Genomic DNA, 226,293 nt, shown 5'->3' on the forward strand with positions numbered 1-226,293 from the left:
CGCCCTCCTCGGTGTGGAAGAGCGCGATGGGGGGCCGTGTCTCGATCCGCATGGCGTCGCCCCTCGCGAGCTCCGACAGGGGGCAGATGTGCTTCATGCTCTCGCTCATGGGACTCTCCTCCTCACTCCTGGTTCGTCGCAATGACGTCGCCGACCTTGGACGTCACCCAGTCGTGGAACTCGCCGATGTGGTGCTCGCTCGGCACGAGCACTCCGCCGTGGGCGTAGATCCTGGAGGCCATCGCGGGCTGGCACCGCTCGCACGCATCGAAGTCCTGCTCGTTGACCCGGTGGAACAGCTCCACCGATGCGTCGAGGTCCTTGCCGCTCTCCACCACGTGGGGGAGGTAGAGCCAGTCGCACTCGACGATCGTGCGGTCCGCGGCCATCGGGAACATGCGGTGGATGATGACGTGGTCCGGGACGAGGTTGACGAAGACCGTCGGCTTGATGGTGATCGCGTAGTAGCGGCGGTCCTGGTCCTCGCCGACGCCGGGGATGACGTCGAGGCCCTCCGAGCCGTCCACGGTGAAGCCCTTGATGTCGGCGCCGAACTCGGCCCCGTGGCCCACGAAGTACTGGGCCGCGAGGCCGTCCGCGAACTCGGGAAGCACCTCCGTCAGCTCCGGGTGGATGGTCGCGCAGTGGTAGCACTCCATGAAGTTCTCGATGATGAGCTTCCAGTTGGCCTTCACGTCATAGGTGATCCTGCGGCCCAGGGCCAGGTTCGCCACGTCGTAGCCGTCGATCTTGTGCACGTCGCCGAGCCGGGTCTCGATCGCGCCCATCACATCGTCCTCGAACGAGGGCGGCTCCTCGGCCAGGCACAGCCACACGTAGCCGAGGTACTCGCGGATGTGGACCTTGACGAGGCCGTACTCCTGGCGGTCGATGTCCGGCATCTTGGTGAGGTTCGGCGCAGCGATGAGCTTGCCGTCGAGGTCGTAGGTCCAGGCGTGGTACGGGCACTGGAAGGAGCGCTCGGCCTTGCCGGAATCCTCCATGCAGAGCTTGACGCCGCGGTGCCGGCAGATGTTGAAGAACGCCCGGATCTCACCCTTGCGGTTGCGGGAGACGATGACGCTCTCGCGCCCGATCTGGACGGTCTTGAAGGTCCCGGGACCATCGAGGTCTGCCGAGCGAACGGCGCAGAACCACATCTGCTCGAAGATGCGCTCCTGCTCGGCCCGGAAGACGGCTTCGTCGACGTACGTCGAGCCGGGGAGGGTCGCGATGAGGCTCTCGGAGATCCTCACTCCGCCCTTGGCTGCCTCGGTCTTCTCAGGTGCAGTGGTCATGTCTTCTCCTCGTCGGATGGTGGATGAAGGGGAAAGGTCTTCTTCGACGGCGCGTGGGCCGCCTAGTTCAGGAGTGCGCCGAGTGTCTCGGCGATGCGGGCGCGCTGGGAGCGTTCGACGTCCCGCCGCCGCTTCGCGAAGAGCTTGGCCTGCGCGCAGCTGAGCAGCGCAACCGGGTCGTCTCCGCGGTAGTAGGCGGCCAGGAAGCTGTGTGCTTCGGCGTCGCCCGCCTCGATCTCGATCCGGTCGGCGAGCTCTGCGTGGCCGCTGAACTGGATGCGGATTCCGTACTGGTCGGACCAGAAGTACGGGAGCGTGGACTGCGGCTCGGGATCGGGCGATCCCAGGAGGGCACGGACGGCCCGGGCCGGCTGGGTGAGGGCGGCATTCCAGTGGCCGAGCCGATGCGGGCGGCCGAGGTGGTGGTCTCGCCATGCTGCGCAGTCGCCGACAGCGACGACGCCGGGCAGCCGAGTGCGGCCGTGCTCGTCGCAGACCACGCCGTCCGCGACCTCGAGCCCGGACCCGGAGAGCCAGCCGGTGGCCGCCTCTCCGCCGACGGCGACCAGCACCGCGTCGACCTCGATGACCCGTCCGCTGCTGAGCTCAACGGAACGGACGCGCGCTCCCGCGGCCCGCACTGCCTCGATGGCAGCGCCGTGGATCAGCTCGACGTCGTGCGCGGCGTGGAGCCCGGCGATCACCGCTCCCATCCGCGGGCCGACACACCGGTCGAGCGGCACGCCCCTGCCTGCGAGGATGACGACCTCAGCGCCCGCGGCACGCGCGGTCGAGGCCACTTCCGCCCCGATGAGGCCTGCCCCGACAACCAGCAGCCGCACCCCCGGAGCGAGGGCATCCCCGAGTCGCTGTGCGTCGTCGAGCGAGCGCAGGGTGTGCACATTCTCGAATCCGTCGAGGGCCGGGAGCACGCGGGCGGTGGAGCCGGTGGCCAGGACGACGCCGTCCGCCTCGACCCTCGTCCCGTCCTCGAGCACCACGGCCCGCTCCCTCGGGTCGAGGGAGGCCGCCCGCTGCCCGAGGACCCACTCGGCGGCGAGGTCCTCGTCATCGCTCTCGAGCCGCAGCGCCTCCGGTCCGACCTTCCCGCTGAGGAAGTCCTTGCTCAGCGGCGGGCGGTCATAGGGACGGTGCGGCTCCTCGCCGATCAGGACGAGCCGACCGTCGAATCCCTCGGCTCGGGCCGCGCGGGCGGCGGACAGGCCGGCGAGGGATGATCCAACGATGGCGAGAGTCTTCATCATGCTCCTGAGATGTGCTGGCCGCGTGGAAATCAATTGCGTTTGGTGCAACTGGTTTCGACATACACAACAGTGAGCGACGCCACAGATCGACGTCAAGGGTTTTTTAAAACACCAGAAAGATGTCACCGGGGTGAAACATCTTCTCCCCCGAAGGAGCGGTTGACCCGTGAGCGACAAGCCCTTACCGTGTTGATATATCAGATGCATATGACAGACCTGAGGGGTGGTGGACCTGCAATGAAGCGGACCAGTGCACTCAAGACCAACAGCGGGCGGGGCCAGCGCGAAGACTGGTCCCGCCTCATCGGGCGCACCGTGGAGGTCTGGCTCGAGGGCCAGCTGGTGGCCACGGGAGAGGTCGAGCAGGCCACGGCGGACGACTCAGTCCTCTGGCTCGCGCCGTGGGGAGTCCAGCGCCGCAAGCTCTACGACAAGTGGGGCGGGTATTCGGTCTGGGCCTGACCGCTCCGGCCGCGGGCAGGACCCGCCCCCACCTTTTGCGTCATGGCCGCCCGGCAGTAGGGTCACCGTTCATGGGGCAGACGTCGCCCGGGTACCGCCGCACTCCGACGCCGGGCCCGCGGCCGGGATTCAGCGGCAGCGGCTTCGGTGCGGGAATCGTCGCGGGCGCCGCCGTCCTCTACATTGTCTACGGAGCGATCCTGGCCGCCGTCGGCCCGCAGGGCGGCATCGGCACCCTCGCCTTCCTCCCGGGGTTCCTCTACCTGGCCGGGGCGCTCGTGCTCGCCATCCGCAAGGGCCCGTACCGCAACCTCGGCGCCGGCCTGCTCGTCGGCCTGGGCGTATGGCTCTTCCTCGGCGGCGAGATCTGGCTCTCCATGCTCGCCCAGACCGGGGGAATCGCCTGAAATCCGCGCCGCCGCGGGGGTTCCCCAAAAGCTACTCGTTGGTAACCTAGGTCACATGTACCGAGGAACCCGCCTTCGTGGCGCACGCATCCTGATCACTGGAGGAGCCTCCGGAATCGGCCGGCTCATGGCCCTCGAGGCGGCCCGGCGGGGCGCCGAGGTGGTGGTCTGGGACCTTTCGGACGACGGCGGCACGGCGGTCGCCGCGGAGATCGTCGCCGCCGGGGGCCTTGCCAGCTCGTACGCCGTGGACGTCACGGACCCGGCCCGCGTCGCGGCAGCGGCCCGCGAGACGGGAGACGTGGACGTGCTCGTGAACAACGCCGGCGTCGTGGCCGGCAAGCCCCTGCTCGAGGCGACCGAGGAGTCCATCCGTCGCACCTTCGAGGTCAACGCCCTCGCGCTCTACTGGGTCACGCGCGCGTTCCTGCCCGGCATGATCGCCCGCCGGCGCGGCACCGTGGCCACCATCGCGAGCGCAGCCGGGCTGATCGGCGTCGCACGCCAGACGGACTACTCGGCCTCCAAATTCGCCGCGCTGGGCTTCACCGAGTCGCTGCGCGCCGAGCTCCGCGCCGACGGGCACGGAATCGGGACGCTCGCGGTCTGCCCGTACTACATCAACACCGGCATGTTCGCCGGGGTCTCGACCCGATTCCCCCTGCTGCTGCCGATCCTCGAGGAGCAGGAGGTGGCGCTGAAGGTCATCGACGGCATCGAGTCCGGCCGCGAGCAGATCGTCCTGCCGCCGTTCGCCCGCCTCGTGCCGCTCATGCGGGCGCTCCCCACGCGGGCGTTCGACCGGCTCGCCGACTTCTTCGGGATCAACCGGGGCATGGACCGCTTCGTGGGACGGGCGGCGCAGAAGGCGCGCTGAGCGCCAAGGCACGCTGAACCCGCGGAGGCAGTTGTCCACAGAGGCGCTTGGGCTCTACTCCGGCGGGTATCCCCGGCCCTACTGTAGGGCCCATGACGTGGGGGCTGCCGTACGCGGGGAACGGTGTGGTCCACGGCGTGCTCATGGGCCTGGGCATCGCCGCGGCGCTGGTGTTCTATGCCGTGGAGAAGCGCCGCCGGGGGCTCGACGACCCGCGGCTGTGGGCTTTGGCGGGGTTCGCGGTGGCCTTCGGTGCGATCGGCTCGCGCATCACGTGGGACCCGACCAGGTCAGTCTCCCCCGTCGACTGGTGGGTGGAGGGCGACCGGAGCATCCTGGCAGGCCTCGTCGGGGCCTGGCTCGGCGTGCACCTCGGCAAGCGGCTCCTCGGGTACCGGCCCTCCACCGGGGACCTGTTCGCCCCGGCCGTGGCGCTCGCCATGTCCATCGGCCGGATCGGCTGCCTGCTCACCGAGCTTCCCGGCACGCCCACGGGCGGCGCCTGGGGCATCGCGCTCACTCCCCAGCAGGCGGCGATGTTCGGCGCGCCGGCAGGTGTGGGGCTGCACCCTTCGTTCGTGTACGAGATCGTGTTCCACGCGGTGGCGTTCGCCCTCATGGTCCGCTACCGCGAGCGCGTGCGGCGCTCGGGAGACCTCTTCGTCCTGTACGTGGCCGCCTACGCCCTCTTCCGTTTCGCCGTCGAGTTCGTCCGCGGCAACGAGGACCTCTGGCTCGGTATGAGCCGGCCCCAGTGGTTCCTCCTCGCGATGCTACCCCTGCTCGCCTGGCGCGTGTGGAAGGTCTTCGCGGGCCCCCACACCGCTGAGACCGCCGCTGCAGCCGGGGCCACGGGAGAGACCGCGTGAACGGGGACCGTCCGGAGCAGGGCGACCCCTCGCCGGAGCCTCCACCCCCGCCGTCCGGCGAGGAGCCGAAGCCCGCACGCGGCGGCTTCCTCCCGCTGTCCCTCGGCCTCGGCCTGCTGTACCTCTACGTGGTGGGGCTTTCGATGCTCCCGGCCATCGGGCCACGGGGCCCGTACGGCGCCCCGCTCGGGCTCGCCATCACCTTCTGGGGCCTGTTCGCCGGCTACCTGGCGCTCGCCGTCGCGCTCGCCATCTGGCGGAAGACCTCGCTGACGGGGGCCGGAATGCTCATCGCCTTCGGCATCTGGCTCCTCCTCGGGGGCGAGCTCTGCGTCGGCGTCCTCGTCCAGATGAGGCAGGCGTGAGGGGAAGGAGGCCGCGCCGGCAACGCTGGCGCGGTTCGGCCTGGAGCGACAGCGCGTTCGGGCTCCTCGCCACGATCATGCTGATCGCCTTGGGGCTGGGTCTGATCATCGCGGCCGGCATCTGCGTGGCCGGCACGGTGAGATAGGGAGCACGTGAGATGAGAAAAGGCCCCCCGCTCCGCGATGACCTTCCCCCGGAACCGAGCCGGTGGTCGCAGGTGCCGCTGGCGACCGGTCTCGGGTGGGTGGGCCTCTTCGTGGTCTACCTCGTGATGTACCTCAGCTCCGGCGGCTACCCGAACGCGCGCGCCGGCGTCGGTGCAGTCGTCCCCGCGGCCATCTACCTCGTCGGTGCCATCGGCCTGACGGTCTGGCGCCCGTCCCGGGCCCTCGGCTCCGGCCTGCTGCTAGGCCTCGGCGTCTGGCTCCTGATCGGCGGCGGGCCCTGCATTGCAGATCTCGCCAGAACGCCTGGCGCCGCGTGACCTTCCATCCTCGTCGAACAGGAGCAAGAGCATGAGACCTTCGCCCGCCCCCCGCCGGGCTCCACTGGGACCCGGCCAGCCACTCCGCGGCGACCGGATCCACCGGTACGTCACTGCCTTCTGCCCCGAGTGCCATGCGGAGAATCCGCCGCTCGCGCAGGTCCGGCGGCTCGCCGGGGCGCTCATGGTGCGCGACGGGCGCGTGTGGCTCGAGCGCGGCTGCCCGGACCACGGGCTCGTGCGCACCCTCTACGACGAGTCACCGGAGATCCTGGCCTATCTGGACAAGTGGCAGGCGCCGACCAAGCAGCACGTCCCGGACGACGCCGGGAACTTCAGGGCTGTGCCGGAGGCCTACGCCTTCGGGCTGCCGGCCATGCAGACGCAGCACACGTGCATCCTGCTCCAGGACGTGATCGAGCACTGCAACCTGCGCTGCCCGACGTGCTTCACCGCGTCCGGCCCCCAGCTGCAGGGGGTCGCCCCGCTGGACGAGGTCCTCGCGAACGTGGACACACGTCTGGCCAGGGAGAACGGGCGGCTCGATGTGCTCATGCTCTCCGGCGGCGAGCCCACCCTGTACCCCTATCTCGCGGAGCTGCTCGAGGAGCTCGTGGGCCGCCCGATCGTGCGGATCATGGTCAACAGCAACGGGGTGCTCATCGCCCAGGACGACGGCCTGCTCTCGCTGCTGGAGCGCCACCGCGAGCGGGTAGAGGTCTACCTGCAGTACGACGGCCGGTCCAGGGAGGCCTCGGTCCACCACCGGGGCGGCGACCTCACCCGCATCAAGGACGCCGCAATCGCGCGCCTCTCGGCGGCCGGGGTCTTCACCACCCTCACCATGACCGCGGCGCTCGGCGTCAACGACGGCGAGATCGGCGATGTGGTGATGCGCGCCCTCGAGACGCCGTTCATGGGCGGCGTGGCGCTGCAGCCGGTGTTCGGCTCGGGCCGCGGCCACGGGATCGACCCGTCGGACCGCCTCACGCACGGCGGAGTCCTGGCCAGGCTCGAGGAGCAGACCGGCGGGGTGGTCTCGTGGCACGACCTCACCGCGCTGCCGTGCTCGCACCCGCACTGCGCCTCGGTGGGCTACATGCTCAAGGACGACTCCGGAGTCTGGCGGTCGCTGACGGCCCTGATCGGCCACGACAGGCTGCTGGAGTGGCTCGAGCTCAGCCCCGACGCCATCGCCAACCGCATCGCCGACAGCGCGCTCCCCCTCGGCCTGCGCTCCATTATGAAGTCCTCGCTGCTGGACCTGCTCAGCGAGCAGTCCTCCCTCTCGCATCCGAGCACGGCCGAGCTGTGGAAGAACATCTGCACCCAGTGCGACCTCGGCATCGGCACCCTCACGACCCTCGCGGCCGGCTCGCTGCCCGGGCAGCACCAGCGCCTGCGGAAGCTCCTGGCGGAGCGGGTCACCCGCATCACGGTCAAGCCGTTCATGGACATCTCGACCATGATCGAGGAGCGGCTCATGCAGTGCTGCGTCCACGTCGGGACCAAGGGCGACGACGGCGCGCACCAGTGCGCCCCGTTCTGTGCCGTGCAGGCGTGGCCCCGGCTCGCGCGGCAGCGGATGAGCAGCGCCACGGGGGTGCCGCTGCCGCGGGCGCTCCCCCGCGAGCCGCTGCCGCTGGAGGTGCTGTGAGCGCCGAGGAGGACGCCCGGCGCATCGCCTCCGGGCCGCTCCCCTCCGAGCTGGTGGGCGGCGCGGCCGGTGCGGCGGCGCACGACGGCGCGCGGCCGGCGTCGTCCGCCGCCCCGCCTGAGGAAGGCGGCACCGCAGGCGAGGACCAGGCCCCGTTCGACCCGCTGCGGCTGTGCGTCTTCGCGACGATCGCCCTGCTCGGCTGGCTCGCCGGACCCGTGGCGCTCGTGGTCTTCGCCGCCGTGGGATTCGCCGGCTACTGGAGGGCGCGGCGGGCCGGGCTCACCCGGTCGAAGTGCTACCTGCGCGACACCCGGCTCGTCCTCGCCTACCTTGCGGCACTCACCGCCGCGGGGCTCTGGGGAATCTGCTCGCTGCTGGTCCAAGGGGGAATCCTATGAGCAACCGACCGCCCGGCTGGGGGCCGCCCCAGCCGCCAGGCTGGCCGCCTCAGCCGCCCCAGCAGCCCGGCTGGCCGCCCGAGCCCCCGCTCTACCCGCCGCCACGGCGCGGAGGGGGGTCGCTCGTGGGCGGCCTCTTCGCGGGGATCGGCGCCCTCGCGCTCCTCTTCGGCCTCTCCGTGGCCCTCGCGAGCATCCGCTGGGTACCGGGCTTCATCGGCGTCCTGCTGTTCCTCGGCTACGTGGCCGGGGCGATCGTCCTCACGGTCCGGCCGGCGACGATGCGCTTCGGGGCCGGCCTGCTGATAGCCATCGGGGCCTGGATCCTCATCGGCGCGGGCCTGTGCGTGGCCGCCCTGTTCGTCATGCCTGCCCTCATCGGCTAGCGGGCTTCAGAAGCCGCTGCCTGACGCGGTCGCTGGATCGGATGGCAGCCCCACCGACGCGGTGTCGGTCGCTGGGCCTGGCTGGTAGGTCGCGGTGCCTGCCGTCACCGACTTCGCGGCGGTCCCGGTGGAGAGATCCCCGAGGGTGATGGTGAGGACCGTTCCGTCGGCGCTCAGGCTTGCCCTCGAGGCGGCGGTGGACTTGCTGCCGTTGGCGCTGGTGGTCTGCTTGAACACGAGGGTCTGGGAGTTGTTGCTGTAGTTGGCGCCGAGAGAGACCGTCCCGAAGCCCCCGCTCGGGCAGGCGGTCGTCGGCGAGGCCACGGTGAGAGCGCCGGCCGAGGTGATCTGGACGGTGAAGTCGCTGGTGGTGCCCGACGTCGCCCAGGGGCCTGCCGTCGCTGTCCAGGCGCTGCAGATCGAGCTCGGCTTCATCGCCTCGCTGAACGTGATGACGATGTTGTCCCCCGCATCCGCCGTCCCGGCGGTGGCCCCGTTGTTGACCGCGACTGACTTGACCTTGGGACCGATGCGGCTTCCCACGCTGGCGGAGGCGGTGTTGCCGTACGCGTCCGTGGCCTTGGCTGTGAAGGTGATCGGTCCGGAGTTCAGCAGGCTCAGATCGAGAGTGGCCGACCAGGTGGCGGAACCTGAGGCGGTCGCGGAGGCGCTCTGCCCGGCATCGTCGCGGGCAGTCACCGCAACCGATGCGCCCGCTTCGGCAGTACCGGCAAGGGGCACAGAGGAGACCTTGTTTCCCATGATCGTCGCGGGCGGGTTGGTGAAGGTCGGCGTCGCCGTCGAGGTCTTCTTCGTTCCGGTCTGGGTGACGGCCTGCCCCGCGTTCCCCGCCGCATCGGTCGCGTAGGCCGCATAGGTGAGCTGGCCGTCGGCGAAGGAGGTCAGATTGAGGCCCACAACGGACCAGGCGCCTGAGGAGTCGGCCTTCGCGTTTCCGCTGACGGGAGAGCCGCCCGCACCCGAGATGCTGAGCGACACGGTCGCGCCGGCCTCGGCCGCCCCGCTGACGGTCGCGGAGGCCGCAGGGGTGGAGGACGCCGTCGCCGCCGAGGAGACGACCAGCGGTGCGATCGTGGTTCCAGCTGGGGCCACCGTGTCCTTGATGGCTGTGGCCGAGGCCGCGGGGCCCACGTTGCCCGCGGCGTCCTGGGCCGCTGCACTGAACGTCACCGTTCCATCGGTGAAGCCCGAGAGGTCGAGGTTGCCGATGGTCCACGACCCGTTCGACTGGGCAGGTGCCGTCTGGCGCGCGCTGTGCCCCGCGCCGTCGGACGCCGTGACCGTCACGGTGCTGGCGGGCTCGGCGGTGCCCGACACGGTCACCTTGCTGGCGTTGGCGACGTTGACGTACGAGGGGACCACGAGGCTCGGGGTGCCCGGCGCCTGAGTATCGATCTTCACGGTGAGGGACTGGCTCGGCGCCAGGTTGCCCGAGGCGTCGGTCGCGGAGTAAGCGAGCTGGTGCGTTCCGTCACCGGCCACCGAGACCGCGGCATTCGCGCCGGGCGCCGTCACCTGCTGGGCGCCGTCGAGAGAGTAGGAGACGGAGGCGACGCCGCTGCCACCGGGGTTGTCCTGCGCCGTGAGGGTGACGGCGACAGGGCTGATGCTGTTGTAGCCTGCGGCATTCGGAGTGGGTGAGACTGCGGCAGAGACGGTCGGTGCGGTGGCATCGGCGAGGGCAGCGGCGCTCCTGGAGCTCTCCGGACCGGACCAGTTGCCGAGCACCGGAGTGACGGTGTAGTACCAGGTGCCGTCGGGGACGCTGCCCTCCGTGCACGAAGCGGCAACCAGGGTGCCTGCGCAGCCGCCCGTGGCAGCGACGGGCGTCCCACCGGTGGCGGCGCTGTAGCGCCGCACGCTGTAGCCGGACGCGGCGCGGCCGCCCGCCGTCGTGCTCGAGGTCCAGGCGACCGTGACGTTCGCCTGGGCGGCCTGGGCTGAAGGGGTGCTGCCCTGCAGGAGTGTGTCTGCGACGGCAAGCCCGTCCGGGGCCGTCGAGGTGGCCTGCCAGTACGCGAAGGCGGTGGCGCCGCCCGTGGCCGCGAGCAGGAGGGCTGCCAGAGCGGCCCAGCCGCGGCGGAGGACGTGCCGGAGCCGCGCAGTCGGGGTCAGGACGGACCGGCGGGCGGGCCGGGTCTGGATGGCAGTCACTTGCGCACCTCGAGAGTGAGTGGGATCCGGAACGAGGCGCCCTGGCACCCCGGGTCTGAGGTGAGGTCCATCGCGACGGCGCCCGGAAGGACCACCGTCAGGCTCCCGCTGGCGGGGACCGTGACGGTCGGGGCCAGCGGCACCGCAGGGTTCTGGAACGTGATGCCCGTGGTGACGCACTGCGCGTGCGCGGCGTCTGCCGTGGCGGGGCCCGCAGAGGCCACGCTGTAGAGCTCCACAGGGTAGGAGTTCGGGTTGGTGACGCGCACGGCGGCGTCCGCCGCTCCTCCGGGGGTGATCGGCTGCTGGCCGCCGGCTGGCTGGGCAAGGGCCTCGGTGGTGAGGACCTGGAGCTGGCCGGCGGTCTGCGACCCAGATCCGCTTCCGGTCGTTCCCCAGTAGGCGGAGGCGGCGGCACCTCCCCCGAGGACGAGTGCTGCCGCGGTGGCGGCCGCGGAGACGCCCCTGCCGCCCCTGAGCTGCATGAGCTTGTTCATCTCAGTTCCCCCCGGATCCGGAGTACGCCAGCTGGAGGGTCGCACCTTTGCACCCGTCCTGGTTGGCGGCGGTATCGAGCATCTTGATCTGCGGCCACTGGCTGCTCGGCACCCCGAGCGAAGCGAGCGAGGCTGTGCCCCCTGCGGGGATCGTCTGCGGGTAGGGGCCGGTGTACTGGGTGACGGCGAAGTCCGCCACGCTGCAGGGCAGGCCCTTGGCCACGGCGTCCGAGGTCTGGGTCACCCCGGTCAGGGTCACGGAGAGGTTGGTCACCGAGAGCGGTTGGTTGTTCGGGTTGGTGATGCTCAGGCCTACCGGGACGGTGACCCCGGGTGCGATGCCGCCCGGAATGGTCCCCGCGATGCCGAAGGCCTTGGGGCTGCTGACGACGGCGAGTTGCACGCTCGCGGACGCGGACCTCGTGGCTCCGGTCGCGTCCAGGCCCGAGGCGCCGATGGTGAGCGTCGCCGTGGTCGCCTTCGCGGCGGCGTCCACGGTGAGCTGGAGAGCCGACGTCGAGCCCGTGGTGCTGGCCGGCGCGAAGGATGCCGCGACGCCCGAGGGCAGCCCGGAGAGGGTGAAGGCGACCGGCCCGGTGAGGTTGGTCCGTGTGAGGCTGAGGTCGAAGACGCCGCTCGAGCCCGCGGCCAGCGAGAGCGACGCTGGCGTGCTGGAGAGCGAAACGGCTCCCGACTGCGGGGTGTTGACCGTCAGGCCCGCCGTGGCGGACGCCGTGGTCTTCCCCGAGGTGCCCACGACCTGGAGGGAGGCAGCCCCAGCGGGAGTGGACGAGGTCGTCGTCACGGTGAAGGTCGACGTCGTCGTCGAACCAGAGGTGAGCGAGACGTTCGACGGTGCGAACCCGGCGGTCGCCGCGGCCGGGAGTGAGCCTGCGGTCAGCGCCACGGAGCCCTCGAAGCCGTTCTGCGACGAGACCGTGACCGTGAAAGATGCCGCGGTCCCGCGGACCACCGACTGGCTGGCCGGCGAGACCTGGATGGTGAACGCCGACTTGGCTGTCTGCCCTGCCGCGGCGAGCAGCGCGCCCGCCGGCAGGGCCACGCCGAGCAGGCTGATGACCACGATGCCGATTGCTCTCCTGATGCCCCGCGGCCCACCCGCCACGAGCTTCCCCAGACCCCGCACGCTCTGCCCCCTCTGGCCGGCGCTGCCGGCATTCCGTTCACGGCTGACGCAGCGCCAGGCGGGCGGGGCCCAGACCCGTCCCGCCAAGCGCTGGAACTGCTAATTGCTGGTGACGTTGACCGTGATTGTTGCGGTCTTGCAGGCATCCTGGTTGACGTCCGGATCAAGGAACGTGAGCGTGCCACTGCCGACTTGGGTGCCAGTCGACTTGCCGGCAACGGTCGTGTTGGAGGTGTTCGCCGTGACCGTGAACCACGAAGGCGAACACTGCGGGTCACTCGTAGCGACGGTGGCGGCGAGCGCGCCGACCTTGGTGCTTGAGTCGTTCGCGTTGTCGGCGGTGTAGGCCACCGCCGTCGACTGGCCCGGCGCAAGACCAGCCGCGAACGAAGAGTGGAGTGTCACGGTGCCGCCGCCGGCCGAGGCGTTGGCGCTCCCAGTGCCCGTGCCGGTGGTGGTCCAGTACGCGATGGCTGCAGTGCCGCCGATGCCTACCAACCCGGCGGTGGCGACGGCGATGGCGGCCTTGCGCTTGAGGGACAGTTTGCTCATGGGAATGCTCCTTTGTGACGAGGGAAACAGCGCGATACGTGCGGCGAATGCCGAAGACCCCCACTGTTCAGACACTTCGCGGACCCGGATCGGATGATTCCTAGGAGCCCGATGAGAGGACTTTTTCAGCCCGTCAGGGTGCGTGAAAACACGTAGTTGTACCTGTTCTTCGGACAGGTACAACGTGCGCCCTACTTGTTTCCTACGCACCGGTAGGGTGCGCGGAACGCCGGGCCTCGGCCGTCCCACGCCAGCGCCCAGCAGCGGCGGGCACGACGGGTCACGTAGGTGGCCAGCCCGGCGAACCGCCAGCTATCCGAGGGAGGACTTGTCCACATAGGGCGGTCTGCAGGTCCACAGCCATGCGGCAATGGTCGAGGATGGGGGGCACTCGCCTCCGTCCGAAAAGGGAGATCGTGTGCGCACCCGAGACGTCCCAGGGGGGATGCCCCAGTATCCGCGACCGGCCACGCTGCAGGATCTTTCCGCCAGCCGTCCACCGCGGGGACGGGGCTCGGTGATGGGCGGACTGGTCGCAGGGTCTGCTGCCATCCCAATGCTCCTAGGACTGGGGATCATGATGTCGCAGGTCCACCCCGCAGCCGTCAGCTATGTGTCACCAGCGCTCTACTACGCGTACCTCGCGATCGCGATTGTCCTGACTGTGCGAGCGCCAACCCGACGCTTCGGCGTGGGCCTGCTGCTGGCACTGGGCCTGCTGACGCTCGTCATCGGGGGCTTCCTTCTTGTTGCGCTGTTCAGTCTGACGAGCTGAGTCCCAACGCTCCGGACGTCGAGGGTCAGCGGGCCGGGGCCACCGCGTCCTCGCTGACGAGGTTGTCCGAGGCGGAGTCCATGTGGGCGAGGATCGTCTCCCGCGCCGTCGCGGCGTCCCCGGACTCGACCGCGTCCACGATGGCCCGGTGCCGGTCCACGCTCATGTTGCTCGTGGCCCGCTCGAGCCCGGCGAACATGATGGACATGCGAATGGACCCCTCGAGCGACTGCCACTGGTGCAGCAGGGTCTCGTTCCCGGAGAGCCGGCAGAGGAGGCGGTGGAAGTCCAGGTCGGCCTCGATCCTGTCCTCGAGCGAGCGGCCCGCGGCCTCGTCCATGCGCTCGAGCGCATCCCGGAGCTCGCCCACGGCCTTGGCGCGCCGCGGCTGCTCGATGAGGGTGCGCGCGGCGAGGGACTCGAGCGCACCGCGCACCGCGAAGATGTCCCGGATCTCCTTCGCGTCGAGGTGGCGGACGCTGAGGCGGCCGCGGGGGCCGGCGGAGGCCAGGCCTTCCTGCTCGAGCTGCCTCAGGGCCTCGCGGAGGGTTCCCCGGCTGATGCCGAGCATCTCGGACAGCTCGGTCTCCACGAGGTGCTGGCCCTGCGCAAGCTCGCCGGAGGTGATGGCGCCGCGGAGCGCTGCGAGCGCCTGCTCGCGCAGGCTCCGCTTCTCGAGTCCCAGCAGGGACGCTGCAACAGCCATGGGTTCCTCCCCGATGTCGACTGTCACCTGACAGCCGTTGACACTCATGATAGGGCGGGCGGGGCCCGAAGGCCCGCGCCCGCCCGTGACTCCGGCGTCCGGCTCAGCCGAGCTCGGACAGGACCTTCGCGACGATCCGGTCCACGCTCAGCCCGTACTTGGTGTGCAGCGTGGGCAGCGCGCCGGCGTCGAGGAACTCGTCCGGGAGCCCGACCGGGACCACACGCCGGGCCCGGCCGGCGCGGACCAGGGCCGAGGCGACGGTCTCGAACAGGCCGCCCACCACGGTGTGGTTCTCGAGCGTGACCGCGAGCCGGTCCCCGCGAGCTCGGCGAGGACGGTGGCCTCGTCGAAGGGCTTGATCGTCGGGGTGTGCACCACGGCGACGTCCACGTGGTGCTTCTCGAGCTCGGCGGCCGCCTGGAGCGCCCGCATGGTCATGAGCCCCGAGGAGACGAACACGACGTCGTTCCCGCCGCGCAGCACCTTGGCCTTGCCGAGCTCGAACTCGTAGTCGTACTCGTCGAGGACGGTGGGCACCTTGCCCCGTAGGAGGCGCAGGTAGGTCGGTCCGTCCGAGGCCGCGAGCTGCGGGACCGCCTGGGCGATGTCGATCGAGTCGCAGGGGTCCACGATCGTCAGGTTGGGCATGCCCCGGAAGATCGCCACGTCCTCGGTGGCCTGGTGCGAGGGCCCGTACCCGGTGGTGAGGCCCGGCAGGCCGCCGACGATGTTGACGTTCAGGTTCGGCTCGGCGATGTCGAGGCAGATGAAGTCGTACGCGCGCCGGGCCGCGAAGACCGAGTAGGTCGAGGCGAACGGCACGAGGCCTGCCTCCGCCATGCCGGCGGCCGCGCCGAAGAGCAGCTGCTCGGCCATGCCCATCTGGAAGAACCGGTCCGGGTGGGCCTCGGCGAAGATGTGCATGTCCGTGTACTTGCCCAGGTCCGCCGTGAGGCCCACGATCCGCGGGTCCGCCTCGGCGGCCGCTGCGAGGGCGTGCCCGAACGGTGCCGGGGCCGTCTTCTGCCCCGGGTCGGCGAACGAGGCGATCATGGCCGAGGTCTTCAGCTTCGGGGCCGTGCCCATGGCCACTCCTGCGGTGCTCATGCCTTCTCCTCCTGGCCCTTCGCCTGGCTGGCCTCCTGGCGGGCGGCCCAGCCGGCCTCGAGCTGCTCGTTGCAGATCGCCCACTCGTGCTCCTCGATGCGCATGAAGTGCGCCTTCTCCCGCTGCTCGAGCAGCGGCACGCCGCGACCCACCTTGGTGTCGCAGAGTACGACGGCGGGTGCCCCCTCGCCGTCGTCCGTCACCGCGGAACCCGACCCGGCGGCGTCGAACGCCTCCAGGAGGGCGCCGACGTCATTGCCGTCCACGCGGAACACGCGCCAGCCGCACGCAGCCCACTTGTCGGTGACCGGCTCGGTGCGCAGCACGCCGGCGGTCGCGCCGTCGGCCTGGAGGGCGTTGATGTCCACGACGGCGGTCAGCCGGCCCAGGCGGTGGTGCGCGGCACCCATCGCGGCCTCCCAGGTGGAGCCCTCGTCGAGCTCGCCGTCGGAGAGGAAGTTGACCACGCGGGCGGCGTTGCCGCGGTAGCGCAGCCCGAGGGCCAGGCCCACGGCGACCGTGAGCCCGTGCCCGAGCGAGCCGCCGGAGATCTCCATGCCCGGGGTGTAGGTGGACATGCCGGACATCGGCAGGCGGGAGCCGTCCGAGCCGTAGGTCTCGAGCTCCTCGACCGGGATGATCCCGGCCTCGGCGAGCGCCGCGTAGAGCCCGATCGCGTAGTGCCCGGTGGAGAGGAGGAACCGGTCGCGGTCCTCCCACTCCGGGTCCTCCGGGCGGAAGCGGAGCTGGTCCGTGTACACGGTGGCCAGGATGTCCGCGGCTCCGAGGGCCTGGCCCACGTAGCCCTGGCCCTGGACCTCGCCCATGAAGAGGGCGTGGCGGCGGATCCTGTGCGCAGCGGCCTCCACGGCGGCGCGGCGCTCGGCCATGCCGGTGGCGGTGCGGGGTTCGAGTGTCGATGAGGTCATCGGTTGCGTCTTCCTCGGTTCCTTCAGTGGGTGTGCGCCGGAGCGGGGGTCTCGGCCGAGATCCGCTCGGCGGCCTCGCGCTCGCGGCGGCCCCAGGTCTCGCGGGTCACGAGGGCGGCCCAGAGGCCGATCGCGCCGTAGGCGCTGAAGAGCAGGGCGGGGCCGACCCAGCCGAAGCTCACGAACAGCAGGGTGGTGATGAACGGGGTGAAGCCGGAGACCATGGCCGAGATCTGGTAGGCGAGCGAGGCGCCGGAGGAGCGGGTCTTGGCCTGGAAGAGCTCCGGGAACCAGGCGCCCTGGGCGCCGGCAAGGGAGTTCTGGCACACGGCGTAGGCGATCACGATCGTGGCGACGATGAACAGGAACATGCCGGTGTTGACCAGGAGGAACATGGGCACGCCGAACAGCACGGCGAACGCGCAGGAGGCGATGTACACCGGCCGGCGGCCCACCTTGTCGGTCAGGGCGCCCCACTTCCAGGTGGCGATGATGCCGATGGCGGAGGCGATGCACAGGGCGATCAGCGTCTGGTTCTTGTCCGCGAGCTTGGACGAGTTGATGTAGGAGATCATGTACGTGATCGACACGGCGTAGCCGGCGGTCTCCGCGATGCGCAGGCCGATGCCCCGCACGATGTTGCGCCAGTCCTCGCGGATCACCTGGGTGACGGGGGACTTCGCGAGCTCACCGTGGTCCCTGACGTCCTCGAAGACGGGCGACTCGGGGACCTTGGAGCGGATGATGAGGCCCACGATCACGAGCGCGAGGCTCGCGAGGAACGGGATGCGCCAGGCCCACTCGTCGCCGAGGTGGACGCTGAAGAGGAACACGAGGTTGGCCAGCAGCAGGCCCACGGGGAAGCCGGCCTGCACGATCCCGGTCACGGCGCCCTTGCGCCGCCAGGGGGCGTGCTCGTAGCTCATGAGGATCGCGCCGCCCCACTCGGCACCGAACGCGAGGCCCTGGATGATGCGGACCGCCACGAGCAGCACGGGCGCGAGGATGCCCACCGCCGCGTAGGTGGGCAGCAGGCCGATCGCGAACGTCGCGAGGCCCATGATGATCAGGGAGGTGACGAGGACCGGCTTGCGGCCGAGTCGGTCGCCGAGGTGGCCGCCGACGATGCCCCCGAGCGGGCGGGCAGCGAAGCCGACGCCGAGCGTGGCGAAGGAGGCCAGCGTGCCCGTGACCGGGTCGGCGCCGGGGAAGAAGGCGTGGTTGAAGTAGAGGGCCGCTGCGGTGCCGAAGCCGATGAAGTCGTACGTCTCGATGACGGCCCCGACGGCAGAGCCGACGGCGACGCGCTTGGCGTCCTTCGTGCCGTGGACCGGGCCGCGCATGGCCAGAGCCTCGTTGCTCATTGCGTTCCTTCCGAAAGAGGGTTCTCTCTCTGCCGCCGTCTCTGTTGACAGTCGACATGATATGCCAGTGTGCTGCGCGTCACCCATTACTGTCAACAGTCGGCACTAGAGGTTGACTGTTGACAATGCTTCCCTCTACCGTGGTTGACGTCACACCAGCTCCTTTCCCACGGAGGGACACCGATGTTCCACGACCGACTCGGCTGCTCGTCGATCAGCTTCCGGCACCTGCCGCTCACCGAGGCCCTCGCGACCATGGCCGGCCTCGGCTTCGAGGAGATCGACCTCGGCGCCCTCCCCGGAGTGTGCGACCACGTGCCCTTCGAGCTCACGGACGCGGACATCGCGGACGTGGCCGCCCGGGTGGCCGATTCTGGGCTGCGCGTGCGCTCCGTCAACGGGGACATCGGCGACCTCAACGCCACGCCCGACGGCGCGGGGCTGGCCTCGCGGGCGGCGCACCTCGACCGCCTGCTCGCCCTGACCTGCACCGTCGGGGCGAAGGCGCTCGTGCTCCCCTGCGGCGCCCTCAGCCCCGAGCCGGTCACGGGCCTCGACGAGGACCTCGACCGCGTGGCCCAGCAGCTCGCGGCGGCGGCCGAGCGCGCGGCCGCGGTCGGCGTGGGGCTCTGGACCGAGTCGCTGCACTACTACCGCCTGTGCGGGACCCTCGACCGCGCCCTCGCCCTCGCCGACCGGCTCGAGGGCACTCGGGTGCGGCACGTCGTCGACCTCTCCCACGTCGTCGCCTCGGGGAGCCGGCCGGAGGACGCGATTGCCGCCCTCGCCGGCCGGATCGCCCACGTCCACCTCCGCGACGCCATGCCGGGGAACATCAACCTCAGCATCGGCAACGGCTCCGTGGACTTCGCCGGGGCCCTGGCCGCCCTCCGCGAGGCCCGCTTCGACGGGCACTTCTCGCTCGAGCTCGAGGCGCACGACCTCACCCACGGGGAGCGCCCCGCGGCCGCCGCCAAGGCCGCGAGCTTCATCACCGACCTCATCTGAACCCCACCCAGACCTCACTGAGACGAACAGAAGGAACCACCATGAGCAGCATCCAGCGCACCGCCGTCCTCACCGGCGCCACCTCCGAGAAGGGCATCGGCGTGGCCACCGCCCGCCGCTACGCCCGCGAGGGATGGGGTGTGGTCATCCTGGACCTCGACGGCGAGAAGTCCGCCAAGACCGCCCAGGACATCGCCAACGAGTTCAACGTCCCCGCCTTCGGGCACGAGGTCGACGTCGCCGACGAGGCCTCGGTCGCCGCCGCGGCGGCCGCCGTGGGCGCCGAGGTCGCTGCTGGGCGCCTGCCCGTGGTCGGGGCGCTCGCGAACATCGCAGGCATCACCTCGCCCGTGCCGTTCCTCGAGACGGACCTCGCCCTGTGGAACAAGGTCATGGCGGTCAACGCCACCGGCACCTACCTCGTCACCAAGGCGTTCCTTCCGGCCATGATCGAGGCCGGCTGGGGCCGGGTCGTGAACATGTCCTCGGTCTCCGCCCAGCGTGGCGGCGGCGTGTTCGGCCGCGTGCCCTACTCGGCAGCCAAGGCCGCCATCCTCGGCTTCACCAAGGCCCTCGCCCGCGAGATCGCCCCGACCGGCATCACGGTCAACGCCATCACCCCGGGCGCCGTGGACACCAACATCCGCGTGGGCAGCACCGACGAGCAGGAGGCCGCGATCGCCCGCGACATCCCCCTCGGCCGCACCGCCACGACCGAGGAGATCGCCTCGGTGATCACCTGGCTCTCCTCCGACGGCGCCTCCTACCTCACCGGCACCACGGTGGACATCAACGGCGGCAGCCACATCCACTGACCGGGGCCCCGGCTCCGCCGCCCCAGGAGGCTCACCATGACGCGCATCGCCAACGATCCCGCGGACTTCGCCGACGAGGCCCTCGCCGGCTTCTGCGACGTCCACGCCGACCTCGTCCGCCAAGTGCCCGGCGGTGCCGTGCGCCGGCGCCGCCCCGCCCGGCCCAAGGTCGCCGTCCTCGTGGGCGGCGGCTCGGGCCACTACCCCGCGTTCGCCGGCCTCATCGGCGCGGGCTTCGCCGACGGCGCCGTGGTGGGCAATATCTTCACCTCGCCCTCCACCCAGCAGGCCTGCACGGTGGCGCGGGCCGCCGAGACCGGCGCCGGGGTCGTGTTCACCTACGGCAACTACGCCGGGGACGTCATGAACTTCGGCCTCGCCTCCGAGCGGCTCGCCGCCGAGGGCATCCGGGCCGAGAATGTCCTCGTGACGGACGACGTCGCCTCCGCACCGGCCGCCGAGGCCGATCGCCGCCGCGGGATCGCGGGCGACTTCGTGGTCTTCAAGGCCATGGGCGCGGCCGCGGAGGCCGGGCTCAGCCTCGACGAGGTGGTGCGGATCGGGCGCAAGGCCAACAGCCGCACCCGCACGCTCGGCACCGCGTTCTCCGGCTGCACCTTCCCGGGCGCGGACGCTCCCCTGTTCACCCTCCCGGAGGGGCACATGGGCCTCGGGCTCGGGATCCACGGCGAGCCCGGCCTGCGGGATGTCCCCCTGCCCTCCGCCGCGGAGCTCGGGCGGCCCCTCGTCGAGGGCGTCCTCGCCGAGGCTCCGGCCGGCGAGGGGCACCAGGGGCGCATCGCCGTCATCCTCAACGGGCTCGGCTCCACCAAGCACGAGGAGCTGTTCGTGCTCTGGGGCACCGTGGCGCCGCTCCTGCGCGAGGCCGGGTACGAGATCGTGGCGCCGGAGGTCGGCGAGCTCGTCACGAGTCTGGACATGGCCGGCGTCTCGCTCACCGTGACCTGGCTCGACGAAGAGCTCGAGGAGCTCTGGCTGGCCCCCGCGGAGACGCCCGCCTTCCGCCGCGGCGCCGTCGCCGCCGCCTCCGCCGTGGAGTCCGCGGACGACGACGGCGGGCCGGCCACCGCCGTCGAGGCGCCGCCGTCGTCCGAGGCCTCGCGCGGGTACGCCGCCGCGTGCGTCGCGGCGCTCGAGGCCGCCTCGGGCCGGCTCGCGGAGCTCGAGGCCGAGCTGGGCGCCATGGACGCGGTCGCCGGCGACGGCGACCACGGCCGCGGCATGGTCCGCGGCGCCGGCGCTGCCGTGGCCGCGGCGCGCGAGGCGCTCGGGGCCGGCCGGGGGGCGGGGTCCGTCCTCGCCGCGGGCGGGGACGCGTGGGCGGACCGGGCAGGCGGGACCTCCGGGGTCCTGTGGGGCGCCGGGCTCCGCGCGTGGGGCGAGGCCCTCGGGGACCTCGAGGTGCCGGACGGGGCGCAGGTCGCCGCCGGGATCTCGGCCTTTGCCGCGCGCATCGCGGCCCTCGGCGGCGCGCAGCCGGGCGACAAGACGCTCGTGGACGCCCTGGTGCCATTCGAGGAGGAGCTGCGCCGCGCCGTCGTGCGCGGGGAGGGCCTCGCCGAGGCGTGGGGCGGCGCGTGCCGGGCCGCGGAGTCCGCCGCCGCGGCGACCGCCGGCCTGACGCCGCGCAAGGGCCGGGCCCGCCCGCTCGCCGAGAAGAGCGTGGGCACGCCGGATCCCGGCGCCACCTCGCTCGCCGCGGTGTTCGCCGCACTCGGCCCCGCCATCGTTGCAGCAACCCAGGAGGAGGTGTCCGCATGAGCGGGCAGAACACGGCGGCCGCCACGGACGGCCTGCGGATCGTCATCGGCTCGGACGAGGCCGGGGTGGACTACAAGGACGCCCTGCTCAAGGACCTCGAGGCGGACGGTCGGGTGGCCGAGGTGATCGACATCGGCGTGCACCGCGAGGCCGAGGACTTCGCCCGCCCCTACCCCTACGTGGGGCTCGCTGCGGGGCAGCTGATCAGCGAGGGCAGGGCTGACCGGGCGCTCCTGTTCTGCGGGACAGGCCTCGGCGTGGCGATCGCCGCGAACAAGGTCCCCGGGATCCGGGCCGCGACGGCGCACGACCCGTTCTCCGTGGAGCGCTCGATCCTGTCCAACAACTGCCAGGTCCTCACCATGGGCCAGCGTGTGGTGGGGCTCGAGCTCGCGCGGCGCCTCGCGAAGGAGTGGATCGGGTACACGTTCGACCCGGGCTCCGCCTCCGCCGCGAAGGTGCAGGTGCTCAGCGACTACGAGGGCTGCTGAGCACCCGAGGCGAGTGGCGCCGTCGTCCGCCACTCTCTCCCCTCCCCTCCGCCCCCCGCGTCTGAAGGTCATGTTCTGGGGGTCACCTCATGTGACTCCCAGAACATGACCTTCAGAAGGTGACTTACAGAAGGTGACCTTCAGAAGGTCGGAGCACCGGTGCGGCGCGCCGGGCGTGAGGGCTCGGCGGCCCTACTGCTCCTGGCCGTGGAAGGGCGGGTCGTCGCTCGCGTCGCTGTTGAGGTCGGCGTCGGGGACGTCGAAGCCGGCCATCGCCTTGTCGACGTCCGAGTTGTCGCGCGGCACGGTGTCCTTCTGGGCGCGGATCCCCTGGGCCTGCTCGCGGATGAGCTGCTCCTCCTCGCTGAAGCGGATGTCGTTCGCCTGGTCGCCCGAGTCGCGGGGCTCGAGGTCCGGGTTGCCGGTCTTGTAGTCGTTCTCGTTGAGATTCGCCGTCTGGCCGATGTCTGGGTTCTCAGTCATGCCGCACCTGTACCCCGCGGCGGAAGGCATCAATCGGGCCTGCGTCAGCCGCGCGGGCGCGGGTAGGACTGCCTTGTCCCCTGCCCCGCCGCCAAGGAGAACACGATGAACCTGTTGGACGACGCCGTCAGCCGGCTCGAGCGCTGGGAGTTCCTCGACCGAGTGGCCGAGCCGGTCCGCAAGGCGGCCCACGCCCTCGTCGGCCCGCGCGCGGTCCGCAACGCGCTCAGCGGCATCCCCACCGGCCACCCGCTGCACGCCGTCCTGACCGATGTGCCGATCGGGGCCTGGAGCATGGCGGCCCTGCTCGATGTGAAGGGCCTGCTCGACGCGGAGAATGGCCGCGGTTCCGAGGCCGCCGCCGACCTGCTCGTCGCGGCCGGCCTGGTCGCCGCCGTGCCGACCGCCGCCGCCGGCCTCAACGACTGGTCGGACACCTACGGGCCCACCGAGCGGGTGGGGCTGGTCCACGCCGCGGCGAACACCGTGGCGCTCGGGCTATACGCCGCCTCCCTTGCCGCCCGCCGCGCGGGACGCCGCCCCGCGGGCCGCGCCCTGGGCCTGGCCGGACTCGGCGTCCTAGCCGTGGGCGGCTACCTCGGCGGCCATCTCACCTACTCGAAGGGCGTCAAGGTCAGCCACACGGCCTACCACGAGGGCCCGCTCGACTGGGAGGACCTCCTCGCCGAGGACGAGCTCGCGGACGGGGCCCCGAAGGTGGTCCAGCTCGGCGAGATCCCGCTGCTCGTGACGCGCGACGCCGGGCGGATCGTCGCGCTCGACAACGTCTGCACGCACGCGGGCGGCCCCCTGAACGAGGGGACCATCGAGAACGGCTGCGTCACCTGCCCCTGGCACGGCAGCCAGTTCCGCCTCGCCGACGGTGCCCCGGTGCTGGGCCCCGCGAGCGCGCCGCAGCCGAGCTACGAGACCCGCGTCCGGGACGGCCGCGTCCAGGTCCGGGCCAAGAAGTAGCGCCGGCTCCGCCCGGGCCCCCGGGCGGAGCCGCCCCCCCCCGGCGACCGGGGCTCAGCCGGTCTTGCGGGTGCGCCGTTTGGGCGGCGCCTTCTGCTCCTGAGGCGAGTCCTCGGCGTCGTCCGCCTCCGCCTTCTTCGCGCGGCTGCGGCCGCCTGCGGATGCCTTCGGAGCTTTGGCGCCGGAGGACTCCTTCGCGCCGCCCGCGGCCTTGCGCCGGTTCTCGACGCTGCGGCGCAGGGCCTCCATGAGGTCCAGGACCTCGGCGCCCTCGCCCTCCTCGGCCGGGGCGCCGAACGTCTCCTCGGTGTCCACGGCATCGCCCTTGGCGAGCTTGGCCTCGACCAGCTGCGTCAGCTGGGCCTGGTACTCGTCGGTGAACTGCCCCGGCTCGAAGTCGGAGGAGAGGCTCTCGACGAGGGAGGAGGACATCTTCAGCTCCTTGTCCGAGATCTTCACCTCGGTGTCCTCGAGCACGGGGAACGCCGCCTCCCGCACCTCGTCGGGCCACAGCAGCGCCTGGAGCACCATGACGTCCCCGCGCACGCGCAGCGCCCCCAGGCGGGACTTCTGCCGCAGCGCGAACTTCACCACGGCGGTCAGCTCGGTCTGCTCGAGGGTGCGCCGCAGGAGCTGGTACGGCTTCACCCCGACCTTCTCGGGCTCGAGGTAGTAGCTCTTCTCGAAGTACATGGGGTCGATCTGCGTATCCGGGACGAACTCGACCACCTCGATCTCCCGGCTGCGCTCCACCGGCAGGGACTTGAGGTCCTCGTCCGTGAGGACGACCGTGCGGCCGCCCTCCTCGTACGCCTTGTCGATGTCCGCGTACTCGACGACCTCCCCGCAGACCTCGCAGCGGCGCTGGTAGCGGATGCGCCCCCGGTCCTTGTCATGGACCTGGTGCAGCTTGAGGTCATGGTCCTCGGTGGCGCTGTACACCTTCACGGGCACGCTGACCAGGCCGAAGCTGATGGCGCCCTTCCAGATTGACCGCATGAGCCCAGTGAACCGCACATTCCACACGATGGATAGGCCATCGGCCCGGGCGCGGCGGGCAGGACGGGCCCTTCTCCCCTTGGCTCCGGGACCGCTGCGCCGCACCGTGGGAGGAGCTTCAGACCTGCCGCCACCGCCCACCGAAGGAGCAGCCGTGAACGTCCTCATCGCCTACGCGAGCAAGCACGGGGCCACCCAGGGGATCGCCGAGCGGATCGGCTCGACGCTGACCGCCGAGGGGTTTCCCGTCACCGTCAGACCGGTCGAGGAGGTCGACGACGTGACGCACTACGACGCCGTCGTCCTCGGCAGCGCGGCCTACGCCCTCCACTGGATGCATGCGGCGACCGCCTTCGCCAAGCGGCACCACCGGGACCTGGCCGAGCGGCCGGTCTGGCTCTTCGCGAGCGGACCCCTCGGCGAGGACACGGTGGACAAGGAGGGCCGCGACGTCCGTGAGAGCAGCGAGCCGCGCGAGTTCGACAAGTTCGCCGATGAGCTCAACGTGAGGGGCGACCACGTGTTCTTCGGCAAGTGGGACCCGGAATCCGAGCCCGTGGGGCTCATGGAGAAGATCATGGAGCACCTGCCGGGGAACCCCCGGGGCTCCCTGCCCGCCGGCGACTTCCGCGACTGGGACGAGGTCGAGGCCTGGGCGCACGGCATCGCCGAGGAGCTGCGGGCCGGGTAGGTCTGGGCCGGCGCCGGGGCCAGGGGGCCGGCGCCGCTCCGGGACCGCGGCGCCGCTTCTCGGTTCCGCGGGTCTTGCCCCCTGTTCCGGACGCTGCCCCCCGCTCCGGCAGGGGGCAGCGTCCGGAACCGGGGGCCTCGTCCGCGCTGCTCGGACACCACGCCCCGGTTCGACCGGCGCCCCGACGGGTAGACCCAAGGGGACATCTTCCCCTTGACCGGGGCGCATGGGAGGTTAGCCGCATGGCAGCGCAGCGCGAGACCGTCGAGATCGAGGGCCGCAGGATCAGCCTGTCCAACCTGGACAAGATCATGTACCCCGAGTCCGGGACCACCAAGGGCGATGTCATCGAGTACTACAGGATGGTCGGCCCCGTCATGATCCCGGCCATCCGGGACAGGCCCGCGACCCGGAAGCGGTGGGTGCACGGCGTGGGCACCGCGGACGATCCGGGGGAGCTGTTCTTCCAGAAGAACCTCGACGAGCGATCCACTCCCGAGTGGGTCCAGCGGGTCACGCTCCACCACCGCCGCTCGACCAACACCTATCCCCTGGTCAACGACCTGCCCACCCTCGTCTGGCTCGCCCAGATCGCCGCCCTCGAGATCCACGTGCCGCAGTGGCGCGCGGTCGAGGAGGACACCATGATCAACCCGGACCGGCTCGTGATCGACCTCGATCCGGGCCCGGGCGCGGGGCTGCCCGAGTGCGTCGAGGTCGCGCACCTGGTCAAGCCGATCTTCGACGACATGGGCCTGCTGTCCGTCCCGGTCACGAGCGGGTCCAAGGGCATCCACCTCTACGCGAAGCTCGACGGCAGCCAGGAGTGGGAGGCCGTCTCCGCCGTGGCCCGCGAGCTCGCGAAGTCCCTCGAGGCGGACCACCCGGACCTCGTGGTCGCCGACCAGAAGAAGACGCTCCGGCACGGCCGCGTGCTCGTGGACTGGAGCCAGAACAGCGGGCAGAAGACCACGATCGCCCCGTACTCGCTGCGCGGCCGCGTCCAGCCGATGGTCGCCGCCCCGCGGACCTGGGAGGAGATCGGCTCCCCCGGCCTGGCGCACGTGCGCTACACCGAGATGGCGGAGCGCCTCGAGACGTTCGGGGACCTGTTCGCGCCGCTGCACCCGCCCGCGCTGGCCGGGACGCACGATTCCAGCCGCTCGTCCCGCCCGCGGGCCCGCGCCGCCGCCGGTGCCCGCTCGGGTTCCTCCAGCGGTTCCCGCTCCTCCGGCGAGGACGACGACGGCGGCGCCCGCGCGCCGTCGTCCGCCGCATCCGCCGGGGGCACCGCCGCGGCCGGAGCCGACCCGCTCACGGTGTACCGGGCCAAGCGGGACGCCGCCAAGACTCCGGAACCGGTCCCAGCCGAGGCGCCCACGCCCGGCGCCGGCGACGCCTTCGTGATCCACGAGCACCACGCGCGCCGGCTGCACTGGGACCTGCGGCTCGAGCACGAGGGGGTGCTGGCCTCGTTCGCCATCCCCAAGGGCATTCCGACCAGCACCGGGAAGAACCACCTCGCCGTGCACACCGAGGACCATCCGCTCGAGTACCTCACCTTCTCCGGCAGCATCCCGCAGGGCGAGTACGGGGCCGGCGACATGTCCGTCTGGGACACCGGCACCTATGAGGCCGAGAAGTGGCGCGAGGACGAGATCATCGTGATCCTGCACGGACGCGAGGGCGGCGGGCTCGAGTCCGTTGCCGAGGGGCTGGCCGGCGGCGGGAATCCGCCGGGCGGGGGCGTCCGGCTCGCGCTCATCCGCACGGAGAAGGGGTCCGCCGGGAAGGAGAACTGGCTCGCGCACCTCATGAAGGACCAGGCCAAGGGGCACTGGCGGCGCGGCCCCCACGCCGGGGCCGGGGCGCCCGACGCCGAGGTCGGGGCGCCCGCGACGTCTGGGCCACCCGCGACGTCCGGGCCACCCGCGACGTCCGGGGCGCCCGCCTCCCCGATGCTCGCCCAGTCCGGCACGGCGGGCCTGGTGCGGCACGGCGACTGGATGTTCGAGATGAAGTGGGACGGCATCCGCGCGATCGTGGACACCCGGGCCGGCTCGGCCCGGCTGATCAGCCGCAACGGGATCGACCAGACCCTCACCTATCCCGAGCTCGCCGACCTCGCCGAGCTCGGGGCCGCCGTGCTCGACGGCGAGATCATCGCCCAGAGCCCGACCGGCCGCCCCGACTTCGGGCTCCTGCAGCAGCGCATGAACCTCAGCCGGCCGACCGACGTCGAGAGGGCCCGGCGGGCGGTGCCCGTGCAGATCGTGCTGTTCGACCTGCTCGAGTACGAGGGGCGCGACCTCACCGGGCTGCCGTTCCGCGAGCGCCGGGCGGCCCTCGAGCTCCTCGCCGAGGGCGGCCTGCCCGCGAGCGCGCAGCTCTCCCCCGTCTTCGACGGCAGCATCGACGACGTCCTGGAGGCCTCCGCCGAGCACGGCCTCGAGGGCGTCATCGCCAAGCGTCCCTCAGCCCGCTACGAGGCCGGCCGCCGCTCGGGCGCGTGGGTGAAGATCAAGCACGAGAAGACCCAGGAGGTCGTGGTGGCCGGCTGGCGCGAGGGGAAGGGCGGCCGGGCGGGGACGGTCGGCTCCCTCCTGCTCGGCATCCCGGACGACGACGGCGTGCTGCGGTACGCGGGCCGGGTCGGCTCGGGCTTCACGGACCGCATGCTCGCCGAGGTCTCGTCCCGGCTGCGCCCCCTCGAGCGCAAGACCCCGCCCCTCGACGGCGTGCCCCGGGAGGACACGCGGGACGCCCACTGGGTCACGCCGAAGCTCGTCGCGGAGGTCCGGTACGGGGAGCTCACGAGCGGCGGACGACTCCGTCACCCCGTCTGGCGGGGCTGGCGGCCGGACAAGGCCGCGGCGGACGTGGTGCTGGAGGGCTGAACGCCGGACCATTCGCTGAGGCGCGGCGCGGCCAAAGGATCACTGGATCAGGTATTCCGAGTCGGGCACATCACTGATGAACATGTATCCGGGGGCGTGGGTGATCGCGAAGGGCGGCCTCGAGGCAAGCAGCGCGGCCTGCGGGGTCACGCCACATGCCCAGAACACCGGAACGTCGCCGGGCGCGGGCGCGACCGCGTCGCCGTAGTCGGGGGCTGCCAGATCGGCGATGCCGAGGGCCGCCGGATCGCCCACGTGGACCGGGGCTCCGTGGACGGCGGGCATCCGGGCGCTGAGCCGGACTGCAGTGTCGACGAGGTCCTCCGGGACATACCGCATTGAAACGACCATCGGCCCATGCATCCGGCCCGCAGGGCGGCACTCGATGTCCGTGCGGTACATGGAGACGTTCCTGCCCTGATCAACATGCCGGAGCGGAATGCCGGCCTCGACCAGCGGCGACTCGAACGTGAAGCTGCAGCCGATCAGGAACGTCACGAGGTCGTCGCGCCACACCTCGACGACCTCGGCCGGCTCCCCGTCGAGGTGGCCGTCGCGCCACACACGGTAGCGCGGAATGTCGGTACGCAGGTCAGCCTCGGAGGCCAGCGCCGTCGTCGTCGATCCCGGGTCTGTCACGTCCAGCACGGGACAGGGCTTCGGGTTCCGCTGACAGAACAGCAGCACGTCGTAGGCCCAGTCGGCGGGGACTGAGATCATGTTCAGCTGGGTGTAGCCGGCGGACCAGCCCGAGGTGGGCACCGCCAGGCCGCCGCGGAATACCGTCCGGGCCTGGCGCGGATGCGCGGACTGGGGGGCTAGGTTCATGGTCGTCAAGGGTGGTCTCCTCGTCGGGCGATTCTTCGGGCGGTCAGGCGAGTTCGCGGTTCTTGGTCTCCGGCAGGCCCAGCAGTGCCAGCACGGCGATGCCATACCCCGCCGCGCCGAAGATCATGGCCCCTCCCACGCCCAGCGTCGTGGCGAGGAATCCCACGAGCGTGGGGAAGAACGCCCCGACGGCCCGGCCGAAGTTGTACGTGAACCCCTGGCCGGTGCCACGGAGGTGAGCCGGGTAGAGCTCCGAGAGGAACGAGCCGAACCCGCTGAAGATTGCTGAAGTGAAGAAGCCCAGCGGGAAGCCCAGGACGAGCACCAGCATGCTGGCGCCGGCGGGGATGTTGACGTAGGCGAAGATGATCAGGGCCGACAGGACCGAGAAGAGCAGGAACGTCTTCTTCCGTCCAAGACGGTCGGTGAGATACCCGCCGGAGACGTACCCGATGAAGGCCCCGGAGATGAGGAACGTCAGGTAGCCGCCCGTTCCCACCACGCTGAGGCCCCGATCCACCTTCAGATAGGTCGGGATCCACGAGGCCAGGGTGTAGTAGCCGCCCTGGACCCCGGTCGCCAGGAGCGAGGCGAAGAGCGTGGTGCGGCCCAAGGGGCCGGTGAAGATGTCCCGGAAGCTGCCCCGCTTCTCGCTCGAGAGCCTCCGCTCCGTCGCCGCGTCAGCGTCTGTGACGTTGCGACGGAGGAACAGGAGCAGCACGGCCGGGAGCGCGCCGGTCCAGAAGAGCACGCGCCAGGCCGTGGCCGCGGGAACAAAGCTGAAGACCAGGGTGTAGACGAGGACCGAGAGCGCCCAACCAACCGCCCACGAGCTCTGGATGAACGCCACCGCACGCCCGCGGTACTTCGGCTTCGCGTACTCGGCCACGAGGATCGCCCCCGTGGCCCACTCGCCGCCGAAGCCGAGCCCCTGGAGCGTGCGGAAGGCCAGCAGCTGCTCGAAGCTGCCGGCAAAGCCGCACAGGACCGTGAACAGTGCGAAGGTCCCCACCGTGATCATGAGCGTCTTGGTGCGCCCGATGCGGTCGACAAGCACCCCGGCCAGCGCGCCGCCGATGGCCGACACGACCAGTGTGACGGTCGTCAGGAGGCCAGCCTGGCCGGTCGAGAGGTGGAAGTAGGCGCCGATCGCGACGAGCGAGAGGGGCAGTACCTGGAAATCGTAGGAGTCGAGGGCGTATCCGCCGAAGGCGCCGATCCAGGCCCTCCGTCCGCGCTCCCCGAGGGTGCGGTACCAGGCGAAGCGCCCAGTGTCCTCGCTGACCTGGTTTTCGACATCAGACATGGCAACCTCACGATTCTTGGGGGCGGACGCCCGGAGACTGTGCCGGGCGGCGCCACTGCGTCATCGCCCGAGGTACCCACCACCCTAGAACTTTGTTCAACAATCTGTCCAGAGGTTTTCGTGACCCAGCTCACGCGGGTCCCCGGAGCAACTCAGCAAAGATTGTTGAACAATCCGGCCGATTGATGCATGCTTGGATCACCACCTCGTGAGACGGAGATCACCATGGCAAGCATTGACCTCAACAGCGACGTCGGCGAGTCCTACGGCAACTGGACCTTCGGCGACGACGCCGCGATCTTCGAGAGCGTCTCGAGCGCCAACGTCGCCTGCGGCTTCCACGCCGGCGACCCGAGCGGCATCCGGGCCACGTGCGAGGCGGCGGCCGCGGCCGGCGTCGTGATCGGCGCGCACCCCGCGTACCGCGACCTCGCGGGATTCGGCCGGCGCTTCATGGACGTGGCGCCGAAGGAGCTCATCGACGACGTCATCTACCAGATCGGCGCCCTCGAGGCCCTGGCCCGCTCGGCCGGCACCGAGGTGCGCTACGTCAAGCCGCACGGAGCGCTCTACAACACGATCGTGCATCACGAGACCCAGGCGAAGGCGGTCGCCAAGGCCGTGGCCGAGGTGGCCCCCGGCCTGCCGCTGCTCGTCCTGCCGAACTCCGAGATCCAGCGCGCGGCCGAGGCCGCGGGCCTGCGCACCGTCACCGAGGCGTTCGCCGACCGCGCCTACACCCCGGAGGGCACCCTCGTCTCCCGGCGCGAGCCGGGCTCCGTGCTGCACGACCTCGACGGGATCGTGGAGCACGTGCTGCGCATCCTCGATGGCAAGGTCCAGGCCATCGACGGCTCGATCGTCCGCATCGCGGCGGACAGCATCTGCGTCCACGGGGACACCCCGGGCGCCGTCGCCATGGCCGCCCGCGTCCGGGCAGCGGTGGCCGAGGCCGGCGTCGGGATCGCGAGCTTCGCATGACCGCCCACGCGGCCGCGGTCCAGAACCCCGTCCTCGGCCTCCGGCCCGCCGGCGACCGCGCCGTCCTCGTCGAGCTGCGCACCCTCGGCGCCGTCCTGGCGCTGACCTCCAAGCTCGCCGCAGCGCAGCACGCCGGGGACCTCGAGGTCGTCGACGTGGTGGCCGCCGCGACCACGGTGCTCATCGTCGCCGCCTCCCCCGACGCCGTGGCCCGCGCGGCCGCGTACGTGCGGGCCCTCCACCTCGAGGACGCCGAGCGCGCGCCCGGCCGGCTCGTGCACATCGAGACCGTGTACGACGGCGCCGACCTCGAGGAGGCTGCCCGCCTCACCGGGCTCTCGCCGGAGGCGCTCGTCGCCGCGCACAGCGGGGCCGTGTGGGACGCGGCGTTCGGCGGTTTCGCGCCCGGGTTCGCCTACCTGACGCACGACGCCGCCCCGTCCGTCCCGCGGCGCACCTCACCGCGCACCGTGGTCCCGGCGGGATCGGTGGCCCTCGCGGGCGCCTACTCGGCCGTGTACCCCGGGGAATCCCCGGGCGGGTGGCAGCTGATCGGGCACACGGACGCCGTGATGTGGGACCTCTCCCGCGAGGACCCCGCGCTCGTGGCGCCCGGCGACCGCGTGCAGTTCCTGCCGGTCCGGGCGTCCGCGTCCCTTGCGGCTCCCGCGCCCGGAGCGGCCCCCGTCAAATGTGGAGTTGAGCACGGTGCGCGCGCCCCGCACCGTGCTCAAGCCACCATTTCCGCCGGTGGCGAGGCGACGGCGCGCGCGGAGGCGGGGCTCGTCGTCGTGCGCCCGGGCCTGCAGACCACGGTGCAGGATGCGGGGCGGCCCGGCCGCGCGGCCCTCGGGGTGAGCCCCGCCGGGGCGCTGGACCGCGGCGCGCTGCGCCGGGCCAACCGCATGGCCGGCAACGCCCCGGATGCCGCCGGACTCGAGGTGCTCCTCGGCGGCCTCGAGCTGCGCGCCGAACGGGACCAGGTGCTCGCCGTGACCGGCGCACGCGTCCCGCTGCGCATCACCGGGCCCGGCACCGCGCAGGGACATGACCCCTCACAGGGGAGGGATGCGCCGCTGGACGCCCCGTTCGCCCTCCTGGCCGGCGAGACCCTCACCGTCGGTCCCCCGGCCCGCGGGCTGCGCACGTACCTCGCGGTCCGCGGCGGCCTCGAGGCGGATCGTGTCCTCGGCAGCGCCTCGACGGACACCCTCTCCGGGATCGGCCCCGCACCGCTCGCGGCTGGGGACGCCCTCGCCGTGGCCTCGACCCGCGGCGCCCATGTGGTCGGGCTGCCGGAGGTGCCCCCGCCGCTCCCGGATCCCGCCGCTCCCGCCGAGCTGCGCGTGCTGACAGGGCCCCGGCAGGACTGGTTCACCGATGCGTCCGTGCGGGCCTTCTTCGGGCAGGAGTGGACCGTCACGTCGCAGTCCAACCGGGTGGGCGTCCGGCTCGACGGGGCCCCGCTCGAACGCGCCCGCAGCGGCGAGCTCACGAGCGAGGGCACCGCGCGCGGCGCCGTCCAGGTCCCCGCGAGCGGCCTGCCCGTCCTGTTCCTGGCCGACGCCCCGGTGACCGGCGGATACCCGGTGATCGGCGTCGTCGTCAGCGCCGACCTCGACCTCGCGGCCCAGCTTCCCCCGGGCGCCAGGGTGCGCTTCGTCCCCGTGCCCGGCGCCGCCCCCACGACCCCAGAAGGAAATGCCCATGCGTAAGGTCCTCATCGCCAACCGCGGCGAGATCGCCGTCCGGATCGCCCGCGCGTGCGACGACGCCGGGCTGGCCAGCGTCGCCGTCTACGCTGACCAGGACGCGGCCGCCCTCCACGTCGAGGCGTGCACCGAGGCCTACGCGCTCGGCGGCACCGCACCCGCCGAGACGTACCTTGACGTGGAGAAGCTCCTCGCCGTCGCGGAGCGCTCCGGTGCCGACGCCGTGCACCCCGGCTACGGCTTCCTCTCCGAAAACGCGGGCTTCGCCCAGGCCGTCCTCGACGCCGGCCTGACCTGGATCGGCCCCTCCCCGGCGACCATCCGGCTCCTCGGGGACAAGGTCAGCGCCCGCGAGGTGGCCGTCCGCGCCGGCGCGCCGCTGGCCCCGGGCAGCGACGGGCCGGTCGCGAGCGCCGAGGAGGTGCGCGCCTTCGCCGCCGAGCACGGACTGCCGGTGGCGATCAAGGCCGCGTTCGGCGGCGGCGGCCGCGGTCTCAAGGTGGCGCGCGCCATGGAGGAGATCGAGGAGGCGTTCGACTCGGCGGTGCGCGAGTCCCGAGCGGCGTTCGGGCGCGAGGAGTGCTTCGTGGAGAAGTTCCTCGACCGGCCCCGGCACGTCGAGGCACAGGTCCTCGCGGACATGCACGGGAACGTGATCGTGGTCGGCACCCGCGACTGCTCCCTGCAGCGCCGCCACCAGAAGCTCGTCGAGGAGGCGCCCGCCCCCTTCCTGACCCCCGAGCAGCGCGAGCGCATCCACACCTCCGCGAAGGCGATCTGCCGCGAGGCCGGCTACGTCGGCGCGGGCACGGTCGAGTACCTCCTCGACAGCCAGGGCACCATCAGCTTCCTCGAGGTCAACACGCGCCTGCAGGTCGAGCACCCCATCACCGAGGAGACCTCCGGAATCGACCTCGTCGCGGCGCAGCTCGCGGTCGCCGACGGGCACGTGCTGCCCGCGCTCGAGGACCCCGAGCCGCGCGGCCACTCGATCGAGTTCCGCATCAATGCCGAGGACCCGGGCCGGGGCTTCCTGCCCGCGCCCGGGACCATCGAGCGGTTCGCCCCGCCCACGGGCCCCGGCATCCGCGTGGACGCTGGAGTCCGCGACGGCTTCACCGTCCCCGGCCAGTTCGACTCCCTCCTGGCCAAGCTCGTGGTCACCGGCGCGGACCGGCAGCAGGCGCTGCGCCGGGCCCGTCGCGCCCTGCGCGAGTTCGAGATCCGCGGCCTGCCCACCGTCCTGCCCTTCGACCGGGCGGTCGTGGACTCCCCCGCGTTCGCCGCCGAGGACGGCGCGTTCGGCGTCTACACGACGTGGATCGAGGCCGAGTTCGCCGAGGAGCTCGCGGCGAGCCCCGACTTCACCGCCCCGGCCGCGCACGACGCCGGCCGCCGCACCTTCGCGATCGACCTCGACGGCCGCCGCATGACCCTCGGCCTGCCCGAGTCCCTGCTGGCCGGGCTCGCGGCCGGGACCGGCGCCGCCGCATCGGCTGGCTCCGGGTCCTCGGGGTCGGCGAGCGCCGCGCACGACGGCGGAGCTCCCTCCGCGGCGGACCTCACCGCCGCGATGGGCGGCACCGTGGTCAAGTGGCTCGTCGAGCCCGGCACCGAGGTCGCTGCCGGGGACGGCGTGGTGGTGCTCGAGGCCATGAAGATGGAGACCACGGTCCAGGCCCACCGGGCCGGGACGGTCGGCGAGCGGGCCGCGGCGGCGGGCGACGCCGTCGTGCCCGGAACGGTCCTGACCACGATCGGGAGCTGACCTCCGGGGGCTGGGCGCGCGGATAGGCTGGCGTCATGACAACTGAGGCGGTCCTGACGAGCCTGCGCCGCGCCGCCGGGAACACGAGACACGCCGAGACGAGCTCGTGGGTGGCCGCGCAGCTGCGACAGGCGATCGCCGACGGCCGCCTCGCACCCGGCGCCAAGCTCGCCGAGGAGGAGCTGCGGGAGGCACTGGGCGTCTCCCGCAACACGCTGCGCGAGGCGTTCGCGACCCTGACCACCGAGCGGGTCGTGACGCGCATCCCCAACCGGGGCGTCTTCGTCTCGCACCCGACCGCGGAGGACATCCGGGAGATCTACCGGGTGCGGCGGCTCGTCGAGCCGGGGGCGCTGCTGTGGTCTCCGGCGCAGCCCACCCAGGCGCTGGCCGGCGTCGTCCGGACCGCCCGGGCTGCGGCGGCGGCCGGCGACGTGCCCGCGATGGCGGACGCGAACCAGGAGTTCCACCGCGGGATCGTGGCCCGGGCCGGGAGCGAGCGGCTGAGCGCGCTCATGGAGCAGGTCCTGGCCGAGATGCGCCTCGTGTTCGCCACGATGGGCGCCGACCCGCGCTTCCACGAGCCCTACGTCGAGGAGAACGCGAAGATCCTTGGCCTCCTCGAAGCGGGCCGGAACGCCCAGGCGGCCGAGGCCATGGCCCAGTACCTCAACCGCGCCGAGCACCAGCTCCTCGAGGCGATCGGCGGCTGACCCCCCCCTCCCCCTCCCCCTCCCCCTCCGTCTGGGAGTCACCTCCTGAGTGCCACCTCCTGCGGGTGCGTCCCGCCTGGGAGTCACCTTCCGCGGGTGCGTCTCCGTCTGAGGGTCATCTCCTGTGGGCTGCCGACAGGAGGTGCCCTCAGGAGCTGACCTTCAGAAGGTGACCTTCAGAAGGTGACTTTCAGGAGGTGACTTTCAGAGGGATTGTTCAACAACCCCCTTGCTTGATTGTTGAACAACCCGATATGCTCTAGCTCACAGCGCCGCGGCGCGCCGTCACCCACCGGGGCCTTGACGCAGGGCTCGTGCACTCCCACCGGAACGGACCATCATGCTTGTACTCATCGGGGTACTCCTGGTCATCGTTGGCTTTGCCATCCGACTGAACCCCCTCGTCGTCGTCACCGTGTCGGGCATCGTCACGGCACTCCTCGGCGGACTCAACCCCCTCCAGATCCTCGAGGCGTTCGGCTCCGGCTTCGCCAGCAGCCGCTCGGTGACGATCTTCGCGGCAGTGCTGCCCGTGATCGGCATCATCGAGTACTCCGGCCTCCAGGAGCAGGCCAAGAACCTCATCGCCAAGCTCGCCAAGCTCACCGCCGGCCGCGTGCTCCTCGCCTACCTCGCCATCCGCCAGCTCACCGCCGCCGTGGGGCTGACCACCGTGGGCGGCCACGCGCAGACCGTGCGACCCCTCGTGTTCCCCATGGCCGAGGGCGCGGCGATGCGCCGCTACGGCCACGTGCCGGAGAAGGTCAAGGAGAAGATCAAGGGCCACTCGGCGGCCGCGGACAACGTGGGCGTCTTCTTCGGCGAGGACGTCTTCGTGGCGGTCGGCTCGATCCTGCTCATCACCACCTTCGTGGACACCACCTACCACCTGCACCTCGAGCCGCTCCAGCTCGCCCTCTGGGCCATCCCGACGGCGATCGCGGCCTTCCTCATCCACGGCTTCCGGCTGCTGCGCCTCGACCGGGCGCTCGACCGCGAGTACGCAGGCACCACCCGCGACGACGCGGACAGCACCGCCGCCGTCGACGCCACCACCGAGCTGGGAGACGCCAAGTGATCAACGTCGAAGCCGTCTACTGGCTCATCGGGGCCCTCTTCATCGCCTGGGCATCGCTGATCGCCCGCGACGAGAACCACCCGCACCGCGTGGGCGCCTCATCCTTCTGGGGCCTGCTCGGCCTGTGCTTCTTCTACGGCACGTGGGTCACCGCCGGAACTGCCCCGGCGTGGATCCTCGGCGTCGCGGTCCTGGTCCTCGTGGCCCTCGCCGCCACCGGCCGCCTCAAGCACGGCCGGGCCAAAACCTCCACCCCGGCCGAGCGGGTGCAGTACGCCGCGAAGTTCGGCAACCGGCTCTTCGTCCCGGCCCTCGCCATCCCCGTCGTGACGGTGGTCCTCGTGCTTGCGGCGCCCGCCCTGACCATCGGCAAAACCCCGATCCTCGACCCCAAGAACACGACCCTGGTGGCCCTGGCCATCGGCGCGATCGTGGCGGCCGTCCTCGCCGTCGTGCTTCTGAAGCCGAAGAACAAGCTGAACCCGATCATCGAGAGCCGCCGCATCCTCGAGTCGATCGGCTGGGCCGCGCTGCTGCCGCAGATGCTCTCCACCCTCGGCATCCTCTTCACGAAGGCCGGAGTCGGCACCGCCGTCGGCACCCTCGCGACCGCCGTGATGCCCAAGGGCTCGCTCATCGCCGGCGTGATCGTCTACTGCCTGGGCATGTTCATCTTCACGATCCTCATGGGCAACGGCTTCGCGGCGTTCCCGATCATGACCGCAGCGATCGGCTGGCCGGTCCTCGTCCAGCAGTTCCACGGCAACCCGGCGATCGTGTTCGCGATCGGCATGCTGGCCGGCTTCTGCGGGACCCTGTGCACCCCGATGGCCGCGAACTTCAACCTCGTCCCGTCCGCGCTCCTCGAGATGAAGAACAAGTACGGCGTGATCACCGCGCAGGTCGGGACCGCGATCCCGCTGCTCGTGGTCAACACCGCCCTCATGTACTTCCTCGCGTTCTAGGCGCATGGACCCACCACGAAAGGACCCCATGGACCACGAACTCTTCCCCGCGGCGCCCTTCCCCGCGGCGGCGCAGCGGTGCGCCGAGGTCGTCCTGGACAATCTGGGCCGCCAGTACCCGTATGCGGCGCACCACGTGCGGCGCTCGGCCGAGGACACGTCCATGCCGCACGAGCTGCACCCCGCGTTCGGCACGTCCTTCGACTGGCACTCGTGCGTGCACATGCACTGGCTGGGCGTGAGCGTGCTGGACTCCGGCGCGCTGCCGGAGGAGACCGCCGCGGAGCTCCGGGCGGCCCTCGGCGCGAACCTCACGGCGGACAGGCTCGCGGTCGAGGCCGCCTACCTGGCCCCCAACCCCTCGTGGGAGCGGCCGTACGGGTGGGCGTGGCTCGTGCGCCTCGCCGCGGCCTGCTCCGGCTCGGACGACGCCGGCCTGCGCGCCTGGGGCGAGAACCTCGCCGGCTGCGTCGACACGGTCGCGGGCCTGGCCACCGCGTGGCTCGGCACGGCGGAGTTCCCCGTCCGGCACGGCCTCCACACCAATTCCGCGTTCGGGCTCGCGTGGATGCTGGACGCGTTCCGGGCGCTCGGCCGCACCGACGCGGCCCAGGCCTGCGAAGCGGCCGCCCGCCGCTGGTTCGGCGACGACGCCGGCTGGGCCACCGAGTGGGAGCTGTCCGGCCAGGACTTCCTCTCCGCGGGGCTGTCCGAGGCGGACCTCATGGCCCGCGTCCTGGCCCCGGGCGAGTTCGCCGCGTGGCTGGGCTGGTTCCTCCCGGACCTCGGCGCCGGCTCGCGCATGCTCGCGCCCGTCGGCGTGGCGGACGAGACCGACGGCTACATGGTGCACCTGCACGGCCTGAACCTGAGCCGCGCGGGGCAGCTGGCCCGCATCGTCGCCGTCCTCCGGGACGCGCACGACGCCGGCGGGCCGCCCGCCGCGGCGGCCTCACCGGAGCCGGTGCTCGCCGCCGCGGTGCAGCCCCTGTTCGCCGCGGGGCTCAAGGGCCTGGACAGCGGCGACTTCATGTCGACCCACTGGCTCGCGAGCTTCGCGTGGGACGCGGCCGAGTCGATCGAGGCCCTCGGGGAGCACGAGCCGGCCTGACCGGGCCTTCGCCCCTGGCGCCTGGGACCTTGTGCCCGGCGCCGGGTCAGGCCGCGAGGGGCCGCCCGGCGCGCCGCGCATGGGCGTGGTCGAGGGCAGGTTCGGCGACGGCGAGCGCGAGGACCAGCAGGCCCGCGAGCGCCACCAGGCCGGCCACGAACGGCGCGGCCACGAGCCCTCCCAGATGCTCGAAGACGTCCCACACCATCATGGCGCCGAAGAACGCGCCGCCCACCGCGTTGACCCACCGCCCCACACGGTCCGAGAGCACGAACGTCAGGACCGCGAGGGCCAGCGGGACGAGCACGAAGCCGGACATCATGACGGTCAGGAAGCCGTCCACCGGCATGCCCTCGACCCGTCCGGCCCTGAGCTCGTCGATGAAGCCCGGTTCCATGAGGGACAGGATGAACAGCAGGACCATGCCCACCGCGTAGAAGACCCACAGCGTGGCAATCCTGAACTTCCACATCAGCGACTGCATCGTCGCCACCTCCTTGCGACGGAGGGCCGCCGGCCGGGCGGCCTCCATGTTCAGGATGGCCCGCGGGGTTCCGTCGCCGCAGTGCCGAACGTCCCCTCCCGGCGCCCCGCCGTAGGATGCGAGCGTGAGCGGGCCCGAGACGAACGGCTGGCAGGCCCCGCCCCCGGGGCACCGGCGGCCGAGGGAGATGGTGCGCGTGCTGGGCGTGCCGAACTTCGCCCTGTTCTGGACCGGGCAGCTCGTCTCGGGGACCGGGACGTGGATGCAGACCGTGGCCATGGCCTGGCTCGTGCTCCAGATCAGCCACTCCCCCGGCGTGCTCGGCACCGTGACGATGCTGCAGTTCCTGCCGATGATGCTGTTCACGCTGCCGGCCGGGGTACTGGCCGACCGGGTGGCGAAGCGCCGCCTGCTGCTGGCCACGCAGACCCTCGCGGCCGTCCAGGCGGTGGTCCTCGGCATCCTCACGCTCGTGGGGACGCCGCAGATCTGGGTCCTGGCGGCGCTGGCGTTCGTCCTCGGGCTCTCCAACGCCTTCAACAACCCGACGCAGCAGGCGTTCCTGCCCGAGCTCGTGGGACGGGACCTGCTGCCCGACGCGGTCACGATGAACAGCATCCAGTTCAACGGGACCCGCATGGTCGGCTCCGCCCTGGGCGGCCTCGTGCTCGCGCAGTCCTCCGCCGCGGCCGTGTTCCTCCTCAACGCGGCGAGCTTCCTGGCCGCCCTCGCCGCCCTGCTGCTCCTGAGCGGCGCCGACCTGCACCAGCCGTCCGGCGAGCGGCCCGGGCGCCGGGCGCTGCGGGAGGGCCTCGCCTACACGTTCCACACCCCGGCGGTCCTCTTCGTCCTCACCTCCCTGGCCGTGGTGGGCACCTTCGGATTCAACTGGCCCGTGGCGGGGCCGCTCATCGCCCAGGACCTCCTCCGCGTGGGGGCGGACGGCTTCGGCGCGCTCATGGGGGCGTTCGGGGCCGGCTCGCTCGTGGCCGGAGCCGGGCTCATCGTCCTGGGGGCGGGCGGCCGACGCCGGCTGGTCGCCGCGGCGGCCGTCCTCGCCGTCGTGCTCGTGGCCCTCGGCGTCTCCCGCTCCTACCCGGTGAGCCTGGCGCTCATGGTCGTCGCCGGGACCAGCGGCACGGTGTACACGACCACCGCGAACAGCATGCTGCAGCGCGCGGTGCCGGACCGGCTGCGCGGGCGCGTCATGAGCCTGTTCGTGCTCCTCATCGCCGGCAGCACCCCGATCGGCGCCACGCTGCTGGGCTGGGGCGCGGACGCGTTCGGCATCGCGGCGACGATCATCGGCTTCGGCGCCGTCACCGCAGCCGGGCTCCTCGCCCTCGTCGGCCGGGGCCGGTCCGCGTGAACCGCGGGGCGCCGATGTTCGTTGTCCCCCGTGGGAGAGAGGGAGGACGAGGATGGAACTCGACGCCATCGAGGTCGCCCTGCTGGACGGGCGCACCACGACGTTCGGCGAGTGGGCGGGCAAGGTCCGGCTCGTAGTCAACGTGGCGAGCCGCTGCGGGCTCGCCCCGCAGTACGAGCAGCTCGAGGAGCTCCAGCGGCGGTACGGCGCACGCGGCTTCACGGTGCTCGGCGTACCCAGCAACCAGTTCCTCCAGGAGTACCGGAACGAGGGGCGCATCGCGGAGTACTGCTCCGCCACGTGGGGCGTGACGTTTCCCCTGCTGGCCAAGGCCTGGGTGAACGGCCGCGGGCAGCACCCGCTCTACCGCGAGCTGACCAAGGCCCCGGACGCCGCGGGCCGGGCCGGGCGCGTGCAGTGGAACTTCGAGAAGTTCCTCGTGCTGCCCGACGGCGCGGTGCACCGCTTCCGCCCCCAGACCCGGCCCGACGATCCGGCGATCGTGGCCCTCATCGAGGGCGCGCTCCCCGAGGCCGCAGGCTGACCGGCACCGTCACTTCTGCTGGCGCGGCTGCCCCAGCTTGGGCCGGCGGGGCGGGGTGGGCTGCGACGGCCACCTCCGGGGGCCGGTCCACAGGGCCGGCGGAGCGTCGAGCTCGCGGCACAGCGCGAGCGCCGTGCGGTCGTAGTTCTGGCGCCATCCCACGAAGTGGGGCCACGCGTCCTCATCGGTCTCGGTCACGGGATACCCGACCGAACGGAGGGATTCCGCGGCACGCGCGAAGTCCTCGAACGTGATCGAGATCGGCATGGGGTCGACCGAGATCTCGGCGAGGTCGGGAACCGGCAGCTTCATGGCCCTCGCCATGTCGGCGAGGGTCTCGAAGCCCATGCGGAGCATGAGCCGTGCGGTGATCTTCGGGTCTGCGCCGGGGGCGAGCGCGAGGTGGAGGGCGGCGGCATCCATCACGGCGATCAGGGACGTGAGCCAGTGGGAGTCGGTCCTCGGCGACCGCAGGCGGAGCAGCCCCGTGTACGTGGTGTGCGATTCGGCGACCTCGGCGGTCCACCGCTCCCACCGCACGAAGAGGTCGCCCAGGACGGGGCCGGAGTCGCCGCCGCCCGTGCCCCAGTGGGTGCGCACGAGGATCTCCGGACCCCAGGCTGGGGTCCCTGCCCGGGCGACGAGGAGGGTGACCTCGGTCTCGCGCCGGTTGAAGGCGGCGTACACGGTCGGCAGGTATCCGACTTGGAGGCCGATGACCGCGATGCCTGCGAAGCCGGCGAGGTAGGCGGCGAACTGGCCGCCGCCGCCGTGCGGGACAGCGAAGCCCAGCGTGAAGAGGGACGACCCGGCGTCTTCGAGGGCCGCGGCGAGGTCGTCCGTGTCCGGCAGCATGACGAGCGCGAAGCCGAGCACGAGCATCGCCATCCAGACGGTCAGGCGCGCCACGAGGGTCAGCGGCGACTGCCAGCCGAGGATCCGGTCGCGCCGCCGGTAGGACCGGACGCCGCGGAGCGCCAGCAGGAAGGCCCGGTCGAACAGGGCGTCGAGGGCGCGGGTGACCCACGAGTCGACGCGCCGCGGAACCACGAGTGCCCCGACGATGCTCATCGAGGTCCCGGCAATCAGGCAGACGCCCGCCACGAACCCTGCCCAGATCAGCGCGTCACGCACGGGTGCTCCTAGCCGATGTCGAGGAGGACCTTGCCCACCGTGCCGGCCTCCACAGCGTCGTGGGCCGCCGCGGTCTCGGCGAGCCGGAAGCGGGTCAGCGGCAGCCCGTGCTCCTCCCCCACCCGCAGCGCGCCGTCGGCGAGGGCCGCGCCGACGGCGGCGACGGCGTCGTGCTTCTGCTCGTCGGAGACGGTGTAGGTGAGGATGAACTGCAGGCGGGCGTTCTTGCCCATCGCACCGCGGACGGGGACCGCGACGGACTCGTTCCCGGTCCCGGCGTAGATCGCCACGGTGCCGCCGAGGGCGAGCGCGTCGAGGTCAGCGGCGATGTTCGCGGCAGCGTTGACGTCCACGATCACGTCCGCGCCGTCCGGGGCCACGCGCCGCACCTCGGCGGCGACGTCCTGCTCGCGGTAGTTGAGGACGACGCCGGCCCCCGCCGCCCGGGCGAGCGCCGCCTTCTCCTCGCTGCTCACGGTGGCCACGACCTGGGCCCCGGCCCAGCGCGCGAGCTGGATGGCGGCGTGGCCCACGGCGCCGGCGCCGCCGGTGACGAGGACCGTCTTCCCGGCGAGGGCGCCGGGAGCAAGCCGGGACGGGCCCTGCTCGCTCGCCGTGAGGGCGCGGTGGGCGGTGAGCGCCGGGATGCCGAGGGACGCGCCGGTGTCGAAGGACTCCGCCTCGGGCAGCGGCTGCGCCTGGGCGGCGGGGAGGTTGACGTACTCCTGGGCGGTGCCCTCGGCGCCGCCGTAGGCAACGTCCCAGAGCCAGACCCGCTGCCCAGCTTCGAGGCCCGCGACACCCGGCCCGACGGCGTCGACCGTCCCCGCTGCGTCCTGGCCGGGCACATGCCAGCCGTCGAGGGCGCCGGGGTACGTGCCGCCGGCGCGGGCCTTCCAGTCCGTGGGGTTCACGCCCGCGACCGCGATGCGGACGCGCACCTGGCCGGCTGCGGGCTCCGTGAGGTCGCGCTCGCGCACGGTCAGGACGGACGAGGGGCCGGTCGCGTTGTACTGGACCGCGGTGTAGGTCTTGCTGTCGTTCTCAGCCATGGGGCCATCCTGCCCCATGCGCCCGCAGCGCCCCACCGTCTGGGAGTCACCTCCTGAAGGTCACCTCCTGAAGGTCACCTCCTGAAGGTCACCTCCTGAGAGTCACGTCCTGCGGGTCGGAACCCACAGGACGTGACTCCCAGGAGGTGCCTCCCAGGAGCTGACTCCCAGACGGGGCCGGGGTCAGTCCTGGAAGTACTCGATCTTGGCGCCGATCGAGTTGAGCCGCTCGGCGAGGTCCTGGTAGCCGCGCTCGATCACGTAGATGTTGCGCAGCTCGCTCGTGCCGCGCGCAGCGAGCATGGCCAGGAGGATGCAGGCCGCGGGACGCAGCGCCGGCGGGCAGCCCACCTCGGCGGCGCGCCACTTGGTGGGGCCGTTGACGTAGATGCGGTGCGGGTCGAGGAGCTGGACGTGGGCGCCGAGCCGGTTGAGCTCGGTCAGGTAGATGGCCCGGTTCTCGTAGACCCAGTCGTGGATCATCGTCTGCCCGGTCGCGTTCGCGGCGATGACCGCGAAGAACGGCAGGTTGTCGATGTTCAGGCCCGGGAAGGGCATGGGGTGGATCTTGTCCGTCGGGGCGTGCAGCTCGGAGGGCAGGGTGGTCACGTCGACAAGGCGGGTGTGGCCGTTGCGCGCCATGTACTCGCCGGAGATCGCGAGCTTCTGGCCCATCGTGGCGAGGGTCGCGAGCTCGATCTCCATGAACTCGATCGGCACGCGGCGCACGGTGACCTCGGAGTTGGTCACGATCGCGGCGGTGATGAGGCTCATCGCCTCGATCGGGTCCTCGCTGGGCCAGTAGTCGATGTCCGCGTCGATGCGCGCCTTGCCGCGGATCCGCAGCGTGGTGGTGCCGACGCCGTCGATCGTGACGCCGAGCGCCTCGAGGTAGAAGCACAGGTCCTGGACCATGTAGTTCGGGCTCGCGTTGCGGATCACAGTCACGCCCTCGCGGTGCGCGGCCGCCATGATCGCGTTCTCGGTGACGGTGTCGCCGCGCTCGGTGAGCACGAACGTGCGGTCGGCGCGGTCCGCCTCGGGGGCGCGGACGGTGTAGAAGCCGGCGGTGGCCTCGACGGCGAGCCCGAACTCGCGCAGGGCCTGCATGTGGGGCTCGACGGTGCGGGTGCCGAGGTCGCAGCCGCCCGCGTACGGCAGTCGGTACTCGCTGCGCTCGTCGAGGAGGGGGCCGAGGAGCATGATGACGCTGCGGGTGCGCCGGGCGGCCTCCACGTCCATGCCGTCCAGGTTGAGGGTGGCGGGGCGGCGGATGAGCAGGTCACGGGCCTGCTCGCCGTCCTCGCTGGGGAGCCAGGTGCACTCGACGCCGATCGAGGTCAGGACCTCCACGATCCGGTTGACCTCCTCGATCCGGGCGAGGTTGCGCAGGGTGGTGGTGCCGCGGTTGATCAGGGAGGCGCACAGCAGGGCCACGCCCGCGTTCTTGGACGTGTTGACGTCCACGGCGCCGGAGAGCCGGTGGCCGCCCTCGACCCGCAGGTGGGTCATCTTGGGGGCGCCGATGTTGACGATCCGCTGGCCGAGGATGTCCTCGATCCGCTGGATCATCTTCAGGCTGAGGTTCTGCTTGCCCTGTTCCATGCGCGCCACGGCGCTCTGGCTGGTTCCCAGTTCCGAGGCGAGCTGTCCCTGGGTCCAGCCCCGGTGGGAGCGGACGTCGCGCAGGAGGACGCCGACGGTTTCAGCAGTCTGTTGTGCCATGGACTCGAAAATATCACAGCTGCTATACGCAGGGGCAAATCGACGCTCAAAACCGAGATTTCAAAGGTCTAGACCGGCGGCAGACATCATTCGGTGATATACCGGCGTGTCGCACGTTCAGGGGCGCCCGGCTCCCGCGCCCGCTCGCGCGAGGACCGAGAGCACGTTACCCGCCGGATCGGTGAACCAAGCAATTCCCATGCCGCTTCCCGGATCGCGCAGCACGCCGCGCTCGTCCACGGGCATGTCGGGGCTGCTCGGGTACTGCTCGAGGTGGACCCCGAGCCGCTCGATCTCGGCGATCGCGGCGTCCAGGTCGGCGACTTCGAAGTTCAGCACGGTGAATGTCGCGGGGACGTGGTCCGGCTTGGGGTAGGCGAACACGCTCTGGCCTCCGGGGACGGTGATGAGGAGGCCGTCCATCTGGTCGGCCACGTCGAAGCCGAGCGTGTCGCGGTAGAAGGCGCGGGCCTTCTCGACGTCGTCGACGCTGAAGCTCGAGAACGAGGCGGTGGGCTGGAACATCGTGGGCTCCTAGGGTGCTGCCGGCTCCTCCCCCCGCCACCATCGCACGCCCGTCCGGCGACGCGCCAGAGCGCACGACGGCGCCTCCCGCACGAGGTGCCCCGGGCCGCCCGAGGTGAGGGCCGCCGTCGTGCGCCCGGGCGCTAGCCCCAGACCACGTTCCAGGTGCCCAGGGCCACCGCGGCCGCCACGGCGAGCGCCGCGATGCCCACGCCGGCGGCCAGCACCCAGACGTCCAGGCGGGAGAAGCTGGACTCGCGGGCCCACGTGCGCGGGGCGGGGCGGCCGTCCACGGTGCCGCCGAAGCCGCGGGCCTCCATGGCGACCGCGAGCCGGGTGGCCCGTCGGATCGCCTGCACGAGGAGGGCGAAGGCCTGGCCGAGGAACGCCCGGGCCCGGGCCACGGGGCTGTGCCCGCTGCCGACCCCGCGGGCGCGCCGCGCGAGGCCGAGGGTGCGCCACTCGTCCACCAGGAGCCCCACGAGCCGCATGCCCGCGAGCGCCCCGAGGACGAACCGGCTCGGCAGGTGCAGCTTCTGCGCCAGGCCGTCGGCAAGGTCGGTGGGGTCGGTGGAGAAGAGGAGGAACACCCCCGGCAGGGCGATCGCGAGGCCGCGCAGCCCGATGGCCACCCCTGCGAGGACCGAGTGCTCGGTCATCACCACGGGCCCGAGCCGGACCCAGACCGGTCCGGTCTTGGCGCCGAGGAGCGCCGTCGAGTACGCCGCGAGGGCCGCCGCGGCGGCCAGCGGCCACGTGCGCTTCGCGAGGGTCCCCGGGCGCACGCCGAGCAGGGGCACGAGGGCGAGCTCGCACGCGAGCGCCACGGACGCGGAGACCGGGTCCACGCTGAACAGCAGCGCCACCGTGATGCACAGCCCGGCGGCGAGCTTCGCTACCGGGTTGGCACGGGCGAGCACGGAGTTGGCGACCTCCGGGGTGAGGATGTCCGCGCTCATGCCGCCGCCCCCACGGGTGCCGCGCGGCCGCCGTCCACCCGGTACACGGAGTCGGAGAGGGCCGTGGTGAAGTCCTCGTCATGCGTGACGGCGAGCAGCGAGGTGCCCTGGCCGAGGAGCTCGGCGAGCAGGCGCACGAGCTCGGCCCAGGTGAGGGCGTCCTGGCCGAAGGTGGGCTCGTCGAGCATGAGGATGCGCGGTGAGGTGGCGAGCATGGTCGCGACCGAGAGGCGCCGCTTCTCCCCGCCGGAGAGCGTGAAGGGGTTGGCGCCCGCGAGCCTGCCGAGGCGGAGCCGTTCGAGGAGGGGGTCGACGGCGGCGCGCACCTCGGCCTCGCTGCGCCGGGCCACGCGGCGGGGCCCGAACTCGAGCTCGTCGATCACCCGCGGGGTGAGGAACTGGTGCTCGGGCTCCTGGAAGACGCTGCCGATCCGGGTGACGAGCTCGCTCGAGCGCCACCGGTGGGGGCTCGGGCCCGCCGTGCCCGCGAGCGCCGGGAGCGCCTCGAGCCGGCCGCCCGCGGCGGGGAGCAGGCCGGCGAGGGTCAGCGCGAGCGTGGACTTCCCGGCGCCGTTGGGCCCGGTCACGCTCACCGACTCGCCCGCGCGCAGGGCCAGGTCGATGCCGGTCACCACGGGCGGGGCCTTCCGCACGCGGCCGACGGCGAGGCCCTCCCCCGCGAGCAGCGGCTCGCCGTGCGCGCCGCCCGGCTCGGGCCGGGCCCGCAGCGGCCGCGCGGGCTCGTCCCCGGTGAGCGGGTGCCAGCCGGGGACCCACACGCCCGAGGCGGCCAGCCGGCGTCGTGCGTCGGCGTCGGCGAGCACGGCGTCCGGCGAGCCGTCGGCGAGGAGTCCCCCGGCGGCGTCGAGCACCACGACCCGGTCGACCAGGCCGGCCCACACCGCGACCCGGTGCTCGACCACCACGAGCGTGGCGCCGGTGCGGTCCAGGCTGCGGCGCACGGCCTCCCGGACCTCCTCGACGCCGGCGGGGTCGAGGTTGGCGGTGGGCTCGTCGAGGAGCACCAGGCCGGGCTCCATGGCGAGGATGCCCGCGAGGGCGAGGCGCTGCTTCTGCCCGCCGGAGAGGGAGGAGGTGGGGTGGTCGAGGGGCACGGCCAGGCCCACGTCGTCGAGGGCGCGGTGCACCCGGGGCCAGATCTCCTCCCGGGGCACGGCGAGGTTCTCGCACCCGAAGGCGACCTCGTCGCCCACGCGGGCCATGGCGATCTGCCCGTCGGGGTCCTGGAGGACGAGGCCGGCGCGGCCCCGCGCGTGGGGGGCGGGGACGCCGTCGACCGTCAGGACGCCGAGTTCCTCGCCCTCCTCCGCGGCGCCGAGCACGCCCGCGAGCGCGTGCAGGAGGGTGGACTTGCCGGCCCCGGACGCGCCGAGGAGCAGGACCCGCTCCCCCGGCGCGATCGTCAGGTCGAGGTCCTTGACGGCGAAGGCCTTCCGGCCCGCGTGCCGCCAGCCCCACCCGCGGGCGCTGACGCCCGCGGGCCCACGCCCCCCGCCTGCCTGCGGCATGCTCAGACGTCCGCCGCGCGGCCCGCCGCGAACGCCGAGAGCGCCCCCGTCCGGGCCAGGCCCCGCACGGCGAGCCAGCTGAGCAGGCCCGCGATGACGGCGCCGGAGATGACGGCGAGGACCGTGTACACGGCCTGCCAGCCGAACTCCCACTCGGGGAAGTAGATGATCACCTCGGACACGCCGAGCGCGAGCCCGGAGAGGGCGCCGGCCAGCAGCGAGACGCCGAGGTTCCAGCGGCGGTAGCGGAAGGCCGCGAACGCGACCTCGGCGCCGGCGCCCTGGACCAGGCCGGAGAGCAGCACGGCGAGGCCGAACTGCGAGCCCAGCAGCGCCTCGACCACGGCCGCGAGGATCTCGCAGAACAGCGCCGCGCCGGGCTTGCGGATGATCAGGCCGCCGAGCACGCCGGCGATCACCCAGCCGCCGGCGTAGATCCCGCCGAGCGGGGCGAACGCCGCCGTGGCGGCCTGCACGCCCACGTAGCCCTGGTCCCAGAGCCAGAAGATGACGCCGCAGGCCACGGAGACGACCGCGGCCACGACGATGTCGACGACCCGCCAGCTGTAGGTGGCCTTGGTGGGTGCGTTGCGGGTGGTTCCAGACATTGAGTGTCCTCCTGTGCCTCAGGAGGGGAGGGCAGCCTCTGCTGCCTTGAGAACTCGACTCCCTTCGCCGGTACTAGCCGGAGCAGGTTCGAGGGTCTGCGGTGTCCCGCACTCTCAGCGCCCTGTGCTCCCGCCCGGCTGCAGTGCCGGCGCGGGGGCGACGCTCCCCTGTCGTTTGTGCGCCCAGTCTACGCGTTCCGGCGCGCCCTGCGCCCGCCGTGACGGCCGAAACCCGGGGTGCCCGGCCCCGCGCACGTTAGGCTGGCCACCATGAGCATCCTCATCAAGCTCCTCGGGACCGCCATCAGCATCGGCGCCGGGATCGTGGCCACCAAGCTCGTCGACTTCGTCTGGGAGAAGAGCACCGGGAGCGCCCCGCCCAAGGACGCGACCAACCTCGAGGAGAGCCTGCGGGACACGCTAGTGTTCGCCCTCGTCTCTGCCGGGGTCGGCGCCGTGATCCAGACCCTCACCCAGCGCTACACGCAGCGCGCCATCGCCAACTTCAAGAAGACGCCCGAGCTCACCTGAGCCCGGCCCCCTTCTCGGGGCACGCGCTCTTCTGTGGGGCAGCTTCTGGGAGTCAGCTCCTGCGAGCGATTCCGACCGGCTTTGCCCCCTCCCTGCGGCGTGTCGTCCGGCGCAGCGGCGTGTCGGGATGGTCTCCCACCGAAAGCCGGTCGGTTCCAACGGCCGGCGGCGAGCCCGCGGCCAGGCGACGGACGCGCACGACGCCGGCCGCCGCCGTCGTGCGCCCGGCCCGCATCACGCTGCGCGCGCCATCAGCACCGAGAAGCGCCCCCGCAACCCGCAGAAGCTGCCCCACAGGAGCTGACCTCCAGAAGGTGCCCCACAGGAGCTGACCTTCAGAAGGTGCCCCACAGAAGCTGACCTTCAGAAGGTGACTCCCAGATGGGAGGGGCTAGGGGGCGCCGCCGTCGGAGCCGTGCTCACGTTCGACCCGGGCCACGACGTCCTCGAGCTCGTCGACGGAGAGGTTCCTCCGGTCGTAGTGCTTGGTCCGGTAGCCGGCCCGGCCGACCATGTGGGCCGAGACCGGCGCCGTCAGCAGCTGGAAGATCCACGCGACGGCGAGCAGCGGCACTAGCGCCCACGCCCGCCACTGCAGCCCCACGGCCGTGAGCAGCAGGAGGGACCCGAGCACCTGCGGCTTGGTGGCGGCGTGCATGCGCGTGAGCAGGTCCGGGAAGCGCAGGAGCCCGATCGCGGCGGCGAGGGACAGCGCCGATCCGAGGACCATGAGCACGGCCGCGGCCCAGGTGAGGACGGCGTCGAGGGCGTCGGGACTCACGGACGCCTCCTCTCCTGCACGAAGCGGGCCACGGTGACGGAGCCGATGAAGCCGATCAGCGTGATGCCCGCGACGAGGGCGAGGTGGTTCGTGTGCCGGTTGGCGGCCATGTCGAGCAGGAGCGCGCTGGCCACGACCACGAGGAGCACGTCGGCCGCGAGGACGCGGTCCAGCAGCGCCGGGCCCTTGATCATCCGCAGGATCGCGCCGAAGCCGGCGAGGGACAGCAGCACGCTGCAGACGGCGAGCACCCCGGGCATGATCTGCGCGGCGGCCCCGGTCATCCCAGGCCCCCCTCGCCCTTCTCGGCAGCGAGCATGCGGTCCAGGTGCGCCTCCTCGGTCACGAGTGCGAGTTCCTCCTTGGTGCCCATGATGCGGATCAGCTCGGCCTCGGCGGCCAGCACCTCGCGGCGCACCCGCTCCGCGCCGGCCGCGTCCTCGACGTCGACGTAGTGCACGTAGAGCGTCGCGTTCGCGCGGTCGACGTCGACCACGAGCGAGCCCGGCACGAGCGAGATCACGTGGCCGGTGGCCGTGACCATGAGGTCCGCGTGGCTGCGCAGCGGCACGGCGACCACGGCGCTGCGCACCCGCGGGCCCTTGGCCACGGCCAGCCAGAGCAGCTGCACGCTTGCCGCGATGACCTGCCCCACGAACACGACCGCGTACCGGGCGGCGTGGAGCACGTTGAACCGGCCGCTCAGCTCCACCGGCGGCAGGTAGAACAGGCGCGTCACGACGAGCGCCACGATCACGCCGAAGACCAGGTTCCCAGGCGAGAAGTCCTGCCAGAGGGCACCCCACACGAGCACGAGCCATGCGAGCAGCGGCAGTTCGGTGCGCAGCGAGGTCCTGGGCCGGCTCATCGACGGCCCCCCACCGTGGCCTGGGCGTGGGCGGCGGCCGCCGCATCGGTGCCGAGGACCGCGGAGATGTACCCGGTGCGGTCCAGCATCTCCTGCGCGGACTGCGCGCTGAGCCGGAACAGCGGGCCGGCGAAGACGGTCAGGGCGAGCCCCACGGCGACGAGCCCCGCCGTCGCGCCCACCATCGACTTCGGCAGCGCGTTCGCCGCGGCGGGGGCCAGGAGCCCCCGGTCCGGCGCCTCCGCGTCCTCGGGCCGGCGCCAGAAAGCGCGGCTCCACACCCGGGCCATGGCCAGCAGGGTCAGCAGGCTCACCACGACGCCGGCCGCCACGAGCACGAGCGCGAGCGGCGTCCCCTGCTGCACACCGGCCTGCAGGAGGCCCAGCTTGCCGAGGAACCCGGACAGGGGCGGGATGCCGGAGAGGTTCATGGCCGGCAGGAAGTACAGCAGGGCCAGCAGGGGCGAGAGCTTCGCGAGGCCGCCGAGCCGGTCGATCGAGGACGAGCCGGCGCGCCGCTCCACGAGCCCGGCCACGAGGAACAGGGATGTCTGGACCGTGATGTGGTGCACCACGTAGTACACCGCGGCGGCGAGCCCGAGGACTGAGCTCAGGGCCGCGCCGAAGACCATGTAGCCGATGTGGCTGACGAGGGTGAAGGACAGCAGCCTCTTGATGTCCGTCTGGGCGATCGCGCCGAGGATGCCCACCACCATCGTGGCCAGGGCCACGACCATGAGCGGGGCGTTGAGCGTGTCCCCGGGGAACAGCAGCGTCTCGGTGCGGATGATCGCGTACACGCCGACCTTGGTCAGCAGGCCCGCGAACACCGCCGTCACGGGCGCGGGCGCCGTCGGGTAGGAGTCCGGCAGCCAGAAGGACAGCGGGAAGACGGCCGCCTTGATCCCGAAGGCCACGAGCAGCATCGAGTGCAGGAGCGTCCGCGTGCCGGGGTCGAGCTGGCCGAGCTTGACCGCGAGGTCGGCCATGTTCACCGTGCCCGTCGCGCCGTAGACCATGGCGATCGCGATGAGGAACAGCAGCGAGGACACGACGCTGACCACCACGTAGGTGACGCCAGCGCGGATGCGGGGCCCGGTGCCGCCGAGGGTCATGAGCACGTAGCTGGCGGTCAGGAGGATCTCGAAGCCGACGTAGAGGTTGAACAGGTCGCCCGCGAGGAACGCGTTGGAGACGCCCGCGACGAGGATCATGTAGCTGGGGTGGAAGACGGAGATGGGCCCGTCCTTGTCCCCGTCCGCCATGCCCTGCCCGGTGGCGTACACGAGCACGGCGAGGCTCACCGTCGTCGAGATGACGAGCATGAGCGAGGAGAACTGGTCCACGACCATGGTGATGCCGAACGGCGGCAGCCACCCGCCGATCGTCACGGCCGAGGTGCCCCCGTCCCACACGGACGCGAGGAGCACGCACTCGAGGACTAGGGTGAGGGCGAGGACGGAGATCGTGACCGTCCGCTGGGCGCGCTCCTGGCGCAGGAGCACGAAGGCGAGGGCGGCCCCGAAGATGGGGAGGACGACGGCGAGCGGCGCCAGGCTGGCGATGTTCACTCCCGCTCCGCCTCCTTCCGCTGGAGGGCATGGGACCGGGGATCGGGCGCGGAGAGGACCGCCTGGTCGGCGGCCGCCGCGGCCTCTGGGCTCGGGAACTCGGACGGGTCGTCGGGGACGTCGGCGTCGTCCTCGGCGTCCCAGCTGGGCTGGGCGGCGACTCGGCGGTCCTCGAGGTCGTCCGCGACGACGTCGGCGCGGCCCAGCTGCCACGTCCGGTAGACGAGGGCGAGCAGGAACGCGGTCACGGCGAACGAGATGACGATCGAGGTGAGGATCAGGGCCTGCGGGAGCGGGTCGCTGTAGGCGGCCGCGGAGGTGCCCCTGGTGACGAGCGGGGCGAGTCCGGCGCCGCCGCCGGTGGCCAGCAGCAGGACGTTGGCGCCGTTGGTCAGCAGCATGAGCCCGAGGAGCACGCGGGTAAGGGAGCGCTCGAGCAGCAGGTAGATGCCCGTGGCGAAGAGGAGCCCGGCGAGGATGGCCAGGGTGAGGTTGACGGTCATCGCGCGGCCCCCTCGCGCTCGGCCTTGCTCCTGCGGGCCTCGGCCTTCGCGGCGGCCTCGATCTGCTCGTCGATGCCCGAGCCGAGGCTGCGCAGCACATCGATCACGAGCCCCACGACCACGAGGTACACGCCGACGTCGAAGATAGTCGAGGTCACGAACTTCACGTCACCGAAGACCGGGAGCCAGATCGTCAGGATGGCGCTCTGGAAGACCTCTGCGCCGGCCGCGAGCGGAACGGCCGCGGAGAGCGCCGCCGTGGCCAGGCCGATTCCGAGGACTGCGCCCGGGCTGACCGGTGCGGCCTCGTGCAGCTCGAAGCGGCCCCCCGCGAGGTATCGGATGGTGAGCGCGAGCCCGGCGACGAGGCCGCCGGCGAACCCGCCGCCCGGGAAGTTGTGCCCGGCCAGGAGGAGGTACACCGAGAAGACGATCATGGAGTGGAAGAGGAGCCGGGTGACGACCTCGAAGATGATCGAGCGGCGCTCGGGGGCGAGCGTGCGCCCGGCCACGAGCCAGGGGTCGCGCTCCACGGTGGCGAACGTGCGGGCCACGGCGAGCTCGGCCGCTCCGCGGGAACGCGCCTCGACGCCGCGCACGCGGCCGATGCTGCCCGTGGGCACGTCCGCGGTCGCCGTGAGGGCGCGTCCGCGGTGCCGGATGAAGATCAGGCTCGCGATCCCGGTCGCGGCGAGCGCGAGGACCGAGATCTCGCCGAACGTGTCCCACGCCCGCAGGTCCACGAGGGTGACGTTGACGATGTTCAGGCCGCCCCCGCCCCTGTAGGCGAGGTCGGGGAACTGCAGCGAGATGGGCTCGACGACCCGGGCGCCCATGGCCGCGAGCCCCGCGAGCACCATGGCGGTGCCGAACGCGGCGGCGATGACGATGCGCGCCGCGCGGTACCGGCCGCCCGTGCGGTCCCGCAGCTGCGGGGGCAGGCTGCGCAGGCCCAGGACGAACGCCACGAGCACGATCGTCTCGACCAGCATCTGCGTCACGGCGAGGTCCGGGGCGCCCTGCAGCGCGAAGATGAGCGCGATGCCGTAGCCGGTGATGGAGACCATGAGGACCGCGAGGAAGCGTTTGTTGGCCCGCACCGCCGCGAGCGCGCCGACGGCGATCGCGGCCCCGATCACCGGAATGAGCGGCGAGCCGGGGTCCACGAGCGTGACGCGCTCGGGCGGGGGCAGGGGCACCCCTCCGGTCAGGAGCACCGCGAGCGGCACGATCGCGGCCACGGCGAGGATCACGGCCAGGTAGAAGAAGAGGGAACCGCGCTGGGTCCGGCCCGTGACCCAGATGGCGGCCTGGTCCACCGCGCCGATGAGGGCCCGGTAGCCGCGCTCGGCGTCCGCCGGCACGTTCGCGCGGGCCTGGGCGCGGCCCACGGCGTCCCGCCGTGCGAACAGGGCAGCGCCGAGGATCCACCCGGCCGCCGAGAGTGCCAGGGGCAGGCTGATGCCGTGCCACGCCGCGAGGTGCGGCAGCGGCGCGGGCGAGGGGCCGGCGTCGTGCGCCGCGGCGGCACCTGCCGCCACGGACGCCGCATACGGGGCCGCCCACGCGTCCACCGGGGCGGGCCACAGGCCGTACGCGAGGCCGGCGAGCGCGAGGAGCGCCGGGGCGAGGGCGAACAGCGGGGTGATGGGGGTGAAGGGAGTGTCCGCCACCCCCGGCTTGCGGGCGAACGCGCCCCACACGAAGCGGGCGCTGTAGGCCACGGTCAGCGCCGAACCGAGGGCGAAGCCGACGAGCAGGACGGCCTCCCACGCGGCCGGCAGGGGCGTGTGCGCGAAGGCGTCGAAGATGGCCTCCTTGGCCACGAACCCGCCGAACAGCGGCAGCCCGGCCATCGACGCCGCGGCGAGGGTCCCCGCCACGGCGAGGGCGCGGGAGCGGCCGAACACGCCCGAGAGGCGGCGCAGGTCGCGGGTGCCGGTCTGGTGGTCGATGATCCCGACCACGAGGAACAGGGCGGCCTTGAACAGCGCGTGGGCCACGACCATCGCGAGCCCGGCCAGCGCCGCCGCGGGCGTGCCGAGGCCCACGACGGCGACCATGAAACCGAGCTGGCTCACGGTGCCGAACGCGAGGATGAGCTTGATGTCGTGCTGGCGCAGCGACCGGTACCCGCCCAGCAGCATGGTCGCGAGCCCGAAGGCGAGGACCACCGGCTGCCAGTATGCGGTCGCGGCCAGGGCGGGGGCGAGCCGGGCCACGAGGTACACGCCGGCCTTGACCATCGCGGCCGCGTGCAGGTACGCCGAGACGGGGGTGGGGGCGGCCATGGCCGCCGGGAGCCAGAAGTGGAATGGCACGAGGGCCGACTTGCTCAGCGCGCCCACGAGCGTGAGCACCGCGCCGGCCGCGACGGGCACGGCCGTGGTCGGGTCGGCCACGAGGGCGGGCGCCTTCTCCAGCAGCGCCGAGATGCGGTACGTCCCGGCAGCCTCGCCCAGGAGGATCAGGCCCACGAGCATGGCCAGGCCCCCGGCGGTCGTGACCACGAGCGCCTGCAGGGCCGAGCGGCGGGCGGAGAGGCGCACGTTCGCGTAGCCGATGAGGAGGTAGGAGAGGACCGTGGTCAGCTCCCAGAAGATGAACAGGGCAATGAGGTCGTCCGCCGTGACGAGCCCGAACATCGCGCCCGCGAACGCGAGCATCTGCCCGCCGAAGCCGCCCAGGCCCGCGTCGCCGCGCTTGAAGTAGCGGGCGCAGTAGAGCAGGACGAGCGCACCCACCCCGAGCACGAGCAGGCACAGGACCCAGGCGAGCGGGTCCAGCCGGAAGGCCAGCTGGACCCCGAGGGTGGGGACGAAGTCCCAGGATTCGACAATCCCGCGGGCCGGGGACGCCGCCGCGGCGCCGTGCGCGGCGGCGGCGACCGGGCCGGCGTCGTACGCCGACGGGCCCAGGAGGGCGAGCCACACGAGCGAGCCGGCCGGGACCGCCGCGAGGAGGAAGAACGCCGCCCGCCCCATCCGCCGGAAGATCCACGGCGCGCCAGCCGCCACTGTGAAGTGCAGGGCGAGGACTGGCAGCACAGGGACTCCGCTCGGTTGAAGGTTCAATTGTCAAACGTTGGGTGTGGCGGCACATCAGTTGGGTTCGGAGCCGCCAGTCTATCAATCGGGCCGAACCCGGCCGCTAGAGTTCAGGTATGCAGGCGTCCGGCGTCTCCGAACTCGAACGGCACACCACGCCCGTGCGGCGGGGGCAGGTCCTGGCCTGGGCCGCATGGGACTGGGGGTCCGCGGCCTTCAACGCCGTCATGACCACCTTCGTCTTCACCGTCTACCTCACGTCCAAGGCCTTCGGCGGCGAGGACCACGGCTCCGCGGTGCTGGGCGCGTGCCTGGGCGTCGCGGGACTCGGGATCGCGCTGCTTGCCCCGGTCTCGGGCCAGCGCTCCGACGCGGGCGGCCGGCGCAAACTCTGGCTCGGCGTGCACACCGGCGTGGTCGCGCTGCTGACCGGACTGTGCTTCTTCGCGTTCCCGCGGCCCGAGTTCCTCCTGTACGGCGCGGCGCTCATCGCCGCGGGCCACGTGTTCAGCGAGCTCGCCGGCGTGAACTACAACGCGATGCTCGAGCAGATCGCCAGCCCCGCGACGATCGGCCGGGTCTCGGGGATCGGCTGGTCCGCCGGGTACTTCGGCGGGATCGTGGCGCTCCTGGCGGTGCTGGCGCTGTTCGTCCAGCCCGCCTTCCACTGGTTCGGCGCCTCCACCCAGGACTCGCTCAACCTCCGGCTCGTGGCGGTCTTCTCGATGCTGTGGATCATCGCGTTCTCGCTGCCGGTGATGTTCGCCGTCCCCGAGGTCCCGCGGCGGCCGGCCGCGCGGCTCGGGCTCTTCGCCTCCTACGGGCTGCTGTGGCGGCGGATCCGTGCGATCTGGGCCACGAGCCCGCACACCATCTACTTCCTCGCCGCCTCGGCCGTGTTCCGCGACGGGCTCGCCGCGGTGTTCACGTTCGGCGGGGTCATCGCCGCCGGGACGTTCGGGTTCTCCCTCTCCCAGGTGATCTTCTTCGCGATCTTCGGCAACGTGGTCGCGGCGGCCGGGGCCCTGCTCGGCGGCGTGCTCGACGACGTCGTGGGGCCCAAGCGCGTCATCATGGGCTCGCTCGTGGGCCTGCTCGTCGCGGCCGCCGCAATCCTCGTGCTCGGCAACGGCACGTACGCGCTCGGCGGGTTCACCTGGACCGGGGCGCTGACGTTCTGGATCTTCGGACTGTTCCTGTGCCTGTTCGTGGGACCGGCCCAGGCGTCCGCCCGGGCGTACCTCGCCCGGCTCGCGCCCGACGGGGAGGCCGGGGAGCTGTTCGGCCTCTACGCCACGACCGGCCGGGCCGTGAGCTTCCTCGCGCCCACCCTGTTCAGCGTGTGCATCACAATCGCGACCCGCCTCGTCCCCGCCGGGCAGGCCCAGCGCTGGGGCATCGCGGGCATCATGGTGGTCCTCCTCGCGGGGCTGCTCGTGCTCCTGCCCGTGCGGCCGCCGGCGCGCGTGGCCACCGCGGTGGTGCCGGAAGCCTGACGTCACGCACGACGCCGGCCGCTCGCCGCCGTCGGCGTTCTCGCCCGCGGACTGCCCACGCAGAAGTGCACTTCTCGCCGCCTAGTCCGCCGGAGGCGCACTGCACCGCGAGAAGTGCACTTCCGCAGCTCGCGCCCGCTGGCCAGAACTCCGCTGACGGCCCCTGCCCGCCCCGGGCCCCCGCACGGACCGGCCACTAGAGTTGACCCATGAATGTTGACGAGACCGACCTCCCGGGGTTCGGGGTCCGCAAGGACTTCATGACCCAGTCGGGCCGCCGGCTCGGAGTTGTCACGCACCGCGACGGCGGGACCGAGCTCATCGTCTCCGCGTGGGACGACCCTGACACGTGCCAGGCGAGCATCCCCCTGACCGCCGACGAGGCGACCACCCTCGGCAACCTGCTCGGCGGCCAGAGGATCGTCATGCAGCTCACCGAGGAGCACCGCGAGGTCCCGGGCATCTCCACCCGCCAGTTCCACGTCGCGGCAGAGTCCCCGTACCGCGACCTGCCCATGGGCAAGGCCGCCGTCCGCACCCGCACGAACGTCTCGATCGTGGCGATCATGCGCGAGGGCGAGGTGCTCGCGGCGCCGGGGCCCGACGTCGTGCTCCGCACGGGCGACCTCATCGTCGCCGTCGGCACCGAGGAGGGCCTCGACCGGGCGGCTCAGATCCTCCGCAACGGCTGAGCCGCGATGGACCCCATCGCACTGACGCTGATCGAACTGGGGGCGGTCGTCTTCGCCTTGGGCCTGCTGGCGCGCCTCGCCGGACGGATCGGCATGTCCCCGATCCCCTTCTACCTCGTGGGCGGCCTGACGTTCGGCGCCGGAGGCCTCATCGACCTGGGCGGCGTGCGGGAGTTCGCCCACCTGTCCGGGGAGATCGGCGTCATCCTGCTCCTGCTCATGCTCGGGCTGGAATACACGGCGCAGGAGCTCGTCACGGGGCTGAAGACCTCGTGGCAGGCCGGTGTCATGGACCTGGTGCTGAACGCGCTGCCCGGGGCCGGGGTCGCGCTGCTGCTCGGCTGGGGCGGCGTCGGCGCCCTGGTCCTGGGCGGCGTCACGTACATCTCGTCCTCGGGGATCGTGGCCAAGGTCATCACCGACCTCGGGCGGCTCGGCAACCGCGAGACGCCCACCATCCTCGCGGTCCTCGTGTTCGAGGACCTCGCCATGGCCATCTATCTGCCGATCCTCACCGCGACCCTCGCCGGGGTGAGCTTCCTGGGCGGCCTGCAGACGGTGGGGATCTCCCTCGTCGTCGTAACCGTGGTCCTCCTGGTCGCGCTGCGGCACGGGCACCACGTCTCCAAGGCCGTCCACAGCGAGAACTCGGAGGTCTTCCTCCTCAACGTCCTCGGCCTCGCGCTCCTCGTGGCGGGGCTGGCCTCGGCGATGCAGGTCTCCGCGGCCGTGGGCGCCTTCATGCTCGGCATCGCGATCTCGGGCACGACGGCGCACCTCGCCTCCCGCCTGCTCGAGCCTCTGCGGGACCTCTTCGCCGCGATCTTCTTCGTCGCGTTCGGCCTCAACACGGACCCGACCACCATCCCGCCCGTGCTCGGGTGGGCCCTGCTGCTCGCCGTGGTCACCGCCGCGACGAAGTTCGTGACGGGCTGGTGGGCCGCCGCCCGCGCCGGGGTGGCCGTGCCGGGGCGGGCGCGCGCAGGCGCCGCGCTCATTGCGCGCGGCGAATTCTCGATCGTGATCGCTGGCCTCGCGGTCACCGCCGGCGCGGTCAACGACGAGCTCGCGGCCCTCGCGACCGCCTACGTGCTCCTCATGGCAGTCCTCGGGCCCCTCGCGGCGCGCTTCGTCGAGCCGGTCGTCAGGGCGGTCCGCCGCTCGGGCGCCCGCAAGGCCGCGGAGGCGCCTTCCTGAGCATTCCCGCCCGCGCGGCGCACGACGCCGGCCCCTCGCCCGGGCGGGCCGGACCGCCTGAGGGGAGCGCGCGGCGTCGGACTTAAACGCCCCCGCAACCGGTGCGAAACACCGCCGGGCTTGGATGGGGGCATGAGCATCTTCACGCACACGCCCCCTCCGTCCGAGCTGGCCTGCGACGTGTGCGGCCGGTACCCGGAGCCGACCAAGCTGAGGCTCATGCTCGCGAGCGTCGCGGCCACGCTGCCGATCGAGCTCGGGGCCAATGCGCTCCTGGTCGGCACGCACTGGCCGCTCGCTGTGCAGGTGGTGCTGCTGGCGGTGGTCTCGACCGCGCTCGTCATCTGGGTCGCGGAGCCCGGCGTGCGGCGGCTGTTCCGGTCGTGGCTGCACGCCCCGGCGCTGCGGCGGCGGCGCGAGCTGGGGCTCGCGCCCGCGCTGTGGCGCGCCCGGGCCACGCTGGCGGACACGCCCGGGGCGCTCGAGCACCTCACGCATGCGCTGGCCGGGCTCGGGGTGAACATCCTCTCGATCCAGGCCCAGCCCGTGCGCGGCGGGGTGGTGGACGAGCTCGTGCTCTCGGCGCCCGGCGGCCTGACCGAGGCAGACCTGCTGGACGCGCTCGCGGACGGCGGCGGGGCGGGGACCCGGGTCTGGCCCACCACCCCGCTGGCCCTGGCCGACGCGCCCACGCGGGCGCTCTCGCTCGCCGCCCAGGTCGCGGCCGCGCCCGCCGAGCTGCCGTACGCCGCCGCCGAGCTCCTTTCGGCCCAGCGCGTCCCGGCCGAGAAGGCGCTGCCCGATGCCTGGCACGCCGCCCGGACCGTGCTCAAGGTGCCCACGCCGTGGGACGCGCCGCTCGTGCTCATCCGCCCGGGCGTGCCGTTCACGCCGGCCGAGGAGGCGCGGGCGGCGCGGCTCGCCGAGCTGGCCGAGGTCGTTGAGCGGCAGCGCACGGCCCCCTGACCGCGTGGTCACCGCGCAAGAACACGTGGTTACCGCGCGAGCGCGCGAGATCGGGCCTAGCGGACGATCAGCACGTCCAGCGTCCGGGGCCCGTGGACTCCCTCGACGCGCTCGAGCTCGATGTCGCTCGTGGCGCTCGGACCGGAGATGAGCGTGAGCGGGCGCGTGACGTCGAGCCGTGCGAAGCCCTCCGGCACGATCCCCACGATCGTCTCGACCGGCACCACGCACACGTGGTGGTCCGGCACGAGCGAGATCGCGCGCCGCCCCTGGTCCGGGGACCCGTCCAGCACGATCGTGCCGGTCTCCGCAATGCTCACCGCAGACCCCGTCACCACGGCGCCGATCGCATCGAGACGGTCGACACCGAGCGGCTCCTCACGCGAGTCGGTGGCCCTCCGGTCGGCGAGGCTCGGGTGGAGCCAATCGGCCGGGAGCCCGGCGGGAGCCACGAAGGTCTTGCCCTCGAGCCGGGTCCTGATGGCCTCGGCCAGCTCCGCCGCCGCCACGACCTCGACCCGGGCCTTGTAGTCCTCGAGCCGGTCGACGAGGAGGTCGACGAGCTCGTCCTCGGTACGGCCCGACGTCGCGCGGTAGCCCGCTCCGGGCGCCGAAGCCCCGACCTCGCGCTCCCCCGGGGTGATGTCGGTGCCGAGGGCGGCGTGGATCCTGGCCAGGATGTCGTCGCGGGCGCTCACTTGCCCTCCCCTTCCTTGATGCCGTGTGGGTCAGCCGAGTTCTTCGCGCGCTTGGCCCACTGGGCCCGGAAGGACTCCGCGGGCGGGGCCGGGATGTCGCGGCTCTGCGTCCAGCCGGCGCCGAGGCCGGGCAGCTTCGAGATCACCCCGTCACGGCCCGCCGCGGCCTTCCCGAGCGGGAGCCCGCGCTCGAGCAGGCCCATGCGCGCGCCGTCGGACATCGCCCAGGACGCCCCCGCCATGGCGAGGTCGAACTGCGAGGGCAGGCGCCGCGCGCCCGGCCTCGAGTGCCGGGCCTCGACGTCCTCGCCGCGCAGGTGCACGAGGATCTCGGGGATGTTGATCTTCACCGGGCACGCGTCGAAGCACGCCCCGCACAGCGAGGAGGCGTACGGCAGGGACTTGTTCTCCTCGGCCTCGACGCCGGTGAGCAGCGGCGAGAGGATCGCGCCGATCGGCCCCGGGTAGGTGGACCCGTAGGCGTGGCCGCCGGCCCGCTCGTACACCGGGCACACATTCATGCAGGCCGAGCAGCGGATGCAGTGCAGGGCAGAGCGTCCGTGGCGGTCGGCGAGCGCCCGGGTGCGGCCGTTGTCCAGCAGCACCACGTGCACGTCCTTCGGTCCGTCGCCGGGCGTCGAACCGGTCCAGAGGGAGGTGTACGGGTTCATGCGCTCCCCGGTCGAGGAGCGCGGGAGCAGCTGCATGAAGACCCCCAGGTCCTCGGCCCGCGGGAGGACCTTCTCGATCCCCATGACGGTGATGAGCGTCTCGGGCAGGGTCAGGCACATGCGCCCGTTGCCCTCGGACTCGACCACGCCGAGGGTGCCGGTCTCGGCGATGCCGAAGTTGGCCCCGGAGATGGCCACCTTCGCCGAGAGGAACTTGCGGCGCAGGTGCGCGCGGGCGGCCATGGCGAGCCTGCGCGGCTCGTCCGTCAGCTCCGGGTCCACGCCGGGCATCTCGCGCAGGAAGATGTCGCGGATCTCGGTGCGGTTGCGGTGGATCGCGGGGACCAGGATGTGCGAGGGCTTGTCGTGGCCGAGCTGGACGATGAGCTCGGCGAGGTCCGTCTCGAAGGCCGCGATGCCGCGCTCCTCGAGGTACTCGTTGAGCCCGATCTCCTGGGTGGCCATGGACTTGACCTTGACCACCTCGCTCGAGCCGGTGGCGCGCACGAGGCCCTCGACGATCCGATTGGCCTCGGCCGCGTCGCGGGCCCAGTGGACGGTGCCGCCGCGCGCCGTGAACTGCTCCTCGAACTGGGCCAGCAGCTCGGGCAGGCGCTCCATCGCCTCGGCCTTGATCGCGGACCCGGCCTCCCGCAGCTCCTCCCAGTCTGGCAGCTCGGAGACCACGCGCAGGCGCTTGTCCCGGATGGTGTGGGTCGCGTGGCGCAGGTTCGCGCGCAGCTGGTCGTTCTGCAGCTCGCGGCGCGCGTAGCTCGGGAACGGCTCGGTCTCGGAGATGTTGCCGAAGCCGCGGGGCGGCAGGGCCGGCATGCCAAGGGACACCGTGCTCATCGGGCACCTCCGGGGGTCCCGGCGAGCGCGAGCTCGCCGTCGATGGTGAGGGGCTTCTCGCGGGTGGAGGCGAGCACCTCGGCGAGGTGGACGGTCCGCACGGGGCGGCCGGACGGCGTCGTGCGCTTCTCGCGGTGGAGGCCGCCGCCGATGTGCATGAGGCAGGAGGCGTCGCCGCCCGCGCAGGCGCCCGCGCCGGTGCCGCAGATGTTCGCGACCTTGTCCGCGAGCATCGCGGAGGAGACGTCCGCGTTCTTGATCGAGAAGGTGCCGCCGAAGCCGCAGCACTGCTCGGCCTCGGGGAGGTCCACGACCTCGAGGCCCTCGACCGAGGCGAGCAGCGAGCGCTGCCGGTCGCCGAGGTGGAGCAGGCGCATGCCGTGGCACGAGGGGTGGTACGTGATCGTGCCCGGGAGGTAGGAGCCGAGCTGCGCGGCCGCGTCGGCCACGCCGAGGACGTCCGTGAGGAGCTGGGCGAGCTCGTAGGTGCGGGCCCCGACCGCGTCTGCCCGGGCGGCGAGGGTGCTGTCCGCGCCCTTGACCCCGTGCTCGACGGCCCAGTCCGCCACCAGGGCGTGCTGGTGCTTGACCGAGGCCACGCACGAGCCCGACGGCGCGACGGCCACCTCGTACTCCCCGGTGTCGAAGCCAGACTCGAAAGTGCGGACGTGGTTGGCCACGACAGGCAGTGCCTCGGGGAAGTAGCCCGAGTTGACGTGCATCTGGCCGCAGCACGCCTGGCCGGCGGGGAACACGACCTCGTGCCCCAGCCGCTCCAGGATCTCCACGGTGGCCTGGGCGACCCGCGGGTACATCGCGTCGACGATGCAGGTCGCGAAGAGCGCGATTCTCATGCGTGTCCTCTCTGGGCCGCGGCTGCGAGAGCGCGGCCATGTGGTCTGACCATACTATAGCGACGTGTGGCGGGTCACACCACACTATGACGAGGCAGCGGCCGCCCGCAGGACCGGGAACCGGAGGATCAGGGCCGCGTCGCCTCGGCGAGGAGCTCGAGGATGTGCCGGTAGGGGCGCTCGGTGGCGCGGGCCAGCCCGATCTCGCACGTGCGGTTGCTCGACGCGTACTCGGCGAACCGGCCGCCCCGTGCCCGCTCGGCCTCGGCGATCCCGCCGGCCTCGGGCGCGGTGGCCGAGGCGGTGAGCTCGGGGTGCAGGAGCCCGCGGTCCCCGGCGAACGCGCAGCACCCGGCCTCGGCCGGCGTGAAGACCTCGTCGGCGACGTGGGCGGCGATCGCCGCGAGCTGCGGCGTGGTCCCGGCGATCGTGCCCGAGCAGGTCGGGTGGAGCGCCACGGACGGGATCCGCCGACCCACCGGCAGGCGCGGCAGCAGCCCCGCGGCGAACTCGACCGCATCCACGACCCTCAGCGCCGCGGGCGCCGACCCGGCCTCGGCGGCCGAGCGCAGCATGACCGCGAGCCCCTCGGCGCATGAGGAGGCGTCCACGACGATCGGCAGGCGCCCACCCTCGCTCGCCTCCACGAGCGCGGGGACCACGGTCGCGCGCATGTGCTCCCACCCGGCCGTCATGCCCTTGGACTTCCAGGGCGTGCCGCAGCACATCGAGCCCAGCCCCTCCGGGGTGCGCAGGCGGACGCCCGCGCGGTCGCACACGTCGAGGAACGCCCCGGACGCGCCGCCGGGGTGGCCGCCGGCCTCGGGGCCGAACATCGTGCCGATGCACGCGGCGAACAGCACGGCCTCCGCGGCGTCGTCCCGCCGCCGGGGACGCGCGGAGCCGCCGCCGGGGAGCCCGCCGTCGTACGCCGGGATGCCCTCGCCGAGGAGCTTCCGCACCAGCGCGGCAGCGCCCTCGATCGGGGCGGACGGCAACGCCTTCGCGACGCTCAGGGCGGCCCCGCCGGCACGGGAGGCCGCGCCCCAACCGCGCGCCGCGGCGTGCCACGCCGCGGACTCGACGGGCCCCGCCGCGTCGGCGCGCAGCCGGCGGACAAGGTCGCCGGTGTTGATGCCCACCGGGCAGGCCGTGCCGCACATGCCGTCCACGGCGCACGTGGAGACGCCGGAGTAGTCGTAGCCGTCCATGATCTGCCGGGCGAGCTCCTCGTTGCCCTCGGCGCGGGCCTGCTCGGCGTCCCGGCGGAGGGTGATGCGCTGGCGCGGCGTGAGGGTGAGCGAACGGGACGGGCACACGGGCTCGCAGTAGCCGCACTCGACGCAGCGGTCCACCTCCTCCTCGACCGTCGGGGTGACCTTGAGGTGGTCCAGGTAGGAGCGGGGGTCGTCGGAGAGGACGGCGCCGGGGTTGAGGACGCCGCGCGGGTCCGCCAGGCGCTTGATCTCCTGCATGACCTCGTACAGCTCGTCGCCGTACTGCCGGCGCACGTACGGGGCCATGATCCGGCCGGTCCCGTGCTCGGCCTTGAGCGTCCCGCCGGCGCCGAGCACGAGGTCCACGAGGTCCTCGGTGAAGTCCTCGTAGCGGCGGGTGTCCCCGCTGCCGAAGTCCTCGTTGAGCATGAAGTGCAGGTTGCCGTCCTTCGCATGGCCGAAGATCACCGGATCCGCATAGCCGTGCTGGGCGAGGAGGCCGGCGAGGTCGCGCGAGGCCTCGGCGAGGGCCGGGACGGGGACCGCGATGTCCTCGAGCAGCTGGCTCGTGCCGGACGGGCGCGCGCTCGCCACGGTCGAGTACAGCCCCTTGCGGACCTTCCACAGCGCGGCGCGCTCGCGCGGGTCCCGGCTCATCTCCACCGGCAGGGCCAGGCCCAGGCCCGCGAACAGCGCCGCCGAGGACGCCGCGCGGTCCGCGAGCTCCTCGGCGGTGCCCGCGGTGAACTCGACGAGCAGGGCGGCCGGATCGGGGACGTCGAGGGCGCGGATCTGCTCGGGGCAGTCGGGCAGGCGTGCCGAGACCCGCAGCGAGACCGCGTCCATGAGCTCGGCCGTGTCCGCGCCGGCGGCGACGAGCTCGGGCACCGCGGCCGCGGCGGCGCTCACGCCGGGGAACACGAGCAGGCCCGCGGCGACGTGCGGCTTCACCTCGACCGTGGCGAACACCGCCTCGGCCACGAACGCGAGGGTCCCCTCCGAGCCGATGACGAGGTGCACGAAGATGTCGAGAGGGTCCTCGAAGTCGAGGAACGCGTTGAGGCCGTAGCCCATCGTGTTCTTCATCGAGAACTGGTGCCGGATCCGCGCCACCGAGTCGGGCGAGGCGAGGATGCGCCTCCGCAGCCGGAGGAGCCCCTCGTGCAGCTCGGGCTCACGGGCGGCGAAGACGGCCGACGCCGCGGGGTCGGCGGAGTCGATGACCGTCCCCGAGGGCAGCACGAACGTCATCGACGTCAGGGTCCGGTAGGTGTTGGTCTCCGTGCCGCAGTGCATTCCGGAGGAGTTGTTGGCCACCACGCCGCCCACCGTGCAGGCGATCTCGCTCGCCGGGTCGGGGCCGAGCGCGCGGCGGTGGCGGGCGAGGCTGGCATTGACGGCGCGGACGGTCGCGCCGGGCTGGACGCGCACGCGGGCGCCGCCGTCGAGGACCTCGATGCCGGCGAAGTTCCGCCGCGTGTCGGCGAGGACCCCGGCGGCGAGGGCCTGCCCGGACAGGCTCGTCCCGCCCGAGCGGAACGTCACGGGCGTGGCGTGCCGGGCGGCGGCGGCGAGGAGGCCGGCCACGTCCGCGGCGCTGCGCGGAGCGGCGACGACGCTCGGGACGAGCAGGTAGTGCGAGGCGTCGTGGGCCTTTGCGTGCAGGTCGAGCGGGCGCGTCGTGACGGCCTCGGGGCCGAGGAGGTCCGCGAGCTCGGCGGCGAGGGCGTGCCCGGTCCCGGGGGCGGCGTCGGCCGCTGCAGCACCCCGGCGCGCGGTGCCGGCTGCGGGACGGGGGCGGGAGCCCGGCGTCGTTCGCGTGGTCATAGAAGTCCTCCCGAGATGTGGTCTGACCATAGCACCACACCTGTGCCCCTTGTCACAAGCCCAAAAGTGTGTGCTAGGTTACGTGGTCGGACCACGACGGTCTGACCACACCGGCACCGGGGCCTCCCGGGCCGCCACGCCCGCAGGGAGCCCGTATGACCTTCACCCCCGTGACCGATCCGGTGGCCGGCAGCGTCGCCGTCTCAGCCCTGATCGGCCTCATCCCCCTCGTCGTCTTCTTCGTGCTGCTCGCGGTGGTGCGGACCAAGGCCCATGTGGCGGGCGCGTTCGCGCTGCTCGCGGCCCTCGTCGTCGCCGTCGCCGCCTACCGCATGCCCCTGGGCCTGGCCGGGCTTGCCGCGAGCCAGGGCGCCGTGTTCGGCGCGTTCCCCGTCTTCTGGATCGTCCTCATGGCGGTGTGGCTGTACCAGGTCACCGTCGTCTCGGGCCGGTTCGAGGACCTGCGGCGCATCTTCGACCGGATCGGCGGCGGGGACGTGCGCATCCAGGCCGTCCTCATCGCCTTCTGCTTCGGCGGCCTCATGGAGGCCCTCGCAGGCTTCGGCGCCCCGGTGGCGATCACGGCGACCATGCTCATGGCCATCGGGATCAAGCCGCTCCGGGCCGCCGCCACCGTCCTCGTGGCCAACACCGCGCCCGTCGCGTTCGGCGCGATCGCCATCCCGATCACCACCGCGGGGAGCCTCACCGGCATCCCGGCCGCGCACATCGGCGCCATCGTGGGCCGGCAGACCCCGCTCCTGGCGTTCGCCGTCCCCCTGCTCCTGCTGCTGATCGTGGACGGCTGGCGCGGCCTGCGCGACGCCTGGGCCCCGGCCCTCGTCACCGGAGTCACGTTCGGGCTCGCCCAGTTCCTCTGCTCCAACTACTTCTCCTACGAGCTCACCGACGTCGTCGCCTCCCTCGTCGGCCTCGGCGTGGCCATCCTGTTCCTGCGGGTCTGGACGCCGCGCGGCGCCGAGGCCGCCCGCGCCCGCCTCGGCGGCGTCCGCCCGGCGATGGCCGGCCCGGGTGCCACGGAGAAGGCCCTCTCCGCTCCCCGCGTGTGGCTCGCGCTCTTCCCGTACCTGCTGGTCGTGGTGGTCTTCGGCGCCGCCAACCTCTGGCGGCTCGGCGTGGACCTGCCCAAGGCCCTCGCCTCCACCAACATCGCGGTCCCGTGGCCGGTCCTGCACTCCGCCGTGGTGGCGGCCGACGGCAAGCCGCTGTCCTCGACCGTCTACAGCTTCCAGTGGCTCTCGAGCCCCGGGACCCTCCTGTTCCTGTGCGGGCTGGCCGTCGCGGCCGTCTACTCGTTCAACGACGGCGGCGGCCGCTACCGGGTGACCGTCGCCGGCGCGCTCGGCGAGCTGTGGCGGACGGCCGTGAAGATGCGGTTCGCGGCCCTGACGATCATGCTCGTCCTCGCCCTCGCCTACGTCATGAACCTCTCCGGCCAGACGGTCGCGATCGGCACGTGGCTCGCGGGCACCGGCGCGGCGTTCGCCTTCCTCTCCCCCATCCTCGGCTGGATCGGCACGGCCGTGACGGGCTCGGACACGTCCTCCAACGCCCTCTTCGCCAAGCTGCAGCAGACCGCAGGGCACGCCGCCGGCATCAACCCGGACCTGCTCGTGGCGGCCAACACCGCCGGCGGCGTGGTCGGCAAGCTCATCAGCCCGCAGAACCTCGCGATCGCCGCGACCTCGGTGGGGATGGACGGGCAGGAGTCCACGATCCTGCGCAAGGTGCTGTGGTGGAGCCTCGGGCTGCTGCTCGTGCTGTGCACGCTCGTGTTCCTGCAGTCGACCCCGGTGCTCGGGTGGATGCTCCCGTAGCCTGCGCTCCACGGCGGCGAGCCCCTGCCCCGGCGCCCGACGCGCCGCGGGCGGGGGCCGGCGTCGTCCGTCCACGCGTGCCGCGTGCGGCAAGATGGGTCCATGTCTGAATCCGCCACCGGCCGCGCCCATGACGCCGTGCTGCGCCACATCGAGGACAGCCTCCGCTCCGGTGAGCTCAAGCTCGGCGACCGGCTGCCCGGCGAGCGTGCCCTCGCGGAGCAGTTCGGCATCTCGCGCGCGTCGGTCCGCGACGCGATCCGCTCCCTCGAGGTGATGGGCGTGGTCCGCTCCGCCACCGGGTCCGGGCCCAATTCCGGCACGATCGTGGTCTCGGACCCGTCCTCCGCCCTCGGGGTGGCCCTGCGCATGCATGTGGCCAGCCACCACCTGCCGGTCAAGGACGTGGTCGAGGCGCGCATCATGATGGAGACGTGGTCGCTCGAGCACGCGGCCTCCGCCGCGTGGAGCCCCGAGCAGCTCGACGACGCCCGCCGCCTGCTCGAGGCGATGGACGACGACGCGCTGCCGTCCCAGGTCTTCACCCTCCTCGACTCCCAGTTCCACGTGGCCCTCAGCACGCTGGCCGGGAACGTCGTGGTGAGCACCATGATGGAGTCGATGCGCGAGGCCATCCGCGGCTACATCGACGATGCCGTGGAGCGCCGCGGGGGCTGGGCCGAGGCCGTGGACACGCTGCGCGCACAGCACCGGGGCATCTTCGAGGCCGTCGAGGCGCGCGACGGCGAGCGCTCCGCCCGGCTCGTGCGCGAGCACATCGAGTGGTTCTACGGCCAGGCCATCTGAGCCCGTCGCCCCCCTTCCCCCCTTCCCCCCGGGAAATGTTGACGTGAGCACGGCGCGCGGCCGCCGGACCGTGCACCACTCAACATTTCGCAGGCCCTCCGGCCCTTAGCCTGTGGATAACCGACGTGAGGCGCCGGGCACCGACGACGATGGCAAGCATGAACGTCCGCCGGCCGCTCCCGCCCGAACTCTCGGCACGCTCCTTCACTGTCGCTGAGGCGGCAATGCTCGGCATCGGCCGGGGGCGGCTTCGGGCCTCGGACCTCGTGGCCCCGACCCGGGGCGTGCGGGTCCCGTGGGGTGCCGCGATGGGCGCGGCGGCCGTGGTCCGCCCGCTGCAGGCCCTCCTGCCGGATGCCGTGGCCAGCTTCATCACGGCAGCGAAGATCTGGGGATTCCCGCTCTCACTCGACGCCGAGCGGGACCAGACACTGCATGTGACCCGACCCTTAGAAACGCCCGGCAGCACCCGCCCCGGGGTCGCGTGCCACAGGATGCGCCTCGCGGCCCGGGACGTCGTGACGATCGACGGCGTACTGGTCACCTCACGCGAGCGCACCTGGTTGGACCTCGCTGGCGTGCTGCCGTTCGAGCAGGTGGTCGCGATCGGCGACTACCTCGTCTGCGCGCACCCGCCCGGTTTCCCTGCCCCGCGGGAGCCCTGGGTCCCGCTCGAGCGGCTGCGCGGGTACGTGTCCGCGCAGCGGCGCGTCCGGGGGCTGCCGGCGGCCCGCCGGGCATCAGGACTGGTGCGCGTCGGAGCGGACTCCGTCCCGGAGACGCTGCTCCGGCTCGCCCTCGTCGAGGCAGGCCTGCCGGAGCCGACCTTGAACTATGTGATCAGGGACCCGATGGGCCGGGCAGTCGCATGGCCCGATCAGGCGTTCGTGGCACTGAGGTTCGCCATCCAGTACGACGGCGAGCACCACCGGACCGCGGAACAGCAGGCCTTGGACAATTGGCGCAACCGGGTGGTCGGGGATCTGGCGTGGGACCAGCTCATCGTCTCCGGTGCCGACGTCCGCCGGCGTGGATGGGGCGGAGTCGCGGCACTCGTGGGCTCGCGCCTCCACCGCCTGGAAGCCCTCCGCGCGGGAGCCCGCTCACGCGCTCAAATGCTGGCTTGAGCACGGTGCCGCCGCGCCCAACCGTGCTCGACCCAACATTTCGCGAGCAGGGACGCCACGCGAGGTAAGGCGCTATATCCGCGTCCGGTGGAAGTTCAGGTAGCTCCGCGAGGCGGTCGGGCCGCGCTGGCCCTGGTACCGGTTGCCGTAGTCTCCGGAGCCGTAGGGGTGCTCGGCGGCCGAGGAGAGCCGGAAGAAGCACAGCTGGCCGATCTTCATCCCGGGCCAGAGCTTGATCGGCAGGGTCGCGACATTGGAGAGCTCGAGCGTCACGTGCCCGGAGAACCCGGGGTCGATGAACCCGGCGGTCGAGTGCGTCAGGAGCCCGAGCCGCCCGAGGGACGACTTCCCTTCGAGCCGCGCCGCGATGTCCTCGGGCAGCGTCACGGTCTCGTAGGTGGACCCGAGCACGAACTCGCCCGGGTGGAGGATGAACGCCTCGTCCGGGTCCACCTCGACGAGGCGGGTGAGCTCGGGCTGCTCCTGCGAGGGGTCGATGTGCGCGTACTTGTGGTTGTCGAAGAGCCGGAAGAACCGGTCGATGCGCACGTCGACGCTGGAGGGCTGCACCATCACGGGCTCGTAGGGGTCGAGCCGGATGCGCTCGGCGTCGATTTCGGCACGGATGTCGCGGTCTGAAAGCAGCACGCCTCCAAAAGTACCGCAGGCTGCCGGTCCCGCAGGCTGCGCGAGGCATTGCTGCCCTGAGACGCACGGGGCTAGGGTGACGCTCGGGGTTGGTGGGACTGGGCGCCCGCCACGGGGAGGAACAACTCATGCGACGTCTCGTCCTGACCGTCGCCGTGCTGGCCGCAGCAGTCGGTGCCGCGCTCGCCCCCGCTGCCGCCCCGCCGTCGTCCGTCACAGCGGCGCACGACGCCGGCCCCGCGCCGACCGCTTCTCCCTCGCCGGGAGCGTCCGCGCCCGACAGCCTCGACGTGCGCCTGGCCAAGGCGGCCCCGGCCCAGGCCGCCCCGCCGCCGGTCGCCTCGATCGGCCCGGCCACAGGCCCGGCCGTCCTCGACCCGTCGGTGACCGCGGTGAACCCGCTCGCTGCGCCCATGGGAGACACATCCAACCTGGTCCGCGACGACAACTCGTCCGAGGTCCTCGCCGTCTTCAACGCCGTCAACGCCTGGCGCGCGCAGAACGGCCTCAAGCCGGTCCGCTACCACCTGAGCGTGCAGGGGCTCGCGCAGGAGTGGAGCGACAGCATCGCCAGCCGCGAGGTGATCGAGCACCGGGCGAGCTTCTGGACTGACCCGCGGGCGCTGAACCCGGACAACGGCGCGGGCGAGGTCATCGCGGTGCGGTGGGACCGGGACGCCGCGCAGCTGGTCCAGTGGTGGAAGAACTCGCCGGCGCACAACGCGATCCTCCTCGACCCGCGGATGAGCGTGGTGGGCATCGGCATAACCTTCACGAACGGCACCTACCCGGCCACCCCGAACCGGTATGCGATGTGGGGGGTGGTGGACTTCTTCGGCTACACGACGCCGCCGGCCGGGACCACGGCGGCGCCGGGCGGCTCGACGGGAGGCACCCCCACCCCGACACCGACCCCGACGCCCACGCCGGGACCCACAACGCCGGCGCCCGTTCCCGTCAACCCGCCTCCCGGCGGCTCTGTGACCCCGGGGGGTGCCGAGCTGTGCGCCGCGCCCGGCCGCTTCCAGCCCACCACGCAGGACACCTCCCGCGCCTCACTCCACAGCGCGGCGGACGTCGTGGCACTGAACTCGGCGGGATCGATCGTCGCCTACCCGGCCACGGCGGGGAAGCTCGGCACCACGGCGACCACCCTCGGCACCGGGTTCGGCGGCGCCACGTCCGTCCAGAGCGTGGACTGGGACCGCGACGGCATCCTGGACCTCCTCGTGCAGTGGGGCGACGGGCGCCTGGTCCTCTACCCGGGCCTCGCGGGCGGATCGTACGGCGCCCCCACGACGCTCGGGCTGTCCGGCTGGAACACCATGACCGTCGCGACGGGCCAGTGGTGCGCCGCCAACCGGCTCCCCCAGCTGCTGGCCCTGGACCCCTCGGGCAACCTGTACCTCTACCCGAACCGCGGTGCCGGGGACATCCACGAGCGCGCCCTGATCGCCACAGGGGTCCCCGCGGGGCGCCTCGCGATCCTCGACGCGAGCGGCGACGGGCTCGAGGACCTCGTGGTGCAGCGCTCGGACGGCGCGCTGGTGCTCTACCGCTCGCTCGGGCAGGAGCAGCTCGTGAACGAGGGCCGACCCGTCGTCGCGACCGCCGCCGGCACCACCGGTCCGATCCGGGTGCTGCGCGGCCTCGACGGCGCCGGCAGCGTGGGCGTCTCGGCCCTGCGCACGGACGGCTCGCTCGCCTACTGGCCCGTGGCGAACGGCGCGTTCGGCGCCCCGCGCGTGCTCGCCACCGGCTGGTCCGGCCTGCGGCTGGGCTGACATGCGGCCGGTCCGGCCTGCGGCTGGGCTGAAACACGGCTGGACTGGCGCACGGCTGGACTGGCGCACGGCTGGACTGGCGCACGGCTGCGCGCGGGCTGCTGCCGCGCAGGGGCTACCGCTCGAGCGCAGCCTTGAGGTTTTCGAGCTGGGCGACCTCTTGGTCCATCGTCTTCTGCACCATGGCGCCCATGAGCTTGAGGAATCCGGTCGGCTCGAGGGAAAGGGCGAAGGAGACCTTGGTCCCGCCCGGCTCCGGCCTCAGGAGGAACACGCCGCGCGGCCGGGCGGGACCGGCGATGACGTGGAAGCGGAGCACTTCCCCGGGGCGGGCCTCGGTGATCTCGTAGTCGCCGTCGATCTCATGGCCGCCCGGACCGGCGATCCGCTGCGAGTACACCGCGCCCTCGCGGCCCGCGGGCCCCGAGGCGTGGGCGACGGAGCGGACGCCCGGGCGCCACACGGTGTTGTTCAGGCCGTCCGCCAGGAACGCGTAGACGTCCTCGGGGGTGCGCCGGACCAGGACGGAGTATTCGGCCGCTGCCATGGGCGAACGCTAGGCCGATCAGCTGGGATTCGGCTGGGAGCCGGCTGAGGCATCCGAGGCGCCGGGGGCCCTACGGCGGAGCTCCTCGCGCAGCTCTGCCCGCCGCTTCGGGGACATGAACGCGGCGCGCATGTGGTCGTTGGTGAGCACGTCCGCCACGCCGATCATGAGCACGGCGAAGACGATCTGCTCCACAACCATCCAGTAGGGGTAGAGGCCCGGGATCGTGGCGACGACGAGGGAGACGACGGGGAAGATCTGGCTGAACAGGCGCAGGCGCTGGTAGCCCCAGTAGTAGCCGTGGCGGGCGCGCCAGGCGAAGAAGAACAGCGTCAGGGTCATCAGGAGCACCACGACGCCGCGGAACCACGCCGCGAATCCGACGTCCGTGCCGCCGGCTTGCAGCACGACGGCGATGGCCACCGCTGCGATCCCCACGGCGACCTCGGCGAGGAGGATCCAGTAGACCCACTGGAACGCCCGCTGGGTCTTGGGGTGCTCGAGTTCGTGCCGGTCCACGATGAAGTGGCCGTGGCGGCCGCCGAAGGTCCTGTCAATGTCGACGCCGAGGATGCGCAGTTCAGGCATGGCATCAACGCTAGCGCCGTGGACTGTGGGGAGGCTGGGCCGCGCGCCGCCCTCGGCCCGATCCCTGCGACGTCACCCTGTACGCGCGGCGCCCCGACGTCCCCGCGCACTCCACAGCGCCGCGCCGGCACCGAGCGCCGCGGGCCACGCGAGGTACCACCCGCAGGTCGCGGCGATCGCCGCGACGGCGGCGAGCCCCGCGGCCGCGACGGCGCGCTGCCCGCGTCCGGGCAGGAGGCGGAGCGCCGCGGCGAGCCCGGCGACGTACACGGAGACGATCGCCGCGGTCACCAACCGGACGAGCACCTCGGTCGTGTCCGTTCCGGCCCCGAGGACCCCGAGCCCCGCCGTGCTCAGCGCCGTCACGGCCACCAGCGCGTTCCGTCCCCGCCCGAACCACCGCGGCAGCGACCCCGTCTGCCCGAGGGACCGGCCCAGCTCGGCGGCGCCGGTCGCGTAGCTCGTGAGGGTGCCGACCGTGAGCACGACGGCGAGCGCCGCCGTGAGCGCCTCGCCCACCGGGCCGAGGGCATACCCGAGCAGGGCTGCGAGCGGCGCATCGCCGCCGGCGGCGTCCCCGAGCGCGAGCACGGACACGGTGGCGAAGGCGAGGTAGAGGGTGCCGACCAGGGCCAGCGCGAGCGCCGTCACCACCCCGAGGTCACGCTCGGGGTTCCGGAACTGGCCGCCGAGGTAGCTCATCGCCTCCCAGCCGGCGAAGGCCCAGACGATCAGCGCCGCGGACGGCGCCACGGCGCTCCAGCCGTGTGCCGCGAACGGCTCGAGCCGGCTCGCGTCGGCCCGCGTCAGGCCGGCCGCGACGGCGAGGATCACCACCGCGAGGATCGTGCCAGCCAGGACCAGCTGGATCGTCGAGGACGTCCGCACTCCCGCCCAGACCGCCCCGAGCACCGCGGCAGTGATGCCGCCGGCCGCGGCCAGGGCCGCCCAGCGCGGGGCCCCCAGGGCGTGCGCCGCGTACTGTCCCGCGAACAGGGCGGACGCGGGGATCCCGAACGGGATCGTGAGATAGAACCACCAGCCCGACGCGGTGGCCCAGTAGTCGCCGAAGGCGCGCCGGACGTAGGTCGACACTCCCCCGGCATCCGGCAGCCTCCGCCCGAGGGAGGCGAAGGTCCACGCGATCGGCACCGAGGCCAGCACGAGCCCCGCCCACGCGAGCAGGCTCGCCGGCCCCGCAGCCCGGTAGGACAGCGCGGGGAGGGCGATCACCCCGGTCCCCAGGACCGCTCCGAGGTAGTACGCGAGGCTCCGGACCCGGCCGAGGGTTCCGGCTGCGGCAGTGGGGGCTGCGGTGTCGGCGCTCATGCACCCCACGTTAGGAATCCGGGCTGCGGCCGACGAGTGCGAACCGTGCCGCACAGCGCTAGATTTGTGCCATGGCACCGAGCCCAGCGTCGCCGACCGCCCACCGCGTGGGCCTCGTCCTGACGGACAACCTGCCGATCTTCGAGCTCGCGGTGCCCTGCGAGGTGTTCGGCATCGCCCGTCCGGACCTCCACGACCCGTGGTACGAGCTCACCATGGTGCGCGGCGAGCCCGGCGAGATCGCGACGGCGGCCGGCCTCGCGCCGTCGTCCGCCGCACCGCTCGCGGCGCTGCGGGAGATGGACACGATCGTGGTCCCCGCCTGCGAGCGCAGCCTCCAGGTGGGCCGCGCCGCGCAGGAGCCGCTGCTGGCCGAACTCCGTGCGGCGGCCGGGCGCGGGGCGAGGATCGCGTCGCTGTGCTCGGGGGCGTACCTGCTGGCCCAGGCCGGGCTCCTCGACGGGCGGGACGCGACGACCCACTGGATGAACTGGGAGGACTTCGAGGCGTCCTTCCCGCGGGTCAGGCTCCGACGGGACCTCCTCCTCACCTCGGACGCCGGCGTCTACACGAGCGCGGGCACGGCCGCCGGCATCGAGCTGTGCCTGCAGCTCGTGCGCGAGGACTTCGGGGACGCCGTCGCGGCGAGCGTGGCGCGGCGCATGGTGGTGGTCGAGCGGCGCGGCGCGGCGCAGTCCGAGTACCTCGAGTCGGTCGCGCGGCCGCTGGCCCCGGATCCCCTCCGCCATGCGATGGACTGGGCCGAAAAGAACCTGCACGCGCCGATCCGTCCCGATGCGATGGCCCGCCGCGCGCGGATGAGCCGCCGCACCTTCTACCGGCGGTTCGAGGCGGCCGCCGGCACGTCGCCGTCGCAGTGGCTGCTCGAGCGGCGCATCGACTCGGCGCGGCGGCTCCTGGAGGAGACCGACCTGCCCGTCGAGCGGGTCGCGGAGCGCGCCGGGGTCGGCTCCGCGGCGAACCTGCGCGCGCACTTCGCGCGGATCGTGGGGATGCCGCCCTCCGCCTACCGCGAGGCGCGGCGCCGCGGGGCCGCCTGAGGCGTCCGGCCTGCCCTCCCCGGGACCGGCCCGCGCCGCCCGCTGGGGGCGCAGCGCGTCGCCGGCAAAGGTGCGCGGAGCACCCGCGCGCGTGTTGTAAGCTGGGTGAAGCCCTTCGGGGCCACGCGGCCGTAGCTCAATGGCAGAGCGCTCGCTTCCCAAGCCAGATACGCGGGTTCGATTCCCGTCGGCCGCTCTCTTCCGCCCCTGGTCCACTGGACCGGGGGCTTTTCCGTGCCTGCCGCACGCCGCTCCCGGCGGCGGGCGGGGTGCACGCGGAAGGCGGCAGGCCGGCGTCGTCCGCGAGCGGATGCACGACGCCGGCCTGCCGCCTCGGGCGGTCCGGCTCACTCCGCCGGGCGCCTCCGGAGCCAGAGCGCGAGCCCGAACGCGGCGACGGCCGGCACCGCGCCGGAGACGAGCATGGCCAGGTGGGCGCCGAGGTGCTCGGCGAGAGCGCCGAGCAGGGGGCCGCCGAGGGCCTGTCCGCCGATGAGGACCATCGTGTACAGGCTCATGACCCGCCCGCGGATGCCCACGTTGGCGCTCGTCTGCACCATCTGGTTGGCCGAGGTCAGGAAGGTGAGCGCGCAGAACCCGGAGACCGCGACGAGCGCGCAGAACAGCGGCAGCGAGGGCGCGAACGCGGCGGCCGCGAGCATCGCGCCGTACAGCCCCGCGCCGCCCACCACGGTGCGCAGCCGCAGCTGCAGGCGGCGGGCCGAGGCGATCGCGCCAGTGAGCGCCCCGACGGCGACCATGGTGTTGAGCAGCCCGTACCCGCTCGCGCCCACGGCGAAGACGTGGTCGGCGTAGGCCGCGAGCAGCACCGGCAGGCTCATCGCGAAGAGGGAGACCACGCCGGCCATGACCCAGGGCCAGCGGATGGTGGGCTTGCGCCACGCGTAGGCCACGGCCTCGCGGAGCATACCGCGTGCGGCCGGGGTGGGCGGGGCGACCACGAGCTGGTCCTTGCGCAGGAGCGAGAGCATCACGGCGGTGCCGCAGCATGCGAACGCGTTGACCACGAACGCCCAGCCGCCGCCCACGGCCGTGAGGAGCCAGCCGGCAACGGCCGGGCCGATGAGGGCCCCGAGCTGGAAGTTGGTCGAATTGACGCTGATGGCGTTGCGGAGGTACCTGGGGCCCACGAGCTCGTTGACGAACACCTGGCGCGCGGGCTGGTCGAGCACGGTCACGAGGCCCAGCACGAGGGCGATGCCGTAGACGTGCCACACGGCGAGGGCCCCGGTGAGCGCGAGCGTGCCGAGCCCCGCCGCGCACGTGGCAGCTCCCAGGGCGCAGATCTGCAGGAGACGCCGCTTGGAGAACCGGTCGGCGACGAGGCCGCCCCAGGGCCCGAGCAGGAGCACGGGCGCGAACTGCAGCGCGACGGTGACGCCCACGGCCGTGACCGAGCCCGAGAGCTGGAGGACGAGCCAGTCCTGGGCGATGCGCTGCATCCACAGCGCGACGACGGCCACGAAGTGCGCGGCGGCGAACATCCGGAAGTTCGGGACGCTGAGGGAGATGAACGTGTGCCGCCACGGCAGGCGCTCCGCGGCCACGGCGAGGGGCCCGGTGGGCGGGAACGCAGGGCGGGAGGGCTGGGAGAAGGCGGCGAGGGAGGGCTGGGGTTCCGAGCTGGCTGAGGGCAGGGCTGGGCTGGGCGAGGTCACGGAAGAGTCCTGGTTTCGTTCGGGAGGGCCGGTGTCGATCGACTCCTTCCACCGTAGGCTCGGCGCGAGGGATTGTGGAAGGCTATTTCCTCTCTAACTGCTATTGCGTTCCGCAATGTGCGGGCGGAGGATGGCCCCATGCCCGCCCCCACCTTCGACCCCGCCCACCTGCGCAGCTTCCTCGCGGTCGCCGAGCACCTGAGCTTCACGCTCGCGGCCGAGCGGCTCGGCCTGGCCCAGCCGACCGTCAGCCAGCACGTTGCCAAGCTCGAGAAGGCCGCGGGCCGGATGCTCCTCGTGCGGGACACGCACGGCGTCCGGCTCACGGACAACGGCGACGCGATGGCCGGCTTCGCCCGCGCCATCCTCGCGGCGCACGACGACGCCGCGCGCTACTTCCGGGGCGAGGCCATGCGCGGGCGCCTGCGCTTCGGCACGGCGGACGACCTCGCCATCACGGGCCTGCCGAAGATCCTGCGGGAGTTCCGCCGCGCGTACCCCCAGCTCAACCTCGAGCTCACGGTGAGCCAGAGCGACGACCTCTACCGCCGCCTCAAGGCCGGCCAGCTGGACCTCGTGTTCATCAAGTGGGTGGCCGGGGCCCAGGACGGCACGGTGGTGCGGCACGACTCGTTCTCCTGGGTCGGCGTCGAGCAGACCGCCCTCGATCCCGCAGACCCCGTGCCCCTCGTCGTCTACCCGGCCCCGAGCCTGTCACGGAGCCTGGCGATCCAGGCGCTCGAGGCCAGCGGGCGGACCTGGAAGGTCACGTGCAGCACGAAGCAGATCGCCGGCGTGCTGGCGGCCATCCGTGCCGGCCTGGGCGTGGGCGTCATGCCCACCACCCTCGTCCCCGACGACCTCGCGGTCATCACCCACCGCTTCGACCTGCCGCCGGTCGGGGACGTCGACTTCACCCTCATCCGCAATCCGCTGGCGAACTCGGCGGCCGCCGACGCGCTCACCGATGCGATCCTCGGCCGCGTCCTGAGCCGCAGCTGAGGCGGCCCCGGGCGCCAGCGGGATGCGGTGACGCATCCCACAGTGCGCCCGGGACGCACGGAGTAGAATCGAGGGCGATGAACCGCACACTGTTCAAGTCCAAGATCCACCGCGCCACGGTCACGCACGCTGACCTCCACTATGTGGGCTCGGTGACGATCGACCTTGACCTGCTCGAGGCAGCGGACATCCTGCCCGGCGAGCTCGTGTCCATCGTCGACATCACCAACGGCGCCCGCCTCGAGACGTACACCATCGCGGGCGAGCGCGGCTCCGGCGTCATCGGGATCAACGGCGCAGCGGCGCACCTCATCCACGAGGGCGATCTGGTCATCCTCATCACGTACGCCTCGATGAGCGACGACGAGGCGCGCGAGTTCGTGCCCACCGTGGTCCACGTGGACGCGGACAACCGCATCGTCGAGCTCGGCACGGACCCCGCCGAGGGCCACGGCCCCGGCATGCTGCGCCCGCCGTTCGCGATCCAGGCGCACCTGAACTAGTTCGCAGGCGCAGCCTGGGGCGGGCGTTAGGCTGAGGCCGTGCCCCTCTGCAACCGTTTGCCGACCCGTTTGCCGACCTGCCGCCTGGGCAGCCGCCCATGCTAGGCGTGCTCGAGGGGTTCGCCGTCGTCTGGGCGATCATCGGCGTCGGATGGTTCTGTGCCCGGCGACGGATCCTCGGCGAGGGCGCACAGGCCGTCCTGAGCCGGCTGTCCTTCTTCGTCGCGAGCCCCGCGCTCCTCCTCGAGACTCTCGCGCACTCGGACCTGCGGGCCGTGTTCTCCACGCACCTGCTCGTCATCGCCGTCAGCTCGACCGCGATCGGGATCGTCTCCCTCGTCGTCTTCAGGTGGCTGAGGGGCCGCAGCACGCCCGAGGCCCTCATCGCCTCCATGAGCGCCTCCGTCGCGAACTCGGGCAACCTGGGCATCCCGATCTCGGTGTTCGTCCTCGGAGACGCGAGCTTCGTGGCGCCGCTGCTGATCTTCCAGCTGGCCCTCTTCACGCCCTCGTACCTGCTCGTCCTCGACGGGACGACGGCGACCGCGAAGCCGGGGCTGGCCCGCGCGGCCCAGTTCGTGCTCCCCATCGTGACGAACCCCAACATCATCGGATCCATGATCGGGCTCGTGCTGGCCGCGACCCACTGGACGCCGCCCGAGCTCATCATGCAGCCGATCCACCTGATCGGCGGTGCCGCGATCCCCGCCATGCTCATGGCCTTCGGCATCTCGCTGCACGGCTCCCGGCCGCTGAGGGCGGACGAGGGCCGTCGCATCGACACCGCGCTCGCCTCGGTGCTCAAGGTCGTGGTCCACCCGTTCATCGCCTTCGCGTTCGCGCGCTTCGCCCTCGGCCTGGGCGGCCACGAGCTGTTCGCCGCCGTCGTGACGGCCGCGCTGCCGACCGCGCAGAACGTCTACATCGCGGCGCAGCGGTACCGGCACGGGATCGTGGTCGCGAAGGACACGGTGCTCATCACCACCGTGGTCGCCGTCCCCGCGATGGCCGTCATGGCGGCGCTGCTCTCCTGACCGCCGGCCACTGGGGGCTGTCCGCTGGGGGCCGCCCCCGGCGTTGGTAGGGTATAGCGGTGCAGACCAGCCCCGCCCTCCTACGGACCGCTGCCGCCTGGCTGCTGGCGCTCGTGCTGGCCATCGTCGCCTCGGTGGTGGCGGTCACCGTCGTCAAGAACACCGCCGCCGGGCCCGCCGAGCCGGTGCGGGCCTACATCGATGCGCTCAGGGACGGTGACGGCGGCCTCGCCCTCGGGCTCCTGCACGCGAAGGTTCCCCCTGGGAGCGCGGCCGTGCTCAACGGCGCCCCGCTCAAGGACTCCATGAGCCGGGTGAAGGACCTCGCCTACGAGACCACGTCGTCCGACGGCGACCGCGCGGCCGTCACGGTCCGCTACAGCGTGGACGGGCAGGCCCACGAGACCAAGTTCTCGATCCAGCGCACCGGCACCGACTGGATCTTCTTCCCCCGCTGGTCCATCGCCCCGGGCACCCTGCCCACCATCGACGCGACGGTCGTGAACTCGACCCGCGCCACCCTCAATGGCGCCACGGTCAACATGCCGGGAGGCCACAACACCTTCCCCGTGTTCTTCCCGGGCTCCTATGTCGGGGCCCTCTCGGGGCAGCAGTTCGAGGCCGACCCGCGCTCCGTCGTCGTGTCCTCCCCCGGTACCGCCGTCCCCCTGAACCTTGCCACCAAGGCGACGCCGCAGCTCGTCTCGGCGATCGACACGAAGATCCATGGCTACCTGGACGACTGCGCCAAGACCGCCACCCAGCAGCAGCGGCTCCAGCCCGACTGCCCCTTCTCCCTGGCGACCAACACCCGGATCCAGGACGGCACGATCGCGTGGTCGGTGTCCTCCTACCCCAAGGTCTCGGTGGAGCCCTACCAGGGACACTGGGCCCTCGCCCCGCTCAAGGGCAGGGCGCACCTGAAGGCCACGGCGATCGACCTGTTCACCGGAGCGGCCTCGCCGCTGTCCGCAGACGTGGACTTCGATTTCGGGGCACGCCTCGACGTCTCGGACAGCGCCATCACGGTGACCCCGCAGCTCAAGTAGCGCCCCTGGCGGGGTGCGCAGCGCCTTAGCCACCGAATCCGACCGGCTTTCGCGTCCCCTGCCGGCGTGTCGGCCCCGGCGCGCCGGTGGATCGGGCGTCCAGCGGCTCAAAGCCGGTCGGTTCCGCACCGGGCATGAGCGGGCGGCCGCCGAGGATCCGGGAGACCTCCTCGACGAGCACCCAGGACCGGTGCACCACGTCGGCGTACCCGTAGCGCAGCGTCACGAGCCCCCGCAGCTGCGCCTCCCGGTCGCGCACACGGTCCTTGCCCCGCTGGACCCGCTCCTCATGGGTCTTCCCGTCGAGCTCCACGATGATCCAGCCTTCGACGAGCAGGTCGACCCAGCCGATCCCGTCAATCCAGACCTGGGCCTCGACGTGGAAGCCCGCCTTCCTCAGCAGTGTCCTGGCGACCGTCTCCAGCAGGGAGTCCGCGCCCCTGTCCACGAGCTCGAGCACGGCGCGGGCCCGCCCGTTGCGGGCGCCCGGGAGGTGACCCCGCAGGACGCTGAGCGGGAGTCCCTTCTGGGTGACCGCGCACTCGGCGATCACGAGGGCCTCGAGCTCCGGCAGGCAGCGCAGCGCGTGGAGGACCACGTCCGCAAGGCCGGCGACCGGGGCCGTCGGATGCGGAGGGACCCGGAGCTCGCGGTGGACCACGGCATCGGGGCTGTCCGCCCCGGTCGAGCGCACGAGGTGCGGCCGTGCATCCGGACCCGGCGGCACCAGGACCCACAGCCCGTAGAGCCCGGCGGCACTCACGCAGGTCAGCAGGGACCGGGGGCTGCGGGCCTGCACGAACCGCGGGTCGGCGCCGGGCAGGGCGTAGAGCCCGTGCCGGGGGCGCTCGAGCTCCCCGTCTTCCACCGCCCGGCACACGGCGGCCCGGGTGACCCGGCCCCCGCAGAGCTCCTTGAGGGCCGCCACCCCATGGAAGTGCGGAGCCGCTGGGCGAGCTGGGGATCCATGCATCCCATGCTGGGGAGGCGGCGGCCCGTGTCGCAGCCCCCTGGCCCTCCATGTGGACAACGCACTCCGTCGGCTGGCGGCCGCGCAGGCCAGGGGCCGCCTGCAGACCTGACCGGCTTTCGCGGCCCCTGTCGGCGTGTCGGCCCGGCGCGCCGGTGGATCGGGCGTCCAGCGGCCCAAAGCCGGTCGGTTTCGCAGCGCCAGGCACAGCCAGCCGCCGCCCGGACGCACGACGGCGGGCCGGTCACCCGAGGCGACCGGCCCGCCGTCGTGCGCGGGGAGACCTCAGTCGAGGCCGCGGAGGTCCAGGACCAGGTCCGAGTCGGCGCCTTCCCGCAGCACCACGGGGATCCCCCAGTCCTGCTGGTACAGGTGGCAGGCGGCGTGGTCGGGGATCTCCTCGCCGGGGGCGCCGTCGCAGGCGGCGGCGCGGGCGGTGATGTGCAGGACGCCCTCGGCCACCTCGGGGTTGAGCTCGAGCGTGCGCGCGAGCCCCTGGGCGGTGCCGCCGCCCGCGAGGAGCAGCTCGGCCGGGGTGGAGGAGACCTTCAGCTGCGTGGGGTCGCCCCAGCGGTCGTCGAGCTTCTGGCCGGTGGGGGCCTTGAACCGCACGGTGAGCCCGAGGGGCCCGGCGGCCACGGGGGTCTTGGGACGCTGCGTCTGGCGCTCGCCCTCGTCGACCTGTTGGGCGTCCTTCGGGATCGGCAGGAGGGCCAGCTCGTGCCGGTTCGTCTCGGTGACCAGGAGCAGCGGCTCCCCGTCGGCGGGCGTGACCACCACGACGTCGGCCGGCTCGGCGAGCCCGCGGGCGAGGGTCGTCACGCTCCCGGCGCCCTCGGCGGCGTCCCCGCTCCTGCCGGAGGGGTCGTAGCGGCGCACGGCGCCGTTGTAGGTGTCGGCCACGGCCACGGAGCCGTCGGGGAGGACGGCGACGCCGAGCGGGTGCTGGAGGCGTGCCGTGTCCGCGGCGCCGTCCCGGAAGCCGAAGTCGAACAGGCCGCGGCCCACGGCGGTCTCGACCGTGACCGCCGGCTGGCCGTCCGCGTCCGCATCGCCGAGGCGCACGCGCCGCAGCGCGGACGTCTCCGAGTCGGCAACCCACAGGTCCCCCGAGGGATCCACGGCGAGGCCGGAGGGCTGGGCGAACCAGGCCTGCGGGGCGGGGCCGTCGAGCAGGCCCTCGAGGCCGGAGCCGGCGAGGATCGCCACGACGCCCGTGAGCGGGTCGAAGGTGAAGATCTGGTGAGTGCCGGCCATCGCGACGACGACCTTCTGCAGCTTCTCGCTCCAGACCACGTCCCAGGGCGAGGAGAGGGACACGTTGGTGCCGTGGCCCAGGTAGCCGATGTCCTCGATGTCGCCGGCGTAGACGTCATGGGGCTCGCCGTCCGCGGCAGCCGCACCGGCGCCCGCCGCGGCCGCCGCGCCCGCGTCCGGGCCGGCCTTCGCCCAGGTGCCGGCGCCGTCGCCGTTGACCCGGGCGGGCCCGGCGTCGAGGAGTCGCTGGACCCCGTTGCCGGCGAGGGTCTGCACGTGGCCCGAGCTGAGGGTCACGCCGCGGAGGCGGTGGTTGACGGTGTCCGCGACGACCGCCTCGTAGCCGGTCTGCCAGGCGATGGAGGCCGGCAGGACGGCGACGCCCTGCGGCTCGTTGAACTGGGCGACCTCGGCCTGCCCGTCGAGGAAGCCCTTTGTGCCGGAGCCGATCACGCGCTCGACCGTCTCGAGGTCGGGGCGGAGCTCGACGAGGCGGTGGTGGCCGGTGTCGACCACGAGGTAGTTGCCGTTCTCGAGCGGCACGGTCTGGCCGGGGAACCGCAGGGTGCCGGCCGTGGGCTCGGGGGCCACGTAGGGGCCGTCGCCGCGGTGCAGCGTGCCCTTGGCCTCGTGCTCCGCGACGAGCTCCTCGATGAGCACGCCGAGGCCGCCGGCGTGCCCCTCGCCGGAGAGGTGGGCCACGATGTAGCCCTCGGGGTCGACCACCACGAGCGTGGGCCACGCGCGGGCGGTGTACGCCTGCCACGTGAGCAGGTCCGGGTCGTCCAGGACTGGGTGGTGGATGTCGTACCGCTCCACGGCGGCGGCGAGGGCCACCGGATCGGCCTCGTGCTCGAACTTGGGCGAGTGGACGCCCACCGTGACGAGGACGTCCTTGTACTTCTCCTCGAGGGGGCGGAGCTCGTCGAGGACGTGGAGGCAGTTGATGCAGCAGAACGTCCAGAAGTCGAGGAGCACGATCTTGCCGCGCAGGGCGGCCAGGTCGAGGTCCTTGCCTCCGGTGTTGAGCCAGGCGCGGCCGCCGAGCTCGCTGGCCCGGACCCGGCGGGAGGTCCGCAGGGCGTCCGCGCTGCGCTGTTCCTCGGTGGATTCTGCGGTCACTGGCACTCCTTCTTGCGGCACATCGTCTGGGGCGCGGCGGCATGATGCGCGCCCTTGGGGTTCAACCCCATTATCCCGGGCATTCTTCCGCGCATGACGCCGTGTGTCTCCGCGGCCTGGGGCTAGCGGCCCTGGGCCTCGTCGCGCTCCTGGAGGCGGGTGAACATGGCGTTGTAGGCGTCGAGGTCGGCGTCGTGGTTGCGGTCTGCGGCGCGGTCGCGGCGGCGGGTCTCACGGTCGTCGGACTTGGACCACATGACCGCCACGCCGATCGCCACGACCAGGGTCGGGATCTCACCGATCCCCCAGGCGACGCCGCCGCCGGTCTGCTGGTCGACGATCGCCGACGCGCCCCACGTCCTGCCCAGGTTGCCGAAGAAGCTCGGCTCGAGCAGGACGTTGGAGCCCATGAGAGTCACGCCGAAGAACGCGTGGAAGGCCATGGTGGCGAGCAGCAGCACGAGCCGGAGCGGGTACGGGGAGCGCCGCGGGAGCGGGTCGGAGCCGATCATGGTGAGCACGAAGATGTACCCGGTGAGGGTGAAGTGCAGGTTCATGAGCTCGTGGCCCACGTGGTCGCGCATCGCGTACCCGAACAGGTCCGAGTAGTAGAACAGGATGATCGAGCCCGCGAAGTTCGCGGCCGCGAACAGCGGGTGCGTGACGAGCTGGGACCACTTCGAGTGCACGAACACGAGCAGCCACTCGCGCAGCCCCCGGCTGCCGTCGCGCCGCGGTGTGAGGGCCTTGAGGGCCAGGGTCACGGGCGAGCCGAGCACGAGGAAGATCGGCGCGACCATGGTGAGCATCATGTGGTCCACCATGTGCGCGGAGAACAGCACCCGCCCGTACACCGCGGGCGGCCCGCTCGTGATGTACGTGAGCACGATCAGCCCCGCGAACCAGGACATTGCCCGCGCCCAGTGCCAGGAGTCCCCGCGCCGGGCCACCTTGACCATACCGAGCGCGTAGGTGACCGCGCCGAACAGGGCCACGGCGACCCAGAGCCAGTCCGCGCGCCACTCGGTCAGCCAGCGCGAGGGGGTCAGCTCGGGCGGGAGCTCGTAGCCGGTGAGGATGAACGCGGGGGAGGCATCGGGCGCGTAGGTGGTCGGCTCCGGCGGGGCGGAGCGGGAGAGCGCGACGGCGAGGCCGGAGACCACGCCCATGACCACGGCTTCGACCCCGATCAGCTGCCACAGCACGCGCCGGGCGGAGGCGCCGCGCCCCAGCTGCGGGATGACCCACTGGCGGTGCATGAATCCGATGCCGCCGAGCACCACGGCGAGGGTGGCCTTCGCGAGGATGAGCTGGCCGTAGGCGGAGGTGAACAGGGCCCCGAGGTCGGGCAGGCGGATCAGGGCGTTGATGACGCCGGAGGCCACCACGAGCAGGAAGGCGAAGAGCGCGAGCGCGGAGAACCGCCGCAGGGTCGCCTCGGTCGCGTCGGCCGCACGCACGACGCCGCGTCCCCGGCCCGCGCCGGCTGCGGCACCCGTGCGGTCCCTGCGGTCGGGCCCTCCGGCGAGGGTGCGCCCCAGCAGGGCCAGGACCGCGATGCCGCCGACCCAAAGGGCGGCGCCCACCAAGTGCAGGAAGAGCGAGTTGACGGCGCCCTCGTGGTCGCTCGAGCTTGCGGAGTGGCCGATCAGCGCCATGGGGACCAGGCCGATCACGGCGAGGATGCCGGTGAGGGCGAGCCCGGTGAGCGAGCGGACGGCGACCAGGAGCGTGGCGACCACGGCGGCGATGATCACGGTGGCCAGCCATGCCCTGCCCACGTCGAGGTTCGTCATGAAGTACACGAGCTGGTTCGTGTAGTCCGAGCCGCCGGAGAGTGGCTGCCCGACGAGGTCGGAGTGCGTGAAGACCAGCACCGCGATGGCGCTGAGGGTCCACGCCACGGCGCCGCCCGTCGCCGCGCGCAGGGCGCGGGAGAACGCGGGGTGCTCGTCGGTGGCGCCCGAAGCGTCCGGCGACGCGGCCTCGGGGCCGACAGGGCCGGCGTCGGCCGTCCCCCCATGGGAGCGCCGGGGCCGCGCGGAGTGCGGGAGGATCCCGACCGCGAACGTGATGCCGCCGATCACGAGGGCGAGCGAGAGATTGAGCACCGTCGTGGCGATGGGGAGCCCCCAGCGCACGAGCGCCCCGGGGTCGAGGACCTGGCGGGCGGCGGCCGCGCCGGAGAAGAGGAGGCCGGCCACGACCGCGGCGACGGCAACGGCGAGTGCCGCGATGGACCACCCCCGTCCGAGGCCCGCTGGACCCGTGGGTGCGGGGGTGACGGCGGGCGGACGGGCAGGGAGGGCAGAACGTGGCACCCCACTATTGTCCCCCACCGCGCTGGGCGCATGCCGGGAGGGGCAGACGCCGGGAGGGGGCAGCGGCGGGATGCCGCTGCCCCCTCCCGGGGTGGTCTTGGGGCGAAGCGCCTACTTGCCGGAGGCAGCGGCCTTCAGCTTGGAGCCGGCGGTCAGCTTGACGCTGTGGCCAGCCGGGATCTCGATCGCGGCGCCGGTCTGCGGGTTGCGGCCGGTGCGGGCGGCACGCTCGGTGCGCTCGACGGCGAGCCAGCCGGGGATGCTGACCTTCTCACCCTTGGAAACGGAGGTCTCGAAGACCTCGAACAGTGCGTCGAGCACACCGTTGACTGCAGCCTGGCTGAGGCTGGTCTTGCCGGCGACCTCTGCAACCAGCTCGCTACGGTTCTTAGCCATGTGTCCTCCTGGACGTTTGGGTTATCCACGTCAGCCCTCAGCCTGTTCGCCGGGGGCTGCTGTTACGGCAACTTACCAGCTAAGACGGGCAGGGCCAGCAGATTCCCGCGTGTTTCCGGGGATTCTGGCCCATTTTGGGCCCCGAGCGGGCCCCACCGGGCACAATGTGGGAGCGATCATCCCACTTGCTGCCCCGGCGGCCCGCCTCCCCCGGAAATGCTGGGGAGAGCACAGTGCGGAGCGCCTGCACCGTCCTGTACTCATCATTTCGCCGGCCGGTAGCGTGGAGGCGTGCCCGATGCGACGCCCCTGACTCCGCCCCAGCGGGCGGTCGTCGACGCGTGGTTCCCCGGCTGGGTCCTCGAGGAGGACCTCTCGTGGGGGCTCCAAGGCATCGCGGTGCTGCGCCTGAGGACGGCGGGCGGCCCGGTGGTCGTCAAGGCCTCCGAGACGAAGCACCACCTCATCCGGGAGGCCCGCGCGCACCGGCAGATGACCGGCCCGCTCCTGGCCCTGACGCCGCCCCGCGCCGCACGCCTGCTCCACGCGGACACGCGGGCGGGGGTCGTCGCGGCCTCGTGGCTCCCGGGGAACCTCGTCGCGGGAAGCCCGCACGAGCGCTCGCCCGAGGTGTTCCGGCAGGCCGGCGAGCTCCTGGCCCGCGTGCACGTGCCCCGGGAGCAGACCACGGGCTACGACGCCGCCGTCCTGAACAAGGTCGACGACTTCCTCGCCCGCGCGGCCGGCCTCGCGCCGCCCGGGCACCTGCGCGCCGCTGAGCGCCTCGCGGCCGCACACCGCAGCGCGCCCCGCTGGCTGTCCGCGACCCACGGGGACTACACGCCGCGGAACTGGGTCGTGGACGGCGACCCGGCCGCCGGCGGCCTCGTGCACGTGATCGACTGGGGCCGCTCGGGCTACCGGCCCTGGGTCACCGACCTCGTCCGCCTCGAGCACCAGTGGTTCCAGCCCTCCCAGGATGCAGGCTCCGGCTCGACCGGAGACGGCGGCGAGCAGGACGGTGCCGGGCACGACGGCGGCGGGCTGCGGGCGGCGTTCTACGCCGGCTACGGCCGCGAGCCGGCCGAGGAGTCGGACTCGTGGCGGCTGGACAATATCCTGCAGGCCCTTGGGACCATCGTGTGGTCCCGCGAGGTGGGTGACGCCGCGTTCGAGGAGGAGGGGCGGCGCATGCTGGCCCGCGTCGTCGACTGGTTCGCCTAGACCGCGGTGTCCCGGCGCCGGAACCCGACCACGGCGGCCGCGACGAGCACCGCCGCGGTCGCGGCCGCGATGCCCACGCTCGGCCAGTCGAGGCCGTTCACGAGCGGGTCATGTCCCGAGTACTGGTAGAACGGCGAGTACTTCTGGAGGGGCTTCAGCCAGTCGACCACCCCACCGAGGCCGCTGACCGCGTAGGCGAGGACGGCCACGGCGACGGGGAGGCCCCTGCTGAGGCCGGGCCGCCCCGTGGCGGCGGACAGCGCGAGCCCGAAGGAGCCGAACACGAGGCCGAGCAGCCCCAAGTGGGCCATCGCGGCGAAGACGCGGTCTGCGGGCAGGTCCATGCCCGTCCAGGTGCCCTCCCACAGCAGGGCGGCGCCCATCACCACCACGAGGAACGCGGTCCCGACGGCCATGGCCGCCGCCTTCTCGAGCACGATCCGCGGCCGGCCGACCGGCGCGGCGAGCAGGAACTCGAGCGTGTGGCGCTCCTCCTCCCCCGCGATCGCGCCGACTCCCGTGCCGATGGCATAGAGGAGGACGGCGATCGGCCCCATGAAGGACAGGAGCTCGATCTTGATGTAGCCGACCGGGGTGGACATGTCGGCGCCCGACATGGCGAAGAGGTTGCGGAGGGCGTCCGGCATCTGGTCCAGGAAGGCGTTCATGGACGGCTGGTCCCGGATGCTGGGCCAGATGGCCACGTACATCGCGACGATGACGATAAGGGCTGCCGCCCACCCGAGGAGGGCCCTCGACTGGTCACGCAGCGTCTTGAGCAGCACGCTGGTCAGCATGGCCGTCTCCTGAGTAGTAGGCCAGGAACATCTCGTCGAGCTCCGCCTCGGCGCATTCGAAGTCGAGCACAGCATGGCCGCTGACGCGCTTGAGCAGGACGTCGAGGGCCGACTGCGGGGCGCTGCACGTCAAAATCGAGCCCCGCAGCTCCAGGTCCCGCACGCCCGGGATGCCCCCGAAGTCCTCGGCCCGCACCCCGTCCGCGAACGAGGCCCGCACGTGGTGGAGCGACTTCCCGCTGAGGTCGGCGAGGCGCTCGACCGCGACCAGCCGGCCTTCCCGCACGACGCCGATCCGGTCGGCGACGCGCTGGACGTCGCCCAGGATGTGGGAGGAGAGGAGGACGGCGCCGCCTCCTTGGGTGTGCTCGCGCAGCAGGGCGTGGAACTCGCGCTGGACCAGCGGGTCGAGCCCGCTCGTCGGCTCGTCGAGGATGAGGAGGCGGGGAGCGGACATGAGGGCGAGCACGATGGCCAGCTTCTGGCGGTTGCCGCGCGAGAGCGTGCGGCTGCGCCGCGTCAGGTCCAGCCCGAGCCGCTCGGCGACGGCACGGGCCATGGGACGGTCGGCGCGGCCCCGGAGGTGGCTGAGGTAGTCGATGTGCTCGAGCCCCGTGAGCCGCGGATAGAGCGCCGGCTCCCCGGGCACGTATCCGACCGCGCGGTGGACGGCGACCGCCTGCCGCCAGGTGTCGAGTCCGTACACCCGCGCGGAGCCGGCGGAGGGGCGCAGCATCCCCACCAGCATCCTCATCGTGGTGGTCTTCCCGGCGCCGTTCGGCCCCAGGTACCCGAAGACCTCCCCGGGCTCGATCTCGAGGCTCACGGCATCGAGGGCCGTGGTCCGATGGAACCGCTTGGTCAGGCCGTCGAGGACGACCGGCACGTCCGTGCGCATGCCGCCAGTATCCGGCCCGCTGGAAGACGCGCGTAGGGCCGAAGGGCGCTCATGTCCGTTTGTGCGTGTTAAGTGCGGGAGCCCCCCAACCGGGTGGTTGGGGGGCTCGACCGTGTGGTGTTGTCCGGCGGTGTCCTACTCTCCCACACCCTCGCGGGTGCAGTACCATCGGCGCTGTGGGTCTTAGCTTCCGGGTTCGGGATGGGTCCGGGCGTTTCCCCCACGCTATGGCCGCCGTAACCCTTCTACCCTTCCCGGCCCCGGTGGGGGTGGGTGGGTGGTCTGTGGTCACGGGTTTCCGTGATGTGTATTCGGTTGTGGCGGGGTTCCCCGGGGTTTGTTGTCTGGGGACCGTATGGTGGACGCGGAGCATTCTGTGGTTCGCACACCCCCTTTTTTTCCTTGCGGTGGTGGGGGGTGTGGTGTGTTGAGGTTGTCGGCCTATTAGTACCGGTCGGCTTCACGAGTCTTCAGTCCTCGTTTCCACGTCCGGCCTATCAACCCAGTGGTCTGCTGGGGGCCTCTCGCCCTTGACGGGCGTGGAGATCTCATCTTGAAGCGGGCTTCCCGCTTAGATGCTTTCAGCGGTTATCCCATCCGAACGTAGCCAACCAGCCGTGCACCTGGCGGTACAACTGGCACACCAGAGGTTCGTCCGTCCCGGTCCTCTCGTACTGAGGACAGCCCTTCTCAGATCTCCTGCGCGCGCAGCGGATAGGGACCGAACTGTCTCACGACGTTCTAAACCCAGCTCGCGTACCGCTTTAATGGGCGAACAGCCCAACCCTTGGGACCTACTCCAGCCCCAGGATGCGACGAGCCGACATCGAGGTGCCAAACCATGCCGTCGATATGGACTCTTGGGCAAGATCAGCCTGTTATCCCCGAGGTACCTTTTATCCGTTGAGCGACGGCCCTTCCACGAGGTGCCGCCGGATCACTAGTCCCGACTTTCGTCCCTGCTCGAGATGTCTCTCTCACAGTCAAGCCCCCTTGTGCACTTGCACTCGCCACCTGGTTGCCGACCAGGCTGAGGGGACCTTTGGGCGCCTCCGTTACTCTTTGGGAGGCAACCGCCCCAGTTAAACTACCCGTCAGGCACTGTCCCTGACCCGGATCACGGGCCGAGGTTCAGGTGTCCAAAGCGACCAGAGTGGTATTTCAACGATGACTCCACCGGCACTGGCGTGCCCGCTTCACAGTCTCCCACCTATCCTACACAAGCCGCTCCGAACACCAATACCAAACTGTAGTGAAGGTCTCGGGGTCTTTCCGTCCTGCTGCGCGTAACGAGCATCTTTACTCGTAGTGCAATTTCGCCGAGTTCACGGTCGAGACAGCGGGGAAGTCGTTACTCCATTCGTGCAGGTCGGAACTTACCCGACAAGGAATTTCGCTACCTTAGGATGGTTATAGTTACCACCGCCGTTTACTGGGGCTTGAATTCTCCGCTTCGCCATTGCTGGCTGACGGGTCCTCTTAACCTTCCAGCACCGGGCAGGAGTCAGTCCGTATACATCGTCTTGCGACTTCGCACGGACCTGTGTTTTTAGTAAACAGTCGCTTCCCCCTGGTCTCTGCGACCCATATCCCCTCCCAGGCGCGCGGCCTGTTCAAGGTCAGGGTCCCCCTTCTCCCGAAGTTACGGGGGCATTTTGCCGAGTTCCTTGACCGTGATTCTCTCGATCGCCTTGGTATTCTCTACCTGATCACCTGTGTCGGTTTGGGGTACGGGCGGCTGGGACCTCGCGTCGATGCTTTTCTCGGCAGCATAGGATCACCCGATCCCCCCGTGAGGGGGTCCCGTCGGATCTCAGGCCCTGTGCGCGGCGGATTTGCCGACCGCGCGCCCTACATCCTTGGACCAGGTCAACCATCGCCTGGCCGGGCTGCCTTCCTGCGTCACACCTGTTAATACGCTTGCCTCGCAGCTCTGGTCCCCGCGCTCGCCCCACGGTCCATGCCCGAAGGCATGGGGTGTGGGGTCCGGGCGGTCAGCATCGGCTGTCCGGCATGGGCGGTCCTTCGCCGGTACGGGAATATCGACCCGTTGTCCATCGACTACGCCTGTCGGCCTCGCCTTAGGTCCCGACTTACCCAGGGCAGATGAGCTTGACCCTGGAACCCTTGATCATCCGGCGGACGGGTTTCCCACCCGTCTTTCGCTACTCATGCCTGCATTCTCACTCGTGCGGCCTCCACCCCTCGGTCACCCGGGGGCTTCACTGCCCGCACGACGCTCCCCTACCCAGCCCCACCCCTGAACCACGAAGGCTAGGGTGCACGTGGGACTGCCACGGCTTCGGCGGTGTGCTTGAGCCCCGCTACATTGTCGGCGCGGAATCACTTGACCAGTGAGCTATTACGCACTCTTTCAAGGGTGGCTGCTTCTAAGCCAACCTCCTGGTTGTCTGGGCAACTCCACATCCTTTCCCACTTAGCACACGCTTGGGGGCCTTAGCCGGTGGTCCGGGCTGTTTCCCTCTCGACTACGAAGCTTATCCCCCGCAGTCTCACTGCTGCGCTCTCACTTGCCGGCATTCGGAGTTTGGCTGACGTCAGTAACCTTGTGGGGCCCATCGGCCATCCAGTAGCTCTACCTCCGGCAAGAAACACGCAACGCTGCACCTAAATGCATTTCGGGGAGAACCAGCTATCACGGAGTTTGATTGGCCTTTCACCCCTACCCACAGCTCATCCCCTCCATTTTCAACTGAAGTGGGTTCGGTCCTCCACGACGTCTTACCGTCGCTTCAACCTGGCCATGGGTAGATCACTCCGCTTCGGGTCCAGACCACGCCACTGAACGCCCTGTTCAGACTCGCTTTCGCTACGGCTCCCCCACACGGGTTAACCTCGCGACGTGGCACTGACTCGCAGGCTCATTCTTCAAAAGGCACGCCATCACCGCACCCCCAACGGGGCCGGCTCTGACGGTTTGTAGGCGCACGGTTTCAGGTACTGTTTCACTCCCCTCCCGGGGTACTTTTCACCTTTCCCTCACGGTACTTGTCCGCTATCGGTCATCGGGTAGTATTCAGGCTTATCAGGTGGTCCTGACAGATTCGCACGGGATTTCTCGGGCCCCGTGCTACTTGGGGACACCGGCAAGGACGGCAGACCAGCGTTACGGCTACGGGACTCACACCCTCTACGGCCGGCCCTTCAAGACCGTTCGCCTACACTGCTGCACTCGCCCCCGACCACCGGCAGATGATCGAAGCCAGGCCCCACAACCCCCTGCGCGCAACCCCTGCCGGGTATCACACGCGCACGGTTTGGCCACATCCGCGTTCGCTCGCCACTACTGACGGAATCACTGTTGTTTTCTCTTCCTGCGGGTACTGAGATGTTTCACTTCCCCGCGTTCCCTCCACACCGTCTATGCGTTCAACGGCGGGTCACCGCATCAAGTGCGGCGGGGTTCCCCCATTCGGAGACCCTGGGCTCACAGTCCGGTTATCGACTCCCCCAGGCTTATCGCAGATTCCCACGTCCTTCATCGGCTCCCGATGCCAAGGCATCCACCGTGCGCCCTTGGAAACTTCAACACAGAAGAAACCACAAAGGGCGCACACACACGCAAAACATGCATGCACACACCTACAAGAAAACTCGACCCGCCACGACCACACCACCACCCCACAGGGCAGGGCACAGCGCGGCAGGAAGAAATTGCTAGATGCTCGCGTCCACTATACAGTTCTCAAACAACAACCCCCACAACCTGCACCCATGCGGCAGGGCCGCACGGCACGGGAAGGCGGGAACCAGCACCCCCACACACCCCGCACCCCCACACAGGGGGCACAGGAGCAAAACGGGGGCGCAGGGCGTGTTGCCCCAGGACCCAACAGTGTGCCAAGGACCCCACCCCCCGGACGAACCGGCCCGGAACCTCTTCCAACCGCCCACACCGGAGTGCGGGGGCGTACTGGGGCCACAGGCCGTACCAGGGGCACGGGCCACGAATCCGTCGATGTTCCACCCATGAGCACCCGCCGGGAGACGAACGCTCCCGCAGCGGGCCGCTGCTCCCCCCGCACCGGCACGGCCCATGCGGGCCGCCCCCGGCAGGGGCGCTGCTCCTTAGAAAGGAGGTGATCCAGCCGCACCTTCCGGTACGGCTACCTTGTTACGACTTAGTCCCAATCGCCAGTCCCACCTTCGACGGCTCCCTCCCACAAGGGGTTGGGCCACCGGCTTCGGGTGTTACCGACTTTCGTGACTTGACGGGCGGTGTGTACAAGGCCCGGGAACGTATTCACCGCAGCGTTGCTGATCTGCGATTACTAGCGACTCCGACTTCATGGGGTCGAGTTGCAGACCCCAATCCGAACTGAGACCGGCTTTCTGGGATTGGCTCCACCTCACAGTATCGCAACCCTTTGTACCGGCCATTGTAGCATGCGTGAAGCCCAAGACATAAGGGGCATGATGATTTGACGTCGTCCCCACCTTCCTCCGAGTTGACCCCGGCAGTCTCCCATGAGTCCCCACCCGAAGTGCTGGCAACATGGAACGAGGGTTGCGCTCGTTGCGGGACTTAACCCAACATCTCACGACACGAGCTGACGACAACCATGCACCACCTGTGAACCGGCCCCGAAGGGAAGCCCCATCTCTGGGACGGTCCGGCACATGTCAAGCCTTGGTAAGGTTCTTCGCGTTGCATCGAATTAATCCGCATGCTCCGCCGCTTGTGCGGGCCCCCGTCAATTCCTTTGAGTTTTAGCCTTGCGGCCGTACTCCCCAGGCGGGGCACTTAATGCGTTAGCTGCGGCGCGGAAACCGTGGAATGGCCCCCACACCTAGTGCCCAACGTTTACGGCATGGACTACCAGGGTATCTAATCCTGTTCGCTCCCCATGCTTTCGCTCCTCAGCGTCAGTTACAGCCCAGAGACCTGCCTTCGCCATCGGTGTTCCTCCTGATATCTGCGCATTTCACCGCTACACCAGGAATTCCAGTCTCCCCTACTGCACTCCAGCCTGCCCGTACCCACTGCAGACCCGGGGTTGAGCCCCGGGCTTTCACAGCAGACGCGACAAACCGCCTACGAGCTCTTTACGCCCAATAATTCCGGATAACGCTCGCGCCCTACGTATTACCGCGGCTGCTGGCACGTAGTTAGCCGGCGCTTCTTCCGCAGGTACCCTCACCCCAAGGGGCTTGTTCCCTGCCGAAAGGGGTTTACAACCCGAAGGCCGTCATCCCCCACGCGGCGTCGCTGCATCAGGCTTCCGCCCATTGTGCAATATTCCCCACTGCTGCCTCCCGTAGGAGTCTGGGCCGTGTCTCAGTCCCAGTGTGGCCGGTCACCCTCTCAGGCCGGCTACCCGTCGTCGCCTTGGTAGGCCATCACCCCACCAACAAGCTGATAGGCCGCGAGCCCATCCAAGACCGCACAAGGCTTTCCACCCCCCACCATGCGGCAAGGGGTCCTATCCGGTATTAGACCCAGTTTCCCAGGCTTATCCCAGAGTCAAGGGCAGGTTGCTCACGTGTTACTCACCCGTTCGCCACTAATCCACCCCGAAGGGCTTCATCGTCCGACTTGCATGTGTTAAGCACGCCGCCAGCGTTCATCCTGAGCCAGGATCAAACTCTCCGTCAAAGAACACGCCAACCAGGAACCCCAGGAAAATGAGGCACACCCGGCCAGCAGAAAATGATCCGGCATCAAACACCCACTGCCGTGCACGGGGGTGCACAGCAACAGGCACATTTGACAACCATAAAAAATGGCATCAACAAACTTGGCACACTATTGAGTTCTCAAACAACACGCCGCACCCGGTAACAACCAGAACCAGTCAGGCCCTCCCGGAGCAACTTCTCAAACCTACCAGAGCGTCTTTCCCGGCGCAAATCCGTGTATTTCGGATTCTCTTCGTGGAAAGCCACCCGAACCGCGTTTCCGGCCGCGACTCATCGCTTCCGTTTCCGGTTCGTCTGGTGGGGTTTGGCCGTCTGTGTCCTCCGCGTTTCCGCGGCAACCCCCGACGACTTCGAAAACATTACCGGTGGGGCAGGTGCCGGGCAAATCGGCTGCATCCCGGGCGTGTCGCACCAGCCTCCCGCAGGCACCCCCGGGGCCGGCGGCCCACTCCCCTCCCCCAAGGCGGCATCCAACGGCGCCCCAGCCTCCGTGACCGACCCCGGGAACGCCGAAGGGCGGCACCCACGCGGGGTGCCGCCCTTCGGACGGGTCTGGTACTTCGCCGGAAACGGCGCAGTGCCTACCAGGACGACTTGGTAACGCCCGGAAGCTCGCCCTTGTGGGCCATCTCGCGGAAGCGGACGCGCGAGATGCCGAACTTCTGGAACGTGCCGCGGGGGCGGCCGTCGATCTGGTCGCGGTTGCGCAGGCGCACCGGCGAGGCGTTGCGCGGGAGCTTCTGCAGACCGAGGCGAGCGGCCTCGCGGGCCTCGTCGGTGGCGTTCTCGTCGACGAGGGTCTTCTTCAGCTCGGCGCGCTTCGCGGCGTAGTGCTCAACGATGGCCTTGCGCTGCTCGTTGCGGGCAATCTTGGACTTCTTGGCCATGTTTAGCGCTCCTCTCGGAAGTCAACGTGCTTGCGGACAACCGGGTCGTACTTCTTCATGACCAGGCGATCGGGGTCGTTCCGGCGGTTCTTGCGGGTCACGTAGGTGTACCCGGTGCCCGCCGTGGACTTGAGCTTGATGATGGGACGAGCGTCCTTGTCCTTCTTGGCCATCAGAGCTTCACACCCTTCGCAAGCAGCTCGGAGACAACCGCGTCAATGCCGCGGACGTCGATGGTCTTGATACCACGGGCCGACACCGTCAGGGTGACGTTGCGGCGCAGGGACGGGACCCAGTAGCGCTTCTTCTGGATGTTGGGGTCGAACCGACGCTTGGTGCGGCGGTGCGAGTGGGAAATGCTGTGACCGAACGAGGGCGATGCCCCGGTCACCTGGCAATGCGCTGCCATGTTCGCTCCTCCAAGGTGTAGTCAAACAGTTGCAGTAAAAATGGCGTTCCGCATGAGCGTCCCGCCACCTCGATGCACCGTTCGCCTGCAGCTTTCCGGAGGGTGAACCAGGCGGGGTGAGAGCCAGCCGAAGTTCCCTCGCCGCGGTTTGACGGTGACTTCAGTGCCGATAGTGGAAACCACTGCATACGACAGCGTTAAATACTAGGCGGCGCGCCCGGGTGCCGCAAATCAGCGCGCCCCGCCCACCGTCTCCTTGAGCCTGGCGAGGATCCGGCCGCCCCAGCCGCCGCCCATGATCGTACGCGCCATCTGGTCTCCCGGGTGGTCCGGGCGGTAGCCCGCCTGGAGGATCGTGAGGCGCGTGCCGCCGTCGTGCGCCTCGAGGCGGAAGGCGACGGTCGTGTCCATGTCGTTCCCCTCCCCCTCGTCCGCCCAGGAGATGACGAGCAGGTCCGGCTCGCGGAGCTCGAGGACCTCGCACGCGATGACCCCGGAGAAGCGCGCGGCCGGGATCGGCTCGGTGCGGAAGTGGAAGCGGTGGCCCACCACGGGGGCGAAGTCGTTGGGCATGAGCCACTGGGCGAGCAGCTCGGGCGTGGTGAGCGCGTGCCACACCGCGGCCGGCGGCTGCGGCAGGAAGTCCTCGACGCGGACGGCGGTCCGGTCCTCGGTGGTGTCGGTCATGGTTCCTCTTTCTCCAGCAGTGCGGCGAGCCGCGGGACGCGGCCTCGCCAGAAGTCCTCGTACGGCTCGAGCCAGGCCCGCAGCAGCGCGAGGGGCTCCGGCGTGAGCGAGTAGTAGCGGTTCCGTCCCGCCTGGCGCTCGGCGACGAGGCCGACGCCGCGCAGCACCTTGAGGTGCTCGGCGACGCTGGGCCGGGCCATCTCGTAGCGGTCGGCGAGCGCCTGCGCCGTCTGCGCGCCCTCGAGGAGCGCCGCGAGGAGGTCCCTCCGGACCGGGTGGGCGAGGGCCGCGAACACGTGGTCGGTGGGGGTCTCCCGGCGCTGACGGGGCATGCGGACAGTTTATGTAGGAAATTTCCTACGCGTCAACCAGTGCGAAGGGGCGGGAATGGATTTGGCACGACTTTAGTTGTAGCTTCAAGTAAGGCCCTGGAGCACACAGCCTGACCCACACAGAAGGAAGACCATCATGAGCGACATCACCATCATCGGAACCGGCAGCATGGCGCGCGGCATCGCCTCCCGCGCGGTCGCCGCGGGCAGGACCGTCCAGCTCCTCGCCCACGAGGACCGCGCGAAGGCAGAGGCGCTCGCCGCGGAGCTCGGCGGGACGGTCACCGCGGGCGTGCTCGGCGACGACATCACGGGCGCCATGGTGGTCCCCGCCGTGTACTTCGACGCCTCGAAGGCCATCGCCTCCCAGTACGGCGACGCCCTCGCCGGCAAGGTCTACGTGGACATCACCAACCCGGTCGACTTCTCCACCTTCGACGGCCTCGCCGTCGCGGCGGGCACCTCCGCGGCCGAGGAGATCCAGAAGCTGACCCCGGCCAAGGTCGTCAAGGCGTTCAACACGACCTTCGGCGGAACGCTCGTCTCCGGCGCGGTGTCGGGCCAGGAGCTCGACGTGCTGATCGCGGGCGACGACGAGGCCGCCGTGCGGTCCGTCGCGGACTTCGTCTCCGCCGCGAGCCTCAACGCCGTGGTAGTCGGGCCGCTGCGCCGCGCCCAGCAGCTCGAGCAGACCGGCTTCTTGAACATCCTGCTCTCGGCCAACGACTCGCTCCCCGAGTACCAGTGGAACTCGGCGCTGAAGTTCCTCCCGGCCGTCTGAGCCGCGCCCGCAGCTCGCGCAGGGGACCGCACCGGGTGTGGTCCCCTGCGCCGCTCCCGCGCGGTGGCCCCTAGCGGCCCTCGGCGAGCGCGGCCAGCCGGTCCACGGAGGCCCGGAGCTTCTCCGGCGTGGTGGCGCGGGCCCGAGGAAGGCGCTGCGGGTCCTCGAGCCGGGTCCAGTCGTAGGTGTGCCGCACGAGCGTGCGACCCTCCCCCTGCGACTCGAGCTCCCAGCGCCACAGCTGGCCGATCGGCGCCTTGCCCTCCTCGGCCGGCATCCACGCGATGCGGCGGCCCTCCTCGAACTCGACGACGTGGTTCTCGCGGACCGCTCCCTTGGTCAGGGTCATCCGGAAGACGTCGCCCACGCCCGTGACGCGCTGTCCGGCGCCGGCCTCGCCGAGGTTGTCGTTGCCGTCCCACCGCGGCTGGGCGGCCGGGTCGGCGATGAGGTCGAAGATGGCGGTGTCCGGCGCCTCGATGACGCGCTCGGCGCTCACCACGCGGGACTCTGCGGAGGGGGATTCAGTCATACCGCCAGTCAACCAGCCTGCGCGGGCCCGCGGAAGGCGGCGCGGACGACGCCGGCCCCGCGCCTTTCGCTCGCAAGGAGCCGAGGGCGCGGGGCCGGCGTCGTGCATCGAGGGAGAAGGGGTTCAGGCGCAGACCGGACGGTAGGAGGGGTCCGCGGGACCGGCCTGCAGGAGGGCATTGGAGACGAGGGCCCAGACGTTCGGGTCGTTGGGCGACTGGTCGTGCTCGATGGTGTCGAGCGGGCAGTAGTCCTGGAGCACGAGGTTGGTGACCTGCTTGGACGAGCCTGCCAGCGCCTGGGACGTGTACGGGGTGACCACCTCGTCGTAGCGCGTGGAGATGACGGTGTACGCCGGCCCCGCCACGGTGTCGCCGATGGAGTTGAGCTGGGCCATGAAGGCCGAGCCGGCGTACTGGTCGGCACACGCCTGGCACGCCGTGCTCGTGGCGGTCGTGTCGAGGACCATGCCGGCCGGCGACGGGGCGATGAGTCCCTGCGTCCCGTGGTTTGACGGGGCGATGCCGATCAGCTGGTGCACGTACTTGGCCCCGCCGAGGAAGCCCATGTAGTAGCGCGGCATCATGCCGCCCTGGCTGTGCCCCACGAGGTCGACCTGCTTGGCCCCGGTCGCGCCGAGCACGGACTGCACGAACTGCCCGAGCTCGGCTGCGGAGTCCGTGACGGGGCCGCTCGCGGGCACGCCGTTGACCACGCCGTAGTTGAGGGAGAACACGCAGTAGCCCTGGTCCTTGAGGACCGGCGAGAGCAGGGCCCAGTTCTTGTACATCGTCTCGAACGTGCCGGGGACGAGGACCACCGGGTAGGGGTGCACGGCGGAGGGCTTGCACGTGAAGTCGTTCGCGCCCGGCGGGTCGGGTGAGACCGAGTCTGCCTGGGCGGCGGGCGCCGCGACGAGGCCGAGGGCCAGCAGGGCGGCGGAGAGCAGGGCGGTGAGGTGGATTCGGCGCATCGGCGACCTCCAGTGTCTCGGGCCGCGGGCTCCGTTGCCCGCGGACTGCAAGTTACCCTCCAGTAGGTCCCGCTCGGGCCGCAAGGGTGATCCACGTCATATGCACGGATGTGCAGGAGCCGCCGAGAGCCCGGTCCCAGTTTCCCGCCGCAGCTGCCGGATTCCTGCACATCCTCGCGCCCCCGAGCCGCGCACCCTGGGACCTTCGGCCCCCTTACCCGCGAGTAGCTCCGCGGCGTACCATGGGTCAACAGCTGAAGGGTCACCGGCCCACGGCGGCCCCTGGACGCTAGGGAACCGCCATGAGCACGGACATCGACCCTGCCAGCGCCGAAGCAGCCAGCACCGAAGCAGCCGGTACCGAGGCGGCCAGTGCTGAAGCGGCCCGCATCTCGGCGGCCAGCGCGGCCGAGGGGAAGGCCCCGGGCTGGGAGGAGTCCCGCGCCGTCGCCGAGGCCAGCCGGCAGACGGCATGGGAGCGGCCGAGCTTCGCCAAGGCCCTCTACCTGGGCGACTTCCAGTGGGACCTCATGCACCCTGTCCCCGAGTCCTCGTCCGAGGACTCCGAGCGCGGGGAAGCGTTCCTCGCCCGGCTCCGCGGGGTGCTGGCGGGGATGGACGGCGGCCGCATCGAGGCCGAGGACCGCGTCCCGGACGAGTACCTCCGCTCCCTCGCGGACATCGGCGCCTTCGGGATGAAGATCCCCACCGAGTACGGCGGCCTCGGCCTCTCCCTCGCCTACTACGGGCGGGCGCTCATGCTCATCGGTTCCCTCCACCCCTCGCTCGGCGCGCTCCTGTCCGCGCACCAGTCCATCGGCGTGCCCGAGCCGGTGAAGATGTTCGGCTCGGCGGAGCAGAAGCGGCAGTTCCTCCCGCGCTGCGCGGCGGGTGCCGTGACCGCCTTTCTCCTCACGGAACCGGACGTCGGCTCAGACCCGGCCCGGCTCACCACCACGGCACGGCTCTCCGAGGACGGCCTCAGCTACGTCCTGGACGGGTCCAAGCTGTGGACCACCAACGGCGTGATCGCCGAGCTCGTGGTCATCATGGCCACGGTCCTCCCCCACGGATCCGCCAGCACGGCGGGAGGGGAAGCCGTCGCCGCCGGCAAGGGCGGGATCACGGCGTTCGTCGTGGAGATGGACACCCCCGGGATCACCGTGGAGAACCGCAACTCCTTCATGGGGCTCAAGGGCCTGGAGAACGGCGTGACCCGGTTCGACGGCGTCCGGGTGCCCGCCGCGAACCGCGTGGGCCGGGAGGGGCAGGGCCTCAAGATCGCGCTCACCACCCTCAACACCGGCCGGCTCTCGATCCCGGCCATGTGCGCCGGGGGCGCGAAGTGGTCCCTCAAGATCGCCCGCGGCTGGTCCTCGGCCCGCGTCCAGTGGGGCCGCCCGATCGGCGAGCACGAGGCCGTCGCCACGAAGATCGCCTTCATGGCCGCAACCACGTTCGCGCTCGAGGCCGTCTTCGAGGTCTCCGCCGCGCTCGCCGACGCGGGCATGAAGGACGTCCGGATCGAGGCGGCGCTGGCCAAGCTGTGGTCCTCGGAGATGGCGTACACCGTCGCCGACGAGCTCGTGCAGATCCGTGGCGGCCGCGGCTACGAGACCGCCGAGTCGCTGAGGGCCCGGGGAGAGCGGGCGGTGCCGGCCGAGCAGCTGCTGCGCGACCTGCGCATCAACCGCATCTTCGAGGGCTCCACCGAGATCATGCGCCTGCTGATCGCCCGCGAGGCGGTGGATGCCCACCTCGCCGCCGCCGGCGACCTCGCCCGCGCCGACGCGACCCTCTCCGAGAAGGCCCGCGCCGCCAAGGACGCCTCGGGCTTCTACATGAAGTGGCTCCCCCGGCTCCTGGCGGGCGAGGGCAACGACCCGCGCGCCTACCGTGAGTTCGGCACCCTCGCCAAGCACCTGCGCTATGTGGAGCGGGCCTCCCGCCGCCTGGCCCGGCACACGTTCGTGGGCATGGGCCGCTGGCAGGCCGCCCTCGAGCACCGGCAGGCATTCCTCGGACGGATCGTGGACATCGGCGCCGAGCTGTTCGCCATGGCGGCCACGTGCGCGTGGTCCGAGCACTTGCGGTCCGTGGGGGCGGATGGCGCGGAAAGCGCCCGTGACCTCGCCGAGGTCTTCTGCGAGCAGTCGCGGCACCGGGTCGAGGCGCTCTTCGCGGCGCTGTGGGACAACACGGACGACGCCGACCGGCGCCTCGCGCGCCGCGTCCTCGCCGGCGGGTTCACGTGGCTCGAGGACGGCGTCCTCGATCCGTCCGAGGGCACCGGGCCGTGGATCGCGCCGCGCGGCGACGGTGCGGCCACGCGGCCGGACCTGCACCGCGACGTGCGGTGAGCCGGACGCGCCCGGCGCACGGCCGGCGTCGTGCGCCCGGCCCCCTCACCCCGCGTCGGCGAGGATGAGCTCCAGAAGGGCGCCCATGAGCCCCTCGTCGAGCCCCAGGCCCGCGAGCGCGGCCACGACCGCGGCGGGCGGGGCGCCCGAGGCGACGAGCGCGTAGACCTCGCCCTTGACGGCGAACTCCGCGTGCACGTCGGTCAGGAGCCGCTCGACGGCGGGGACGGTCCGGTTGGGCGCGAGGCCGAAGCCGTCGCCCGCCGTGACGGTGAGGGCCTCGGAGGCGTCGATCCCCTCGGCCGCCACGCGCAGGGTCGCGGCCTGCTCGTCGTACTCGGCCACGGCGTCCAGCTCCCGGCCGCCCGCCGTGACGCGCACGGCACCGGGTCGGCTGATCCCCTCGATCGCGATCTCCCAGGCCCGGGTGCGCGGCACGCCGTCGGCGCTCCCGTGCGCGGGCCCCACCCGCAGGCTGCCGGCGTCCCAGTCGAACACGATGGGCGTCCGCACCTGGTGCTCGCGCCGCCCGGCGGCGCCGCTGCCGTCGTCCTCGACCAGCTCGAACGTGCCGGAGGCGCCCCCGAAGACGCGCACCGCGATCCGCTCGGGGCAGGCGACCCCATTCGCGGGCGGGCCTGCGGCCAGCGGCAGGATCGCCCCGGCCCGGGCCAGGACGGGGATCGACTCGAGCGTGCGGAACATCTGCACCCGGCGGCCGCCCCGGTAGCGCGTCCCGGTGAAGACGTCGAACCAGTCGCCCGGCGGGAGCCAGGCCGTGACGCTCGCGCGGTGGAGCGCCCGGTCCCGGAGCGAGACGATCGGGGCGACCATGAGCTCGGACCCGAAGAGGAACTGGTTCGGGACCTCGTACGCCTCGGCGGCTTCGGGATGCTCGTAGTACAGGGGCTCAACGAGGGGCCGGCCCTCGCCGGCGGCCCGGTGGTTCATCGTGTGGAGGTAGGGCACGAGCCGGTGCCGCAGCCGCAGGAACTCCTCCATCGCCGCCTCCGCATCGGGCCGGAACCGCCAGGGCTCCTTCCCCGTGAACGGCATCGACGAGCTGTGCAGGCGCGTGATCGGCGAGAAGACCCCGAGCTGGACCCACCGGGCCGCGAGGTCGTCGTCCTTGTAGCCGCCCATGTGGCCGCCGATGTCGTGGCTCCACCAGCCGTACCCGACGTTCGAGGCGGTCGCCGTGAAGTAGGGCTGGAACGCGAGGGACTCCCACGTGACGATCGTGTCTCCGGAGAACCCGATCGGATACCGGTGGCTGCCGGGGCCGGCGTACCGGGAGAAGGTGAGGGGCAGGCGCCCCCCGCGGGCCGAATCGAGGAAGTGCACATGGTTGAGCACCCACAGCGGGTCGAGGCCGCGCAGGCGCGAGTACGGTCCTGACTGCCAGTCGAGCCACCAGAAGTCCACCCCCGCCTCCTCGAGCGGGTGGTGGACCTCGCGCAGGTAGGCGCTGAGGAACTCCGGGTCTGCCGGGTCGAACGCGATCGCCTCCCCGGCCGCAGGGTCGAGGCCGAGGGCAAGCGCGGCGCGCTCGTACGCCTCCTCATGGGCGGCGATCCCGTCCGCGGGGTGGACGTTGAGGGTCAGCGCGAGGCCCCGCCCGTGGAGCCACCGGGCGAAGCCCTCCGGGTCGGGGAAGAGCTCGCGGTTCCAGGTGTAGCCCGTCCAGCCGGACCCGTGCGCCGGATCGATCTCCGTGAGGTGCCAGTCCATGTCCAGGACGGCGACGGAGAGGGGGACCTCTGCCTCCGCGAACCGCTCGATGACGCCCCGGTACTCCTCCTCGGAGTACCGGTGGTACCGGCTCCACCAGTTCCCGAGGGCGAAGCGCGGCACGAGCGGGGTGGGGCCGGAGATCCGGTAGTAGTCACGCAGGCAGGCTCTGTAGTCGCGCCCGTAGCCGAAGAAGTAGAGGTCCACCCGCCCTCCGGCGTTGCCGTCGGAACCCGGGCGGGCGCGGGGCGCGAGCCAGCCGTCATCGCCGAAGACGAGCGTGCTGCTGTCGTCGAGGACCGAGAAGCCGTAGCGGGACATCAGTCCCGGCTCGAGCGCGCACGCGCCGTCCACCCCGTCGAGGGTGCGCGCCGTCCCGCCCAGGTTCCGCTCGCCCTCCTCGCCGTAGTGCCACACGCTGTGGTAGTTGCTCACCCCGCCCAGGACCTTCACCGAGAGCCCATGCGGGGCGAACTCGCCCCGGTCGTAGACGAGGTGGAGGTGCTCGGTGAGGATCTCGAGCCGGCCCTCCGAGTCGAGGACCCTGAACTCCGGCGGCTCCAGGTCGCGGTGCAGGACCGCCTGGGAGGCACGGTCCTCGAAGTCCCCGTCGGGAGAGTACTCGAGGCGCAGCAGGCGCGAGGTCAGCACGGTGATCCTGTAGTGGGGACCGCGCACGACGGCGGCGGGCCGGGCGCGCGGCGAGGTCACCGGGCGGAGGTGGTCGGGCAGGCGGACGGTCCTCGTGGTCTCGGTCACGTGCTGGAGCCTACCCGCGGAGGGCGGGGCCGAACCGCTGGGCACGACGGCGGCGGGCGCTGTGCCCTGGCCTGGACTGCGACGTGAGGTGGGCCGGGCTCGGGAGGCGGGCGGCCGGCGTCGTGCGCGGCGAGCGCGGTCAGCGGTCAGCGGTCAGCGGTCAGCGGTCCAGCGTGACGGTGCGCAGGTCGAGGCGCCGCAGCACGCGGTCGACCAGCTCGGGGTCGTTGCCCGGCTCGTTGCGCGCGGCGAGCATCTCCCGCCGGGCCGCGGCCAGGGCATCGCGCTGGGCGCGCTCCATCGCGGCGAGCACGGCCTGGATCCGGCGCATCTTCTCGGGATCCTCGGCGTAGTCCGCCTGGAGGATGGTGTGCAGCGAGGACATGCGCCGGGCCAGTGCCCGGCGGCGCCCCTCCGGGAGCTTCTGCGCCGCCGGCGAGGTGCGCAGGGCCTCGAGCGCCACCCGCTCGGCGCGGCGTGCGAGGGCCCGCTGGGCGCGCTGCTCGGCGGCGCGGTCGTCGGGCAGGTGCAGCATGCGCATGAGCCACGGCAGGGTCAGGCCGGGCAGCACGAGCGTGACCACGAGCACCGAGGCCGCCGCCGCGACGGCGAAGTTGCGCCCCGGCGTCGGGGAGCCGTCCGCGAGCGTGGTCGGCAGGGCCAGTGCGAGCGCGAGGGTGGCCAGGCCGCGCATGCCGCACCAGGTCAGGACCACCACCTCCCTGAGCGAGCCGGGCGTCTTCTCCCGCCGCTCGGCCCCGCCGATCCAGTACATCGCGTACATCCACACGAAGCGCACGGCGACGGCGGTCGCGCAGATTCCGGCGATCCCGGGGACGAACGTCAGCAGGTTGGCTCCCTCGGCCTCGACGACCGAGCGCATCTCGATGCCCACGAGCCCGAAGGCCACCCCGGTGGTCAGCAGCTCGAGGACGTCCCAGAAGGCCGACCGGGTGAGCCGCTCCCCCGAGTCCTGGGGCCGCGCGCGCCGCCCGAGCTCGACTGCCGTCACGACCACCGCGACGACACCGGAGCAGTGGACCACCTCGGCGAGCAGGTACACGGCGTACGGCGCCACGAGGGACGCCGCGCTGCGGGCCACGAGGTCCGGGACGAAGCGGGTGAGCGCCCCGACGACCCACGCCATCGCGAAACCGAGCAGCGCTGCGCCGGCGGCTCCGACGAGGAACTGCGGGACGACGCTCCAGCCCACCCGGCCATGGCTGACCGTCGCGGACACCGCGGCCTGGAAGATCACGATGGCCATCGCGTCGTTGAACAGGCCCTCGGTCTGGAGCACCGTCAGCAGCCGGCGCTGCATGCTGACCTTGCCGGCGATCGCCTCGACGGCCACGGGGTCCGGCGGGGCGACGATGGCCCCGAGGGCAAGGGCGAGCGGAAGCCCGACCGCCGGGACCAGCCACCAGGTGACCGCCGCGACCGCCGCCACGGTCGCGGCGACCAGCAGCACGGCCAGGAGCACGAGGGAGCGCCAGCGCAGCCTGAACACGGACCAGCTCGAGCGCTGGGCCGCGGCGAACAGCAGCGGCGGCAGGAAGAGCGGCAGGATCAGCTCGGGGTCGATGTGGACGTTCGGGACGAACGGCAGCGACGCGGCGAGCGCCGAGAAGACGAGCATGAGGATCGGATAGGGCAGGCGGATCCGCTCCCCGACCCCCACGATGAGGACCGTCCCGAACAGCAGGCCGACCACCAGCAGCAGAAATTCCATGGGCCCCCTTCGCCTCAGGAGCATCTTTCCACGCTGGGGGCCGGCCCCTGCGCCTCAGAGGGGCCGGCCCTCAGAAGGGTCCGCGCCTCAGAGGGGCCGGGCGGGCGACGGCGACCACTCGCCGTCGTGCGCCGGCGCCGCCTCCGCTGTGGCCTCCGCAGCGGCTACGGAACCGCTCCCCTCTGCGGCCTGCGCGGCCATCCGGCCGGAGGCGCGCCGCCGCACGAACGGGTACACGACCAGCAGCAGCGCGAGGGCGCCCAGGCTCAGCCAGACCTGCGGAGCGGCGTCCGGGTCGAGGGCCATGAGGACCACGATGAGCCCGACTGCTGCCAGGACCACCGCGTTGAGCCACGGGTGCAGCCACATCTTCAGGGCAAGGCCGGCGCGCTCCTGGGCGCTCATCCGGTTGCGCAGGCGCCACTGCGTGAGCGCCACGAAGGCGTAGACGAAGAGGGCCACGCAGCCGGCGGAGTTCATGATGAAGTCGAAGACGTCCTTTGGCGCGGCGTAGTTCGCGGCGATCGCCCCGTAGCCCACCACCGTGGAGAGGAGGATGGCCTTCCACGGCACACCCGCCCCGTTCCGGTCCTCGACCCAGCGCGGGGCGTAGCCGTGCCGCGCGAGGGCGAACAGCATGCGCGAGCCCGAGTAGAGACCGGAGTTGAGCACCGACAGCGCGGCGGTGAGCACCACGGCGTTCATGACCTGCTCGGCGCCGGGGAGCCCGAACCGGCCGAAGGCGAACGCGAACGGGCTGGCCTTCGCGGGGATTTGGTCCCAGGGGACCACCATGAGCAGGATTGCCACCGAGCCGACGTAGAAGAGCAGGATGCGCCACACCACGGTGTTGGTCGACCGTGCCACGGCGCGGGCGGGCTGGTCGGACTCGGCGGCGGCCATGGTGACGATCTCGGTGCCGAAGTAGCTGAAGATGACGACGGCGACGCCGTTGAACACCGCCGTCCAGCCGTGCGGCATGAAGCCATGGTCCGTCAGGTGGGCGACCGAGCCGGTGGAGCCGGGGATGACGCCGAAGACGTAGAGTGCGCCCACTCCGAGGAACACCACGATGGTGGTCACCTTGATCGATGCGAGCCAGAACTCCGTCTCCCCGAAGGAGCGCAGCGACATGAGGTTGGTGACCGTGAACACGAGCATGCCGGCGAGCGCGAACGTCCAGTCGGGCACGGCCGGGAACCACTCGTGGAAGATCCGGCCGACGACGACGGCCTCGAAGGCCACCACCCCGACCCAGAAGTACCAGTAGAGCCAGCCGATCGTGAAGCCTGCCCAGTTGCCGAGCCCGTCCCGGGCGTACTCCATGAAGGAGCCCACCACCGGCCTGTTCGTGGACATCTCGCCCAGCATCCGCATCACCAGGACCACGAGCGCGCCGCCGATCGCGTAGGACAGCAGGGCGGCCGGGCCCACGCTGCGGATCACCGAGCCGGACCCCACGAAGAGGCTCGCGCCGATGATGCCGCCGAGGGCGATCATGGTCAGGTGCCGCGGTTTCAGGCTCGCGCGGTGGGCGGACTCCGTCGTCCTGCTCGCGCCGGCCTCGGCGGCTCGTCGGGTGGGCCCAGCGGGGTTCCCAGGTGCCTGCATGCGGATCTCCGTTCCATCGGGGGAGGCGATCGGCGTGGTGCCGATCACAGTGCCCCGTCAGGACGCGGGATGCAGGTCAGGCCCGGCGATGGTCGGACTGCACCACGTGCGCGGGGATCGCTGGACTGTTCGTCCCGAGAGTGTCTGTCCCGGCGGCGCTCAGCCCCTGCCGAGCCACGCGGAGGCCGCGACCACGAGCGCTGCCGTGCCGGTGGTGAGGGTCGGCTGGAGGACCGGGGCGAACATCGGCGAGTGGTTGGCGGGCAGCGCGCTGACCGTGCCGGCGGCCTCCGCCGCGGCGTACACCTCGGGGTCGGTGCCGCCCACGCCCCAGTAGGTGTAGGGCACTCCGAGCGCGGTGGGGACGTCGCTGAAGTCCTCGCTCGCCGTCTGCCGGCCGAAGTCCTGGATGGCGCCGGCGGGGAAGTAGTCCTCGAAGGCCCCGGCCACCTGCGCGGTCGCCTCGGCGCTGTTGTCGGTGAGCGGGTAGCTGTTGTAGACCTCGAACTCGGGCTCCTTGGGCGAGCCGGATGCCGCGGACTCCGCCGTGGCGATGCGCTCGATTGCAGCGAGGAGCTGGTCCCGGATGGGCCTGCTGTAGGTGCGGATGTTGAGCTCGAGGACGGCGTGGTCGTCGATGATGTTGCTCTTCGCGCCGACCGCGATCCTGCCGACCGTGAGCACGGCGAACTCTCCGGGCTGGACCTCGCGGGCCACGACGCCCTGGAGGCGCACGACCACCATGGACGCGAGCACGGCCGGGTCGATGGACAGGTGCGGCATCGAGCCGTGGCTCCCGCGCCCGTAGAGGGTGATGCGGACGCTGTCCGCCATCGACAGGAAGGGGCCCGCGTGCGGGCCCACCGTGCCGGCGGGATGGACCAGCACGTGCTGGGCGAGGGCGACGTCCGGGGTGGGGATCAGGCCCGCCAGCCCGGCGTCGACCATGCCCCTCGCCCCGTCGCCGAGCTCCTCCGCGGGCTGGAACAGGGCGATCAGCGTCCCGGCCCAGGCCTCCCGCTGCTCGGCGAACAGCCTCGCTGCCCCGAGGAGGGTGCTGATGTGGACGTCGTGCCCGCACGCGTGCATCACGGGAGTCTGGCTGCCCGCGTCGTCGACCGCGGTGACGGTGCTCGCGTAGTCGAGCCCGGTCGCCTCCCTGACCGGGAGCGCGTCCATGTCCGCGCGGAGCAGGACGGTCGGGCCGTCGCCGTTGGAGAGGAGGCCGACGACGCCGGTGCCGCCGATCCCGGGGTGGACCTCGAAGCCGAACTCCCCCAGCTGGTCCGCGACGACCCCGGCCGTGCGGACTTCCTGATGGCTCAGCTCAGGATTGCGGTGGAAGTCCTTGTAGAGCGACTCCTGCCAGTCCCTGAGGGAATCCTGGCCGGACAGGATCGTGCGTGCGGATCCGGTGGGTGCCATGGCCTGTGTCCTCCTGCGCGGGTGGTCCAGTCGTAGGCTCCCGAGCCTAGTTGCGCCGCCCCGCCGACACACCGGTTGGCGCGGCCGGGCAGCGCAGCCTACGTCCGCAGGGCAAGCCAGAGGTGCGCGGCGACGTCCGGATCGTCGAAGTCGACGCCGAGCAGCTCGCCCGCGCGGGCCATCCGATGCCGTACCGAGTTGCGATGCACGCCGAGGTCCCGCGCGCTCGCCTCCCAGTGGCCGCGATTCTTCAGGTAGGCGCGCACGGTCGGGAGCAGCTCCCCGCCCGCGGCGGCGAGCGCGGCGGCCCACTCGTCTGCTGGCAGCTCGAGTCCGTGGCCCACCCGGACCACCTTCCCGACGGGTGCCTGCCGGGCGGCATCGGCCACCTGGCCCGCGATCTCGCGGACGCGCCGCAGCGGCACCGGACCGCCCCAGGCGCCGTGGGCCCCCGAGGGCAGCCGCGGCCGCGGCGCATCGGCAGGGAGCAGGAGGTGCAGCAGGCTTCCGGACTCGACCGCGAGCGCCGCGGCCGCCCCGTCCGGAAGACCCGGCGTGGCGAGCACCGCGAGGTACACCGACTCGGGCAGCGCCGTGCCCATCTGCCCCGCGAGGAGGCGGGCCGCGTCGTCGTGACCGGCGAGGACCAGCGCCACGAGCATCCCGTCGCCCCGGGCCCGTTCCTCCTCCGCCCGGCGCAGCGCCGCAGCCCGGTGGGCCAGCAGCGTGGACGCCGTGAGGAACAGGTGGCGTTCCGGCGGGGCGAGCTGGCCGCCGCGGCCCACGGCAAGGTAGGCGCGCCCGGCGCCGGACTCCACCGGGTACAGCGCCGCGGGGCCCGCCGAGATCTGGACCGTCGCCGTGGCGCCCCGGCCGGCGGCCCGCAGCGCGGCCGCCTCCCGGCGCAGCTCGTCGAGGAGGCCCGGCGCGGGCACCTCCCCCGCGGGCCCCGCGCACGAGGCCCGCCGCTCGCCTCCCGGGAGGTAGGCCACCCAGGTGCCCAGGGCGTGGGCGAGCTCGCGGACGATGGAGGGCTCGGCGTCGTCCCCCGACGCGGCCCTTGTGAGGGCCACCTGGAGGCCCAGCAGGGCAGTCAGCTCGGCCTCTCCCCCGCGGCGCACCAGCTCCCAGTAGGCGCGGGAGACCGCGAGGAAGGGCGACTCACGAGGGACGGTCAGCAGCGGCAGCCCCGCCTCGGCGCACGCCTCGCGGAGCTCGTCGGGGACCATGCTGTGCCCCGAGCCGAGGCCCAGCCCGAGCGCCGCAACCCGGCCCGCCACGAGCCTGGCCACGTAGGCCCGGGCAGCCTCCGCGCGCTCAGGGCCGTGCCGGCCCGCCAGCTGCATGCCCACCGTGAGGAGCAGCTCCCCGCCGTCGAGGAACACGGTGGGGTCCTCGAGCTCGGACACGTGCACGCCCGTGAGCTCGACCCGCGGCAGCGGGACGGGCCAGTACGGGACCAGGTCTCCGCGGGCGGCCTCGGCGAGCTGGGCGAGCGTGATCATCGCCGGGCCCCACGGCGGCCCGGGCCGGGTGTCCATTCCTGCCCACCTCGTTGTGCAATCAGTCTCATGGGAACCAAGTATGGGCCAGAACGTCCAAAGACTCTGAGCCCCCGGCTCTCTACTGTGGTCGCAACCACACCAGCCCCACGCCGGGAGGACCCATGACCGCCACCACCGTAGCCCCGTCCGCCGATCCGGCCGCCGTGCCGCAGCGCGCCCGCCGCCTGGCCACCGCGCTGCCCGGGCCGCGCTCGCGGGAGCTCGAAGCCGAGCGCCGTCGCCACGTCACCGAGGGCTTCGGCGTCACCCTGCCGGTGTTCATCGACCACGCCGAGGGCCCGCTGCTCGTGGACGTGGACGGCAACCGGATCATCGACTTCGCCTCGGGCATCGCCGTGACCAGCGTCGGCGCCGCGAACCCGCGTGTGGCCGAGCGCGCCGCCGCCCAGCTGGGCCGCTTCACCCACACGTGCTTCATGGTCACCGAGTACTCCTCCTTCGTGGAGGTGTGCCGCTGGCTCAACGAGCACACGCCCGGCGACTTCGACAAGCGCACCGCGCTCTTCTCGACCGGCGCGGAGGCAGTCGAGAACGCCGTCAAGATCGCCCGCTCCGCGACCCGCCGCTCCAACGTCCTCGTGTTCGACGAGGCCTACCACGGCCGCACCCAGCTGACCATGGCCATGACGGCCAAGGAGAACCCGTACCGGCTCAACTTCGGCCCACTCCCGGGCTCGGTGTTCCGCGGCCCGACGGCGCCCGCGCACCTCGCGCCGGCCGATCCGGCCGCGGCCGCGCAGTTCGTGGCCGAGGCGCTCGGCGGCGTCGAGACAGTCCTGGCGGAGGCAGGCCCCGAGACCTTCGCGGCCATGGTGATCGAGCCGATCCAGGGCGAGGGCGGCTTCGTGGTGCACGCGCCCGGCTTCCTCGCGGGCCTGCGGGAGATCGCGACGCGGCACGGGATCGTCCTCGTGATCGACGAGATCCAGGCCGGCATGGGCCGCACCGGCGACCTCTTCGCGTCCGAGCACGACGGCGTGGCCGGGGACATCACCCTCTCCGCCAAGGCCCTCGGCGCGGGCCTGCCGCTCTCGGCGGTGACCGGCCGGGCCGAGCTCATGAACGCCGTCCACGCAGGCGGCCTCGGCGGCACCTACGCCGGCAACCCCGTAGCGTGCGAGGCGGCGCTCGCCGTCTTCGAACTCCTCGAGGACGGCTCGCTGCTCGCCGGGGCCCGGGACATCGAGGCGGCGGTCCGCGGGCGCTTCGAGCCGCTCCTCGCGCACGACGGCGTGGCATCCGTCCGCGGCCGCGGCGCCATGATGGCGGTCGAGCTCGGGGACGCCTCCGGTCCGCGGGCGGACATTGCCAAGGCCGCGGCCGCAGCCGCCCACGCCGCCGGGGTCCTGACCCTCACGTGCGGGACCCACGGGAACGTGATCCGGCTCCTGCCGCCCCTCGGCGTCGAGCCCGAGGTCCTCGATGAGGGGCTGGCGGTGCTCGAGGCCGCGATCCGCGGAGCGCTCTCATGACCGCGGCGGAGAATGCCCGCCCTTTCGGACAGGACCCCCGTCTGGAGCGCAGGGCAATGACCGAAGCGCGGGGTGTTTCCGCGGCGACCGCCCCGCTCGACGGCGTTCTGGTGGCCGACTTCTCGCGGGTGCTCGCCGGGCCGCTGGCAACGATGACCCTCGCGGACCTCGGCGCGCGGGTGGTCAAGGTCGAGCGGCCCGGGTGCGGGGACGACACGCGGCACTGGGGACCGCCGTTCTCCGCCACCGGGGCCACCTACTTCGAGAGCGTGAACCGGAACAAGGAATCGGTCGAGCTGGACCTGGCCGATCCGGAGGGGCTCGGACTCGCCCGGGAGCTCGCGCTCCGCGCCGACGTGCTCGTGGAGAACTTCAAGCCCGGCGGCCTCGAGAAGCTCGGGCTCGGGTACGAGGCGCTCGCTGCAGAGAACCCCGGGCTGGTGTACGCCTCGATCTCCGGGTTCGGCTCCACGGGCGGCCGCGACCTGCCGGGCTACGACTTCATCGTGCAGGCGCTCGGCGGCCTCATGTCCATCACCGGGGCCCCGGACGGAGTGCCGGGGGCCGGCCCGATGAAGGCCGGGGTGGCCCTCGTGGACGTGCTCACGGCCAAGGATGCGACGATCGGGATCCTCGCCGCCCTCGCCGAGCGGAACCGCACCGGGCGCGGGCGCCGCATCGAGGTGAACCTGCTCTCGTCCCTCCAGGGGGCGCTGGCCAACCAGGCCCAGGCGTACCTGGGGGCGGGGGTGGTGCCGGGGCGGATGGGCAACGACCACCCCTCGATCGTCCCGTACCAGCTGCTCGCGACCGCCGATGCGCCGCTGGCCGTGGCCGCCGGCAATGACTCCCAGTTCGCGCGGCTGTGCGACGCGATCGGGTCCCCGGCCCTGGCCGCGGACCCCCGGTTTGCCACGAACAGGGCCCGCGTCGCGCACCGCGCCGAGCTCGTGGCGCTGCTCGAGCGGGGACTCGCGTCGGCCTCGGCCCAGGTGTGGCAGGACAAGCTCTCCGCCCTCGGCGTCCCGTGCGGGCGGGTGGCCGGGATCGGGGAGGGCCTCGACTACGCCGAGTCGCTCGGGCTCTCGCCCACGGTCGAGGTCCGCGACCGCTCGGGCGCCGTGGTGGCCCGGCAGGTCCGCCACCCCATCACCTGGACCCCGCCGCTGCCGCCCCGCACCCAGGCGCCCCCCGCGCTGGGAGCCGACACGGCCGACGTCGTGCGCTGGCTGCGCACGTGACTCCCCAGCCCCGCGTACGTGACTCCCCAGCCCCGCGTACGTGACTCCCCAGCCCCGCGTGCGTGACTCCCCAGCCCCGCGTACGTGACTCCGCAGCCCCGCGGACGTGCCTCCCCAACCCGACGGAGGTGACTCCTCAACGTTGAGGAGGCACCTCCGCACCGTTGGGGAGGCACCTCCGCACCGTTGGGGAGGCACCTCCGCACCGCTCCCCCGAATCCTGAGCACCGAAAGGAACACCCTCCCGATGACGACCGCCACCGCTAGCCTTGCGGGCATGGACACCGACGTCTCTGCCGCCGACAGGCTCCCCGACCCAGCCGACCTCATCTCCTTCGACTCCCTCCTGTCTGCCGAAGAGCTCGCTCTGCGGGACCGTGTGCGCGCGTTCGTCCGCGCGGAGATCAGGCCGAACATCGCCCGCTGGTACGAGGACGCGCACTTCCCGCTCGAGATCGTCCCCGAGCTCGCCAAGCTCGGCCTGCTGGGCATGCACCTGACCGGATACGGCTGCGCGGGCCGCTCGGCGGTCGAGTACGGCCTCGCCGGCGCCGAGCTCGAGGCCGGCGACTCGGGCCTGCGCACGTTCGTCTCGGTCCAGGGCTCCCTCGCGATGTCCGCGATCCACAAGCACGGTTCCGAGGCCCAGAAGCAGGAGTGGCTGCCGCAGATGGCCGCCGGCGAGGCGATCGGCTGCTTCGGCCTCACCGAGCCCACCGCCGGCTCCGACCCCGGATCCATGACCACCTTCGCCCGCCGCGACGGCGACGGCCCCACCGCGGACTGGATCCTCACCGGAACCAAGCGCTGGATCGGCCTCGCCAACGTCGCCAAGGTCGCCGTCATCTGGGCCATGACCGACTCCGGCGTGCGCGGCTTCCTCGTCCCGACGGCGACCCCCGGCTACACCGCCACCCCGATCCAGCCCAAGCTCTCCATGCGCGCCTCGATCCAGTGCGAGATCGAGCTCGACGAGGTCCGCCTCCCCCACGATGCGGTCCTGCCGAACGTGACCGGCCTCAAGGGCCCCTTCTCGTGCCTGAACGAGGCCCGCTACGGCATCATCTGGGGCGCCATGGGCGCCGCCCGGGACGCGTTCGAGGACGCGCTCGCCTACTCCAAGGAGCGGCTCCAGTTCGGCCGCCCGCTTGCCGGCTACCAGCTGACCCAGGCCAAGCTGGTCGACATGGCCCTGGAGATCAACAAGGGCTTCCTCCTCGCCCTCCACCTCGGCCGGCTCAAGGACGCCGGGAAGCTCGCCCACCACCAGATCTCGGTGGGCAAGCTCAACAACTGCCGCGAGGCCATCGAGATCTGCCGCGAGGCCCGCACCATCCTCGGCGGCAACGGCATCACACTGGACTACTCGCCGCTGCGGCACGCCAACAACCTCGAGTCCGTGCGCACCTACGAGGGCACCGACGAGGTCCACACCCTCATCCTCGGCCAGCAGCTCACCGGAGAGGCGGCCTTCCGGTGACCGCGGGCACGGACACCGCAGCGCACGACGCCGGCCCCGTCACCTCGTCCACACGGGCTCCCGTCCCGCTGCGCCTCCTCATCGGCGGCGAGTGGGTGGCGGGCGACGGCGAGCCGCTCGCCTCCCGCAACCCCGCCCGCCCCGAGCAGGTGGTGGCGGAGGGCACCCAAGCCGTGCCGGCCGACGTCGACCGCGCGATGCACGCCGCCCGCACCGCCCAGTGCGAGTGGGCGCGCACGCCGATCCATGAGCGCGGCGCCGTCCTGGCCCGGGCGGCCGCGGCGCTCGAGGAGCGCGCGGACCAGCACGGGCTCGAGCTGGCCCGCGAGGAGGGCAAGACGCTGGCCGAGGGCACGGGCGAGGTGCTGCGTGCGGCGCAGATCCTGCGCTACTGCGCCGGGGAGGGCGACCGGGCGGCCGGCGAGCACTACGCGTCCCCGCGCCGCGGCGAGCGGATCCTCGTCACGCGCAAGCCGCTCGGCGTCGTGGGGGTCGTGACGCCGTTCAACTTCCCGATCGCGATCCCGGCGTGGAAGATCGCGCCGGCGCTCGTGCACGGGAACGCGGTGGTCTGGAAGCCTGCCTCGACCGTGCCGCTGCTGGCGATGCGGCTCGCGGAGGCCCTCGACGGGGCGGGGCTGCCCGCCGGGATGCTCAACCTGCTCATCGGCCCCGGTGCGCTCGGCACGGAGCTCGTGCGGCACCCCGGGCTCGACGGGCTCTCCTTCACGGGCTCGACCGGGGTGGGCCGGGCGCTCGCCGGCGAGGCCGCCTCCCGAGGGGTGCCGTTCCAAGGCGAGATGGGCGGGAAGAACGCGGCGATCGTGCTCGCGGACGCCGACCTCGACCTCGCCGCCGAGCAGGTGCTCTTCGGCGCGTTCCGCTCGACCGGGCAGAAGTGCACGGCCACGTCACGGCTCGTCGTGGCCGAGGAGGTGGCGGACGCGTTCCTCGCGCGCCTGGCGCCCCGGCTCGACGCGTGGAGGGTGGGCGATCCCAGCGACCCCTCCGTGCACATGGGCCCGCTCGTGACGGAGTCCGCGGCGGAGGGCGTGCGGGCCGCGGTCGCCGCCGCCGAGGCCGAGGGCGCCCGTGTGCTCTACCGCGGGGTGGCGCCCGGGGCGGAGGCGCACGACGCCGGTGCCGCGCCTTCCGCCTTCGTCCCGCCGACGGTCCTCGAGGTCGGCCCGGACAGCGTCGCCTGGCGCGAGGAGCTCTTCGGGCCGGTGCTCGCGGTGCGCCGAGCTGCCTCGGTTGAGGAGGCCTTCACCCTCGCGGAGGACTCGGAGTTCGGGCTCTCCGCGGCCCTCTTCACGCGCGACATCGCCACGGCGCTCGAGGCGGTGGACGCGCTCGATGTCGGCATCCTGCACGTCAACTCCGAGTCGGCGGGCGCGGACCCGCATGTGCCATTCGGCGGGGCGAAGAAGTCCGGCTACGGCCCCAAGGAGCAGGGCGCCGCGGCGCGCGAGTTCTTCACGCACACCACCACGGTGTACCTGCGGGGGTAGCGGTTCAGGGGCGCGCCGTCCTCCGCCGCCGCCGGAGGACGACGGCGCGCCCGGTCAGGCCGACGGCGAACATCACCACGCCCGCGACCACGGACTGCCAGGGCAGGGTCGCGACGAGGACAAGGCAGCCGGCGGCTCCGAGCACGTTGAGGGTCCGCGGCCAGCGCCGGTCCGCGGCCGGCTGGGTGAAGGCGGAGGCGTTCGCGACCGCGTAGTACACCAGCACGCCGAAGGACGAGAAGCCGATGACCCCGCGCAGGTCCGTGCTGAGCACGAGGAGGCTGACCACCACGGCGAGGGCCAGCTCGGCGTGGTGCGGGACCCGGTGCACGGGGTGGACCGCGCCGAGCCACGCGGGGAGGTCGCGCTCGCGGGCCATCGCGAGGCTCGTGCGCCCGATCCCGGCGATGAGCGCGAGCAGCGCGCCGAGGCTCGCGACCGCGCCGCCGATGCGCACCACGGGACCGAGCCCGTCCAGGCCCACGGCGTGGGCGGCGTCGGCCAACGGCGCGGAGGAGCCGGCAAGGACACCCGGGCCGGCCGCGGCGAGCGCCGTGACGCCGACGATCGCGTAGACCACGACCGCGATCCCCAGCGCGAGCGGAATGGCCCGGGGGATCGTGGTCCTCGGGTCGCGGACCTCCTCCCCCATGGTGGCAATGCGGGCATAGCCGGCGAAGGCGAAGAACAGCAGGCCCGCGGCCTGCAGCACTCCGTAGACCCCGCCGGAGCCCGCGGGCTGCCCCGCCGCGAGGGTTCCCGGGCCCGCGTGGCCGCTGGCCCAGAGCCCGATGACGAGCACCGCCAGGGCAGCGAGGGTGATGGTGACGAGGACGCGCGTGAGCTGGGCGGTCCGGGTCACCCCGCGGTAGTTCAGCCCCGCGAGCGCGAGGACCGCGGCCACCGCGACGAGCCGCTGGATCCACCCGGCCCCGGGGACCGACGCGGGCACCGCGTAGCTCGCGAAGGTCAGGGCCATCGCCGCGCACGAGGCCGTCTTGCCGACCACGAACCCCCACCCGGCGGTGAACCCCCACCACGGGCCGAGTCGCTCGCGGCCGTAGACGTAGGTGCCGCCCGAGGTCGGGTACGCGGCGGCCAGCTGGGCGGACGCCGTCGCGTTGCAGTACGCGACGAACGCCGCGATCGCGAGGCCCACAAGCAGCCACGAGCCGGCCGCGCGGGAGGCGGGGCCGAACGCGGCGAACACGCCCGCACCGATCATGGAGCCGAGGCCGATCACCACGGCATCGAACAGCCCGAGCCTGCGGGCGAGCCGGGGATGGGTCACAGCTCAGTCCCCGCCGAAGGCAGCCTCGACCTCGCGGGCGTCGACGTCCTCGATCCTGGCCGGGTGCCACCGCGGCGCGCCGTCCTTGTCGACCAGGAGCGCCCTGATCCCCTCGCGCATGTCGCCGCGGGCCACGAGCGCGGCACCGAGCCGGAGGTCCTGCGCGAGCACGTCGACCACGTCCATGACGGCCGCGCGCCGCAGCGACTCGAGCGTGACCACGGCCGAGAAGGGGCACACAGACCGGATCGCCTCCTCGGCCGCGCGGGCGCCCTCGTGGCCCTCGGCGGCGAGCTCGACCAGCCGGTCCAGGATCGTCTGGGCGTCATCGCCCGCGTACGCCTCGTCCACCCATTCCCTCTCGGCAGCGAGCGGCGCCTCGGGGGCCGGCAGCGCGAGGGATCGCACGGCGTCGTGCGCGGTCCCCAGGGCCGTCTCCTCGGTCACCTCAGGGGCGCCGAGCCTCGCGCCCAGGAGCTCCACGAGCTCGCCAAGCCGATCCGACGGCACGAGGTGGTCCGCCCAGCCCAGGTACACGGCATCGGCGCCGGTCGCGGTGGAGGATGTGAGCGCGAGGTGCGTGCCGAGCTCGCCCGGGGCACGGGCGAGCAGCGCGGCCATGCCGACGTCCGGGGTGAACCCGATCCGCGTCTCCGGCATCGCGACCGAGGTCCGCTCCGTCACGACGCGCACCGACCCGTGCGCCGAGATGCCGAGGCCGCCGCCCATCGTGATCCCGTCCATGAGCGGGACGTACGGCTTGGGGTAGCCCGCGATCAGGGCGTTGAGGCGGTACTCGTCGGCCCAGAACGCGACCGCGGCCTCGTCGGGGCCGTCCCGCAGGGCACGGACGTCGCCGCCCGCGCACAGCCCGCGGCCTTCCCCGCGCACGACGACGGCGCGCACCTCGGGCTCCTCCGCCCACCGCTCGAGGGCCTCCTCCATGGCCAGGACCATGTCCCGGTCGAGGGAGTTGAGGGCGCGGGGCCTGTCCAGGGTGATGATGCCGAGGGGCCCCCGGGTCTCGGCGCGGACGTGCTGGCTCATCGGGCTGGCTCCTCTTCGCGGACGGTGGGGCTGCTCTGGCGGGTCCGGTCGGCGGCAGCCCCGCGGCAGGCCCCGACGAAGGCGCTCATGATGGCCTCGAGCTGCCCGGGCGCGGCGCCGGCGGTCTGCGGGTCCTCGGGATGCCACTGGACCGCGACGAGCCAGGTCGCCGGGTCGGCGGCCTCGAGCGCCTCGACCACGCCGTCGGGAGCCGTGGCGGCGACGCGCAGGCCCGCGCCGAGCCGGGCCGCCGCCTGATGGTGGCCCGAGACCACGCGCGCCCGCTCCCCGAGCATGCCGGCCAGGCGGGTTCCGGGCTCGATCGCCACGTCGTGGAGGACCATCGGTCCGGTGGGGTCGACGTGGTTGCGGTGCATGCCCGGCGCGCCGTCCGGCGCGGTGGGGGGAAGGTCCTCGTGCAGGGACCCGCCGAGCACCACGTTGACCAGCTGCAGGCCGCGGCAGATCCCGAGGACGGGACGGGCGCTGGCGAGCGCCGCGCGCACGAGGCGCGCCTCGGCGTCGTCCGCGGCCCGGTCCACCCCGTCGATCGAGGGGTGCGCCGCGTCCCCGCCGTACAGGGCGGGGTCCACGTCGCCGCCGCCCATGACGACGACGCCGTCGAAGTCCTCGGCCGCGGGCAGGGCGCCGGTGGCGGCGTCGAGCACGACCGGTTGCGCCCCCGCGGCCTCGAGCGCGCCGGCCGCGCTCGCGGTGAGGCCCGCGAGTTCGGTGTGGAACCACGGCTCATGCGACGGCGCGGTGTCCGCCCAGGTCACGGCAATGCGCGGCGCCGCGCCGCCCGGCGTGCTCATGCGTGCCCGTCCCCGCCGGCAGCCGGATAGAGGGGGTTGTGGCCGGCGGCGATGCGCTCGGCCTCCGGCGGCGGCCCGGGAGGGGTCCCGTCGCCGAACGGCCGGCCGCCGAGTTCCTCGCGGCCGTGCGGGGTGAGCCAGTTCGACAGGTCCGGGCCGTCCGGGACGATGCCGGTGGGATTGATGTCCTCGTGGACGATGTAGTAGTGCTGCTTGATCTGCACGAAGTCGATCGTGTCGCCGAAGCCGGGCGTCTGGAACAGGTCCCGGGCGTAGCCCCACAGGGCCGGCATCTCGCTGAGCTTGTTCCGGTTGCACTTGAAGTGGCCGTGGTAGACCGGGTCGAAGCGCGCGAGCGTGGTGAAGAGGCGCACGTCGGCCTCGGTGATGGTGTCCCCGACGAGGTAGCGCTGGCGGCTGAGGCGGTCCTCGAGCCAGTCCATGGCGTCCCAGAGGCGGGCGTAGGCGCGGCTGTAGGAGGCCTGGGAGCCGGCGAAGCCACAGCGGTAGACGCCGTTGTTGACGTCCGCGAAGACCCTGGCGTTGACCTCGTCGATTTCGGCGCGGAGGGGCTCGGGGTACAGGTCCGGGGCGCCCTCGCGGTGGAAGGCCGTCCACTCGAGCTCGAAGTCGAGGGTGATCTGCGGGTAGTCGTTGGTCACGACGGCGCCGCTGGGCACGTCCACGATCGCGGGGACGGTGATGCCGCGGGGGTAGTCCGGGAAGCGGCGGAAGTAGGACTCCTGGAGCCGCTCGATGCCGAGCACGGGGTCGAGGCCGTCCGGGTCGAGGTCGAAGGTCCACGAGCGCGCATCGTGGGTGGGGCCGGGGAGGCCGAGCGAGAGGGCGTCCTCGAGGCCGAGCAGGCGGCGCACGATCACGGTCCTGTTGGCCCACGGGCACGCGCGGGCGGCGACGAGGCGGTAGCGCCCGCTCTCCGCGGGCCACGCCCTCGCCCCGTCCGGCGCGGGGCTGCCGGGCGGGAACGTGCCGTCCCGCGTGATGCGGTCCTCGATGTAGTTGGTGTCCCGGGTGAACTCCTCGCCCGGGTGGACGTAGGCGCCCTTGGTGCTGAATGCGTCGCTGCCAGCCATGCGGCCAGCCTAGCGGTCCGCCTCAGCCGATGCCCGCCGGTGCCGGTTCCTGCTCCGGCAGCCCGGCCGGCTTCCCCGCGCGGGCCGTGCGCCCGGAGACCCGGCGTTCGAGGTACCGGGCGAAGTGGGAGATGAGGATGTTCGTGACCACGTAGACCGCCGCGATGACGAGGAAGGTCTGGATGAGGTGGTTCGTGTAGGCCGTGAGGTTGTTCGCGGTCTTCATCAGCTCCGGGTAGCTCACGGCGTAGCCGAGCGTCGTGTCCTTCAGGAGCACCACGAGCTGGGCCACCATCGAGGGCACGACGATCCGGACGGCCTGCGGCAGCACGACGAACCGGGTCGCCTGCGACTGCTGCATGCCCAGGCTCAGGGCCGCCTCGGTCTGGCCCGCCGGCAGGGCGAGGATGCCGGCGCGGAAGATCTCCGCCATCACCGCCGAGCTGCACAGCGTGATGGGGATGACGAGCTTCCAGAAGATGTCCGGGTTGATCCCGTAGGACGGCAGGCCGCTGACGAAGACGTACACCACGAGCAGCAGCGGCACCGAGCGGAAGAACTCGATGTAGGCGGTGGCCGGCCAGCGCAGCCAGGGGCGCCGCGAGGTGCGCCCGAGGGCCATGACCAACGCCGTGGGGATCGCGAAGAGCGCCGAGGCGGCCGCCGCGAGCGCCGTGTTGCCGAGCCCCGCGAGCAGGAACTGGATGTAGGGCCACTGGGTGAACTCGGCCCAGCGGTCCGCCGCGAGCTGCCCCGCCTGGCCGAAGCGCTGCACGACGAGGAAGGCCACGGCCAGGATGGCGAGGACGCTCAGCGCCGTGACAATCCGGATGGTGCGCCGGCCGCGGGGGCCGACGGCGTCGAAGATGTGCTCCTGGGTGCTCACCGCTGGACCCTCCACCGCTTCTCGAGCCGCGCGCCGACCCCGCCCGCGAGCAGCGAGATGATCACGTAGGCGAACGCGACGACGACGTACGCCGTGAGGCCGAGCGCCGCCTGGTTGTTGATCTCGGAGACCTGCAGCGTGAGGTCCTTGACGCCGATCACGCCGGCGAGCGAGGAACTCAGCAGGATCCCGATGAACACGTTCACGAGCGGCTGGACCACGCTCCGGTAGGCCTGCGGGAACAGGACGTGGCGGAGCACGCCGGAGAAGTCGAGGCCGATCGAGCGTGCGGCCTCGATCTGCCCGACCGAGACGGCGTTGATGCCGGTGCGGATCGCCTCGCAGGTGAAGGCTCCGCCGAGCAGCGTCATGGACAGGGCCGCGCAGGTGAAGAGGTCGAACGTCAGCCCGATGTCCGGCAGCCCGAACGTCACGACGACCAGGAGGCTGATGAGCGGGATGTTGACGAACAGCTCCACATACACCCGCCCCACCGCGCGCAGCGGCACGATGGGGCTGATGCGGAAGGCTGCCATCACCGTGCCGAGCACGAGCGAGCCCAGGAAGCTCACCGCGGTGAGCCTGAGCGTCATCCACAGCCCGTCGAGCAGCTCCGGGAGGTAGGTGGTGAACAGCTCCTGCATGGCGGCCGGGTCAGGAGGCGATGGCCGGCGGCTTGGGCGGATCCGTCTTGACGACCTGGCCCACGGTGGCCTTCCAGAGCGCGGCCCAGGTGCCGTCCTCCTCGATGGACTTGAGCCAGGCGTTGACGAACGCGAGCGCGTCGCTGCCCTTGTGCAGCCCGATGCCGTACGGGTCGGAGTTGCCGAACGGGTCGCCGACGATCTTGACGTCCTTGTTCTTGGCCACGTCCGAGAGCAGGATCGACTGGTCGATCACGTAGGCGTCCACGCGGCCCTGCTGGACGGCGGCGAGGCACTTTGGGTTGTCGTCGAAGGTCTGCACGTTCGCCTTCGGCGCGTACTTCTGCAGGAGGGCGACGCCGGTGCTCGCGGCCTGGGTGGCGACGTTCTTGCCGGCGAGGTCGTCGACAGAGTTGATGCTCGAGTTCGTCGACTTCACGAGGATGGCCGACTTCGACTCGTAGTACGGCCCGGCGAAGTCGACCTTCTGCTGCCGCGCCGGCGTGATCGAGTAGGTGGCGATGACCAGGTCCACGGACTGGTTCTGCAGCAGGGTCTCGCGGGTGTCCACCGTGACCTGGCTGAGGTTCTCCTTGGGCTGGCCGGTGATGTACTTCGCGAGCAGCTGGGAGATGCCGGCGTCGAAGCCCGCCACCTTCCCGGTGGCCGGATCCCGCAGGGAGAACAGCGAGGACGTGTCGGTGCCGCCGCGGTTGATCGCGCCGCGGGCCTTGATGGCCTTGGCCCACGCGTTCCCGTCCACGAGGGAGGCGTCGGCGACCTTGCCCTTGGACAGGACCGCGTCGTACGCCGCGAGGTCGATCACGGACCCGGAGGCGCCCGCCGAGCCCGAGCCGGACGGCGCCGGGAGCGATGGGCTGCTCGAGCATGCTGCCAGGGCGCCCGCGCCCAGCGTTCCCAGGCCGATGCCGAGGAGCTTCCTCCTGCTGAGCTGGAGCCCGGCGATCTCGATCCGTTCCATGGCTGTACCTCCACGACGTCTGGCCCGCGAGCGCGGGCCGTCCAATAGCGGGGCCGGCGCCCCTCGACGATCTACGATTCGCAAGTCTAAGCATGATTTCCGTCACGCACGCGGGTGCATCGCGGGAAACGTGGGACTACTGTGAAATTCCCGAGACCCTCCGAACGCTAGGACGTGGACGTGGACCTGGACGTTGAAGCGACCGAACCGGCCGTCTCGAAGGAGACGATGGCGTGGATCACGCGGCTGATCGGGCTCGACACCACCAGCCGGGACACGAACCTGCCGCTCATCGACCTCGTCGCCGCGGAGGTACGCCGCCACGGCGTCGAACCCGTCCTCGTCCCGAATGCGGACGGGAGCAAGGCCAACCTCATCGCCACCTTCCCGGCCACGGACGGCTCCGTCCACGGCGGGATCGTCCTCTCCGGCCACACGGACGTGGTCCCCGTGGACGGCCAGGAATGGTCGAGCGCCCCGTTCACGCCCGAGGTCCGCGAGGGGCGGCTGTACGGCCGGGGCGCGTGCGACATGAAGGGGTTCGTGGGCGCCGTCGTCGCCCGGATCGGGCAGATCGCCGCCGCAGACCTGCGGGAACCGCTCCACCTCGCGTTCTCCTACGACGAGGAGATCGGCTGCCTCGGCGCGGAGGACCTCGTCAAGGACATGGTGGGCCGGGGGCTCAGGCCGAGGGCGTGCATCGTCGGCGAGCCCACCGGCATGCGGGTGATCCGCGGCCACAAGTCCATCAACCTCGTCCGCGTGGACTTCCGCGGGGTCGCCGCGCACTCCTCGCTCACGCCGTACGGCGTCAACGCCATCGAGCACGCCGCGGCCTTCGCCCGCTTCGTGCGCTCGGTCGCGGACGAGTTCCGCGAGCAGGGCCCGTACGACGACGCATTCGACGTCCCGTACACGACCTGCACCGTGAACCTCATCGAGGGCGGGATCGCCGTCAACACGATCCCGGCGGACTGCAGCCTCCACTTCGAGTTCCGCTCCATCGGCGGGGTCGACTCCCGCGCCCTCCTCGAGCGCTTCCGGACCGAGCTCGCGCGGATCGAGGGCGAGATGAAGGCGGAGCACCCGCAGGCGGGCCTCGACGTGACCATCGTCGCCGCCGCACCCGGTCTCGAGACCGCCGCGGACGCCGAGGTGGTCCGCCTGGCCGCGGCGTGGGGCGGGGAGCCGAGCACGGAGAAGGTCGCCTACGGCACGGAGGCGGGCCTGTTCGACCAGGGCGGCATCCCCACGGTGGTGTGCGGCCCGGGGGACATCACCCAGGCCCACTCCGCCGACGAGTACGTCGACCTGGACCAGCTGGCACGCTGCGAGGCGTTCCTCGACCGCGTCATCGCCCATCTGACCACCTGAGAGGCCCGGACCCACCCGAAGGAGCGCCATGCCAGCCACCCCCGCCACCGCCGCGGTCACCCCGGAACGGCTCGCCGCGGCCCGCAGGGCCGTCGTCAGCAGCTCGATCGGCGCCGCCCTCGAATGGTTCGACATCATCGTCTACGCCTCGTTCGCGATCGTCATCGCCGAGAACTTCTTCCCCGAGGGGACAGCACCCTCGGGCTCATCCTCACCTTCGCGACGTTCGCCATCTCCTACCTCGTCCGGCCGCTCGGCGGGATGTTCCTCGGCTCGTACGGCGACCGCCACGGCCGCAAGAAGGCCCTGACCGTGACGCTCGCGCTCATGATGGTCGGAACCCTCATCATGGCCATCGCCCCGACCCACGCGCTCGTCGGGGCATGGGCGGGGATCATCATCCTCATCTCGCGGCTCATCCAGGGCTTCTCCGCCGGCGGCGAGTTCGGCACGGCCACGACCTTCCTCGTCGAGACCGCCCCGCACCGCAAGGCCTACTACGCCTCGTGGCAGGTCGCAGCCCAGGGCATCTCGATGTTCCTGGCCTCCGCGTTCGGATTCGCCCTGTTCAGCTGGCTCTCCAAGGACCAGCTGTACTCGTGGGGCTGGCGCATCCCCTTCATCCTGGGGATCTTCATCGGCCCGGTGGGCCTCTACATCCGCTCGCGCCTGACCGAGACGGAGGAGTTCGAGCGGAGCGAGAAGCACGCCGCGCCGATCCGCGCCGTCTTCTCCACGCACCTCGGCCGCCTCCTCACCGCCTCGGCGAGCATCGGCGTCGCGACGATCTCGATCTACCTCATCCTCTACATGCCCACGTTCGCGGTGAAGAGCCTGCACGTGCCGGCGAGCGCCGCGTACCTCGGCGGCGTGGTCGCGGGGCTCGTGATCCTCGTCGGGACGCCGTTCGTCGGCAGCCTCGCGGACCGGGTGGGGCCGGCGCGGCTCATGCTCTGGGCCGCCGTGGCGGCCCTGGTGGTCGCGTGGCCGCTGTTCCAGCTCCTCATCAGCGCGCCCACCCTGCCGGTCTTCATCCTCGTCATCACAGTCCTCGGCGTCCTGTGCGCGCTCTACTTCGGCCCGCTGCCCACCCTGCTCACCGAGATCTTCCCCATCAACGTGCGCACCACGGGGGTCGGCGTGGCCTACAACGTGGGCGTCACCGTGATGGGCGGCCTCGCACCCCTCGTGCTCACGTGGCTCCTGGGCATCACCCACGCGCTCAGCGCGCCGAGCTTCTACTACATGGCGGTCGCCGTGATCTCCCTGATCGGGCTCGCCGTCGCGAAGCGCCGCTACCACGCACGGTGAGACTGGGTTTCACCACCGCGCCCGAGACCGCTAGCGTGGGTGGCGGAACACACCATCGACGGCGAGGACGTGACCCATGGCCCCCACCAGCAGCGATCCGGGCAGCACTGATCTGGGCAGCTACGCAACGCTCGAGCTCGACCTCACGGACGGCATCCTGACCCTCACCGTGAACCGCCCCCAGGCCCTCAATGCGCTCTCGCAGCAGGTCATCTCGGACCTGTGGAAGGCCTTCACGGCGATCGAGGACTCCTGCACGCACGACGCCGGGTGGCCGGTGCGCGGCGTGATCCTCACCGGGGCGGGGGGCAAGGCCTTCGTGGCGGGCGCGGACATCCGGGAGATGGCGTCGATGGAGCCCGACGACGCGGCGGAGTACGCGCGCTCTGCCCAGGGCGTGACGCTCCTGATCGAGAAGGTGCCCGTGCCGGTCATCGCGGCCGTGGACGGGTTCGCCCTCGGCGGCGGCTGCGAGCTGGCGCTCGCGTGCGACTTCATCTACGCCTCCGAGGCGGCCCAGTTCGGCCAGCCCGAGGTGAACCTCGGCCTCGTGCCCGGCTTCGGCGGGTCCGTCCGCCTCCCCCAGCGCGTGGGACTGGGTCCCGCGCGCGAGCTGATCTACACGGGCCGCCGGATCGACGCGGCCGAGGCGCTGCGCCTCGGCCTCGTCAACCGCGTCCTTCCGACCCGCCAGGAGCTCCTCGCGGCGGCGCGTGCCACCCTCGGCGAGATCGCCCCGAAGGCCCCGCTCGCCGTCGGCCTCGCCAAGCAGTCGATCACGGGCGCCTACGGGCTGCACACGGGCCAGGGCCTCGAGATCGAGGCCGGGCTGTTCCGGGAGGCGTTCACCACCGAGGACATGCGCGAGGGCACCACCGCGTTCCTCGAGAAGCGCAAGGCCTCGTTCGCCGGGAAGTAGGGCGCGCGCTGTGGCCCGGGGCACAGCCGGTTGAGATTTCAACCAACGCACGGCTGAGGGCAAGGACCGCCACAGCAAAACGACAGGGTGCGCCGCGATGGTTGAACCATGACGGCGACACTCCCCACTCCCCAGCCTCGCACCGAGGCGCTGCCCCGGGTGACCCGGCGCGCGGCCCTGAGCCGTGAGCTCAGGGCCCGCGGCCGGCGACGCCTCGCCGGCGCGGATCTGCTCACCGTGGCCGCGTGGGGCTCGGCGGCCGCCGCCGTGGCCCTGTACCTCGCGGACGGGGCGGCCGGCCAGTTCGGCTCCGTGGCCTCGGCGCTCACGGCGATCGGCATCATCGCCGGGCTCATCGGCACGGACCTCGTGCTCGTGATGCTCCTCCTGGCGGCTCGGCTGCCCTGGATCGACCGGGCGATCGGCCACGACCGGGCCATGGCCGTCCACGGCAGCCTCGGCAAGCCCTCGCTCTACCTGCTCCTGGCCCACATGGTCTTCCTCCTGCTCGGCTACGGCGCCTCCGAGGGCCTCAACCCGATCGCCGAGGCCGTGAGCCTGTGGAACCTCGTGCCGGACATGTGGCTCGCGTTCGTCTCGATCGCGCTGTTCATCGCCGTGGTCGTGACCTCCCTCGTGGCGGTGCGGCGCAAGATGCCGTACGAGTTCTGGCACGCCATCCACCTGCTCTCCTACGCCGCTGTCCTCACGGCCATCCCCCACCAGTTCAGCGTCGGCTCGCTCTTCGCCGAGGGGCACTGGCAGCGGCTCTACTGGGAGGTCTTCTACTGGGGCGTGGTCGTGGCCCTCCTCTGGTTCCGCGTGGTCACCCCGGTGGTGCGCACGTGGCGCCACCAGCTCACGGTGAGCCGCGTGGTGCAGGAGGGGAACGGCGTCGTGAGCATCGAGATGACGGGCCTGCGCCTGCACGAGCTCACCGGGGAGGGCGGCCGGTTCTTCGTCTGGCGCTTCCTCGCCCCCGGCCTGTGGTGGCACGCCCACCCGTTCAGCCTCTCCGCCGAGCCGCACGGCGAAGCCCTGCGCATCACCGTCCGCAACCTCGGCCGCGGCAGCGCCGCCCTCGCCCGGCTCCGCCCGGGCACCAAGGTGGCCCTCGCGGGGCCCTACGGCAACTTCGCCCACAGCTCCCGCACCCGCCCCGGCCTGGTCCTCGTGGGCTCGGGCATCGGCATCACCCCGATCCGCGCCCTGCTCGAGCGGGCCGAGTTCGCCCCGGGCGACGCGACCGTGATCCTGCGGGCCAGCGCCCCGCACCAGCTCTACCTGCGCGAGGAGATCGCCTCCCTGTGCCGGGCCCGCGGCGCCGTGCTGTACGAGCTCGTGGGCCGGCGCGCCCGCGGCAGCTCCTGGCTCCCCCGGCACCAGACGGGGCTGCACCTGACCGACTACCTCCCCGCCAGCGCCCCCACGCTGGCCGACTCCGACGTCTACGTCTGCGGGCCCCGCGAATGGTCCGACGCCGTCCTCGCCGACGCGAAGGCCGCCGGCGCCCGGGACGAGACCCTCCATCGCGAAAGGTTCGACTGGTGAGAAAACGCGCAGCACTCTCCGCCTCCGTCGCCTCCCTCGGCATCCTCGCCATCGGCTGGCAGGCCGGCGCGCACGCCCTCGAGGCCAGCCAGCCCACGGCCGCCGGCACCACCGGGACCGCGGGCACCACCGGCACGGGAGGCACGACGGCGGGCTCCGCCTCGGGCGCGTCCGGCACCTCGGGCGGCACGGCCTTGGGCTCGGGCACCGCGTCCCAGGCGACCGCCGGAGCCCAGGCCAAGGCCCAGGCCACGTACGCGGGACAGGCCGTCTTGACCCGCTACGGCGACGTCCAGGTCCAGATCACCGTGCAGAACGGCAAGATCACCGACGTGACGGCGCTGCACCTGACCGACGCCGAGATGCGCTCCCAGATGATCAGCGCCAACGCGGCGCCGATCCTGCGCTCCGAGGTCCTGCAGGCCCAGTCGGCCAACGTCCAGACCGTCAGCGGCGCCACGATCACCTCCGACGCCTACCTCCAGTCCCTCCAGGCGGCCCTCGATGCAGCCCATCTCTGATCCGATCCCCGCCCTCCCTGCGCCCGGTACCGCGGCGCCTGGCACCCCGGCCCTGCGCGCCCGGACGTTCGTCTGCATGGGCACCGTGGTCAGCCTCACGGTCCCCGTCCGTCCCGGCGACGGGCTGCAGGCCGACCTCGACCGGCTCGAGGCCGCGACCGCCGTGGTGGAGGACCAGTTCGCGGCCCTCGACGCCCAGTTCAGCCTCTACCGGCCGGACTCAGAGGCCAGCCGGATCGCCCGCGGCGAGCTGACCCTCCTGCAGGCCAGCCCGCTCATGCGGGACCTGTACGCGGACGCGGTACGGTGGCGCCGCCGCACCGAGGGTGCCTTCACCCCCGAGCGCCCGGACGGGCTCCTGGACCTGAGCGGGCTCGTCAAGGGCTACGCCATCGACGAGGCGGGCCGTTCGCTCGCCGCGCTCGGGCTGCACGATTGGTGCCTCAATGCCGGGGGCGACGTGCTCGTCTCCGGTTCGCCGGCGCCGTCGCCCGCAGGTGCCTCCCCGTGGCTCGCCGGGATCGTGGATCCCGCCGACCGGCGGACCCTGCTGGGCGCCTACCCGCTCGGCCCGCAGCCCCCCGCCCGGCTCGCGCAGCCCCCCGCCCGGCTCGCGCTGGCCACCTCGGGCTCGGCCGAGCGCGGCGACCACATCTGGACGGTCGGCCTGCGCGGGCCCTCCGGCCCCCGCCATGCCGAGTTCACCCAGGTGAGCGTGGCCGCCCAGGACATCGTCACCGCGGACGTCCTGGCGACGGCGATCGTGGCCGGCGGCCGGCCTGCCCTCGATGCGGTCACCGCCCACTGGGACGTGGACGTGCTCGCGGTGGCACGCGACGGCGGGCTGCTCGCCACGCCCGGGTTCCGCGCCCCGAGCGCCGCGTAGCGTCGCCCGGCTTCGGCCTCAGAGGCGGGTGGGCTCCGGGTACTTGGGGCTCAGGCCGTCGCCCGAGGACCGGCCGGTGATGCGCCGCACGACCCAGGGCCACGCGTACTCCCGGGTCCACGCGGCATTCGCGCGGAACTGCTCCACGCGGCTCATCTTCGGCAGCGGCACGGCGTCGGGGACCTCGGCGAGCCCCTCGTGCTCGAGCAGCTCGAGGACGCGGTTGGCCATGGTCGCGTGCCCGAGGGCGGACATGTGCATCCGGTCCACGTCCCACATGCGCCAGTCCTGGAACTCGTGGAAGCGCCAGTAGTCCACGAGGGTGGCGCCGTGGCGGTCCGCGATCCAGCGGACCTGCTCGTTGTAGATGGCGGTGCGGCCGCGCATCGTGCCGAACACCTTGGAGGAGCCGGCGTCGAACCCGGTGAAGAGCAGGACGCGCGCGCCCGCGCCCGCGAGTCGGGCCACCGCGGCGTCGTACCCCTCCATGAGCGCATCGATGTCCACCGTGGGCCGGAGGATGTCGTTGGCCCCGGCGTAGAGGGTCACGATCGTGGGGCGCAGCGCGAGCGCCGGCTCGATCTGCTCGGCGAGGATCTGGCGGATCTTGCGGCCGCGGATCGCGAGGTTGGCGTAGCCCAGGTCCGGATCGGCCCTCTGGAGCTGCTCGGCCACGCGGTCCGCCCAGCCGCGCACGCCGTTGGGACGGGCCGGGTCCGGATCGCCGACGCCCTCCGTGAAGGAGTCGCCCAAGGCCACGAAGCGGGAGGTGAAGGACTCGCTCACGGTGCCACCTCGCCGTCGTGCGCCGGGCCGAGGAGCCCCTCACGGGACGGATCCCGGAAGATCCAGCTCTCCGGCTGCAGCCTGCCGACGACCTTCTCGCCGATGTCCGCCAGCCGGGCCACATCCTCCGCGCCGAGGGCATCGAACACGAGCTGCCGCACGCGCCCCACGTGCTCGGGGGCGAGGTCCACGATGGTCTCCCAGCCGGCGTCGGTGAGGTGCGCGGTGGTGACGCGGGCGTCGTCCGGAGAAGGGCGCCGGTCGATCCAGCCGCGTGCCTGGAGCTTCGTCACCACGTGCGAGAGGCGCGAGAGCGAGGCCGAGGTGCGGGAGGCGAGCTCCTTCATGGGGAGCATGCGGCCCTCGGCCTCGGAGAGCATCGCGAGCACGTTGTAGTCGAAGAGGGACAGCTTGTTCAGCTGGGTCAGGTGCGCGTCGAGGGCGGCCGGCAGGAGCGTGGTCACGCTCAGCAGGGCAAGCCACGCCCGGCGCTCCTGGGCGTCAAGCCAGCGGGATTCCGTCACGGGTACCAAGCATAGGCTGTAGGGATGCTCATCGTTTCGCTCACCTACAGGGTGCCCATGGATGTCGTCGAGGCCCATCTCGAGGCGCACCGGAGCTGGCTCCGCGACGCGGTGGACCGCGGGCTCGTGGTCGCCGCGGGGCGCAAGAACCCGCGCACCGGCGGCATCCTCCTCTCCCTCGCGGAGCGGGGTGCGCTCGAGGCCGCGATCGCCGAGGACCCGTTCTCGGTGCACGGGGTGGCCGACTTCGAGGTGACCGAGGCGGACATGACCACCGCGGCCGCGGGGTTCGAGGCGCTGCTCACCTGAGGGCGCTCCGGGCTGTTCCCTCCCGCCCCGCTGTTCCCTCCCGCCCCTCGGCGCCATAGCCTGTCCCCGTTGGGCTCCGGGCGTCCCCACGGCGTACCCCGGCGTTGTCCCAGCGGAGGGAAGGCCATGGCTGACGGACTCGCAGGAATCGACCACATCGTGGTGCTCATGCTCGAGAACCGCTCGTTCGACCACGTGCTCGGGTACCTCTACCACGCCGCGGGGAACGTGTCGCCGAGCGGGGCGCCGTTCGAGGGCCTCACAGGCACCGAAAGCTGCCCGGGCCCCGATGGCAAGCCCGTGGCGGTCTACCCCATCACTCCGACGACCCCCGACGCCTACTTCATGCCTGGGGCCGACCCGGGTGAGGGCTTCGCGCGGGCCAACGCCCAGCTCTTCGGGACCACGAAGCCCGCTCCGGGAGCGGTGCCCACCATGACCGGGTTCGTGTCCGACTACGCGCAGGCCATCAAGGACAACCAGGCGAAGAAGTGGTACGTGGTCCCCGGCACGGCGCCGGGCTGGATCATGGGCTGCTTCGCCCCGGAGACGCTCCCCGTGCTCAGCGGGCTCGCGCGCGGGTTCGCCGTGTGCGACCACTGGTTCAGCTCCGTGCCCACAGAGACCATGCCCAACCGGGCCTTCACGTGCGCCGGGACGAGCCAGGGCCACATGGACGACGTCACGAAGTCGTTCACCGTGCCGAGCATCTTCGGGCTCCTCGGCCAGCACGGCGTGCCGTGGAAGATCTACGGCTACAGCAAGCCGCCGCTGACCCGTCTGAACTTTCCGGACACGCAGAAGGCCCCGGCGGCGAACATCGGCCTGTTCAAGGACTTCCGCGCCGACGCCGCGGCAGGGACCTTGCCCGCGTTCGCCTTCGTGGAGCCGGCCTGGAGTTCCACCGGCAACAGCCAGCACCCCAACTACAGCATGGCCGCAGGGGAGCAGCTCATCCTCGACACCTACAGCGCACTCCGCGCGGGGCCGGCCTGGGCGAGGACGCTCCTGATCGTGACCTATGACGAGCACGGCGGATGCTACGACCACGTCCCGCCGCCCGGCGGGGCGGTCCGGCCGGACGACTCGCCGGGAGAGTTCGGATTCGACTTCACGCGCTTCGGCCCCCGGGTCCCCACGGTCCTGGTGAGCCCGCTCATCCCGCCCGGCACGGTGTTCCGCGTGCCCGCGGGATCCACGCCCCTCGACCACACGAGCATCCTGGCCACCGTGGAACACCGGTTCGGGCTGCCGCCGCTCACCCGCAGGGACGCGGCCGCGCCGGACGTCGGGGCCGTCCTCACGCTCGCCACACCCCGGAGCGACGACCCCCTGGCCGGGGTCTCGGCGCCGCCGCAGCCTCCCGTCCCCGCAGCCCTGGCGGCCACGCCCGCGCATCTGGCGGACGTCCGGGACGAGCTCATGGCGCGCTTCACGCCGGGGGACGTGGTGGGCTGACCCTCGGGCGCAGGCTGGGGCGTGCCATTCTGCTCACCAATCCTCGGCGCCCCGGCGTGTCCTTGAGCGACACGCCGCGTAGAGGCCCCTCCGCCGCCCAGCGCGAGCAGGAACGCACGCGCCCGGGAATTCCCCATGATGGTTGAATGTTCAAGCAAATATGGACTTCGGCATCTTCACTTTCGGCGAGCTCACGCGCGGCCCTTCCGGCAGCGCGCGCAGCGCCGCCCAGCGCATCGACGAGACCCTCCGGCTCGCCACCCTCGCGGACGAGGCGGGCCTGGACGTGATCGGCCTCGGCGAGCACCACCGGCATGACTTCGCGTTCTCGGCGCCCGAGATCGTGCTCGCGGCGATCGCCCGCGAGACCCGGCGCATCCGCCTCACCACTGCCGTCACCGTCCTCTCGACCGCGGACCCGGCGAGGGTGTTCGAGCAGTTCGCCACCCTCGACCTCGTCTCCGGCGGCCGCGCCGAGATCCTCGCCGGGCGCGGGGTGTTCCCGGAGTCGTTCCCGCTCTTCGGCTACGACCCGGCCCAGTACGACGCCCTCTTCGAGGACAAGCTCGAGCTCCTGCTGCAGATGCGCGACCACGCCGACGTCACCTGGCCTCCCCCGGGCGCGGCAGACGGTGTGCGGCCGCGCGCCCACCACGCCCTCCACCACGCGGCGATCGCGCCCCGGCCGGTCCAGGAGCGGCTCCCGATCTGGCGCGGCGTGGGCGGGACGCCCTCGAGCTTCGCCCGGGCGGGCCAGGCGGGGGTGCCGCTGTTCCTCGCGCTCCTCTCTGGCCACCAGCACTTCGTGCGGCTCGTCGAGCTCTACCGGACCGCCGGCGCGCAGGCCGGGCACGCGGCGTCGTCCCTCGCGGTCGGCACGGGGAGCCACTTCTACGCCGCGCGCACCTCGCGCCAGGCCCGCACCACGTTCTACCCGCACTACGCCGCGTACATCGAGCAGAACATGCCCCGGCCTGCCGGGACGTTCCCGCGGGACCAGTTCGACGCATGGGCCGGCCCGGGCGGCGGGCTGCTCGTGGGCAGTCCTGCCGAGATCACCGAACGGATCCTCGCCACCCACGAGGCGCTCGGCACGAGCCGGTTCATGGCGCAGGTGGGCCTGGGGACGCTGCCGTTCGCCGAGACGGCGGCGTCCGTCGAGCTGCTGGCCACCGAGATCGTTCCCGCGGTGAAGAGGGCCCTCGGCGAGGACTGAGGCGCCCCGCCCGCCGCCAGCTCAGGCGAGGTACTCGCCCAGCGCCCCCGCCATCCCCCGCTCGAAGATCAGCTCGACAGCCCGCGCGGTCTCCGCGGAGAGCCGGGCGAGGACCGCGGCATCGACGGGACCGGGCAGCAGGAGACGTCCGACGGCGCCCCTCACCCAGGCCGGGACGTCTCGCCGATCGAAGGTGGTGCGCAGGAACTCCACCTCCCGCTCGTCGTCCCTGGGCTGGAAGTCGGGGTTCCCGGAGTGCCCGCTGTAGAGCACCAGCAGGGCGGCGAGTGACAGGATCGTCAGCGGCGCCTCGGCCGATTCCGCCCACCTGTCGAGGACCACCGGAAGGTTGCGGGTGGTCCACTTCGAGAGGGCGTTGAGCGAGATGTCGGTGAGCGCGTGCTGCAGGAAGGGGTTGTAGAAGCGCTCGAGGATCTGCTGGGCGAAGGCCTCGAGGTCGCTGCGGTCCCCCGGGATGGTGGGCAGCACCTCCTGGGCCACCATGCGGGTGATGTACGCCTCGACCTGCGGGTCCGCGAAGGCGTCCCGCACGGTGCCGCAGCCCATGTGGAGCCCGACGGCGGACATGGCGGTGTGCGAGCCGTTCAGGATGCGGACCTTCTTGGCACGGAAGGGACGGATGTCCTCCATGAAGAGCACGTTGAGGCCGGCCTGGTCCAGCGGCAGGTCCTCGCGGATGCGCGGGTCGCCCGCGATCGCCCAGACGTAGAAGTGCTCGGCCTTCACCACGAGCTCGTCGGCGAAGCCGATCTCCGCCTGAACCTGGCCGATCTCCTCCTGGGGGAACCCGGGCACGATGCGGTCCACGAGCGTGTCGTAAAAGCGGCACGCGGTGCGGACCCAGTCCTCGAACGCCGCGCCGAGGCCGTTCTCGGCGGCGTGGCGGAGCACGTACTCCCGCAGCGTCGAGCCATTGTCCTCGATGAGCTCGCAGCACAGGAAGGAGAGCCCCGCGTCGGGGCTGCCGCCGAAGTGCGCGAAGCGCCGGTGGAGGAGGGCGGTGACCTTCGCGGGGAACGACCGCGGCGGACGCGCGGCCAGGTCATCCCCGTGGACGTACTCGATGCCGGCCTCGGTCGTGTTGGAGACCACGACCTTGAGGTCGGGGCTGACGACGAGCCTCTCGTACTCCTCGACGTCGCGGTGGGCGCTGAGCACCGCGCGCACCGAGGTGACGAGATCGACCTCCTTGACGGGCTGCCGGTCACGGATCCCCTCGAGGTAGACGTGGAACAGGCCATCCTGGTCTGCGAGCTGGTCCAGGGCACGCGAGGGGCGGTCGGTCACCTGCACGACGGCGATGCCGTCCCGCGTGACCCCGTCCTCGTTGGCCCGGCTGACCATCCAGTCGACGAACGCGCGCAGGAAGTTCCCCGCGCCGAACTGGAGGATGGTGATCGGCAGGTCGGGCCGCGCCACGGTGGTCGCCGTGAGCCTCCCGATCGAGGGCGCCCTCACGTCACTGCCCCCAGCTGCCACGGGACGAACTCGTCCTGGCCGAGGTCCAGCTGCTCCGAGACGGGGCGCTCGCCCGACGCCACGGCGATGACCTTCTCGAAGATCTCCTGCCCGACGCTCTCGACCGAGGCCGTGCCGTCGACGATCCCTCCCGCGTCGAGGTCCATGTCCTCGCGCATCCGCTCGAAGGTCGCGGTGTTGGTGGCGACCTTGATCGAGGGCGTGGGCTTGCAACCGAGCACGGAGCCGCGCCCCGTGGTGAAGACGACCACCGTGGCGCCGCCCGCGACGATACCCGTGACGGACACCGGGTCATAGCCCGGCGTGTCCATGAAGGTGAAGCCGCGGGAGGTCACGCGCTCCCCGTACTCGTAGACCGCGGAGAGCTCGGCCGTGCCACCCTTGGCGACGGCGCCGAGGGACTTCTCCAGGATGGTCGTCAGGCCACCGGCCTTGTTGCCCGGCGAGGGGTTGTTGTCCAGGGAGCCGCCACCGGAGGCGGTGTAGTCCTTCCACCACTCGATGCGCTCGAGGAGCTTGCGGCCCACCTGCTCCGACACGGCCCGCCGCGTCAGGAGGTGCTCTGCTCCGAAGACCTCGGGGGTCTCGGCCAGGATCGTGGTGGCGCCGTGGGCCACAAGGAGGTCAGAGGCCACCCCGAGGGCAGGGTTCGCGGTGATCCCCGAGTACCCGTCGGACCCGCCGCAGTTCATTCCCAGGACCAGCTCCGAGATGGGGGCCGGCTGTCGCTGCATCGTCTCGAGGACGGGGATCATCTCGTTGACCGCGTCCACGCCCGCCCGCACGGTGGCCCGGATCCCGCCGTTCTCCTGGATGACGAGCGTGCGCACCTGCTTGTCGGCCGGGAGGTCCAGGCCGTCCAGCAGCGACGTCGCGGGCAGCATCTCGCAGCCGAGGCCCACCACGAGCAGGCCGGCGATGTTCGGGTGGGCGGCGTAGCTGCGCAGGGTGCGCCGGGTCAGCTCGGCCCCTTCGCTGCCGGCCACGAGGCCGCACCCCGAGTTGTGGGTGAGCGCGATGACCCCGTCGACGTTCTCATAGGCCTCGAGCACCGGACCGGCGAACTGCGCCGCGATCATCCTCGCGGTCGAGGCCGAGCAGTTCACGGCGGTCAGGATGCCGATGAAGTTGCGGGTGCCGACCCGGCCGTCGGCGCGGTGGTAGCCCTGGAAGAAGCGCGTCGGCCCGCTCGGGGCGGCGGGCCTGACGCGGGTGGTGGAGAACTCGTGGGCCCGGTCCGCCTCGTCCATCCCCAGGTTGTGGGTGTGCACGTGGTCGCCGACGGCGATGGCGCGCGTGGCCCGGCCAATGGACTGTCCGTACTTGTGGACCTGCTCCCCGGCCTCGACGGGCCGGATGGCCAGCTTGTGCCCCCGCGGCACCGCCTGCTTGACGCGGACGGGGCCATGAGCGGACATGAACTCCGCCCCGCCGGGCACGTCGGTGATCGTGACCGCCACATCGTCGGCCGGCCGCAGCACCAGCGCGACTTCGGCCAGGTCAGGGACTGTGGGAACGCTCGTCATCGCGCATCCTTTGTCGGTGGGAACTCAATGAAACGGTTTTCATTGTAGTCCGCACCGGGGTCCCCGACCAGCCCCCTTGGCGGGGACCGGGACCGCGGCTCAGTCGCCGGCCGGAGGAGCCGAGGGCGCACGCACCGAAGTGCCGCGGAAGACGAGCTTCGTCGGCAGCCGCGCGGGCGGCTCCGGGGCCGGCCCGCTCGAGCCCATGAGCGCGTGCAGGTAGCTCATCGCCAGGGCTCCGGCATGCTCGCGCGGGATGCGGACCGTGGTCAGCGGCGGATTCGACATGGAGGCGAACTCGATGTCGTCGTACCCCACGACGCTGATGTCGTTCGGGACCGAGATCCCGTACCGGGTCAGCTGGTTGACCAGGCCGAGCGCCATGACGTCGTTGTAGACCATGACGGCGGTGACGTCGGCGAGGAGGACCTTCTCGGCGGCGCTGCGGCCGCCGTCGAAGGAGGGTGCGAAGCTGCCGATCGGCACCTCCACCAGCCCCTCCCGGGCCAGCTCGGCCGTGGCGGCGGCCTGGCGCACGCGGCTCGAGTAGCTCGTGCTGGGCCCCGCCACGTATCCGATGCGCCGGTGGCCCAGGGCCTTCAGGTGCACGACCTCCTGCGCAATGCCACCCTCGTTGTCGAAGGTGACGGCCGCGACCCCCGGCACCTGGCGGTTGATGAGCACGAGCGGACGCTGCTCGCGGAGGGCCACCAGGTCCTCGTCCGCCATGCGCGCCGAGCACAGCACGAGCCCGTCGACCTGGCGGGACAGCGCGGCGACGAGCTCGGACTCGCGCTTGAGGTCCTCGTCGGTGTCGACCAGGAGGGCGGAGTAGCCGAGCTCCTCGGCGCGGCCCTGGATGCCCTTGACCACGCTGGGGAAGAACGGGTTGGCAAGGTCCGGGACGACGATCCCGATGTTGCCGGTGAGGCCGGTGATGAGCGACTGCGCCGCCCGGTTGGGGCGGTAGTCCAGCCGGGCGGCGGCATCGAGGATCCGCTCGCGCGTGGCCGGGTCCACCTTCTCGGGGCGCAGGAACGTCCGGGACACCGTGGCGGGAGAGACTTCGGCGGCCCGCGCAACGTCCCGGATCGTGACAGGACCCGACATCAGAATCACCGTTCCTTGGCTGTGCAGAGAATCCTCTCCACCGTAGTCGGCCCGAGCGGCGCGGGCCGACGGCCCTTCTCCCAGAACGTGAGCTTGATCTCATCGCCTGCTGCCGCTACGGTCATAATAACGTTTTCATCGATCGGCCGATCTGGCCCGTCGATACGTCAGAAAGAGGCGAGGATGCCCACACCCCTGGAACTGGAGCTGGAGGTCGACGCGGCCACGTCCAGCCCGCGCCGGCTGAGCCTGCACCCCGATCGCGCGCTGCCCGCGGACGGGCGCCAGCGCGCCGTCGCCCGCGAGATCTACGGCCAGACGGCGGAGCTGCCGCTGATCTGCATGCACGGCCACGTCGAGGCCGAGGTCTTCGCCGCCAACCAGCCGTTCGCGGATCCGGCGCAGCTGCTGGTGGTGCCGGACCACTACGTGACCCGCATGCTGGTCTCGCAAGGGATCGACCCCGCCTCGCTGGGGGTCCCCCGTGTCGACGGCGGCCCGGTCGAGACGGATTCGCGGGCGATCTGGCGGACCTTCTGCCGCAACTGGAGGCTGTTCCGCGGCACGCCGTCGCGCTACTGGATGGAGCACGAGCTCGCGGAGGTCTTCGGCGTCGACCTCGTGCCCAGCGCCGAGACGGCCGACGCCATCTACGACCAGATCGAGGCGCGCATCGCCGAACCGGGCTTCCGCCCGCTGCAGCTCCTCGACCGGTTCTCGATCGAGCTGATCTCGACGACGGACTCCGCCACCAGCGGACTGGAGCACCATGCGCAGCTGGCAGGCGAGGGGTACGGGGAGCGGATCATCCCCACGTTCCGCCCGGACGCGGCCGTGCACCTGGACCGGCGTGGATGGCGGGCGGAGGTGGCCGCCCTCGCCGAGGTGTCCGGCGAGGACACCTCCAGCTACGAGGGCTTCCTCGGCGCCCTGCGCGAGCGCCGGCGCGCGTTCGTCGAGGCCGGCGGCCTCGCCACGGACCACGGCCACCTCACGGCGGACACCACCCCGATGGACCGGGGCGCCGCCGCGCGGCTGTACGCCCGCGCCCTCGCAGGCGGCCAGGTCAGCGAGCAGGAGGCCCAGGCCTTCGCCGCCCACATGCTCTTCGTGAACGCCGAGATGTCCTGCCAGGACGGGCTGGTCATGCAGATCCACCCTGGGGTCCTGCGCGACCACCACCGGGGGACCTTCGAACGGCACGGGCAGGACAAGGGCTTCGACATCCCGGTCGCCGCCGAATTCACCCGGTCCCTCCGCCCCGTCCTGGAGCGGTTCGGCCACGACCCCCGGTTCCGGGCCATCCTCTTCACCGTCGACGAGACGGTGTACAGCCGGGAGCTCGCGCCGCTCGCCGGCGCCTACCCCTCGCTGCGGCTGGGCGCGCCGTGGTGGTTCCTCGACTCCCCGGAGGGCATGCGCCGGTTCCGCGAGACCGCGACCGAGACCGCAGGCTTCTACAACACCTCCGGCTTCGTGGACGACACCCGGGCGTTCGCCTCGATCCCCGCGCGCCACGACCTCTTCCGCCGGATCGACGCCGGCTACCTCGCGCGGCTGGTCCTCGAACACCGGCTCAGCCTCGAGGAAGCGGTGGAGACCGCCGTCGACCTCGCCTACACCCTGCCGAAGACCGCCTACTCCAGGCGTTCCGCCTGATCCGCCGCTCAGCCCGGTTGCAAAGGAGCACCATCATGGCAAGCATCATCCCGTCGCCCTCCACGACGGCCACGGCCCGCCGGACACTGTCCCTGAAGGAGAAGATCGCCTACGGCATGGGCGATCTCGGCAATGGCTTCATGTTCGACCTCGGACAGGCCTACCTGCTGAAGTTCTACACCGACGTTGCCGGGCTGCCAGCCGCGGCGGCCGCCACCGTCTTCGTCGTCACGAAGCTCTTCGACGCGTTCATGGACCCCCTCGCCGGCGTAGTGATCGACGGGCGCCGCACCGTGTCCCGCTTCGGGCGGTTCCGCGGCGTCATGTTCTACTCGAGCATCGCGCTCGGCATCCTGACCGTCTTCTCCTTCGTCACCCCCGGCCTCTCCCAGGGCGTCAACCTGGCGTACGCCTACGCCTCCTACATGGCGTGGGGCGTGCTGTACTCCTTCACGAACATCCCCTACGGCTCCCTTGCCTCGGTGATGACGCAGGAGCCGGTGGAGCGCGCCAAGCTCGCCTCGTTCCGCCAGGCCGGATCGGTGCTGGCCCTGCTCATCACCGGCGTGGCGTTCATGCCGATCGTGCTCGCGGTCGGCTCCGACCGGGTGGGCTACGGCGTCGCGGCCGCGGCCATGGCCGTGGCGGGGGTCCTCTGCTTCTTCGCCACCTTCCGCTACACCCGGGAAAGCGTGCCCGTGGTGCGCACCGGGGAGAAGCTCACGGCCAAGAGCTTCATCACCACGGTGGTCACGAATCGGCCGCTGCTGGCGCTGGTCATCATGACGGTCTTCTCGATCTCGGCCTACAACGTGAAGACCTCGATGATCGTGTACTTCACCCAGTACTACCTCGGCGACGTGCGCCTCCTGCCCTACGTGAACGTGATCAGCATCGGCTCCTCGATCATCGGCATCCTCCTCATCCCCTTCCTCACGCGCCTCATCGGGAAGAAGCGCACGGCGCTCTACGGATTCCTGCTCGCCGTCGTGGCGGACGCGCTGAACTTCATCCTCCCGACCAACACCGTCCTGTTCACCGCCCTCTTCAGCCTCTCCTTCATCGGCGTCGCCCTCCCCAACGGCATCACCTGGGCCCTGGTCTGCGACGTGATCGACTTCGGGCACTGGCGCACCGGGGTGCGCCGCGAGGGCATTACCTACTCCGTCTTCAACTTCTCCCGCAAGATTGCCCAGTCGGTGGCGGGCGGCCTGGCCGGCTTCGGGCTGAGCGCGATCGGCTACATCCCCAAGGTGCAGCAGACCTCCGGGGTGCTGGCTGGCATGAAGGGCCTCCAGACGCTCTACCCGTGCGTGGCCCTTGCCGTGGCAGCGCTCGTGCTCGCCGTGATGTACCCGCTGACCGACCGGAAGATGGAAGAACTCGTCTTCGAGACCCACGCGGCCGAAGGCACCGACCCTGCGGGCCCGGCGCCCCAGGACTGACACCGCACCGCACCGCACCCTCCCCCCTGAAAGGAAGAACAGTCTCCATGTCGCCCCTGACCGACCATGAGCTCACCGAGCTGCTGGCAGCGGACCGTACCCTCGCCGTCGTCCGCGCGGCATCGATCCCGGACGCCGCCGCGCTCGCCGCAGCCCTCCGCGCGGGCGGGGTGCGCTCGCTCGAGCTGACCTTCACGACGCCGGATGTCCTCACCTACGTGCGCCGCGCCGTCGAAGGCGGCGACGGCACCGTGGTGGGCGTCGGCACCGTGATGACCGGGGACCAGGCACGGGCGGCCCTCGACGCCGGCGCCCAGTTCCTCGTCACCCCGGGGATCCGGGCCGAGGTGGCGCGGGTCGCCGTGGAGGCCGGCGTCCCGGTCTGCCTCGGCGCTATGACGCCCTCCGAGGTCGCGCAGGCCCTCGACCTCGGATCCTCGGTGGTGAAGGTCTTCCCGGCGCGGCAGGTCGGGCCGGCGTTCCTGAAGGACCTGCAGGGGCCGTTCCCGGGCATCAGGCTCCTGCCGTCAGGGGGCATCGATGCCTCCAATGCCCGCAGCTATCTCGACGCCGGCGCCCTCGCGGTGTGCTGCGGGACCTCCGTCGTGCCGCCGGCGGCCGTCGAGGGCGGGGAGTGGGAGGACATCGCGGCCCGTGCCGCGGCCTTCACCGCAGCCCTGCCGGCCGCCCAGGTCGTCGGATCCTGACCGCGGACGGGGAGCCCACCATGTCCATGACAGCCGTGTGCCTGGGCGAGACCATGGCCATGATCACGCCGGGACAGGGCACGTCGCTGGCCGACGCCGGGCGGCTCGAGCTCGGCAGCGGCGGGGCCGAGTCCAATGTCGCCCTCGGGCTGGCCGCGATGGGCGTCGGCACGCACTGGGTCAGCCGGGTGGGCCGCGACGGCTTCGGAGCCCGCATCCTCACCGAGCTCACTCAGGGCGGGGTCGGCGTGGAGGGCGTCGAGGCGGACCCGTCTCGGCCCACCGGCCTCTACGTGAAGGTCCCGGCCCACGGCGGGTCCCCGGCATCCGTCCTCTACTACCGGCGCGGCTCCGCGGCCTCCGCCATGGGCCCGGACCTCCTGGGCCGGCCGGCGGTCGCGGGCCTCCTCGCACGCGCCGACCTCGTCCACCTCAGCGGCATCACCGCGGCCCTCTCCGAGGAATGCCTTGCCCTGCTCGAAGCCCTCCTGGGCCGCCCGCGCGGCAGCCAGAGGGTCAGCTTCGACGTCAACTGGCGCGCCCCCCTGTGGGCCGGGAAGGACCGCAGCGTCCTGCGGGAGCTGGCGAACCGAGCCGACATCGTGCTCGTGGGGCGCGACGAGGCCGAGCACGCCTTCGGTACCGGGGACGAGGCCGAGATCAGGGCCCTCCTCCCCGACCCGGCTGTCATCGTCATCAAGAACGAGGCCGTCAGCGCCATCGCCCTCGAGCGCGACGGCCCGCGCTCCGAGGTCCGCGCCCTGGCCGTGGAGGTCGTGGAACCGGTGGGCGCCGGCGACTCCTTCGCCGCCGGCTACCTCAGCGGCGTCCTCATGGGCCTCGACCAGAGGACCAGCCTCCGCCGCGGGCACATCGCCGCAGCCTGTACCCTCACGGTCAGCGGGGACCGCGGCGCCCTTCCGCCGCCCCCCGTCCTCGACCGCGTCCTGGCGTACTCCGACGAGGGCTGGAAGCGGACCACCGTCACGAGCGCCGGCTTCTCCACGGCCCTGCCGCATCAGGGCCCTGCTCTGGCCGCCCGGAGGTAAGGGCGGCTGCCGCGGAGGGGCATGCCTCGGCGGCAGGGCCCGCTAGCGTAGACGGCATGACTCCCGGTGCCGGACGCTTCGCTCCCAGCCCCTCCGGCGAACTGCACCTCGGGAACCTCCGCACGGCGCTGCTCGCGTGGCTCTTCGCGCGGTCCGCGGGGCGGCGGTTCCTCCTGCGGGTCGAGGATCTGGACCGGGCCCGCGCGGGAGCGGAGGAGGTCCAGCTGAGGGACCTCGCCGCCGTCGGCCTCGACTGGGACGGCGAGGTGGTCCGCCAGACCGAGCGGGGCGCGCTCTATGAGGAGGCGATCGCGCGCCTCACCGCCGCCGGCCTCACCTACGAGTGCTACTGCACCCGGCGCGAGATCCAGGAGGCGCCCAGTGCCCCGCACGCGCCGCAGGGCGCGTACCCCGGCACGTGCCGCGACCTCACCGAGGCGCAGCGCGCACGACGCCGCGCGGAGCGTCCCGCCGCGATCCGCCTCCGCGCCTCGGTCACCGACTGGGCCGTGACGGACGTGCTGCACGGGCGGTACTCGGGCCTCGTGGACGACTTCGTCCTGCGGCGCAACGACGGGGTCGTGGCCTACAACCTCGCCGTGGTCGTGGACGACGCCGCCCAGGGCGTCGGCCAGGTGGTCCGCGGCGACGACCTGCTCCCCTCCGCCCCGCGGCAGGCCTACCTCGCCGGGCTCCTCGGGGTGCCCGTCCCCGAGTACGCCCATGTGCCGCTCGTGCTCAACCCCGCCGGTCGCCGGCTGGCCAAGCGCGACGGCGCGGTGACCCTCCGCGCGCTGGCGGCGGCCGGCGTCGGACCCGAGGAGGTGACGGGGCTGCTCCTGGGATCCCTCGGGCTGCCCGCCACGCTCCCGGAGGCGCTCACCGCGTTCGATCCTGCCGCGCTCCCCCGCGACCCGTGGATCCTGGACCCGCAGGACTTGACCCCCAGGAGGTGACTTCCAGAAGGTGGCCTTCAGAAGGTGACTTCCAGACTGGATCTGAGGGGCACCTTCTGAAGGTCAGGTCCTGAAGGTCACCTCCTGCGGGTCGGCGCGTCGGCCAGCGCGGGCGCGGGGCGCCGGATCAGCCCTGCATCGTGAAGCGCGCGGCGGTCCGCTCGGCGAGCCACGGGACGCGGTAGAGCGCGCGGAAGGCGGTGTTGCGGGCGGCCATGGCGCCCGGGGGGAGCGCACGGCCGAGCGCCATGTTGACCCTCGCCTGCCGGGCCGCGGACCACGCGGCGCGGAGTCGCTCTGCCTCGGTCGCCGCCCACAGCTCGTCCCACGCCGGGCCCGGGGCGTCCCGGCGCGCCCGGACGTCCGCGGCGATGAGCGGCACGAAGGCCTCGGCGTCCAGCCAGCCGAGGTTCATCCCCTGCCCGCCGATCGGACTCACCTCGTGGGCGGCATCACCGGCGAGGAGGACCCTCCCGGAGCGCAGCCGGGCCGCGAGCCGCTCGGTGACCGTGAAGGCGCTCAGCATGGTGCACGTGGACGGATCCGGCCGCACCCCGGTCCGCTCCCCCACGATCCGGGCTAGGTCGCGGGCCGACGGGTCCAGGGCCGGCTCGGGCACGTGCGCGACCCAGCGCCGCACGCCCCCGGGCAGCGGGAACGACTCGACGATCCCCGCGGCCTCGAGGTGCAGCACCGCCCGTTCCCCGTCGCCCGTCGCGTCCGCGAAGTCGCCCATCAGGTAGGCATCGGGCAGCGCTCTGGTGCGTACCGGGATGCCGAGGCCCGCGCGCAGGGGCGAGCGGGCGCCGTCGGCCGCGATGACCCAGCGGGCCGCCACGGACTCGCCGTCCTCGCAGCGGACGACGGCGCCGCCCTCCTGCTGCTCGGCCCGCACCGCCCGCACGCCGCGGCGCAGGGCCGCCGGCGCGAGCACGGCAAGCCGGTCCTCGAGCGCCTGCTCGGTGGCCCACTGGGGCACGGCGAGCACGGGCGGCCGGAACGCGATCCGCGCCACGGTGCGGGTGGCGCCGGAGTCGCGGGTACGGGCGGCGCCCTCGCGAAGGGGTACGCCGGCGGCCGCGACCGTCTCCGCCACGCCGGCCCGCGCGAGGACCCGCAGGCCGGGCGGGTGGATGCCGATCGCCCGGGTGTGCCGGCTGCGCTGGGGCCGGGCCTCGAGGACTGCGACGTCGAGACCGAGGTCCGCCAGGAGCACCGCGAAGCAGAGCCCCACCGGCCCCGCGCCCACCACGGCGATGTCGTGCCGCGCGCCCATCCTCAGGCGCCCAGGGCCGCCCGGCCCGTCCCCGGACGTCCCGGGTCGCGGGCGTCCCGGCTCACGGGAGCCTGCGGGTCATGAGGGCCGTCTCGACGGTCAGCCCCGGGCCGAAGGCCATCGCGCAGATCCGCTCTGCCCCGGGCGAGTCGGGCCCCGCCTCCGGTGAGCCGGACGCGCGCGGCGGAGATCCGGCGTCGTCCGCCTCCGCCTCCGGAAGGGCGAGGATCCGCTCGAGGACGAACATGATGGTGGCGCTGGACATGTTGCCGAACTCGCGCAGGGTCTCGTAAGCGGGGGCGCCCTGGCGCTCGGAGAGGCCGAGGCGGGCCACGACCTTGTCCACGATGCTCCGGCCGCCGGGGTGGATGGCCCAGTGCTCGATCTCGGCGTGCGGGCGGCCCACGAGGGAGGGGTCGCGGGCGAGGAGGGGTTCGAGGGCGCCGGTGATGTGCTCGTCGATGATGTGGGGGACGTAGGTGCCGAGGACCATCTCGAAGCCCTGGTCGCCGATGTTCCAGGCCATGTTCTCCTCGCCGACCGGGGTGAGCGTGGTCTCGAAGGCGTCGAGGCTCACGGCCGGTCGGGTCAGGGGCAGGTCGCGGGCCGTGACCACCGCGGCGGCCGCGCCGTCGGCGAACAGGGAGGCGCCGAGGATCGTGTCCGGGTCGTTGGAGCTGCGGACGTGGAGGGTGCACAGCTCGACGAGCGCCACGAGGACCACGGCGTTCGGGTCCGCGTCGCAGAACGCCTTGGCCATGCGCAGGGCGGGGAACGCGGCATAGCAGCCCATGAAGCCGAGGTGGAAGCGCTGCACCGACGGGCTCAGGCCGAGGTCCCGCACGATCCGGTAGTCCGGGCCCGGGTTGAAGAAGCCGGTGCACGAGACGGTCACCACGTGCGTGACGTCCGCCGGAGCGATCCCGTCCGCGTTGTCGAGCGCGCGGCGGGCCGTGTCGGTGAACAGGGGCGTGGCCTCGCGGACGAACACGTCGTTGCGCGTCTTGGTGCTCGGAGTAAGGAGCCGGCCCGTGGACGGGTCGAAGAAGTCCGGATCGTGGTCCGGCCGGTCCCACGAGAACTCGGCGAGGGCCGAGTAGCGGGTGTCGATTGCGGCGGCGTCGAAGCACGTCGTGACGAGACGCCGGCCGAGGCGGGTGAGGCCCTCCTGCGCGGCGAACACGTCGCGGGCCTCGGGCTGCTTGAGCACGGTGGACGGGACAGCGGTCTCGAGGGACCTCACCAGGACGGTCATGGGCCATTCTTCCCCCGGGGCGGGGGGCGAAGACAAGGGGTGGGGCGGTCACCCGCAGCAGGTGACCTTCAGGAGGTGACTTTCAGGAGGTGACCTTCAGACGGGAGGGGTGGGGTCAGAGCACCCCGGCGGACTCGAGCTGCTGGGCCAGCCCCGCGCCGTCGGGCGCCGAGGCCCAGGTGAGGCCGGGGCGGGAGGCGCCCCCCGCGGCGTCGTGCGTGGTGCCGCCCGAGAAGACGGCCTGGCCGGGCGAGAGCTCGCGGATCGCCACGGCAGCGACGGAGTCGGGGTGCTCGGCGGCGAACTCGGCGTAGATGGACTCGTCGTGCTGGCCGTTGTCGCCCACGAGGAGCCAGCGGATGCCGGGGAACTCGGCGGCGAGGCGCTCGAGGTTCTCCCGCTTGTGGTCCCGGCCCGAGCGGAACCAGCGCTGCGGGGTCATGCCCCAGTCCGTGAGCAGGAGCGGACCCGCCGGGTACAGGTTGCGTCCCAGGAACCGCTGGAGCGTCGGCGCCGCGTTCCATGGCCCGGTCGAGAGGTACACGATCGGCGCCTCCGGGTGCTCGGTCGCGAGCCGGTCCAGCAGCACCGCCATGCCCGGCGTGGGGGTACGGGCCCGCTCGCTGAGCACGAACGTGTTCCACAGCGCGAGGAACGGGCGCGGGAGGGCGGTGACCATGACCGTGTCGTCGATGTCGGAGACGATCCCGAACGCCGCCCCTGGCTCGACGACGAGCACCTGCGCGGAATCCGGCTCGGCGCCGTCGGCGCTCATCCGCGCCTCGTGCCAGCCCGGCTCGAGCTCCACGTCCACGAGCGCGTCAACCACCCCGCCGGCATCGGCACGCACGACGGCGCGCGTCGCCCCGATCTCGACCGTCACCTCGGCATGCTGGATCGGCACCGAGGTGAACGAGACCCAGCCGCGGAAGTTGTTGAAGGCGTCCGACTCGCCGTGCAGGCCGGGCCGGGCGTACATGACGCGGCCGAGCACGCGCACCCGCCGCGTGGACCCGTAGCCGCGGTACGCGACCACCTGCGCCACGTAGTCCCCGCGCCTGGCCTGCCGGGTGCGCAGGTCGTTCCAGGACTGCGCGACGCGCTGTGCCACATGGAACAGCGGCTTGAGCCGGGGGGAAGCGCCGGCGAACCCGGACTCGGGCGGGGAGGCGAGTGCTGTCGCGGTGCCTGCGGCGGACGCCTCGCCGCCGGGGTCGGCGCCGGCGGTGCGGGGGCCGTCGGGGCCGGAGACGGCGTGGGGGTGCTGCGCGGTCATGGTCCCACTGTCCCACGGGGAAGGGGCCCGCATCACATCGGGCGCCCGTCCGCGGGCCCTTTCCCGGGCATTTCCCCCTGCAGGCGTCCGGGGCAGCGGGGCCGGCACTGCCTCAGACCCGCGCGAGCTGCTCGATGTCCTCGAGGAACGCGGCGGCGACCTCGTCGCTCACGGTCGTCTTGGTCTCCGCAATGGCCTCGAGGTAGTCCTGCGTGCTGGGCCCCCGCCGCGCACCGGTGTCCGCCGGGTGGGTGCCGTCCGCGGCTGTGCGCACCGGCCCCCGGGCCGCGTCGGAGCCGCCGGTGAGGGCCGCGCCGCCGGCGCCCGGGCCGGCGTCGTGCGCGAGGTCCCCGGCATCGCGGTGGACGGCACCGCCCGCCGCGGGCGAGTCCGCCATCCCCGGCACCGCGACCGGCTCCGCGGCGTACACCGCCTTCTCGAGCGCCCGCTGCGAGGCCGACCGGGCGGCGAACTCGATGTCCGCCGGCGAGAAGCCCTCGGTGCGCTCCACCAGCTGCTCCACCTCCACGTCCGGCAGGACCGCCTCGGGGATGAAGCGCTGCCACATGGCCCGGCGTGCCTCGGCATCCGGGAGGCCGATGGGGATGACGTAGTCGAAGCGGCCGTGGCGCAGGAAGGCGGAGTCGAGGGCACGGATGAAGTTGGTCGCGCACACGAGCAGCCGCCCGGGCTGCTCGCGGAACGCCGGGATGATCTTGAGCAGCTCGTTCGTGACGCCCTGGTTGGGGCTGGGCGGATCGCCCGCGCGGTGCGAGGCGATCTCCTCGACCTCATCCAGGAACACGACCGCGTGCTCGAGCTCCGAGATCTCGAGGAAGGTGCTGCGGAGCGCGCCTGCGAGGCCCTCGGGCCCGGCGGCGAGGCGGGACGGGAACACCTCCACGAACGGCCACTCGAGGCGGGAGGCGATCGCCTTCGCGAACGTCGTCTTCCCGGTCCCCGGCGGCCCGAAGAGCACGACGGCGCGCGGCGGCACCACCCCGAACTCGTCCGCGAGTTCGGCCTGGGCCAGGGGGAGCACGAGCCGGCGCTCGAGGAGCTGCTTCTCCCGCTTCATGCCGGCCACCTTGTCCCACAGGTCGCGCGGGAGGACCCGGCCGCCGAGCTGGGCGAGGGGCTCGAGCTCGGTGCGCTGGACGGGGATCTGCCGCTCGAAGAAGCGCAGGTTCTGCACGTCCTTGAACCCGCGGGAGAGGAAGGCCTCGAGGCGGGTCTCGGTGTCCGGCATGAGCGCGGAGAGCTTGGTGAGGCCGAGGGGTGCCATGCGGTTCTCGAGGGCCGCGAGGAGCGCGGTGCCGATCCCGCGGGAGCGCCACTCCGGGAGGGTCGCGAGGAACACGATCCAGCCCTGCTCGTGGGCCGCGCGGCCCACGGCGGCGCCGACCACGTCGTCGCCATGGAGCGCCACGACCGCCACGTCCTTCTGGCAGCTCGCGAGGACCTCGGAGAGCGAGTACACCGGTTCGATCCCCGAGGCCGTCATGGCGCTCCACAGGTGCAGGATCCCGTCCAGGTCCGAGGGGTGGAAGTCCCTGATCCGCCAAGTGGTCATCGCCGGTGCTCCTTCGCTCCGTGGGCCCCTTTGCGGCCACTGAGGCGAGTCTATCGACGGCAGGTGGCGGTGGGGTTGCGCGGGCGGCGTCCGCTCCTGCCCGCTTTGGCCCCGCGGCCTATGTGGGCAGGAAGGGACGCACGCACCCGCGTCCGGGCGGGACCGGCGTCCAGTGTGCGGCCAGCCTGCTCTGACAGGATTCCTGCATGAGCATCGTGAAGATCAACGCCATCACCGTTCCCGCCGACTCCGGGGATGAGCTTGCCCGCCGCTTCGCCGCCCGCGCGGGGGCCGTGGACGGCCAGCCCGGCTTCGAGGGCTTCGAACTGCTCCAGCCCACCGACGGCCGCAACGTCTGGCTCGTCGTGACCCGGTGGGCCGACGAGGAGAGCTTCGAGGCCTGGAAGAACTCGGCCTCGTTCGGGCGCGGGCACGGCCGGCCCGACGGCGCAGCTGCCGAGGGGACAGAGGGCGGCCAGCCCGGGGGCGCAGGTGCCGAGGGCGCCGGGGCCGGGGGCGGCGAGCGCCAGCGCCCGGTGGGCATGTCCGCCGAACTGTGGAGCTTCGTGCCCGCGGACCTCGGCCGGTAGGTCCGGCGGCCAACCTCGGCCGGTAGGCCGGACAGACAGGCCGGACAGACAGCCCGGCTGAGGAACGCGTCACCCGCCGCGGCGCCCTCCGCACCGCTCCACCGAGCAGTCGCTGGGGAAGACCCTGCGCTTCGGTCGGAGCCCCCGTCTTCAGCCGGAGGTTCTGACCGAAGGGCAGGGCGCTTTCCTTCAGCCGGCCTGCCGGCCGCGAGCCCCGCGCCAAGCGGCTTTCAGCCCGGCAGCCCGGCCGGGCCCCGGGGGCGCCCCGCTCAGCCGTGCCGGCGGCGCAGCACGAGGGCGAGCACCGCGGCCACCGCGGCCGCGACGGTCATGATCACCGCCATGGGCACGGCAGTGTGGTCCCCCGCGAGCCCGGAGAGCGGGGAGACGATCGCGCCGAACACGAACTGGGTGGCCCCGAGCACGGCGGACCCGCTGCCCGAGACGTGCCGCACGGCGCCGAGTGCCAGGGCGGACGAGTTGCCCATGAGGAAGCCCACGCTCGTCACCGCGCACCAGATCGGGATCGCGAGGAGCCAGCGCGGCACGGGTGCGAGCGCGAGCGCCAGGATGGCCGCGCAGAAGACCAGCAGCAGCGGAGCCGCCACCGCCACGATCCGCTGGGCCGGGATGCGCTTGACCAGCCGGGACGAGATGTACCCGGCGATGATGAGCCCCGCGGCGTTGAGCCCGAACAGGGCGCCGTAGGCGAGCGGCGGCAGCCCCATGACCACCTGGTACACGAACGGCGAGGCGGGGATGTAGGACATCATCGCGGCGAACGAGGTCGCGAAGAGCCCCGCGTACCCGAGGTACCGGGGCACCCTGAACAGCTGCGCGAGGCCGCCGAGGATGCCGTGCTCCCCACGGGACTCGGGCGGGAGCGTCTCCCGGAAGACGGAGGAGACGCTGAGCATCATGAGCGCGAACAGGCCCGCGAGGGTCCACATGATCCCGCGCCACCCGATCGGCCCCTCGAGCAGCGCGCCGAGCGAGGGCGCCACGGCCGGGGCCACGCCGTTGACGGTCATGAGGAGGCTGAGGGTGCGGGCGGTCTCCGAGCCGCGCGTGAGGTCCACGATGATGGCCCGCGCGATCACGATCCCGGCCGCCCCGAACAGCCCCTGCCCTAGCCGGGCGGCCACGAGCACCTCGAGGTTGGGCGCGAGCGCTGCCGCGACCGAGGAGAGGATCGCGCCGACGTTCCCGATGAGCAGCGGCCTCAGCCGGCCGAACTTGTCCGAGATCGCGCCGAAGGCGAGCTGGCCCGCGGCCATCCCGAGGAGGAAGCCCGTGAGCGTCAGCTGCACGCCGGAGGCGGTCGCTGCGAACTCCTGCTGCACGCGCGGGAAGCTCGGCAGGTACAGGTCGGTGGACAGCGGCGCCGTCATGGACAGGAACGCCAGGACCAGCAGCCACGCCGCGCTGAGGCCCCCGCTGCGGTTCAGCGGCTTCGCGGGCATGGCAAGGCGGTGGTTGAGGCGTCAGGCACCCGCCCAGACTACTCGGCCGCCGCGCACGACGCCGCGCGGCACCGCCCGCGTGACGGCGCCTCCCGCGCGGGTCTCCCACAGGTGCTAGAGCAGCCTCCGGGCCCAGTCCGGGGTCCCCGCGAGGACCTCGGGATGCTCCTCGGCGTACCGGCGGAGACCGCCCTTGCGCGGCACCTTCACGGGTTCGGGCCACCGCGGAGACAGGCCATCGCCAAGGGTGACGCCGCGGATCTTCCGGCCGATCAGGGGCACGACCCAGTCGCCGACCCACGTCCTCTGTGCTGCGACCCACTCGCGGGGGCCCCGCCGTGTCCGCGGCTCCCGCCCGCGCTGCTTGACGCGCTGCGGATACCCGAGCTGGTCGAGCACCTGGCGGGCGAGGAACTTGTGGCCCGCCTTGGACATGTGGAGGCGGTCTGCGTCCCACATCCGCCGGTCGGCGTACTCGTCGAAGCACCAGTAGTCCACGAGCACGGCGCCGAGCTCGCGCGCGAGGCCCCGGACGCGCTCGTTGTACTGCCAGTTGCGGTGCTTGAGCGGCTCGAGCAGGGGGTTGACCTTCACGTCGTACCCCGTGAAGAGGACGAGGGTTGCGCCGGTCTCCGTGAGCCGGCGCGCGAGGTCCTCGTACTGCCCGAGCAGCTGGTCCATGGCGGTCCCGAGGTCGAGGATGTCGTTCCCGCCCGCATAGAGGGTCACGAGCGTTGGCTCCATGGCCAGCGCCGGCTCGAGCTGGTCCGCGACGATCTGGCGCAGCCGTTTGGAGCGGACCGCGAGGTTCGCGTACTCCCAGCCCTTCTCGGCTTTGGCGAGCTTCTCGGCCACCCGGTCTGCCCACCCGCGGACGCCGTTGGGCAGCGCGGGGCTCCAGTCCCCCACGCCCTCGGTGAAGGAGTCGCCCAGGGCGACGAACCTCTTCCGGGTCCCGCGCACGCTGCCTGCCACCCGGCGAGCCTAGGGCCGGCGGGCTACCGGCGGCCGAAGGGAGGGTGAACGCCAGGCAACGGCCACGGAGGTGACTCCCCAACCCGACGGAAGTGACTCCGCAACCCGACGGAGGTGACTCCCCAACCCCACGGAAGTGACTCCGCAACCCGACGGAGGTGACTCCGCAAGGACTACTTGACGCAGGGGACGCCGCCGCCCACGAGGGCGTCGGACCAGTCCCCGGCGTTGAACGTCGAGGACGGCGAGGGCGACGGCGCTGCGGCAGCCGGAGGCGCCTGGCCCGGCCCGGCCGCCTGCCCATCGGAACCCTGCGCCCCCGACCCCGCGTCGGACGAGGAAGCGGGGGCCGGGGCCGCCGGGGCGGCCGGCGCAGCCTGCGCCGGGGCCGAGGAGGCCGGTGCGGGCTTGGGGTTCAGCAGGTCCTCGACCTGGGCCCGGATGGCCTGCTTGTCCACGATGTTCACGGACTCGCCGGTGTCGCTCGTGCCGAACTGGACGATCGGCAGAGTCACGAACTTCGTCTTGTTCTCGGTCAGCTGCTTGGCCTTGAGCCCGAAGTCGATGAGGTTCAGCCCCTGGTCCACGGCGATCTTGTCCTTGAGGGCGTCCAGGATCCCGGTGACCTTGCCGAGGTCCGTGAACGTGCCCCTCTGCTTGAGCTGGGTCGCGAGCGAGGAGATGAAGGCCTGCTGGCGGCGCGAGCGGTCGAGGTCGCTCAGCGCCACCCCGGACCCGGAGGTGTCGCGCCGCTGCCGGACGAACGCCACCGCCTGCTGGGCGTTGATCTGCTGCACGCCGGCCTTGAAGTCGGCCCCCGAGTAGGAGTCCTGGGTGGCCTCCTGCAGGCACACCGTGATGGGCGCGACCGCCTTGGCGACGGAGAGGAACGCGGCCATCGTGACCTCGGCGAAGTGGTCGATCTTGATGCCGAGGAAGTTCTCGACCGTGGCGATCTCGGCCTTGCGGCCCGCGTCACGGGCGGCCTGGTAGATCTCGTCCTGGCTCTTCCCGCCGGGGTTGGCCGCGAGAGTGTGCATGGCCTGGTCCATCGCGTAGCCGTAGGCCTGCTTGACCTTGCCCTGCTGGATCCCGTCCGGCGCGCCCGCGAGGTCCACATAGTCGTCGCGCGGGACCGAGATGATCGTGGCCCGGCTGCCGTCCTTGGGCACGTGCAGCACCATGAGGACGTTGCTGTTGTACCCGCCGTCGTCCGAGCTGCCCGAGTGGAGCGCGTCGTACTCCTCCTGGCTCAGCGGCTTCCCGTTCTCGTCGAGGCGCGAGTCCAGGCCCATGAGGAGGATGTTGACGTCCTGGTCCAGCCCCTTGCCGCCGGTCAGCGCGTCCGAGCGCCGGATCCCGTTCTCGAAGCCGAAGTACGTGGCCGCCGCCCACACACCCGCCCCGAGGACGAGCGCCACGGTGACGACCCCCGCGAGGACGGCCGCCCGGCGTCGGCGGTAGACCCACCGGCGGTCGTAGGCGAGGGACTTCTGGTACAGGTTGCGGAAGGGCGCGTCCTCGGGTCGGCGCATGCGGGTACCTCTCAGTGGACTCGGGGCGCGCCCGGGGTGGGGCGCGCCCCCACGGTAGCGCCGGAGCCTCGGTGAGAGCTGGACGCGCGCCGGACGAGGGGCCTCCGCGCCGTCAGCGCAGCACGATGTCGACCGGGTTCGCCTGCGAGACCGGTCCCCCGGGCACCGCCGGGCCCTCGATGAGCCCGGACCGGTTGGTCCGCTTGTCCCGGAGGATCTCCGTCACGGACCCGAGGTAGCGCGAGAGGTCGATCACGTTCTCCGGGGCGGCGAGCAGCAGCTGGAAGCCGAACTCGTGCAGCGCCGCGATGCCCTGGCCGGCGAACTCCTCGGACGCGAGCACGAACGCCTCGTCCATCATGACGGTCCCGTAGCCGGTGAACCCGTGCTCGGCGATGCCCAGCTGGTAGCTCAGGGCTGCGGCCATGATGAACGCGGTGAAGCGCTGCCGCTCGCCGCCGGACATCGAGCCGGTGTCCGCGTGCACGAACACCTCGTCCCGCGCCGCGCCCGCGGGGTCCCGGGACACGCGGTGCTCCTTGCAGGAGATGAACACGTGGGCGCGCGTGTCGAGCACCTCGGCCCGCCACCGCCGGTCCTCGGGCGTCTGGGAGGCGAGCCGCTTCACGAGCGCCTCGAGCGTCTTGTAGCGGACGGTGAGCTGGTCCTCGCCGGCGCCGCCCCCGGCGGCGCCGCTCCCGGCGGCGGAGGGGCCGGCGTCGTGCGCCGCTGCGGCGGACGACGGCGCGTGGCGCGCCCTGAGCGCGGAGGCGATCGCATCCTTGAACTGCTTCGCGGACGCCGGGACCGTCTGGCGGATGTCCAGCTCGAGGTACGAGCCGTCGTGGAAGTCCACGCCGGCGAGGATCGAGTTCAGCGGCAGGATGCGGGCCGCGATGCCCCGGCGCTCCTCGTCGAGCAGGTGCAGCAGGGTCGAGAACGACTCGTGGGTGCGCTGGGCGAAGAACTCCCGGAACTGCGCCTCCTGCGCGGGCAGGCCCTCCGAGACGATCTGGCGGTAGCGGGCCTCGAACGCGGGCGCGGCGCCGATGGAGACGCCGTGGTCCGCCGCGACGACGGGGCCCCAGTCGCGCTGGAACTGCTCGAAGATGCGGGTGAGGCGCTCGGCGGCGCCCTGCGCGCGGCTCTCCGCCGCGTGGACGCGGGCGGCGAGCCGGCCGTGGACCTCGGCGGCGATCCGCTCGAGGTCGTGCTGGTCCTCGGCCTGGCCGAACTCGTCGAAGAGCGGGCCGAGCGTTCCGGTCGCCGCGGCCGACGGCGGGGCGTCGGCGAGGCGGGCGCGCGCGGCCTCGAGGAGGCGGTCGGCGGTGACGAGCTGGGAGTCGAGCTGGCGGTACTCGCTCTGGAGCACGGCCGCGGCCTCGGTGGAGGCCTGGTGCTCGGCGCGGGCCGCCTCGACCTTGGCGCGCAGCGGCTCGAGGTCGCCCTGGGCCGCGAGCGCGTCCTCGAGGCGGGTGCCGATGCGGCGCAGCTCGTCCTCGGCCGCCGCGGAGGAGACCTCCTCCCACGCCCGCTCGTCCCGGGCCACGCGCCGCAGCGCCTCGAGGCGGCGGGAGAGGCCCTGGTGGGAGTCCTCGCTGGCCTGGGCGGCCTCGGCCGCGGCGGCGAGGGAGGCCTCGAGCTCGAGGACCCGGGCGGCGAGGAGCTCGACCTTGGCCGCGTTGTCGAAGCCGAGGACGAAGTCCGCGCGCGCGGCGAAGCGGTCGTCCTTCTCCACGGTGCCGCGGCCGCGCTTGACCACGCCGCCGAGGCTCAGGCCGCGCTCCACGCCCGCGAGCTCGTCCGGGTCCTCGACGCACGTGTAGCCGAAGTCCACCGCGATGCGCTCGCGGAGGTAGTGGCCGGCGGGGCCGGGGGCCACCTCGAGCTTCGCGAGCAGGTCCCGCTCCCCCACCGAATCGAGGGCGAGCTCCGCGCCGGGGACGCGGCTGGAGAGGTCGACGGCGCGCAGCGCCCCGCGTACCGGGTTCGCGTCGAGCCACCGGGTCACCGCGGCGAAGTGCTGCCCCGGGACGAGCAGGGTCGTGGCCAGCGAGCGCAGGGCACGCTCGGCGGCCGGGCGCCACCGCTCCTGGTCCTCGGCGAGGTCGATCAGCTCGCCGCCGAACGGCATCTCGTCCTCGTCGAGACCGAGCGCCGCGGCGATCGCCGCACGGTTCTCGACCGCGTGCTGGGGCAGGAGGCTCTTGCTCTGAGCGAGGGCCGCGAGCTCGGAGCGTGCCTCGGCGAGCTCGCGCTTCGCGGTCGCGTGGGCCTCGAACGCGTCGAAGCGGGCCTCCCGCAGCGCCGCGGTGTCCCCCTCGAGCCCGGCGAGGGCCTCGGCGGCCTGGCGGTGCGCGGCCTCCCAGCCTTCGGCCGAGAACGCGAGGTCGAGGCCGGCGTCGTGCATCCCCGCCTTCGCGGCGGCCTCGACCTCACGGCGCAGGCGCAGCGCCACGGTCGCGTTGTCGCGGGCCTGCTCGAGCGCGGAGATCTGGTTGCCGCCGGCGCTGTTGTACTCGGCCTCGAGGGAGCGCAGCTCGGCGGCCAGGGCGTCGCGGCGGTGGCGCTCGGCGGAGAGCTCCTTCGCCTTGGCCTGGGCACGCTCGCGGATGCCGGCGATGAGCCGCTCCTGGACGGCGACCGCGTGGGACTGGCGGACGGCGTCGAAGGGCTCGTCGGCGAGCTCGCGCAGGCGCGCGGCCTCGGCCAGGGCCGCCTCGTACTCCTGGTTCAGGGCGGGGATGGGGGCGAGCTGGTCGCGCTGGAGCCGGATGTCCTCGAGCCGGGCCCGGATGGACATGAGGTTGCTGAACTCCTCGACCACCTCGTCGGCGGCCGCGAGCGTGGCGGGCGGGTCGAGGACCTGGTCCCGGAAGAAGCTGTTGACGCTGCCCCCGAGGCCCTTGCCCGCCTGGATGACGCGCAGGAGCGGGAGCGCCTGGTCGCTCGAGATGCCCAGGAGCCGGCGGAAGCGCTCGGCGAAGTTCTTGTGGACGTCGAAGACCTGCGCCTCGGGGAAGACGGCCTCGAGTCCGCTGCGGGTGAAGCGCCTGCCGGGGGTCTGCCCGATGATCCCCTCGACCGCGGCCACATCGAGCGGCACCGAGTCGATGAGGTAGAAGCGGCCTAGGCTGGACTCCGTGCCGTTCTTGGGCAGGTCGAACAGCGCCGTGAGCGTGTAGGCGGTGCCCGCGGCGTTGTCGAAGGTGAGGGCGACGGCGCTCCAGGTGGCCCCCGGGCGCTGGAACGCGCTCGCGCGGCCCTCCCCCACGGCCACGTCGCCGACCTTGCCGCGCATGTAGGTGTAGGTAGTGCGGCGGTCCTCGCTGTGCCCCGCGCGGGCCGCGGCGGCCTCATTGGAGCGCGGGCGCGCGTCGAACACGCGGGCGATCGCGTCGAACAGCGTCGACTTGCCCACGCCCGAGTTGCCCGTGAGCATGGTGCCCGCCCGGTCCACGTGCATCGTGTGGGCGCCGTGGAAGGTGCCCCAGTTGACCACCTGCACGAGGCTGAGCCGGTACTGGCCGGGGTTGACGGCCGTGCCGAGGGGGAGCATGGTCGCGACGCTCACAGGAGCCCCTCCGTCTCGTCCGATCCGCTGAGGCCACCCGGCGGGACCGCGACGTCATCCCCTGGGACCGCGGCGTCAGGGTCTGGGTCGTCGTCGAGAGGGTCGGCCCCGTCGGGGCGGTCCCGGCCCCCGGGCTCGCCCGCTCCCTCCCCGCCCACGGCGAGGTCCACGCCCAGGGCGGCCTGGCCGGCGTCGTCCGCCGGACCGCCGTCCCGCGAGGGCCCCGCCGCGGCGACGGCCTCGAGGTGCCGGGTGACGTCGCCGATGTTCTCGAACGGCAGGGCGAGCGGCAGGGCGTTGGAGATGAGGTACACGTCCTCGAGCGGGGTGGGGATGAGGAGGCGGCGGGCCTGGAGCTTGGCGACCGCACGGTTGACGGTGTCCGCATCGCGGAGCGCGTCCTGCTCCTCGGCGGGCTGGTAGTGGGCCACGACGTCGGCGAGCTCCTCGAGCGTGACCGTCGGCTCGGTCTGGGCCGTGGCATGCCGGTCGAGGAGCAGCCGGAGCCGCAGCAGCAGGATGGTCTCGACGCGGCTGAGCACGCGCTGCTGCCGCAGGACCGTGGCGCGCGACGCCGTGCCCAGCAGCTCGGGGTCCACCGGCCGCAGCACGGCGATCGTGCGCTCGTGGTCGATCTGGAGGCGGAGGAACAGCTCGGACAGCCGCGAGCGCAGCACGTCCTCATGGTCCAGGAGCGTGGTCCAGGCCTTCTCGTCGCGGCCGCCGTCGAGGTACGGACCCTTCAGGAGGCGGACCAGGACGTGGCGGACCCGCAGCGGGAGGACGCCCGTGTCGCCGTCGTACAGGGCGGTTCCCGGCACGAATGGCTCCTCCGGCATGACCTCGGCGTCCTCCGCGGTGACCTCGGCGTCCCGCGGCGTGACCTCGGCGGCTGTCTCCATCAGTTCTCCTCCCCGGAGGGCCCCGAGGCCTCCACGGTCACTTCCGCCTGTGGGACGAAGGCCATGCGCCGCGTCCCGTCGACCTGTTCGAACTCCAGCGGCGCCCAGGCGTCCCGGCCGAAGCCCACCCCCCGGTTGAGCAGGTGGGCGAGGAGCGCGCGGATCGAGTTGATGTGCTGCTCCTCGGCGGGCAGCTGGGACCAGATGTCGCCCAGCTGCGCCCGGCCTCCCCCGGCCTCGAGGGCCACGTCCACCGCCTCGCGCAGGGCTGCGGCCCGCGCCTTGGCGGTGCGGGCGGACCGGACGCGGTCCTCCCGGCCGAAGGAGATGGGATCCGCGAGCCGAGGCGGGGGCGCGAGCTCGTCCGGGTCGAAGAGCTTGACCATGGACAGGGACTCGAACTCGGCGCCGAACAGCTCGGGGGCGGGCGCGAACCCCGACTCCTCGCGGACGTACGGAAGCTGGCGGACCGCCTGCTCCGCGCGGCGGATCGCGTCGCGCAGGCGGACGGACTGGCGGTAGTCGTCGCTCTGGACGTAGGTGTTCAGGCTCTCCGAGAGCTTGCCGTAGATGCGCTGGATCTGGGCATTGGCCTCGCGCAGCTCCGCGACGAGGTGGCGCAGGGTCTCGCGCTCCTCGTGGCCGAGCCCGTCCGCGAAGTCGCGCGAGAGCACCTCGGAGATCGCCGCCCGGAAGCGCATCTGCTGCTCGGGGTCGTCCAGGAACGCCGTGAACGAGCGGAAGGTGCGGCCCTCGCTGGAGGCGCGCAGGCGCCGGTCCGCCTCGAGGACCTGGGCCATCGTGGCGCCCCTGGTCAGCGACTCCTCGATGATCTGGTTGCGCAGCTGGCCCACCGAGTCCTCGATGCGGTCCCGCATGCGCTTGAAGTCGGCCGGGACGCCGGCGGCAAGGTCGAGGATGTTCTCGGCGGCCTCCAAGGCCGTCTCGTCATCGAGGCTTCCGGTCTGCTCCCCGGCGCGCATGGCCCGCACGAGCTCGAGCCGCTCCTCGATCTCGGCCTCGAGGGCCTCGATCCTCGCGGTCGTGTCCGGGTTGGTCTCGCGGGCGAGCCTCTCCACGTCGCCGAGGAGCGTGCCGAGGCGCGAACCGGTCAGCGTCGACCGTTCGGAGGAGAGCGAGTCGAGGAACGCGAGCACGCGGGCCGCGGCCTCGGTGAGCTCGTACACGATCCGTCCGCCGTGCGAGCGGCGGGCGAGGAAGCGGCGGCGGGTCCAGTCGTCGGCCACGGAGCGGCCGGTCGCCGCGCCGGCGGTGGGGGCAGCCCCCGACGCGGCATCGTGCGCCCGGAGGTCCTCGAGGAAGGCGTCGAGCTCCTCGTGGAACTGCTCGAGCTCCACCTGCGGGCGGTTGCGCGAGAACGCGGTCTGCAGCGCCGCGATGGTCCACGGGGCCGAGCGGGTGAGGGCCCACGCGGGCCCCCGATGGAGCGACTCGAGCTCGGCGAGGCGAACCAGCATGGCGGACGACGGCGCTCCCGCCGGTGCGGGTCCCTCGCCGCGCGCCGGGGTACCCGCGGGCGGTGAGGCCTGCAGCGGTCGCGGAGAGGGTTCTGGCACGGCTGACCACTCTACCGGGCCTCCACCGGGCACCGCAGGAACCCGCCCGGCCGTTCCCCCGTTGGAACACGCGAGAGACTGCTCAGGCTGGGGATACAGAACTGTCGGTGGCCCGGGACATAATGGGCCTTGGCTGGTCTGGGGGGGAACCGCTCCTCGGTCGCGCAGCCCGCTGATTGCCGCCCGGCACCCCGGGCCTGAACGAGGAGCTCTGCGCCCCACGTGTTTCTGAAGACGTTCGGTTGGTCCTTCGGCGTGAGCGCTGTGGCGCTTGTCGTGGCCTTCCTCTACGGGGGGCCGCAGGCCCTCTTCCTCGCGCTCGTCCTCGGCATCCTCGAGGTGAGCCTGAGCTTCGACAACGCGGTGGTCAATGCCCGGATCCTCGAGCGCATGAACCCCTTCTGGCAGCGGATGTTCCTCACCGTCGGCGTCATCATCGCCGTGTTCGGCATGCGGGTGCTGTTCCCGCTGCTCATCGTCGGAGTCACGGCCAAGCTCAACCCGGTCGAGGCGGTCCAGCTCGCCCTCGCCAAGGGTCCGATCGACGAGCCGGGCACCTACGCCTACATCCTCCACCAGGCCCACCCGCAGATCGCGGCCTTCGGCGGCATCTTCCTGCTCATGATCTTCCTCGACTTCATGTTCGAGGACCGCGAGCTCAAGTGGCTGCACTGGTTCGAGGCGCCGCTGGCGAAGATCGGCAGGATGAACGGGGCCTCGCTCGTGGTGGGGCTCTTCGCCCTAGGCCTCATCGGCCAGCTCTCTGGCCCCGATCTGCAGGGCAGCGTCCTCATGGCCGGGATCTTCGGCATGGTGACCTACTTCCTCGTCCAGGGCCTCGGCGACCTCTTCGACACCGGCGAGGAGGAGGACGACGCCGAGGCGCCCGAGCCGGCGTCGGCGGCGAGGACTCGTCCCACCACGGCGGTCCAGGTGGCCGGCAAGGCAGCGTTCATGCTCTTCCTCTACCTCGAGGTCATCGACGCGTCGTTCTCGTTCGACGGCGTCATCGGCGCGTTCGCCATCACCTCGGACCCGATCATCATCGCCCTCGGCCTCGGCCTGATCGGTGCGATGTTCGTCCGCTCGCTCACGGTCTACCTCGTCCGCCAGGGCACCCTCGACGAATTCGAGTACCTCGACCACGGCGCCCACTGGGCCATCGGCGCCCTCGCCGTCATCCTCCTGATCACGATCCGGACCGAGGTCAGCGAGGTCATCACCGGCCTCATCGGCGTGGTCTTCATCGGGGCCGCCTTCCTGGGCTCCCTCCTGCGCAACCGGCGCAAGGCCCTCGAGCCCGAGCACGCCAGAACCGCCTGAGACACCGACCGCACCCTGTAGAGACGACGTAAGGAGCACACCGTGGGACTGAGCTTGCAGAAGGGGCAGGGCCTCTCGCTGACCAAGAAGGACGGGTCCGGCATGACGCAGGTCCGGCTCGGGCTGGGATGGGACGCCGTGGAGCAGCCCCGCAAGGGACTGTTCGGGAGCCTCTTCGGCGGCGGCGCGGCCGAGATCGACCTCGACGCCTCGGCCATCCTCTACAACGCCGGCCGCCAGCCGCTCGACACGGTCTTCTTCAACCAGCTCACGAGCAAGGACGGCTCCATCCGCCACACCGGGGACAACCTCACCGGTGCCGGCGAGGGCGACGACGAGACCATCATGGTCAACCTGCCCACCGTCAACGCCGCGGTCGAGCACATCGTCTTCGTCATCACCAGCTACTCCCAGCAGACCTTCAACGAAGTGCAGAACGCCTTCTGCCGGGTCGTGGACGACTCCGCCGCCGGCAGCCCCGAGGTGGCCCGCTACACCCTCACCGAGCAGGGGCCCACCACCGGCATGATCATGGCCAAGCTCTCCCGCGAGGGTGCAGGCTGGAAGTTCACGGCGATCGGGCAGCCGGCCAACGGCCGCACGGTGGGCGATCTCGTGGGCCCATCCGCCGCCGTCCTGTAGACCACCGAACAACAGCACAGCACAAGGAGCACCGTGGCAAGCCTCACCCTCAGCAAGGGCAGCAACCTCTCCCTGACCAAGGCCGACCCCGGCCTCACCCGCGCCATGGTGGGGCTCGGCTGGGACCCGCGCACCACAGCCGGGGAGATGTTCGACCTCGACGCGAGCGCCCTGCTCGTCTCGGCGCGCGGCAAGGTCCGCAGCAACGACGACTTCATCTTCTACAACCAGCTCGAGGCCAAGGACGGCTCGGTGGTCCACCAGGGCGACAACCGCACCGGCGAGGGCGAGGGCGACGACGAGCAGATCCTCATCGACCTGACCAAGGTGGCCGCCGACGTGGACAAGGTGGTCATCGTCGTCTCGATCGACCAGGCCGAGGCGCGGCGCCAGAACTTCGGCATGGTCCGCGGCGCGTTCTGCCGGGTGGTCAACGACGTCACCGGGCAGGAGGTGGTCCGCTACGACCTCACCGAGGACGCCGCGAGCGAGACCTGCATGATCTTCGCCGAGATCTACCGGCACGGTGGCGAATGGAAGTTCCGCGCGGTCGGCCAGGGCTACGCGAGCGGGCTGGCCGGCCTGGCGACCGACTTCGGCGTCGTCCTCGACTGACACCGCAACCACGACGGAAGAAGGAGCACTCCACATGGCGGGACTGACCCTGAGCAAGGGCGGCAACCTCTCCCTGACCAAGACCGACCCCGGCCTCACCAAGGCCATCGTGGGGCTCGGCTGGGATCCGCGCACGACGACGGGCGACGCCTTCGACCTCGACGCGTCGGCGCTGCTCGTCGGAGCCAACGGGAAGGTCCGCTCCGACGCGGACTTCATCTTCTACAACCAGAAGCAGACCCCGGACGGGTCGGTGACCCATCTGGGCGACAACCGGACCGGCGAGGGCGAGGGCGACGACGAGCAGATCCAGGTCGAGCTGACCAAGGTGGCGGCCGACGTCGAGCGCATCGTCGTGGTGGTGAGCATCGACCAGGCCAAGAGCCGCCGGCAGAACTTCGGCATGGTCCGCTCGGCCTACTGCCGAATCGTCAACGAGGGCACGAACGCCGAGGTGGTCCGCTACGACCTCTCCGAGGACGCCGCGAGCGAGACCTGCATGATCTTCGCCGAGCTCTACCGCAACGCCGGCGAATGGAAGTTCAAGGCTGTCGGCCAGGGCTACGCGAGCGGCCTCGCCGGCGTCGCCACCGACTTCGGCGTGAACCTCGGCTGACGCAGCCCTCCCACCCACTGTCCCAAGGAGCACCGCGATGTCCATCTCCCTGACCCCGCCGGACCCCACCGAGTCCGAGAACGCGCTCGTGCTGCAGGCGCCCGAGCCCGCCCCCGTCATCCAGGAGGAGCAGGCGCCGGGCATGGTCCCCGTCCCGGCCGAGCGCCAGAACGAGATCGCCACCCAGGCGAAGGCCTATGTGGCCGAGATCGCCGCGATGGACTCGCGCAGCCCGGAGTTCCAGCAGAAGGTCGAGGGCCTCAACCGGTTCGCCGGTCGGGAGATGGTCGCGTCCTCGGATGCCTCGAGCCGGATGCTCGAGCGTTCGAGCACCTCCCTCGCGAGCGCCAAGAAGTCGAACAACAGCGCGCAGATGTACGTCGCGTCCACGCTCGGCGAGCTGCGCACCACGGTCGAGGACCTCACTCCGAACCAGGAGCTGAGCACCGGCCGGAAGATCCTCGGCTTCGTGCCGGGCGGGAACAGGCTCGCCCGGTACTTCCAGCGCTACGAGTCCGCCCAGACCCAGCTGGACAAGATCATCAAGTCGCTCATGGCCGGCCAGGACGCGCTCATGAAGGACAACGCCTCGCTCGCCCAGGAGAAGACGAACCTCTGGGAGACGATGAAGCAGCTCTCCGAGTACGCGGTCTTCGCCCAGGAGCTGGACCGGGCCACGGTCGAGAAGATCGAGGAGGTCCGGCGCAGCGGGCAGGCCGAGCATGCGCAGCAGCTGGAGTCGGACGTGCTCTTCCCGGTGCGCCAGCGCCGGCAGGACATCCTCACCCAGCTCGCGGTCTCGGTGCAGGGCTACCTCGCGATCGACATGATCCGGAAGAACAACACCGAGCTCATCAAGGGCGTGGACCGCGCCCGGACCACGACGATCAGCGCCCTCCGCACCGCCGTGATCGTGGCGCAGGCGCTCGCCAACCAGAAGCTCGTGCTCGACCAGATCGACGCGATCAACACCACGACCAACAACATGATCCTGCGCACCTCCGAGATGCTGAAGGACCAGACCGCCCGCATCCACCAGCAGGCCTCGTCCTCCGGCGTCTCGGTCCAGACGCTCGAGAAGGCGTTCGCGAACATCTACCAGACGATGGACGCGATCGACACCTTCCGCGCGCAGGCGGCCAAGAGCATGGAGAGCACCGTGCAGGCGCTCGAGACGGGCCTCGAGAAGTCGCGGCCGTACATCGAGCGCGTGCGCCGGCAGGAAGGCAACGCGGACTAGACCTGGTCGTCGGCCTCGTCGTCGAAGCCGTCGTCGAATTCCTCCTCGCCCGCGGCCTCCTCCTCGTAGTCCACGACCGCGTCGTAGACCGCGTCGAGGGCCGCCACCGGGACATTGACCATGCCGTCCGAGGTGTCGAGGAGGCCAAGGGACTCGAGCTCGCGGATCTCGCGCATCAGGGCCTCGGAGAGGCTCTGCAGCTGCTGGGCGGCGCCGGGGCCCAGCTCCTCCTCGTCCTCCTCGGCCTCGCCGTCCTCGGCGAGTCCGGCGCCGAGGGAGGCCACGTCCTCGAGGGGAACGGCTGCTGGTGGACGGCGGCGGTGAGGATCGTGGTGAGCACGGCGGCGGTCTCGCCGTCGGGGGTCCCGGGCTCGCCGTCCGTGCACGCGGCGACCACGATCTCGGTGCCGAGGAACTGGGCCTCGAGCCGCCCGAGGCCGTCGCCGCCGCCCAGGTCCGCGGCGCCCTCGCCGGGGCGCGCCACGCCGCCGGCGGTGTCGATGAGCTCGGCGTTGACCATGGCCTCCCAGAGCCTGGCGGCGCGCTCCTCGGAGCCGACCAGCTCGGCGGCGGACGCCAGCGCCTCCGCCGGGAGGGTGGCATCCTCGGTGACCTCGCGCTCCGTGCCGAGCCACTCGAGCAGGGCCCGGGCGTGCCGCACGAACGGCGCCCCGGAGGCGAAGGCGGCGGCCTCCTCCTCGCTGGCCTGGGGCAGGGCCGCCCGGGGTCCCTCGTCGACGATCCCGCCGAGCGCCTCGGCCTGCGCGTCGAGCACCTCGGCGACGGCCTCGAGCTCCTCGGCCGTGCCCTCCCAGCGTGCGGACTCCTCGAGGAAGGTGAGCCAGTCGATCAGGGTGCCGATGACGTACCGCTGGTCGTCGACCGACTGGTCCTCGTTCTCCGCCGCGGCCGCGACGTCCTCGAGGAACGGCGGGAGGAAGCCGGCCACATGGTCGGGGTCGAGCCGGAGGGAGGGCGTGCCCTTGGCGAGGCTCGAGACGATCGTGAGGAACATCTTCACGACGGTGAGCTGGCCGGCCGCGAAGCCCGCGAGGTCGGCCTCCTCCCGCGAGGCCCACGCGACGTACTCGGGGGTGAGGCGGTCGATCATGAGGTCGATGCTGCGGCGCCGGCGCTCGTAGTCGCTCCTCGAGGTCGTGGTGCGCGGGCGGGTGTTCTTCGGCTTGCGCGTGCGGCTCTTCGGCATGAGAAGAGCGTACGCTGCCCGCGCACGACGGCGGGTCCCCGGCCACCGATCCCCGAGCCTGATCACAGCCCGAGCCGCTAAGGTGAATCCATGGTCGGGAAGTTCTTCGGATCGCTGTTCGGTGGGGCCGGGCGCGAGCCCGAGCATGGCCTCGACGAGCAGCTGCCCCTCACCCAGGCCCAGGAGCTCGAGCAGACGCGCGAGGCCCTCGGGGCGCTGCGCAGCGCGATCCGCCGCGCGGGCGCCGTGCTGCCCACCCTCGCGTCCTCCCGGGTCCGGCAGACCGATGATCTCCTGGCCGGGCTCATCGACTACATCGCCGAGCACGGCGCCTCCACCGAGCAGCGGGTCCTGCTCAACGCGATCGTCACCGACTACCTGCCCACGTCGCTGCGGGTGTACCGCGCCCTGCCGCCGTCGACGCACACGGACTCGAGCCCCGAGTCGGAGAAGCTGCTCGAGCAGCTCGACATCCTGCACTCCACCGCCCTGGATCTGGACAACCAGGTCCGCACCGGAGCCCTCGCCGAGCTGAGCGTCCACGGGCGCTTCCTGCAGGACAAGTTCGACGTCGGGGGCATCCGCCTCACCGCTCCGCAACCCCGAGAAGGAGACGCACTCTGATGGCCACGATGGTCGCAGGCAGCAATGCCGCGCTGACGGCGGAGAACCCCGGGCTCGGCGGGGTGATGGTGGCGATGGGCTGGCAGATCGTGCCCAGCAACGGCCCGCAGTCCGAGCTCACGTCGCTCGCGATCGTCTGCGGCGAGGACGGGCGTGCCCTCTCCCCCGAGCACCTCGTCTTCTTCAACCAGCTCACGACGGCGGGCGGCGGCGTCCGCTTCACCGGCGGCGAGGAGGGGGCCCCCGGGGCGACGCACGACCAGGAGCAGATCGACGTCGAGTTCGGCCTCATCCCGGCCGAGGTCGCCAAGATCGCGTTCCTGGCCTACGTGGACCCCGAGGTGCGCGGCCCCGGGACCTTCGGCGCCGTGCGCAGTGCCTACATCCGGCTCGCCCGGCCCGACGGCTCGGAGCTCCTGCGCTTCGACGTCCCGGAGCTGCACGGGGACCGGATCAAGGCCATGATGTTCGGCGAGCTCTACCGGCACCGCGACGACTGGAAGTTCCGGGCCCTCGGCCAGGGCTACGAGAACGGCCTCGCCGGCGTCTCGCGCGACTTCGGGCTCGACCTCTGATGAAGGGCCTGGCGGGCTCGGACGTGCCGTTCATGACCCGGCGGGTCAAGGCGCCGGTCCCGGCGCCTGCGCCGTCACCGGCTGAGCGGCCGGCGCCCGCGCGCCGGGACCCCCTCGACCTCGGGGAGCCCACGGTCCCGGCGCCGCCGCCCGGCCGCGCGCCCTCCACCGGCCTCGACCTCGCCCCGGCGGCCGGGCGCGCAGCTGCCGAGCGCCCAGTACCCGGGCTGGCAGTATCCGGGCGCGCGGTATCCGGGCTCCCGGCAGGTGCGCACGGCCCGAGCCCGGCCCCCGCCACGCCCGAGTCGCGACTGTACCCGGCCCCCGCGTTCGGCAGGCTCCACCAGCTCGCGGAGGGCAACGCCGTCGTGCGCCTGAATCCCCGGCAGTCCGGGATCGGGTCCCTCTTCGTCACGGGCGCGCGCGGCACGGCGTGGGAGGGCGAGGACCGCACCACCGGGGCGCAGAGCGTGCACCGGGAGCAGATCGGCACCCCCATCCCGACCCCCGGGAACCGGCCGCTGGTCGGCTTCGTTAATCGGGACGCCGTCGTGGTGCTGCGCCATGTGCGCAGGCTCCGCCGGGCCCTGTTCATCGGGGCCGGGGGAACCATGACGGTCCAGACCTTCGACGGCTCGGCCATCGCGGTCCAGGGCACCCTGGGCCCGGGCCAGCGCACGGTCCTGACCGCGACCCGGATCGGCGCGCTCCTCGAGCTGCGCGCCGAATCGGTCCCCGAGGACTGGGACGACGGGGAGATCTGGCGCGAGTTCGCGTTCACGATGACCGTGGGACTGGGAGGCCTGCGGCGCTAGCCAGGCCCGGCCGCGCACCCGGCCGGCCCGACCACCGGCCCCGCCGCGCCCGGGGACGGACACGCACCGCTCTTGCACGCACCGACACCTGGGGGACCCCGTGCTGCACTACTCGTACCTCACCGCGAGCACCCGCGAGCGGCTCTTCGCCCGCCGGCCCCGCGAGCTCGGCCCCGACAGCGGCGCGGAGGCCCTCGCCGTCGGCCTCGGCGCCACGCTCTACACGCCCGGCACCCGGCCGGGCCTCGCCGAGGGAATCCTGCGCCGCGCCCGCTCCGGCTGCACGAGCACCGTGCTGTGCCTCGAGGACGCCGTTCCCGACTCGGCCGTGGAGAGCGCCGAGGACAACGTGGCCGGGGCCCTGGCCGAGCTCGCCGGACTCGACGCGCCGGCCCGGGCGCGGACGCTGCCGCTGCTGTTCGTGCGGCCCCGCTCCCCCGAACAGCTGCTCGCCCTCGGCCGGCGGCTCGGGGACGCGGCGGGCGTCCTCACGGGCTTCGTGCTGCCCAAGTTCGAGAACGCCTCGGGCCGCGCGGAGCGTTTCCTCGAAGCCCTCGAGCAGCTCAACGCCGAGCTCTCGCTGCAGGCGCCCCTGCGGGCCATGCCCATCATCGAGCATCCCGTGACCACGCACCGCGAGAGCCGGCCGGAGGCCCTGATCGCGGTCCGCGACCTGCTCGAGGCCCACCGCGAGCTCATCCTGTCGGTGCGGATCGGGGCGACGGACATCGCCTCCGCCTACGGGCTGCGCCGCTCGCGCGACCTGACCATCTACCACGTGGCCGTGGTCGCGGAGGTGATCGCCGACGTCGTGGGCATCCTCGGCCGGGCCGACGGCGGGTGGGTCATCTCGGGCCCCGTCTGGGAGCACTACACCAACACCGAGCGGATCCTGCGGCCCCTCCTGCGCGCGACCCCCTTCGACGCGGCCAACTCGGGCGTGCTGCGCGAGCAGCTGCTCGGCGCGAACCTCGACGGGCTCCTGCGGGAGATCGAGCTCGACCTCGCCAACGGCCTGCTCGGCAAGACCGTGATCCACCCCTCCCACGTCCCGCTCGTGCACGCGCTCCACGTCGTGGCGCACGACGAGTACCTCGATGCCGTGGACATCATGGCCGCCGAGGGCGGCGGGGCGGTGGCGTCCCGCTCGGGCGTGCGGATGAACGAGGCCAAGCCCCACCGGGCCTGGGCGCGCCGCACCCTCCTGCGCGCCGACGCGTTCGGCGTCGCCCGCCCGGACGTGACCTTCGTGGACCTGCTGGAAGCGAGCATGAAATGACGGACACCGCCGAGGTCACCCCCCTGGACCGCGACGTCACCCCGCCGGAGCGCGAGTGGCCCGGGACCGTGGTCCGCGACCGGCTCGGGATCATCCTGACGACGGCGCCCGGCAGCCTCCTGCCCGTCGACGCGCTCGTGGGCCTCGCGGTGCGGCGCAACCCCAAGCGCGCCCAGCTGCTCGTCTCGCGCGTCCTCGCCAAGCACGTGCCCACTCCGCCGGCGGTCGCGCTCGGCGCCGCGCGGCTCCTCGGCGCGGCCGTGGCCCGCGAGCTGGGGCTCGGCCCCGCCGGCGGCGCCGCCCCCGGCCCCCCTCTGGAGGAGGCCGCCCGGGCGCTCCTGGCCCGCCTCGCCGGGGACGCGCCGTCGGACGCGCAGCCCCTCCGCTTGCCCGCGCCGCCCGCCGGCGGCGAGCAGATCGCGACCCTCGGCTACGCCGAGACCGCCACCGGCCTGGGGCACGCCGTCGCCGAGCACCTCGGCTCGTACTACCTCCACTCCACCCGGCTGAGCACGCCCGTACGTCCCTTCGGCGGCTTCGAGGAGGAGCACTCGCACGCGACCGGGCACACCCTCGTGCCCGGCGACCCCACCCGGCTCGCCCGCGCCGCCACGGTGGTGCTGGTCGACGACGAGCTCTCCACCGGCCGCACGGTCCTCAACACGGTGCGGGAGCTGCACGCCGCGTGGCGCCCGCGGACAACGCACGACGCCGGCCCCTCCGGCGCGGCGCCGCCTCGCCGGCGGTACGTGGTCGCCACCCTGGTCGACCTCCGCGGCGCCGAGGACCGCGCCGAGTTCGAGCGGCTCGCCGGGGAGCTCGGATGCGGGCTGACGGTCGTGGCGCTCGGGGAGGGCTCGGTCTCGCTGCCTGCCGACGTCCTCGCCAGGGCCGCGCACTGGCTGGCCGAGTCCCCCGGCCCCGACCTCGCGCGCCCACGGGCTGACCTCACGCGCCCACAGGGGCACCTCGCGCACCCATGGGGTGACCTCGGCGCGGTGCGGAGCGCCCGGTTCGGCGTCGACACGGCGGGCCCGCACGGGGTCCGGCTCGCCGACCTGGCCGCCCCCGCCGCGCGCGCCGCGGCGGCCGCCCTTGCCGGGAAGGGGCTCCCGCGGACGGCCCGGGTCCTGGTCCTCGGCGCGGAGGAGCACCTCGCGCTGCCCCTCGCCGTCGCCGACGCCCTCACCGCCGACTTCCCGGGCACCCTCTTCTCCTCGACCACCCGCTCCCCGGTACACGTCCACGACGAGCCGGGCTACGCGGTCCGCTCGGCGCTCACGTTCTCCTCCCACGACCACGCCCTCGACGGCGCCCCGGGCACCGGCCGCCGCCACGCGTACAACGTCGTGACCGCCGGCGAGCGCTTCGATGCCATCGTCTACGTGCCCGAGCCCGGCACGGCGCCCGAGGACCTCTCCATGGCGGGCCTGCCCGGCACCGGGGCCCACGGCGAGCCCAGTGTCACCGAGGCCCTCGCGCGGGCGGCGGGCACCGTCGTCGTGCTCCACCTCGGGGCCGAGCCGGCGTACCCGGAGCCGCTGCGCGGCGGCACGCACCCCGGGGCGTTCGGCTCGTACCCGCCCGAGGACGTCGGATGGCTGCTCAAGGACCTCTCCGGCGCGCGCCTCGAGGCGCCGGCCCACGAGCGCGAGGCCGCGATCCAGTCCGGCCGGGCGAGCTACGCGGAGTCCCTGCCGCAGGAGTACGAGCCGAGCCCCGAGTACCAGGCCCTCTTCCGCGAGGCGCTCGCGGCGTCCGGCGCGCGGATCGCGCAGGCGGTCGCCGACGTCACCGAGCAGGTCCTCGCCCTGCGCGGGCGGGAGCCGGTGCTCGTCTCGCTCGCCCGGGCCGGGACCCCCGTCGGGGTGCTCATGCGCCGGTGGGCCGCGCACGCCCACGGCCTCGACGTGCCGCACTACACGATGAGCATCGTGCGCGGACTCGGGATCGACGCGAACGCGCTCCGCTGGCTGCTCACCCGCCACCGGCCCGAGCAGATCATGTTCGTGGACGGGTGGACGGGCAAGGGCGCGATCACGCGGGAGCTCGCCGCGGCTCTCGAGGACTTCGCCAACTCGGACGGCGTGCGCCTCTCCCCCGAGCTCGCCGTCCTGGCCGACCCCGGGCAGTGCGTGCGCGTGTCCGGCACGCGCGACGACTTCCTCATCCCCTCCGCGTGCCTGAACTCGACGGTCTCGGGGCTCGTCTCCCGCACGGTGTTCAACCGCGCGCTGATCGGCCCGCACGAGACGCACGGGGCCAAGTTCTACCGCGAGCTCGCGCCGCGGGACGTCTCGAACGAGTTCGTCGATGCGGTGGCGGCGCGCTTCCCCGACATCCGCCCGGGGCTGCCCGGGCCCCTCACGGCGCCGACGTGGGCGGGGTGGGCCGCCGTGGAGCGCATCGCCGCCGAGCAGGGCCTCGGGCCCCTCCGCAGCGCCGTGAACCTCGTCAAGCCCGGCGTCGGGGAAACCACCCGCGTGCTGCTGCGCCGCGTGCCCTGGAAGGTGCTCGCCCGCCCGGAGCTGCTCGCCACGGACGACGCCGGCCGCCTCCTGTGCGGGGACCTCGCCCACGTGCTGCTGCTCGCCGCCCAGCGGGGGTGCCGGTGGAGCCGGCAGAGGGGCTGCCGTACAGCTGCGTGGGGCTCATCCACCCGCGCTTCACGCCCGGCGCGACGGGCGCCGACGGGAAGGCGGTGGCCGATGTCTAGGACGGTGGTGGCGTGCGACCTCGACCGCACCCTCATCTACTCCGCCCGCGCCCTCCACCTCGAGGGCCCTGACCGGGACGCGCCCCGGCTCGTGGTGAGCGAGGTCTACGAGAACGCCCCACTGAGCTACATGACCCGGGCGGCCGAGGACCTCCTGCACGAGCTGCTCGGCCGCGCCGTCCTCGTCCCCGTGACCACCAGGACCCAGGCCCAGTTCGCCCGCGTCCAGCTGCCGGCGACCCCCTACGCGATCACCACCAACGGCGGGGTCCTCCTGCACGGCGGGACGCCCGACGGCGCGTGGTCCGCCCGGGTGCGCGGCGCCGTCGCCCGCGGGTCCGCACCGATCGGCGAGGTTCTGGCACGGGTGTGCGAGAACGCTCCGCCCTGGGTGGACCGGGTCCGGACCGCCGAGGACCTGTTCGCCTACGCGATCGTGGACCGGGCCGCGCTGCCGGCGGGATGGCTGGCGGACCTCTCCGGCTGGTGCGCCGGGCGCGGCTGGGTCGTCTCGCTCCAGGGCCGCAAGCTCTACTGCGTCCCCTCGGCCGTGACCAAGGAGTCCGCCGTCGCCGAGGTCATGGAGCGCGTCGGGGCGAGCGGGCTCGTCGCGGCCGGAGACTCGCTCCTGGACCGGGGCCTGCTCGAGCTGGCCGACCTCCCGCTGCGCCCCCGGCACGGCGAGCTCGAGGACGCCGGATACACCCGGCCGGGGCTGCGGGTGACGGAGAGCGCCGGGGTCCTGGCAGGCGAGGAGATTCTCCGGGCGGCGCTGGAGGCGGCCACGGTCCCCTCGGGCCCTCAGGCGGCGGGGGCCGAGGCGTCCTTGGCCCACTCCTCGGCCATGAGGCGGTAGGAGCGCTCGCGCATCGCGGGATCGTGGGCGTAGCCGGTGAGGATGATCTCGTCGATCCCGTACGAGGCCGCGAAGACCCGCAGGAACTCTGCCGCCTCGCCGGGGGTGCCGACGGCGGAGAAGCGCAGCGCCGAGGTGGCCATCTGCTCCTCGTGCGGGGCCCAGTCCATCTCGCGGACCGGCGGACGCAGCGGCCCGCGGGTGCCCCGCCGGATCGCCACGAACATCTGCTGGTGGGTGGTGAAGAGGAACTCCGCCTCCTCGCGGGTGGGGGCAACCATGAGGTTCGCACCGGCCATGACGTACGGCTCGGAGATCTGCGCGGTCGGGGCAGAGGGGTTGAACATCTGCCGGTACGTCCAGACCGCCTCCGAGAGCTGGAATGGGGCGAAGTGGCTGGCCGCCGCGAACGGCAGGCCGAGCTGGCCCGCAATGGCGGCGCCCGCCGTCGAGCTTCCGAGGACCCACAGCGGGACGTGGGTGCCTCGGGCCACGGCGGCGTGGACTCCTTGGGACAGCTGCACGCTCACGGCGTCGTCCTCCTGCTCGCCGAAGAACCAGGCGAGGAGCCGGATGTTGGCGGCGAAGGCGCCCTCGCCGTCGTCCCGGGCGCCGCGGCGCAGGAGCGCCGCCGTGCGGGGGTCCGTCCCGGGCGCGCGCCCGAGGCCGAGGTCGATCCGGTCGCCGTACAGGTTCGCGAGCGTGCCGAACGCCTCGGCGACGGCGAGGGGCGCGTGGTTCGGGAGCATGATGCCGCCGGAGCCGACGCGCAGGGTGGACGTGTTCGCGGCCGCGTTGGCGATCAGCAGCGCGGTGGCGCTCGAGGCGAGGGCGTCCGTGTTGTGATGTTCGGCGTACCAGAGCCGCCGGTAGCCGGTCTCCTCTGCGAGGCGTGCGAGCCTGGTCGCGGCAGCCAGCGCGCCGGCCACGTCGGAGCCCTCCACGACGGGAGCGAGGTCAAGGATGGAAAGTGCGGTCACAAGGGCGGCAACCGGCCCGCGGACCGAGATGTTCCCGAGACAAGTGTGAGCCTGATGTCACGTTGGGTAACAGGTCCGTTGCGTTTCAGCAACGTCCACGATTCCGGGTGTTACTGGCGGGGCGCGCGGGAAAGAATGAAGGGGTTGTGGCCGGTGCCGGGGACACCCGAGCTCGTGGGAGGAGCTGCTGTGGACGATGCGTTGATGGTGACGAACCTTGTGTACTTCGGGACGCTCATGATCGGGGGCGCGCTCCTGCTGTTCCTCACCGTGGCCACCGTCATCACGCTGATGATCGCCGGCGCTGGCCAGGGGGTCGCATCGGTGAGCATGGCCGTGCTGCGGGCTGCGCGCGGACTCGTCGATCGGGTGCTCGCCCAGCGCGCGGCCGCGGTCGAGGGCCCTGCCGCAGAGACCGAGGACGCCCGCGCCGAGTACGCGCGCCGGGCGGTGATCGCCAAGGCGGACGCGCTCCTCGCCGCGAAGCAGGCCTCCGCCACAGCCGCCTCCGCCTCCGCCGCGGAATCGCGTGGCCCGCGGGCCATCGACGCCGAGGACGCGCAGCCCGCCGACGAGGAGGTCGCGATACCGGCTCTCGCGCCCGCCCTGGCCGTCGCCCAGGCTCCTGCCCCGATCGAAGACCACCCGGCGCCGGCGCGCCCGAGCGAGCCCGCCGCCGTCGCCCGCATGCGCCCCGCCCGTCCGCTCCCCGCCCGGCCCGGGCCGCACACGGGGACCCAGCCGATCCTCGTGGTCAGCCGGGCGAGCTGACTGGGCAGTCACAGCCCCTGGGCCCGGTGCCGCGCGAGCCGCGGTGCCGGGCCCCTTTCCGTGTGGAGTTCTCCCCATCGCGGTGGGCTCTGGGCGGCGTATAGCGTGGAGCCAAGTCCACGGGGGAAGCCCGAGGGGCAGGACGGAAGGAAAGACCATGGCTATTCAGCAGGGCGCCAACGTTGCCGAGCTCCGCGGTGTCGCGAAGCAGTTCGATGCGAAGGCCAACGAGGTGGACCAGATCAAGAACAACCTCAATGCGCTGATCAACAACAACATCCCGGCCAACTGGGCCGGCCGCGACGCCGAGCAGTTCAAGGGCGAGTGGCAGGCCACGGGCATGAAGTCCCTGGCCAAGCTCGTCGAGCAGCTGCGCGACGCCTCGCGCACCATGAACACCAACGCCACGGCCCAGGAGCAGACCTCCAGCAGCCTGCACTAGCAGCCCACCGCGGCCCCCGTGCCGCCGCGCTCACCGAGCGCTGACCGGGCGCTGACCGGGCGCTGACCGCGAGAGGCCCCACGGCACCAGCCGTGGGGCCTCTCCCGCTGTCCGGCTCCCTTGCTGGAGTCCCGGGGGTCCTGCTGCGGCCGGGCCTGGTGGGGCCGCTCGGGCCTGTGCGGTGGGTGTCCCGCGCTGGCCGTCGCCGCGCCGTCCGGGCCGGTGGGTCCGTCGGGCTGACTGCTACCATCAGAGCAACCGGCGAGCACCAGTGACAACAGGGACGCCCGCTGATGGTCAATCTGACCAGCCCCGAACCGTTTCAGCCGCGGAGAGTGATCAGAACGCAGCAGCTTGACCGCACCGACCGCCGCATCCTCCTCGCACTGGACGAGGACCCGCGCGCGCCCATCATGGTGCTCGCCCAGCGCCTGGGCCTCGCGCGCGGGACCGTGCAGTCCCGGCTCGAGCGCATGGCCGCGAGCGGCGTGCTCCGCGCCAGCAGCACACGGGTGCACCCCGAGGGGCTGGGCCGCGGCGTCCTCGCCGAGGTCAGCGCCGAGCTGGACCAGAGCCACATCAACGAGGCCGTCGCCGCGCTGCGCCGGATCCCCGAGGTCCTCGAGTGCCTGGCGCCGGCCGGGGACACCGACCTCCTCATCCGCGCCGTCGCCACGAGCCCCGACGACCTCTACCGCGTGTCCGAGGAGATCCGGCTGTGCCCGGGCATCCGGCGCACGTCGACCCGCATGATCCTGCGCACGGTCATCCCGTACCGGACCACCGCGCTCCTCGAGGCGGAGGACGGCGGGGACGGGGCGCCGTCGCCCGCCGCCCCGGCCCCGCGCAGGCGCCCCCTCCCCTGACCGTTTCGGGTACGCATCTCGTCGCCCTTTCACCGTTCCGGGTACGCATCTCGTCGCCCTTCGGCCGTCTCGGGCACGCCGAGGTTCGTACCCGGAAGCGGGTGGCGGGGGACACCCGGGTGGGCGCACGACGCCGGGCGCGCACCCGCCGTCGTCCGCGCGCGGGGCGCTCGGCTACTCCCCTGCCCCGCGCTCGAGGTCCTCGAAGTCCTTCAGCCACAGCTCGCGGGCCGCGGTGTCCCGCGCGCGCCGGGCCTGGGTGAGCGCTCGCAGCTCGTCGAACGCGGAGGAAGGCGCGGAGGCCGCCCCGCGCCGGCGCCTGCCCACGCCCAGCATGAGCAGCGCCCGCTCGGTGGCGGCGGAGTTCTTGACCGCGAACGCGGTGCGGCGGCGCCGGAGGGCCTCGCGGACGGCGGCGAGGGCGTCGGCGCGGCGTCCGAGCTCGCGCAGGGCCCGGGCGCGCAGCACGAGGAGGGCCGCGGCGAGGTCGCTCGCGTTGGCCAGGCCCTCGGTCCAGGCCACGACGTCGTGCGGGCGGCCCAGCACCTCGGCGAGGTGGCACGAGGCGAGGGCGGTGGGCATCGAGGGCGGCAGCGGGGCGAGGACGGCGAGCGCCTCGTCCGGGCGGCCGACCTCCCGGAGGCTGTGGGCGAGGGCGAGGCACACGGCCTCCTCGCTGAAGAGGACCTCGACTTCAACCCCGTCCGAGACCTCGATCCAGTGCCGCACCGCGCCGAGGTACTGGATGGCGAACGCGGCAGCGGCGGGCTCGCTCGTGCCCGCGAGCCCGCGGGCGAGGAGCTCGGCGGCCTGGGAGTGATGGTGGGACCGGTACGCCTGGAGGCCGGCCATGACATAGCAGAGCCCGGACCAGCTGGGGTAGGCGCGGGCGATCACCACGAGCCGCTCCGGCTCCGCGTGGGCGAACACGGCCGCGTGGACCTGCTTCTCCACCTTGGACGCGAACGGCCTCAGCCGCGGCGCCCGGGTCCTGCCGGTGACCCGCTGGGCCAGGCGACGCCCGATGCCGCGCACGGGGGCGTAGACCTGCGCGCCGCGGAAGGGCGTGAGGTCGCGCGTGTCGTGGAACGAGGGGCGGCCGCCCAGTTCGCGGGAAGGCATGCCCCCCATGCTAGCGAGACCGGCACCCGCACCCCCAGCCCAGTTCCGGGTACGCATCTCGTCGCCCTTTTGGCGTTCCGGGTACACCTGCTGGCCCCCGGCCCCGAGGGAAGCCCGGGGGGGGCCGACGACGCCGGCGCCGCGCGGCGTCGTGCGCGGAAGGTCGCCGCAGGTGCGGCGCCGTGCAGAAGCGGGGTGTACCCGAAAGCCCGAAAAGGCGACGAGATGCGTACCCGAAACGGGGGAAACCGGGGGGGAAAGGGGGGAAACGGGCGGCAACGGAGAGAGGCCCGGGAGGGTCAGCGGGCCGCGAAGTGCACCCAGGCCCCGATGACCCAGACCGTCGCGGCCACGGCCGCGAACGCGAACTCGGCGAGGCGCCCCAGCCCCAGAGCCTTCAGCGCAGCCCACGAGGACGCCCCAGCCGCCCGGAGATCGCGCGTCCTCACCCATTCGCTCCCGAGCAGCCCCACCGCGAATCCCACGAACAGCCCGATGACCGGCACCGTGAACATGCCGATGACGGCGACAACGGTGGCCGCGAGGATGGAGCCGTTGGGCACCTGGCGGGCAGCGAGCCTGCGCCCGGTGAGGACATAGGAGGCACCCATCCCGGCGGTGAACAGCACCGTGCCGATGGCGAACACCGCCCATCCGCCGGCCCCGGCCCCGCCGAAGAGCGCCCACTCGAGCAGGGCGAGAATCCCGAGGACGCTCCCCGGGAGTATCGGAAGGATCGTGCCGAGCACCGACACGGCGAGGGCGAGGCCGCACAGGAGGGCCGCGAGGAGGCTGGTATCCACGCGGCCATCCTGCCACGGCTGGCGTGGGGGGATGTCGGGAGGGCGGCGCCTACTCCCCCGGGACGACGGCGGCGGCGACCGCTGCGGTGACGGCGGGGGCCACGCGGGGGTCGAGGGGGCTGGGGACGATGTAGTCGGCGGAGAGCCCGTCGAGGGCGAGCCCGGCGATCGCGCGGGCGGCGGCGAGCTTCATCGCCGGCGTGATCCGCCGCGCCCCCGCATCGAGGGCACCGCGGAAGATCCCCGGGAAGGCCAGGACGTTGTTGATCTGGTTCGGGAAGTCGCTGCGGCCGGTGGCCACCACGGCAGCGTGGCGGGCGGCGACGTCCGGGGCGACCTCGGGGTCCGGGTTGGACAGGGCGAACACGATCGCGCCCTCGGCCATCCCGGCCAGGTCCTCCTCCGGCACGGTCGAGGAGGAGACGCCGATGAAGACGTCCGCCCCCGCGAGGGCCTCGGCGGTCCCGCCCTCGACCCGGCGCGGGTTGGTCCGGGCCGCGTACTCGGCCTTGAGCCCGGACAGGCCGGGCCGGCCGGCGTGGATGGCGCCCTTGGAGTCGAGCAGGACCACATCGGTCAGGCCCGAGGCGAGCAGGATCTCGGCGATCGCGATCCCGGCCGCCCCGGCGCCGGCGATCACGGCCCGCATCGAGGACAGCTCCTTGCCCACCACCGTCGCGGCATTCGTCAGCGCCGCCAGGACCACCACGGCAGTGCCGTGCTGGTCATCGTGCATCACCGGCATGTCCAGGGCCTCGATCAGCCGGGCCTCGAGCTCGAAGCAGCGCGGCGCCGCCACGTCCTCGAGGTTCACCGCCCCGAACGAGGGCGCGATCCGCACCAGCGTCTGGACGATCTCGTCCACGTCCGTCGTGTCCAGCACGATCGGGATCGAGTCCAGGCCGCCGAAGGTCTTGAACAGCGCGCTCTTGCCCTCCATCACCGGCAGCGATGCGGACGGCCCGATGTCCCCGAGCCCGAGCACCGCCGTCCCGTCGGAGACGACGGCCACGAGCCGCGAGGCCCAGGTGTGGGTCCGGGCCAGGGCCGGGTCCGCCGCGATCGCGCGGCTCACCTGCGCGACCCCGGGCGTGTACGCGATCGAGAGGTCCCGCTTCGTCGCGAGCGGACGCTCCACCGCGACGGAGAGCTTCCCGCCCTCGTGCGCGGCGAAGATCTCCTCGGCGCTGATCGGCTCGGCAAGCGACTCGGAAGAAGGGGCAAAGGTATCAGTGGGAGCAGTCACGGCAGTGTCTCCTGGGTCAGGTGCCGCCGCGCTCGCGGCTCGGGCCGCGGGTAGTCAAGGGCGCACGACGGCGTGGCGGGCCTCGCGCGGGAGGACGGCCGACCGCTTTGTCGGCACAGCTCTCCAGCGCGCGGCCTTGAGGGGGATCCGGGGTGATTGCCGGGTTCGGCACTTCCGGGAGCCGGCTCATGCGCGGGGATGACCGTGCGAGCACCGGCCTCGGGAAAGAGGTAGGGACATCATAGGTCGATGGAGGCGTCCTTCCGCAAGGCGGAAGCGGACGGCGTCGGCCACCCGGGCGCTGCTGGGCCGCTGGCGTATAGTTGGACAGTCCCCCGGTCCCCTCTCTGTCCGCGTGCCGAACGGCCCCCCAGCGTCCGGAAAGAGGTTGCTTCGCAGTGCTCGAATTGCCCCACGATCTGGTGACCCCTGCTCCACCTCCGGCGACCCCGCGCATGGCGGCCCGGTACGAGCAGCTCCTGGATACGGCGGCGCAGTTCGCGACGCGCGAGTATCCCGACGTGGACGTCACCGAGGTGGCCCACGAGGCCGGGGTCTCCTCGAGCACCGCATACCGGTACTTCCCCTCGTCCGCGCACCTGCTCCTGGGCCTGCACCGTCGCCAGCTCCTGGAACTGAGGAACCGGGTCGAGGACCGGGTGGCCGCGTCGCGGACCGATGCGCAGCGGGCCAGCGCCCTGGCCGGCGCCGCGGTGGAGCTGTTCGCGATGCGGCTGGCCCAGCCGGCCGTCAATTCGTGCCTCGACGAGCTCGTGGTGCCGGCGGACCATGAGCTCTCCGCGCTCATCGGCGAGGTGGACGAGCTGTCCTGGTCGGTCCTGGGGCGCCTGGCCGGCGATGCGGAGCGGGGGCGCAGCATCGTGCTCGTCGTCTCGGGGCTCGTCTCCGCGGTGCGGACGGGCCGGCTCATGCCCTATGAGGCGGAGCAGCAGCTCAAGGCGGCGTGCGAGATCGTCGCACGACGGCGGGTGGCCCGCGCCCGCTGAGGCCCCGCCTGCCGCCTGCGGTGCGGCGTCAGGCGACGCTGCGGATGCGGGTGACGAACACCGCCCCGAGCAGGCCGATCACGGCCGCGGCGATGTAGAGCGAGACGTACCCGCCGAGGAACGCGACGAACGGGTAGGCGATCGCCGGGGCGATGACCTGCGGCAGCGAGTTGGCGACGTTGATGACCCCGAGGTCCTTGCCGCGGTCCTCGGCGCGCGGGAGGACCTGCGTGACGAGCGCGAAGTCGACGGCCTGGTAGGCCCCGTACCCGATGCCGAGCACGCTCGCGCCCGCGATGGCCCCGGCCCAGGTCGGGAACAGCCCGATCGTCAGCGACGCCGCGGCGATGACGCACGAGGAGAGGATCACGAGCGGCTTCCGCCGGCCCATGCGGTCGCTGAGCCGGCCCCCGACCACGCTCGTCACGATGACGAGCACCGCGTAGATGCCGGTGAGGATGAGCACGCCGGTGGCCGGGGCGATCCCGGTGGTCTGCTCGATCCGCACCTCGTCCGTCAGGAAGTAGACGAGGTAGAGCAGGATCATGTGGTTCCCCACGTTCACGAGCAGCTTGGTGAACCACGCCCACGCGAAGTCCGGGTGCCGCCGGGGACTGATCCAGAACGAGCCGAGGAACGCCGGGAGGGAGAATCGGCGGAACGCGCCGCGCGGGAGGGCAGCGTCCCCGGCGGAGACGAGGTACACCACGGTCCCGAGGACGAGCACCGCCGCGCACACCACGTAGCCGAGCGAGAAGCTGCCGGCGACGACGGCCGCCACCACCGCGCCGAGCAGGATGCCCACCGTGATGCCCATGGAGGCGAGGCCGCCGACGGTGCCGCGCTGGGTCACCGGCACCTTGTCCGGGATGGCGGCGGTGATCGCAGCGTAGGCGGCATTGCAGCCGGCCTGCACGAGGCACCACAGGGCCGTCATGACGGCCACGTCCGGCGCGCCCGCGAGCGCCACGAGCCCGATCGCCCCGCCCACGGCGCCGAAGAGCACCCAGGGGCGCCGCCGGCCGAACCGGCCCGGGGTCCTGTCGGAGAGGGCGCCGGCCAGCGGGTTGCCGATCATGGACACGGCCGCGCCCGCGCCGGTGACCAGCGCGAAGATGGCCTCCTTCCGGCCCGGATCGAAGGCCGCAGCCTGCTGCGCCAGGAGCACCTGGAGCGGGCCGAAGAACGCGACGTTGATCCCCACGTTGACCAGGACCACGCCCAGGATCCAGGGGAACCGCACCGGGGTGGTGGGCTCGGCGGGGACGGCCGTGCCGGGCTGGGCGGCGGCGGGGCGGTGGGGCACGGCCACGGGGACCTCCGGCTGGGCTGGACTGGTGTCCTCAGGGTACGGCAGAACGGTGCCGTCGGACCCTGCATGACGCCGCGCCCGCGCGCGGGAGCGTACCGGATCAGCGGGTATCGTCGCCTGCGTGGAGAACGTGGAGTACGCAGAGAACGCGGCGGCCGCTGGAACAGCGCCGGACGCCGGAACAGTGCCGGACGAGGCGATGGCCGCCCAGGTCTACCAGCAGATCATCAACTCGATCGTGTCCGGCCAGCTCGAGCCGGGCCAGCGACTGCGCGAGCGCGAGCTCTCCGAGCAGTACGGGGTCTCCCGCATCCCGGTGCGCGAGGCCATCCACCGGCTCGAGCAGGACGGCTTCCTGGTCACAGCCCCGCGCCGCGGGGCGGTGGTGCGGAAGCTGACGCTCAAGGACGTGGACGAGCTGTTCGACCTGCGGGTGCTGCTCGAGTCCTTCGCCGCTGCCCGCGCGGCGGAGCGCGTCGCCGAGGGCCGCGCGGATGCCTCGGTCCTCAGGGACACGCTGGCCGCCGCGCAGGCGGCCCTCGCCGCCGGCGATGCCGAGCTCGCCTCGGACCTCAACGCCTCGTTCCACGACCAGATCATCGCGCTCACGGACAACGCGCTCCTCGAGCGGTCCATCAGGCCGCTGCGCGGGCTGAACCGCTGGGTCTTCGGCCTCTCGGTCAACCGGCCCCTCGAGGTCAGCGCCCGCGAGCACGAGGGCCTCGCCGACGCCATCATCACCGGCCAGCCCCACCTCGCCCAGGCGCTGTCCGAGGCCCATGTCGAGGCGGGGCGCCGGCCGGTCCAGGAGGGGCTGGCGGAGCAGCTGGGCGAGCAGGTCCGGTAGCGCCGCCGCGCGGGGCAGTCCCGGTAGGCTCGTTCCATGGCCGCGAGTCCCTGGACCACCCATGCACGGCGCTACCGCGAGATCGCGGACGTGCTGGCCCGTCACGGGCTGAGCCAGGTGCTCGCCCGGGCCGGATTCGGCCGGCTGGTCCCGCGCGGCCGCGGCGGCGCGGCGATGCCCGGCAGCCCCGTCGGCGGCCCGGTGCACGTGCGCCTGGCCCTCGAGGAGCTCGGCCCCACGTTCATGAAGCTCGGCCAGATCCTCTCCACCCGGCCCGACCTGATTCCCGAGGCCTACCAGGCGGAGCTCGCGAAGCTGCAGGACGCGGCGCCGCCGGTCCCCGCGGAGGCGATCCGCGCCGTCGTCCGCGAGGAGCTCGGCGGGGACGCCTTCGCGGCGTTCTCGGCGTTCGACGACGCCCCGCTCGCGAGCGCGTCGATCGGGCAGGTCCACGGCGCGCGGCTCGCGGACGGGACGAAGGTGGTGGTCAAGGTCCGCAAGCCGGGCGCGGTCGAGCGGATCCGGGAGGACCTCGAGATCCTCCACAACGTCGCGGTCAGGGCGAGCCGGGCGTGGCCGGTGCTGGACGAGTACAACGTGGTGGGGCTCGTGGGCGAGTTCTCCCGCACGCTCACCAAGGAGCTGGACTACCTCGAGGAGGGCCGCAACGCCGAGCGGTTCGCGGCGAACTTCGCCGGGGACGAGCGCTTCCGCTTCCCGCGGGTCTTCTGGCAGACGACGACGTCCCGCGTGCTGACCCTCGAGTTCATGGAGGGCCTCAAGATCAACGACGTCAAGGCTCTCGACGCCGCGGGGCTGGACCGGCGGGCCCTCGCGGACCATTCGGCGGCGGCCCTCGCGCAGATGATTTTCGAGGATGGCTTCTTCCACGCGGACCCGCACCCGGGGAACATGTTCGTGGAACCGGACGGGCGGATCTCGATCATCGACTTCGGGATGGTCGGAGAGATCGACGACAAGCTGCGCGACGACCTCGGCCGCCTCCTCATCGCGCTCGCCCGCAAGGACGCCCGGCGGCTCGCGCGGGCGCTCGAGGCGATGTCGCTGACCGGCCCCGTGACCGACCGCGCCCGCCTCGCGGCGGACGTCGCCGAGTTCATCCAGCTGTACGACGGCGTGGACCTCGCCGACGTGAACATCGCCCGGCTGGCCCAGAAGCTCCTCGGGGTGGTGCGGCGCCACCGCCTGCTCATGCCGGCCGAGGCGGCGATCGTCATCAAGATGATGGTCATGGCCGAGGGCCTGGGCCGGGTCCTGGACCCGGGGTTCCGCCTCTCCCGCGTCCTCGAGCCGCACGTGCGCCGCCTGCTGATCGAGCAGTACTCGCCCGCCGCGCTCCTGCGGGGCCTGCGCGCCGCGGGCCTGACGGCCCTCGACCTCGCCTCGGACGTCCCGGACCTCGTGGACAGCCTGAACCGGGTCCTGGACTCGGGGGGCTTCGAGGTGCACCTGCGGGCCTCGGAGCTCGAGCCCCTCGTGGCCCGCGCGGAGCGGATCGGGAACAAGGTGCTCGCCGGCGTGATCGCGGCGGCGTTCATCCGCGGGGTGGGCGAGGTCGTCGCCTCCGACAAGCGCTGGCGCGGGTGGCGCGAGCCGCTCGTGCGGACGGGTCTCGCGGGGCTCGGCGGCCTCACCGGCTACCTCGCCGTGACCACGTTCGGACGCCGTCGACGGCGGTAGGCCGCGCGCGCGGCCGGCCGGGCGGGGGCCCTGGCGGGGGCCGCGCACAATACCCCTCCGGGGTATGATGGGCGGGACGGGGCGGATGCATCGAAGGAGGCGGGGCATGGAGCGACGCTGGGGCGTCCGCGGTCCGCTGCACGCCGGCCTCTTCGGCCTCGTGGCCGCGGTCCTGGTGATCGTGGGCCTGCTCGGGATGCATGCGCTCGCCTCCGGTGGCTCGTCCCCGCACGCGGCCCACACCTCGGCGTCGGCCGCCATGCCATGCGCCGCGACGGCATGCGCCGGGCCGGTGCCCTGCGCCGACGGGGCCCATGCCGCCATGTGCACGCCGCTGCCGCCCGAGGACGGCCCGGCCCTCGCACTTCCGACCGCGTCTGGCGCCGCCCTCGGCCTCCCCGCGGCAGCGGAACGCGCCGAGGCGCACCGCGCCCCGCCGCCGACACCGCCCTCCCTCCACGAGCTCTCGATCCTTCGCATCTAGGCAGCGGCAGCCAGGCAGCAGCCGCTCGGCCCGGTCCCGGGCCTGGGCTGCGCCCTGTGCGCCGGCCCGACGCCCCCGTCTGCCCGGGGCGCGGCCGGCCTCCGCCCCCTCCACTGCCGCCGGCACCCGTCTGCCCGCGGCGCGCCACCACAGCAAAGGACCTTCCATGAGCGCGACGCTCTCCCCTCTCACTCCCGACCCCCAGCCGGTTCCCAGCCGCTTCAGCGCGGCCATGACGCGCCGCCGGCTCCTGGGCCTCTCCCTCGCAGGCGCCTCGGCCGCACTCCTTGCGGCGTGCGGCGCCCCCTCGGGCAGCGGAAGCACCCGGGTCCTGCCCACCGACGCCGCGGTCCAGGCCGCCGAACAGTCACGCGCCGCGACCGGGCGCACCGTGAGGGCCTCGCTCTCGGCGGCACCCCTCACGGCCACGCTCGACGGCAAGCGCGTCCCCACTTGGGGCTACAACGGCGCGGTCAACGGCCCCCTGCTCCGCGGCACGGTCGGCGACCGCCTCGAGGTCGCCCTCCACAACGCGCTGCCCCAGGAGACCACCGTCCACTGGCACGGCCTCGCGATCGAGAACAGCCAGGACGGAGTGCAGGGCGTGACCCAGAAGGCCGTGGCCGCGGGGGCCGACTACTCCTACGGCTTCCGCCTGGCGCATCCGGGAACGTACTGGTACCACTCCCACGTGGAGCTCCAGCGCGACCGCGGGCTCTACGGGCCGCTCATCGTGGACGACCCGGAAGAGGCCAAGGACTACGACCACGAGTGGGTCATCCTCCTGGATGACTGGCTCGACAGCGTCACGGGGACCCCGGACGATGTCCTCGCCGAGCTCTCACGGGGCATGGGCGGCATGCAGGGCATGGACATGGGCGCAGCACCCAGCGCCGGCACGGACACGGGCATGGGCATGGGCTCCGGAGGCAGCTACATGTCCATGGGCTCCACGAGCGACTTCCTCGGCGGCGACGCCGGCGACGTGAAGTACCCCCTGCACCTCTTCAATGGGCGCACCCCCTCGGATCCGGACACGATCACGGCCAGGCCGGGCGAGCGGGTCCGGCTGCGAATCATCAACGCCGGCGCCGACACCGCGTACCGGGTCGGAGCCCCCGGAGCGAAGCTCACGCTGACCCACACGGACGGGTTCCCGGTCGAACGGAAGGAGGTCGACGCCGTCGTCCTCGGGATGGGAGAGCGGATCGACGCCCTCCTGACCGTCCCGGCCGGCTGGACGCCGCTCATGGCCCGCCCGGAGGGCAAGATGGGCCTGGCGCTGGGCCTGATCAGCACCGGGACCGGCAAGCGGCCCCTCCCCGCCGCGCTGCCCTCGACGCTGGGCGGAACCGTGGTCGACGGCGGCCAGCTCACCTCCGCGGCGGCCGTCCGGCTTGCGGAGAAGCCCCCCGCGGTGAGGCACACGGTCAGGCTCACCGGGTCGATGATGGCCTACGACTGGGGCATCAACGGGCGCCGCTTCTCGATGGACGATCCGTACGCGGGGGCGCTCGAGGTGCGTCAGGGCCAGCGGGTCCAGATCGACTTCGTGAACACCACCATGATGTGGCACCCGATGCACCTGCACGGCCACACCTTCCAGGTGGGTGCCACGGGTGCGCGGAAGGACACGGTCATCGTCCGCCCCGGGCAGACGGTCTCCGTGGTCTTCGACGCCGACAACCCGGGCCAGTGGCTCTACCACTGCCACAACGCCTACCACGCGGACCGGGGCATGATGGGCGTGCTCAGCTACATCAGGTGACGGTGAGCTCGGCGAACATCCCGGCGAGGTAGTGGCCGGGGAGGTTGCAGAGGAGCTCGTAGTGGCCCGCGGGGAGGGTGAGGGTGACCCAGGAGGCGGCCCCTGGGGCGATGCCCTCGCCCGTCCCCGCGGCGCAGGATGCCGAGGCCTCCCCGAGGCTCCCCGTCTCGTCGACGGTCCCGTCGGCTCCCACCGCCCGGGCGCCGAGGGTCTGGCCCTGGGGCAGGGGCACGACCAGCAGCTCGTGCGGGACGCTGCCCAGATTGGTCGCGACGAGGGACACCTGCCCGTGGGGAACGGAGGCCCTGTCCACGGAGAGCCGCATGCCCCGCCGCATCGCGGACCGCCCCATCATGCCGGCGCCCATGTCCGCCTCGGTGACCCTCACGGTGGTTCCCGGGAGGCTGGGGGCGCTGCACGCTGGCGCCGCTCCCGTCACGGCGGCGGGCGGTCCCAGCAGGGCCAGGGCGAGCAGGGACGCGGCGGTCATCAGGAGCGCCGCGAGCGCGGCGATGAGGACGGTGGGCAGGCCCCGCCTCGTCACGGCCTGCGCCTGAGGGCGTCGAGGCGGGCCCTGTACTCCGTCTCGTCGATCTCGCCGCGGGCGAACCGCTGGGCCAAGATCCGCTCAGGGTCGTCGTGGGGCGCCCCGGGCGGGTAGTGGCCCGCCCCGCCGCGGGAACCGCGGACAAGGAGGACGACGACGGCCGCCACGCCTCCCCAGAACAGGAGCATGACGATGCCCATCACCACCCAGGCCCAGACGCCCCCGCCGCCGTACCAGCCGTACATCATCGCGTCCTCCTTCGACACCACCGAGCATGGTCCCTGCCGGCCCGGCGGCGACAGGGCCCTCGGGCCCGAAGCCGAGGACGCGCGGGCCTACCCGGCGCCCTGCGCGGTCACGGCGATGGTGACGTCCTCGAGATTGGGCAGGGCGTGCCCGAGCCGGTGCGCCCCGGCGGCCCGCAGCTCATCCGTCTGGGCGGCCGTGGTGAGCGGGTCGACCCGGACCGTGGCGGAGCCGTGGAGACGGTGGCCGATCCAGCGCAGCTGGACCCGTTCGACCGCCAGCACCCCGGGGGTATGGGCCAGGGCGTGCTCGGCCCGATCGACGAGGTCGGGCTCGATGCCGTCGAGCAGCCGGCGGCCGAGGCTGCGGACCGTCCCCCACAGGAGCACGAAGATCGCGACGCTGATCAGCAGGCCCACGATCGGGTCGGCCAGCGGGAAGCCGAGCATGACGCCGACCGCGCCGGCGACGACGGCGAGGGAGGTGAATCCGTCGGTGCGTGCGTGGACGCCGTCGGCCACGAGGGCCGCCGAGCCGATCCTCCGCCCCACGCGGATGCGGTAGACGGCTACGGCCTCGTTGCCGGCGAAGCCGATCACCCCTGCCGCGGCGACCCACCAGAGGTTCTGCAGCGGCTGGGGATGGAAGAGCCTGTCGATCGACTGCCACGCTGCCACGACCGCGGAGAGGGCCACGACCGCGATGATGAACAGGCCGGAGAGGTCCTCGGCCTTCCCGAGCCCGTAGGTGTAGCGGCGGGTGGCGGGGCGGCGGGCCAGGAGGAACGCGACCCAGAGCGGGACGGCCGTGAGCGCGTCGGAGAAGTTGTGCACGGTGTCGGCCAGGAGCGCCACCGAGCCGCTGACCAGGACCACGAGGAACTGCAGGACGGTGGTGCCCAGCAGGACGAAGAGGCTGATCTTCAGGGCCCGGACGCCCTCCGCGCTCGCCTCGAGGGCGTCGTCGATCGAGTCCGAGGAATCGTGGGTGTGCGGGACGAAGAACTCCTTGAGCGTTCCGAGGAAGCCGTGGTGGTGATCGTGCCCGTGGTCATGCGCGTGGCCGTGCGCGTGGTCGTGGCCATGCGCGTGGTCGTGGTCATGGCCGTGGCCGTGGCCATGCGCGTGGTCGTGGTCATGGCTGTGGTCGTGGTCGTGGTGCTGGTCCGCTTCCGTGGAGTGCGGGGCGTGCTCGGCGCTCATGCGCTCTCCTTCTCCTTCTGGCCGGCGTCGGCCTGCACGTGGTGGTGGCGCGGGACTCCTCCGAGGGAGTGCTCCGCCTGGAAGATCGCATCGGAGACCATCTGCGAGGCGTGCTCGTTGGCCAGCCGGTAGAAGGCCCTCGTCCCCTCCTGGCGGGCGGTGACGATCCGGGCCAGGCGGAGCTTGGCCAGGTGCTGCGACACGCCCGCCGGCGCCTTGCCCACCGATTCCGCGAGCTCGTTCACGGACAGCTCTCCCTGGGCGCGCAGCGCAAGGATGATCCGCACCCGGGTCGCGTCGGCGAGCATCGAGAAGACCTCTACCGCAAGGTCCACGTACTGGGAGTCGGGGTCGAGTCCGCAGATCTTCTTATCTGCATTCATACGCAGATAATGGCAGCTGGAGTGGCCCTGGTGCAAAGCGCGGCGAGCGGGTCAGTGGTGCAGGTGCTCCTGGTCGCGGTGGGCGGCGTTCTCGAGCTGGAACGTGGAGTGCTCGACGGGGACGTCGAAGTGCTCGGCGACGCATTCCTGGAGCTGGACGAGGATCTGCTGGGAGTGGCCGTTGACGAGGCACTCGTCCTTGAGGGTCACGTGGCCCGTGATCACCGGGGTGCCGGTGCCGATGAGCGTCGCGTGCAGATCGTGGACGTCGAGCACGTGCGGCAGGGCGAGCATGTGCTCCCGCACGGCGCGGAGGTCAAGGCCCTTCGGGGTGGAGGCGAGGAGGACATCGGTGGTCTCCTTCAGCAGCCGCAGGGTCCGGGGCACGATCAGGGCGCCGATGAGGAGCGAGACCAGGGCATCGGCACGGGTGAAGCCGGTTACCGCGATCACGATCGCCGCGACGATCACGGCGGCGGAACCGAGCGCGTCGTTGAGCACCTCGAGGAACGCCGCGCGGAGGTTGAAGCTGCTGTGCCGCCCGCCGGCGAGGACCACCAGGGCGATCGCGTTGCCGCACAGCCCGATCACGCCGAACCAGAGCATCGCGGACGAGCCGACTGCGGGCGGTTCGACCAGGCGTCGGATGGCCTCCACGAGGACGAGGGTGCCGACCACGAGCAGCAGTCCCGCCTGGAGCGCGGCCGCGAGCACCTCGGCGCGCCGGTAGCCCCACGTGCGTTCGGGGGTGCGGGGCCGCATCGCGAGCGAGGCGGCGATCAGTGCGATGACGAGCCCGGACGCGTCGGTGAACATGTGCCCGGCATCGGCGAGGAGCGCGAGCGAGCCGGACAGGAGCGCGCCGACGATCTCCGCCGCGAGGATCAGCACGGTCACGCACAGGGCGGCAAACAGCCGCGCACGGTCCTGCGTCGCGTCGGCATGGGAGTGGTCGTGCCCGCTCATCGCCGGCCCCTCTCCGCTTCCCGGTGCGATGCCCGGTCCGATGCCTGAGCCGGATACAGGGTGATCTGGAGCCCACTGGCCCGCCCGTTGGCCGCAGCAGGCGAGCAGCAGTCGCAGGCTTCCTCCGTGCCGGACTCGGCCCCGCAGGCGTCCGCACGTCCGGCGTCCGGGCCGAACGAGGGGGCGCAGCAGACGTCCCCCCGGGCGGCCTCGATGCCCTCCTTCACGGCCACCGCCGCGATGGCCAGGGCCGCGAGCGGGTCGGCCCACCACCAGCCGAAGAGGGCGTTCACCGCGAGTCCCACGAGGACCACGGCCGAGAGGTAGGTGCACAGCAGGGTCTGCTTGGAGTCCGCCACCGCGCTGCGGGAGCCGAGCTCCCTGCCCGCGCGCCGCTGGCCGTAGGAGAGCAGCGGCATGACGAGGAGGGTCACCGCGGTGAGGACCATGCCGGCCGGCGACTCGACGGGTTCCTCGGCGCCGAACAGCTTCAGCGCCGAGGTCACCACGAGGTAGGCGGCCAGCACGAAGAACAGCCACGCGACAACCCGGAGGGCCGCCTTCTCCCGACGCTCGTGGTCATCGCCGGCGAACTGCCAGAAGATCGCCGCGGCCGAGGCCACCTCGACCACGGAGCCGAGGCCGAACCCGATCAGCGCGACGGACCCCGCCGCGATGCCCGCCACGAGCGCCACGACGGCTTCGAGGACGTTGTAGCCGATGACCGCGAGGGAGAACTGCCGGATCCGCCGGGTGAGGACGCGCCGGCGGTCGGTCGGAAGCGCGGCCGTCACGGCGCGCACTCCGGCACGCCGCAGGTGCAGACCGGCTCGACGGCGAGGATCACTCCGAGGAGGTCCGCGAGCGCATGGGCGAGCTTCGGGTCGGAGAGCTCGTAGCGGACGCGCCGGCCTTCCGGCTCCGCGACCACCAGGCCGCAGTCGCGCAGGCACGCGAGATGGTTCGAGAGTGCCTGCCGGCTCACCCCGATCCGCTCGGCGAGGTCGCCCGAGAAAGCGGGGCCGTCCTTGAGCTGCATCAGCACGGCGGCCCGCGTCGGGTCAGCCAGGGCCTTCCCGAATCGGGCCAGGACGGCATGGGTCGTCAGTGTCTGCACCCCTCAACGCTACAGAAGATCCTGTATCGACGAAACCGGGCCCGGTCCTCGGCGGAGCCGGCCTAGTCCGCCCCGACAGCGGCGAGGGCCGCGCGCAGCCGAGTGCCGGCGTCGTCCGCCACTTCACGGACCCGCTCGCTCGAGCTGAGCTGGACCATGGTCTGCGGGTCGATCGCCTCGACGGTCGTGGTGTCCGCGTCCGGGCCCCGGCGCACCACCACGTTGCAGGGCAGCAGCGCCCCCATCTCGGGCTCCGCGGCCAGCGCGCGGCTGGCGAGGTGCGGGTTGCAGGCACCGAGGATCACGTAGTCGCCCACTGCGGTGGCCGCGTCGGGCCCGAGCTTGGCCGCGAAGGTGGTCCGGATGTCGATCTCGGTCAGGACGCCGAAGCCCTGGTCCTTGAGCGCCGAGCGCACGGCCTCGACCGCCTCGGCGTAGGGAAGCTGGACATGGGTGGTGAGTGTGTAGGCCATGCCCCGAGGCTCCCAGCCCGGCGGCGCCGGATCAAGGGCAGGCTGATCCGGCGCCGCGAGGGCAAGCGGGGACGCGGTGAGCGAGCAGGCTCAGAGGCTGTCCAGGAGGTCCTTCATGGACGCGACCTCCTTGGCCTGGGAGTCCACGATCGAGCCGGCCATCGCCACCGCGTCGGGGTGCGCGCCGCCGGCCTTCTCCGTCCGGGCCATCGCGATGGCGCCCTCGTGGTGGGCGATCATCTGGCTCAGGAACAGCCGGGAGGCAGCGCCGGAGTCGGCGGCCCGCAGCTTCCCCAGGTCCTCGGCGCTGAGCATGCCCTCCATGCCGTGGCCGGCATCGCCGGGCATGGCACTGGGCTGGTTCCAGGCGCCCAGCCAGCCCTTGAGCGTCGCGATCTCCGGCGCCTGCGCGCCCTTGATCTGCTGGGCGAGGGCGCTGACCCGGCCGTCGAGGCCAGGCTTGGCCAGCACGATCTCGCTCATCTCCACCGCCTGCTCGTGGTGGGGCACCATCATCTGCGCGAACATGACGTCCTGGGCGTTGAAGGCCGCGCCGGCGGCGCTGGGGGCCGAGGACATGGGCATCGTGTGGCCGTCGTGGGCGGTGCCGGCCGCGGGGGCGGACTGAGCCGTGGCCCCGCAGCCGGCGAGGGCCAGGGCGAGGAGGGCGGCGGCGGGCAGGGCAAAGGTCTTCGCGTTCACAAGTGTCTTCCAATCAGGTGGGCGTGGGTGTGGGCGGGCGCTGGCCCGCCCTCACGTCCGGCTGATCGAGAGTTCTGCGAGGTCCGGCGCGGGCGCCCGGGGCCGCACGGCGGCCGGCACCGCGGCGCGGGGCGCGCGCTGCAGCGCGTCCGACCGCCCGAGCACAACGTCGCCGGGCGGCGCCGGGGGCAGGGCCCCGGGCGCCGGGGTGCAGTGGGCCATCGCGCCGCCGGGGCCCGGCTGCGCATGGGCGCAGGCACCGAGGGAACCGGCTTGCTGCGCGGGGTCCATGTGCTGCGCGGGGGCGGCGTGCTGCCCGGGGCCGGCGGCCTGCATGGGTCCGGCGGGGTGGGCGCCGGCTGCCGGGGCCACGGGCCCGGCGTGGTCGCCGAGCACGTGCATGCCCAGCAGGCCGGCCACGACGGCCGCCACGAGGAGCAGAGTCCGGGCAGATCGCCACAGTTCACGGCGCCGAAGCCGCCGGACGGCCCCGAGGAAGGCCCGGGCTGTGTCGATCTGCACGCTCCCCATCGTCCTATCCGACGGTCCGCGGATCCAAGTCGAGCCGCCGCAGGAGCTGGGCGTTGAGCGCCACGACGATCGTGGAGAGGGACATGAGCACAGCGCCCACGGCGGGAGAGAGCATGATTCCGGCGAACGCGAGGACGCCGGCTGCGAGGGGAACGGTGATCACGTTGTACCCCGTGGCCCACACGAGGTTCTCCCACATCTTGCGGTAGCTGGCCCGGGACAGCTCGACCACGGAGACCACCGAGCGGGGGTCGTTGCCCGCGAGGACGACGCCGGCGGACTCGATCGCGACGTCCGTGCCGGCGCCGATCGCGATGCCCACGTCCGCGCGGGCGAGCGCGGGCGCGTCGTTGACGCCGTCGCCGACCATGGCCACCGAATAGCCGCGGCCCTGGAGCTCGGCAACCTTGCGGTCCTTGTCCTGCGGGAGGACCTGCGCGAACACCTCGTCGATGCCGAGGTCCTTGGCGACGGCGTCGGCCACCTGCTGGGCGTCGCCGGTGATCATCGCGACCCTGATGCCCCGCTCCTGCAGCGCGGCGACGGCCGTGCGGGACTCCTCGCGGACGGAATCCTCGAGGGCGACCGCGCCGATCACCTCGTCGTCGCGGAGGACGTGGAGGATCGAGGCGCCGCGGCCCTTCCATCGGCTGACGGCGTCGTCCAGCTCGGCAGGGCTCTCGACGCCGCGCTCGGCCAGCAGGGCCGGGCCGCCGATCTGGACGAGGACCTCCCCCGCGGAGTCCTGGACGCGGGCCTGGACGCCGCGTCCAGGCTGGACCTGGCTGTCCCGTGCGGCAGGCACGCCGAGGCCACGCTCGGCGGCGGCACGCACGATCGCGCGGGCCAGAGGGTGCTCGCTCTCGGACTCGGCGGCTGCCGCGAGGGCGAGCACGCGGGCCTCGTCCGGGCCCACGGAGGCAAGGCCCACCAGCTCGGGTTCACCCTTGGTCAGGGTGCCGGTCTTGTCGAAGAGGACGGCGGTCACGGTGCGCATGCGCTCGAGGGCCATGCGGTCCTTGACGAGGACGCCGCCCTTCGCCGCGCGCTCGGTCGAGATGGCGATGACAAGGGGGATCGCGAGGCCGAGGGCGTGGGGGCAGGCGATCACGAGGACGGTGACCGTGGCGGTCACCGCCGTGGGCAGCTGGCCGAGGAACGTCCACGCGATGAACGTGAGGATTCCCGCGCCGGCGGCGAAGTAGAAGAGGAAGGCGGCCGCGCGATCGGCGAGGGCCTGGGCGCGGCTCGAGGAGGCCTGCGCGTCGGCGACCATGCGCTGGATCCCCGCGAGCGCGGTGGACTCCCCCACGGCCTCGACCCGGACCCGCAGGCTCGTGTCCGTCGCGACGGTCCCCGCGACCACGGGGTCTCCGGGGCCCCGGCTGACGGTCTTGGACTCACCGGTGATCATCGACTCGTCGAGCTCGGCCGTGCCGGACTCGATCCGCCCGTCGGCAGGCAGCCGGCCGCCCGCGCGGACGAGCACGAGGTCCCCGGGCGCGATCTCGGCCGCGGGGACGATCTGGGTTCCGCCGCCGTCCGGCAGGACGCGCTCCGCCTCGTCGGGAAGGAGCGCGGCGAGGGCCTCGAGCGCGCCCCGCGAGGCGCCGAGGGCCCGCATCTCGAGCCAATGGCCGAGCAGCATGATCGTCACGAGGAGCGCGAGCTCCCACCAGAAGTCCAGGTCGAAGCCCCCGATGCCGAGGCTCGTGGCCCAGGAGGCGAGGAACGCGACCGTGATGGCCATGGCGATCAGCAGCATCATCCCCGGCGTGCGCGACCGGAGCTCGCCGAGGCCGCCCTTCAGGAAGGGCATGCCGCCGTAGACGAAGATGACCGTGCCGAGGAGCGGGCTGATCCACTCGCTGCCCACGAACATGGGGGGCATGGCTCCGAAGAGGTGCCAGAACATGGGGCTGAAGGCCACGACGACGACCGAGAGCGCCAGCGTCAGCCAGAACCTGTCGCGGAACATCGCCACCGAGTGGCCGGCATGCTCCCCGTGGGTATGCATCATGTGCGGGTCGCTGTGCCCCGCGTGGAGCCGGGCAGTCATGTCCTGGGGGTGCTCGCCCTGGGCGCCGTGGTCGTGCTGGACCATCGGGCCCGGCCCGTGCCCGTGATCGTGCGTGTGCTGGTTCACCGTTCTACCCGTTCTTTCCGCAGTGGGGTCAGTTCGGGCTGTGGGGCGATCGGCGGTAGCGGGCTCTCCCGGACCGCGTCCATCGCTGACAGCGCACTCTCAACATACCCCCTAGGGGTATGTCGGTCAAGACGTCAGGGCGCCGCGGGGACCGCCACGCCGGCCTCCGCCTCCGGAGCGAGCGCGCCGAGCACGGCGCGGACGTGCCGCTCCGCCAGCGGCGCCGTCGCGGCGAAGAGGGCCACGTACGACTCGCGCGCGCGCAGGAGCGGCCAGTCCGCCGGCAGCAGCTCGTACGGCATGCCCGGATCGTCCCAGGGGAACGCTCGCCACGTGTCGACGGCCTCGACGCGCAGGCGGAACCCCTCGGCCGGGTCAAGTCCGCCGGCGCGCAGCCGCTCGAGCCGGGCCGCGTTGGCGTCGGCGAACTCGGCGTAGCGCCGCGGGGGCTCGGCCGTGTCGACGATCGCGGGGCGCCGGCCCTCGAACCCGCCGTCCTCGACGCGGAAGGCCATGTAGTCCTCCACCCCGTACGCCTCGGCGATCTCGCGCACCTGCTCCATCCGGTCCCGGGGGCAGAACCACAGGGCGCCGTAGACGGGCGCGAACCCCAGCCACTTCAGCCGGGCGCGGAAGGCCTCGCGGATCTCGCGCTCCGACTCGGGCACAGAGAACGCCACGGCCGTCCACCGCCTGTCCCACCGGACGGCGGGGTCTCCGAACCGGGCCACCTCCTGGGTTCCGATCGCGAGCCGGGCGCGCGCCGCGGCCGTGAACCGGTAGCGCGAGGCGCGGCCCCCGCCGTCGTTCTCGAGGACCCCGCGGGCGGCGAGCCGGCTCAGCGCGGTGGTGACGGCGGACCGGCTCAGCCCCACATCCTCGGCCAGCCGGACGATCGCCCGCGCCGGAAGCCACAGGTCGGTGTGCCGCCAGAACTCGCCGAGCATGGTCACGAGCAGGTGCTGGCTCGTGCCCCCTCGCTGGGGCCTGGGGAAGTCCACCATGGCGGCGCTCGGCCGCACCTGTCCTTCGTAGCGCACCCCCTCATCCTTCCAGCCGGCGAGAAACTTTGCAGTTTTATTGACGGACGTGAGTTTTAACGCAACGATAGTTGCAGGTGACGCGCACCACATTCCTGACAACGTCGTCCTCCAGGAGATCCGCCATGACCGCCGGTCCAACCTCCGCCACGAGCGCCGTGGCAGCCCACGCCCCGGGCCAGCACGCGCGCAAGGCCGCCCTCGCGAGCTTCGCCGGAAGCACGCTCGAGTACTACGACTTCTTCATCTACGGCTCCGCCTCGGCCCTGATCTTCAACAGGATCTTCTTCCCGGGGATCGACCCGCTGCTCGGACAGTTCCTCTCGATGGCCACCCTGGGCATCGGCTACGTGGTCCGGCCCCTCGCGGCCGCCCTCATCGGGCACTTCGGCGACCGGATCGGCCGCAAGCAGATGCTCGTCTTCACCCTCGTCTCGATGGGCCTGGCGACCTTCCTCATCGGCTGCCTCCCGCCCACGGCCGCGATCGGCGCCGCCGCGCCGGTCCTGCTCGTGCTGCTGCGCGTGGTGCAGGGCATCTCCGCCGCGGGCGAGTCCGTCGGCGCCGTCACGCTCTCCCTCGAGCACGCCCCCGCCGGCCGGCGCGCGTTCTTCGCGAGCTGGGTCAACACCGGCGCCGCGGCAGGGATCATGCTCGCCTCGCTCGCCTTCCTCTTCGTCTCCTTCATGCCGCAGGCGGACCTCATCGCATGGGGCTGGCGCCTGCCCTTCCTCGCGAGCATCTTCGTCGCCGTGGCCGGATTCGTGATCCGCCGCCGCATCCCGGAGGCCGAGGTGTTCGAGGAGGCGCGGGAGGCCGGGGAGACCAAGCGGGAGCTGCCCCTCAAGGTCGTGCTGCGCGACTACTGGCCCACGGTCATCAAGGTCATCCTCTTCGGGGTATGGGCCGTCGTGTCCACGATCGTCTCCGCCTTCGGCCTCTCCTACGCCACGAACGGCCACCTCGTCCCGAGCAGCGCCATGCTCGGCAGCATCATCGTGACCGCGGCCCTCGGCATCATCGCCCAGCCCCTCTTCGGCATCCTCGCGGACCGGATCGGGCGCAAGCCCGTCTTCGTCGCCGGCAACCTGATCTGCGCGGCCTCGATCTTCGCCTACTTCTGGTCGATCTCGCAGAAGGACGTCCCGCTCGTGTTCGCCACCTCGATCCTGGTCATGGTGGTGGGCTACGGCATGGTGAACCCGCTGGGCCCCGCGATCGTCGCGGAGATGTTCCCGACCCGCATCCGCTACTCCGGCGCCGCGATCTCCTCCCAGCTCGGGCTCATCCTCACCGGCTTCGCCCCCACGATCGCCGCCGCCGTGGTGCGCCCCGGCCCCGACGGCTGGGTCCCGGTCGCGGTCTTCACCGCCGCCTGCTGCTGCCTCTCGGCGCTCGTGACCCTCGTGTGGGTCCGCGAGACCTACAAGGTGGACACCCACGAGCTGGGCGCGCGGGCGGGGGCCTGAGGCATGGCGTACACCGTGATCATCGAGAACGACGTCGAGACCCTGCTCAGCGACGGGACCGTGCTCCGCTCCACCGTCTACCGTCCTGCGGCCGAGGGCGAACGCTTCCCCGTGCTCATGACCCGCACCCCCTACGGGCGCGACCTGTCGGTCAACTCGGCCTACTTCAACCCCGCCACGGTCGCGGCGGAGGGCTTCGTGGTGGTCCTTCAGGACGTGCGCGGCAGGTTCGGCTCGGACGGCGAGTTCGCCCCGGGCGAGCAGGAGGCGGACGACGGCGCCGAGGCCGTCGCGTGGGCAGCGCGCCTGCCGTACTCCTCGGGCAGGGTGGGGATGTGGGGCCGCTCGTACTTCGCCGAGTCCCAGTGGCGGGCCGCCCGCAGGGCGCCCCAGGGCCTCGCCGCCCTGGCCCCGGGCGTGTGCGCCGCGGGCAACGCGGACAACGGGGCGCTCTTCCGCGGCGGCGCGGTCGAGCTCGGATCCCGCCTGAGCTGGGGCCACGGCTCGATCTCGCTCGAGACGATCCGCCGCGAGTTCGCCTCCGACCCCGCACGCCTGGAGCGCGAGCTCGAGGCGTGGCGGGAGCTGGACGCCGCGTTCGCGGACGGCTCGGCGTACGGCACCCTGCCGCTGAACGACCTCAAGTCCCGCGCGTGCACCTTCATGCAGTCCGCCATCATCCCCTCCGCCGGCGCGGACCCCGGCGCCGAGGCGTCGGAGGCGTGGGACTGGCCGGCCTCCGAGCCGGTGCCGCTCGCCACCCTCCACCTCGGCGGCTGGTTCGACATCTTCCTGCCGAACACCCTCGACCAGTACCGCCGCCAGCTCGAGGCCTCCCGGCGCGACCCCGCGGTGCCCCGCCCCCGCCTGATCCTCGGCCCCTGGAGCCACGCGAGCTTCACCGGCCTCTTCCCTGACGCCGCGTTCCCGGGCGGCTCGGCGGCCGCCCTCGGCCCCTACGGAGACCTCTCCTCGGTCCACGCCCAGTGGTTCCGGCACATCCTCGCGGACGGCCCCGAGCCCGCGGCGCCGCCCGTGCTCGTCTATGTCCTCGGCGAGAACCGGTGGCGCGGCTTCGACGAGCTGCCCGCACCCACGGGCCGCCGCGAGCTCTTCCTCGGCGCCGGCGGGACCCTCGCCGGCCGCCCGGGCGAGGACGCGGCAGTGGCCTATGACTACGACCCGCTCGACCCCGTCCCGTCCACCGGCGGCGCCACGATGCACCTCGGCGCCGACTTCCCCGGGCCCGCGGAGCAGTCGCGCGTCGAGGCCCGCGCGGACGTCCTCACCTTCACCACCGAGCCCCTCGCGGAGCCGCTCACCGTCTTCGGCGAGGTGACGGCGCGACTGTTCGCGTCGTCGTCGGCCGTCGACACCGACTTCGTGGTGCGGCTGTGCCGGGTCACCCCGGACGGGCGCTCGCTGGCCCTCGCGGACGGGATCGTGCGCGCGTCGTGGCGGGACGCGTGCGCGGACGGCGGCGCCTTCCGCGCGGGGGTGCCGCGGCGTCCCCTCACGCCGGGGGCGGTCGAGGAGTTCGCGGTGAGCCTGTGGAGCACGGCGTGCACGTTCGCGGCGGGCGAGCGGATCCGGGTGCAGGTCACCTCGAGCTGCCACCCCCGCTGGGACAGGAACCTCAACACGGGGGCGAGGGCCTCTGGCTCCTCGGACACGGTGGTGGCCCACCAGCGGGTGCATCTGGGCGACGGCACGCCGAGCCGGATCACCTTCGGGGTCCTCGGCTGAGCCGGGTACTGTCCCAGCCATGACGCAGATGCCGCAGCCGCCCGCCCTGGAGTACGCCGGGACCCTCTCGGTCCTCATCGGCGACCCGATCGACGTGGGCCCCACGCCGGAGGGCCACCGCAGGATCATCCCCATCACCGGGGGCACCGTGTCCGGGCCGCGCCTGAACGGGCGCGTGCTCCCGGGCGGCGCGGACTTCCAGATCCTCCACACCCCGGAGCTCTCCCAGCTCGACGCGCGCTACGCGGTCCAGACCGAGGACGGCGCGGTCGTCTCGGTGGACAACGCCGCGATCCGGTCCGGGTCCGCCGAGGCGCTGGGCCGGATCGCGCGCGGCGAGCCGGTGGACCCCGCGGAGATCTACTTCCGCTGCGCGCCGCGGCTGCGGTCCTCGGCGCCGCGCTGGGACTGGGTGAACCGCACCCTGTTCGTGGGAACCGGGGAGCGGTACCCGGACCGCGTCGTCGTGCACGTCTTCGCGGTGGGCTGAGATCCGGCGCGCGGGGCGAGCCGCGCCCTTGCCCTGCCGCCGCGCGCGCATAGGGTGTAGCCATGGCGGATGCAGTGGGGCTCCTGCGCGAGCTGGCCGAACAGCACCAGGTGGCGACCTCCTACGCGGGGTGGGACGGCACCCGGCAGGAGGTCTCAGCGGAGACGCTGAGGTCCGTGCTCGGCGCCCTCGGGGTGCCGACCGACTCGGCGGAGGCGATGCGCGCGGCCCTCGCGGAGGCGGAGACCGGGCCCTGGCGCCGGCTGCTGCCGCCCGTCGCGGTGGTCCGCCAGGGCGCGGGCGCCACCGTCGATGCCCACGTCCCGCACGGCACCGCCCTCACGCTCTGGGTCACGGCCGAGGACGGCACGGAGTACGCGGCCGAGCAGGCTGAGAACTGGGTCGAGCCGCGCAGGGTCGACGGCGTCCTGATGGGGCGGGCGTCCTTCCTCCTGCCGCCGGACCTCCCCTCGGGTGGCACACCCTGCACGCCCGCAACGAGGACCGCAGCGCCGAGGCGGTGCTCGTGGTCACCCCGGACCGCCTCGCCACCACGGGCCGGCTCTCGGACCGCCAGCGATGGGGGCTCATGGCGCAGCTCTACTCCGTGCGGTCCCGGCGTTCGTGGGGCATCGGCGACTTCGCCGACCTCGCCGACCTCGCGGCCCTCGGCGCCGGAGAGGGCGCGAGCTTCGTGCTCGTCAACCCCCTGCACGCCTCCGGGCCGGTGCCTCCCCTGGAGGATTCCCCCTACCTGCCCTCGACGCGGCGCTTCGTGAACCCGCTCTACCTGCGCATCGAGGACATCCCCGAGTACGGCTACCTTCCCGCCGAGGACCGCGCCCGCATCGAGGAGCTCGCCCGCGGCCGCCGGTCCGCCAACAGTTCCGCGGCGCTGCTCGACCGGGACGCCTCCTACGCCGCAAAGCTCGCCGCGCTGGACCTCGTGTGGCGCGTGCCGCGGAGCCCGGCCCGCGAGCAGGCCTACGCGCGGTTCTGCGCCGGGGCGGGGCAGGGGCTGGCGGACTTCGCGCTGTGGTCCGCGCTCACCGAGCGCGCCGCCTCCTCCGCGGCAGAGGCTTCGGCGGCCGACGGCGCGTCCCCGGCTCCGGAGCTCCCGGCACCTGCGGAGGCCGGCCGCCTGCGCGAGGAGCACGTCGAGCGGATCGACTTCTACCGCTGGCTCCAGTGGGTCTGCGACGAGCAGCTCGAGGCCGCGCAGCGCACCGCGCTGGCCGGGGGCATGGAGATCGGGCTGCTCCACGACCTCGCCGTGGGCGTGCGCCCGGACGGCGCCGACGCGTGGACCCTCTCCGAGGTCCTCGCCGCCGGCGTCTCGGTGGGCGCGCCGCCGGACATGTTCAACCAGCAGGGGCAGAACTGGAGCCAGCCGCCCTGGCACCCCACCCGCCTCGCCGAGTCCGGCTACGCGGCGTACCGCGACATGCTCCGCACCATCCTCCGGCACGCCGGCGGCATCCGCGTGGACCACATCCTGGGCCTGTTCCGGCTCTGGTGGATCCCGGAGGGCTCCTCCTCGCCCGCGGAGGGCACGTACGTGCACTACGACCACGAAGCCCTCGTGGGCATCCTCGCGCTCGAGGCCCAGCGGGCGGGCGCGATCGTGATCGGCGAGGACCTCGGCACCTTCGAGCCCTGGGTGCGGGACTACCTCGCCGAGCGGGGCGTCTTCGGCACCTCGATCCTCTGGTTCGAGTACGACGACGCCGGCGCTCCCCTCGCGCCCGAGAAGTACCGGCAGGGGTGCCTCACCAGCGTCAATACCCATGACCTCCCGCCCACGGCGGGCTATCTCGCGGGCGAGCACGTGCGGCTGCGGGAGTCCCTCGGCCTGCTCGAGCGCCCCGTCGAGGAGGAGCTCGAGGCAGCCCGCGCGGAGATCTCCGGCGTCCTGGACCTCGCCCGCGAGCGCGGGCTCCTCCCGGCCTCCCCCGCGGACGGGGCCGAGGGCGGCGCGGACGAGCAGCGCGTCATCGAGGCCCTCTACGAGCTCACGGCCCTGGCCCCCTCGAGCCTGCTCGGCATCGCCCTCGTCGACGCCGTCGGGGACCGCCGCACCCAGAACCAGCCCGGCACGCACCGCGAATACCCCAATTGGCGCATCCCGCTCACGGGGCCGGACGGGGCCGCGGTCCTGCTCGAGGACCTGCCCGCCACCGCACGGTTCGCCTCCCTCCTCGCCGCGATGCGCGAGGCGGTGGACGGCACCGACCGGGCCGGAGGATGATGAGCATCACGGCTGCGGCCGGCTGAGTCGGCGCGTCGGCTTTGGGAAGATCGCCCGGCCGGTGCCAGACTAGGCGGGCGCTCGCGGGGCCCACCGGCGCCGGGGGCCGATTCTCCCAACCGACGCACGAGCAGGAGCCACCGTGGCGAACAATCCAGCCAGAACCCCGGGCGACACCCAGCCCCCGCAGAGGAAGTCAGCGGCCAAAGTCGCCGGCCTGGCCGTCGCGGCGGCAGTGGGCGGCTTCCTCTTCGGATTCGACTCCTCCGTGGTCAACGGAGCGGTCGACTCGATCCAGGCCGCATTCGGCCTCTCGCACGCGGTGACCGGGCTCGCCGTCGCGATCGCGCTCATCGGGTGCGCCATCGGCGCGTGGCTCGCCGGCAGCCTCGCCGACCGCTACGGCCGCATCCCGGCGATGAAGCTCGGCGCGCTGCTGTTCCTCGTGAGCGCGATCGGCGCCGGGTTCGCCGTGGGCCTCTGGGACCTCATCCTGTGGCGGCTCGTCGGCGGGCTGGGGATCGGCCTCGCCTCCGTCGTGGCCCCGGCCTACATCGCCGAGATCTCCCCGCGCCGTGTCCGCGGGCGCCTCGCGTCCTTCCAGCAGCTCGCCATCACCCTCGGCATCTTCGCCGCCCTCCTCAGCGACGCGGCACTGGCCTCATTCGCCGGCGGCGCGAGCCACGCGCTCTTCTTCGGCGTCGAGGCGTGGCGCTGGATGTTCATCGCCGGCGCCATCCCCGCGGCCGTGTACGGGTGGATCGCCTTCACCCTCCCCGAGTCCCCCCGCTTCCTCGTCCTCAAGGGGGACGAGGCCGGCGCCCGGCGCGTCTTCGAGACCACGGCGCCCTTCGAGAGCATCGACCGGGCCCTGAAGGAGATCCACGAGGCGATCGAGGCGGACAAGCTCTCCGAGCGCAAGGGCGCGCTGCGCGGCACCGCCTTCGGCCTCAAGCCCGTCCTGTGGATCGGCATCGCCCTGTCCGTGTTCCAGCAGTTCGTGGGCATCAACGTGATCTTCTACTACTCGACCACGCTGTGGAAGTCGGTCGGCTTCGGCGAGGAGTTCTCGCTCCAGATCTCCGTGATCACCTCGGTGACCAACGTCCTCGTCACCCTCATCGCGATCGCCCTCGTCGACAGGGTGGGGCGCAAGCCGATCCTGCTCGTGGGGTCGGCCGGCATGGCCGTGTCCCTCGCCGCCATGGCCGTGGCGTTCTCGACGGCGACCCTCGTCAACGGCGAGCCGTCCCTCAGCGGTGTGTGGGGGCCGATCGCGCTCGTCGCGGCGAACGTCTTCGTGGTGTGCTTCGGCGCCTCGTGGGGTCCGGTGGTGTGGGTCCTGCTCGGCGAGATCTTCCCGCCGTCCATCCGCGCCCGCGGACTGGGCATCGCGGCGGCGGCCCAGTGGATCGCGAACTTCCTGATCACGGTCTCGTTCCCGCCGATGGCGGCCTGGTCGCTGACCCTCACGTACGGGATGTACGCCGCGTTCGCGGCGCTCTCGTTCGTGTTCGTGCTCGCGAAGGTCCCGGAGACCAACGGGATGTCCCTCGAGCAGGCCGAGACGCTGTTCGTCCGCCCCGCCAAGGGCGCCCCGAAGGGGGCCCAGCACTAGGGGACGGACCCGCGGGGGCGGCCACCCGGCGTCGTGCGCCGGCCACCCCCGCCCGGCCCGTCAGGCGCCGATCAGGCGCAGCGCTGCTGCGTGATGCCGAAGGGGACGCTCTCGTCGAGGGCGACCCGGTACTCCCCCGCCGCCTCGCGGGTAACGAGGATGCCGCAGCAGGGGTGGGCGACCGCGTGCTGCTGGAGGGTGCCGATGGCGCTGCTGAGCGCGGAGTCGAGCTCGCGTGCGGAGTCGACGTGGACGGTCAGCGACCGGTGGGCGTGATTGCCGTGGAACATGGGATCTCCTGGCCAAAGGGTGGAACGAGAGGATCTTAGAGCGATCCGGTTTGACTGGACAAAACGGAGATTTTCTGCACCCGTGTCCGGTCACGCGACATCTGTCGCACGTCTGCTGTGATCATCCAGACACTCTGTATGGTCAGGACCACATCTGGTGCGCGGTAGGCTGGAAAGGCCCTGTTGCAGGGGTCACATTTGAAGCCATTACTGCGAAGGTCTGCGCATTATGACAACGCCCAATCCGTCGAGGCACCCGTCGGGCTCAGCGTCGAGCCACTCCGTGGAGCCGCATCTCTCCCGCGGCCTCTCCAACCGCCACATCCAGCTCCTGGCCATCGGCGGCGCCATCGGCACCGGCCTGTTCATGGGCTCCGGCAAGACGATCTCGGTCGCCGGCCCCTCGGTGATCTTCGTCTACATGATCATCGGCTTCATGCTCTTCTTCGTCATGCGCGCCATGGGCGAGCTGCTGCTGAGCAACCTCAACTACAAGTCCTTCTCCGACTTCGCCGGGGACCTCCTCGGGCCGTGGGCCGGCTTCTTCACCGGCTGGACCTACTGGTTCTGCTGGGTCGTCACCGGAGTGGCCGACGTCGTCGCGATCGCCGGCTACGCCAACGAGCTCTGGCCCGGCATCCCGCTGTGGATCCCCGGGATCGCCACGATCCTGATCCTGCTGGCCCTCAACCTGCCCACCGTGAAGGCCTTCGGCGAGGTCGAGTTCTGGTTCGCGCTCATCAAGATCGTCGCGATCCTGGCCCTCATCGTCACCGGCCTGTACATGATCTTCACCGGCTTCTCCTCCAACGCCGGCACCGCCTCCTTCGCGAACCTGTGGCAGTTCGGCGGGTTCTTCCCCAAGGAGTTCATGGGCTTCGTGGCGGGCTTCCAGATCGCCGTGTTCGCGTTCGTCGGAATCGAGCTGGTGGGCACCGCCGCCGCCGAGACCAAGAGCCCCGAGCACAACCTGCCCCGCGCCATCAACGCCATCCCCGTCCGCGTGGGCCTGTTCTACGTCGGCGCGCTCGTGATCCTCATGGCCGTCACCCCGTGGACGGAGTTCAAGGCCGGCCACTCGCCGTTCATCGGCATGTTCTCCCTCGCCGGGCTCGGTGCCGCGGCGACCCTGGTCAACCTCGTGGTCCTCACCTCGGCCATGTCGAGCGCCAACTCCGGCATCTACTCGACCTCGCGCATGGTGTTCGGCCTCGCGGTCGAGGGCGACGCCCCGAAGGCCTTCGGCAAGCTCTCCTCGCGCAAGGTCCCGCAGAACGCGCTGTTCCTCTCGTGCGTGCTGCTGCTCTCCGGCGTAGTGCTGCTCTACTCGGGCAAGAGCATCGGCGCGGCCTTCGACATGGTCACGACCGTCTCCGCCGTGTGCTTCATGTTCGTGTGGTCGATCATCCTGGCCAGCTACCTCGTCTTCCTCAAGCGCCGCCCCGAGCTCCACGCGGCCTCGACGTACAAGATGCCCGGTGGCCGCGCGATGATCTGGGTCGTCTACGCCTTCTTCGCCTTCCTCGTCTGGGCGCTGACCACCCAGCTGGACACGCTCATGGCCCTGCTCGTGACGCCCATCTGGTTCGTGGTCCTGTTCGCCGCCTGGCAGTTCGTGAAGAAGTCCCCGGTCCACCAGGCCCGGATCGCGAACCACCAGGAGACCCTGCGCGAAGAGGCCAGGGTCACGGCCTAACCCCCACCCCGTTTCGGGTACACATCTCGTCGCGTTATCACGCTTCCGGGTACGCATCTCGTCGCGGTTTCCCGGTTGCGGGTACGCACGACGGCGGGTGGCCGGCTCACGCGAGCCGGCCACCCGCCGTCGTGGTTAAGGCCGCCCGACCCCCGCTACGCTGGGCGCATGAGCCGCTATGCCCCGCACACCACGCCCGCACTCGAGCCGGCCGAAGCGGAGGCGCTCGGCAGGGCGCTCGCGGCGAAGGACGTCTCGCTGTTCGTCGACGGGACCGCGCACCGGCTCACCGGCCCCGTGGACGAGGCGGTGCGCGACCTGCTCGCGCGGATGGCCCGCGGCGAGGCCGTCACGGTCAGCAGCGCGGAGGAGGTGCTGACCGTCGCCCAGGCCGCCGAGCTCGCGGGCATCAGCCACTCGTACGTGCGCAAGCTGACCGATGCGGGGACCTGGCCCGTGCAGTACCGAGGAACGCACCGGCGCATCCGCCGTGAGGACGTGCTCGCCTGGGTCTCGGCGCAGAAGAAGGGCGCAGGGATCTGACCCCGCATCCCCCAAGACCTGACCCCGCGTCGGGAGGGGGGCCGCGTCAGATGCGCGGGCGCCCCGCCCACCGCCTGGCCTTGATCGCCAGGTGCAGCTCCTGGCGCACCCGGCCCGACAGCGGCTCGGCCCGGATCACCTTCCGCACCCGGGCGAGCCGGTGGTACACGGTGGAGCGGTGCACATGGAGCCGGTCGGCCACGGCCTGGACCGCGCCGTCGGAGTCGTAGAGCATCTCGAGCACGGGCAGGAGCTCTCCGTTGCGGTCCTCTGCCTCGAGTGCGGCGAAGAACACACTCGTCGGCTCGGCCGCGAGGGCCCCATGAGCTGGTATGCGCCGACGGAGCGCACGTCGACGAGCTCGCCCAGCTCGGGGTCCACCGCGGCGGCCTGCGCCGCCACCTTGGCCTGCGTGTACGCGGCGCCGAGGTCCCGCAGCGCGGTGAAGGGCTCGGAGATGCCCACGAGCACGCGGCCGGCGGGGCGCCCCGAGCGCTTGGCGAGCTCGCGCTCGTAGTGGGTGAGGACGGCGGCGTGGCTCGCCCGCGCGGTGGTGCCCGCGAAGAGCGCCACGGCGTGCGTCTCGGTCCCGGCGGTGAAGAGGGCCGGGTCGATGCCGGCCGTGGCCTGCATCGCGGCGGTGCTGGTGGCGACGACGGCGGCCTGCGGGTCCCGCGGGGTGACGCCGTCGGGATCCAGCAGCACCACGACCTGCCAAGGGGCGTGCCCGTGCACCTCGCGCCACCCGGCGATCGCGGCGAGCGCGGACTTGTCCCCGGCGGCCGCGGCGAGGAACTCGGCCTCGCGGCGGCGGCGGTGCTCGGACTCGGCGGTGTTGGACTCGAGGAGGAGCTGGCCGATGAGGTCGAGCTCGAGCCGGATGCCGGGCAGGGCGGCGAGGACGTCGGCGGAGCTCTCCTCGTCCGCCCCCTGCTGCACCCACAGGTACCCGACCCGGAACCCGCGCACGAGCAGGGGGACGCACACGCGCCCGTACATGCCGAGCTCGGCGTTGGCGGGGACGGTGACGGGGCGGACGGCGGTGGCGATCCCGTGCGAGAGCTGCCAGGCCTGCACGTCGGGCGGGAGCCGCTTGGAGAGCAGGAAGTTCACCCGCACAGGGTCCGCCTGTGCCTGGTTGGACGAGTATGCGATCAGCAGCCCGTCGAGGTCCTCCACGCTGAGCCCCCGGCCCAGCTTGGCCGCCGCCGCTTCCACCAGATCTTCGACGCCGTGCCGCATACGCCACAGCTTACGTCCATCCGCTAGCCACGCGGAGACAAGTGACGCCCCATCCTACGACAGCTGTCGCATCCCGAGCGGCGAGATCCGCGGAATGACGCGGATCTCCGAGGAGGCGGCCTTCCGGCCCATGTAACGCGGTTCACAACCGGACCTACGCTGGAGACACCACCGAAAGCTCCCCGCCACCGGGGAACCCCCAGGGCCCACCGGCCCCGCCGAACACAATGGAGACGAAAGTGATCATCGGAGTCCCCAAGGAGATCAAGAACAACGAGTTCCGCGTGGCCATCACGGCAGCGGGCGTGCACGAGTTCGCGTCGCACGGCCACACGGTACTCATCGAGCGCGGCGCCGGCGTGGCCTCCGGCATCACCGACGACGAGTACCACGTGGCCGGCGCCGAGCTCGTCACGGACGCCGCGGACGTCTGGGCCCGCGCCGACATGGTCATGAAGGTCAAGGAGCCGATCGCCTCGGAGTACCGGCACTTCCGCAAGGGCCTGATCCTGTTCACGTACCTCCACCTCGCCGCCGAGCCGGAGCTCACCCGCGCCCTGCTCGACGCCGGCGTCACCGCGATCGCCTACGAGACGGTGCAGGACGGCCGCAGCCTGCCGCTGCTGGCCCCGATGTCCGAGGTGGCCGGGCGCCTCTCCGTCCAGGTGGGCGCGCAGGCCCTCACGGCTCCGACCGGCGGGAAGGGCATCCTGCTCGGCGGCGTCCCGGGGGTGCGCCCGGCGAAGGTCGTGGTGCTGGGCGCCGGCGTGGCCGGCACCAACGCCGCGGTCGTCGCGATGGGCCTCGGCGCGGACGTGACCATCCTCGACATCAACATCGCGCGCCTCACCGAGTTGGACGCCCTCTACGGCGGCCGCCTGAAGACGGTCGCGTCGAACAAGTACGAGATCGAGAAGTCCCTCGTCGAGGCGGACCTCGTGGTCGGCTCGGTCCTGATCCCGGGGGCGAAGGCCCCCAAGCTGGTGCCCAACGAGCTGGTGGCCCGGATGAAGCCCGGCAGCGTGCTCGTGGACATCGCGATCGACCAGGGCGGCTGCTTCGAGGACTCGCACCCGACCACGCACCAGGACCCGACGTTCCGTGTGCACAACTCGATCTTCTACTGCGTGGCCAACATGCCGGGCGCTGTGCCGAACACCTCGACCTACGCGCTCACCAACGTGACGCTGCGGTACGGGATCCTGCTCGCCGACCTCGGCGTGAGGGCCGCCCTCGAGAAGGACGCGGTCCTCGCCGGGGGCCTGAATGTGGCCGCGGGCCAGGTCACGCACCGCTCGGTGTCCGAGGCCCTCGGCCTGCCGCTGGTCGCCGACTGGCGCGAGGCCGTCGCCGCCTAGCGGTCCACTGCGCCGCCCGGAAGCCGGGCGGAACCGACGCACGACGCCGAGCCGGTCACCTGGGGGGACCGGCCCGGCGTCGTGCGTCTGCGCGTCAGCGCCGGGTCAGGGCGATCAGCCCAGCTGGCGCAGCCATGCCACGCGCTGCGCGGCAAGCGCGTCCCACGGGCGGCCGAAGCCCCAGGTGTCCCCGGCGCGGGTCGTGGCGAACACCCACAGCAGCAGGGCGAAGACCACGTGCTCGTCGACGAAGGGGTTGTTCTGGGTGGGCATCGCCGAGACCCAGAGGAGCGCGAAGAGGAGCGTCCCGGCGGCGGCCGCGGCGCGGAGCCCGATGCCCAGCATGAGCGCCGCGCCGATGAGGAGCATGCCGCCCATGAAGGCCCAGTCCACCCAGGCCTGCCCGGCCAGCGGCGCCAGGATCCCGGCGGGGCCGTGGAGGCTCGCGAGGTAGCCGGCCGTCGGGGAGACACCGGCGAGCCAGGACTTGGCGGCCGCGGTCGAGATGCCCAGGCCGAACACCTTGTCGACCACGTCCCACACGAGCATGAAGCCGAGGAGGATGCGCAGGACGGCGAGGAGGCGGGCCGCCGAGGCGGGTGCGGCCGGGGCCGCGGGGGCCGGGGCCGCCTCGGGGCGGACGGGGGCGATCGGGGAAGTGGTGGTGGTCATGGTTCTTTCCTTGGGGTTGGGGTGGTGCTGGGCTTGCTGGGGTGGCTTCAGGGACCTCAGGCGAGGGAGGCGGAGGCGCCCGCCTCGGCGTAGGTGCTGTGGCGGAGGGCGTCCGCGAGTTCGTCGACGCCGTGCTCGCGCAGGACCTCGTAGTGGTCGCCGGCGAGGGGGACGATCACCGGCTCGCGCAGCGCGAAGTCGGGCGCCGACTCGATGAAGGAGTAGTCGTCTCCGGCGGCCTTGAAGATCGTGATCTCGGCAGCGAGGCGGCGCGAGGCAAGCTCGTCGAACGTGTAGTCGAACTGGTAGGTCTTCACGACGATGTCGACGATCCTGCCGATCGTGGCGGCGTCGAGCGCCCGCAGGCGGCCGCCGATGAACGCCGTGAAGGACTCGCGGGAGTGCGTCGCGGCGAGGCATTCGTCGATGTCGGGGCCGCTGCTGGTGCCCATGAACACCGAGCACAGGACCGTGACGAACGCCGGGTCGTCGAACGCGGCGCTCCGCCCGCTGCCCTCGCCGTGGGCCGCGCGGAGGCCCGGGTTCCCGGGGCAGATGAGCATGAGGTGGTCGACCGTCTCGCCGGCCTGTTCGAGCTGCCACGCGGCCTCGAACGCCACCCGGGCGCCGAAGGAGTATCCCCACAGCGTGTAGGGCCCCTCGGGCTGGAGCGCACGCATCTCGGTGATGTCGGCCGCGGCCATCTCGGCGATGGTGCCGAGCGGGCGTTCGCCGGCGTTGATGCCCTGGCTCTGGATTCCGTAGACGGGACGCATGGGGACTGCCGTGGCCGCGAGGGCGCGGAGGTTCATGGGGTAGCCGCCGAGGCCGGGCCAGCAGTAGATGGGCCGCTGGGACGTCGCGTTGCCCAGCGAGATGAAGCGCGAGGTCGACCCGACGGGGCCGTGGCCCTCCTCGATCCTCAGCGCGAGGTCGGCGAAGCGCGGTGTGTCGATGAGGGTCCGCAGCGGCAGCTGGACGCCGAAGACCTTCGCGATCCGCGCGATGAGGGTCACCGACATCAGGGAGTTGCCGCCCACGGCGAAGAACTCGTCCTCGGTGGAGACGTCGTCGTACCTGAGCAGCTCGCCCCACTCGCTCGCGAGCCGCTTCTCGGTGGGAGTGGCCGGCGGCACGAAGCGCGCCTGGGAGTGGGCGGCCGCGACCTTCTCGGACGCGGCGAGGGCCTTGGCATCGATCTTGCCGTTCGGGGTGAGCGGCAGCTCGTCGAAGACGACCGTCTTGTGCGGCACCATGTAGTCGGGCAGGATCTGCGAGAGCTCCTCCTTGATCAGCTCTGCGGGGCCCTGCATGTGCACCGAGTCCTCGTACATCCCCTCGGTCTCGATCTGCCATGGGGAGACCTTCCCGCCGAGGAAGAAGTAGGACGGACCCGACTCGAGGCCCGCGCCCGTGAGGATGTCGGTGATGCGGCGGGAGGTCGGCAGCGGGTTGCCGGACTTCGAGCTGTAGCCGGAGGACATGAAGCCGAGGCCGGCTCCCACCCCGTTGCGCTGGGCCCGGTGCAGGGCGCATCCCATGGTGATGTAGTCGAGCCAGGTCTCCCGGGCCCGGCTGAGGATGCTGATGCCGAAGCTGGAACGGCCGAACGTGCGCTGGTTGATGGCGATCACATGCTTGGGCTGGATGACCTCGTCCGCGACCCGCTCGAGGCCGCCGTCGCGCCAGGCGTAGGTTCCGGCGCGCAGGCCGGCGATCTTCGGACCCGGGACATTGACCACGAGCTCTGCGTCCGTGAGGTGGTTCTCGGTCCCCTCGATGATGGCGAAGGTGCCGAGGTAGTGGTCTTCCTCGGCGACCCGGCAGCGGCTGCGATGGGCGCTCTCGAAGGCGTAGGGCGCCACGGTCTGCCCCGATGCGGCCAGGGCGTCCTGGAGCGCGCCGAGGAGGTGGCCGGCCTCGAACTCGAGCACCTCGAGGATGTTGTTCCTGTAGACCGACTCGATGGCGCCGTGGCGTCCGATCAGGTGGATCTGCACCGCGGGGCCGCCCGCGGGCCGGCCGGGACCGATGAGGCGCAGGGCGTGCTCGAGGGGGTGGTAGTAGTACAGCCCGTCGGGGACGCCGGCCATGCCCGCGAGGTCGAGGTAGGCCTGGACGGCATAGAGGGCCCCCGGGGAGGCGTACGAGTACTTCGGCAGCAGCCGCTCCTCGCTCGTGAACTGGCCGATCCAGGCGAGGGCCCGGCCCAGCTGCTCGAGCGGGGCGCCGATGCGGGCGGCCTGTTCCCCAGAGTCCGCCTTCGCCGGAATGGCCAGCATGGTGCGGAGGAATTCCTCGAGTTCGGCCCGCGAGGTCTGGCCGCCATCGAAGAAACGGTAGGACTTCCGGGCGAAGACTTCCGCCCGGACCTGGGCCGGCACGTCCTTTCCGGGAAGGGGAAAGAATGCCCCGGAATTCCCCGCGGCGCATTCCCCCTCATGGCCTCGGGGGAATTCAGTGCGGATTCCCGGGTCGGAGAGCTGGGCCTTGACCTGAAGCTTGTTCGTCTTCGACTGGTGGTGGCCCCCATGGTTTCCCTGGTCCATGAGCGTGGCCTCATGCGGGTTCATTTCCACACAGGCCACCAATTCCGGGTTCGATGTGCGCTCATTCTGGGAGACGATGACTCCGGCACGGCGCACCCACGGGTGCTGCTCGATAGTCAGGGCGATTTCCTCGAGCTCCACCCGGTACCCGCGGAGCTTGATCTGGTTGTCGATGCGGCCCATGAACTGGAGGGTCCCGTCGGCATTCCGCCGGGCCAGGTCGCCGGTGCGATAGAGGACCGCGCCGCCGTCGGACGCGGTCCGGAACCGTTCCGCCGTCTGGTCTGGGTTGCCGATGTATCCGCGCGCCACCTGGACACCGCTGAGGTAGAGCTCGCCGACCTCGCCCTCGGCGACGGGCGCCATGGCGCTGTCCAGGAGATGGCAGTCGGCCCCCGCGACCGGCCGGCCGATGGGGATGACGGTCTCGCCGCGCCGCAGGTCCTCGGGCCCCACGGCGTGGCTGAGTGCGTTGATGGTGCATTCGCTGGGGCCGTAGAGGTTGGTCAGCCGGCACCAGGGCAGCGCCTCGAGGAACTGGCCGGCGAGCTGGGCCGAGAGCGCCTCGCCGCCCGAGTAGACGTGGGTGAGGGAGGAGCACACCTCGAATCCCTCGGCGTCCAGGAGGGCCTGGAGGAGGGTGGGCACGCACTGGAGGGCCGTGACGGAATGCCTGCCGATCAGCTCGACGATGGCATAGGGGTTCCGGTGGATCTCCGGCACGCCCATCACCACGGTGGCGCCCACGGCGGGGGCGAGGATCTCCCATTGGGCCGCGTCGAAGCTGGTCGGGGTCTTCTGGAGGATGCGGACGCCGGGGCGCAGGTGGCCCTCGAGTGCGAGCCAGTCCAGCTGGGCCACGATGCTGCGGTGCTCGATCATGACGCCCTTGGGGCGCCCGGTGCTCCCTGAGGTGTAGATCAGGTAGGCTAGGGCGGCGGCGTCCCCGCCGTCGTGCGGCGCGGGGGCGTCATGACGGCCAGCCAGATCGGGACCAGGGGTGATGACCCGGACCTCGTGGGGTGCGATGTCCCTGATCCGGGAGGCGAGATGGGCCTCGGCCAGGATGGCCTTCGCCCCACTGTGCTCGAGCATGTAGCGCAGCCGCTCGTCGGGGTAGTCGGCTGCGAGGGGAAGGTAGGCGGCGGACGCGTGCAGGGCCCCCCAGATGAACAGGGGGAGGTCCACGCCCGGTTCGGCGAAGATGCCCACGATGTCCCCGGCTTCGACCCCGGATTCTGCCAGGAGCCCGGCGAGGCGCCGTGAGCGGTTCCCGAGCTGGTCGAAGGTGAGGGACTCATCGCCGGCGATCACGGCCTCCGCCTCGGGATGTGCACGCGTGGCCGCGAGGAGCATCTCGGGGAGGGTGGCGGGGCGGCGGGCCGAGGAGGGGCGGGAAGGAGCTGGGGTGGACGCGGCAGGCATGGGGGGACTCCCGTCGAGAGGGTTCGCAGAGGACTACGGACTTCGGTGGGCGGGGCTCGGAAGTGCCCGGGGCAGTCGGGGTGGCCGCGGCTGGACCGAGACGATCGAGCCGACGATCACGAGAGCGCCCAGGGCTTGGATCGGGGTGAAGGCCTCACCCCTGAAGAGGAAACCGAGAACCGCGGCGGTCAGCGGACTGGCAAAAGCGAGAAATGACACCGCAATGGTCGGGAGCGCTTCTATGCTCTTGAACCAGATCCAATATGTGAGGGCGGCACCGACAATTCCCAGGTAGGAGAATCCGAGGAGATTCTCCGCGGTGAAAGTCTGCGGCAGGCCTTCGCCCACCACGAGCATCGGCGCCAAGAAGAGTCCACCGAAGGTAAGTTGCCAGCCGGTGAACGCGAGATTTCCCATGGTGGGCGGTTTTCCCCATTTCTTGGTCAGGACAATTCCCGCAGCCATGCAGGCCGCGGCCCCCAGTCCTGCCACGACACCCACTGCGTCCAGCTGCGCACTGGAGGTGAGGACCAGCAGGGAAATTCCGACCGCCACGGAACCGCACGCCGCCGCATGGGCCGCCCTGATGCCCTGCTTCAGGACCACGCCGTTGAGCAGCAGGACGAGCATCGGCTGCGCGCAGAGCACCAGCGCGGCCACGCCACCCGGGAGACGGTAGGCGGCGACGAAGAGGAGGTAGAAGAACGCGCCGACGTTGAGCACCCCGAGGGCCGCGGTCTTCGCCCGGAACCCTCGCGGCAGCCGTGCCCGCGTCAGGGCGACGAGCATCAGGCCGGCCGGCAGCGCGCGCATCACGGAGGCGAGGAGCGGCCGGTCGGGCGGCAGCAGCTCCGCGGTGACGAGGTAGGTGCTGCCCCATACGGCCGGGGCGAGTGCGGCGGTGGCCGGAGCGAGAGCAGGGGACTTCATGACGGCACCCAGGCGAGACGGCACGGCGCATCCTTAAACTGTTCGATATCGAACTATTTGACACAGAAACCCTATGGTAGACTCGCTGATCCACCAAACTGGGCACCTCCGCACCCGGTGCCAGGACGGTGGCAGCGACAGGGGAGGGACCATGGAGGATGCGGTCGAGGCCTACATGCGCCAGTGGCAGCGCGAACGGCCGGACCTCGACACCGGAGCGATGGGTGTCATCGCGCGGCTGAGCCGGGCCGGCAAGCTCATCACCGCCAGCATCCGCGGCAACTTCGCCGGAAGCGATCTGGAGCCGTGGGAGTTCGATGTCCTGGCCACGCTGCGGCGCGCGGGCGCCCCCTACACGCTCACGCCCAAGAGCCTCGCGGGCACGAGCATGGTGGGGGGCGCGGCGATGACGCACCGGGTCGACAAGCTCCTCCGGCGCGGCCTCGTCAGCCGGGAAGTCGATCCCGCGAACCGCCGCCAGCTCCTGGTGACCCTGACGCCGGAGGGCCTCGCGCTGGTGGATCGGCTGATCGTGGACCACATCGAGGGCGCCGAGCGGTTCCTCCACGGCCTCGACCCGTCGGAGGTCCACGCGCTGGACACGATCCTGCAGAAGCTCCTGCTCGCACGCGGCGACACCGCACCCCTGGACCAGGACTGACACGATGGGCGGACCGAGGAACCCGCTCGCGGCAGTCGTGCGGGCCGCACTGCCCGCCGGCATCGCCGTCGGCGCCTCCACAGTCCGCCCCGCCTCACCGTCCGAGCCGCCGCAGCGGGGACAGCACCGCGCCGGGCGCGAGGCCGCGGCCGCAGCGCTCTGCGCGGCGGGAGTCCCGACTGAGCAGCCACTCCCCCGCACGGCCACGGGATCGGCGGCATGGCCCGCGGGCACCACGGGGAGCATCTCCCACACCGACAGGATCGCGCTGGCCGTCGCCGCCGCCTCGGAGGGCTTCCGGCGCCTCGGCGTCGACCTCGAGGAGGCCGCCGCCCTGCCGGAGGGAGTGCTCGAACTGGTCAGCTCGGACCGCCAGCTCGCAGGCCTGGCCGGGGTGCGCGCGGCGGGCGGCGGGCTGCCGCTGGACCTCGTGGTCTTCTCGGCGAAGGAGGCGGCCGCCAAGGCCCTCGGCGGCCCGGAAGCCGGTCCCCCCAGCCTGCGGGACATCGACGTGACCCTCGTCGCGGAGCACTGGACCGCGGGACGATTCGTGGCCCGCGGCCCGCACGGGCAGGTGCTCGGGGGCCGGTACCTCGAGGCAGCCGGCCACGTCGTCACCGCCTGCTGGCAGGACGCCAGCGGAGAGGGCCCGGCGTGACCGAGACCACTCCGGATCCGGAAATGGTCAGCCCCTGAAAGTTGTTGACGCATCACAGAAGCCCCGCGGCCCAGCGGGGACCGTCCTATCCCAAGGAGCCCCCATGGCAGAGATCCTCACCCTCGTCGGCAGCCTCCGCACCGAGTCCGTCAACAGCAAGTTCGCCCAGGTCGCCGCCGCCTCCGCCCCGGAGGGCGCCGCGGTGACCACCTTCGAGGGCCTCGAGGAGATCCCCTTCTACAACGAGGACCTCGACGTCGAGGGCAAGGTTCCCGCCAAGGCGGCCGAGCTCCGCGCCGCCGTCGCCGCCGCAGACGGCCTCCTCCTCGTCACCCCCGAGTACAACGGGACTATGCCCGCGGTCATCAACAACGCGATCGACTGGATCTCCCGGCCCTTCGGCGCCTCCTCTGCGACCGGCACGAAGGCCGCCGTGATCGGCACCTCCGCCGGCCAGTACGGCGGCGTCTGGGCGCATGACGACGTGCGCAAGTCGCTCAAGGTCGCCGGCGCCGAGGTCGTCGAGGACGCCACGCTCGCGATCGGCGCCTCCTACTCGCGCTTCGCCGAGGTCGAGCCTCAGGACGATGCCGAGGTCGTCGAGGGCATCGCCAAGGTCGTCGCCGCCCTTGCCGGGACCACGGGGGCCACCGCCCCGGCCGAGCTCGCCGAGGCCGCCGCCCGCTGATCCCGCCCGCCCGCTGATTCCGCCCCGTCTGGGGGTCAGCTTCTGAGGGTCATGTTCTGGAGGTCACATGAGGTGACTCCCAGAACATGACCCTCAGAAGGCTTAAGGGGGCACAAAGCCCGTAGCCCGCCGCGCCCCGGCCCTCCTACGCTTCCGCCATGGGGCACGACGGCGGGACTCACCTGAGCTTCTTCGGCGCCACCGACTCGGTCACGGGCTCCCGCTACCTCCTCGAGCACGGGGGCCGGCGGATCCTCGTGGACTGCGGGCTGTTCCAGGGCTACAAGAAGCTCCGCGAGCGCAACCGCGCCCCGCTGCCGGTGCGGCCGGCGTTGGTCGACGCCGTGGTCCTCACCCACGCCCACCTCGACCATTCCGGCTACATCCCGGCCCTGGTCAAGCGCGGGTTCCGCGGCCCCGTCTACGCGACCCCCGGCACCACGGACCTGTGCACGCTCCTGCTGCCGGACAGCGGCCACCTCCAGGAGGAGGAGGCCGAGACCGCGCGGGCCCGCGGGTCGTCGCGGCACAGCACGCCGCAGCCCCTCTACACGGCGCGGGACGCCGTCGAATCGCTCGGCAGCTTCAGCCCCCAGCCGTTCCGCGAGCCCCTCGACCTCGGCGCGGGAATCGAGGCCCGCTTCGTCCCGGCGGGGCACATCCTCGGCGCCGCCCAGGTCCACTTCCGCCTCGAGGACGGCCGCCCGGCCGGGACCACCCTGCATTTCACGGGCGACCTGGGCCGCGACGACGATCCGCTCATGAACCCGCCCGAGCCCCTCGAACCCACCGACGTGCTCGTCACCGAGTCCACGTACGGCGACCGCGCGCACCCCCGCGACGACCCGACCGAGGCACTGGGCGAGGTGGTGCGCCGGGTGGCGAAGCGCAACGGGGTGGTGGTCATCGCCGCCTTCGCCGTGGGCCGCGCCGAGACCCTCATGCTGCACCTGGCCCGCCTGCGCCGACGGGACCGGATCCCGGACATCCCGGTGTACCTCAACAGCCCCATGGCGGTGGACGCCACCGAGCTCTACCGCAAGTACCCCGAGGAGCACCGCATCAGCGAGCGGGAGTTCCGCGAGATGTACGCCCTGCCCCAGCTGATCCGCGACCCGGACGCGTCGCGGGCGCTGAACCTGCGCGGCGGCCCGATGGCGGTCATCTCCGCGTCCGGGATGCTCACCGGCGGCCGGGTCCTGCACCACGTCGAGGCCTACGGGCCGGATCCGCGCAATGCGATCGTGCTCAGCGGCTACCAGGCCGGCGGCACCCGCGGCGCCCTCCTCCTCGACGGAGCCACGAGCCTGCGCATCTACGGCCGCGACGTCCCGATCCGCGCCGAGGTGGTCAGCCTCGACAACCTCTCGGCGCACGCCGACGCCGACGCGATCCTGCGCTGGATGGGCACCTGCCCGAAGCAGCCGCGGATGGTCTACGTGACCCACGGGGAGATCGGGGCCTCGGACACGCTGCGCCGGCGGATCCAGCATGAGCTCGGCTGGCACGCCCGCGTCCCCGAGCACCTCGAGCGGGTGGACCTCGCCGCCGCCCGCTGATCCGCCGAATCCACGAGGAGGATGCCATGAAGCCCATCCGACCGGTCCTGGGCACCGCCGCCCTGGCGGCGCTGCTCACGCTCACCGCCTGCTTCGGCCCGCCGTCCCCGGCGCCGTCCCCCTCGTCGCCGTCCGCGAGCACGACGGCGAGCAGCACGCCCGCCTCCTCCTCGCCCACCGCCTCGGCGAGCACGACGGCGAGCGGCAGCCCCGCGCCGTCGTCCTCCGCTCCCTCGTCCCCGGCACAGACGACCCCGCCCGCCGCGCCGAGCCAGCCCACGGTGGCCCCGGCCCCGCCCGCCTCCTCGGCGCCGGCCGCGGGCGGCCAGCTCCCCGAGCAGACCGCTCCCCTGACCATCTACTACATCGCCATCGAGGACGGTGGCGTGTCCGGGCCGAGCGTCGGGTGCGGCGACTCCGCCGTGGCCACCTACACGGAGCCCGTGACGTTCCGCGACCAGGTCGGGCCGAGCCTGACACGGCTGTTCGCCAACCGCAGCCGCGAGGTGGGCCAGTCCGGGCTCGTCAACGTGCTCTATCAGTCCACCCTGAAGTACCTGGGGGGATCGTTCGACGGCACGACGATCACCGTCTACCTCTCGGGCTCGTTCTTCCTGGGCGGGGTGTGCGACATCCCGCGGGCCGAGGCGCAGATCAACCTCACCGCAATCGCGGCCGCAGGGGCCAAGCGGGCCGCGGTGTTCGTCAACGGGCGACCGATGGCGGATGTGCTGAGCCTCAAGTAACGGCGGCACACCTGTGCCCGGACACCGTCGCCATCGGCGCGCTGCGGGCCTACGCTGGAGGTGGGGCCGGAAGCGCACCCGCTGCCCGCGGGGCACGGTCCCGTTTCGCGAACCGAGGCGGAAGACATGGCTGGATTCGAGCCTGACGACGACGAGCGCGTGCACACCGAGGCACCGGCCGAGGGCGACACCGAGGTCGACGGCACGGGGATCCGCGCCCATTCCGAGGACGCGGCGGAGGGGCCTGACGAGGACTGAGGGGCCTGAGCGCGTCCAGTACTGTGGGCGCATGGAGTTCGCGTACGAGGTCGAGGTGCTCCACCTCCTCGTCTCGCCCGCGCACGCCTACTTCGGCCGGGCACGTGACGGCGCCGCCGACGTGCCGTCGGAGGATGCCGAGCACATCGAGGTCGTGGCCGGCAAGGGGATTGTGGGCGACCGGTTCTTCGGCAAGGCAGCCCACATGGACGCCGCCCTGACCATCCTGGCCGTCGAGGGACTCGAGGCGATGGCCGCCGAACTGGGCGTGGCGCCCTTCGATCCGCTCCTCACCCGCCGGAATGTGATCCTGCGCGGCGCGGAGCTGCCGCCCCTCCTGGGCGCCGACTTCGCGCTCCGCCAGGGTGGGGCCGCGGTGCAGCTTCACGCTGGCCGGCAGGCGCACCCGTGCGCCTGGATGGACCGCATGCTCGCCCCCGGGGCGCACGCCGCCATGCGGGGACGCGGCGGCATCCGCTGCCGGCCCATCAGCGGCGGGACCCTGCGCCGCGGTCCGGCGACGCTGCTCAGCCCCGTGGAGCTCGTCCCCGCCGCGGCGGGGACGGCGCGGGTCCTGCGCCCGTCACGACTGCCCTAGCCGGGCTCACCGTCCCGCTGCGACCACGCGGGCCAGGTTGGCCAGGCCCTTCTCGAAGTCCTTGCCCACCATGCTGTCGACCTTCATGAGCTTCGCGACGACGCCCGCGACACCCCTGTTCTCGCCCTTCATCACCCACGTCACCCGGGTGCCCCCGCGGTCCGGCTCGAAGGTGAAGCCGGTGGGGTTGACCGCCTTGAACGGCTTGACGAAGACCAGCCGGAGCCGGATGCTCCGGGGCTCCTCGGCCTCGAGGATCTGCATGGTGCCGGCACCGGCCCTGCGGTTCCCGCGCCAGGAGTACTGTGCCCCCGTCCCGGCGGCGGGTCCGCTGAAGGTCCGCTCCATCGCAGGATCGAGCGCCTCCCACGGCGACCAGTCCGCCCACTTGTGGAAGTCCACGACATGCGGGTAGACGGCCTCGGGCGGGGCGGGGATGAAGGCGCTGCGGGAGATCGTGTAGGCGGCCATGGAGCCATGCTAGGCGGCGCGCCCGCCGTCGCGGCAGAGGTCGCGGCACAGTGTCCCGGCGCGTCCGCGCCGGGGGAATCCGTCTCCGGGCGCCCGTCCGAGGACGGAGCGGCCCGAGGGCGGGGCTAGCGCCTGCCGCTGCGCGAGCGGCCGAGGATGTACCCGATCAGCGCCAGGATGAGCAGGATGATGCCCACCCAGAGCAGGAAGTTCACGGCCTTCACGAACCCGCCGACGAACAGCAGGATGATGGCGATGATGCCCACGATCACCAGAAGAGTGTTCATGCGGCGGAATTTCCCTGAATCACGCTGGATGAAACACTCCGGACAGCCGCGGCACCTGCGGCGGCTGCGGCGCACACCGCATCGGCACGGCGTGCCGTGGTCGGGTGGCTGCCCCGCTGTGTGGGGTCCAGCGCTTCCGGCCCGGGTGGGTGTGGGGTTCCGGCGGTGTGGGTTTCTGGTTGGGGTGGTGTCAGGCGGCCATCTTGCGGCGCATGCGGTCCAGGAGCCGGCGCAGCAGGCGCGAGACCTGCATCTGGGACACCCCGAGCTCGGCGGCGATCTCAGACTGGCTCATCTCGTCCACGAACCGCAGCTTCACCAGCAGCCGGTCCTGCTCGCTCGCACCCTCCAGCGCGCACGCGACCATCTGCCGCAGCTCCACCTGCTCGAACCCCGCCTCGACCACCGGCACCAGGTGCGCCGTGCGCTCCCCCTCGCCCTCGCCCGAGGAATCCAGCGGCTCGATCGCCGCCGCGCTCATCGCCGCATCCACCGAGCGGGCCTCGGCCACCTGCTCCGGGCTGGCCCCCGTCGCCTCCCCCAGCTCCGCCAGGGACGGCTCCCGGCCCAGCTCCTGCACCAGCCGGCCACGGGCCTCCTTGACCCCCAGCCGCAGCTCCTGCAGCGACCGCGGCGGGCGCACCACCCAGGACTGGTCCCGCAGATAGCGCTTGATCGTCCCGGAAATCGTGGGCACCGCGAACTGCACGAACCCGTGCCCGGCACCCTCCCGGTACCGCTGCGCCGCCATCACCAGCCCCATCCGGGCCACCTGCCGGATGTCCTCGAAGTCATGCCCGGGCACCCGGTGCCGCCGCGCCAGCGCATCCGCCAAACCCAGATGCTCCACCACCAGCGCCCCCGCGCCACCGGACGAGGCACCCTCGCGGCCCCCGGCCGCATCCTCGCGGGCAGCCCCCTCAGGCGCACGTCCCGCGGCGGGCTCGCCCGCCAGGCCCCCGGCCAGGACCGCCAGGGGACTCCTCGACTCCATCACAGCTGACTCACTCACAGCGACCTACCCTCCTCTGCACCGCCCAGCGGCGGTGCCCGGCGTTGATGCTGGCTACCTCGAAGTCTTCAACGAGACAGACCTGTCTGTTCCGCCGAGAAGAGTTATATAGGTAGACAGACCTGTCTGTCCAGCGTGCTACCATCGATGGCATGGACGGTCGAGAAAACGGCCGGGCCCCTGAGGCCGCGGCACGCAAACCTGCCCGCGAGCGGATCCTTGAGACCGCCTACGGGCTCTTCGCCAAGCGCGGCGTCAGAGACGTCGGAATCGACGAGATCATCGCGAGATCGGGTGTCGCCAAGGCGACGTTCTACCGGCACTTCCCCTCGAAGGAAGCCCTCGTGCTCGCCTACATGGACCGCTGGTACCAGGTGCGGCACGACGCCATCGAGGAGGCCATCGCCCACGCGCACAACCCCGACGACGGCCTGCTCGCCGCGTTCACGGTGCTGGACGACTGGTTCAGCCGCGGCGCCGCCGAGGTCAACACATTCCTGCACGTGATGATCGAATTCGGGGCCGAGCACGCCCTCGGCCGAGCGGCCATGGCCCACCTCGCGGCCATCCGCGAGCCCCTTGCGGCCCTCGCCGAGGCGGCCGGGCTCGAGGACCCCGCAGGGTTCGCCTGGTCGTTCCACATCCTCACCGAGGGCGCCATGGTCGCCTCCATCGAGGGGGACCAGCGCGCGGCGCTCCGGGCCCGCAGCCTGGCGCGTGTGCTCATCGACCTGCACCGGCCGGACCGGCGGCCCACCGCCGCGCGGCCCGTGGCAACGACGGGCCCCGCGGCCGCGCGAAACAAGGCTGGCGGCAGAGACTCCGCGAAAGCGCGCGAGGTCGGGGAGTCCGCACGCGCGCGGGAACTCGACGACGCCCGCCACTAGGCCCCTCAAGCCCCCGGCAGCTCTCATAGTGCAGGCTGCGCCCAGCCCCTCGGGGTCTGGGCGCAGCCTGCTGCTGCGTGGGCCGCGCGTGGCGTGTGCGGGCTACTGAGCGCGCCGCGAGTCCGGGGGCACGGGTCCGCCCGGAGGGAATGGCTGACCCGGGGCTGGCCGCCCCGGGGACGGGAGATCCGGCTCCGGCGCGCCGTCAGGGTCGAACGGCGGGAACGTGTCGGGCCCGGGGTCCGGCGGAATGCTCGGCCCGGGCGGGACACCGGGCTCCGGCGGGCGGTGCGGAGGCGCGGGCTCGGGGGGCATCGTCTCGAGGACGGGCGCGCTGGAGCAGAGCACCGAGCTGTCCGCGACAGCGCTCACCTCTACGGCACAGACGGTGGAATCGATGGTCTTCATCCACACCTCCTTCCCCGTGCGGCCGCCCTCACACAGTCTGGATTCGGAACGCATGCCTCCGGGCGATGTTTGACCGGCGGGGTGCATGGGAAACGGGAGGGCATGCGGCGCGGGGAGCACTCCCCGCAGCCCGCGGCAAGGACCGGAGGGAGGGGGCATCCCAGCCCCTTCTCGCTTCCCAGAAGGAGAAAGCCATGGGTATCGGAGACAAGTTCGAGAACAAGGCCGAAGAGCTCAAGGGCAAGGCCAAGGAAGGCGCCGGCGAGGCCACGGACAACCCGGACCTCGAGGCCGAGGGCAAGGGCGATCAGGCGAAGGCCGGCGTCAAGCAGGCCGGCGAGCACATCAAGGACGCCGCCAAGGACATCACCGGCCACTGAGGCCGCCCCTCGCCGAACGATTCACCCGCGGACCGGTCTGACCTGATCGGTCCCGAGCACCACGAGTCCACCTGAGAAGGAGCTAATCCATGGGCATCATCGCGTTCCTCATCCTCGGCCTGATCGCCGGGGCGATCGCGAAGGCCATCCTCCCCGGCCGCCAGGGCGGGGGCATCCTCATCACCATGCTCTTGGGAGTTGTGGGTGCCCTCCTCGGAGGCTGGATCGGAAGCGCGATCTTCGGCGTCGGGCTCGCGAACTTCTGGAGCCTGCAGACGTGGATCGTTTCGATTATCGGCTCGCTCATCGTCCTCGGCATCTACGGCGCCGTGGTGCGCCGACGTGCCTGAGGCCCAGTAGCCGACCTTCGACGGCGGCGGCTCGCCCACCCGGGCGGGCCGCCGCCGTCGTGCGTGGCGGGCAGTAGCCACGGGCTAACAACATTGGGTGCATATTGGACAACTTTCGGGCTAGGATGTGGGCGTGACGCCCCACGAGACTGAGCTGACCGCAGAGACCCAGACCGCCCTCGAGCGCGCCGACGCCGCCCACCGCCACGAGGCGCTCTTCTCCGAACGAGCGCACAACATCAGGCAGTCGGCGGTGCGGGACGTGTTCGACATCTCGATCCGCCCGGGCCTCGTCTCCCTCGCGGGCGGCTCCCCCAGCCTGACCCGGCTTCCGCTCGGCCTCGTCGCCGAGACCGCGCAGCGCGTCATCATGGACCACGGCATGGAGGCGCTGCACTACGGCGGCGGCAAGGGCACGCTCGCACTGCGGGAGCTGATCTGCGAGATCATGGCCGAGGAGGGCATCCTCGGCGCCTCGCCCGAGGACGTCGTGGTGACCACGGGCTCCCAGTCGGCGCAGGACATCGCGGCGAAGGTGTTCTGCAATCCCGGCGACGTGGTCCTCGCCGAGGACCCCACGTACGTGGGAGCGCTCAACACCTTCGAGGCGTACCAGGTCCGCGTCGAGCCCGTCGGGATGGACGAGGACGGGCTCGTCCCCGAGCTCCTCGAGGCGCGCATCGCCGAGCTCGAGGCCGCCGGGGCCACCATCAAGCTCCTGTACACGATCCCCAGCTTCAACAACCCCTCGGGCATCACCCTGGCGGCCGAGCGGCGCCAGCAGATCGTGGACATCTGCCGCGAGCACAACATCCTGGTCCTCGAGGACAACCCGTACGGCATGCTCCGCTTCGACGGGAAGCCGCTGGCCCCGCTGCGCGCCGACAACCCGGACGACGTCATCTACTGCGGCTCGTTCTCCAAGATCTTCTCCCCCGGCGTGCGGCTCGGCTGGGCCCTCGTCCCCAAGCACCTCTACCGGCGCTTCTACCTCGCCGCCGAGGCGGTGGTGCTGTGCCCGTCCATGCTCAACCAGATGCTCGTCACCGAGTTCTTCCACTCCTTCGACTGGCGCGCGTACCTCGCCGAGTCGCGCGCCGTCTATGCCGAGCGGTGCGCCGCCATGCTGCACGCGCTCGGAGAGCACTTCCCGGCCGAGGCGACGTGGACGACGCCGAGCGGCGGCTTCTTCGTCTGGGTCACCCTCCCCGACGGGATCGACACGTATCCCCTGCTCCATGAGTCGATCGAGGCGGGAGTGGTCTTCATTCCGGGCGCCGCCTTCACGCCGTCCGATGCGCCGAGCTCGAAGCTGCGCCTCGCCTTCTCCGGCGTGGCGCCCGAGCAGATCCGCGAGGGCGTGCGGCGCCTGGCCCCGGTGGTGCGGGCGGCGGTCGAGGCGAACGCGCGTTATGCCCCGGCCGCCCCGGCCGCTCCGGGACGGGACTAGCCGCCGATCGCCCGGAGGGCGTTCACCTGGCCCTTGCCGTAGAACCCGTTGGCTCCCGCGCCGCCCTGGCACACCTGCGGGGCGCCGCCGTCGATCGCGGGGAACGGCGCGTAGACCGACATGTCCGCCGGACAGGCGATCGGGTCAGCGGAGTTGGCGATCCTCGCCGCGACGGTTCCGGGGTTCGTCACGCCCGAGCTGACAATGAGCGCTGCGAGCCCTGCCACATGAGGCGAGGCCATCGAGGTCCCCTGGAGGTAGCAGTAGGTCGCACCCGAGGCGTCGACCACCGGGCGGAGGCAGCTGCCCATGAGGTCCTTCGGCCACGTCGACAGCACACGGCCGTTCGGAGCGGCGGCCGTGCGCTGCAGGATGGAGTCGCCGCCCGGCGCCGCGACGCCGACGACTCCGACACCGTAGTTCGAGAAGAACGACTTGAGGCCCAGGTTGCCGGTGGCCGAGACCGTCACGACGCCGGGGACCTCGGCGGGCACCACGGCGCAGGCGTTGGTGATGTCCCGCGTCACGGGCGTGGTGTCGTCCGGGCTGGTGGCGTCCTGGGTCGGATGGGCGAGGTCGTCGGACTGGTTGTCCGCGGCTGCGACCACCGTGACCCCCTGCTGCTGGGCGTAGCGGATGGCGCGCCGCTCGGCCTCCCAGATCGCCCTCTGGCCCGGATCGTTCTTGCAGTTGAAGAGCCAGGGGTCGGCGAAGTAGCTGTTGTTCGTGACCTGGATGCCGTGGTCGGCGGCCCACATGAAGGCACAGACGATCGCTTCCGGGTAGAAGAGGCCGGCCGCGTTGCCGGCCTTGATGCCCGCGAGCTTCACGTTCGGGGCCATGCCGACGATGCCGATGCCGTTCTTGGCCGCCGCGAGGGTCCCGGCCGTGTGCGTCCCGTGGCCGTTGTCATCCATCCACGTGCTCGGTGCCGTGTCTGCGACCCCGCCCACGCACGAGGCCGAGCGCGAGAAATCGACATTCGGCGCGAGGTCCGGATGCGACCAGTCGAGCCCGGTGTCGATGTCCCCGACCACCACCGAGGGGCTGCCGCCGTTGACCTCCCGCGCCTCGGGGGCCTGGATCTGGTCCATGTCCCACTGCAGGGCCGAGAGGCTGTCCCCGCCCGGCGCCGGGGCCGGAGGAGCAGCCGGGCCTGGCGCAGCGCCGGCGGCGTCGGTCTGGAGCGCCACGCCGAACGCGGACGTTCCGGCAGCCGCGTCGACGCTCGGGTCTGCCGCCCGGAGCCTCGCGGGGAAGTCCGACGCCGCCGAGCTCACCACCGCGACGCCGATGGCAGCGTAGTCCCCCACGAGGGTGCCGCCGGCCGACGCGATCGCGCTGAGGGACGTGCCGGCGGCCTTCCCTCCTGATCTGTAGAGCACGAGGTAGTTCTGGACGGCCTGCGCCTGCTGCGCAGCGGAAGCCGTGGTCGCCGCGCTCGCGGCGCCTGCGGCGGGGGAAGTGCCCGCGGCGAGGGCGGCGGGGACAGCTCCCGCCACCGAGAGCCCCACCGCGAGGCCCGTGCAGGCCAGAGGCCGTGCGAAGGTACGTGATCGCATCGTGTGCCTTTCGTCCCGCTGGAACGCCTGGGTGCGGGGCGCTTCAGCCTGAACCTCCGACCCGAAGACTAGTGATGCGGCTCATGCCAGAAAAGAGTCTGCTGCCACTGG

The 226,293-nt window shown here is 72.3% G+C and carries 203 protein-coding genes, 1 tRNA gene, 3 rRNA genes and 4 pseudogenes (1 of these 211 only partly in view); 102 read left to right on the top strand and 109 right to left on the bottom strand.

The features are described 5' to 3' along the window. The 3 genes and pseudogenes from SA2016_RS17140 to SA2016_RS17150 form a co-directional block, all read right to left on the bottom strand. Nucleotides 1-109, bottom strand: a pseudogene (locus SA2016_RS17140) (bifunctional 3-phenylpropionate/cinnamic acid dioxygenase ferredoxin subunit) (its annotated part extends 149 nt beyond the left edge of the window); the annotation flags it as partial. 13 nt (nt 110-122) lie between these two features. Beyond that, nucleotides 123-1,298: an aromatic ring-hydroxylating oxygenase subunit alpha gene (locus SA2016_RS17145; protein WP_066500432.1), complete on the bottom strand. Its 1,176-nt coding sequence runs from the start codon at nt 1,296-1,298 to the stop codon at nt 123-125. Nucleotides 1,299-1,360: 62 nt separating this feature from the next. Next, the gene (locus SA2016_RS17150) at nt 1,361-2,563 is read right to left on the bottom strand and encodes an NAD(P)/FAD-dependent oxidoreductase (protein ID WP_229710752.1); all 1,203 of its coding nucleotides are present in this window, start codon (nt 2,561-2,563) and stop codon (nt 1,361-1,363) included. 237 nt (nt 2,564-2,800) lie between these two features. On the opposite strand from SA2016_RS17150, the gene SA2016_RS17155 reads away from it, so the two are divergent. The 10 genes from SA2016_RS17155 (at nt 2,801) to SA2016_RS17195 (ending at nt 8,472) form a co-directional block, all read left to right on the top strand. After that, complete coding sequence (locus tag SA2016_RS17155; protein WP_066500437.1) at nt 2,801-3,025, top strand: hypothetical protein; 225 nt, start codon at nt 2,801-2,803, stop codon at nt 3,023-3,025. A gap of 71 nt (nt 3,026-3,096) precedes the next feature. After that, nucleotides 3,097-3,432 carry a hypothetical protein gene (locus tag SA2016_RS17160; RefSeq protein WP_066500441.1) on the top strand — a complete coding sequence of 112 codons (336 nt, stop codon included), beginning with the start codon at nt 3,097-3,099 and terminating at the stop codon, nt 3,430-3,432. Nucleotides 3,433-3,487: 55 nt separating this feature from the next. Further along, the gene (locus SA2016_RS17165; protein WP_066500443.1) at nt 3,488-4,309 is read left to right on the top strand and encodes an SDR family oxidoreductase; all 822 of its coding nucleotides are present in this window, start codon (nt 3,488-3,490) and stop codon (nt 4,307-4,309) included. Between the two features lie 92 nt (nt 4,310-4,401). Continuing rightward, nucleotides 4,402-5,178 (top strand): prolipoprotein diacylglyceryl transferase, encoded by a 777-nt coding sequence (locus SA2016_RS17170; RefSeq protein WP_066500447.1) that lies wholly within the window; start codon nt 4,402-4,404, stop codon nt 5,176-5,178. Beyond that, complete coding sequence (locus SA2016_RS17175; protein WP_066500450.1) at nt 5,175-5,543, top strand: hypothetical protein; 369 nt, start codon at nt 5,175-5,177, stop codon at nt 5,541-5,543. Before SA2016_RS17170 ends, SA2016_RS17175 begins: the two co-directional genes overlap by 4 nt. Then, nucleotides 5,540-5,689: a hypothetical protein gene (locus SA2016_RS21560; RefSeq protein WP_157089145.1), complete on the top strand. Its 150-nt coding sequence runs from the start codon at nt 5,540-5,542 to the stop codon at nt 5,687-5,689. The genes SA2016_RS17175 and SA2016_RS21560 overlap by 4 nt, the downstream gene beginning before the upstream one ends. Before the next feature lie 12 nt (nt 5,690-5,701). Further along, nucleotides 5,702-6,028, top strand: a complete 327-nt coding sequence (locus SA2016_RS17180; protein WP_141305613.1) for a hypothetical protein — start codon at nt 5,702-5,704, stop codon at nt 6,026-6,028. A 31-nt stretch (nt 6,029-6,059) separates the two neighbouring features. Continuing rightward, entirely contained in the window at nt 6,060-7,685 is a 1,626-nt protein-coding gene (locus SA2016_RS17185; RefSeq protein WP_066500454.1) for a radical SAM protein, read from the top strand. Next, entirely contained in the window at nt 7,682-8,086 is a 405-nt protein-coding gene (locus SA2016_RS21565; RefSeq protein ID WP_141305612.1) for a hypothetical protein, read from the top strand. Before SA2016_RS17185 ends, SA2016_RS21565 begins: the two co-directional genes overlap by 4 nt. Beyond that, on the top strand, nt 8,083-8,472 hold the full coding sequence (locus SA2016_RS17195) for a hypothetical protein (RefSeq protein ID WP_141305611.1): 390 nt from the start codon (nt 8,083-8,085) through the stop codon (nt 8,470-8,472). The genes SA2016_RS21565 and SA2016_RS17195 overlap by 4 nt, the downstream gene beginning before the upstream one ends. A 6-nt stretch (nt 8,473-8,478) precedes the next feature. Here the strand turns inward: SA2016_RS17195 and SA2016_RS17200 are convergent, their stop codons facing one another. From SA2016_RS17200 to SA2016_RS17215, 4 genes are all read right to left on the bottom strand, one after another. Further along, complete coding sequence (locus tag SA2016_RS17200) at nt 8,479-10,647, bottom strand: beta strand repeat-containing protein (RefSeq protein WP_066500457.1); 2,169 nt, start codon at nt 10,645-10,647, stop codon at nt 8,479-8,481. Next, complete coding sequence (locus tag SA2016_RS17205; RefSeq protein ID WP_141305610.1) at nt 10,644-11,144, bottom strand: hypothetical protein; 501 nt, start codon at nt 11,142-11,144, stop codon at nt 10,644-10,646. The genes SA2016_RS17200 and SA2016_RS17205 overlap by 4 nt, the downstream gene beginning before the upstream one ends. Nucleotide 11,145: 1 nt before the next feature. Continuing rightward, nucleotides 11,146-12,291, bottom strand: a complete 1,146-nt coding sequence (locus SA2016_RS17210; RefSeq protein ID WP_229710751.1) for a COG1470 family protein — start codon at nt 12,289-12,291, stop codon at nt 11,146-11,148. 99 nt (nt 12,292-12,390) lie between these two features. After that, on the bottom strand, nt 12,391-12,843 hold the full coding sequence (locus tag SA2016_RS17215; protein WP_066500459.1) for a hypothetical protein: 453 nt from the start codon (nt 12,841-12,843) through the stop codon (nt 12,391-12,393). A 577-nt stretch (nt 12,844-13,420) separates the two neighbouring features. On the opposite strand from SA2016_RS17215, the gene SA2016_RS17220 reads away from it, so the two are divergent. Next, nucleotides 13,421-13,618 (top strand): hypothetical protein, encoded by a 198-nt coding sequence (locus tag SA2016_RS17220; protein WP_141305609.1) that lies wholly within the window; start codon nt 13,421-13,423, stop codon nt 13,616-13,618. Between the two features lie 25 nt (nt 13,619-13,643). Here the strand turns inward: SA2016_RS17220 and SA2016_RS17225 are convergent, their stop codons facing one another. From SA2016_RS17225 to SA2016_RS17240, 4 genes and pseudogenes are all read right to left on the bottom strand, one after another. Continuing rightward, nucleotides 13,644-14,324 carry a GntR family transcriptional regulator gene (locus SA2016_RS17225; protein WP_066500463.1) on the bottom strand — a complete coding sequence of 227 codons (681 nt, stop codon included), beginning with the start codon at nt 14,322-14,324 and terminating at the stop codon, nt 13,644-13,646. A 103-nt stretch (nt 14,325-14,427) separates the two neighbouring features. After that, nucleotides 14,428-15,434: pseudogene (locus SA2016_RS17230) on the bottom strand (transketolase family protein). Continuing rightward, nucleotides 15,431-16,324, bottom strand: coding sequence for a transketolase (locus SA2016_RS17235; RefSeq protein WP_371326666.1), 894 nt, complete (start codon nt 16,322-16,324; stop codon nt 15,431-15,433). Before SA2016_RS17235 ends, SA2016_RS17230 begins: the two are co-directional and overlap by 4 nt. Before the next feature lie 62 nt (nt 16,325-16,386). Continuing rightward, entirely contained in the window at nt 16,387-17,727 is a 1,341-nt protein-coding gene (locus tag SA2016_RS17240) for an MFS transporter (RefSeq protein WP_066500469.1), read from the bottom strand. 183 nt (nt 17,728-17,910) lie between these two features. Between SA2016_RS17240 and SA2016_RS17245 the strand changes: the two genes are divergently transcribed. From SA2016_RS17245 to SA2016_RS17260, 4 genes are read left to right on the top strand one after another with little or no spacing between them, the layout of a single operon-like run. Then, complete coding sequence (locus tag SA2016_RS17245; RefSeq protein WP_066500470.1) at nt 17,911-18,735, top strand: sugar phosphate isomerase/epimerase family protein; 825 nt, start codon at nt 17,911-17,913, stop codon at nt 18,733-18,735. A gap of 41 nt (nt 18,736-18,776) precedes the next feature. After that, nucleotides 18,777-19,550, top strand: coding sequence for an SDR family NAD(P)-dependent oxidoreductase (locus SA2016_RS17250; protein WP_066500472.1), 774 nt, complete (start codon nt 18,777-18,779; stop codon nt 19,548-19,550). Between the two features lie 36 nt (nt 19,551-19,586). Beyond that, entirely contained in the window at nt 19,587-21,332 is a 1,746-nt protein-coding gene (locus SA2016_RS17255) for a dihydroxyacetone kinase family protein (RefSeq protein WP_066500473.1), read from the top strand. Continuing rightward, nucleotides 21,329-21,823, top strand: coding sequence for a ribose-5-phosphate isomerase (locus SA2016_RS17260; protein ID WP_066500475.1), 495 nt, complete (start codon nt 21,329-21,331; stop codon nt 21,821-21,823). Before SA2016_RS17255 ends, SA2016_RS17260 begins: the two co-directional genes overlap by 4 nt. A 192-nt stretch (nt 21,824-22,015) precedes the next feature. Here SA2016_RS17260 and SA2016_RS17265 read toward each other — a convergent pair whose 3' ends face one another. Beyond that, nucleotides 22,016-22,306, bottom strand: a complete 291-nt coding sequence (locus SA2016_RS17265) for a hypothetical protein (protein ID WP_066500476.1) — start codon at nt 22,304-22,306, stop codon at nt 22,016-22,018. Between the two features lie 105 nt (nt 22,307-22,411). On the opposite strand from SA2016_RS17265, the gene SA2016_RS17270 reads away from it, so the two are divergent. Next, the gene (locus SA2016_RS17270) at nt 22,412-23,281 is read left to right on the top strand and encodes a Rieske (2Fe-2S) protein (protein ID WP_066500478.1); all 870 of its coding nucleotides are present in this window, start codon (nt 22,412-22,414) and stop codon (nt 23,279-23,281) included. A 54-nt stretch (nt 23,282-23,335) separates the two neighbouring features. Here the strand turns inward: SA2016_RS17270 and ku are convergent, their stop codons facing one another. Beyond that, entirely contained in the window at nt 23,336-24,280 is a 945-nt protein-coding gene (gene ku, locus SA2016_RS17275; RefSeq protein ID WP_066500481.1) for a non-homologous end joining protein Ku, read from the bottom strand. A 154-nt stretch (nt 24,281-24,434) separates the two neighbouring features. Between ku and SA2016_RS17280 the strand changes: the two genes are divergently transcribed. Together SA2016_RS17280 and SA2016_RS17285 are read left to right on the top strand one after the other, a co-directional pair. Further along, the gene (locus SA2016_RS17280) at nt 24,435-24,971 is read left to right on the top strand and encodes a flavodoxin domain-containing protein (RefSeq protein ID WP_066500483.1); all 537 of its coding nucleotides are present in this window, start codon (nt 24,435-24,437) and stop codon (nt 24,969-24,971) included. Nucleotides 24,972-25,213: 242 nt separating this feature from the next. Beyond that, nucleotides 25,214-27,868, top strand: coding sequence for an ATP-dependent DNA ligase (locus tag SA2016_RS17285; RefSeq protein ID WP_066500486.1), 2,655 nt, complete (start codon nt 25,214-25,216; stop codon nt 27,866-27,868). A 39-nt stretch (nt 27,869-27,907) separates the two neighbouring features. On the opposite strand, the gene SA2016_RS17290 is transcribed toward SA2016_RS17285, so the two are convergent. Next, nucleotides 27,908-28,696 carry a putative hydro-lyase gene (locus SA2016_RS17290; protein ID WP_084249612.1) on the bottom strand — a complete coding sequence of 263 codons (789 nt, stop codon included), beginning with the start codon at nt 28,694-28,696 and terminating at the stop codon, nt 27,908-27,910. 43 nt (nt 28,697-28,739) lie between these two features. Beyond that, a complete protein-coding gene (locus tag SA2016_RS17295; protein ID WP_066500491.1) occupies nt 28,740-30,002 on the bottom strand; it encodes an MFS transporter in 1,263 nt (420 codons plus the stop codon). A gap of 225 nt (nt 30,003-30,227) precedes the next feature. On the opposite strand from SA2016_RS17295, the gene SA2016_RS17300 reads away from it, so the two are divergent. From SA2016_RS17300 to SA2016_RS17330, 7 genes are all read left to right on the top strand, one after another. Further along, a complete protein-coding gene (locus tag SA2016_RS17300; RefSeq protein ID WP_066500493.1) occupies nt 30,228-30,983 on the top strand; it encodes a LamB/YcsF family protein in 756 nt (251 codons plus the stop codon). After that, nucleotides 30,980-32,698, top strand: coding sequence for a 5-oxoprolinase subunit B/C family protein (locus tag SA2016_RS17305; RefSeq protein WP_066500496.1), 1,719 nt, complete (start codon nt 30,980-30,982; stop codon nt 32,696-32,698). Before SA2016_RS17300 ends, SA2016_RS17305 begins: the two co-directional genes overlap by 4 nt. Beyond that, on the top strand, nt 32,691-34,463 hold the full coding sequence (locus SA2016_RS17310) for an acetyl/propionyl/methylcrotonyl-CoA carboxylase subunit alpha (protein ID WP_066500503.1): 1,773 nt from the start codon (nt 32,691-32,693) through the stop codon (nt 34,461-34,463). Before SA2016_RS17305 ends, SA2016_RS17310 begins: the two co-directional genes overlap by 8 nt. A gap of 35 nt (nt 34,464-34,498) precedes the next feature. Then, the gene (locus tag SA2016_RS17315; RefSeq protein WP_066500505.1) at nt 34,499-35,176 is read left to right on the top strand and encodes a GntR family transcriptional regulator; all 678 of its coding nucleotides are present in this window, start codon (nt 34,499-34,501) and stop codon (nt 35,174-35,176) included. 340 nt (nt 35,177-35,516) lie between these two features. Next, complete coding sequence (locus SA2016_RS17320) at nt 35,517-36,254, top strand: DUF969 domain-containing protein (RefSeq protein WP_066500508.1); 738 nt, start codon at nt 35,517-35,519, stop codon at nt 36,252-36,254. Further along, nucleotides 36,251-37,219: a DUF979 domain-containing protein gene (locus tag SA2016_RS17325; protein ID WP_066500510.1), complete on the top strand. Its 969-nt coding sequence runs from the start codon at nt 36,251-36,253 to the stop codon at nt 37,217-37,219. Before SA2016_RS17320 ends, SA2016_RS17325 begins: the two co-directional genes overlap by 4 nt. A 28-nt stretch (nt 37,220-37,247) precedes the next feature. Continuing rightward, nucleotides 37,248-38,330: a DUF2891 family protein gene (locus SA2016_RS17330; RefSeq protein ID WP_066500513.1), complete on the top strand. Its 1,083-nt coding sequence runs from the start codon at nt 37,248-37,250 to the stop codon at nt 38,328-38,330. Between the two features lie 46 nt (nt 38,331-38,376). On the opposite strand, the gene SA2016_RS21570 is transcribed toward SA2016_RS17330, so the two are convergent. Further along, on the bottom strand, nt 38,377-38,814 hold the full coding sequence (locus SA2016_RS21570; protein WP_157089146.1) for a DUF6326 family protein: 438 nt from the start codon (nt 38,812-38,814) through the stop codon (nt 38,377-38,379). 124 nt (nt 38,815-38,938) lie between these two features. On the opposite strand from SA2016_RS21570, the gene SA2016_RS17340 reads away from it, so the two are divergent. Beyond that, the gene (locus SA2016_RS17340; protein WP_141305575.1) at nt 38,939-40,183 is read left to right on the top strand and encodes an MFS transporter; all 1,245 of its coding nucleotides are present in this window, start codon (nt 38,939-38,941) and stop codon (nt 40,181-40,183) included. A 52-nt stretch (nt 40,184-40,235) separates the two neighbouring features. Beyond that, nucleotides 40,236-40,727 (top strand): glutathione peroxidase, encoded by a 492-nt coding sequence (locus tag SA2016_RS17345; protein ID WP_066500523.1) that lies wholly within the window; start codon nt 40,236-40,238, stop codon nt 40,725-40,727. Between the two features lie 9 nt (nt 40,728-40,736). Here the strand turns inward: SA2016_RS17345 and SA2016_RS17350 are convergent, their stop codons facing one another. The 7 genes from SA2016_RS17350 to SA2016_RS17380 all read right to left on the bottom strand — a co-directional run bounded on the left by SA2016_RS17350 (nt 40,737) and on the right by SA2016_RS17380 (nt 48,259). Then, nucleotides 40,737-41,861 (bottom strand): hypothetical protein, encoded by a 1,125-nt coding sequence (locus tag SA2016_RS17350; protein ID WP_066500525.1) that lies wholly within the window; start codon nt 41,859-41,861, stop codon nt 40,737-40,739. An 8-nt stretch (nt 41,862-41,869) separates the two neighbouring features. Beyond that, complete coding sequence (locus SA2016_RS17355; RefSeq protein WP_066500526.1) at nt 41,870-42,913, bottom strand: NADPH:quinone reductase; 1,044 nt, start codon at nt 42,911-42,913, stop codon at nt 41,870-41,872. Between the two features lie 183 nt (nt 42,914-43,096). Beyond that, nucleotides 43,097-44,638 (bottom strand): UDP-N-acetylglucosamine 1-carboxyvinyltransferase, encoded by a 1,542-nt coding sequence (locus SA2016_RS17360; RefSeq protein WP_066500527.1) that lies wholly within the window; start codon nt 44,636-44,638, stop codon nt 43,097-43,099. 117 nt (nt 44,639-44,755) lie between these two features. Then, the gene (locus SA2016_RS17365; RefSeq protein WP_066500529.1) at nt 44,756-45,163 is read right to left on the bottom strand and encodes a VOC family protein; all 408 of its coding nucleotides are present in this window, start codon (nt 45,161-45,163) and stop codon (nt 44,756-44,758) included. A gap of 143 nt (nt 45,164-45,306) precedes the next feature. Continuing rightward, the gene (locus tag SA2016_RS17370; RefSeq protein WP_066500532.1) at nt 45,307-46,122 is read right to left on the bottom strand and encodes an energy-coupling factor transporter transmembrane component T family protein; all 816 of its coding nucleotides are present in this window, start codon (nt 46,120-46,122) and stop codon (nt 45,307-45,309) included. After that, nucleotides 46,119-47,651, bottom strand: coding sequence for an ABC transporter ATP-binding protein (locus SA2016_RS17375; RefSeq protein WP_066500535.1), 1,533 nt, complete (start codon nt 47,649-47,651; stop codon nt 46,119-46,121). Before SA2016_RS17375 ends, SA2016_RS17370 begins: the two co-directional genes overlap by 4 nt. A 2-nt stretch (nt 47,652-47,653) precedes the next feature. Continuing rightward, on the bottom strand, nt 47,654-48,259 hold the full coding sequence (locus SA2016_RS17380; RefSeq protein WP_066500538.1) for an ECF transporter S component: 606 nt from the start codon (nt 48,257-48,259) through the stop codon (nt 47,654-47,656). Between the two features lie 270 nt (nt 48,260-48,529). Between SA2016_RS17380 and SA2016_RS17385 the strand changes: the two genes are divergently transcribed. Beyond that, entirely contained in the window at nt 48,530-48,790 is a 261-nt protein-coding gene (locus SA2016_RS17385) for a DUF4235 domain-containing protein (protein ID WP_066500541.1), read from the top strand. 391 nt (nt 48,791-49,181) lie between these two features. Here SA2016_RS17385 and mnhG read toward each other — a convergent pair whose 3' ends face one another. The 6 genes from mnhG to SA2016_RS17415 are packed head-to-tail and all read right to left on the bottom strand — an operon-like array spanning nt 49,182 to nt 55,560. Further along, nucleotides 49,182-49,571 (bottom strand): monovalent cation/H(+) antiporter subunit G, encoded by a 390-nt coding sequence (gene mnhG / locus SA2016_RS17390; protein WP_066500543.1) that lies wholly within the window; start codon nt 49,569-49,571, stop codon nt 49,182-49,184. Then, the gene (locus tag SA2016_RS17395; protein ID WP_066502787.1) at nt 49,568-49,834 is read right to left on the bottom strand and encodes an MrpF/PhaF family protein; all 267 of its coding nucleotides are present in this window, start codon (nt 49,832-49,834) and stop codon (nt 49,568-49,570) included. Before SA2016_RS17395 ends, mnhG begins: the two co-directional genes overlap by 4 nt. Before the next feature lie 17 nt (nt 49,835-49,851). Then, nucleotides 49,852-50,439 carry a Na+/H+ antiporter subunit E gene (locus tag SA2016_RS17400; RefSeq protein WP_066500545.1) on the bottom strand — a complete coding sequence of 196 codons (588 nt, stop codon included), beginning with the start codon at nt 50,437-50,439 and terminating at the stop codon, nt 49,852-49,854. After that, on the bottom strand, nt 50,436-52,010 hold the full coding sequence (locus SA2016_RS17405) for a Na+/H+ antiporter subunit D (RefSeq protein WP_066500548.1): 1,575 nt from the start codon (nt 52,008-52,010) through the stop codon (nt 50,436-50,438). Before SA2016_RS17405 ends, SA2016_RS17400 begins: the two co-directional genes overlap by 4 nt. Continuing rightward, the gene (locus SA2016_RS17410) at nt 52,007-52,513 is read right to left on the bottom strand and encodes a Na(+)/H(+) antiporter subunit C (protein ID WP_084249613.1); all 507 of its coding nucleotides are present in this window, start codon (nt 52,511-52,513) and stop codon (nt 52,007-52,009) included. The genes SA2016_RS17405 and SA2016_RS17410 overlap by 4 nt, the downstream gene beginning before the upstream one ends. Continuing rightward, nucleotides 52,510-55,560, bottom strand: a complete 3,051-nt coding sequence (locus SA2016_RS17415) for a Na+/H+ antiporter subunit A (protein WP_066500550.1) — start codon at nt 55,558-55,560, stop codon at nt 52,510-52,512. The genes SA2016_RS17410 and SA2016_RS17415 overlap by 4 nt, the downstream gene beginning before the upstream one ends. A 116-nt stretch (nt 55,561-55,676) precedes the next feature. Between SA2016_RS17415 and SA2016_RS17420 the strand changes: the two genes are divergently transcribed. The 4 genes from SA2016_RS17420 (at nt 55,677) to SA2016_RS17435 (ending at nt 59,911) form a co-directional block, all read left to right on the top strand. Beyond that, a complete protein-coding gene (locus SA2016_RS17420; RefSeq protein WP_066500557.1) occupies nt 55,677-57,056 on the top strand; it encodes an MFS transporter in 1,380 nt (459 codons plus the stop codon). Between the two features lie 209 nt (nt 57,057-57,265). Further along, the gene (locus SA2016_RS17425) at nt 57,266-57,748 is read left to right on the top strand and encodes a cation:proton antiporter regulatory subunit (protein ID WP_066500560.1); all 483 of its coding nucleotides are present in this window, start codon (nt 57,266-57,268) and stop codon (nt 57,746-57,748) included. 6 nt (nt 57,749-57,754) lie between these two features. Beyond that, nucleotides 57,755-58,945: a cation:proton antiporter gene (locus SA2016_RS17430; RefSeq protein WP_066500563.1), complete on the top strand. Its 1,191-nt coding sequence runs from the start codon at nt 57,755-57,757 to the stop codon at nt 58,943-58,945. Between the two features lie 132 nt (nt 58,946-59,077). After that, on the top strand, nt 59,078-59,911 hold the full coding sequence (locus SA2016_RS17435; protein WP_066500566.1) for an ACT domain-containing protein: 834 nt from the start codon (nt 59,078-59,080) through the stop codon (nt 59,909-59,911). 56 nt (nt 59,912-59,967) lie between these two features. Here SA2016_RS17435 and SA2016_RS17440 read toward each other — a convergent pair whose 3' ends face one another. From SA2016_RS17440 to SA2016_RS17455, 4 genes are all read right to left on the bottom strand, one after another. Beyond that, on the bottom strand, nt 59,968-60,609 hold the full coding sequence (locus tag SA2016_RS17440) for a LutC/YkgG family protein (protein ID WP_066500569.1): 642 nt from the start codon (nt 60,607-60,609) through the stop codon (nt 59,968-59,970). Next, entirely contained in the window at nt 60,606-62,132 is a 1,527-nt protein-coding gene (locus SA2016_RS17445) for a lactate utilization protein B (protein ID WP_066500570.1), read from the bottom strand. Before SA2016_RS17445 ends, SA2016_RS17440 begins: the two co-directional genes overlap by 4 nt. Further along, on the bottom strand, nt 62,129-62,986 hold the full coding sequence (locus SA2016_RS17450) for a (Fe-S)-binding protein (protein ID WP_066500575.1): 858 nt from the start codon (nt 62,984-62,986) through the stop codon (nt 62,129-62,131). The genes SA2016_RS17445 and SA2016_RS17450 overlap by 4 nt, the downstream gene beginning before the upstream one ends. Nucleotides 62,987-63,114: 128 nt before the next feature. Further along, on the bottom strand, nt 63,115-66,030 hold the full coding sequence (locus tag SA2016_RS17455) for an FAD-binding and (Fe-S)-binding domain-containing protein (protein ID WP_084249614.1): 2,916 nt from the start codon (nt 66,028-66,030) through the stop codon (nt 63,115-63,117). A gap of 155 nt (nt 66,031-66,185) precedes the next feature. Here SA2016_RS17455 and SA2016_RS17460 point away from each other — a divergent pair, with 155 nt between their 5' ends. The 3 genes from SA2016_RS17460 to SA2016_RS17470 all read left to right on the top strand — a co-directional run bounded on the left by SA2016_RS17460 (nt 66,186) and on the right by SA2016_RS17470 (nt 69,802). After that, complete coding sequence (locus SA2016_RS17460) at nt 66,186-67,868, top strand: L-lactate permease (protein ID WP_066500577.1); 1,683 nt, start codon at nt 66,186-66,188, stop codon at nt 67,866-67,868. A gap of 102 nt (nt 67,869-67,970) precedes the next feature. Beyond that, nucleotides 67,971-68,675, top strand: coding sequence for a FadR/GntR family transcriptional regulator (locus tag SA2016_RS17465; protein ID WP_066500578.1), 705 nt, complete (start codon nt 67,971-67,973; stop codon nt 68,673-68,675). A gap of 158 nt (nt 68,676-68,833) precedes the next feature. Then, nucleotides 68,834-69,802 carry a hypothetical protein gene (locus tag SA2016_RS17470; RefSeq protein WP_141305573.1) on the top strand — a complete coding sequence of 323 codons (969 nt, stop codon included), beginning with the start codon at nt 68,834-68,836 and terminating at the stop codon, nt 69,800-69,802. A gap of 72 nt (nt 69,803-69,874) precedes the next feature. Here SA2016_RS17470 and dcd read toward each other — a convergent pair whose 3' ends face one another. Next, the gene (dcd, locus tag SA2016_RS17475; RefSeq protein WP_066500585.1) at nt 69,875-70,450 is read right to left on the bottom strand and encodes a dCTP deaminase; all 576 of its coding nucleotides are present in this window, start codon (nt 70,448-70,450) and stop codon (nt 69,875-69,877) included. A gap of 128 nt (nt 70,451-70,578) precedes the next feature. Between dcd and SA2016_RS17480 the strand changes: the two genes are divergently transcribed. Beyond that, nucleotides 70,579-72,234 carry a CAP domain-containing protein gene (locus SA2016_RS17480; RefSeq protein WP_066500587.1) on the top strand — a complete coding sequence of 552 codons (1,656 nt, stop codon included), beginning with the start codon at nt 70,579-70,581 and terminating at the stop codon, nt 72,232-72,234. 115 nt (nt 72,235-72,349) lie between these two features. Here the strand turns inward: SA2016_RS17480 and SA2016_RS17485 are convergent, their stop codons facing one another. The 3 genes from SA2016_RS17485 to SA2016_RS17495 form a co-directional block, all read right to left on the bottom strand. Next, on the bottom strand, nt 72,350-72,781 hold the full coding sequence (locus tag SA2016_RS17485) for an SRPBCC family protein (RefSeq protein WP_066500591.1): 432 nt from the start codon (nt 72,779-72,781) through the stop codon (nt 72,350-72,352). Between the two features lie 18 nt (nt 72,782-72,799). Then, a complete protein-coding gene (locus tag SA2016_RS17490; protein WP_174835391.1) occupies nt 72,800-73,369 on the bottom strand; it encodes a hypothetical protein in 570 nt (189 codons plus the stop codon). 72 nt (nt 73,370-73,441) lie between these two features. After that, nucleotides 73,442-74,698 carry an APC family permease gene (locus tag SA2016_RS17495; RefSeq protein ID WP_066500592.1) on the bottom strand — a complete coding sequence of 419 codons (1,257 nt, stop codon included), beginning with the start codon at nt 74,696-74,698 and terminating at the stop codon, nt 73,442-73,444. A 71-nt stretch (nt 74,699-74,769) separates the two neighbouring features. Between SA2016_RS17495 and SA2016_RS17500 the strand changes: the two genes are divergently transcribed. Both SA2016_RS17500 and SA2016_RS17505 read left to right on the top strand, forming a co-directional pair. Then, the gene (locus SA2016_RS17500; protein ID WP_066500593.1) at nt 74,770-75,759 is read left to right on the top strand and encodes a GlxA family transcriptional regulator; all 990 of its coding nucleotides are present in this window, start codon (nt 74,770-74,772) and stop codon (nt 75,757-75,759) included. 125 nt (nt 75,760-75,884) lie between these two features. Next, nucleotides 75,885-75,955: transfer RNA gene (locus SA2016_RS17505), tRNA-Gly, on the top strand. 151 nt (nt 75,956-76,106) lie between these two features. Here SA2016_RS17505 and SA2016_RS17510 read toward each other — a convergent pair. After that, complete coding sequence (locus SA2016_RS17510; RefSeq protein WP_084249615.1) at nt 76,107-77,438, bottom strand: MFS transporter; 1,332 nt, start codon at nt 77,436-77,438, stop codon at nt 76,107-76,109. A 138-nt stretch (nt 77,439-77,576) separates the two neighbouring features. On the opposite strand from SA2016_RS17510, the gene SA2016_RS17515 reads away from it, so the two are divergent. From SA2016_RS17515 to SA2016_RS17530, 4 genes are all read left to right on the top strand, one after another. Then, entirely contained in the window at nt 77,577-78,440 is an 864-nt protein-coding gene (locus tag SA2016_RS17515) for a LysR family transcriptional regulator (protein ID WP_066500594.1), read from the top strand. A gap of 77 nt (nt 78,441-78,517) precedes the next feature. Next, nucleotides 78,518-78,943 (top strand): aspartate 1-decarboxylase, encoded by a 426-nt coding sequence (panD, locus tag SA2016_RS17520; protein ID WP_066500596.1) that lies wholly within the window; start codon nt 78,518-78,520, stop codon nt 78,941-78,943. A gap of 98 nt (nt 78,944-79,041) precedes the next feature. After that, entirely contained in the window at nt 79,042-79,977 is a 936-nt protein-coding gene (locus SA2016_RS17525) for an AEC family transporter (protein WP_066500602.1), read from the top strand. 59 nt (nt 79,978-80,036) lie between these two features. Next, nucleotides 80,037-81,026, top strand: a complete 990-nt coding sequence (locus SA2016_RS17530; protein ID WP_066500603.1) for a hypothetical protein — start codon at nt 80,037-80,039, stop codon at nt 81,024-81,026. A 25-nt stretch (nt 81,027-81,051) separates the two neighbouring features. On the opposite strand, the gene SA2016_RS17535 is transcribed toward SA2016_RS17530, so the two are convergent. The 4 genes from SA2016_RS17535 to SA2016_RS17550 all read right to left on the bottom strand — a co-directional run bounded on the left by SA2016_RS17535 (nt 81,052) and on the right by SA2016_RS17550 (nt 87,092). Then, complete coding sequence (locus tag SA2016_RS17535) at nt 81,052-81,954, bottom strand: PDDEXK family nuclease (RefSeq protein WP_141305572.1); 903 nt, start codon at nt 81,952-81,954, stop codon at nt 81,052-81,054. A 327-nt stretch (nt 81,955-82,281) separates the two neighbouring features. Continuing rightward, entirely contained in the window at nt 82,282-84,375 is a 2,094-nt protein-coding gene (locus SA2016_RS17540) for an NHL domain-containing thioredoxin family protein (RefSeq protein WP_066500605.1), read from the bottom strand. A gap of 122 nt (nt 84,376-84,497) precedes the next feature. Continuing rightward, a complete protein-coding gene (locus SA2016_RS17545; protein ID WP_066500612.1) occupies nt 84,498-86,696 on the bottom strand; it encodes a bifunctional copper resistance protein CopD/cytochrome c oxidase assembly protein in 2,199 nt (732 codons plus the stop codon). Nucleotides 86,697-86,807: 111 nt separating this feature from the next. Beyond that, nucleotides 86,808-87,092: an HU family DNA-binding protein gene (locus SA2016_RS17550; protein ID WP_066500613.1), complete on the bottom strand. Its 285-nt coding sequence runs from the start codon at nt 87,090-87,092 to the stop codon at nt 86,808-86,810. A gap of 291 nt (nt 87,093-87,383) precedes the next feature. Between SA2016_RS17550 and SA2016_RS17555 the strand changes: the two genes are divergently transcribed. Continuing rightward, on the top strand, nt 87,384-88,316 hold the full coding sequence (locus SA2016_RS17555) for an aminoglycoside phosphotransferase family protein (protein ID WP_066500617.1): 933 nt from the start codon (nt 87,384-87,386) through the stop codon (nt 88,314-88,316). Here SA2016_RS17555 and SA2016_RS17560 read toward each other — a convergent pair. The 10 genes from SA2016_RS17560 to SA2016_RS17605 form a co-directional block, all read right to left on the bottom strand. Continuing rightward, entirely contained in the window at nt 88,313-89,113 is an 801-nt protein-coding gene (locus SA2016_RS17560; protein WP_066500621.1) for an ABC transporter permease subunit, read from the bottom strand. The two genes, SA2016_RS17555 and SA2016_RS17560, sit on opposite strands and share 4 nt — an antisense overlap. Beyond that, nucleotides 89,079-90,011, bottom strand: a complete 933-nt coding sequence (locus SA2016_RS17565; RefSeq protein WP_066500623.1) for an ABC transporter ATP-binding protein — start codon at nt 90,009-90,011, stop codon at nt 89,079-89,081. Before SA2016_RS17565 ends, SA2016_RS17560 begins: the two co-directional genes overlap by 35 nt. A 122-nt stretch (nt 90,012-90,133) precedes the next feature. Then, a 5S ribosomal RNA gene (gene rrf, locus SA2016_RS17570) occupies nt 90,134-90,250 on the bottom strand. A 185-nt stretch (nt 90,251-90,435) separates the two neighbouring features. After that, nucleotides 90,436-93,562: ribosomal RNA gene (locus SA2016_RS17575) — 23S ribosomal RNA — on the bottom strand. Between the two features lie 542 nt (nt 93,563-94,104). Then, a 16S ribosomal RNA gene (locus SA2016_RS17580) occupies nt 94,105-95,628 on the bottom strand. The 16S, 23S and 5S rRNA genes sit together here, the layout of an rRNA operon. Nucleotides 95,629-96,253: 625 nt before the next feature. Further along, nucleotides 96,254-96,559, bottom strand: coding sequence for a 30S ribosomal protein S14 (rpsN, locus tag SA2016_RS17585; RefSeq protein WP_066500625.1), 306 nt, complete (start codon nt 96,557-96,559; stop codon nt 96,254-96,256). A gap of 2 nt (nt 96,560-96,561) precedes the next feature. Beyond that, nucleotides 96,562-96,732: a 50S ribosomal protein L33 gene (rpmG, locus tag SA2016_RS17590; protein WP_043122011.1), complete on the bottom strand. Its 171-nt coding sequence runs from the start codon at nt 96,730-96,732 to the stop codon at nt 96,562-96,564. Next, nucleotides 96,732-96,968: a 50S ribosomal protein L28 gene (rpmB, locus tag SA2016_RS17595; protein ID WP_066500630.1), complete on the bottom strand. Its 237-nt coding sequence runs from the start codon at nt 96,966-96,968 to the stop codon at nt 96,732-96,734. The genes rpmG and rpmB overlap by 1 nt, the downstream gene beginning before the upstream one ends. A gap of 231 nt (nt 96,969-97,199) precedes the next feature. Further along, entirely contained in the window at nt 97,200-97,655 is a 456-nt protein-coding gene (locus tag SA2016_RS17600) for an SRPBCC family protein (protein ID WP_066500633.1), read from the bottom strand. Then, a complete protein-coding gene (locus SA2016_RS17605; RefSeq protein ID WP_066500635.1) occupies nt 97,652-97,987 on the bottom strand; it encodes an ArsR/SmtB family transcription factor in 336 nt (111 codons plus the stop codon). Before SA2016_RS17605 ends, SA2016_RS17600 begins: the two co-directional genes overlap by 4 nt. Nucleotides 97,988-98,123: 136 nt before the next feature. Between SA2016_RS17605 and SA2016_RS17610 the strand changes: the two genes are divergently transcribed. After that, complete coding sequence (locus tag SA2016_RS17610) at nt 98,124-98,768, top strand: NADPH-dependent F420 reductase (protein ID WP_066500643.1); 645 nt, start codon at nt 98,124-98,126, stop codon at nt 98,766-98,768. 70 nt (nt 98,769-98,838) lie between these two features. On the opposite strand, the gene SA2016_RS17615 is transcribed toward SA2016_RS17610, so the two are convergent. Both SA2016_RS17615 and SA2016_RS17620 read right to left on the bottom strand, forming a co-directional pair. Continuing rightward, entirely contained in the window at nt 98,839-99,300 is a 462-nt protein-coding gene (locus SA2016_RS17615; protein ID WP_066500644.1) for an SRPBCC family protein, read from the bottom strand. Nucleotides 99,301-99,423: 123 nt separating this feature from the next. Beyond that, entirely contained in the window at nt 99,424-100,272 is an 849-nt protein-coding gene (locus SA2016_RS17620) for an esterase/lipase family protein (RefSeq protein ID WP_066500645.1), read from the bottom strand. A gap of 302 nt (nt 100,273-100,574) precedes the next feature. Here SA2016_RS17620 and SA2016_RS17625 point away from each other — a divergent pair, with 302 nt between their 5' ends. After that, nucleotides 100,575-102,632: an acyl-CoA dehydrogenase family protein gene (locus SA2016_RS17625; RefSeq protein ID WP_066500646.1), complete on the top strand. Its 2,058-nt coding sequence runs from the start codon at nt 100,575-100,577 to the stop codon at nt 102,630-102,632. Between the two features lie 45 nt (nt 102,633-102,677). Here the strand turns inward: SA2016_RS17625 and SA2016_RS17630 are convergent, their stop codons facing one another. The 5 genes from SA2016_RS17630 to SA2016_RS17650 all read right to left on the bottom strand — a co-directional run bounded on the left by SA2016_RS17630 (nt 102,678) and on the right by SA2016_RS17650 (nt 111,431). Further along, nucleotides 102,678-105,122 (bottom strand): glycoside hydrolase family 31 protein, encoded by a 2,445-nt coding sequence (locus tag SA2016_RS17630; RefSeq protein WP_084249616.1) that lies wholly within the window; start codon nt 105,120-105,122, stop codon nt 102,678-102,680. Between the two features lie 160 nt (nt 105,123-105,282). Beyond that, nucleotides 105,283-106,854, bottom strand: a complete 1,572-nt coding sequence (locus tag SA2016_RS17635) for a cation:proton antiporter (RefSeq protein WP_066500649.1) — start codon at nt 106,852-106,854, stop codon at nt 105,283-105,285. An 87-nt stretch (nt 106,855-106,941) separates the two neighbouring features. Further along, complete coding sequence (locus tag SA2016_RS17640) at nt 106,942-108,465, bottom strand: amino acid permease (protein ID WP_084249809.1); 1,524 nt, start codon at nt 108,463-108,465, stop codon at nt 106,942-106,944. Between the two features lie 159 nt (nt 108,466-108,624). Next, nucleotides 108,625-109,890: an amidohydrolase gene (locus SA2016_RS17645; RefSeq protein ID WP_066500651.1), complete on the bottom strand. Its 1,266-nt coding sequence runs from the start codon at nt 109,888-109,890 to the stop codon at nt 108,625-108,627. Nucleotides 109,891-109,988: 98 nt separating this feature from the next. After that, nucleotides 109,989-111,431: a PucR family transcriptional regulator gene (locus SA2016_RS17650; RefSeq protein ID WP_084249617.1), complete on the bottom strand. Its 1,443-nt coding sequence runs from the start codon at nt 111,429-111,431 to the stop codon at nt 109,989-109,991. Nucleotides 111,432-111,556: 125 nt separating this feature from the next. Between SA2016_RS17650 and SA2016_RS17655 the strand changes: the two genes are divergently transcribed. The 4 genes from SA2016_RS17655 (at nt 111,557) to SA2016_RS17670 (ending at nt 117,159) form a co-directional block, all read left to right on the top strand. Then, complete coding sequence (locus SA2016_RS17655) at nt 111,557-112,927, top strand: aminotransferase class III-fold pyridoxal phosphate-dependent enzyme (RefSeq protein ID WP_066500656.1); 1,371 nt, start codon at nt 111,557-111,559, stop codon at nt 112,925-112,927. 56 nt (nt 112,928-112,983) lie between these two features. Beyond that, nucleotides 112,984-114,168: a CaiB/BaiF CoA transferase family protein gene (locus SA2016_RS17660; protein ID WP_066500657.1), complete on the top strand. Its 1,185-nt coding sequence runs from the start codon at nt 112,984-112,986 to the stop codon at nt 114,166-114,168. Nucleotides 114,169-114,445: 277 nt separating this feature from the next. Further along, the gene (locus SA2016_RS17665; RefSeq protein WP_066502792.1) at nt 114,446-115,648 is read left to right on the top strand and encodes an acyl-CoA dehydrogenase family protein; all 1,203 of its coding nucleotides are present in this window, start codon (nt 114,446-114,448) and stop codon (nt 115,646-115,648) included. Then, nucleotides 115,645-117,159 carry an aldehyde dehydrogenase family protein gene (locus SA2016_RS17670; protein WP_084249618.1) on the top strand — a complete coding sequence of 505 codons (1,515 nt, stop codon included), beginning with the start codon at nt 115,645-115,647 and terminating at the stop codon, nt 117,157-117,159. The genes SA2016_RS17665 and SA2016_RS17670 overlap by 4 nt, the downstream gene beginning before the upstream one ends. A 4-nt stretch (nt 117,160-117,163) precedes the next feature. On the opposite strand, the gene SA2016_RS17675 is transcribed toward SA2016_RS17670, so the two are convergent. Genes SA2016_RS17675 through SA2016_RS17705 form a run of 7 tightly spaced genes read right to left on the bottom strand, consistent with a single transcriptional unit; the run spans nt 117,164 to nt 123,918 of the window. Next, entirely contained in the window at nt 117,164-118,450 is a 1,287-nt protein-coding gene (locus SA2016_RS17675; RefSeq protein ID WP_066500659.1) for an APC family permease, read from the bottom strand. Nucleotides 118,451-118,453: 3 nt separating this feature from the next. Next, complete coding sequence (locus tag SA2016_RS17680) at nt 118,454-119,497, bottom strand: enoyl-CoA hydratase/isomerase family protein (RefSeq protein WP_066500664.1); 1,044 nt, start codon at nt 119,495-119,497, stop codon at nt 118,454-118,456. Continuing rightward, the gene (locus SA2016_RS17685; RefSeq protein WP_066500666.1) at nt 119,494-120,312 is read right to left on the bottom strand and encodes a gamma-glutamyl-gamma-aminobutyrate hydrolase family protein; all 819 of its coding nucleotides are present in this window, start codon (nt 120,310-120,312) and stop codon (nt 119,494-119,496) included. Before SA2016_RS17685 ends, SA2016_RS17680 begins: the two co-directional genes overlap by 4 nt. Beyond that, entirely contained in the window at nt 120,309-121,406 is a 1,098-nt protein-coding gene (locus SA2016_RS17690) for a glutathione S-transferase family protein (protein WP_066500667.1), read from the bottom strand. Before SA2016_RS17690 ends, SA2016_RS17685 begins: the two co-directional genes overlap by 4 nt. 22 nt (nt 121,407-121,428) lie before the next feature. Then, nucleotides 121,429-122,292 (bottom strand): amino acid ABC transporter permease, encoded by an 864-nt coding sequence (locus tag SA2016_RS17695; protein ID WP_084249619.1) that lies wholly within the window; start codon nt 122,290-122,292, stop codon nt 121,429-121,431. Next, nucleotides 122,289-122,936: an amino acid ABC transporter permease gene (locus SA2016_RS17700; protein WP_066500668.1), complete on the bottom strand. Its 648-nt coding sequence runs from the start codon at nt 122,934-122,936 to the stop codon at nt 122,289-122,291. The genes SA2016_RS17695 and SA2016_RS17700 overlap by 4 nt, the downstream gene beginning before the upstream one ends. Before the next feature lie 10 nt (nt 122,937-122,946). Further along, the gene (locus SA2016_RS17705) at nt 122,947-123,918 is read right to left on the bottom strand and encodes a glutamate ABC transporter substrate-binding protein (protein WP_084249620.1); all 972 of its coding nucleotides are present in this window, start codon (nt 123,916-123,918) and stop codon (nt 122,947-122,949) included. A 180-nt stretch (nt 123,919-124,098) separates the two neighbouring features. On the opposite strand from SA2016_RS17705, the gene argE reads away from it, so the two are divergent. The 7 genes from argE (at nt 124,099) to SA2016_RS17735 (ending at nt 130,480) form a co-directional block, all read left to right on the top strand. Next, a complete protein-coding gene (gene argE, locus SA2016_RS17710) occupies nt 124,099-125,292 on the top strand; it encodes an acetylornithine deacetylase (RefSeq protein WP_229710839.1) in 1,194 nt (397 codons plus the stop codon). Between the two features lie 28 nt (nt 125,293-125,320). Further along, nucleotides 125,321-125,602 (top strand): hypothetical protein, encoded by a 282-nt coding sequence (locus SA2016_RS22350; protein ID WP_257125886.1) that lies wholly within the window; start codon nt 125,321-125,323, stop codon nt 125,600-125,602. After that, nucleotides 125,524-126,603 (top strand): MFS transporter, encoded by a 1,080-nt coding sequence (locus SA2016_RS17715; protein WP_257125871.1) that lies wholly within the window; start codon nt 125,524-125,526, stop codon nt 126,601-126,603. Before SA2016_RS22350 ends, SA2016_RS17715 begins: the two co-directional genes overlap by 79 nt. 76 nt (nt 126,604-126,679) lie before the next feature. Then, on the top strand, nt 126,680-127,522 hold the full coding sequence (locus SA2016_RS17720; RefSeq protein WP_066500670.1) for an enoyl-CoA hydratase/isomerase family protein: 843 nt from the start codon (nt 126,680-126,682) through the stop codon (nt 127,520-127,522). A gap of 108 nt (nt 127,523-127,630) precedes the next feature. Then, a complete protein-coding gene (locus SA2016_RS17725) occupies nt 127,631-129,073 on the top strand; it encodes a ferredoxin reductase family protein (protein ID WP_066500680.1) in 1,443 nt (480 codons plus the stop codon). Then, the gene (locus SA2016_RS17730; RefSeq protein WP_066500681.1) at nt 129,070-129,594 is read left to right on the top strand and encodes an FMN-binding protein; all 525 of its coding nucleotides are present in this window, start codon (nt 129,070-129,072) and stop codon (nt 129,592-129,594) included. The genes SA2016_RS17725 and SA2016_RS17730 overlap by 4 nt, the downstream gene beginning before the upstream one ends. 76 nt (nt 129,595-129,670) lie before the next feature. Beyond that, nucleotides 129,671-130,480, top strand: coding sequence for an FAD:protein FMN transferase (locus SA2016_RS17735; RefSeq protein WP_066502803.1), 810 nt, complete (start codon nt 129,671-129,673; stop codon nt 130,478-130,480). Between the two features lie 18 nt (nt 130,481-130,498). Here SA2016_RS17735 and SA2016_RS17740 read toward each other — a convergent pair whose 3' ends face one another. Beyond that, nucleotides 130,499-131,266 carry an SGNH/GDSL hydrolase family protein gene (locus SA2016_RS17740; RefSeq protein WP_066500683.1) on the bottom strand — a complete coding sequence of 256 codons (768 nt, stop codon included), beginning with the start codon at nt 131,264-131,266 and terminating at the stop codon, nt 130,499-130,501. After that, entirely contained in the window at nt 131,263-131,790 is a 528-nt protein-coding gene (locus SA2016_RS17745; protein ID WP_066500684.1) for a MarR family winged helix-turn-helix transcriptional regulator, read from the bottom strand. The genes SA2016_RS17740 and SA2016_RS17745 overlap by 4 nt, the downstream gene beginning before the upstream one ends. Before the next feature lie 24 nt (nt 131,791-131,814). Between SA2016_RS17745 and SA2016_RS17750 the strand changes: the two genes are divergently transcribed. From SA2016_RS17750 to SA2016_RS17760, 3 genes are all read left to right on the top strand, one after another. Next, nucleotides 131,815-132,099 (top strand): YciI family protein, encoded by a 285-nt coding sequence (locus tag SA2016_RS17750; RefSeq protein ID WP_066500685.1) that lies wholly within the window; start codon nt 131,815-131,817, stop codon nt 132,097-132,099. Between the two features lie 126 nt (nt 132,100-132,225). After that, nucleotides 132,226-133,557: an alkaline phosphatase family protein gene (locus SA2016_RS17755; protein ID WP_066500692.1), complete on the top strand. Its 1,332-nt coding sequence runs from the start codon at nt 132,226-132,228 to the stop codon at nt 133,555-133,557. A 160-nt stretch (nt 133,558-133,717) separates the two neighbouring features. Beyond that, entirely contained in the window at nt 133,718-134,773 is a 1,056-nt protein-coding gene (locus SA2016_RS17760; RefSeq protein WP_066500698.1) for an LLM class flavin-dependent oxidoreductase, read from the top strand. Nucleotides 134,774-134,794: 21 nt separating this feature from the next. On the opposite strand, the gene SA2016_RS17765 is transcribed toward SA2016_RS17760, so the two are convergent. The 3 genes from SA2016_RS17765 to SA2016_RS17775 form a co-directional block, all read right to left on the bottom strand. Then, nucleotides 134,795-136,252, bottom strand: coding sequence for a tagaturonate reductase (locus SA2016_RS17765; protein ID WP_169803084.1), 1,458 nt, complete (start codon nt 136,250-136,252; stop codon nt 134,795-134,797). Then, nucleotides 136,249-137,799, bottom strand: a complete 1,551-nt coding sequence (locus SA2016_RS17770) for a UxaA family hydrolase (RefSeq protein WP_066500703.1) — start codon at nt 137,797-137,799, stop codon at nt 136,249-136,251. Before SA2016_RS17770 ends, SA2016_RS17765 begins: the two co-directional genes overlap by 4 nt. A 99-nt stretch (nt 137,800-137,898) precedes the next feature. Next, on the bottom strand, nt 137,899-138,909 hold the full coding sequence (locus SA2016_RS17775; protein ID WP_066500705.1) for a LacI family DNA-binding transcriptional regulator: 1,011 nt from the start codon (nt 138,907-138,909) through the stop codon (nt 137,899-137,901). Between the two features lie 183 nt (nt 138,910-139,092). Here SA2016_RS17775 and uxaC point away from each other — a divergent pair, with 183 nt between their 5' ends. From uxaC to gluQRS, 5 genes are read left to right on the top strand one after another with little or no spacing between them, the layout of a single operon-like run. After that, entirely contained in the window at nt 139,093-140,568 is a 1,476-nt protein-coding gene (uxaC, locus tag SA2016_RS17780) for a glucuronate isomerase (RefSeq protein WP_066500707.1), read from the top strand. 35 nt (nt 140,569-140,603) lie between these two features. Beyond that, nucleotides 140,604-142,013 carry a glycoside-pentoside-hexuronide (GPH):cation symporter gene (locus SA2016_RS17785; RefSeq protein ID WP_066500708.1) on the top strand — a complete coding sequence of 470 codons (1,410 nt, stop codon included), beginning with the start codon at nt 140,604-140,606 and terminating at the stop codon, nt 142,011-142,013. 47 nt (nt 142,014-142,060) lie between these two features. After that, entirely contained in the window at nt 142,061-142,720 is a 660-nt protein-coding gene (locus SA2016_RS17790; protein ID WP_066500709.1) for a bifunctional 4-hydroxy-2-oxoglutarate aldolase/2-dehydro-3-deoxy-phosphogluconate aldolase, read from the top strand. Nucleotides 142,721-142,740: 20 nt separating this feature from the next. Beyond that, nucleotides 142,741-143,769, top strand: coding sequence for a sugar kinase (locus SA2016_RS17795; protein WP_066500710.1), 1,029 nt, complete (start codon nt 142,741-142,743; stop codon nt 143,767-143,769). 56 nt (nt 143,770-143,825) lie between these two features. Beyond that, nucleotides 143,826-144,725 (top strand): tRNA glutamyl-Q(34) synthetase GluQRS, encoded by a 900-nt coding sequence (gene gluQRS / locus SA2016_RS17800; protein ID WP_066500712.1) that lies wholly within the window; start codon nt 143,826-143,828, stop codon nt 144,723-144,725. A 127-nt stretch (nt 144,726-144,852) separates the two neighbouring features. Here the strand turns inward: gluQRS and SA2016_RS17805 are convergent, their stop codons facing one another. The 4 genes from SA2016_RS17805 to SA2016_RS17820 form a co-directional block, all read right to left on the bottom strand. Next, nucleotides 144,853-146,001: an FAD-dependent oxidoreductase gene (locus SA2016_RS17805; protein ID WP_066500717.1), complete on the bottom strand. Its 1,149-nt coding sequence runs from the start codon at nt 145,999-146,001 to the stop codon at nt 144,853-144,855. Between the two features lie 61 nt (nt 146,002-146,062). Further along, on the bottom strand, nt 146,063-147,256 hold the full coding sequence (locus SA2016_RS17810; RefSeq protein WP_066500720.1) for a type III polyketide synthase: 1,194 nt from the start codon (nt 147,254-147,256) through the stop codon (nt 146,063-146,065). A 115-nt stretch (nt 147,257-147,371) separates the two neighbouring features. After that, nucleotides 147,372-148,532 (bottom strand): App1 family protein phosphatidate phosphatase, encoded by a 1,161-nt coding sequence (locus tag SA2016_RS17815; protein ID WP_084249621.1) that lies wholly within the window; start codon nt 148,530-148,532, stop codon nt 147,372-147,374. A 112-nt stretch (nt 148,533-148,644) separates the two neighbouring features. Continuing rightward, nucleotides 148,645-150,105, bottom strand: a complete 1,461-nt coding sequence (locus SA2016_RS17820) for an ATP-binding protein (protein ID WP_066500722.1) — start codon at nt 150,103-150,105, stop codon at nt 148,645-148,647. Nucleotides 150,106-150,311: 206 nt separating this feature from the next. Here SA2016_RS17820 and SA2016_RS17825 point away from each other — a divergent pair, with 206 nt between their 5' ends. Then, nucleotides 150,312-150,695: an antibiotic biosynthesis monooxygenase family protein gene (locus tag SA2016_RS17825; RefSeq protein ID WP_066500724.1), complete on the top strand. Its 384-nt coding sequence runs from the start codon at nt 150,312-150,314 to the stop codon at nt 150,693-150,695. A gap of 269 nt (nt 150,696-150,964) precedes the next feature. On the opposite strand, the gene SA2016_RS17830 is transcribed toward SA2016_RS17825, so the two are convergent. From SA2016_RS17830 to SA2016_RS17855, 6 genes are all read right to left on the bottom strand, one after another. Next, nucleotides 150,965-152,158: a multidrug effflux MFS transporter gene (locus tag SA2016_RS17830; RefSeq protein ID WP_066500726.1), complete on the bottom strand. Its 1,194-nt coding sequence runs from the start codon at nt 152,156-152,158 to the stop codon at nt 150,965-150,967. 114 nt (nt 152,159-152,272) lie between these two features. Continuing rightward, a complete protein-coding gene (locus SA2016_RS17835) occupies nt 152,273-153,133 on the bottom strand; it encodes an SGNH/GDSL hydrolase family protein (RefSeq protein WP_066500727.1) in 861 nt (286 codons plus the stop codon). A 173-nt stretch (nt 153,134-153,306) separates the two neighbouring features. Further along, nucleotides 153,307-154,668 (bottom strand): LCP family protein, encoded by a 1,362-nt coding sequence (locus SA2016_RS17840; protein ID WP_066500730.1) that lies wholly within the window; start codon nt 154,666-154,668, stop codon nt 153,307-153,309. Between the two features lie 112 nt (nt 154,669-154,780). Next, a complete protein-coding gene (locus SA2016_RS17845; protein WP_066500731.1) occupies nt 154,781-158,242 on the bottom strand; it encodes an ATP-binding protein in 3,462 nt (1,153 codons plus the stop codon). Further along, nucleotides 158,239-159,144 carry a DUF4194 domain-containing protein gene (locus SA2016_RS17850; protein ID WP_084249622.1) on the bottom strand — a complete coding sequence of 302 codons (906 nt, stop codon included), beginning with the start codon at nt 159,142-159,144 and terminating at the stop codon, nt 158,239-158,241. Before SA2016_RS17850 ends, SA2016_RS17845 begins: the two co-directional genes overlap by 4 nt. Then, entirely contained in the window at nt 159,144-160,622 is a 1,479-nt protein-coding gene (locus SA2016_RS17855; protein WP_066500733.1) for a DUF3375 family protein, read from the bottom strand. The genes SA2016_RS17850 and SA2016_RS17855 overlap by 1 nt, the downstream gene beginning before the upstream one ends. A 321-nt stretch (nt 160,623-160,943) precedes the next feature. On the opposite strand from SA2016_RS17855, the gene SA2016_RS17860 reads away from it, so the two are divergent. From SA2016_RS17860 to SA2016_RS17880, 5 genes are read left to right on the top strand one after another with little or no spacing between them, the layout of a single operon-like run. Further along, the gene (locus tag SA2016_RS17860) at nt 160,944-162,044 is read left to right on the top strand and encodes a DUF475 domain-containing protein (RefSeq protein WP_066500735.1); all 1,101 of its coding nucleotides are present in this window, start codon (nt 160,944-160,946) and stop codon (nt 162,042-162,044) included. Between the two features lie 42 nt (nt 162,045-162,086). Continuing rightward, entirely contained in the window at nt 162,087-162,686 is a 600-nt protein-coding gene (locus tag SA2016_RS17865; protein WP_066500739.1) for a TerD family protein, read from the top strand. Between the two features lie 33 nt (nt 162,687-162,719). Beyond that, nucleotides 162,720-163,301, top strand: a complete 582-nt coding sequence (locus tag SA2016_RS17870) for a TerD family protein (RefSeq protein WP_066500740.1) — start codon at nt 162,720-162,722, stop codon at nt 163,299-163,301. 34 nt (nt 163,302-163,335) lie between these two features. Then, complete coding sequence (locus SA2016_RS17875) at nt 163,336-163,917, top strand: TerD family protein (protein ID WP_066500743.1); 582 nt, start codon at nt 163,336-163,338, stop codon at nt 163,915-163,917. A gap of 37 nt (nt 163,918-163,954) precedes the next feature. After that, nucleotides 163,955-165,157, top strand: a complete 1,203-nt coding sequence (locus SA2016_RS17880; protein ID WP_066500745.1) for a toxic anion resistance protein — start codon at nt 163,955-163,957, stop codon at nt 165,155-165,157. Here SA2016_RS17880 and SA2016_RS17885 read toward each other — a convergent pair. Beyond that, nucleotides 165,154-165,441 carry a hypothetical protein gene (locus SA2016_RS17885; RefSeq protein WP_066500747.1) on the bottom strand — a complete coding sequence of 96 codons (288 nt, stop codon included), beginning with the start codon at nt 165,439-165,441 and terminating at the stop codon, nt 165,154-165,156. The two genes, SA2016_RS17880 and SA2016_RS17885, sit on opposite strands and share 4 nt — an antisense overlap. Continuing rightward, the gene (locus SA2016_RS17890; protein ID WP_066500748.1) at nt 165,333-166,364 is read right to left on the bottom strand and encodes a hypothetical protein; all 1,032 of its coding nucleotides are present in this window, start codon (nt 166,362-166,364) and stop codon (nt 165,333-165,335) included. Before SA2016_RS17890 ends, SA2016_RS17885 begins: the two co-directional genes overlap by 109 nt. Nucleotides 166,365-166,454: 90 nt before the next feature. Between SA2016_RS17890 and SA2016_RS17895 the strand changes: the two genes are divergently transcribed. The 5 genes from SA2016_RS17895 to SA2016_RS17915 all read left to right on the top strand — a co-directional run bounded on the left by SA2016_RS17895 (nt 166,455) and on the right by SA2016_RS17915 (nt 173,229). Then, nucleotides 166,455-166,988, top strand: a complete 534-nt coding sequence (locus SA2016_RS17895; protein WP_066500751.1) for a hypothetical protein — start codon at nt 166,455-166,457, stop codon at nt 166,986-166,988. Continuing rightward, a complete protein-coding gene (locus tag SA2016_RS17900; protein ID WP_066500757.1) occupies nt 166,988-167,563 on the top strand; it encodes a TerD family protein in 576 nt (191 codons plus the stop codon). Before SA2016_RS17895 ends, SA2016_RS17900 begins: the two co-directional genes overlap by 1 nt. After that, entirely contained in the window at nt 167,563-168,378 is an 816-nt protein-coding gene (locus SA2016_RS17905; protein WP_066500759.1) for a hypothetical protein, read from the top strand. Before SA2016_RS17900 ends, SA2016_RS17905 begins: the two co-directional genes overlap by 1 nt. A gap of 100 nt (nt 168,379-168,478) precedes the next feature. Further along, nucleotides 168,479-169,657: an HpcH/HpaI aldolase/citrate lyase family protein gene (locus SA2016_RS17910; protein WP_066500762.1), complete on the top strand. Its 1,179-nt coding sequence runs from the start codon at nt 168,479-168,481 to the stop codon at nt 169,655-169,657. Continuing rightward, the gene (locus SA2016_RS17915) at nt 169,654-173,229 is read left to right on the top strand and encodes a phosphoribosyltransferase domain-containing protein (RefSeq protein ID WP_257125790.1); all 3,576 of its coding nucleotides are present in this window, start codon (nt 169,654-169,656) and stop codon (nt 173,227-173,229) included. The genes SA2016_RS17910 and SA2016_RS17915 overlap by 4 nt, the downstream gene beginning before the upstream one ends. On the opposite strand, the gene SA2016_RS17925 is transcribed toward SA2016_RS17915, so the two are convergent. Beyond that, complete coding sequence (locus SA2016_RS17925; protein ID WP_066500767.1) at nt 173,175-174,209, bottom strand: LLM class flavin-dependent oxidoreductase; 1,035 nt, start codon at nt 174,207-174,209, stop codon at nt 173,175-173,177. The two genes, SA2016_RS17915 and SA2016_RS17925, sit on opposite strands and share 55 nt — an antisense overlap. Nucleotides 174,210-174,413: 204 nt before the next feature. Between SA2016_RS17925 and SA2016_RS17930 the strand changes: the two genes are divergently transcribed. The 3 genes from SA2016_RS17930 (at nt 174,414) to SA2016_RS17940 (ending at nt 176,288) form a co-directional block, all read left to right on the top strand. Then, nucleotides 174,414-174,980, top strand: a complete 567-nt coding sequence (locus tag SA2016_RS17930) for a hypothetical protein (RefSeq protein WP_141305558.1) — start codon at nt 174,414-174,416, stop codon at nt 174,978-174,980. A 157-nt stretch (nt 174,981-175,137) separates the two neighbouring features. Continuing rightward, nucleotides 175,138-175,422 carry a WXG100 family type VII secretion target gene (locus tag SA2016_RS17935; protein ID WP_066497083.1) on the top strand — a complete coding sequence of 95 codons (285 nt, stop codon included), beginning with the start codon at nt 175,138-175,140 and terminating at the stop codon, nt 175,420-175,422. A gap of 293 nt (nt 175,423-175,715) precedes the next feature. Then, on the top strand, nt 175,716-176,288 hold the full coding sequence (locus SA2016_RS17940; RefSeq protein WP_084249623.1) for an Lrp/AsnC family transcriptional regulator: 573 nt from the start codon (nt 175,716-175,718) through the stop codon (nt 176,286-176,288). A gap of 174 nt (nt 176,289-176,462) precedes the next feature. On the opposite strand, the gene SA2016_RS17945 is transcribed toward SA2016_RS17940, so the two are convergent. The 3 genes from SA2016_RS17945 to SA2016_RS17955 all read right to left on the bottom strand — a co-directional run bounded on the left by SA2016_RS17945 (nt 176,463) and on the right by SA2016_RS17955 (nt 179,405). Then, nucleotides 176,463-177,410 carry a hypothetical protein gene (locus SA2016_RS17945; RefSeq protein WP_066500778.1) on the bottom strand — a complete coding sequence of 316 codons (948 nt, stop codon included), beginning with the start codon at nt 177,408-177,410 and terminating at the stop codon, nt 176,463-176,465. Nucleotides 177,411-177,709: 299 nt separating this feature from the next. Then, entirely contained in the window at nt 177,710-178,213 is a 504-nt protein-coding gene (locus SA2016_RS17950; RefSeq protein ID WP_066500785.1) for a DUF456 domain-containing protein, read from the bottom strand. Between the two features lie 49 nt (nt 178,214-178,262). Further along, nucleotides 178,263-179,405, bottom strand: coding sequence for an NAD(P)-dependent malic enzyme (locus tag SA2016_RS17955; RefSeq protein ID WP_371326667.1), 1,143 nt, complete (start codon nt 179,403-179,405; stop codon nt 178,263-178,265). 452 nt (nt 179,406-179,857) lie between these two features. On the opposite strand from SA2016_RS17955, the gene SA2016_RS17960 reads away from it, so the two are divergent. After that, the gene (locus tag SA2016_RS17960; RefSeq protein ID WP_141305663.1) at nt 179,858-180,466 is read left to right on the top strand and encodes a TetR/AcrR family transcriptional regulator; all 609 of its coding nucleotides are present in this window, start codon (nt 179,858-179,860) and stop codon (nt 180,464-180,466) included. A 28-nt stretch (nt 180,467-180,494) separates the two neighbouring features. Here SA2016_RS17960 and SA2016_RS17965 read toward each other — a convergent pair whose 3' ends face one another. Then, nucleotides 180,495-181,778, bottom strand: a complete 1,284-nt coding sequence (locus SA2016_RS17965; RefSeq protein ID WP_229710984.1) for an MFS transporter — start codon at nt 181,776-181,778, stop codon at nt 180,495-180,497. A gap of 121 nt (nt 181,779-181,899) precedes the next feature. Between SA2016_RS17965 and SA2016_RS17970 the strand changes: the two genes are divergently transcribed. The 4 genes from SA2016_RS17970 to SA2016_RS17985 all read left to right on the top strand — a co-directional run bounded on the left by SA2016_RS17970 (nt 181,900) and on the right by SA2016_RS17985 (nt 186,578). Next, nucleotides 181,900-182,625 carry a GntR family transcriptional regulator gene (locus tag SA2016_RS17970; RefSeq protein WP_141305664.1) on the top strand — a complete coding sequence of 242 codons (726 nt, stop codon included), beginning with the start codon at nt 181,900-181,902 and terminating at the stop codon, nt 182,623-182,625. Between the two features lie 36 nt (nt 182,626-182,661). Continuing rightward, nucleotides 182,662-184,326 (top strand): ABC1 kinase family protein, encoded by a 1,665-nt coding sequence (locus tag SA2016_RS17975; protein WP_066500794.1) that lies wholly within the window; start codon nt 182,662-182,664, stop codon nt 184,324-184,326. Between the two features lie 106 nt (nt 184,327-184,432). Further along, nucleotides 184,433-184,810, top strand: a complete 378-nt coding sequence (locus SA2016_RS21575; RefSeq protein ID WP_066500800.1) for a DUF6153 family protein — start codon at nt 184,433-184,435, stop codon at nt 184,808-184,810. Nucleotides 184,811-184,976: 166 nt separating this feature from the next. Continuing rightward, nucleotides 184,977-186,578 (top strand): multicopper oxidase family protein, encoded by a 1,602-nt coding sequence (locus SA2016_RS17985; RefSeq protein ID WP_084249625.1) that lies wholly within the window; start codon nt 184,977-184,979, stop codon nt 186,576-186,578. Here SA2016_RS17985 and SA2016_RS17990 read toward each other — a convergent pair. From SA2016_RS17990 to SA2016_RS18045, 12 genes are all read right to left on the bottom strand, one after another. Next, nucleotides 186,571-187,122 (bottom strand): sulfocyanin-like copper-binding protein, encoded by a 552-nt coding sequence (locus SA2016_RS17990; protein WP_229711017.1) that lies wholly within the window; start codon nt 187,120-187,122, stop codon nt 186,571-186,573. The two genes, SA2016_RS17985 and SA2016_RS17990, sit on opposite strands and share 8 nt — an antisense overlap. Then, the gene (locus tag SA2016_RS17995; protein WP_229711018.1) at nt 187,119-187,391 is read right to left on the bottom strand and encodes an SHOCT domain-containing protein; all 273 of its coding nucleotides are present in this window, start codon (nt 187,389-187,391) and stop codon (nt 187,119-187,121) included. Before SA2016_RS17995 ends, SA2016_RS17990 begins: the two co-directional genes overlap by 4 nt. A 69-nt stretch (nt 187,392-187,460) precedes the next feature. Beyond that, on the bottom strand, nt 187,461-188,573 hold the full coding sequence (locus SA2016_RS18000; protein ID WP_084249626.1) for a cation diffusion facilitator family transporter: 1,113 nt from the start codon (nt 188,571-188,573) through the stop codon (nt 187,461-187,463). Next, nucleotides 188,570-188,956: an ArsR/SmtB family transcription factor gene (locus tag SA2016_RS18005; protein ID WP_066500806.1), complete on the bottom strand. Its 387-nt coding sequence runs from the start codon at nt 188,954-188,956 to the stop codon at nt 188,570-188,572. Before SA2016_RS18005 ends, SA2016_RS18000 begins: the two co-directional genes overlap by 4 nt. Nucleotides 188,957-189,007: 51 nt before the next feature. Further along, nucleotides 189,008-189,922: a cation diffusion facilitator family transporter gene (locus tag SA2016_RS18010; RefSeq protein WP_066500808.1), complete on the bottom strand. Its 915-nt coding sequence runs from the start codon at nt 189,920-189,922 to the stop codon at nt 189,008-189,010. Continuing rightward, a complete protein-coding gene (locus tag SA2016_RS18015) occupies nt 189,919-190,716 on the bottom strand; it encodes a cation diffusion facilitator family transporter (protein ID WP_218030620.1) in 798 nt (265 codons plus the stop codon). Before SA2016_RS18015 ends, SA2016_RS18010 begins: the two co-directional genes overlap by 4 nt. After that, nucleotides 190,713-191,039: an ArsR/SmtB family transcription factor gene (locus tag SA2016_RS18020; protein WP_066500810.1), complete on the bottom strand. Its 327-nt coding sequence runs from the start codon at nt 191,037-191,039 to the stop codon at nt 190,713-190,715. Before SA2016_RS18020 ends, SA2016_RS18015 begins: the two co-directional genes overlap by 4 nt. 62 nt (nt 191,040-191,101) lie before the next feature. Next, the gene (locus SA2016_RS18025) at nt 191,102-191,512 is read right to left on the bottom strand and encodes a DUF302 domain-containing protein (RefSeq protein WP_066500812.1); all 411 of its coding nucleotides are present in this window, start codon (nt 191,510-191,512) and stop codon (nt 191,102-191,104) included. A gap of 90 nt (nt 191,513-191,602) precedes the next feature. Continuing rightward, a complete protein-coding gene (locus SA2016_RS18030; protein ID WP_066500816.1) occupies nt 191,603-192,214 on the bottom strand; it encodes a DUF305 domain-containing protein in 612 nt (203 codons plus the stop codon). A 51-nt stretch (nt 192,215-192,265) separates the two neighbouring features. After that, the gene (locus tag SA2016_RS18035) at nt 192,266-192,736 is read right to left on the bottom strand and encodes a DUF6153 family protein (RefSeq protein WP_141305665.1); all 471 of its coding nucleotides are present in this window, start codon (nt 192,734-192,736) and stop codon (nt 192,266-192,268) included. Between the two features lie 13 nt (nt 192,737-192,749). Next, complete coding sequence (locus SA2016_RS18040; RefSeq protein WP_066502819.1) at nt 192,750-194,849, bottom strand: heavy metal translocating P-type ATPase; 2,100 nt, start codon at nt 194,847-194,849, stop codon at nt 192,750-192,752. A 176-nt stretch (nt 194,850-195,025) separates the two neighbouring features. Then, the gene (locus SA2016_RS18045) at nt 195,026-195,931 is read right to left on the bottom strand and encodes a PaaX family transcriptional regulator (RefSeq protein WP_066500821.1); all 906 of its coding nucleotides are present in this window, start codon (nt 195,929-195,931) and stop codon (nt 195,026-195,028) included. Between the two features lie 125 nt (nt 195,932-196,056). Here SA2016_RS18045 and SA2016_RS18050 point away from each other — a divergent pair, with 125 nt between their 5' ends. The 5 genes and pseudogenes from SA2016_RS18050 to SA2016_RS18070 all read left to right on the top strand — a co-directional run bounded on the left by SA2016_RS18050 (nt 196,057) and on the right by SA2016_RS18070 (nt 203,502). Then, on the top strand, nt 196,057-197,400 hold the full coding sequence (locus SA2016_RS18050; RefSeq protein WP_066500822.1) for an MFS transporter: 1,344 nt from the start codon (nt 196,057-196,059) through the stop codon (nt 197,398-197,400). Between the two features lie 3 nt (nt 197,401-197,403). Continuing rightward, nucleotides 197,404-199,146, top strand: coding sequence for a CocE/NonD family hydrolase (locus SA2016_RS18055; protein WP_066500825.1), 1,743 nt, complete (start codon nt 197,404-197,406; stop codon nt 199,144-199,146). Nucleotides 199,147-199,165: 19 nt separating this feature from the next. Then, nucleotides 199,166-199,636: a DUF3237 domain-containing protein gene (locus tag SA2016_RS18060; RefSeq protein WP_066500828.1), complete on the top strand. Its 471-nt coding sequence runs from the start codon at nt 199,166-199,168 to the stop codon at nt 199,634-199,636. Between the two features lie 62 nt (nt 199,637-199,698). Next, nucleotides 199,699-201,884, top strand: a pseudogene (gene malQ, locus SA2016_RS18065) (4-alpha-glucanotransferase). 142 nt (nt 201,885-202,026) lie between these two features. Continuing rightward, the gene (locus SA2016_RS18070; RefSeq protein WP_084249627.1) at nt 202,027-203,502 is read left to right on the top strand and encodes a sugar porter family MFS transporter; all 1,476 of its coding nucleotides are present in this window, start codon (nt 202,027-202,029) and stop codon (nt 203,500-203,502) included. A 71-nt stretch (nt 203,503-203,573) separates the two neighbouring features. Here SA2016_RS18070 and SA2016_RS18075 read toward each other — a convergent pair whose 3' ends face one another. Beyond that, a complete protein-coding gene (locus tag SA2016_RS18075) occupies nt 203,574-203,792 on the bottom strand; it encodes a hypothetical protein (protein ID WP_066500831.1) in 219 nt (72 codons plus the stop codon). A gap of 229 nt (nt 203,793-204,021) precedes the next feature. Between SA2016_RS18075 and SA2016_RS18080 the strand changes: the two genes are divergently transcribed. Further along, on the top strand, nt 204,022-205,488 hold the full coding sequence (locus tag SA2016_RS18080) for an amino acid permease (protein WP_066500834.1): 1,467 nt from the start codon (nt 204,022-204,024) through the stop codon (nt 205,486-205,488). A gap of 168 nt (nt 205,489-205,656) precedes the next feature. Further along, nucleotides 205,657-206,031: a helix-turn-helix domain-containing protein gene (locus SA2016_RS18085; protein ID WP_066500836.1), complete on the top strand. Its 375-nt coding sequence runs from the start codon at nt 205,657-205,659 to the stop codon at nt 206,029-206,031. A gap of 46 nt (nt 206,032-206,077) precedes the next feature. On the opposite strand, the pseudogene SA2016_RS18090 reads toward SA2016_RS18085, so the two are convergent. Beyond that, nucleotides 206,078-207,273: pseudogene (locus SA2016_RS18090) on the bottom strand (PucR family transcriptional regulator). 239 nt (nt 207,274-207,512) lie between these two features. Here SA2016_RS18090 and ald point away from each other — a divergent pair. Next, nucleotides 207,513-208,631 carry an alanine dehydrogenase gene (gene ald, locus SA2016_RS18095; protein ID WP_066500839.1) on the top strand — a complete coding sequence of 373 codons (1,119 nt, stop codon included), beginning with the start codon at nt 207,513-207,515 and terminating at the stop codon, nt 208,629-208,631. A gap of 114 nt (nt 208,632-208,745) precedes the next feature. Here ald and SA2016_RS18100 read toward each other — a convergent pair whose 3' ends face one another. From SA2016_RS18100 to SA2016_RS18110, 3 genes are read right to left on the bottom strand one after another with little or no spacing between them, the layout of a single operon-like run. After that, nucleotides 208,746-209,303, bottom strand: a complete 558-nt coding sequence (locus SA2016_RS18100; RefSeq protein WP_066500841.1) for a hypothetical protein — start codon at nt 209,301-209,303, stop codon at nt 208,746-208,748. A 56-nt stretch (nt 209,304-209,359) separates the two neighbouring features. Beyond that, complete coding sequence (locus SA2016_RS18105) at nt 209,360-213,277, bottom strand: non-ribosomal peptide synthetase family protein (RefSeq protein WP_066500842.1); 3,918 nt, start codon at nt 213,275-213,277, stop codon at nt 209,360-209,362. Nucleotides 213,278-213,310: 33 nt separating this feature from the next. Then, a complete protein-coding gene (locus tag SA2016_RS18110) occupies nt 213,311-214,231 on the bottom strand; it encodes an EamA family transporter (RefSeq protein ID WP_229710800.1) in 921 nt (306 codons plus the stop codon). Between the two features lie 127 nt (nt 214,232-214,358). Between SA2016_RS18110 and SA2016_RS18115 the strand changes: the two genes are divergently transcribed. From SA2016_RS18115 to SA2016_RS18140, 7 genes are all read left to right on the top strand, one after another. Continuing rightward, entirely contained in the window at nt 214,359-214,868 is a 510-nt protein-coding gene (locus tag SA2016_RS18115; RefSeq protein WP_066500846.1) for a MarR family winged helix-turn-helix transcriptional regulator, read from the top strand. A 4-nt stretch (nt 214,869-214,872) separates the two neighbouring features. After that, nucleotides 214,873-215,526 (top strand): 4'-phosphopantetheinyl transferase family protein, encoded by a 654-nt coding sequence (locus SA2016_RS18120; protein ID WP_066500847.1) that lies wholly within the window; start codon nt 214,873-214,875, stop codon nt 215,524-215,526. A gap of 103 nt (nt 215,527-215,629) precedes the next feature. Beyond that, nucleotides 215,630-216,214 carry an NADPH-dependent FMN reductase gene (locus tag SA2016_RS18125; RefSeq protein WP_066500851.1) on the top strand — a complete coding sequence of 195 codons (585 nt, stop codon included), beginning with the start codon at nt 215,630-215,632 and terminating at the stop codon, nt 216,212-216,214. 158 nt (nt 216,215-216,372) lie between these two features. Next, entirely contained in the window at nt 216,373-217,773 is a 1,401-nt protein-coding gene (locus tag SA2016_RS18130; protein WP_066500853.1) for an MBL fold metallo-hydrolase RNA specificity domain-containing protein, read from the top strand. A 26-nt stretch (nt 217,774-217,799) separates the two neighbouring features. Next, nucleotides 217,800-218,519: a hypothetical protein gene (locus SA2016_RS22355; protein WP_244932826.1), complete on the top strand. Its 720-nt coding sequence runs from the start codon at nt 217,800-217,802 to the stop codon at nt 218,517-218,519. 126 nt (nt 218,520-218,645) lie between these two features. Then, entirely contained in the window at nt 218,646-218,777 is a 132-nt protein-coding gene (locus SA2016_RS22360; RefSeq protein ID WP_257125791.1) for a hypothetical protein, read from the top strand. Between the two features lie 31 nt (nt 218,778-218,808). Then, nucleotides 218,809-219,375 carry an MOSC domain-containing protein gene (locus tag SA2016_RS18140; protein WP_066500855.1) on the top strand — a complete coding sequence of 189 codons (567 nt, stop codon included), beginning with the start codon at nt 218,809-218,811 and terminating at the stop codon, nt 219,373-219,375. A gap of 6 nt (nt 219,376-219,381) precedes the next feature. On the opposite strand, the gene SA2016_RS18145 is transcribed toward SA2016_RS18140, so the two are convergent. The 3 genes from SA2016_RS18145 to SA2016_RS18150 all read right to left on the bottom strand — a co-directional run bounded on the left by SA2016_RS18145 (nt 219,382) and on the right by SA2016_RS18150 (nt 221,145). After that, a complete protein-coding gene (locus tag SA2016_RS18145; protein WP_066500858.1) occupies nt 219,382-219,846 on the bottom strand; it encodes an SRPBCC family protein in 465 nt (154 codons plus the stop codon). 125 nt (nt 219,847-219,971) lie between these two features. Continuing rightward, nucleotides 219,972-220,133 carry a hypothetical protein gene (locus tag SA2016_RS21840; protein ID WP_169803085.1) on the bottom strand — a complete coding sequence of 54 codons (162 nt, stop codon included), beginning with the start codon at nt 220,131-220,133 and terminating at the stop codon, nt 219,972-219,974. Between the two features lie 190 nt (nt 220,134-220,323). After that, a complete protein-coding gene (locus tag SA2016_RS18150) occupies nt 220,324-221,145 on the bottom strand; it encodes a sigma-70 family RNA polymerase sigma factor (RefSeq protein WP_157089148.1) in 822 nt (273 codons plus the stop codon). A 152-nt stretch (nt 221,146-221,297) separates the two neighbouring features. Here SA2016_RS18150 and SA2016_RS18155 point away from each other — a divergent pair, with 152 nt between their 5' ends. The 4 genes from SA2016_RS18155 (at nt 221,298) to SA2016_RS18170 (ending at nt 224,620) form a co-directional block, all read left to right on the top strand. Further along, nucleotides 221,298-222,032, top strand: a complete 735-nt coding sequence (locus SA2016_RS18155; protein WP_084249628.1) for a TetR/AcrR family transcriptional regulator — start codon at nt 221,298-221,300, stop codon at nt 222,030-222,032. A 602-nt stretch (nt 222,033-222,634) separates the two neighbouring features. Next, nucleotides 222,635-222,820: a CsbD family protein gene (locus SA2016_RS18160; protein ID WP_066500864.1), complete on the top strand. Its 186-nt coding sequence runs from the start codon at nt 222,635-222,637 to the stop codon at nt 222,818-222,820. An 89-nt stretch (nt 222,821-222,909) separates the two neighbouring features. Next, nucleotides 222,910-223,170 (top strand): GlsB/YeaQ/YmgE family stress response membrane protein, encoded by a 261-nt coding sequence (locus tag SA2016_RS18165; protein ID WP_066500865.1) that lies wholly within the window; start codon nt 222,910-222,912, stop codon nt 223,168-223,170. A 133-nt stretch (nt 223,171-223,303) separates the two neighbouring features. Continuing rightward, nucleotides 223,304-224,620, top strand: coding sequence for an aminotransferase-like domain-containing protein (locus SA2016_RS18170; protein ID WP_229710802.1), 1,317 nt, complete (start codon nt 223,304-223,306; stop codon nt 224,618-224,620). Here SA2016_RS18170 and SA2016_RS18175 read toward each other — a convergent pair. Then, nucleotides 224,617-226,182, bottom strand: coding sequence for a S8 family serine peptidase (locus SA2016_RS18175; protein ID WP_084249629.1), 1,566 nt, complete (start codon nt 226,180-226,182; stop codon nt 224,617-224,619). The two genes, SA2016_RS18170 and SA2016_RS18175, sit on opposite strands and share 4 nt — an antisense overlap. Between the last annotated feature and the right edge of the window lie 111 nt (nt 226,183-226,293).

It is taken from the genome of Sinomonas atrocyanea (assembly GCF_001577305.1).
Lineage (GTDB): Bacteria > Actinomycetota > Actinomycetes > Actinomycetales > Micrococcaceae > Sinomonas > Sinomonas atrocyanea.

Excerpts from the sequence above, each read along its gene's own strand:
- SA2016_RS17145 (WP_066500432.1), bottom strand. The coding sequence starts at position 1,298 with ATGACCACTGCACCTGAGAAGACCGAGGCAGCCAAGGGCGGAGTGAGG.
- SA2016_RS17150 (WP_229710752.1), bottom strand. The coding sequence starts at position 2,563 with ATGATGAAGACTCTCGCCATCGTTGGATCATCCCTCGCCGGCCTGTCC.
- SA2016_RS17155 (WP_066500437.1), top strand. The coding sequence starts at position 2,801 with ATGAAGCGGACCAGTGCACTCAAGACCAACAGCGGGCGGGGCCAGCGC.
- SA2016_RS17160 (WP_066500441.1), top strand. The coding sequence starts at position 3,097 with ATGGGGCAGACGTCGCCCGGGTACCGCCGCACTCCGACGCCGGGCCCG.
- SA2016_RS17165 (WP_066500443.1), top strand. The coding sequence starts at position 3,488 with ATGTACCGAGGAACCCGCCTTCGTGGCGCACGCATCCTGATCACTGGA.
- SA2016_RS17170 (WP_066500447.1), top strand. The coding sequence starts at position 4,402 with ATGACGTGGGGGCTGCCGTACGCGGGGAACGGTGTGGTCCACGGCGTG.
- SA2016_RS17180 (WP_141305613.1), top strand. The coding sequence starts at position 5,702 with ATGAGAAAAGGCCCCCCGCTCCGCGATGACCTTCCCCCGGAACCGAGC.
- SA2016_RS17185 (WP_066500454.1), top strand. The coding sequence starts at position 6,060 with ATGAGACCTTCGCCCGCCCCCCGCCGGGCTCCACTGGGACCCGGCCAG.
- SA2016_RS17195 (WP_141305611.1), top strand. The coding sequence starts at position 8,083 with ATGAGCAACCGACCGCCCGGCTGGGGGCCGCCCCAGCCGCCAGGCTGG.
- SA2016_RS17205 (WP_141305610.1), bottom strand. The coding sequence starts at position 11,144 with ATGAACAAGCTCATGCAGCTCAGGGGCGGCAGGGGCGTCTCCGCGGCC.
- SA2016_RS17215 (WP_066500459.1), bottom strand. The coding sequence starts at position 12,843 with ATGAGCAAACTGTCCCTCAAGCGCAAGGCCGCCATCGCCGTCGCCACC.
- SA2016_RS17220 (WP_141305609.1), top strand. The coding sequence starts at position 13,421 with ATGATGTCGCAGGTCCACCCCGCAGCCGTCAGCTATGTGTCACCAGCG.
- SA2016_RS17225 (WP_066500463.1), bottom strand. The coding sequence starts at position 14,324 with ATGGCTGTTGCAGCGTCCCTGCTGGGACTCGAGAAGCGGAGCCTGCGC.
- SA2016_RS17235 (WP_371326666.1), bottom strand. The coding sequence starts at position 16,324 with ATGGCCGAGCGCCGCGCCGCCGTGGAGGCCGCTGCGCACAGGATCCGC.
- SA2016_RS17240 (WP_066500469.1), bottom strand. The coding sequence starts at position 17,727 with ATGAGCAACGAGGCTCTGGCCATGCGCGGCCCGGTCCACGGCACGAAG.
- SA2016_RS17245 (WP_066500470.1), top strand. The coding sequence starts at position 17,911 with ATGTTCCACGACCGACTCGGCTGCTCGTCGATCAGCTTCCGGCACCTG.
- SA2016_RS17250 (WP_066500472.1), top strand. The coding sequence starts at position 18,777 with ATGAGCAGCATCCAGCGCACCGCCGTCCTCACCGGCGCCACCTCCGAG.
- SA2016_RS17255 (WP_066500473.1), top strand. The coding sequence starts at position 19,587 with ATGACGCGCATCGCCAACGATCCCGCGGACTTCGCCGACGAGGCCCTC.
- SA2016_RS17260 (WP_066500475.1), top strand. The coding sequence starts at position 21,329 with ATGAGCGGGCAGAACACGGCGGCCGCCACGGACGGCCTGCGGATCGTC.
- SA2016_RS17265 (WP_066500476.1), bottom strand. The coding sequence starts at position 22,306 with ATGACTGAGAACCCAGACATCGGCCAGACGGCGAATCTCAACGAGAAC.
- SA2016_RS17270 (WP_066500478.1), top strand. The coding sequence starts at position 22,412 with ATGAACCTGTTGGACGACGCCGTCAGCCGGCTCGAGCGCTGGGAGTTC.
- ku (WP_066500481.1), bottom strand. The coding sequence starts at position 24,280 with ATGCGGTCAATCTGGAAGGGCGCCATCAGCTTCGGCCTGGTCAGCGTG.
- SA2016_RS17285 (WP_066500486.1), top strand. The coding sequence starts at position 25,214 with ATGGCAGCGCAGCGCGAGACCGTCGAGATCGAGGGCCGCAGGATCAGC.
- SA2016_RS17290 (WP_084249612.1), bottom strand. The coding sequence starts at position 28,696 with ATGAACCTAGCCCCCCAGTCCGCGCATCCGCGCCAGGCCCGGACGGTA.
- SA2016_RS17295 (WP_066500491.1), bottom strand. The coding sequence starts at position 30,002 with ATGTCTGATGTCGAAAACCAGGTCAGCGAGGACACTGGGCGCTTCGCC.
- SA2016_RS17300 (WP_066500493.1), top strand. The coding sequence starts at position 30,228 with ATGGCAAGCATTGACCTCAACAGCGACGTCGGCGAGTCCTACGGCAAC.
- SA2016_RS17305 (WP_066500496.1), top strand. The coding sequence starts at position 30,980 with ATGACCGCCCACGCGGCCGCGGTCCAGAACCCCGTCCTCGGCCTCCGG.
- SA2016_RS17310 (WP_066500503.1), top strand. The coding sequence starts at position 32,691 with ATGCGTAAGGTCCTCATCGCCAACCGCGGCGAGATCGCCGTCCGGATC.
- SA2016_RS17315 (WP_066500505.1), top strand. The coding sequence starts at position 34,499 with ATGACAACTGAGGCGGTCCTGACGAGCCTGCGCCGCGCCGCCGGGAAC.
- SA2016_RS17320 (WP_066500508.1), top strand. The coding sequence starts at position 35,517 with ATGCTTGTACTCATCGGGGTACTCCTGGTCATCGTTGGCTTTGCCATC.
- SA2016_RS17330 (WP_066500513.1), top strand. The coding sequence starts at position 37,248 with ATGGACCACGAACTCTTCCCCGCGGCGCCCTTCCCCGCGGCGGCGCAG.
- SA2016_RS21570 (WP_157089146.1), bottom strand. The coding sequence starts at position 38,814 with ATGCAGTCGCTGATGTGGAAGTTCAGGATTGCCACGCTGTGGGTCTTC.
- SA2016_RS17345 (WP_066500523.1), top strand. The coding sequence starts at position 40,236 with ATGGAACTCGACGCCATCGAGGTCGCCCTGCTGGACGGGCGCACCACG.
- SA2016_RS17355 (WP_066500526.1), bottom strand. The coding sequence starts at position 42,913 with ATGGCTGAGAACGACAGCAAGACCTACACCGCGGTCCAGTACAACGCG.
- SA2016_RS17360 (WP_066500527.1), bottom strand. The coding sequence starts at position 44,638 with ATGGCACAACAGACTGCTGAAACCGTCGGCGTCCTCCTGCGCGACGTC.
- SA2016_RS17365 (WP_066500529.1), bottom strand. The coding sequence starts at position 45,163 with ATGTTCCAGCCCACCGCCTCGTTCTCGAGCTTCAGCGTCGACGACGTC.
- SA2016_RS17370 (WP_066500532.1), bottom strand. The coding sequence starts at position 46,122 with ATGAGCGCGGACATCCTCACCCCGGAGGTCGCCAACTCCGTGCTCGCC.
- SA2016_RS17375 (WP_066500535.1), bottom strand. The coding sequence starts at position 47,651 with ATGCCGCAGGCAGGCGGGGGGCGTGGGCCCGCGGGCGTCAGCGCCCGC.
- SA2016_RS17380 (WP_066500538.1), bottom strand. The coding sequence starts at position 48,259 with ATGTCTGGAACCACCCGCAACGCACCCACCAAGGCCACCTACAGCTGG.
- SA2016_RS17385 (WP_066500541.1), top strand. The coding sequence starts at position 48,530 with ATGAGCATCCTCATCAAGCTCCTCGGGACCGCCATCAGCATCGGCGCC.
- SA2016_RS17400 (WP_066500545.1), bottom strand. The coding sequence starts at position 50,439 with ATGAGCCGGCCCAGGACCTCGCTGCGCACCGAACTGCCGCTGCTCGCA.
- SA2016_RS17410 (WP_084249613.1), bottom strand. The coding sequence starts at position 52,513 with ATGACCGTCAACCTCACCCTGGCCATCCTCGCCGGGCTCCTCTTCGCC.
- SA2016_RS17420 (WP_066500557.1), top strand. The coding sequence starts at position 55,677 with ATGCAGGCGTCCGGCGTCTCCGAACTCGAACGGCACACCACGCCCGTG.
- SA2016_RS17425 (WP_066500560.1), top strand. The coding sequence starts at position 57,266 with ATGAATGTTGACGAGACCGACCTCCCGGGGTTCGGGGTCCGCAAGGAC.
- SA2016_RS17430 (WP_066500563.1), top strand. The coding sequence starts at position 57,755 with ATGGACCCCATCGCACTGACGCTGATCGAACTGGGGGCGGTCGTCTTC.
- SA2016_RS17435 (WP_066500566.1), top strand. The coding sequence starts at position 59,078 with ATGAGCATCTTCACGCACACGCCCCCTCCGTCCGAGCTGGCCTGCGAC.
- SA2016_RS17445 (WP_066500570.1), bottom strand. The coding sequence starts at position 62,132 with ATGAGCACGGTGTCCCTTGGCATGCCGGCCCTGCCGCCCCGCGGCTTC.
- SA2016_RS17450 (WP_066500575.1), bottom strand. The coding sequence starts at position 62,986 with ATGAGAATCGCGCTCTTCGCGACCTGCATCGTCGACGCGATGTACCCG.
- SA2016_RS17455 (WP_084249614.1), bottom strand. The coding sequence starts at position 66,030 with ATGACCACGCGAACGACGCCGGGCTCCCGCCCCCGTCCCGCAGCCGGC.
- SA2016_RS17460 (WP_066500577.1), top strand. The coding sequence starts at position 66,186 with ATGACCTTCACCCCCGTGACCGATCCGGTGGCCGGCAGCGTCGCCGTC.
- SA2016_RS17465 (WP_066500578.1), top strand. The coding sequence starts at position 67,971 with ATGTCTGAATCCGCCACCGGCCGCGCCCATGACGCCGTGCTGCGCCAC.
- SA2016_RS17470 (WP_141305573.1), top strand. The coding sequence starts at position 68,834 with ATGAACGTCCGCCGGCCGCTCCCGCCCGAACTCTCGGCACGCTCCTTC.
- SA2016_RS17480 (WP_066500587.1), top strand. The coding sequence starts at position 70,579 with ATGCGACGTCTCGTCCTGACCGTCGCCGTGCTGGCCGCAGCAGTCGGT.
- SA2016_RS17485 (WP_066500591.1), bottom strand. The coding sequence starts at position 72,781 with ATGGCAGCGGCCGAATACTCCGTCCTGGTCCGGCGCACCCCCGAGGAC.
- SA2016_RS17490 (WP_174835391.1), bottom strand. The coding sequence starts at position 73,369 with ATGCCTGAACTGCGCATCCTCGGCGTCGACATTGACAGGACCTTCGGC.
- SA2016_RS17495 (WP_066500592.1), bottom strand. The coding sequence starts at position 74,698 with ATGAGCGCCGACACCGCAGCCCCCACTGCCGCAGCCGGAACCCTCGGC.
- SA2016_RS17500 (WP_066500593.1), top strand. The coding sequence starts at position 74,770 with ATGGCACCGAGCCCAGCGTCGCCGACCGCCCACCGCGTGGGCCTCGTC.
- SA2016_RS17515 (WP_066500594.1), top strand. The coding sequence starts at position 77,577 with ATGCCCGCCCCCACCTTCGACCCCGCCCACCTGCGCAGCTTCCTCGCG.
- panD (WP_066500596.1), top strand. The coding sequence starts at position 78,518 with ATGAACCGCACACTGTTCAAGTCCAAGATCCACCGCGCCACGGTCACG.
- SA2016_RS17525 (WP_066500602.1), top strand. The coding sequence starts at position 79,042 with ATGCTAGGCGTGCTCGAGGGGTTCGCCGTCGTCTGGGCGATCATCGGC.
- SA2016_RS17550 (WP_066500613.1), bottom strand. The coding sequence starts at position 87,092 with ATGGCTAAGAACCGTAGCGAGCTGGTTGCAGAGGTCGCCGGCAAGACC.
- SA2016_RS17560 (WP_066500621.1), bottom strand. The coding sequence starts at position 89,113 with ATGCTGACCAGCGTGCTGCTCAAGACGCTGCGTGACCAGTCGAGGGCC.
- SA2016_RS17565 (WP_066500623.1), bottom strand. The coding sequence starts at position 90,011 with ATGCGCACGGACGTGCCGGTCGTCCTCGACGGCCTGACCAAGCGGTTC.
- rpsN (WP_066500625.1), bottom strand. The coding sequence starts at position 96,559 with ATGGCCAAGAAGTCCAAGATTGCCCGCAACGAGCAGCGCAAGGCCATC.
- rpmG (WP_043122011.1), bottom strand. The coding sequence starts at position 96,732 with ATGGCCAAGAAGGACAAGGACGCTCGTCCCATCATCAAGCTCAAGTCC.
- rpmB (WP_066500630.1), bottom strand. The coding sequence starts at position 96,968 with ATGGCAGCGCATTGCCAGGTGACCGGGGCATCGCCCTCGTTCGGTCAC.
- SA2016_RS17600 (WP_066500633.1), bottom strand. The coding sequence starts at position 97,655 with ATGACCGACACCACCGAGGACCGGACCGCCGTCCGCGTCGAGGACTTC.
- SA2016_RS17605 (WP_066500635.1), bottom strand. The coding sequence starts at position 97,987 with ATGCCCCGTCAGCGCCGGGAGACCCCCACCGACCACGTGTTCGCGGCC.
- SA2016_RS17610 (WP_066500643.1), top strand. The coding sequence starts at position 98,124 with ATGAGCGACATCACCATCATCGGAACCGGCAGCATGGCGCGCGGCATC.
- SA2016_RS17615 (WP_066500644.1), bottom strand. The coding sequence starts at position 99,300 with ATGACTGAATCCCCCTCCGCAGAGTCCCGCGTGGTGAGCGCCGAGCGC.
- SA2016_RS17620 (WP_066500645.1), bottom strand. The coding sequence starts at position 100,272 with ATGCGCCGAATCCACCTCACCGCCCTGCTCTCCGCCGCCCTGCTGGCC.
- SA2016_RS17625 (WP_066500646.1), top strand. The coding sequence starts at position 100,575 with ATGAGCACGGACATCGACCCTGCCAGCGCCGAAGCAGCCAGCACCGAA.
- SA2016_RS17635 (WP_066500649.1), bottom strand. The coding sequence starts at position 106,854 with ATGGAATTTCTGCTGCTGGTGGTCGGCCTGCTGTTCGGGACGGTCCTC.
- SA2016_RS17640 (WP_084249809.1), bottom strand. The coding sequence starts at position 108,465 with ATGCAGGCACCTGGGAACCCCGCTGGGCCCACCCGACGAGCCGCCGAG.
- SA2016_RS17645 (WP_066500651.1), bottom strand. The coding sequence starts at position 109,890 with ATGGCACCCACCGGATCCGCACGCACGATCCTGTCCGGCCAGGATTCC.
- SA2016_RS17650 (WP_084249617.1), bottom strand. The coding sequence starts at position 111,431 with ATGGACACCCGGCCCGGGCCGCCGTGGGGCCCGGCGATGATCACGCTC.
- SA2016_RS17655 (WP_066500656.1), top strand. The coding sequence starts at position 111,557 with ATGACCGCCACCACCGTAGCCCCGTCCGCCGATCCGGCCGCCGTGCCG.
- SA2016_RS17660 (WP_066500657.1), top strand. The coding sequence starts at position 112,984 with ATGACCGAAGCGCGGGGTGTTTCCGCGGCGACCGCCCCGCTCGACGGC.
- SA2016_RS17665 (WP_066502792.1), top strand. The coding sequence starts at position 114,446 with ATGGACACCGACGTCTCTGCCGCCGACAGGCTCCCCGACCCAGCCGAC.
- SA2016_RS17680 (WP_066500664.1), bottom strand. The coding sequence starts at position 119,497 with ATGAGCCAGCACGTCCGCGCCGAGACCCGGGGGCCCCTCGGCATCATC.
- SA2016_RS17685 (WP_066500666.1), bottom strand. The coding sequence starts at position 120,312 with ATGAGCACGCCGGGCGGCGCGGCGCCGCGCATTGCCGTGACCTGGGCG.
- SA2016_RS17690 (WP_066500667.1), bottom strand. The coding sequence starts at position 121,406 with ATGGCTGGCAGCGACGCATTCAGCACCAAGGGCGCCTACGTCCACCCG.
- SA2016_RS17700 (WP_066500668.1), bottom strand. The coding sequence starts at position 122,936 with ATGCAGGAGCTGTTCACCACCTACCTCCCGGAGCTGCTCGACGGGCTG.
- SA2016_RS17705 (WP_084249620.1), bottom strand. The coding sequence starts at position 123,918 with ATGGAACGGATCGAGATCGCCGGGCTCCAGCTCAGCAGGAGGAAGCTC.
- SA2016_RS22350 (WP_257125886.1), top strand. The coding sequence starts at position 125,321 with ATGCCAGCCACCCCCGCCACCGCCGCGGTCACCCCGGAACGGCTCGCC.
- SA2016_RS17720 (WP_066500670.1), top strand. The coding sequence starts at position 126,680 with ATGGCCCCCACCAGCAGCGATCCGGGCAGCACTGATCTGGGCAGCTAC.
- SA2016_RS17725 (WP_066500680.1), top strand. The coding sequence starts at position 127,631 with ATGACGGCGACACTCCCCACTCCCCAGCCTCGCACCGAGGCGCTGCCC.
- SA2016_RS17735 (WP_066502803.1), top strand. The coding sequence starts at position 129,671 with ATGGGCACCGTGGTCAGCCTCACGGTCCCCGTCCGTCCCGGCGACGGG.
- SA2016_RS17750 (WP_066500685.1), top strand. The coding sequence starts at position 131,815 with ATGCTCATCGTTTCGCTCACCTACAGGGTGCCCATGGATGTCGTCGAG.
- SA2016_RS17755 (WP_066500692.1), top strand. The coding sequence starts at position 132,226 with ATGGCTGACGGACTCGCAGGAATCGACCACATCGTGGTGCTCATGCTC.
- SA2016_RS17760 (WP_066500698.1), top strand. The coding sequence starts at position 133,718 with ATGGACTTCGGCATCTTCACTTTCGGCGAGCTCACGCGCGGCCCTTCC.
- SA2016_RS17770 (WP_066500703.1), bottom strand. The coding sequence starts at position 137,799 with ATGACGAGCGTTCCCACAGTCCCTGACCTGGCCGAAGTCGCGCTGGTG.
- SA2016_RS17775 (WP_066500705.1), bottom strand. The coding sequence starts at position 138,909 with ATGTCGGGTCCTGTCACGATCCGGGACGTTGCGCGGGCCGCCGAAGTC.
- uxaC (WP_066500707.1), top strand. The coding sequence starts at position 139,093 with ATGCCCACACCCCTGGAACTGGAGCTGGAGGTCGACGCGGCCACGTCC.
- SA2016_RS17785 (WP_066500708.1), top strand. The coding sequence starts at position 140,604 with ATGGCAAGCATCATCCCGTCGCCCTCCACGACGGCCACGGCCCGCCGG.
- SA2016_RS17790 (WP_066500709.1), top strand. The coding sequence starts at position 142,061 with ATGTCGCCCCTGACCGACCATGAGCTCACCGAGCTGCTGGCAGCGGAC.
- SA2016_RS17795 (WP_066500710.1), top strand. The coding sequence starts at position 142,741 with ATGTCCATGACAGCCGTGTGCCTGGGCGAGACCATGGCCATGATCACG.
- gluQRS (WP_066500712.1), top strand. The coding sequence starts at position 143,826 with ATGACTCCCGGTGCCGGACGCTTCGCTCCCAGCCCCTCCGGCGAACTG.
- SA2016_RS17805 (WP_066500717.1), bottom strand. The coding sequence starts at position 146,001 with ATGGGCGCGCGGCACGACATCGCCGTGGTGGGCGCGGGGCCGGTGGGG.
- SA2016_RS17810 (WP_066500720.1), bottom strand. The coding sequence starts at position 147,256 with ATGACCGTCCTGGTGAGGTCCCTCGAGACCGCTGTCCCGTCCACCGTG.
- SA2016_RS17815 (WP_084249621.1), bottom strand. The coding sequence starts at position 148,532 with ATGACCGCGCAGCACCCCCACGCCGTCTCCGGCCCCGACGGCCCCCGC.
- SA2016_RS17820 (WP_066500722.1), bottom strand. The coding sequence starts at position 150,105 with ATGACCACTTGGCGGATCAGGGACTTCCACCCCTCGGACCTGGACGGG.
- SA2016_RS17825 (WP_066500724.1), top strand. The coding sequence starts at position 150,312 with ATGAGCATCGTGAAGATCAACGCCATCACCGTTCCCGCCGACTCCGGG.
- SA2016_RS17830 (WP_066500726.1), bottom strand. The coding sequence starts at position 152,158 with ATGCCCGCGAAGCCGCTGAACCGCAGCGGGGGCCTCAGCGCGGCGTGG.
- SA2016_RS17840 (WP_066500730.1), bottom strand. The coding sequence starts at position 154,668 with ATGCGCCGACCCGAGGACGCGCCCTTCCGCAACCTGTACCAGAAGTCC.
- SA2016_RS17850 (WP_084249622.1), bottom strand. The coding sequence starts at position 159,144 with ATGGAGACAGCCGCCGAGGTCACGCCGCGGGACGCCGAGGTCACCGCG.
- SA2016_RS17855 (WP_066500733.1), bottom strand. The coding sequence starts at position 160,622 with ATGCTGGTTCGCCTCGCCGAGCTCGAGTCGCTCCATCGGGGGCCCGCG.
- SA2016_RS17875 (WP_066500743.1), top strand. The coding sequence starts at position 163,336 with ATGGCGGGACTGACCCTGAGCAAGGGCGGCAACCTCTCCCTGACCAAG.
- SA2016_RS17880 (WP_066500745.1), top strand. The coding sequence starts at position 163,955 with ATGTCCATCTCCCTGACCCCGCCGGACCCCACCGAGTCCGAGAACGCG.
- SA2016_RS17890 (WP_066500748.1), bottom strand. The coding sequence starts at position 166,364 with ATGCCGAAGAGCCGCACGCGCAAGCCGAAGAACACCCGCCCGCGCACC.
- SA2016_RS17895 (WP_066500751.1), top strand. The coding sequence starts at position 166,455 with ATGGTCGGGAAGTTCTTCGGATCGCTGTTCGGTGGGGCCGGGCGCGAG.
- SA2016_RS17900 (WP_066500757.1), top strand. The coding sequence starts at position 166,988 with ATGGCCACGATGGTCGCAGGCAGCAATGCCGCGCTGACGGCGGAGAAC.
- SA2016_RS17905 (WP_066500759.1), top strand. The coding sequence starts at position 167,563 with ATGAAGGGCCTGGCGGGCTCGGACGTGCCGTTCATGACCCGGCGGGTC.
- SA2016_RS17915 (WP_257125790.1), top strand. The coding sequence starts at position 169,654 with ATGACGGACACCGCCGAGGTCACCCCCCTGGACCGCGACGTCACCCCG.
- SA2016_RS17930 (WP_141305558.1), top strand. The coding sequence starts at position 174,414 with ATGGTGACGAACCTTGTGTACTTCGGGACGCTCATGATCGGGGGCGCG.
- SA2016_RS17935 (WP_066497083.1), top strand. The coding sequence starts at position 175,138 with ATGGCTATTCAGCAGGGCGCCAACGTTGCCGAGCTCCGCGGTGTCGCG.
- SA2016_RS17940 (WP_084249623.1), top strand. The coding sequence starts at position 175,716 with ATGGTCAATCTGACCAGCCCCGAACCGTTTCAGCCGCGGAGAGTGATC.
- SA2016_RS17945 (WP_066500778.1), bottom strand. The coding sequence starts at position 177,410 with ATGCCTTCCCGCGAACTGGGCGGCCGCCCCTCGTTCCACGACACGCGC.
- SA2016_RS17975 (WP_066500794.1), top strand. The coding sequence starts at position 182,662 with ATGGCCGCGAGTCCCTGGACCACCCATGCACGGCGCTACCGCGAGATC.
- SA2016_RS21575 (WP_066500800.1), top strand. The coding sequence starts at position 184,433 with ATGGAGCGACGCTGGGGCGTCCGCGGTCCGCTGCACGCCGGCCTCTTC.
- SA2016_RS17985 (WP_084249625.1), top strand. The coding sequence starts at position 184,977 with ATGAGCGCGACGCTCTCCCCTCTCACTCCCGACCCCCAGCCGGTTCCC.
- SA2016_RS18000 (WP_084249626.1), bottom strand. The coding sequence starts at position 188,573 with ATGAGCGCCGAGCACGCCCCGCACTCCACGGAAGCGGACCAGCACCAC.
- SA2016_RS18005 (WP_066500806.1), bottom strand. The coding sequence starts at position 188,956 with ATGAATGCAGATAAGAAGATCTGCGGACTCGACCCCGACTCCCAGTAC.
- SA2016_RS18010 (WP_066500808.1), bottom strand. The coding sequence starts at position 189,922 with ATGAGCGGGCACGACCACTCCCATGCCGACGCGACGCAGGACCGTGCG.
- SA2016_RS18025 (WP_066500812.1), bottom strand. The coding sequence starts at position 191,512 with ATGGCCTACACACTCACCACCCATGTCCAGCTTCCCTACGCCGAGGCG.
- SA2016_RS18040 (WP_066502819.1), bottom strand. The coding sequence starts at position 194,849 with ATGGTCCAGCACGACCACGGCGCCCAGGGCGAGCACCCCCAGGACATG.
- SA2016_RS18050 (WP_066500822.1), top strand. The coding sequence starts at position 196,057 with ATGACCGCCGGTCCAACCTCCGCCACGAGCGCCGTGGCAGCCCACGCC.
- SA2016_RS18055 (WP_066500825.1), top strand. The coding sequence starts at position 197,404 with ATGGCGTACACCGTGATCATCGAGAACGACGTCGAGACCCTGCTCAGC.
- SA2016_RS18060 (WP_066500828.1), top strand. The coding sequence starts at position 199,166 with ATGACGCAGATGCCGCAGCCGCCCGCCCTGGAGTACGCCGGGACCCTC.
- SA2016_RS18075 (WP_066500831.1), bottom strand. The coding sequence starts at position 203,792 with ATGTTCCACGGCAATCACGCCCACCGGTCGCTGACCGTCCACGTCGAC.
- SA2016_RS18080 (WP_066500834.1), top strand. The coding sequence starts at position 204,022 with ATGACAACGCCCAATCCGTCGAGGCACCCGTCGGGCTCAGCGTCGAGC.
- SA2016_RS18085 (WP_066500836.1), top strand. The coding sequence starts at position 205,657 with ATGAGCCGCTATGCCCCGCACACCACGCCCGCACTCGAGCCGGCCGAA.
- SA2016_RS18100 (WP_066500841.1), bottom strand. The coding sequence starts at position 209,303 with ATGACCACCACCACTTCCCCGATCGCCCCCGTCCGCCCCGAGGCGGCC.
- SA2016_RS18105 (WP_066500842.1), bottom strand. The coding sequence starts at position 213,277 with ATGCCTGCCGCGTCCACCCCAGCTCCTTCCCGCCCCTCCTCGGCCCGC.
- SA2016_RS18115 (WP_066500846.1), top strand. The coding sequence starts at position 214,359 with ATGGAGGATGCGGTCGAGGCCTACATGCGCCAGTGGCAGCGCGAACGG.
- SA2016_RS18120 (WP_066500847.1), top strand. The coding sequence starts at position 214,873 with ATGGGCGGACCGAGGAACCCGCTCGCGGCAGTCGTGCGGGCCGCACTG.
- SA2016_RS18125 (WP_066500851.1), top strand. The coding sequence starts at position 215,630 with ATGGCAGAGATCCTCACCCTCGTCGGCAGCCTCCGCACCGAGTCCGTC.
- SA2016_RS18130 (WP_066500853.1), top strand. The coding sequence starts at position 216,373 with ATGGGGCACGACGGCGGGACTCACCTGAGCTTCTTCGGCGCCACCGAC.
- SA2016_RS22355 (WP_244932826.1), top strand. The coding sequence starts at position 217,800 with ATGAAGCCCATCCGACCGGTCCTGGGCACCGCCGCCCTGGCGGCGCTG.
- SA2016_RS22360 (WP_257125791.1), top strand. The coding sequence starts at position 218,646 with ATGGCTGGATTCGAGCCTGACGACGACGAGCGCGTGCACACCGAGGCA.
- SA2016_RS18140 (WP_066500855.1), top strand. The coding sequence starts at position 218,809 with ATGGAGTTCGCGTACGAGGTCGAGGTGCTCCACCTCCTCGTCTCGCCC.
- SA2016_RS18145 (WP_066500858.1), bottom strand. The coding sequence starts at position 219,846 with ATGGCCGCCTACACGATCTCCCGCAGCGCCTTCATCCCCGCCCCGCCC.
- SA2016_RS21840 (WP_169803085.1), bottom strand. The coding sequence starts at position 220,133 with ATGAACACTCTTCTGGTGATCGTGGGCATCATCGCCATCATCCTGCTG.
- SA2016_RS18155 (WP_084249628.1), top strand. The coding sequence starts at position 221,298 with ATGGACGGTCGAGAAAACGGCCGGGCCCCTGAGGCCGCGGCACGCAAA.
- SA2016_RS18160 (WP_066500864.1), top strand. The coding sequence starts at position 222,635 with ATGGGTATCGGAGACAAGTTCGAGAACAAGGCCGAAGAGCTCAAGGGC.
- SA2016_RS18165 (WP_066500865.1), top strand. The coding sequence starts at position 222,910 with ATGGGCATCATCGCGTTCCTCATCCTCGGCCTGATCGCCGGGGCGATC.
- SA2016_RS18175 (WP_084249629.1), bottom strand. The coding sequence starts at position 226,182 with ATGCGATCACGTACCTTCGCACGGCCTCTGGCCTGCACGGGCCTCGCG.